This window comes from Sphingobacterium thalpophilum (assembly GCF_901482695.1).
GTDB lineage: Bacteria > Bacteroidota > Bacteroidia > Sphingobacteriales > Sphingobacteriaceae > Sphingobacterium > Sphingobacterium thalpophilum.
In genome coordinates this window covers 173,015-403,700 of record NZ_LR590484.1, presented here as the reverse complement: position 1 = coordinate 403,700, position 230,686 = coordinate 173,015, and the positions used below count along the sequence as shown (strand labels likewise).

At 42.0% G+C, this 230,686-nt stretch carries 208 protein-coding genes, 1 tRNA gene and 1 riboswitch (2 of these 210 cut by a window edge); of the genes, 107 read left to right on the top strand and 102 right to left on the bottom strand.

What is annotated here, in order from left to right; translation table 11 throughout:
• From FGL37_RS01665 to dctA, 7 genes are all read left to right on the top strand, one after another.
• A protein-coding gene (locus FGL37_RS01665) for a sodium/sugar symporter (RefSeq protein ID WP_028070036.1) crosses the window boundary here: on the top strand, positions 1-509 show its 3' end. Its footprint begins 1,168 nt before the window's first position; the window shows 509 of its 1,677 coding nt (coding positions 1,169-1,677); its start codon lies beyond the left edge, outside the window; its stop codon occupies positions 507-509.
• A gap of 202 nt (positions 510-711) precedes the next feature.
• Positions 712-2,664, top strand: coding sequence for a gamma-glutamyltransferase family protein (locus FGL37_RS01660; RefSeq protein ID WP_028070037.1), 1,953 nt, complete (start codon positions 712-714; stop codon positions 2,662-2,664).
• Positions 2,665-2,752: 88 nt separating this feature from the next.
• A complete protein-coding gene (locus FGL37_RS01655) occupies positions 2,753-3,355 on the top strand; it encodes a 2'-5' RNA ligase family protein (RefSeq protein ID WP_028070038.1) in 603 nt (200 codons plus the stop codon).
• Between the two features lie 84 nt (positions 3,356-3,439).
• Positions 3,440-5,317, top strand: a complete 1,878-nt coding sequence (locus FGL37_RS01650; RefSeq protein WP_028070039.1) for an Nramp family divalent metal transporter — start codon at positions 3,440-3,442, stop codon at positions 5,315-5,317.
• Positions 5,318-5,437: 120 nt separating this feature from the next.
• Complete coding sequence (locus tag FGL37_RS01645; RefSeq protein ID WP_028070040.1) at positions 5,438-7,348, top strand: amidophosphoribosyltransferase; 1,911 nt, start codon at positions 5,438-5,440, stop codon at positions 7,346-7,348.
• A gap of 91 nt (positions 7,349-7,439) precedes the next feature.
• A complete protein-coding gene (locus tag FGL37_RS01640; protein WP_028070041.1) occupies positions 7,440-8,495 on the top strand; it encodes an alpha/beta hydrolase in 1,056 nt (351 codons plus the stop codon).
• Positions 8,496-8,499: 4 nt separating this feature from the next.
• Positions 8,500-9,753, top strand: a complete 1,254-nt coding sequence (gene dctA, locus FGL37_RS01635; RefSeq protein WP_028070042.1) for a C4-dicarboxylate transporter DctA — start codon at positions 8,500-8,502, stop codon at positions 9,751-9,753.
• Positions 9,754-9,878: 125 nt separating this feature from the next.
• Here dctA and lon read toward each other — a convergent pair whose 3' ends face one another.
• Positions 9,879-12,356: an endopeptidase La gene (gene lon, locus FGL37_RS01630; RefSeq protein ID WP_028070043.1), complete on the bottom strand. Its 2,478-nt coding sequence runs from the start codon at positions 12,354-12,356 to the stop codon at positions 9,879-9,881.
• 347 nt (positions 12,357-12,703) lie between these two features.
• Here lon and FGL37_RS01625 point away from each other — a divergent pair, with 347 nt between their 5' ends.
• A complete protein-coding gene (locus FGL37_RS01625; RefSeq protein WP_037533330.1) occupies positions 12,704-13,360 on the top strand; it encodes a tetratricopeptide repeat protein in 657 nt (218 codons plus the stop codon).
• 171 nt (positions 13,361-13,531) lie between these two features.
• Entirely contained in the window at positions 13,532-14,086 is a 555-nt protein-coding gene (locus FGL37_RS01620) for a ferritin (protein WP_028070045.1), read from the top strand.
• A gap of 168 nt (positions 14,087-14,254) precedes the next feature.
• On the opposite strand, the gene FGL37_RS01615 is transcribed toward FGL37_RS01620, so the two are convergent.
• The 4 genes from FGL37_RS01615 to gpmI form a co-directional block, all read right to left on the bottom strand.
• Positions 14,255-16,549 (bottom strand): TonB-dependent receptor, encoded by a 2,295-nt coding sequence (locus tag FGL37_RS01615; protein ID WP_037533333.1) that lies wholly within the window; start codon positions 16,547-16,549, stop codon positions 14,255-14,257.
• A gap of 157 nt (positions 16,550-16,706) precedes the next feature.
• Positions 16,707-17,006 carry a hypothetical protein gene (locus FGL37_RS01610; protein WP_138096653.1) on the bottom strand — a complete coding sequence of 100 codons (300 nt, stop codon included), beginning with the start codon at positions 17,004-17,006 and terminating at the stop codon, positions 16,707-16,709.
• Between the two features lie 151 nt (positions 17,007-17,157).
• A complete protein-coding gene (locus FGL37_RS01605; protein ID WP_028070048.1) occupies positions 17,158-17,745 on the bottom strand; it encodes a hypothetical protein in 588 nt (195 codons plus the stop codon).
• Positions 17,726-19,258 (bottom strand): 2,3-bisphosphoglycerate-independent phosphoglycerate mutase, encoded by a 1,533-nt coding sequence (gene gpmI, locus FGL37_RS01600; protein WP_028070049.1) that lies wholly within the window; start codon positions 19,256-19,258, stop codon positions 17,726-17,728. The genes FGL37_RS01605 and gpmI overlap by 20 nt, the downstream gene beginning before the upstream one ends.
• Before the next feature lie 175 nt (positions 19,259-19,433).
• Here gpmI and FGL37_RS01595 point away from each other — a divergent pair, with 175 nt between their 5' ends.
• The 4 genes from FGL37_RS01595 (at position 19,434) to FGL37_RS01580 (ending at position 22,482) form a co-directional block, all read left to right on the top strand.
• The gene (locus tag FGL37_RS01595; protein ID WP_028070050.1) at positions 19,434-19,889 is read left to right on the top strand and encodes a DUF4783 domain-containing protein; all 456 of its coding nucleotides are present in this window, start codon (positions 19,434-19,436) and stop codon (positions 19,887-19,889) included.
• A gap of 79 nt (positions 19,890-19,968) precedes the next feature.
• Complete coding sequence (gene nadC / locus FGL37_RS01590; protein WP_028070051.1) at positions 19,969-20,826, top strand: carboxylating nicotinate-nucleotide diphosphorylase; 858 nt, start codon at positions 19,969-19,971, stop codon at positions 20,824-20,826.
• 16 nt (positions 20,827-20,842) lie between these two features.
• Positions 20,843-21,493 carry a glycerol-3-phosphate 1-O-acyltransferase PlsY gene (plsY, locus tag FGL37_RS01585; protein WP_028070052.1) on the top strand — a complete coding sequence of 217 codons (651 nt, stop codon included), beginning with the start codon at positions 20,843-20,845 and terminating at the stop codon, positions 21,491-21,493.
• A 176-nt stretch (positions 21,494-21,669) separates the two neighbouring features.
• Positions 21,670-22,482, top strand: coding sequence for a M48 family metallopeptidase (locus FGL37_RS01580; protein WP_028070053.1), 813 nt, complete (start codon positions 21,670-21,672; stop codon positions 22,480-22,482).
• A gap of 69 nt (positions 22,483-22,551) precedes the next feature.
• Here the strand turns inward: FGL37_RS01580 and FGL37_RS01575 are convergent, their stop codons facing one another.
• A complete protein-coding gene (locus tag FGL37_RS01575; RefSeq protein ID WP_028070054.1) occupies positions 22,552-23,028 on the bottom strand; it encodes a hypothetical protein in 477 nt (158 codons plus the stop codon).
• Between the two features lie 358 nt (positions 23,029-23,386).
• Between FGL37_RS01575 and FGL37_RS01570 the strand changes: the two genes are divergently transcribed.
• Both FGL37_RS01570 and FGL37_RS01565 read left to right on the top strand, forming a co-directional pair.
• Positions 23,387-24,916 carry a hypothetical protein gene (locus tag FGL37_RS01570; protein WP_028070055.1) on the top strand — a complete coding sequence of 510 codons (1,530 nt, stop codon included), beginning with the start codon at positions 23,387-23,389 and terminating at the stop codon, positions 24,914-24,916.
• A 340-nt stretch (positions 24,917-25,256) separates the two neighbouring features.
• The gene (locus FGL37_RS01565; protein WP_028070056.1) at positions 25,257-28,553 is read left to right on the top strand and encodes a TonB-dependent receptor; all 3,297 of its coding nucleotides are present in this window, start codon (positions 25,257-25,259) and stop codon (positions 28,551-28,553) included.
• Positions 28,554-28,789: 236 nt separating this feature from the next.
• Here FGL37_RS01565 and FGL37_RS01560 read toward each other — a convergent pair whose 3' ends face one another.
• Both FGL37_RS01560 and FGL37_RS01555 read right to left on the bottom strand, forming a co-directional pair.
• Positions 28,790-29,647 carry a hypothetical protein gene (locus tag FGL37_RS01560; protein WP_028070057.1) on the bottom strand — a complete coding sequence of 286 codons (858 nt, stop codon included), beginning with the start codon at positions 29,645-29,647 and terminating at the stop codon, positions 28,790-28,792.
• A gap of 16 nt (positions 29,648-29,663) precedes the next feature.
• Positions 29,664-30,887 (bottom strand): M12 family metallopeptidase, encoded by a 1,224-nt coding sequence (locus FGL37_RS01555; RefSeq protein WP_028070058.1) that lies wholly within the window; start codon positions 30,885-30,887, stop codon positions 29,664-29,666.
• Positions 30,888-31,776: 889 nt separating this feature from the next.
• Here FGL37_RS01555 and FGL37_RS01550 point away from each other — a divergent pair.
• Together FGL37_RS01550 and FGL37_RS01545 are read left to right on the top strand one after the other, a co-directional pair.
• Entirely contained in the window at positions 31,777-32,943 is a 1,167-nt protein-coding gene (locus FGL37_RS01550; protein ID WP_160169490.1) for a M12 family metallopeptidase, read from the top strand.
• Positions 32,940-33,872: a hypothetical protein gene (locus tag FGL37_RS01545; protein ID WP_138096651.1), complete on the top strand. Its 933-nt coding sequence runs from the start codon at positions 32,940-32,942 to the stop codon at positions 33,870-33,872. Before FGL37_RS01550 ends, FGL37_RS01545 begins: the two co-directional genes overlap by 4 nt.
• A gap of 587 nt (positions 33,873-34,459) precedes the next feature.
• On the opposite strand, the gene FGL37_RS01540 is transcribed toward FGL37_RS01545, so the two are convergent.
• Entirely contained in the window at positions 34,460-37,189 is a 2,730-nt protein-coding gene (locus FGL37_RS01540) for a DUF5695 domain-containing protein (RefSeq protein ID WP_028070061.1), read from the bottom strand.
• Positions 37,190-37,638: 449 nt separating this feature from the next.
• Here FGL37_RS01540 and FGL37_RS01535 point away from each other — a divergent pair, with 449 nt between their 5' ends.
• From FGL37_RS01535 to FGL37_RS01500, 8 genes are all read left to right on the top strand, one after another.
• The gene (locus FGL37_RS01535; protein ID WP_028070062.1) at positions 37,639-38,541 is read left to right on the top strand and encodes a dihydrodipicolinate synthase family protein; all 903 of its coding nucleotides are present in this window, start codon (positions 37,639-37,641) and stop codon (positions 38,539-38,541) included.
• 91 nt (positions 38,542-38,632) lie between these two features.
• Positions 38,633-40,126 carry an aldehyde dehydrogenase (NADP(+)) gene (locus FGL37_RS01530; RefSeq protein WP_037533335.1) on the top strand — a complete coding sequence of 498 codons (1,494 nt, stop codon included), beginning with the start codon at positions 38,633-38,635 and terminating at the stop codon, positions 40,124-40,126.
• A 22-nt stretch (positions 40,127-40,148) separates the two neighbouring features.
• Positions 40,149-41,147, top strand: a complete 999-nt coding sequence (locus tag FGL37_RS01525; protein WP_028070064.1) for a 4-hydroxyproline epimerase — start codon at positions 40,149-40,151, stop codon at positions 41,145-41,147.
• A 23-nt stretch (positions 41,148-41,170) separates the two neighbouring features.
• Entirely contained in the window at positions 41,171-42,430 is a 1,260-nt protein-coding gene (locus FGL37_RS01520; protein WP_028070065.1) for an NAD(P)/FAD-dependent oxidoreductase, read from the top strand.
• A gap of 18 nt (positions 42,431-42,448) precedes the next feature.
• Complete coding sequence (locus tag FGL37_RS01515) at positions 42,449-44,221, top strand: DUF885 family protein (RefSeq protein ID WP_197734440.1); 1,773 nt, start codon at positions 42,449-42,451, stop codon at positions 44,219-44,221.
• A gap of 12 nt (positions 44,222-44,233) precedes the next feature.
• Complete coding sequence (locus tag FGL37_RS01510; protein ID WP_081817874.1) at positions 44,234-45,673, top strand: APC family permease; 1,440 nt, start codon at positions 44,234-44,236, stop codon at positions 45,671-45,673.
• Between the two features lie 36 nt (positions 45,674-45,709).
• Entirely contained in the window at positions 45,710-47,956 is a 2,247-nt protein-coding gene (locus tag FGL37_RS01505) for a S9 family peptidase (RefSeq protein WP_028070067.1), read from the top strand.
• A gap of 64 nt (positions 47,957-48,020) precedes the next feature.
• On the top strand, positions 48,021-51,080 hold the full coding sequence (locus tag FGL37_RS01500; protein WP_028070068.1) for a beta-L-arabinofuranosidase domain-containing protein: 3,060 nt from the start codon (positions 48,021-48,023) through the stop codon (positions 51,078-51,080).
• A 157-nt stretch (positions 51,081-51,237) separates the two neighbouring features.
• Here the strand turns inward: FGL37_RS01500 and FGL37_RS01495 are convergent, their stop codons facing one another.
• Positions 51,238-51,711, bottom strand: coding sequence for a helix-turn-helix domain-containing protein (locus FGL37_RS01495; protein ID WP_037533338.1), 474 nt, complete (start codon positions 51,709-51,711; stop codon positions 51,238-51,240).
• A gap of 1,608 nt (positions 51,712-53,319) precedes the next feature.
• On the opposite strand from FGL37_RS01495, the gene FGL37_RS01490 reads away from it, so the two are divergent.
• The 3 genes from FGL37_RS01490 (at position 53,320) to FGL37_RS01480 (ending at position 55,647) form a co-directional block, all read left to right on the top strand.
• Complete coding sequence (locus tag FGL37_RS01490) at positions 53,320-54,132, top strand: RNA polymerase sigma factor (protein ID WP_028070069.1); 813 nt, start codon at positions 53,320-53,322, stop codon at positions 54,130-54,132.
• A 9-nt stretch (positions 54,133-54,141) separates the two neighbouring features.
• Positions 54,142-55,242, top strand: coding sequence for a hypothetical protein (locus FGL37_RS01485; RefSeq protein WP_197734439.1), 1,101 nt, complete (start codon positions 54,142-54,144; stop codon positions 55,240-55,242).
• Between the two features lie 99 nt (positions 55,243-55,341).
• A complete protein-coding gene (locus FGL37_RS01480) occupies positions 55,342-55,647 on the top strand; it encodes a hypothetical protein (RefSeq protein WP_028070071.1) in 306 nt (101 codons plus the stop codon).
• Positions 55,648-55,742: 95 nt separating this feature from the next.
• On the opposite strand, the gene FGL37_RS01475 is transcribed toward FGL37_RS01480, so the two are convergent.
• Positions 55,743-56,006 (bottom strand): 5-oxoprolinase, encoded by a 264-nt coding sequence (locus FGL37_RS01475; protein WP_028070072.1) that lies wholly within the window; start codon positions 56,004-56,006, stop codon positions 55,743-55,745.
• Positions 56,007-56,070: 64 nt separating this feature from the next.
• A riboswitch (SAM-I-IV-variant riboswitch) is annotated at positions 56,071-56,165 on the bottom strand.
• Positions 56,166-56,344: 179 nt separating this feature from the next.
• On the opposite strand from FGL37_RS01475, the gene FGL37_RS01470 reads away from it, so the two are divergent.
• Entirely contained in the window at positions 56,345-57,109 is a 765-nt protein-coding gene (locus FGL37_RS01470) for a DUF3050 domain-containing protein (protein ID WP_028070073.1), read from the top strand.
• Between the two features lie 132 nt (positions 57,110-57,241).
• Here FGL37_RS01470 and FGL37_RS01465 read toward each other — a convergent pair whose 3' ends face one another.
• Positions 57,242-58,534: a serine hydrolase domain-containing protein gene (locus FGL37_RS01465; RefSeq protein WP_028070074.1), complete on the bottom strand. Its 1,293-nt coding sequence runs from the start codon at positions 58,532-58,534 to the stop codon at positions 57,242-57,244.
• Positions 58,535-58,731: 197 nt separating this feature from the next.
• Here FGL37_RS01465 and FGL37_RS01460 point away from each other — a divergent pair, with 197 nt between their 5' ends.
• Positions 58,732-59,256 (top strand): DinB family protein, encoded by a 525-nt coding sequence (locus FGL37_RS01460; RefSeq protein ID WP_028070075.1) that lies wholly within the window; start codon positions 58,732-58,734, stop codon positions 59,254-59,256.
• Positions 59,257-59,319: 63 nt separating this feature from the next.
• Here the strand turns inward: FGL37_RS01460 and FGL37_RS01455 are convergent, their stop codons facing one another.
• Both FGL37_RS01455 and FGL37_RS25660 read right to left on the bottom strand, forming a co-directional pair.
• Positions 59,320-59,808, bottom strand: a complete 489-nt coding sequence (locus FGL37_RS01455; protein ID WP_232048611.1) for an HAD family hydrolase — start codon at positions 59,806-59,808, stop codon at positions 59,320-59,322.
• Positions 59,805-60,011, bottom strand: coding sequence for an HAD family hydrolase (locus tag FGL37_RS25660; RefSeq protein WP_232048610.1), 207 nt, complete (start codon positions 60,009-60,011; stop codon positions 59,805-59,807). Before FGL37_RS25660 ends, FGL37_RS01455 begins: the two co-directional genes overlap by 4 nt.
• A gap of 75 nt (positions 60,012-60,086) precedes the next feature.
• On the opposite strand from FGL37_RS25660, the gene FGL37_RS01450 reads away from it, so the two are divergent.
• Positions 60,087-60,650 carry a Crp/Fnr family transcriptional regulator gene (locus tag FGL37_RS01450; RefSeq protein ID WP_028070076.1) on the top strand — a complete coding sequence of 188 codons (564 nt, stop codon included), beginning with the start codon at positions 60,087-60,089 and terminating at the stop codon, positions 60,648-60,650.
• 47 nt (positions 60,651-60,697) lie between these two features.
• On the opposite strand, the gene FGL37_RS01445 is transcribed toward FGL37_RS01450, so the two are convergent.
• Positions 60,698-61,447 (bottom strand): hypothetical protein, encoded by a 750-nt coding sequence (locus FGL37_RS01445; RefSeq protein ID WP_138096649.1) that lies wholly within the window; start codon positions 61,445-61,447, stop codon positions 60,698-60,700.
• Between the two features lie 217 nt (positions 61,448-61,664).
• Here FGL37_RS01445 and FGL37_RS01440 point away from each other — a divergent pair, with 217 nt between their 5' ends.
• Entirely contained in the window at positions 61,665-62,774 is a 1,110-nt protein-coding gene (locus FGL37_RS01440) for a serine hydrolase domain-containing protein (RefSeq protein ID WP_160169491.1), read from the top strand.
• A gap of 38 nt (positions 62,775-62,812) precedes the next feature.
• On the opposite strand, the gene FGL37_RS01435 is transcribed toward FGL37_RS01440, so the two are convergent.
• From FGL37_RS01435 to FGL37_RS01420, 4 genes are all read right to left on the bottom strand, one after another.
• Positions 62,813-63,286 (bottom strand): GNAT family N-acetyltransferase, encoded by a 474-nt coding sequence (locus tag FGL37_RS01435; RefSeq protein ID WP_028070079.1) that lies wholly within the window; start codon positions 63,284-63,286, stop codon positions 62,813-62,815.
• Between the two features lie 60 nt (positions 63,287-63,346).
• A complete protein-coding gene (locus FGL37_RS01430) occupies positions 63,347-63,709 on the bottom strand; it encodes a DUF4180 domain-containing protein (RefSeq protein WP_028070080.1) in 363 nt (120 codons plus the stop codon).
• Positions 63,710-63,734: 25 nt separating this feature from the next.
• Positions 63,735-64,520 (bottom strand): class I SAM-dependent methyltransferase, encoded by a 786-nt coding sequence (locus tag FGL37_RS01425; protein WP_051606896.1) that lies wholly within the window; start codon positions 64,518-64,520, stop codon positions 63,735-63,737.
• Positions 64,521-64,769: 249 nt separating this feature from the next.
• On the bottom strand, positions 64,770-65,666 hold the full coding sequence (locus FGL37_RS01420) for a LysR family transcriptional regulator (RefSeq protein WP_028070082.1): 897 nt from the start codon (positions 65,664-65,666) through the stop codon (positions 64,770-64,772).
• A gap of 96 nt (positions 65,667-65,762) precedes the next feature.
• On the opposite strand from FGL37_RS01420, the gene FGL37_RS01415 reads away from it, so the two are divergent.
• Positions 65,763-66,374 (top strand): NAD(P)H-dependent oxidoreductase, encoded by a 612-nt coding sequence (locus FGL37_RS01415; RefSeq protein ID WP_028070083.1) that lies wholly within the window; start codon positions 65,763-65,765, stop codon positions 66,372-66,374.
• Between the two features lie 100 nt (positions 66,375-66,474).
• Here FGL37_RS01415 and FGL37_RS01410 read toward each other — a convergent pair whose 3' ends face one another.
• The 3 genes from FGL37_RS01410 to FGL37_RS01400 all read right to left on the bottom strand — a co-directional run bounded on the left by FGL37_RS01410 (position 66,475) and on the right by FGL37_RS01400 (position 68,560).
• Positions 66,475-66,801 (bottom strand): hypothetical protein, encoded by a 327-nt coding sequence (locus tag FGL37_RS01410; RefSeq protein ID WP_138096647.1) that lies wholly within the window; start codon positions 66,799-66,801, stop codon positions 66,475-66,477.
• A gap of 127 nt (positions 66,802-66,928) precedes the next feature.
• On the bottom strand, positions 66,929-67,468 hold the full coding sequence (locus tag FGL37_RS01405) for a GNAT family N-acetyltransferase (protein ID WP_037533341.1): 540 nt from the start codon (positions 67,466-67,468) through the stop codon (positions 66,929-66,931).
• Positions 67,469-67,687: 219 nt separating this feature from the next.
• On the bottom strand, positions 67,688-68,560 hold the full coding sequence (locus FGL37_RS01400; protein WP_028070087.1) for a DMT family transporter: 873 nt from the start codon (positions 68,558-68,560) through the stop codon (positions 67,688-67,690).
• Positions 68,561-68,652: 92 nt separating this feature from the next.
• Between FGL37_RS01400 and FGL37_RS01395 the strand changes: the two genes are divergently transcribed.
• Entirely contained in the window at positions 68,653-70,095 is a 1,443-nt protein-coding gene (locus FGL37_RS01395; protein ID WP_028070088.1) for an aminotransferase-like domain-containing protein, read from the top strand.
• 260 nt (positions 70,096-70,355) lie between these two features.
• On the top strand, positions 70,356-72,821 hold the full coding sequence (locus tag FGL37_RS01390; protein ID WP_028070089.1) for a glutaminase family protein: 2,466 nt from the start codon (positions 70,356-70,358) through the stop codon (positions 72,819-72,821).
• 137 nt (positions 72,822-72,958) lie between these two features.
• On the opposite strand, the gene FGL37_RS01385 is transcribed toward FGL37_RS01390, so the two are convergent.
• Positions 72,959-74,878: a sensor histidine kinase gene (locus FGL37_RS01385; protein WP_051606898.1), complete on the bottom strand. Its 1,920-nt coding sequence runs from the start codon at positions 74,876-74,878 to the stop codon at positions 72,959-72,961.
• On the bottom strand, positions 74,875-75,618 hold the full coding sequence (locus FGL37_RS01380) for a LytR/AlgR family response regulator transcription factor (protein ID WP_028070091.1): 744 nt from the start codon (positions 75,616-75,618) through the stop codon (positions 74,875-74,877). The genes FGL37_RS01385 and FGL37_RS01380 overlap by 4 nt, the downstream gene beginning before the upstream one ends.
• A 258-nt stretch (positions 75,619-75,876) precedes the next feature.
• On the opposite strand from FGL37_RS01380, the gene FGL37_RS01375 reads away from it, so the two are divergent.
• The 3 genes from FGL37_RS01375 to FGL37_RS01365 all read left to right on the top strand — a co-directional run bounded on the left by FGL37_RS01375 (position 75,877) and on the right by FGL37_RS01365 (position 77,709).
• Entirely contained in the window at positions 75,877-76,527 is a 651-nt protein-coding gene (locus FGL37_RS01375) for a Pr6Pr family membrane protein (RefSeq protein ID WP_051606900.1), read from the top strand.
• Positions 76,528-76,658: 131 nt separating this feature from the next.
• Positions 76,659-77,201, top strand: a complete 543-nt coding sequence (locus FGL37_RS01370; RefSeq protein ID WP_138096645.1) for a hypothetical protein — start codon at positions 76,659-76,661, stop codon at positions 77,199-77,201.
• A gap of 103 nt (positions 77,202-77,304) precedes the next feature.
• Positions 77,305-77,709: a VOC family protein gene (locus tag FGL37_RS01365; RefSeq protein WP_028070094.1), complete on the top strand. Its 405-nt coding sequence runs from the start codon at positions 77,305-77,307 to the stop codon at positions 77,707-77,709.
• A gap of 77 nt (positions 77,710-77,786) precedes the next feature.
• On the opposite strand, the gene FGL37_RS01360 is transcribed toward FGL37_RS01365, so the two are convergent.
• Positions 77,787-78,413 (bottom strand): HPP family protein, encoded by a 627-nt coding sequence (locus FGL37_RS01360; protein ID WP_028070095.1) that lies wholly within the window; start codon positions 78,411-78,413, stop codon positions 77,787-77,789.
• 315 nt (positions 78,414-78,728) lie between these two features.
• Positions 78,729-79,298 carry a GNAT family N-acetyltransferase gene (locus FGL37_RS01355; protein ID WP_028070096.1) on the bottom strand — a complete coding sequence of 190 codons (570 nt, stop codon included), beginning with the start codon at positions 79,296-79,298 and terminating at the stop codon, positions 78,729-78,731.
• 347 nt (positions 79,299-79,645) lie between these two features.
• Between FGL37_RS01355 and FGL37_RS01350 the strand changes: the two genes are divergently transcribed.
• A complete protein-coding gene (locus FGL37_RS01350; protein WP_028070097.1) occupies positions 79,646-81,379 on the top strand; it encodes a hypothetical protein in 1,734 nt (577 codons plus the stop codon).
• Positions 81,380-81,450: 71 nt separating this feature from the next.
• Here the strand turns inward: FGL37_RS01350 and FGL37_RS01345 are convergent, their stop codons facing one another.
• Positions 81,451-82,134: a YceI family protein gene (locus tag FGL37_RS01345; protein ID WP_028070098.1), complete on the bottom strand. Its 684-nt coding sequence runs from the start codon at positions 82,132-82,134 to the stop codon at positions 81,451-81,453.
• Between the two features lie 218 nt (positions 82,135-82,352).
• On the opposite strand from FGL37_RS01345, the gene FGL37_RS01340 reads away from it, so the two are divergent.
• Positions 82,353-82,724 carry a winged helix-turn-helix transcriptional regulator gene (locus FGL37_RS01340; protein WP_028070099.1) on the top strand — a complete coding sequence of 124 codons (372 nt, stop codon included), beginning with the start codon at positions 82,353-82,355 and terminating at the stop codon, positions 82,722-82,724.
• A gap of 53 nt (positions 82,725-82,777) precedes the next feature.
• Here FGL37_RS01340 and FGL37_RS01335 read toward each other — a convergent pair whose 3' ends face one another.
• The gene (locus FGL37_RS01335) at positions 82,778-83,146 is read right to left on the bottom strand and encodes a response regulator (RefSeq protein WP_028070100.1); all 369 of its coding nucleotides are present in this window, start codon (positions 83,144-83,146) and stop codon (positions 82,778-82,780) included.
• Between the two features lie 7 nt (positions 83,147-83,153).
• Entirely contained in the window at positions 83,154-84,674 is a 1,521-nt protein-coding gene (locus tag FGL37_RS01330; protein ID WP_037533430.1) for a PAS domain-containing protein, read from the bottom strand.
• Between the two features lie 307 nt (positions 84,675-84,981).
• Between FGL37_RS01330 and FGL37_RS01325 the strand changes: the two genes are divergently transcribed.
• The gene (locus tag FGL37_RS01325; RefSeq protein ID WP_028070102.1) at positions 84,982-85,452 is read left to right on the top strand and encodes a ferritin-like domain-containing protein; all 471 of its coding nucleotides are present in this window, start codon (positions 84,982-84,984) and stop codon (positions 85,450-85,452) included.
• Positions 85,453-85,543: 91 nt separating this feature from the next.
• Here the strand turns inward: FGL37_RS01325 and FGL37_RS01320 are convergent, their stop codons facing one another.
• From FGL37_RS01320 to FGL37_RS25510, 5 genes are all read right to left on the bottom strand, one after another.
• Positions 85,544-85,912: a response regulator gene (locus FGL37_RS01320; RefSeq protein WP_028070103.1), complete on the bottom strand. Its 369-nt coding sequence runs from the start codon at positions 85,910-85,912 to the stop codon at positions 85,544-85,546.
• Positions 85,913-86,068: 156 nt separating this feature from the next.
• Positions 86,069-86,461 (bottom strand): hypothetical protein, encoded by a 393-nt coding sequence (locus tag FGL37_RS01315; protein WP_028070104.1) that lies wholly within the window; start codon positions 86,459-86,461, stop codon positions 86,069-86,071.
• A gap of 17 nt (positions 86,462-86,478) precedes the next feature.
• Complete coding sequence (locus FGL37_RS01310) at positions 86,479-87,201, bottom strand: ferredoxin reductase domain-containing protein (RefSeq protein WP_028070105.1); 723 nt, start codon at positions 87,199-87,201, stop codon at positions 86,479-86,481.
• 75 nt (positions 87,202-87,276) lie between these two features.
• Positions 87,277-88,131: an AraC family transcriptional regulator gene (locus FGL37_RS01305; RefSeq protein ID WP_028070106.1), complete on the bottom strand. Its 855-nt coding sequence runs from the start codon at positions 88,129-88,131 to the stop codon at positions 87,277-87,279.
• Between the two features lie 64 nt (positions 88,132-88,195).
• Positions 88,196-88,753 (bottom strand): hypothetical protein, encoded by a 558-nt coding sequence (locus FGL37_RS25510; protein WP_037533347.1) that lies wholly within the window; start codon positions 88,751-88,753, stop codon positions 88,196-88,198.
• Between the two features lie 239 nt (positions 88,754-88,992).
• Between FGL37_RS25510 and FGL37_RS01295 the strand changes: the two genes are divergently transcribed.
• A complete protein-coding gene (locus FGL37_RS01295) occupies positions 88,993-89,376 on the top strand; it encodes a YidH family protein (RefSeq protein ID WP_197734438.1) in 384 nt (127 codons plus the stop codon).
• Positions 89,377-89,457: 81 nt separating this feature from the next.
• On the opposite strand, the gene FGL37_RS01290 is transcribed toward FGL37_RS01295, so the two are convergent.
• Positions 89,458-90,225: a DUF4382 domain-containing protein gene (locus FGL37_RS01290; RefSeq protein WP_028070108.1), complete on the bottom strand. Its 768-nt coding sequence runs from the start codon at positions 90,223-90,225 to the stop codon at positions 89,458-89,460.
• A gap of 77 nt (positions 90,226-90,302) precedes the next feature.
• On the opposite strand from FGL37_RS01290, the gene FGL37_RS01285 reads away from it, so the two are divergent.
• Positions 90,303-91,229, top strand: coding sequence for a 2-hydroxyacid dehydrogenase (locus tag FGL37_RS01285; RefSeq protein WP_028070109.1), 927 nt, complete (start codon positions 90,303-90,305; stop codon positions 91,227-91,229).
• Between the two features lie 111 nt (positions 91,230-91,340).
• Here the strand turns inward: FGL37_RS01285 and FGL37_RS01280 are convergent, their stop codons facing one another.
• Positions 91,341-91,838: a DinB family protein gene (locus tag FGL37_RS01280; RefSeq protein ID WP_028070110.1), complete on the bottom strand. Its 498-nt coding sequence runs from the start codon at positions 91,836-91,838 to the stop codon at positions 91,341-91,343.
• A 716-nt stretch (positions 91,839-92,554) separates the two neighbouring features.
• Between FGL37_RS01280 and FGL37_RS01275 the strand changes: the two genes are divergently transcribed.
• The gene (locus tag FGL37_RS01275) at positions 92,555-93,004 is read left to right on the top strand and encodes a protein-disulfide reductase DsbD N-terminal domain-containing protein (RefSeq protein WP_028070111.1); all 450 of its coding nucleotides are present in this window, start codon (positions 92,555-92,557) and stop codon (positions 93,002-93,004) included.
• 325 nt (positions 93,005-93,329) lie between these two features.
• A complete protein-coding gene (locus FGL37_RS01270; RefSeq protein ID WP_028070112.1) occupies positions 93,330-94,688 on the top strand; it encodes a Gfo/Idh/MocA family protein in 1,359 nt (452 codons plus the stop codon).
• A gap of 78 nt (positions 94,689-94,766) precedes the next feature.
• Here the strand turns inward: FGL37_RS01270 and FGL37_RS01265 are convergent, their stop codons facing one another.
• The 3 genes from FGL37_RS01265 to FGL37_RS01260 form a co-directional block, all read right to left on the bottom strand.
• The gene (locus FGL37_RS01265) at positions 94,767-95,129 is read right to left on the bottom strand and encodes a hypothetical protein (protein WP_028070113.1); all 363 of its coding nucleotides are present in this window, start codon (positions 95,127-95,129) and stop codon (positions 94,767-94,769) included.
• A 622-nt stretch (positions 95,130-95,751) separates the two neighbouring features.
• Entirely contained in the window at positions 95,752-95,928 is a 177-nt protein-coding gene (locus FGL37_RS25315) for a DUF6496 domain-containing protein (protein ID WP_162835072.1), read from the bottom strand.
• A 132-nt stretch (positions 95,929-96,060) separates the two neighbouring features.
• On the bottom strand, positions 96,061-96,615 hold the full coding sequence (locus FGL37_RS01260) for a DUF4382 domain-containing protein (RefSeq protein WP_028070115.1): 555 nt from the start codon (positions 96,613-96,615) through the stop codon (positions 96,061-96,063).
• 192 nt (positions 96,616-96,807) lie between these two features.
• Between FGL37_RS01260 and FGL37_RS01255 the strand changes: the two genes are divergently transcribed.
• Entirely contained in the window at positions 96,808-97,776 is a 969-nt protein-coding gene (locus FGL37_RS01255; RefSeq protein ID WP_028070116.1) for an ROK family protein, read from the top strand.
• Between the two features lie 382 nt (positions 97,777-98,158).
• Positions 98,159-98,839, top strand: coding sequence for a DUF421 domain-containing protein (locus FGL37_RS01250; protein WP_037533351.1), 681 nt, complete (start codon positions 98,159-98,161; stop codon positions 98,837-98,839).
• A 5-nt stretch (positions 98,840-98,844) separates the two neighbouring features.
• Here the strand turns inward: FGL37_RS01250 and FGL37_RS01245 are convergent, their stop codons facing one another.
• The gene (locus FGL37_RS01245; RefSeq protein ID WP_028070118.1) at positions 98,845-99,090 is read right to left on the bottom strand and encodes a DUF421 domain-containing protein; all 246 of its coding nucleotides are present in this window, start codon (positions 99,088-99,090) and stop codon (positions 98,845-98,847) included.
• 238 nt (positions 99,091-99,328) lie between these two features.
• Here FGL37_RS01245 and FGL37_RS01240 point away from each other — a divergent pair, with 238 nt between their 5' ends.
• Both FGL37_RS01240 and FGL37_RS01235 read left to right on the top strand, forming a co-directional pair.
• Positions 99,329-99,877, top strand: a complete 549-nt coding sequence (locus tag FGL37_RS01240) for a YciE/YciF ferroxidase family protein (RefSeq protein ID WP_028070119.1) — start codon at positions 99,329-99,331, stop codon at positions 99,875-99,877.
• A gap of 14 nt (positions 99,878-99,891) precedes the next feature.
• Complete coding sequence (locus FGL37_RS01235; RefSeq protein WP_028070120.1) at positions 99,892-102,084, top strand: catalase; 2,193 nt, start codon at positions 99,892-99,894, stop codon at positions 102,082-102,084.
• A 54-nt stretch (positions 102,085-102,138) separates the two neighbouring features.
• Here the strand turns inward: FGL37_RS01235 and FGL37_RS01230 are convergent, their stop codons facing one another.
• Complete coding sequence (locus tag FGL37_RS01230; protein ID WP_028070121.1) at positions 102,139-102,612, bottom strand: ankyrin repeat domain-containing protein; 474 nt, start codon at positions 102,610-102,612, stop codon at positions 102,139-102,141.
• Positions 102,613-102,922: 310 nt separating this feature from the next.
• Here FGL37_RS01230 and FGL37_RS01225 point away from each other — a divergent pair, with 310 nt between their 5' ends.
• Positions 102,923-103,306, top strand: a complete 384-nt coding sequence (locus FGL37_RS01225; protein WP_028070122.1) for a hypothetical protein — start codon at positions 102,923-102,925, stop codon at positions 103,304-103,306.
• A 77-nt stretch (positions 103,307-103,383) separates the two neighbouring features.
• Here the strand turns inward: FGL37_RS01225 and FGL37_RS01220 are convergent, their stop codons facing one another.
• The 5 genes from FGL37_RS01220 to FGL37_RS01200 form a co-directional block, all read right to left on the bottom strand.
• Positions 103,384-105,264: a PAS domain-containing sensor histidine kinase gene (locus tag FGL37_RS01220; RefSeq protein ID WP_028070123.1), complete on the bottom strand. Its 1,881-nt coding sequence runs from the start codon at positions 105,262-105,264 to the stop codon at positions 103,384-103,386.
• A 218-nt stretch (positions 105,265-105,482) separates the two neighbouring features.
• A complete protein-coding gene (locus FGL37_RS01215) occupies positions 105,483-106,412 on the bottom strand; it encodes a DUF5777 family beta-barrel protein (RefSeq protein ID WP_028070124.1) in 930 nt (309 codons plus the stop codon).
• A gap of 18 nt (positions 106,413-106,430) precedes the next feature.
• Positions 106,431-106,985 carry a YceI family protein gene (locus tag FGL37_RS01210; protein ID WP_028070125.1) on the bottom strand — a complete coding sequence of 185 codons (555 nt, stop codon included), beginning with the start codon at positions 106,983-106,985 and terminating at the stop codon, positions 106,431-106,433.
• A gap of 10 nt (positions 106,986-106,995) precedes the next feature.
• Positions 106,996-107,412, bottom strand: a complete 417-nt coding sequence (locus FGL37_RS01205) for a c-type cytochrome (RefSeq protein WP_138096643.1) — start codon at positions 107,410-107,412, stop codon at positions 106,996-106,998.
• Between the two features lie 24 nt (positions 107,413-107,436).
• Positions 107,437-108,282, bottom strand: coding sequence for a hypothetical protein (locus FGL37_RS01200; RefSeq protein ID WP_028070127.1), 846 nt, complete (start codon positions 108,280-108,282; stop codon positions 107,437-107,439).
• A 152-nt stretch (positions 108,283-108,434) separates the two neighbouring features.
• On the opposite strand from FGL37_RS01200, the gene FGL37_RS01195 reads away from it, so the two are divergent.
• Both FGL37_RS01195 and FGL37_RS01190 read left to right on the top strand, forming a co-directional pair.
• The gene (locus FGL37_RS01195) at positions 108,435-109,013 is read left to right on the top strand and encodes an RNA polymerase sigma factor (protein WP_197734437.1); all 579 of its coding nucleotides are present in this window, start codon (positions 108,435-108,437) and stop codon (positions 109,011-109,013) included.
• Positions 109,013-110,209, top strand: a complete 1,197-nt coding sequence (locus FGL37_RS01190; protein WP_028070128.1) for an outer membrane beta-barrel protein — start codon at positions 109,013-109,015, stop codon at positions 110,207-110,209. Before FGL37_RS01195 ends, FGL37_RS01190 begins: the two co-directional genes overlap by 1 nt.
• Positions 110,210-110,252: 43 nt before the next feature.
• On the opposite strand, the gene FGL37_RS01185 is transcribed toward FGL37_RS01190, so the two are convergent.
• Both FGL37_RS01185 and FGL37_RS01180 read right to left on the bottom strand, forming a co-directional pair.
• On the bottom strand, positions 110,253-110,906 hold the full coding sequence (locus FGL37_RS01185) for a sigma-70 family RNA polymerase sigma factor (protein WP_028070129.1): 654 nt from the start codon (positions 110,904-110,906) through the stop codon (positions 110,253-110,255).
• 1 nt (position 110,907) lies between these two features.
• On the bottom strand, positions 110,908-111,288 hold the full coding sequence (locus FGL37_RS01180; RefSeq protein WP_028070130.1) for a hypothetical protein: 381 nt from the start codon (positions 111,286-111,288) through the stop codon (positions 110,908-110,910).
• A gap of 476 nt (positions 111,289-111,764) precedes the next feature.
• Here FGL37_RS01180 and FGL37_RS01175 point away from each other — a divergent pair, with 476 nt between their 5' ends.
• The 3 genes from FGL37_RS01175 to FGL37_RS01165 all read left to right on the top strand — a co-directional run bounded on the left by FGL37_RS01175 (position 111,765) and on the right by FGL37_RS01165 (position 114,963).
• Positions 111,765-112,265, top strand: a complete 501-nt coding sequence (locus FGL37_RS01175) for an RNA polymerase sigma factor (RefSeq protein WP_051606907.1) — start codon at positions 111,765-111,767, stop codon at positions 112,263-112,265.
• 327 nt (positions 112,266-112,592) lie between these two features.
• Entirely contained in the window at positions 112,593-112,961 is a 369-nt protein-coding gene (locus tag FGL37_RS01170) for a response regulator (protein WP_028070131.1), read from the top strand.
• Positions 112,962-112,965: 4 nt separating this feature from the next.
• Complete coding sequence (locus FGL37_RS01165; protein ID WP_051606908.1) at positions 112,966-114,963, top strand: PAS domain S-box protein; 1,998 nt, start codon at positions 112,966-112,968, stop codon at positions 114,961-114,963.
• Here the strand turns inward: FGL37_RS01165 and FGL37_RS01160 are convergent.
• The 6 genes from FGL37_RS01160 to FGL37_RS01135 form a co-directional block, all read right to left on the bottom strand.
• Positions 114,960-115,613, bottom strand: coding sequence for an MEDS domain-containing protein (locus tag FGL37_RS01160; RefSeq protein ID WP_028070132.1), 654 nt, complete (start codon positions 115,611-115,613; stop codon positions 114,960-114,962). The genes FGL37_RS01165 and FGL37_RS01160 overlap by 4 nt on opposite strands.
• A gap of 202 nt (positions 115,614-115,815) precedes the next feature.
• A tRNA-Leu gene (locus FGL37_RS01155) sits at positions 115,816-115,897 on the bottom strand.
• Between the two features lie 376 nt (positions 115,898-116,273).
• Positions 116,274-117,713 carry a TolC family protein gene (locus FGL37_RS01150; RefSeq protein WP_028070133.1) on the bottom strand — a complete coding sequence of 480 codons (1,440 nt, stop codon included), beginning with the start codon at positions 117,711-117,713 and terminating at the stop codon, positions 116,274-116,276.
• A complete protein-coding gene (locus FGL37_RS01145) occupies positions 117,706-120,867 on the bottom strand; it encodes an efflux RND transporter permease subunit (protein WP_028070134.1) in 3,162 nt (1,053 codons plus the stop codon). The genes FGL37_RS01150 and FGL37_RS01145 overlap by 8 nt, the downstream gene beginning before the upstream one ends.
• Positions 120,868-120,882: 15 nt before the next feature.
• Positions 120,883-121,962: an efflux RND transporter periplasmic adaptor subunit gene (locus FGL37_RS01140; protein ID WP_028070135.1), complete on the bottom strand. Its 1,080-nt coding sequence runs from the start codon at positions 121,960-121,962 to the stop codon at positions 120,883-120,885.
• A 108-nt stretch (positions 121,963-122,070) separates the two neighbouring features.
• A complete protein-coding gene (locus FGL37_RS01135; protein WP_028070136.1) occupies positions 122,071-122,493 on the bottom strand; it encodes a hypothetical protein in 423 nt (140 codons plus the stop codon).
• Positions 122,494-122,841: 348 nt separating this feature from the next.
• Between FGL37_RS01135 and FGL37_RS01130 the strand changes: the two genes are divergently transcribed.
• Positions 122,842-123,969 carry an aldo/keto reductase gene (locus FGL37_RS01130; protein ID WP_037533355.1) on the top strand — a complete coding sequence of 376 codons (1,128 nt, stop codon included), beginning with the start codon at positions 122,842-122,844 and terminating at the stop codon, positions 123,967-123,969.
• A 101-nt stretch (positions 123,970-124,070) separates the two neighbouring features.
• On the opposite strand, the gene FGL37_RS01125 is transcribed toward FGL37_RS01130, so the two are convergent.
• From FGL37_RS01125 to FGL37_RS01110, 4 genes are all read right to left on the bottom strand, one after another.
• Entirely contained in the window at positions 124,071-124,457 is a 387-nt protein-coding gene (locus tag FGL37_RS01125) for a DUF5856 family protein (protein ID WP_037533358.1), read from the bottom strand.
• Between the two features lie 139 nt (positions 124,458-124,596).
• Positions 124,597-125,130 carry a dihydrofolate reductase family protein gene (locus FGL37_RS01120; protein ID WP_028070139.1) on the bottom strand — a complete coding sequence of 178 codons (534 nt, stop codon included), beginning with the start codon at positions 125,128-125,130 and terminating at the stop codon, positions 124,597-124,599.
• A gap of 72 nt (positions 125,131-125,202) precedes the next feature.
• Complete coding sequence (locus FGL37_RS01115; protein WP_028070140.1) at positions 125,203-125,937, bottom strand: helix-turn-helix transcriptional regulator; 735 nt, start codon at positions 125,935-125,937, stop codon at positions 125,203-125,205.
• Positions 125,938-126,075: 138 nt separating this feature from the next.
• A complete protein-coding gene (locus FGL37_RS01110; protein WP_028070141.1) occupies positions 126,076-126,972 on the bottom strand; it encodes an EamA family transporter in 897 nt (298 codons plus the stop codon).
• A 75-nt stretch (positions 126,973-127,047) separates the two neighbouring features.
• On the opposite strand from FGL37_RS01110, the gene FGL37_RS01105 reads away from it, so the two are divergent.
• Entirely contained in the window at positions 127,048-127,536 is a 489-nt protein-coding gene (locus tag FGL37_RS01105) for an Lrp/AsnC family transcriptional regulator (RefSeq protein ID WP_028070142.1), read from the top strand.
• A 52-nt stretch (positions 127,537-127,588) separates the two neighbouring features.
• On the opposite strand, the gene FGL37_RS01100 is transcribed toward FGL37_RS01105, so the two are convergent.
• A complete protein-coding gene (locus FGL37_RS01100; protein ID WP_028070143.1) occupies positions 127,589-127,924 on the bottom strand; it encodes a hypothetical protein in 336 nt (111 codons plus the stop codon).
• Positions 127,925-128,190: 266 nt separating this feature from the next.
• On the opposite strand from FGL37_RS01100, the gene FGL37_RS01095 reads away from it, so the two are divergent.
• Positions 128,191-128,991 carry a 3-keto-disaccharide hydrolase gene (locus FGL37_RS01095; protein ID WP_028070144.1) on the top strand — a complete coding sequence of 267 codons (801 nt, stop codon included), beginning with the start codon at positions 128,191-128,193 and terminating at the stop codon, positions 128,989-128,991.
• Between the two features lie 25 nt (positions 128,992-129,016).
• Here the strand turns inward: FGL37_RS01095 and FGL37_RS01090 are convergent, their stop codons facing one another.
• The 5 genes from FGL37_RS01090 to FGL37_RS01070 all read right to left on the bottom strand — a co-directional run bounded on the left by FGL37_RS01090 (position 129,017) and on the right by FGL37_RS01070 (position 135,984).
• Positions 129,017-129,448, bottom strand: coding sequence for a hypothetical protein (locus tag FGL37_RS01090; protein WP_028070145.1), 432 nt, complete (start codon positions 129,446-129,448; stop codon positions 129,017-129,019).
• Positions 129,449-129,819: 371 nt separating this feature from the next.
• On the bottom strand, positions 129,820-130,920 hold the full coding sequence (locus FGL37_RS01085) for an efflux RND transporter periplasmic adaptor subunit (protein WP_051606916.1): 1,101 nt from the start codon (positions 130,918-130,920) through the stop codon (positions 129,820-129,822).
• Position 130,921: 1 nt separating this feature from the next.
• Positions 130,922-134,095, bottom strand: coding sequence for an efflux RND transporter permease subunit (locus FGL37_RS01080; RefSeq protein WP_028070147.1), 3,174 nt, complete (start codon positions 134,093-134,095; stop codon positions 130,922-130,924).
• Positions 134,096-134,106: 11 nt separating this feature from the next.
• The gene (locus FGL37_RS01075; RefSeq protein WP_028070148.1) at positions 134,107-135,486 is read right to left on the bottom strand and encodes a TolC family protein; all 1,380 of its coding nucleotides are present in this window, start codon (positions 135,484-135,486) and stop codon (positions 134,107-134,109) included.
• A 102-nt stretch (positions 135,487-135,588) separates the two neighbouring features.
• On the bottom strand, positions 135,589-135,984 hold the full coding sequence (locus FGL37_RS01070; RefSeq protein ID WP_028070149.1) for a hypothetical protein: 396 nt from the start codon (positions 135,982-135,984) through the stop codon (positions 135,589-135,591).
• A 355-nt stretch (positions 135,985-136,339) separates the two neighbouring features.
• Here FGL37_RS01070 and FGL37_RS01065 point away from each other — a divergent pair, with 355 nt between their 5' ends.
• The 7 genes from FGL37_RS01065 (at position 136,340) to FGL37_RS01035 (ending at position 143,488) form a co-directional block, all read left to right on the top strand.
• Positions 136,340-136,996: a MarR family winged helix-turn-helix transcriptional regulator gene (locus FGL37_RS01065; RefSeq protein WP_028070150.1), complete on the top strand. Its 657-nt coding sequence runs from the start codon at positions 136,340-136,342 to the stop codon at positions 136,994-136,996.
• Positions 136,997-137,079: 83 nt separating this feature from the next.
• The gene (gene crtID / locus FGL37_RS01060) at positions 137,080-138,552 is read left to right on the top strand and encodes a bifunctional phytoene desaturase/3,4-desaturase (RefSeq protein WP_028070151.1); all 1,473 of its coding nucleotides are present in this window, start codon (positions 137,080-137,082) and stop codon (positions 138,550-138,552) included.
• A gap of 4 nt (positions 138,553-138,556) precedes the next feature.
• Positions 138,557-139,393 (top strand): phytoene/squalene synthase family protein, encoded by an 837-nt coding sequence (locus tag FGL37_RS01055; RefSeq protein ID WP_028070152.1) that lies wholly within the window; start codon positions 138,557-138,559, stop codon positions 139,391-139,393.
• Between the two features lie 20 nt (positions 139,394-139,413).
• Positions 139,414-139,869, top strand: coding sequence for a sterol desaturase family protein (locus FGL37_RS01050; protein WP_028070153.1), 456 nt, complete (start codon positions 139,414-139,416; stop codon positions 139,867-139,869).
• Positions 139,866-140,564, top strand: coding sequence for a lycopene cyclase domain-containing protein (locus FGL37_RS01045; protein ID WP_028070154.1), 699 nt, complete (start codon positions 139,866-139,868; stop codon positions 140,562-140,564). Before FGL37_RS01050 ends, FGL37_RS01045 begins: the two co-directional genes overlap by 4 nt.
• A 112-nt stretch (positions 140,565-140,676) precedes the next feature.
• Positions 140,677-143,013, top strand: coding sequence for a PAS domain S-box protein (locus FGL37_RS01040; protein WP_051606917.1), 2,337 nt, complete (start codon positions 140,677-140,679; stop codon positions 143,011-143,013).
• A complete protein-coding gene (locus FGL37_RS01035) occupies positions 143,003-143,488 on the top strand; it encodes an ATP-binding response regulator (RefSeq protein WP_051606919.1) in 486 nt (161 codons plus the stop codon). Before FGL37_RS01040 ends, FGL37_RS01035 begins: the two co-directional genes overlap by 11 nt.
• A 60-nt stretch (positions 143,489-143,548) precedes the next feature.
• On the opposite strand, the gene FGL37_RS01030 is transcribed toward FGL37_RS01035, so the two are convergent.
• Positions 143,549-144,451 (bottom strand): diacylglycerol/lipid kinase family protein, encoded by a 903-nt coding sequence (locus tag FGL37_RS01030; RefSeq protein ID WP_028070155.1) that lies wholly within the window; start codon positions 144,449-144,451, stop codon positions 143,549-143,551.
• 52 nt (positions 144,452-144,503) lie between these two features.
• Here FGL37_RS01030 and surE point away from each other — a divergent pair, with 52 nt between their 5' ends.
• Positions 144,504-145,247, top strand: coding sequence for a 5'/3'-nucleotidase SurE (gene surE, locus FGL37_RS01025; RefSeq protein WP_028070156.1), 744 nt, complete (start codon positions 144,504-144,506; stop codon positions 145,245-145,247).
• 18 nt (positions 145,248-145,265) lie between these two features.
• Here surE and FGL37_RS01020 read toward each other — a convergent pair whose 3' ends face one another.
• Positions 145,266-145,754, bottom strand: a complete 489-nt coding sequence (locus FGL37_RS01020) for a pyridoxamine 5'-phosphate oxidase family protein (RefSeq protein ID WP_028070157.1) — start codon at positions 145,752-145,754, stop codon at positions 145,266-145,268.
• A gap of 207 nt (positions 145,755-145,961) precedes the next feature.
• Positions 145,962-146,993, bottom strand: coding sequence for a fatty acid desaturase (locus FGL37_RS01015; protein WP_028070158.1), 1,032 nt, complete (start codon positions 146,991-146,993; stop codon positions 145,962-145,964).
• A gap of 258 nt (positions 146,994-147,251) precedes the next feature.
• Here FGL37_RS01015 and FGL37_RS01010 point away from each other — a divergent pair, with 258 nt between their 5' ends.
• The 4 genes from FGL37_RS01010 (at position 147,252) to FGL37_RS00995 (ending at position 151,026) form a co-directional block, all read left to right on the top strand.
• Positions 147,252-147,995, top strand: coding sequence for an SDR family NAD(P)-dependent oxidoreductase (locus FGL37_RS01010; RefSeq protein WP_037533362.1), 744 nt, complete (start codon positions 147,252-147,254; stop codon positions 147,993-147,995).
• Between the two features lie 441 nt (positions 147,996-148,436).
• A complete protein-coding gene (locus FGL37_RS01005; RefSeq protein WP_028070160.1) occupies positions 148,437-149,654 on the top strand; it encodes an enolase C-terminal domain-like protein in 1,218 nt (405 codons plus the stop codon).
• A gap of 602 nt (positions 149,655-150,256) precedes the next feature.
• Entirely contained in the window at positions 150,257-150,802 is a 546-nt protein-coding gene (locus FGL37_RS01000; RefSeq protein WP_171019300.1) for a DUF488 domain-containing protein, read from the top strand.
• An 11-nt stretch (positions 150,803-150,813) separates the two neighbouring features.
• The gene (locus tag FGL37_RS00995; protein WP_028070163.1) at positions 150,814-151,026 is read left to right on the top strand and encodes a hypervirulence associated TUDOR domain-containing protein; all 213 of its coding nucleotides are present in this window, start codon (positions 150,814-150,816) and stop codon (positions 151,024-151,026) included.
• 208 nt (positions 151,027-151,234) lie between these two features.
• Here FGL37_RS00995 and rsgA read toward each other — a convergent pair whose 3' ends face one another.
• Complete coding sequence (rsgA, locus tag FGL37_RS00990) at positions 151,235-152,326, bottom strand: ribosome small subunit-dependent GTPase A (protein ID WP_028070164.1); 1,092 nt, start codon at positions 152,324-152,326, stop codon at positions 151,235-151,237.
• 602 nt (positions 152,327-152,928) lie between these two features.
• Between rsgA and FGL37_RS00985 the strand changes: the two genes are divergently transcribed.
• The gene (locus tag FGL37_RS00985; protein ID WP_138096641.1) at positions 152,929-155,328 is read left to right on the top strand and encodes a glycoside hydrolase family 127 protein; all 2,400 of its coding nucleotides are present in this window, start codon (positions 152,929-152,931) and stop codon (positions 155,326-155,328) included.
• 144 nt (positions 155,329-155,472) lie between these two features.
• Here the strand turns inward: FGL37_RS00985 and FGL37_RS00980 are convergent, their stop codons facing one another.
• From FGL37_RS00980 to FGL37_RS00970, 3 genes are all read right to left on the bottom strand, one after another.
• On the bottom strand, positions 155,473-156,405 hold the full coding sequence (locus FGL37_RS00980) for a helix-turn-helix domain-containing protein (protein WP_028070166.1): 933 nt from the start codon (positions 156,403-156,405) through the stop codon (positions 155,473-155,475).
• 65 nt (positions 156,406-156,470) lie between these two features.
• Positions 156,471-158,159 (bottom strand): dihydroxy-acid dehydratase, encoded by a 1,689-nt coding sequence (ilvD, locus tag FGL37_RS00975; protein ID WP_028070167.1) that lies wholly within the window; start codon positions 158,157-158,159, stop codon positions 156,471-156,473.
• Between the two features lie 8 nt (positions 158,160-158,167).
• Entirely contained in the window at positions 158,168-158,737 is a 570-nt protein-coding gene (locus FGL37_RS00970) for a Crp/Fnr family transcriptional regulator (RefSeq protein ID WP_028070168.1), read from the bottom strand.
• Between the two features lie 356 nt (positions 158,738-159,093).
• On the opposite strand from FGL37_RS00970, the gene FGL37_RS00965 reads away from it, so the two are divergent.
• The 4 genes from FGL37_RS00965 to FGL37_RS26075 all read left to right on the top strand — a co-directional run bounded on the left by FGL37_RS00965 (position 159,094) and on the right by FGL37_RS26075 (position 162,885).
• Positions 159,094-160,290, top strand: coding sequence for a GTP-binding protein (locus FGL37_RS00965; protein ID WP_028070169.1), 1,197 nt, complete (start codon positions 159,094-159,096; stop codon positions 160,288-160,290).
• Between the two features lie 368 nt (positions 160,291-160,658).
• On the top strand, positions 160,659-161,294 hold the full coding sequence (gene catB / locus FGL37_RS00960) for a type B chloramphenicol O-acetyltransferase (protein ID WP_028070170.1): 636 nt from the start codon (positions 160,659-160,661) through the stop codon (positions 161,292-161,294).
• A gap of 307 nt (positions 161,295-161,601) precedes the next feature.
• The gene (locus tag FGL37_RS00955) at positions 161,602-162,438 is read left to right on the top strand and encodes a maleylpyruvate isomerase family mycothiol-dependent enzyme (protein WP_028070171.1); all 837 of its coding nucleotides are present in this window, start codon (positions 161,602-161,604) and stop codon (positions 162,436-162,438) included.
• A gap of 246 nt (positions 162,439-162,684) precedes the next feature.
• Entirely contained in the window at positions 162,685-162,885 is a 201-nt protein-coding gene (locus tag FGL37_RS26075) for a DUF4386 family protein (RefSeq protein WP_370482422.1), read from the top strand.
• Here the strand turns inward: FGL37_RS26075 and FGL37_RS00945 are convergent.
• The 8 genes from FGL37_RS00945 to FGL37_RS00910 all read right to left on the bottom strand — a co-directional run bounded on the left by FGL37_RS00945 (position 162,873) and on the right by FGL37_RS00910 (position 167,951).
• Positions 162,873-163,337 carry a DUF8821 family protein gene (locus tag FGL37_RS00945; RefSeq protein ID WP_197734436.1) on the bottom strand — a complete coding sequence of 155 codons (465 nt, stop codon included), beginning with the start codon at positions 163,335-163,337 and terminating at the stop codon, positions 162,873-162,875. The two genes, FGL37_RS26075 and FGL37_RS00945, sit on opposite strands and share 13 nt — an antisense overlap.
• Positions 163,338-163,344: 7 nt before the next feature.
• Entirely contained in the window at positions 163,345-163,740 is a 396-nt protein-coding gene (locus tag FGL37_RS00940; RefSeq protein WP_028070173.1) for a DoxX family protein, read from the bottom strand.
• Positions 163,741-164,070: 330 nt separating this feature from the next.
• Complete coding sequence (locus FGL37_RS00935; protein ID WP_028070174.1) at positions 164,071-164,487, bottom strand: hypothetical protein; 417 nt, start codon at positions 164,485-164,487, stop codon at positions 164,071-164,073.
• 162 nt (positions 164,488-164,649) lie between these two features.
• Entirely contained in the window at positions 164,650-164,901 is a 252-nt protein-coding gene (locus tag FGL37_RS00930) for a thioredoxin family protein (protein ID WP_138096639.1), read from the bottom strand.
• A gap of 15 nt (positions 164,902-164,916) precedes the next feature.
• The gene (locus tag FGL37_RS00925) at positions 164,917-165,984 is read right to left on the bottom strand and encodes a TlpA family protein disulfide reductase (RefSeq protein ID WP_138096637.1); all 1,068 of its coding nucleotides are present in this window, start codon (positions 165,982-165,984) and stop codon (positions 164,917-164,919) included.
• Positions 165,953-166,435 (bottom strand): carboxypeptidase regulatory-like domain-containing protein, encoded by a 483-nt coding sequence (locus FGL37_RS00920; RefSeq protein WP_028070177.1) that lies wholly within the window; start codon positions 166,433-166,435, stop codon positions 165,953-165,955. Before FGL37_RS00920 ends, FGL37_RS00925 begins: the two co-directional genes overlap by 32 nt.
• A 12-nt stretch (positions 166,436-166,447) precedes the next feature.
• Positions 166,448-167,233 (bottom strand): hypothetical protein, encoded by a 786-nt coding sequence (locus FGL37_RS00915; RefSeq protein WP_037533366.1) that lies wholly within the window; start codon positions 167,231-167,233, stop codon positions 166,448-166,450.
• A 58-nt stretch (positions 167,234-167,291) separates the two neighbouring features.
• A complete protein-coding gene (locus tag FGL37_RS00910) occupies positions 167,292-167,951 on the bottom strand; it encodes a hypothetical protein (protein WP_028070179.1) in 660 nt (219 codons plus the stop codon).
• Between the two features lie 917 nt (positions 167,952-168,868).
• Here FGL37_RS00910 and FGL37_RS00905 point away from each other — a divergent pair.
• The 7 genes from FGL37_RS00905 to istB all read left to right on the top strand — a co-directional run bounded on the left by FGL37_RS00905 (position 168,869) and on the right by istB (position 177,799).
• Positions 168,869-169,498, top strand: coding sequence for a histidine phosphatase family protein (locus FGL37_RS00905; RefSeq protein WP_028070181.1), 630 nt, complete (start codon positions 168,869-168,871; stop codon positions 169,496-169,498).
• Between the two features lie 187 nt (positions 169,499-169,685).
• A complete protein-coding gene (locus FGL37_RS00900) occupies positions 169,686-170,009 on the top strand; it encodes a hypothetical protein (protein ID WP_051606921.1) in 324 nt (107 codons plus the stop codon).
• A 14-nt stretch (positions 170,010-170,023) separates the two neighbouring features.
• Positions 170,024-170,464, top strand: coding sequence for a peroxiredoxin family protein (locus FGL37_RS00895; protein ID WP_197734435.1), 441 nt, complete (start codon positions 170,024-170,026; stop codon positions 170,462-170,464).
• A 377-nt stretch (positions 170,465-170,841) separates the two neighbouring features.
• Positions 170,842-173,781 (top strand): M16 family metallopeptidase, encoded by a 2,940-nt coding sequence (locus FGL37_RS00890; RefSeq protein WP_028070182.1) that lies wholly within the window; start codon positions 170,842-170,844, stop codon positions 173,779-173,781.
• Between the two features lie 156 nt (positions 173,782-173,937).
• A complete protein-coding gene (locus FGL37_RS00885) occupies positions 173,938-175,290 on the top strand; it encodes a serine hydrolase (RefSeq protein ID WP_160169493.1) in 1,353 nt (450 codons plus the stop codon).
• Between the two features lie 242 nt (positions 175,291-175,532).
• A complete protein-coding gene (gene istA, locus FGL37_RS00880; protein ID WP_232048609.1) occupies positions 175,533-177,065 on the top strand; it encodes an IS21 family transposase in 1,533 nt (510 codons plus the stop codon).
• Between the two features lie 17 nt (positions 177,066-177,082).
• A complete protein-coding gene (istB, locus tag FGL37_RS00875; RefSeq protein ID WP_197734425.1) occupies positions 177,083-177,799 on the top strand; it encodes an IS21-like element helper ATPase IstB in 717 nt (238 codons plus the stop codon).
• A 327-nt stretch (positions 177,800-178,126) separates the two neighbouring features.
• Here the strand turns inward: istB and FGL37_RS00870 are convergent, their stop codons facing one another.
• The gene (locus FGL37_RS00870) at positions 178,127-178,840 is read right to left on the bottom strand and encodes a hypothetical protein (protein ID WP_138096633.1); all 714 of its coding nucleotides are present in this window, start codon (positions 178,838-178,840) and stop codon (positions 178,127-178,129) included.
• Between the two features lie 273 nt (positions 178,841-179,113).
• On the opposite strand from FGL37_RS00870, the gene FGL37_RS25900 reads away from it, so the two are divergent.
• The 6 genes from FGL37_RS25900 to FGL37_RS00845 all read left to right on the top strand — a co-directional run bounded on the left by FGL37_RS25900 (position 179,114) and on the right by FGL37_RS00845 (position 187,596).
• Complete coding sequence (locus FGL37_RS25900; RefSeq protein WP_262709439.1) at positions 179,114-179,248, top strand: hypothetical protein; 135 nt, start codon at positions 179,114-179,116, stop codon at positions 179,246-179,248.
• A gap of 108 nt (positions 179,249-179,356) precedes the next feature.
• The gene (locus tag FGL37_RS00865) at positions 179,357-179,947 is read left to right on the top strand and encodes an RNA polymerase sigma factor (RefSeq protein ID WP_028071494.1); all 591 of its coding nucleotides are present in this window, start codon (positions 179,357-179,359) and stop codon (positions 179,945-179,947) included.
• 54 nt (positions 179,948-180,001) lie between these two features.
• A complete protein-coding gene (locus FGL37_RS00860; RefSeq protein WP_028071493.1) occupies positions 180,002-181,204 on the top strand; it encodes a FecR family protein in 1,203 nt (400 codons plus the stop codon).
• Between the two features lie 175 nt (positions 181,205-181,379).
• Complete coding sequence (locus tag FGL37_RS00855; protein WP_160169537.1) at positions 181,380-184,919, top strand: TonB-dependent receptor; 3,540 nt, start codon at positions 181,380-181,382, stop codon at positions 184,917-184,919.
• A 34-nt stretch (positions 184,920-184,953) separates the two neighbouring features.
• The gene (locus FGL37_RS00850; RefSeq protein WP_028071491.1) at positions 184,954-186,705 is read left to right on the top strand and encodes a RagB/SusD family nutrient uptake outer membrane protein; all 1,752 of its coding nucleotides are present in this window, start codon (positions 184,954-184,956) and stop codon (positions 186,703-186,705) included.
• Positions 186,706-186,717: 12 nt separating this feature from the next.
• Entirely contained in the window at positions 186,718-187,596 is an 879-nt protein-coding gene (locus FGL37_RS00845; protein ID WP_028071490.1) for an endonuclease/exonuclease/phosphatase family protein, read from the top strand.
• A gap of 98 nt (positions 187,597-187,694) precedes the next feature.
• Here the strand turns inward: FGL37_RS00845 and FGL37_RS00840 are convergent, their stop codons facing one another.
• From FGL37_RS00840 to FGL37_RS00825, 4 genes are read right to left on the bottom strand one after another with little or no spacing between them, the layout of a single operon-like run.
• Positions 187,695-188,102, bottom strand: coding sequence for a hypothetical protein (locus FGL37_RS00840; protein ID WP_028071489.1), 408 nt, complete (start codon positions 188,100-188,102; stop codon positions 187,695-187,697).
• Between the two features lie 30 nt (positions 188,103-188,132).
• Complete coding sequence (locus FGL37_RS00835) at positions 188,133-189,722, bottom strand: efflux MFS transporter permease (RefSeq protein WP_028071488.1); 1,590 nt, start codon at positions 189,720-189,722, stop codon at positions 188,133-188,135.
• On the bottom strand, positions 189,715-190,779 hold the full coding sequence (locus FGL37_RS00830) for an HlyD family secretion protein (RefSeq protein WP_028071487.1): 1,065 nt from the start codon (positions 190,777-190,779) through the stop codon (positions 189,715-189,717). Before FGL37_RS00830 ends, FGL37_RS00835 begins: the two co-directional genes overlap by 8 nt.
• Positions 190,780-190,797: 18 nt before the next feature.
• Positions 190,798-192,126 carry a TolC family protein gene (locus FGL37_RS00825; protein WP_037534098.1) on the bottom strand — a complete coding sequence of 443 codons (1,329 nt, stop codon included), beginning with the start codon at positions 192,124-192,126 and terminating at the stop codon, positions 190,798-190,800.
• A 187-nt stretch (positions 192,127-192,313) separates the two neighbouring features.
• Here FGL37_RS00825 and FGL37_RS00820 point away from each other — a divergent pair, with 187 nt between their 5' ends.
• Positions 192,314-193,099 (top strand): AraC family transcriptional regulator, encoded by a 786-nt coding sequence (locus FGL37_RS00820; protein ID WP_028071485.1) that lies wholly within the window; start codon positions 192,314-192,316, stop codon positions 193,097-193,099.
• A 536-nt stretch (positions 193,100-193,635) separates the two neighbouring features.
• Here the strand turns inward: FGL37_RS00820 and FGL37_RS00815 are convergent.
• The 8 genes from FGL37_RS00815 to FGL37_RS00780 form a co-directional block, all read right to left on the bottom strand.
• Entirely contained in the window at positions 193,636-195,396 is a 1,761-nt protein-coding gene (locus FGL37_RS00815; protein ID WP_028071483.1) for a HAMP domain-containing sensor histidine kinase, read from the bottom strand.
• Positions 195,396-196,520 carry a histidine kinase gene (locus tag FGL37_RS00810; RefSeq protein ID WP_028071482.1) on the bottom strand — a complete coding sequence of 375 codons (1,125 nt, stop codon included), beginning with the start codon at positions 196,518-196,520 and terminating at the stop codon, positions 195,396-195,398. Before FGL37_RS00810 ends, FGL37_RS00815 begins: the two co-directional genes overlap by 1 nt.
• A 75-nt stretch (positions 196,521-196,595) precedes the next feature.
• Positions 196,596-197,675 (bottom strand): porin, encoded by a 1,080-nt coding sequence (locus FGL37_RS00805; RefSeq protein ID WP_028071481.1) that lies wholly within the window; start codon positions 197,673-197,675, stop codon positions 196,596-196,598.
• A 116-nt stretch (positions 197,676-197,791) separates the two neighbouring features.
• The gene (locus FGL37_RS00800) at positions 197,792-198,352 is read right to left on the bottom strand and encodes a K(+)-transporting ATPase subunit C (RefSeq protein ID WP_028071480.1); all 561 of its coding nucleotides are present in this window, start codon (positions 198,350-198,352) and stop codon (positions 197,792-197,794) included.
• Between the two features lie 82 nt (positions 198,353-198,434).
• Complete coding sequence (kdpB, locus tag FGL37_RS00795) at positions 198,435-200,447, bottom strand: potassium-transporting ATPase subunit KdpB (protein ID WP_028071479.1); 2,013 nt, start codon at positions 200,445-200,447, stop codon at positions 198,435-198,437.
• 20 nt (positions 200,448-200,467) lie between these two features.
• Entirely contained in the window at positions 200,468-202,156 is a 1,689-nt protein-coding gene (kdpA, locus tag FGL37_RS00790) for a potassium-transporting ATPase subunit KdpA (protein ID WP_028071478.1), read from the bottom strand.
• A gap of 113 nt (positions 202,157-202,269) precedes the next feature.
• Positions 202,270-202,347: a K(+)-transporting ATPase subunit F gene (kdpF, locus tag FGL37_RS26070; RefSeq protein ID WP_138097088.1), complete on the bottom strand. Its 78-nt coding sequence runs from the start codon at positions 202,345-202,347 to the stop codon at positions 202,270-202,272.
• Between the two features lie 110 nt (positions 202,348-202,457).
• Positions 202,458-202,811 (bottom strand): DUF7674 family protein, encoded by a 354-nt coding sequence (locus tag FGL37_RS00780; RefSeq protein ID WP_028071477.1) that lies wholly within the window; start codon positions 202,809-202,811, stop codon positions 202,458-202,460.
• A gap of 734 nt (positions 202,812-203,545) precedes the next feature.
• On the opposite strand from FGL37_RS00780, the gene estT reads away from it, so the two are divergent.
• Positions 203,546-204,409 carry a macrolide hydrolase EstT gene (estT, locus tag FGL37_RS00775; protein ID WP_028071475.1) on the top strand — a complete coding sequence of 288 codons (864 nt, stop codon included), beginning with the start codon at positions 203,546-203,548 and terminating at the stop codon, positions 204,407-204,409.
• A 174-nt stretch (positions 204,410-204,583) separates the two neighbouring features.
• Here the strand turns inward: estT and FGL37_RS00770 are convergent, their stop codons facing one another.
• Positions 204,584-205,366 (bottom strand): NIPSNAP family protein, encoded by a 783-nt coding sequence (locus tag FGL37_RS00770; protein WP_232048608.1) that lies wholly within the window; start codon positions 205,364-205,366, stop codon positions 204,584-204,586.
• 170 nt (positions 205,367-205,536) lie between these two features.
• Between FGL37_RS00770 and FGL37_RS00765 the strand changes: the two genes are divergently transcribed.
• From FGL37_RS00765 to FGL37_RS00755, 3 genes are all read left to right on the top strand, one after another.
• Entirely contained in the window at positions 205,537-206,052 is a 516-nt protein-coding gene (locus FGL37_RS00765) for a hypothetical protein (RefSeq protein ID WP_028071473.1), read from the top strand.
• Positions 206,053-206,176: 124 nt separating this feature from the next.
• Positions 206,177-206,428, top strand: a complete 252-nt coding sequence (locus FGL37_RS00760; protein ID WP_197734432.1) for a hypothetical protein — start codon at positions 206,177-206,179, stop codon at positions 206,426-206,428.
• 465 nt (positions 206,429-206,893) lie between these two features.
• The gene (locus FGL37_RS00755; RefSeq protein WP_028071471.1) at positions 206,894-207,271 is read left to right on the top strand and encodes a hypothetical protein; all 378 of its coding nucleotides are present in this window, start codon (positions 206,894-206,896) and stop codon (positions 207,269-207,271) included.
• A gap of 189 nt (positions 207,272-207,460) precedes the next feature.
• On the opposite strand, the gene FGL37_RS00750 is transcribed toward FGL37_RS00755, so the two are convergent.
• Entirely contained in the window at positions 207,461-207,715 is a 255-nt protein-coding gene (locus FGL37_RS00750; RefSeq protein ID WP_028071470.1) for a P-loop NTPase family protein, read from the bottom strand.
• A gap of 67 nt (positions 207,716-207,782) precedes the next feature.
• On the opposite strand from FGL37_RS00750, the gene FGL37_RS00745 reads away from it, so the two are divergent.
• Positions 207,783-208,064, top strand: a complete 282-nt coding sequence (locus tag FGL37_RS00745; RefSeq protein ID WP_081817971.1) for a winged helix-turn-helix transcriptional regulator — start codon at positions 207,783-207,785, stop codon at positions 208,062-208,064.
• A gap of 201 nt (positions 208,065-208,265) precedes the next feature.
• On the top strand, positions 208,266-210,260 hold the full coding sequence (gene ligD / locus FGL37_RS00740) for a DNA ligase D (protein WP_160169536.1): 1,995 nt from the start codon (positions 208,266-208,268) through the stop codon (positions 210,258-210,260).
• A 381-nt stretch (positions 210,261-210,641) separates the two neighbouring features.
• Here ligD and FGL37_RS00735 read toward each other — a convergent pair whose 3' ends face one another.
• Entirely contained in the window at positions 210,642-211,313 is a 672-nt protein-coding gene (locus FGL37_RS00735) for an acyl carrier protein (RefSeq protein WP_028071467.1), read from the bottom strand.
• A gap of 131 nt (positions 211,314-211,444) precedes the next feature.
• On the opposite strand from FGL37_RS00735, the gene FGL37_RS00730 reads away from it, so the two are divergent.
• The 4 genes from FGL37_RS00730 to FGL37_RS00715 all read left to right on the top strand — a co-directional run bounded on the left by FGL37_RS00730 (position 211,445) and on the right by FGL37_RS00715 (position 214,848).
• On the top strand, positions 211,445-212,269 hold the full coding sequence (locus tag FGL37_RS00730; protein ID WP_028071466.1) for a helix-turn-helix domain-containing protein: 825 nt from the start codon (positions 211,445-211,447) through the stop codon (positions 212,267-212,269).
• A 230-nt stretch (positions 212,270-212,499) separates the two neighbouring features.
• Positions 212,500-213,321: an alpha/beta fold hydrolase gene (locus FGL37_RS00725; RefSeq protein ID WP_028071465.1), complete on the top strand. Its 822-nt coding sequence runs from the start codon at positions 212,500-212,502 to the stop codon at positions 213,319-213,321.
• Positions 213,322-213,438: 117 nt separating this feature from the next.
• The gene (locus tag FGL37_RS00720; protein ID WP_028071464.1) at positions 213,439-214,347 is read left to right on the top strand and encodes an alpha/beta fold hydrolase; all 909 of its coding nucleotides are present in this window, start codon (positions 213,439-213,441) and stop codon (positions 214,345-214,347) included.
• 63 nt (positions 214,348-214,410) lie between these two features.
• Positions 214,411-214,848, top strand: a complete 438-nt coding sequence (locus tag FGL37_RS00715) for a RidA family protein (protein WP_232048606.1) — start codon at positions 214,411-214,413, stop codon at positions 214,846-214,848.
• A gap of 20 nt (positions 214,849-214,868) precedes the next feature.
• Here FGL37_RS00715 and FGL37_RS00710 read toward each other — a convergent pair whose 3' ends face one another.
• Positions 214,869-215,894 carry an AraC family transcriptional regulator gene (locus FGL37_RS00710; RefSeq protein WP_028071462.1) on the bottom strand — a complete coding sequence of 342 codons (1,026 nt, stop codon included), beginning with the start codon at positions 215,892-215,894 and terminating at the stop codon, positions 214,869-214,871.
• 129 nt (positions 215,895-216,023) lie between these two features.
• Between FGL37_RS00710 and FGL37_RS00705 the strand changes: the two genes are divergently transcribed.
• From FGL37_RS00705 to FGL37_RS00695, 3 genes are all read left to right on the top strand, one after another.
• On the top strand, positions 216,024-216,398 hold the full coding sequence (locus FGL37_RS00705; RefSeq protein ID WP_028071461.1) for a hypothetical protein: 375 nt from the start codon (positions 216,024-216,026) through the stop codon (positions 216,396-216,398).
• A 299-nt stretch (positions 216,399-216,697) separates the two neighbouring features.
• Complete coding sequence (locus FGL37_RS00700; protein WP_028071459.1) at positions 216,698-217,030, top strand: YegP family protein; 333 nt, start codon at positions 216,698-216,700, stop codon at positions 217,028-217,030.
• 198 nt (positions 217,031-217,228) lie between these two features.
• Positions 217,229-218,263 (top strand): serine hydrolase domain-containing protein, encoded by a 1,035-nt coding sequence (locus tag FGL37_RS00695; RefSeq protein ID WP_138096631.1) that lies wholly within the window; start codon positions 217,229-217,231, stop codon positions 218,261-218,263.
• Positions 218,264-218,536: 273 nt separating this feature from the next.
• On the opposite strand, the gene FGL37_RS00690 is transcribed toward FGL37_RS00695, so the two are convergent.
• The 6 genes from FGL37_RS00690 to FGL37_RS00665 form a co-directional block, all read right to left on the bottom strand.
• Positions 218,537-218,773, bottom strand: coding sequence for a methyltransferase type 11 (locus FGL37_RS00690; protein WP_232048605.1), 237 nt, complete (start codon positions 218,771-218,773; stop codon positions 218,537-218,539).
• A 12-nt stretch (positions 218,774-218,785) separates the two neighbouring features.
• Entirely contained in the window at positions 218,786-219,508 is a 723-nt protein-coding gene (locus tag FGL37_RS00685; protein ID WP_028071457.1) for a siderophore-interacting protein, read from the bottom strand.
• Positions 219,509-219,577: 69 nt separating this feature from the next.
• Complete coding sequence (locus tag FGL37_RS00680; protein ID WP_028071456.1) at positions 219,578-220,150, bottom strand: Crp/Fnr family transcriptional regulator; 573 nt, start codon at positions 220,148-220,150, stop codon at positions 219,578-219,580.
• Positions 220,151-220,322: 172 nt separating this feature from the next.
• Positions 220,323-221,912 (bottom strand): MFS transporter, encoded by a 1,590-nt coding sequence (locus FGL37_RS00675; protein WP_028071455.1) that lies wholly within the window; start codon positions 221,910-221,912, stop codon positions 220,323-220,325.
• Complete coding sequence (locus tag FGL37_RS00670; protein ID WP_028071454.1) at positions 221,912-222,961, bottom strand: HlyD family secretion protein; 1,050 nt, start codon at positions 222,959-222,961, stop codon at positions 221,912-221,914. Before FGL37_RS00670 ends, FGL37_RS00675 begins: the two co-directional genes overlap by 1 nt.
• 10 nt (positions 222,962-222,971) lie before the next feature.
• Positions 222,972-224,522, bottom strand: a complete 1,551-nt coding sequence (locus FGL37_RS00665; protein WP_232048604.1) for a TolC family protein — start codon at positions 224,520-224,522, stop codon at positions 222,972-222,974.
• An 89-nt stretch (positions 224,523-224,611) separates the two neighbouring features.
• Here FGL37_RS00665 and FGL37_RS00660 point away from each other — a divergent pair, with 89 nt between their 5' ends.
• From FGL37_RS00660 to FGL37_RS00640, 5 genes are all read left to right on the top strand, one after another.
• The gene (locus FGL37_RS00660) at positions 224,612-225,391 is read left to right on the top strand and encodes an AraC family transcriptional regulator (protein ID WP_028071452.1); all 780 of its coding nucleotides are present in this window, start codon (positions 224,612-224,614) and stop codon (positions 225,389-225,391) included.
• Between the two features lie 157 nt (positions 225,392-225,548).
• Entirely contained in the window at positions 225,549-226,607 is a 1,059-nt protein-coding gene (locus FGL37_RS00655) for a hypothetical protein (protein ID WP_028071451.1), read from the top strand.
• A 117-nt stretch (positions 226,608-226,724) separates the two neighbouring features.
• Positions 226,725-227,285, top strand: coding sequence for an RNA polymerase sigma factor (locus FGL37_RS00650; protein ID WP_028071450.1), 561 nt, complete (start codon positions 226,725-226,727; stop codon positions 227,283-227,285).
• 54 nt (positions 227,286-227,339) lie between these two features.
• Positions 227,340-228,332 (top strand): FecR family protein, encoded by a 993-nt coding sequence (locus FGL37_RS00645; protein ID WP_028071449.1) that lies wholly within the window; start codon positions 227,340-227,342, stop codon positions 228,330-228,332.
• A 12-nt stretch (positions 228,333-228,344) separates the two neighbouring features.
• Positions 228,345-230,686: the 5' portion of a TonB-dependent receptor domain-containing protein gene (locus FGL37_RS00640; RefSeq protein ID WP_028071448.1), read on the top strand. It continues 682 nt past the right edge of the window; only the first 2,342 of its 3,024 coding nucleotides appear in the window; its start codon is at positions 228,345-228,347; its stop codon lies off the right edge, out of view.

Below are 230,686 nucleotides of genomic sequence, written 5' to 3'. Positions count from 1 at the left end.
TCGGTAAGCTTACGGTCGTCGTGGCCATGATTTTGGCGGTGATTATTGCTCCACATTTAGGTATCGACAAAAAAGGTGGATTTCAATATATTCAGGAGTATACCGGATTTGTTTCACCGGGTATATTTGCGATGTTTATCCTGGGCTTCTTCTGGAAGAAAACAACCTCCAATGCAGCTCTCTTTGCAACGATCGGCGGATTTATCCTGTCGATCATCTTCAAAAAGCTGCCGGACTGGGCCGATCTTTCCTTCCTGGCGTCTACAGGGTTTTCGGTGCCAAATCCGGCTACCGGGATCTATGAGATTCCATTTTTGGACCGTATGGGCTTCGTCTTTGCCATCTGTATCGTCGGTATGATCATTATCAGTCTGCTGGACAACAAGCGTGGCGTTGTGCCTGAAGGTTTGGAAGTCGATACAACGATGTTTAAGCCACATAAAGCATTTTTAATCGGTACATTAATCGTCGCTCTGCTGGTGACAGCGCTGTACTCCATTTACTGGTAATCCGATTCTTTTATCAAATGTATAATGAGCTCCGTTCCGCAAGGGTCGGAGCTCTTTTTTTGTATCCTGCCTTGGTTTCTGTTCATGTTGCTTTGAAAAAGCAGAGCTGTGAAAAATGAAAAAATTCTTATCTTGTTCTGGTAGATACGTTCAGGGTATACCGGTGCCGGACGCTGGACCTGGGATTAACATAAGATTGACGATGAAAAGACAACAGCCGTTTGTATTAGCCGCCCTAATCGGGCTGGCAGCTGTATCTGTTCCGGGACTGGGCCGGGCACAGCGTACCCAAAAGCCCCCTTTGCATGGCAGACATTGGATGGCAATCACGGGCAAGCCGTTGGCTGCGACCGCCGGGGCGCAGCTATTTCAGCAAGGCGGCAATGCAGTGGATGCCGCTTGTGCGATGCTGGCGGCAACCTGCACCATGTGGGATGTATTGAGCTGGGGTGGCGAGACCCAGGCGTTGATCTATCATCCAAAGCTAAAGAAAGTCATTGCGATCAATGCCCTGGGAGTTGCGCCCAGCGGTGCAACAGTAGACTTCTTTCGCTCCAAAGGTTACGAATTCCCCCCCGAATATGGACCCCTTGCTGCGGTGACGCCGGGGACTCCCGGCGGATTGTGTCATATGCTCGCCCATTACGGCACCAAAAGCCTCGCCGAAGTGCTGGCCCCAGCGATGCAAATGGCGGCAGGCTATCCCATTGATGCACAGACGGCCAATAGTATAGAGCGTGGAAAAGCGCGGATCAAGCAATGGCCTTACAGCAGGAAGGTGTTTTTGGTGCATGTAGGACAGGAGCGTGAGGCGCCCGAAGCAGGAGAGATCTTTGTGCAGCAAGATCTGCTTGAGACCCTGACAAAGCTGGTGGAGGCAGAGAAACAGGCACTTGCAGCTGGGAAAGACCGAAAAGCGGCCATCATGGCTGCCTATGACCGGTTTTACAGGGGGGACATCGCCGATGAATTTGTTCGCGGAAGCACGGAACAGGGAGGGCTGATCACCAAGGAAGATTTAGCGAACTGGAAACCTTTGGAAGAAGAGCCGCTGCATGTCAATTATAAGGGAATCGATGTCTATAAATTGCAGGAATGGACTCAGGGGCCGGCGTTGCTCCAAAGCCTGCAGTTGCTCAAAAATTTTGATCTGAAGGCTATGGGGTATAATTCAGCGGCATATATCCATACCTTATACCAGGTGATGAACCTGGCCTTTGCCGACCGGGACTTCTATTATGGTGATCCGTATTTCCAGCCCCGCACACCGATCCGTGGTCTGCTGAGCGAGTCTTATGCGAAGTCCAGGGCCGCCTTGATCGATCCCCGGCGGAATAGTCCCCAGGTGCTGCCAGGTGACCCCTATCCGTATGAGGGCCGCAAGAACCCCTACACGGCTTTATTGCAGCAGCGAAGTGAACGTTATGCTCCGAAAACGGAGCTGAATAACGATTTTGTCCCGAAACACGACGCGAGCGTCCTATCACCTGCATCTGCAGCACAGACCGCCATCTGGGCTTCATCTGCGAGCGATAGTGTGTATATGGACCGCCTCATGCGCGGTACGACGAGCGTGGAAGCTGCTGATGCCGAGGGCTGGGTAGTATCCATCACACCCAGTGGAGGCTGGCTGCCGGCCTGTATCGCCGGCAATACAGGTGTGGGCATGAGCCAGCGCCTGCAGAGCTTTGTGCTCGATTCGCTGATCAACCCCTTCAATGTCGTCATGCCGGGCAAGCGACCGAGAGTGACACTGACACCGTCCCTGGCGCTAAAGGATGGCGAACCATTTCTGTCCTTTGCCGTGCAGGGGGGCGATACCCAGGATCAAAACCTCCTGCAGTTCTTTTTAAATATGGTTGAATTCGGGATGACCGCCCAAGAGGCCAGCGAGGCAGCCAATATCAACAGCAACCAGTTGTGGCTGTCCCTGGGCGGAACAAAACTCGATGACCGAAAGCCCCGTTCTGGCAGTTTGCTTCTGGACAAAGGTACAGCCAAAGAAGTGATTGAGCAGCTCCAAACCATGGGCTATAGCATACAGCTTGGCGAACGGACCAGCGGCCCGATCAATGCGATTTACTTTGACCGCAAACACGGTACATTCTGGGGCGGCAGCAGCAACAATGGTGAGGATTATGGCATTGGCTGGTAAATATGCTTTCATTGGAAGTTGACATCTCCATTTTGTTATCTTCTGCGGATTTGGTATCTTACGTACTGATCAAAGGAGATGGCATGTTATGGAAGTTACTATCAGTAAATATTCGTTTGTCTTCCAGCCTGACGAAGTGGGGATGGCCTTGGTCGATGACCTCAAGCAGCGTTTGCGACAGGCACTGGCCGAGCGCTTCCCGGATAAAACGAAAGGTTGGTACCACAGCTGCAATTCCAGGGCACACGTGACGATTTGTGCCTTTGAGGGGGATGAGAAAAAACTTGCTGCCGCTACTTTGGCTTTGCAGGAGGCTTTAGCGTATGAACGCAGTCAATACGTTTATTTTGATCATTTTTCTTCCTTCCCCACCGGTGCTTATTATATTGCGCCCACTGTGCATGCGCGGAGTTACTTAAAGGACCGTGCGCGTAAGGTGGTGCAGACGCTGGCAGCATTTGATCTGATCGAAGTCAGCGACGAACCCCATATTTCTATCGGCCGCCGCCTGGAGACCGGGCAGCTGGAGCTTGCAAAAGCCGTATTACGCGCAGTGGACCTGAGCTTTATGTGCAAGGGCGTGCATGTCCGGCGTTACAATCCGGACATGAAGCAGTATGAGGGGCTCGACTTTATCGGATTCGGCAATCAGTCAAAGGAAAATTCGGGTCAGCTTTCATTTAAATTCTAATTATATGGCTGTTTAATTGTCTAATAATGTAAAGCTTTTTATCTTTATGCCTAGCAATAGAACATATTGTCCTTACAGTTAGCTATGCATCACGACGATTCCCATCATAAATCATTATCCGATATCCACGAAAGCGTGGATGTCAATAAAGGAAAAACCAAATTTAAAAAGATATTGAGTTTCTTCGGTCCGGCCTACCTGATCAGTGTGGGATATATGGATCCGGGCAACTGGGCAACAGACCTTGCAGGCGGTAGCCAGTTTGGATATACGCTGATCTGGGTGTTGTTGATGAGCAATATTATGGCACTGTTGCTGCAGAATCTCTGCGCGCGTCTGGGGATTGTACGTGGAAAGGATCTGGCCCAGTGCAACCGGGAGACTTATCCCAAGCGCATGAACTTTATCCTGTATGTGCTGGCCGAGATCGCGATTGCTGCCTGTGACCTTGCTGAAGTATTGGGGATGGCAATCGGTCTCAATTTGCTTTTTGGTATCGACCTGCTCTGGGGGGTACTGATCAGTTTTGCAGATACCTTTCTATTGCTATATCTGCAAAAGCTGGGGATGCGTAAGATGGAGCTTTTTATTATCGGGCTCATATCGCTGATAGGCATGTGTTTTTTGGTCGAAATGTTTTTGGCAAAACCGGATTTTGCTGAAGTGGCCACCGGATTTATTCCCAGCATCCCGAATAGCGCGGCGCTCTACATTGCCATTGGTATTATCGGTGCGACGGTGATGCCCCACAATCTGTACCTGCATTCGGCACTGGTTCAGACCCGTAAGATTGACCGGAATGAGGTTTCGATCCGGAAATCATTAAAATACAATTTCTGGGATAGTGCCATCGCTTTGAATCTCGCGTTCTTTGTGAACGCAGCCATTTTGATATTGGCTGCATCGGTATTCCATAAAAACGGTATGCATGATGTCGCTGAGCTGGAAGATGCTTACCATCTGCTGGGCAACCTTTTAGGAACGGAGTGGGCTTCCAAGTTATTTGCTGTGGCGCTGATCCTGGCTGGGCAGAGCTCGACAGTGACCGGTACCCTTGCTGGGCAGATCGTGATGGAGGGCTATCTGCGGCTGCGGATCAGTCCGACCTTGCGCCGGATCATTACCAGGCTGCTTGCGATTGTACCCGCTGTATTGGTGATTCTGATCTCCGGAGAGGGCCGTGTGGGACAGCTGCTGATCTTTAGTCAGGTCGTGCTCAGTATGCAACTGGCCTTTGCCGTCATTCCACTGATCCACTTTGTCAGTGATAAAGTCAAGATGGGCGATTTTGCCATTAAACCGGTGACGAAGGTCTTTGCCTGGCTGATTGCGGCAGTCATTGCCGTTCTGAATTTTAAATTGGTATACGATGAGGTCGTGGGCTGGATCGCCGAGGCAAACAATCCGATTGTGACCGTACTGTTGGTTGTTGGTGCCGTGGGCTTATTCTTGCTGTTGGTCATGACCGTTCTATATCCTATCCTGCGCAAATCAAAACCGACAGAGCTGGAGGTGCATCCGCCGTTTGAGGCGCTGCATTTCGAAGACAAGGGATCGTTCAAAAAGGTCGTCATAGCGCTGGATTATTCTAGCTCCGATCAGAAAGTCATTCAGTACGCCTTACAGCTATCGCATGCCGACACCACCTTTGTTGTGGTTCATATCGTAGAGAGTGCCTCGGTCAAATATACGGGCGAATCGACAGATGATTTCGAATCCCGTCAGGATCTGGAGCGGCTCAAGCTCTATGCCGACTTCCTACTTTCGAAAGGGCATCAGACCGAATATGAGCTGGGGTATAACAACCGGATCAAAAGCATTGCCGAGGTGTGTGAAAAGTACGGTGCAGATCTGCTGGTCGTAGGTAGCCACGGCCATACCGGTGTGAAGGACTTTGTTTTTGGGGAGACGGTCAACAAGTTGCGCCATGCAGTAAAGATTCCGGTATTTATTGCGCAATAGGATGTCGTGTGCTATCTGAAAGAGTCACTGTCTATTCACTGTAATATTATTGCTGAAAAAGTGCGGCGCCGGATCGGTATGTTCTAAATAATTCTTATTTTTGCGTCATCAAATCAAGATATGAGCGACGCTATTAAACACGAGTGCGGAATCGCACTAATTCGCCTGTTAAAACCCTTATCTTATTATCAGGAAAAATATGGTACGCCATTCTATGGCATCAACAAATTGTACCTATTAATGGAGAAGCAGCACAACCGTGGACAAGACGGGGCTGGGATTGCAACCATTAAGTTTGATGTTAAACCTGGAAATCGTTACATTTCACGTTACAGAGCCATGGGTTCATCTGCTGTGGCAGACATCTTCGAATATGTGCAGAAGAAATTTGCTTCTGTGCAGAAGGCTTTTCCAGAAGAGTCAAAGGATACCCAATGGTTAAAGGATAATGTTAGTTTTACCGGTGAAGTACTATTAGGACATTTGCGCTATGGAACGCACGGCAAGAACAGTATTGAAAGCTGCCACCCCTTTTTGAGACAGAACAACTGGATGTCCCGTAATCTGGTTGTAGCGGGCAACTTTAACATGACCAACGTAGATGAGCTGTTGCAACAGCTGTATGAGCTTGGGCAGCACCCGAAAGAAAAAGCCGATACCGTTACGGTGCTGGAAAAAATCGGCCACTTTCTCGACGATGAAAACCAGGAGCTTTTTGACCAGTTCAAAAAAGAGGGCTACTCAAATATTGAGATCAGCTCGTTGATAGCCAAAAATATTGATGTTGCCAAGATTTTAAAGCGTTCGGCGAAGACTTGGGACGGCGGTTATACGATCGCCGGTATCTTTGGTCACGGGGATGCCTTTGTGATGCGTGATCCTGCAGGAATCCGTCCGGCATTCTACTATCAGGATGAGGAAATTCTCGTTGTGGCCTCCGAAAGGCCTGTGATTCAGACAGCTTTTAATGTACCTATCGGTGCGGTAAAAGAAATCAAGCCCGGACATGCACTGATTGCGAAGAAAGATGGTACAGTGACTGAGGAGATGTTCAGACAACCTGTCGAACAACGTTCCTGTTCGTTTGAGCGTATCTATTTTTCCCGTGGATCGGATGCGGATATCTACAAAGAACGTAAAGAACTGGGCCGCCTGCTCGTGCCGCAGGTACTGGAGTCAGTAAACAATAATATCAAAAATACCGTATTCTCCTTTATTCCTAACACGGCCGAAGTGTCGTATTACGGCTTGATGGACGGTATCAATACCTATGTCAGGGATTTTCAAAAAGAAACCTTGCTAAACCGTTCGGATAAAATTTCGGATGCCGAGCTGAATGAGATTTTGAGCATCAAACCGCGTTTTGAAAAACTCAATGTGAAAGACGCCAAGTTGCGTACATTCATCACTCAGGATGCAGACCGTACGGATATGGTGCAGCACGTCTATGATACCACTTATGGTATCGTGAAGGATCACGAAGATACGATTGTCGCCATCGACGATTCGATCGTGCGGGGGACAACCCTCAAGCAGAGTATCCTAACGATTTTGGACCGTCTGAATCCTAAAAAGATTGTGATTGTCTCGTCGGCACCACAAATCCGTTATCCGGACTGCTACGGTATTGATATGTCACGGATGGGTGAATTCGTTGCCTTTGAGGCCGCGATCAATCTGTTGAAACAGCGCGGTATGGCACACGTCATTGATGAGGTTTATCAAAAATGTGTACAGTCTATGCTGCAGGATGTAAATGAAATTGAGAACTATGTAAAGGCCATCTATGCACCGTTTACCGATGAGGAAATTTCTGAAGAGATCGCCCGTATTGTGAGACCTCACCATCTGAAAGCCGAATTGCAAGTTGTGTACCAGACCCTTGACAATCTACATAAAGCCTGTCCTGCGCATAAAGGGGATTGGTATTTCTCCGGAGATTACCCGACGCCGGGAGGTAATAAGGTGGTCAACAAGGCGTATATGAACTGGATAGAAGGTAAAAATGTACGCGCGTACTTCAGCAATTAGGTACAAAAAAAATCAAGATAGGGGATGCATTTATGCATCCCTTTTTTTATATATTCGTAATGCGGATCATATTCCCTAAATAACTGATTGCATGAGAGGACCTTTTTTCTATGTTATTTTTCTTTTTGTACTGGCTTCCTGCGGCATCACGCACAATGTGCCCAAAGGTCCTTACCCCAATTCCTTTGACAAACCCAACATCGTCAATTCCTTTGTAGACCAAAACGGTAATTTCTATCCCGACAATTGGCGTAAAACTTATGGCGAGCCCCCAAAAAGTGGGGATATCAATGCCTATTCACTGATGAAGATTGCTACGGAAAAAGGCATTGAAAAGCAATTGAAGAGCTTTGAGAAAACGCGCATGTTGGCGGTGAGCAGCAAAGTTAAGTCCAAGGATCGGGTCTTTATTTTTGTACATGGGTTCAATGCCCCTTCGGATGAGGTTAACGAGAGTTATGAGTATATGCGCAAGTTGATCAAGCTCAATCCGACCAAGGATGAGGTGATCAAGTTTTACTGGGACGGACTGCATACCACAAATCCCTTCAGTGGTGCGAAAGTATGGTTTTCCGCCACCTCGTTCAGCCAGATGGCGGGTGAGTTTGGATTACGGAATCTGCTGAACAGCATCCATAATAAAAAGATTATCCTGATTTCGCACAGCCGTGGTGCATCCGTTGTCCTGAGCGCGCTGAGCAGCGCAACCTTTAGCGAGAGTTTTGCCAAAGGAACATTGGAAAACCACAATGTGGATGTCAGTGATGTGAAAAAACTTGCTGAAAACGGTAACGATATTACCTGTATCATGCTTGCACCAGCCATAGGTATTGATGATTTTAAGATAAAGGATATCGTCAGTGGAACCGATTCATTTTGTACTTTAAGCAAGCAGGTCAAGAAAATTCATATTACTGTCAACAATACGGACGTGATGTTAAAGAAATTTGTCGGTTTTCTGTCCAATAAGCTGAAGGCCACCGATCTCGGGTATAAAGTGGATGTATGCAATGAGCTGATGAAGCATTATCCCATCATTAAGTATACGGATTTTACAGGCATGAAAAGTCACAATTTTAACAAATACATCCGGAATCCCAAGTTTAAAAGTCTATTAAAAGCAGAGGGAATTGCTGTAAATCGTTAAGCACATGAAGCACATTTTTAAAAGTCTCTATTTTCAGGTCATCGTGGGAATATTGGTCGGTATTTTCTTTGGGGCCTTTTTTCCGGATTTTGCTGTCAAGCTCAAGCCTCTTGGGGATGCCTTTATCAAGTTGATCAAGATGGTAATCGCACCATTGATCTTCAGTTCGATCGTGATCGGGATTGCGGGGATGAAGGATGTAAAGAAAGTAGGAAAAATAGGGCTGACCTCCATTATTTATTTCGAGATCATGACCACCGTAGCCTTGATTATCGGTTTGGTCTTTGTGAATATCATTGAGCCGGGCAGAGGGATGAATGCCGATCCTGCCAGTCTGGATATCTCTTCAGTGTCTCACTATATTGCCGAGTCCAAGAAACCCCACACATTCATGGATTTTGTCATCGGAATTATCCCGGACAATGTCATTGCCTCGGTCGCTTCCGACAATTTGCTGCAGGTGCTGGTTTTTGCCGTATTGTTTGGTGTCGGGATGACAAAGATCGGTCAAAAGGCTTCGGAGCCCATTATCAATGTTCTGCAATCTTTCCTTAAGGTACTTTTTTCCATTATTAAGATGGTGATGTATCTGGCTCCTATAGGTGCTATGGGAGCGATGGGATTTACCATAGGCGCTTTTGGGATCAAGGCCCTGACTAAATTGGGAATGCTGATGCTAAGTTTCTATCTGACCTGTATTATCTTTATTGTTATTGTTATCGGGGCGGTATTGCATTTCTATGTCAAGGTCAATATTTTCAAATTTTTAAAATACATCAAAGGAGAGATCCTGATTGTACTGGGAACGTCCTCTTCGGAATCCGCCTTGCCGGGCATTATGCAGAAAATGGAAGAAGCTGGCTGCGCCAAATCAGTTGTGGGACTGGTGATTCCCACCGGATATTCTTTTAATCTGGATGGAACGAGTATTTATCTGACGATGGCGGCGGTATTCATTTCACAGGCACTCAATATGCACCTGAGCCTGGAGCAGGAAATAACGCTGCTCTTGGTACTGCTGTTGACCTCCAAAGGTGCTGCGGGGGTGACGGGAAGTGGTTTTGTGACTTTGGCTGCCACGCTGCCTGTCGTTGGCCACGTACCTATGGAATCCGTGGCCTTAGTCTTCGGCGTGGACCGTTTTATGAGTGAGGCAAGAGCCATCACCAATCTGATCGGTAATTCTGCGGCTACGTTGGTCATTTCCAAGTATGAAGATAGCCTGGATGAGCAGCTTCTTCATGAAAAACTTGGCTGATACTCGGCAGAAACGACTATGTAAACGTATTTTCAGTACAAGCGATAAGTCTAAACGAACAAGAGCCCGGTACTACCGGGCTCTTGGTTGTCATGGACAAACTATCTTATATGTTCAGGAGCTGATTATAGTTCTTTCTTGGTGTTTTCCATTCCTTGAGTCAAATCCAATGCACCATCAACTTTTTCGTTGAGCAGTGCCAGCTTAATCACCTGGGACATTTCGGTCACATAGTGGAACTGCATGTCTTTGATATAATCTTCTTTGATTTCCTGGATATCTTTTTCATTGGATTTGCAAAGGATAATGTCTTTGATATTGGCCCGTTTGGCCGCTAAGATTTTTTCCTTGATACCACCGACAGGGAGTACTTTTCCGCGGAGTGTAATCTCTCCTGTCATCGCCAGCTTCTCTCTCACTTTGCGTTGTGTGAATAAGGAAGTCAGTGCTGTCAGCATGGTTATCCCTGCCGATGGGCCATCTTTTGGAATAGCACCCGCAGGTACGTGGATATGGATATCCCAGTGGTCAAAGACCCGGTAGTCGATACCGAAAGAAGCAGCATGTGCTTTCAAATACGCTAAAGCAATGGATGCCGATTCTTTCATGACATCGCCGAGGTTACCTGTCAGACTCAGGCGGCCTTTACCAGGACTCAGGGACGATTCAATAAAGAGAATGTCACCACCTACAGATGTCCATGCCAATCCTGTCACTACACCGGCTACGTTATTGTTTTCGTAAATGTCTTTGTCAAAGATTGGCGCCCCGAGGATGTCCAGGACATCCTGTTCGTTGATACTTGGGTTATAATCTTTCTCCATGACGATGCGTGTAGCGATACCGCGGACAATCGAGCCTATTTTCTTTTCCAGTCCGCGTACACCGGACTCACGGGTATAATCTTCGATGATTTTTTCGATGATTTTGCCCTTCAGAGTCACATCTTTGGCTGCCATTCCATGCATCTCGCGCTGCTTTGGAAGCAGGTGTTTTTTGGCGATTTCTATTTTTTCCTCAATGGTATAACCGTTTACCTCAATGATTTCCATCCTGTCCAATAAGGCGGGTTGGATAGCACTCAGGGAGTTGGCTGTCGCAATAAACATCACCTTGGAAAGATCGAATTCCATTTCTACATAGTGATCATAGAAATGCGTATTTTGTTCTGGGTCGAGGACTTCCAGCAGGGCAGAAGAAGGGTCGCCTTTAAAGTCAGCGCTCATTTTATCGATCTCGTCCAGGATAAAGACGGGATTAGCTGCACCTGCTTTTTTCAGCGACTGGATGATACGGCCCGGCATTGCACCGATATAGGTTTTGCGGTGGCCTCTGATTTCGGCCTCGTCGCGCACGCCACCCAGGGCCATACGAGTATATTTGCGACCCAGTGCTTTCGCTATGGAGCGTCCCAGGGAAGTTTTGCCGACTCCGGGAGGGCCTACCAGGCAAAGAATCGGCGCCTTCATGTCATTTTTTAGCTTCAGTACCGCTAAGTATTCAATAATCCGTTTTTTTACTTTCTCCAGCCCGTAGTGATCCTTATCCAGGACTTTTTGGGCTTTATTTAAGTCAAAGTTGTCTTTGGTAGTTTCGTTCCATGGTAGATCGAGCAGCAGTTCCAGGTAATTGAGCTGTACGGAGTAATCTGCGGCTGCAGGATTGATTCGGGACAACTTCTCCAGCTCTTTGTTGAAATGCTTTTCGACATCGACATTCCATTTTTTTGTCTTGCCGCGTTTTTTTAACTCTTCGAGCTCTAGATCAGGCGTATTGCCACCAAGTTCTTCCTGAATGGTTTTCAGCTGCTGATTCAGGAAATAATCCCGTTGCTGTTTGTCCAGATCGACGCGTACCTTATTTTGAATCTGGTTTTTGAGTTCGAGCATCTGGATTTCGGCGGTTAGCAGCTCGAGCAGTAGCTTTGCGCGGTTTTCCACTTTGGCTATCTGGAGCAGCTCCTGTTTTTTGACCATCTCCACATTGATATTGGACGAAATGAAATTGATCAGAAAAGAGGGGCTTTCAATATTTTTGATTGCGATTCCCGCCTCACTGGGCAGATTTGGTGAAAGTTGGATGATCTGTAGTGCCATTTCTTTCAAGGTCGAAATGGTCGCCTTGAAATGCTTGGTCATCTTTGGCTTGGCTTCAGCGAACTTCTCCACACGAGCCTTGAGATAGGGCTCGGTTTCGACGATTTCGACGAGGTTAAAGCGCTGTTTACCTTGGATGATGACGGTAGTGTTGCCATCAGGCATCTGGAGCACCTTGATGATGTGGGCCACAGTACCTACTTTGTTTAGTTCTTCAAACCCAGGGTCCTCTACGGTCATATCTTTCTGTGAGACCACGCCTATCGTCTTATTGCCTTTGTAGGCATCTTTGACAAGCCTGATGGATTTATCTCTTCCGACGGTAATAGGAATGACAACGCCGGGGAATAACACGGTATTACGTAAAGGCAAAATAGATAATGCTTCTGGAATTTCAGCATTTGCCATATCGTCTTCATCCTGTTGTGTCAATAGTGGGAAGAATTCTGTATCTTCTGCAACGATTGGAATTGCCTGACTGAAATCAAAAGTTTCGAATTTGCTCATAGTGTTTATTTTGTGTATTTGGCAGTCGCTGACATGTTGTCGGCCAACCTTCAAATTTTAAGCTTCAAATACTGTTTCCCCTATATTGCAAGCGGAGTGCCAATTGCTAAAAGGTAGCAAAATTACAAATCTATTTCCGAGAATATGAAAAAAAGGCAGGTTAAATAAAATTTATCTGCCATTTGTTGGATAAATAGGCATAATAATTGTAATATTGGAATGTGAAAGAATAATCGTTGGCAGGAAATCCAAATGAAGGATACCCTATATTGTTGTCTGAAAGGGGTAACAAATGTCAGTAACGACCGTTCAACAGATATATTGATAAAAAACGTAACAATTTAGATATGAACTTAAAATCACTTAAATTAGGTTTGTTTACCGGAGTTTTTGCTTTGACAGCATTAAGCGTCAATGCGCAGCAACAAAAGCAGACCGAACATAGCAACGCGAATGTGCGCATGGGTCAAAAAGCGCTTTTGGACGGTGACTTCAAAAATGCGGAGTCCTATTTAACAAAAGCTTTGCCGCAAGAGGGAAAAGACCCGGATGTACTGTATATGCTGGGATACTCTCAATTTCAGAACGGTGATTACAAAAAATCAGCAGAGACATTTGGAAAGGTCGTCGCATTAAGTCCAAAAAACGCCAATGCGCTGTATTTCAAAGCTAAAGCAAATAACAATCTAGCGGTTCAGTCGAATAACAAGATATCCGTTGCAAATAAGGAGCAATTGCTGCGTGTTGCAATCGAGGATTATTCAAAAGCGATTGCCATTACGCCCACAGATTCTAAATTTTATCAGAATAGGGCAATTGCTAACCGCGATCTAGGTATTTTGACCGGTACTGCCGGAACACCGAACTACAATAAGGCAATGGCGACCGATGCGTATAATAATGCGATCAAAGATTACGAAAAAGTATTGAGCTTTGACGCATCCAAAAAAGATATCCAGACAGAGATCAAAAAAGCAAAGGTATATAGAGACAACTTGAAATAAGCTAGATGATATTTCAAAAAAAAAGGAAACTCTCGGGTTTCCTTTTTTTTTGGATCTATGCGCGGTGACCTGTACTGGGCAGTGAAGCCGCCCATGCTATTTGAGTCATAATTCCAAAACGAAATAGGCTTCTGGCTGTTCTTTTTATGAATCAACAATAAAAATAACAATATGGAAACGAATCGTTTGTCAAAGGAAATGGAAGACATTTTAATCAGTCAAATGACAAAAGAGGCTGAAGCGTCCCAGATTTATCTTGCTCTGGGCGTATGGGCCGATGATCAGGGATATGGAGGAATAGCCAATTTTCTATATCGGCATGCGCAGGAAGAGCGCAACCATATGACCAAGATCATGGGGTATATCCTGGAAAGAGGAGGCCGGCCCCGGATACAGGCAATCGCAGCTCCGCCCGCCGATCCTCAGACCTTGACCGAATGTTTCAACCGTGTATTTAAACATGAAGTAGACAATACGGAAGCAATTTATCGGATTGTCAATCTCGCTATGGAACAGAAAGACTGGGCGACATGGAATTTTGCACAATGGTTTGTCAAAGAGCAGATCGAGGAAGAGAAGCTCGCGCTTGAGCTGATCGACAAGCTGAAGATTGCAGGGGGCGACCGTGCTTCGGACGAGTCACTATTTGCGTTGGATTCTTCGTTGGAGCAAATGCCGGATGACGTACCATTGGCCAGAGAGTCAACAGCAGATGATCCTAAATAAGATGGAATTGGCTAGTCGTTGTTTGCGAATGCTGACGATGTCATCATATGACGCTGTCCTGTTGCCAATCTAACGCATGAGCATTCATGCTTTAATGAAGAAGCGTGAATCAATAAGTGTGATAGTTAAAAAACAGGAGCCGATTCGGCTCCTGTTTTATATGTGATATTATTTTATGGTGAAGGGCAGGTAGACCCCTACCGTAATATTTCTTCCCATATTATAAACCCCGAAACTAGGGTCTTCTTGTGATAATCTTCCCGGCCGTAATCGGCTCAGGGCATCATAATAACGTTTGTCAGTCAGATTGGATGCCGAAGCGTACACCTTTAGCGGCTGCCTTCCTAGATGTAGAGTCGTCCCCAGAGACGCATTGAGCAGTGTGTATGAAGCTGCTGCCGTTTCGAAGGTTTCGTCGATTCGATTCTGTTTAAAATAATTGTCCAGTCCGACAGCGAAGTAGAAGGCGTGCAGACCTCGGATCTTAGGTTCCAGTCGTAATGTGTTGTGTAACACAGCGGCAGGAATCAAGGCTAGGGGCCGGTCAAAGGTATTGTTTTGTGCGTGCGTATAACTGAAGTTGTTGTCCAGATGGATCCAGTTCATCAGGTGAAAGTTTAGACTTCCTTCAAACCCGAAGAGGTTGGCGTTTACCTGCCCATAGCGATATACGTCGTAGGTATGGGTATTGTCGTCCTCGTCCACGATCGTTTTTACGTCACCTTTCTGAGCCGATGCGTAGATGAAATTATGGATATAATTCTCGTAGATTCCGATGCTTCCCGTCACGATGCTATGACCAAACTCAAGCATGGCGTCAGCCTGATAACTCCGTTCCGCCTTCAGATTTTCGTTGCCGATTTCATAGCGGGCGGTTCCCTCATGGACGCCGTTAGAGCCCAGCTCGGCTGGGTTTGGAGCCCTAAAGGCCGAGCCTGCGTTGGCTTTGAAATTGAGATCTTCACTGAAGCTATGTGTAAAGCCCAATGCCGTACTGACGTTGCTGAATTTGTTTCTGAATCCCGGAAACTGTTCTTCATCATCCACGATAAGCTGCTTGCCTTTACTGTTGACATAATCGTAACGCAGGCCTAGACTAAAGGTGTTGGCATCCCAGGTCTTTTTGGCGTATCCGAAGGCGCCCAGTTCGACCTGGTCATAGGCTGGAATCAAAAATTCATTTCCTTTATTTACACTATGTTCCTGACTGGCACTGATCCCAAAGATCTTTTGCCAGCCGTTGGTTTCGCCCAGATAGTATTTGGCATCCAATGAATAGGTGTTGAGATCAAAAAATAGTGAGGGAGTCGCTTCTTCCAGTTCCCGGCGTTGGTTTTTTTGATACCCTAGATCCAGTTTCAGGTGACCTGTACCGATCACAAAATTGTTGTTCATAGAGACCTTATAGTGGCGGATATCCTGTTTTGGGTAATCCAGACGACGACTTTTGGAGTTGCCATATAGCACATCTCCCGGTTCGGCCTCATGAAAGCCAATGTTATTTTTCAGGTACGAGAAGTTTAGGTGGGAAAATCCCCATTGCTTGTTGAGGCCGACCATACCGCTGGCACTGCTGTTGTTGAAGCCGCTATTGATGTACCTGCCTGCTGGCGTATTATACGCATAGGCATTCTGATAAGATCCGCGTCCACGCCAGACAAAGCCATTCTGATTACCTGTTAGCATCAATGAATTGTTTGTCAACCCATTATTTGTCGAGTAGCTGGACAGCAGTTCACCTTTTATTTCACCGGGAGCTGGGGCATTGGGATCCAGCACATTGATGACACCGCCAATGGCATCCGATCCGTACATGAGAGAAGCTGCTCCACGTAGTACTTCAACGCGATCGGGCTGGTTTTGGTCGATCTCGATACCGTGTTCGTCCCCCCATTGCTGTCCCATTTGTTTCACACCATTATTGACGGTGACAACACGGTTGTAGCCCAGTCCACGGATGACAGGTTTGGAGATGCCCTGTCCTGTCGTAACCTGGCTCAAACCCGGCACCTGGCGTGCTAAGGCATCAATAAAATTTGTTGCATTTCCCTGCAGCTCATCTTTGGAGATTACGGACACGGAGGTGCTGTTGCGCCGGCTCTGTGCGGTCACCAGTGTTCCTGTCACCACGACCTCATTGGTCTCGATGATACTTTCCGTAAGCACGACATCCAGGGTGACATCTTCGGCGGTCAGGTCCACGGTTCTGATAAGTGACTGGTAGCCGATGTAGCGCACTTCGATGAGATATCGCCCGCTGGAGGGGAGGGATTTGAAAGCGTATCGCCCAGCTTGATCGGAAGAGGTGCTTGAGCGAAGCTGCAATAGCGATATTGTTGCGCCGGCAATAGGCTGGCCTGTTTTGGCATCGGTGATTTTGCCGGATATGCTTGCAGCAGTTGCCGAAAATAGGTAGAAGGAGCAGACAAATGTCAATATGCTGCCCAATATGTAGTTTTTCATCTGTAATTATTTTTTTGGTGCTGAACAACATGTCACAGCACGTTGGTCGTTTTTGGAAAAAAGATCATTATCATGCAAAAACAGCAACGTCGCTACTCCATGCGAGTTGCGTTTCGCTCCATTTAGCGTGATTGATCAATTTGTTGTAAAAAGGAAATTAACAGATGGGGGGACCGCGATTGCCGGACAGCAGCACTTCGGCTTTTTGATCGACGATCAGGAACAGGCCAAACGTTAAGGTGCGTTCGGGCAGCAGGAATTCGGTCTGGTCAAAATGAAATAGCAGCTGTGTGTGCGCGTTCTGGTCACATATGGAACATTTGGGATGGTCCGCATGCTGTTTTTTAGTACAGGTATCCACGACGGACAAGTGGGTGTGCTCGTGTGAATGGGTATAGACAATGAACTGACCTATTAAGAAAGTCAGCAAGAGCGTGAATGCTGCTAGCTTGTTCAATGATATACCTCGCACGTTGAAACCACCTGTTTTAAACCCTTGATCCCAAAGAATCAAGGGAGCCCCTGTAATAAGTGCTGCTTTTTACAGCAGCAGACAGGGCAAATATAAGCAAAATAATAAACAAGCAATTGTGTTGCATTTATTATTTTTATTTTTTTACTTGGACAAAGTGGCCGATAATCTCATATTGGTTGGGATCCAGCCCGTGTACGTCCTGAAGTTTGACGATGCGGTAGAGCGAGTCGCTGTAATAATCCAGTTTCTCGTCACTGTCATAGAGTGAATTGGTAATTTTTTTTACGATATGTATATGTTTTACCTTTTCGTTTTTGTCAAATTCGATCCGTAGTTTTTGTATTTGCAATGTTTTCTTTTTGGCTGTAAACTCTGTAATACAGTCAACGGAGCTCACCTGATAAAGCGATGGATCAAAATTTTTACTGATATCGGCAGACTGGAAGGCAGACAATTCGTTTTTCCAATTGGCGATCTTGAGTTCGCGCTGTTCTTTCTCTCCATCCTTGTTGACGGATTTCAGTACCGTGGGGTTTGATTGCTGCAGGCGTTGCGCTTCGGCATTAAAAAAGGAATCCACGGAGAAAATATCCGTTGTTTTCTTGTTGCTTTTTTGTCCTGTGGGTGTGCTGCAACTCCAAAAAAGCAGCGCACTGCCCGCTAACAAGGGGAGTGCGCCACGTAAGTTTTTATACAATTTATTATTCAGATACCAATACATTTCCTGTCATTTCAACGGGAATATCGACACCCAGCAGTTTAAGGACCGTTGGTGCAATATCTCCTAATTTTCCATCTGCAATTTTTTTGTATTGATCATCGATCAGGATACAAGGAACCAAGTTGGTGGTATGCGCAGTGTTGGGCGAACCATCCTCATTGATCATAAACTCGGAGTTGCCATGGTCGGCAAGGATGATAAAGGAGTAGCCATTTTTGAGGCCGGTTTCCACCACCGTTTGGGTACATTGGTCAACAGTCTCTACAGCTTTGACTACCGCTTCAAACACACCTGTGTGGCCTACCATATCCGGATTCGCAAAATTCAGGCAGATAAAGTCGGGCTGTAAGGTTTCCATGTCTTTGACGATAGCTTCGGTGACACCTTTAGCAGACATCTCGGGCTGCAGATCGTAGGTGGCGACTTTTGGTGAAGGTACCAAGAGGCGATTTTCGCCTTTGAACTCCTGCTCGCGGCCACCGGAGAAGAAAAATGTCACATGTGGATATTTTTCCGTCTCGGCAATACGTGTCTGTGTTTTGTTGTTGGCTTCGAGTACTTCACCCAGTGTATTGGTTAAATTATCTTTCTGGAAGACAACGCGTACGTTCTGGAAGGTGTCATCGTACGAGGTCATCGTGATGTAGTACAGATCCAACGGCTTTAAGTCGTATTCAGGAAAAGCCTTTTGGGTGAGCGCAATGGTGATCTCACGTCCACGGTCTGTCCGGAAATTATAGCAGAAGACCACATCACCTTCCTGAATAGTTGCTAACGGAGTACCTGCGGCGTCGACTAGGGCGATGGGTTTTACGAACTCATCAGTGACCCCCTCATCGTAGGACTTTTGGATAGCAGCGACCAGGTCGGTAGATTTTTCTCCTTGGCCCTTCACCAGCAGGTCATAGGCCAGTTTAACGCGTTCCCATCGGTTATCGCGGTCCATTGAATAATAGCGGCCAATTGCTGAGGCTAAGGTACCGGCACTGTGTCCCAGGTATTCCTGAAGATCCTTTACATAGCCGATACCCGAATTTGGATCGGTATCGCGGCCATCCAAAAAGGCGTGGATAAATACCTGACTGCTACTCAGTCCTGCATGTTTGGCGGCGTCGCATAAGCCTTTCAGGTGTTTGGTATGGGCATGTACCCCTCCATCAGAAAGCAGACCTATAAAATGTACTTTTTTATTGTTTTCGATTGCATATTTGAATGCGTCCTGAATTACGATATCGGTGTTAAACACACCGTCATTGACGGCTTTGTGGATTCGCCCAAGCTCTTGGTAAACAATCCTTCCGGCGCCGAGATTCATGTGGCCGACTTCGGAGTTGCCCATCTGTCCATCAGGCAGGCCAACGGCTTCACCGGAAGCTTCCAGCGTGGAGTTGGGATAGGTTTCCAATAAATGATCTAAAAATGGGGTACTGGCAGCTTCAACTGCGTTTGATTTATCATGTTTTCCATATCCTAGTCCGTCTAGGATCATGAGTGCAACTTTTTTCTTATTCATCGTATAACAAAGATAACCTTAATTTTAGATACTGTCAATGCATGTTCAAAAACTTCCCTTGTTTATATGCAATAATTTCATAGGTTTGTGGCATAGTTTATGTGCTGTAAACTATGCTTACCTAATGATTGATTGTATCTGCTATGGAAACTGTTCTATATTATTTTTGAGCTATATGAAAATTTTAAGCCATTGCGTATTCATATTTGTTTATAGCCTTTTCATACACACTGACGCCCTCGGGCACCTATCGAAGGATTTAAACGCAGTTCGGCCAACAATATGGGCGGAGGAAGAATCTTTGGGCAGTATTTCGGAGGAGCTCAAAACCTATTTGAAAGAAGGTAACGCCAAGAACTTAGCGAAATATTTTGGTTCCAATCTCACCTTATCGTTGTTGGGTGAAAATGGTGTCTATACAAAATATCAGTCAGAAATTATGCTGGGGACTTTTTTCAATCAGCATAAGCCCAAAGCCGTGAAACTCACGCAAAACAGCAGCACTAATAATGGCTATCAGTTTTTTACGTTTTCATTGACTACTGAGCAGGCCAGCTACCGGGTGTTTATCAAGATCGGGACGGGGTCCAATCACAATACCATTGAGGAGCTCCGGATCGACAAAAGCTGATTGTAGCCGAATATTTTTTTAGCATTCTATTTTTCCTTTAAAAAATTATTCCACATCTTAGCCTAAATAAATGGCATTTATGGAGAAGGAAATCAAGGACTATTTAGCGCAATTTGTAAAACAGGCCGTTGCGGAAGATATAGGAGATGGGGATCATACCTCGTTGTCGACCATCGAAGCGGGAGCGCAGGGTGAGGCGAAGCTGATTGTAAAGGATGATGGTATTTTAGCGGGAATCGAAGTTGCGCAGGCGATCATGGCCTATATCGATGAGACCTTGAGCTGTGAGGTATTTATCCAGGATGGTAGCGAAGTGAAAGTCGGTGACATCGCTTTTTATGTGCGTGGCCATATTCAGAGTATTTTGCTGGCTGAACGGCTGGTGCTCAATGTAATGCAACGAATGAGCGGCATTGCGACGACCACCCGAAAGTATGTTGACCTTTTAAAAGGTACAGGCACACAGGTGTTGGATACACGCAAAACCACCCCTTTGTTGCGGGTACTGGAAAAGGAGGCCGTCCGTATCGGCGGAGGTACCAATCACCGCTTTGGGCTATACGACATGATTTTGATCAAGGATAATCATGTGGATTATAGTGGTGGAATCGTGCCGGCGCTGACCCGGGCAAATGCCTATAGAAAGCAATTAAATAAACCAATAGAAATAGAAATTGAAGTCCGAAATTTTGCGGAGCTTGACGAAGTTCTTAACTTTGGCGAAGTGGACCGAATCATGTTGGATAATTTTTCACCTGAGGATGTGGCCAAAGCTGTGCAGATTATCGATCATCGATTCAAGACAGAGGCTTCCGGAGGAATAACATTTGAGACAATTCGGTCATATGCGGAAGCTGGCGTAGACTATATTTCGGTAGGAGCTTTGACTCACAGTGTCAAAAGCCTGGATCTTAGTTTGAAAGCCAAATTAATATAAGAACTGATTTAATTTAATGATATCGATTTATTTAGTAATTGCAGTATTACTAGCTTATTTGTTTGGTTCAATACCTACAGCAGTCTGGTTGGGCCAAGCATTGTATGGGGTAGATGTTCGTGAGTATGGGAGCGGTAATGCTGGAGCGACTAATACCTTTAGGGTGCTGGGGCCGAAGGCGGGCTCCATTGTGATGTTTGTGGATATATTTAAAGGCTGGACTGCAACGAATCTGGCCTATCTTATTGAGCTCGGACAAAACACGAGCGATGTTCAATTTGTGAATTTTCAGCTGGCTCTGGGCGTCATAGCTGTATTGGGACATCTCTTTCCTGTATTTGCAGGGTTTCGGGGCGGTAAGGGAGTTGCTACCCTTTTTGGGATGATATTGGCTATCCATACACCGGCGGCATTGCTCTGCGTGTCGGTATTTATTATTATCCTGCTGACGACACATTATGTGTCACTAAGCTCCATTTCAGCAGGATTTGCATTCCCTTTCAGCTTAGCATTTGTATTTAAGACCACTATCCCTTCCGTGCTGCTGTATGGGATGGCAATCTGTATCTTACTGCTGATTACTCACCAAAAAAACATTGAACGGCTGTTGAAGGGGCATGAATCCAAAATTTATCTGTTCAAGAAAAAAGCCAAACCTAAAGAATAGGCACAATAATTGTATTCTTTTGAAAAGTATGCTATAGATTATGATGCGATATCCGGACTAACTTCACGTCACTGAAAATAAGGCGGGATATATCCTATGGCCATTGAATAATAAAGTTGGGCTCTAGGGGTCCATGAATGCAATTGAAACGAACACGAAGAAATAAAAATATACATATGAAAGGCATGATTAAGTATTCAGCTATGGCATTAGCTTGTGCGGTGCTGGCATCGGGGTTGTCCGGCTGTGCAACGTCAGCGGTGACCGGTAAAAAATATTTGAAATTGGTCAGTGCAGATCAGGTCAATCAGCAAGCTGCATTGGCTTATAAAGATTTCTTGTCCAAAAATAGTTCGAAGGTCGTGACTGGTACTGCTGATGCGGCGATGGTAAAACGTGTTGGCAATCGATTGGCTACAGCCGTCAATCAGTATTTGCAAAGTAAGGGGATGGGCAATAAGTTTAATTTTAACTGGGAATTTAATCTGGTAAAGAGCGATGACGTCAATGCCTGGTGTATGCCGGGAGGTAAAGTTGCGGTATATACCGGTATCTTGCCTGTGACGCGTACTGAGGCGGGGCTGGCGACGGTTATGGGGCATGAAATCGCGCACGCGATTGAGGAGCATTCCGTGGCGCAGGCATCCAATCAGATGGCCTTACAGATGGGCGGTCAGATACTGGGATCGGCGGCAGGCATATCCGGCAGTACAGCATTGGGCGTATTCAATAACCTGTATGGTTTGGGTGGCAGCTTGGCGCAGCTGAAGTTTTCACGCAGTGACGAGTCGTCTGCTGATGCTGCGGGGCTCATTATCATGGCCTTGGCTGGGTACGATCCGAACGAGGCGGTTGGTTTCTGGAAGCGTATGGCGGCAGGCAGCCAAAAAGGGCAGCCTGAGTTTTTGAGTACCCACCCGAGCGATGCTAGACGTATCGCCGATATTCAAAGGCAGATACCAGCTGCCATGAAGTATTACCGGAAGTAGAAGAGTAGTTTATATACATAAGGAAAGAGCATGGCATTAATTTGGCATGCTCTTTTTTCTTTTCTGGTGCTATACGCCGGCTATTGCGTCAGATATGCCAAAGACTACACCTAAGATCAGTCCCATCAGGTTGAAGGCGATGGTAATGATGACGATGATCCCAATGAATTTATAATGCTTTTTCAGCGCGTCAAAACATAGTTCCAATTGGATGTTGTCGCGGGTGTCAATTGCTTTTTTTGCCTTTGCTCCAAAGTTATACAAGAAATAAATGGGCAGGCAGGCGAACGCAAGGAGCAACAGATACAAGATGCCGAAGGTAGATAGGGCCCCAGCAGCGACATATTCACCCTGCCCAAGCGACAGCGCGCTGGAGCCGAATATCAGGCCGATCATGGTCAGCGCTGATATGCCGATAAAAATAAAACAGATGATAGCCAAAAAGTTGGCCCATTTGGCGGCCGAGGCTAAAAAGGATAGTCCAGCAGGCGACAACTTAATATCTGCAGGCTCCTGAAAAGAAGAATTTTGAATACCGTCTTCCATGAAACAAAGAATTATAAAGGTGTGCGAATTTCCAAAAAGTTCCTGATTTTAAAAACATTTTTCTAAAGAAACCACAGTGCATTTCGAATAGTTTATTATTCGGTGGTAAATATTTGGCTTTGTAGCTGTTTTGCTGCAAAAAAAATGAGTTTATCAAGTCATTTTTGGCTAACAGAAAGTTAGTCTATTTTTTCCGAAAGGTAAATGGATAAATGGAAGAATGTTGTTACAAAAGACGACGATGTAATCATTGTTTTTTAAATATTTATTAAATCTTTTTATTTAAAGAGTTTTAAAACTTTTGTTTTCTTATTTTAGATGGTAAATATACTTTTTAACATTTTGATTTATATATTCTATGAAAAGAAAAATTTTTTTTACCATTGTTTTGATAAGCTTATTTGGTTGCAACAAGCGCGAATTGGTGTCAGATGATAATATTAGTCTTAGTGGAATAAATACGATAGCTCGAACGAATAATGTATTGACTGCACCTTGGCTTGGCTCTACTGATATCACCATCTATACTAGGAATAGTAGTCTTATCACAGTACCATTAACAGTCTCTTATCCATGGTATTCAGCGGGAAACCCGTTGGCCGTAGCTAATCCAGATATTCAACCTGCTGATGGTTGGGAATTGGTATATGATGATCTTGGAAACGCTGCAAAGGGGGTTGATTTTCCTTTTTTTGCTCTCTACAATAAATATAGGGGAATTCTACGTCTATTCTTATACAATTCACAACGTGTTTCTGCTAACTATTTTAGGGCTGAATTATATTTTAGAGAGAGTAATTTTTCGAATTCTATCTTATCCTATATTGGTGACGAAGCAAAATCAACTTATGCAACATATGATCCTTCAGAAAAACAGACTGTTGTTGCTTATGCTAATGCGTTCTCGTCATGGATAAACTTTGATTTTACATTGACAAATTATGATGACAGGATTAATAAAAATAATGTTCTAGATTTCAAGATGTATTCCATCAACGAATCTAATATAAATTTGTCCTCTACAGAGTTTACATTGGCACATGAATTAGCTAGTAAAGCTCAGTTAGGAACCTCATCGTCATCTTTTTCTTCAGCTCTACAGACTGGCCAAAAGTATATTAAAACATTTGATGATACTAAAAAACTTTTAAAGGAGGCTGGGGGACTGTCTGACAGACCGTCGTTGTTAACAACAATTGGGTCAATAGCGAGTAAGTCCTATCTTAATGCAATTCCGTTGTTTGGTCAAGCACTGGGGATCGTGAGTGCGTTTATTGGAGGTAAATCTCAACCTTTCCAATGGCAAATGCTCAAATTTAATGGAAGTCTTAAATTGGAAGGTACGTTCACATCTACAGTTCCTGTATATACTTTGTCTTTATCAACAAGTAATGATATTCCTACTGGATCGGTAATAAGGAAATTAAATGCAACAAGCTTTGGAGTTTTTAATTTGAAGAACAGTCCTGAGTTATTAGTTATTAAAGATGAGGAACGTTGGGATGAAGGTGGACATCCTGATTGGCCAATGGCGGATCGAGACTACATGAGAACAACAGATTTTAAGCTTAAGAATGAGACTACTGATTTACTTTTAAATCCAACATCCGGTCTTAATCTAATATCAAGAAGAGTTAGGCTGGTTGCTGACTTCGATAGCCGTTCCTATGGTGAAGGCCAATACTTAAATGAAAGTTTTCACGATTGGAATTCAAATGTTGTTTTTGGGTCCGTCTACAGTAAATATGACGTTTGGGACGGCTATTCTTACCCAATGGTTGATCCTGGTAAGTTGGGACTAGAATTGACTTTTAGACCAATTGGAATGTCTGATAACTCAAAAGATATACTGTTTCTGAAACTATATAAAATTAAGGTTATCCATTAATGATATATGTGGTTGACAAGAAGTTTCTAATTTGATTGGAGACTTCTTGTTGTTATGAATGACTTAAGTAGGTAAGATTGGATTTGATATGTTGCTGTTACAAAATAAGTATGAACAATTGGATGTGGAAAACTATTGAGGTCTGTTAGAAACATTTCTATATCGCGGTTTAAAAGATATTATAACGTTTTTTTTGATTAAAAATTGTGTTGAAGAAAGCAGAATTCGGACGTAGTTATATAAAGCCGATGTGCTGTAGTGTGTTAAGTTTATATTAACTCCTTTGTTATTTAAAATCTGTTAGTAATTTTGCTTAACATTTTTTAACAAATCACATTATATGAAAAGATCTTTACTCTTTTTCGCTCTTGTTATGGCCAGCTATGGTGCAGTACAAGCTCAGGTGACAACAAGTAGCGTTACAGGTATTGTAAAAGAGTCAAACGGCAGTTTAACTTCAGGAGCAACTATCAAGGCAACACACGTGCCTTCTGGGACGGTGTATTCGGGTTCATCGAACGCGGCAGGGCGATTCAACTTGCCTGCCATGCGTGTTGGAGGACCTTACCGCATAGAAGTGACTTATGTGGGCCAACAACCTATTGTATATGAAGATGTGTATTTACAATTGGGGGAGCCGTTTGTTTTAAATCCAGTTTTTGGGGATGGCGCCACCAGCTTAGATGAAGTAGTGGTGACCCGTGGCGCCACTCTGAAGAGTGAACGTAATGGTGCTTCAACTATTGTTGGACGTCGTCAAATTGAAAATCTGCCGTCCATTTCCAGAAGTGTTAATGACTTGACTCGCTTAACCCCCCAAGCAAACGGTACAGCCATTGGAGGGGGGAATTATCGTGCAAACAATTTCACGGTCGATGGAGCTAACTTTAATAACCAATTTGGTATAGGTCAAAATATACCAGCAAACGGGTCACCAATTTCTATAGATGCAATTGAACAAATTTCAGTAAATGTTACCCCGTTTGATGTCCGCCAATCGGGCTTCACTGGAGCCGCAGTAAATGCTGTAACCCGTTCTGGACGAAATGATTTCTTTGGTACCGCATTCTATACAGGTCGATCAGACAAGCAACAGGGGACGCGTGTAAAAGATGTTACTATCCCAGTAAATCAATTATCAGTAAAGCAGTTTGGAGCTAGTCTTGGAGGCCCTATTATTAAAAATAAGTTATTTTTCTTTGTTAATTTCGAAAGGAGTGAAACAACCGAACCGGGAACTAATAAAGTCGCTTCGACTGATGCTGCGCCGGCTGGATCAGCAAGTTACATCGCTAGACCTTCTGAAACGTTTCTCAATGGTGTTAGAGATTACTTAATTAAAACCTATGGGTATAATCCAGGTGAATATCAAGGATATGATAATGATATAAGTAATACCAAAATTTTTGGACGATTAGACTGGAATATTGCCGAAAAACATAAGTTGAGTTTTAAATATAATCAAGTTAAAAGTCACGATATCGGCGGATTAAGTTCATCGACAACAAATTCGGGAGTCTCCTTCTCTAGTGCAAACAATAGGCTTTCAAACAACGCTCTATATTTTTCCAACTCTAATTATATACAGAATTCTAATCTGTATTCTGGAACAATGGAGTATACAGGGAATTTAGGCGCTAATCTAAATCATACAGCTCGTGTTTCATATGTTAAGCAAAATGAACCTAGAAGCTCTAACAGTGCGTTATTTCCTCTGGTAGATATTAAAGATGGTGCTTCCGTGATCACTACTTTTGGATATGAACCATTTACTTATGGAAATTTGAGGGATGTCGCTACTCTTACCGCTAACTATGATTTAAATTATATTTTGAATAATCATAATTTCACTGGAGGTTTTCAATTTGAGACAAGTACTACAAAAAATGGTTTCCAAAGATTCGGAACTGGATATTATGTATTTGATTCTTGGGAAGATTTTACTTCTGGCAAGAAGCCAAGTAACTATGCGATAACATATCCATTAACTGCAGATGGATCACAGGCTTATCCGAGGTTTAAGTTCAATCAATATTCTCTGTATTTGCAGGATGAACTTACTGTCAATGAAAAATTAAAGTTAACCGGAGGAGTGCGTTTAGAACTTCCTACATTCCCTGGAGTAGACGAAATTAAAACGCACCCATTAGTTCAACAGTTGACTTTTGCAAACGGAGAGAAAATTAATACAGGAAATTTGCCGAAATCTCGGATAATGGTGTCTCCACGTTTTGGATTCAATTATGATGCTCTTGGAGACCGATCTTTGATTGTTCGCGGTGGCTCCGGTGTATTCACAGGCCGTATTCCTTTTGTTTGGATTGTCGCTCAATCTGGTGATGCAGGTATGCTTCAATTTACTGATACTTATAGTGGTAAGACAAATCCAAATATGCCAGATTTTAGTCCTGACATTACAGCAAATATACCTACAACAAAACCAGCAGGAGGTACGAAAATACCATCTAGTATCTCTTATATGGCCGATAATCTTAAATTTCCTTCAACGTGGAAATCAAGTTTGGCAGTCGATTATAAATTACCTTATGGAATTGTTGCAACTGTTGAAGGTATTTATAATAAAGATATTAATGCTGTAGTCGCAAAAAACATGAATTTAGTTGATCCAAAAGAACTTGGAATCAATGGTTATGGTGATAACAGGGCGATCTATCCTAGTGCTAATATTGATAAATACATCAATAAATTAGATGCTGATGGTCAAGCTTCTCCTACTGCGACAAATAGTTTTTCTGCGATAAAAATGTTGAATGCGAAAGGAGGACATTATTGGTCTGCTTCATTTCAATTAGTAAAGAATTTCGATCAAGGTTTTGCTGCATCGATTGCTTATGTGCGTAGTGGCGCTAAAAATTATGGAGATGGATCTGGTGATCAGATCGCCAATTTATGGAGCTTACCGATGCAAAATTCTGGAAACCCCAATAATGCTAGCTTGAGTTATACTTCTAATATTGTTCCTGACCGTATTGTCGCGTCTGCCAGCTATACAAATAAGTGGATCAAAAACTTGAGTACTTCAATGACATTATTTTATTCTGGCTCTTCAACAGGACGTATATCATATTATTACACAGCTGACTTTAATAGAGATGGGTGGAACGGAAATGATTTAATTTACGTTCCAAAAGATGCTTCTGAGATTACGTTTGTCGATATTCCGAAAGGATTATCGGATTACTCAGGCAAAGCCTATACGGCCCAAGAACAGGCTGATATTTTTTGGGATATAATAAACAATGACAAATATTTGAGTAGTAGAAAAGGCCAGTACGCAGAACGAAACGGTGGTACTATGCCTTGGAGACATCAATTTGATTTTAGATTTTCTCAAGAATTATTTAATGGCATCGGAGGGAAGAAAAATTCTTTAGAGTTTTTCTGGGATGTATTCAATATCGGAAACTTGTTTAATTCAGATTGGGGAGTTTATAAGTTTGCTAACAACGGATTGCTTAATCCAAGAAATGTATCAAGTTTAGGAGATGGTACTACAAAACCGACATTTCAGCTTGGATCAGCGAACGGAGATATCATTCGTTCGACGACACGTGTGAATGAATCTATCTCTTCAACCTATTACATGCAGTTTGGCGTTAAATTTAAGTTTAACTAGTTTTTAGCATATAACTAAAAGAAGAGGTCTATTCAAAACTTGGATAGGCCTCTTTCTTTTTAATGGTTCTGCTGGATTATCATTTCAAACTATTCTATTCTCAAAGTGTTTAGATTTACTATCGGCAGTCTTTTTGTTAGTCCCATATTTGATTTAATGAAACAAAAATTAAACGGTTCCTGTTATTGATTGGAGCAATTACAATGAACCGCGAAGATATGAAACGTTTGAAATATTTATAACAAAAATGAGATATATAGATTGGCACCCAAATTATTAGAATTGAATTCATTTAATCTCGTTTTCTCATCTCCATTTGCCATATGAGTGATATCGGTTCCTTTTTTGAAAAAAGAAGTTTTGTAATGTGTTTTTAGTCCTATACTAAAATTTCTATAAGGATAAGCAACTAAAAAGCTAACATCATTGGTCCAACCGGTACCATTTTGTGTGAAAGAAGGATTTTTGAAATTACTACGTAGGTTCCAAAAGCCTTCAGTGTTAAGCTTGGATAAATATATAGTGTTTTGTAACTCAAAATGGAGTGTCTTTCGGAATCCTAAACCACTACTTAAACCCAGATGTTTAATTGAAAAGTTGTAATAGCTATCTAAATTAGACGCCTCTTCAATTATAGGGATATGATGCCTTTCATAGTTTAAATTAGTTGACAAAAAGGCGGTAAAGAATTTACGAACATGAAGAGAGTGCCGCCAGGTCAGAGCAAAACTTGAATAAATAATGCTATTTATTTTATATTCCTCGTAGTTATAAATATTCTGTCTGTTGTCGTTGAGGTAATCTATATCAGTTAGTTTGCCCTTGCCGTTGTTACTTACATTACAACTAAAAGTAAATTCTTCGTCTTTGTACAAATAAGAATAAAACAAACCGATTGCAGTGTAGTTGATATCATTAAAGAATAATTCTGATAAAACGGTTGGGTTCCGACCATAGATATCTCCTGCCACGTTCCAATCGTAATTACTTACTGTTTGGTCAATAAAAAAGGATATCCTCGAATTTGTTGTTTGAGGATATCCTTTTGAAAACAATGATACAGCGAATAAAACTATAATAATTCGATAGGTCATTCAGTAACATTAATGATTAATTTATAACATCAATTCGTTCGATGCTTTCCATGTATGTGTCTGGTTGGTAATATCCTAGGTATGTATTTTGCCGCGCCCTCGTCGTTAGAGAAAATGAAGATTGGCCAGGATAACAAAGTATGTCTTCTTGTGTCCTTTCGGTTACTAAATTTAATGGGCCGCTTCCATATTTCTGGATAAGATATTGTACCCTTACCTTCATAAAGTTTTTTAGCGGGGTTATTGCTGTGGAAGCCGTTGGAGGATTTATGTTGTGAAAAGTAATTGTATGTTCAGCGGTGGTATCGTAGATATCAGTGGCATTATCGACATAGGCCTCATTTATCGTTGTAGTATTTGTTCTTCTAAAATATCTAAAGTCTCGTGGGCCATATAAATAATGTAAAGAAAGCTTATCTGTGCTTGTAATAGAATCACGATTTGCTGAATAGGTTGAGAGCCCGCCATTTGGAGTTTTGTATCGCATAACGGGAATACTACTATCATAAGCAACTGTTGAATTAGCGAATGAACCGTAGTTCATAATCGAATAACGATTAAATCCTCCAATAATGGTGCCTGATCTTGTTTTATATTGATCCTGCCAGTCAGGCTTAATATTTGAAAAATTGATTTCTAAATATTGATTTATATCGGAGCGTTGATGTTCGTGCATTATTCCTGCTGCGTGAAAAATTTCGTGAATTATCGTCCCATAATTGGCACCATCAGATATTTCAATTCTCTGTTTATTTCCAGCTTTGCCTAAAGCAGAATAACTTGTTGAACCTGCTATTGAAACAAATTCAACATAATCTCCTTGGCCGTTTCTGGGCACAAGTTTGATGTGTGTTTGAGTATTTATAAGATTAATCGCTGTCTGTATTCTAGTCGGTTCTACGAAGGTAGCGCTAATTGTATAAGGAATTGTTGAATTTGGCCATCGTAACCCCATGTCTCCAATTGTAAGCCCGCGAGCATTTCTTGTCGAGTCCTTACTAGCAAGCAGTTTGTTGAATTGCTGTTGCGATAGGTAGAAATCTTCACCTAAATAATATCGCCCATTCGTTTGCTTATAGTAAATAGAATCACCGCCCACAATCAGTAATCCCTGATTTTCTATATTGGCGTGATTATTTTTCTCCGAATTGCCGATAATCTGTCCAATGTCCTTGGAACAAGAAGTAATTAAGTGGCACAACGATGCAATAATTAATAGGTGTTTTTGTTTGGCTCTCATAATTTTAAATAGTTTAAAACTCAATTCGTATAACAAATATAGAAAAATTGAATTACCGGGATATTTATATATTGTTGCTTTTTTGTTAATATTTCTTTTGAGAAATAGCAGTTAAAGTTCGCCGGTATCTTAGGGCTAAAACAGTGAGGACAATAAGACTTATCTATCGTTCTTCTGACGAATTTCGTTATAATTTTTACGATCTCTCGGGCTGGTATCGAGAAATTTATCGAGTACACCCAGTTAATTTTTCGATGCCAGCCGATGAACGGGTGAAGTTGGTCGAACTCGGTCGATACGCTAGTATATCATTAAGTTGCGTGTAGCATTTGAAAGTTCTTTCCATAACAGGCATAGTTGGTTGGTAATCGGAGTTGATGAACATTGCTGTTTCTGAATGGTTTATAGGCTTTTTCTAGGTTCTACATTGAAGAAATTCGTCGTTCTAAAAGGTTTGTCGCATGTAGTTGACGGAAAGTCATTAGTTCACACGTTAAGTTTTTCTGCCGTCCCCCTTCTGGAACTGAATTGTTATTTGCAGTAGCTGCCTTTTTAGGCGAACGATTCCTTGTGTTGTGGTTTTGTCCTACTTTTCAAATGGCCAATAAAGTTATGATCACTGGTTGTGTTGTTTGAAAATATGTGTAAGATATCTTTATTTTAGGATAGTTTGTGTTGTTATGTTGTAATTTATCGATTTATAAGCAATAAGATTTTGTTTTTTTTAATTTGTAAAGTTTTTTTTGATAAATTTTTATTTTTTTTAATGGTAAGTTTTTGTTACGATTTGTATATTTGACTAGCTTTATTTTGAATTTTTAATATTCACTTGAATATCAAAATATAGCTCATAAAAAGTGTTTTATTAATCTAATATAAAAAAATGAATATGAAAAGAGTTGTTAAAAATCTTTCGTCCTTTATGTTGCTTATGGTAGCGCTGTTTAGTTGTAGTAAAGATGGGGAGGTAAACACATTGTTAAATGAAGAAGCGTCGCTTAATGATTCTACAGTGCATAAATTTAATTTACCAGGGGGGAGTGAAATTAAGGTATTAGAAAAAGGAGGCGATTATTATATAGCAGATGACATTGTGCTTAGTAAGAAGCAGTTTTTAACTTTAAAAGGTTTGAATGGCTCAACTTTGCCTCGCAGTGCGGTTATGACTAACCTCGTTAGTAAATGGACAAATGGTGAAGTTCCATATTTAATCGAAAACAATTTTTATAATGCACAAAGAATTAGTGAGGCAATAAATCACTACACTACCGAAACTCCTGTTCGATTAGTTCCTAAGCAAGCTTGGCATACTGATTATGTCAAATTTGTTAACCATGATTCGGTGAGTAAATCCAATTTAGGCAGAATCGGGGGAGGACAATTAATACATATTAGTAAATCTGCGAGCTATGGAACTGTAATGCACGAGATAGGTCATGCTATCGGTTTATTTCATGAGCATACAAGGTCTGATCGCGACCAGTTTTTAAGCGTTGATCCGAGTGTTGCAAATAATATAAATTATCAAAAATATGATACTGATTATTTAGGGTTTGATGTCGGTGCCTTCGATTTTAATTCTATAATGATGTACCCAAGAAGTAGTGTTTTGAAAAGCAAATCTGATCCCAATTATTACTGGCCAGTGAATAGAAGTAATTTTTCTTTGGGTGATATTGCTGGAATCAATTATATTTATGGGAATGCACCTTATATTAATTTAAGAGAAGTCGTCACGAGCTATGTGTTTACTAGTGATGGTTATGACAAGATATATGATGTGTATATTGACTTTTATCAAGATGCAGCTAAAACTATCCCTTTAACAACAACGTATCCAATTAAAATATATTATAAATATTTTGAAGAGCGCAAGTCGAATAAAGCTAATCCTTTGCAAACAAGCGAATATGAACAAACATTAATCGTTCCTGCTGGGGTAGGTTCTTTTAAAATGGAGGGATTCATTGATAGTAAATATTACGAATATGGAGATTTAGATTTTGTATTGAATCAATATATTCAGGTGAGAACGGCAGCCGGCTATCAATTATGATGAAAAAGGCAGTTTTTTGCTTTTTTATTTCTTTATTAAATTTCAGTTCTTATGCTAATAAAATGATATCTCAGGACACTATCGAAAATAGAATGAGTTGGGATATCTTACCTATGATAGGACTATCGCTTGAAAAATTTTCTTATGCTATCTCCGGAAATGAAAATGGAGAAAACCCCAATGTTTTATCCGAACTGACTTGGGAAAATACATATGCTTTTAATTTTGGTTTTAGAAATAGGCTCTCTTACAAGAAATTATTTTTGTTCTCAAAAGTTATCTTTAATAAAACTCTAAGTGGAAATGTTGTTGATATTGATTATGGAGAGGATAACCGACAGGGAGTTATTTCTCATCAGGAATTTGATAATTTTAGAGGTGATGGAATCAGTTTGGCGCTAAACTTCGGGTACAGACTATTTACTGGTTCTAAATTGGCGATTTTTGCGGGATTAACTGGCGAGTTTGATAAAAGAGAGTTTTTTTTACTAAATAAAAGAACTTTAACGCTTTCTGATGAAAATTTTATTGAAGGGCTAGAGTCGTATTATCTTTATAAAATACCTTCGCTCGGTTCAAAATACTTGTTAATTTATAAGCTGTCAAAAAAAGCTGATATACAGACAAATTTTGGAGCGAAGTATATTATATATAACGCATTTGGTAATTGGAATCTAAGAAAGGAATTTTCCCATCCTAAAAGTTACGAACATTCAGGACACGGAATAGGATGGGATATTTCTCTTGAGTATAGACATAGATTAAATAATAGATTGTCACTTGGAGGCATTTATTCATATCAGAATTTTAAAATTTATCATGGACAGGACTTATTGTTTATGCAGAGTGGAGAAATAAAGAGAACGATGTTAAGGAGTGTAAAAAATGCAAAGCAAATTTTAGGGATGGATCTAGTGTTTAGATTTTGAATGTATCCATTTATAGCAAGTGCTTTTGGTAGGTCTGAACTTAAAAGGATAACTTTCTTAGATCAATAAGGTGATGTTGGTCGACGAGAATTTACAGCAGTAACGCATTCGTTTGATTAAGGAGTAAGATTGTGTATAGCAAAAGCTGAAATGTATTTCGGTGCGGTTTACTTCTTACTTTATTTGGTTTTATTGAAATGTAATATTTTTTGAAAACGGCTTTAGATCGTTCGGTTAGCTTGGCTGAATTTATCGTAAATGTGTCCACATCGGGTACACGTAATTCCCTTACGATTTTAAACTTATAAAATTTTAAAGCGTGGTTAGGGCTGGAAGTGCTTTGCTTTTTGCCGGTGTCTCTCACGGTAATGTTAATTGCAGCATATAAACCGGACATTGTCGGATCGTATAAACAGCCGACTGTGTTAACCTTGATCGGGACGGCGATCGTACTGTTGATGGCATGGATGAGCATACGAGTCCTCCTCTGAGAAAGTTGCTCAGATCCATGCTGTCGCTTACCTATCCAGTGTGTGCAGCTAGTGAACGGGGCAATAATCAGGTGCACAATCCGTAGCGGAAAGAAATTATTTCGCCCTGGTCAAGGTCACCTGTATTGTTGATCGCGGTATCCGGTAGCGGCCGTATTGATCTCTGCTCATGTCCTTGATCTCATATCCGCTCTCTGGATTGATATTTAGTAATACATGGGTGTTCAGCTCTTGATCTTTTGTATCAAAGTGAAGTGTGACGCTTCTGTCTTTAAGCTGATAGGACAGGTGCTCTATCTCGCCGGCGTCCGTCGTAAGCCAAAGTTTTTCTTTTGCCAGGAAAATGCGGCCCCGGGAAGCAGTGGTCACCTCCACCTGCACGGTTTTCTTATCGGATCGGAGGTTGCCGCTGAATGCCAGCCAGCCAAATTCTGGATGTTCAACAATATAAGTCCCCGAGTTGACCGCATAACCGTAAAATCCAGTACCGTAGTCACCACTGATGCCGTCATTGGCTAATGTGGACGGATAAGAGTGGAATGCAGCGGGACCGAAGCCATCTTCTGTCACGTTGGCCAGAGCACCCATCATGCCTGCATGGCCCACCCGCAAGAGGTAAAAATCATCGGGCTGATCACGGAAGGCCGTCAGCACCGGAATGGCATTGAGCGCCGAGCCGTAGTGATGCAACTGCCGCTCGATACGGGATAGCTTTCCTCCATAAACGAAGTCCCAATAGCGACGGGCGCTACCATTGTAGCCCCAGTGAGGCACTGTAGGCATGTAAGCTAAAATGGCTTGGAGGGTGACACGTGCTTTGTCGTCAAACCCAAAGAACCGCGACCACAAGTACACCTCTTCCTGACCGGTAGAATCCCAGGGCATCTCACTGCCGAAAGGATAGTTGAGGGCTTTCCAGTGCACGGCTCGCTTCCGCATGGCTGCCTCCAGTTGATCTGCACGGTCTGTCAGACCTTCGCGGCGTAGATCTTGCAGAATAATCAAGAATATACTACCCTCCATCTGGCCAAACTGCGCGTAATGAGGCGCTTTCTCCACCATTGCTATGGCTGTATGAAAGGCTCGGTCAAGATACGTATCCCAAGTGTGTTCCTGCACCAGATTATTGTAGTTGCGTGCTAATCGGTACATAACCCAATGCGCGGCAGCCACGTGGGGATAGTTGTAGGAACGGCCGATATCGTCGGCTTCTTTTTTCGACCAGGCTGACCAGGTCTTCCAGTTGATCCGATCATCGTAAGTGCCCGGAGGCATGGAGTCGGGTGCGTAGTAGAAAAGGCTTTTAACTACTCCATATTTTTTATCGCCTGAGGTATGCTGTATACGGCCATACATAGTCTCGTGGACAAAGTGCTTCAATTTCTCAATTTCATCGCGATTGGGCTGTACAATCTGTTTCATGATGGCCGCCAGCCAGCTGGCCGCACCAGCTTCGTCGCTTAGCCCAGCGTACCATGCACGCTGCTCCTGCGTGATCTGCCGCTGTTCCTCATAATCGTAAGAAATCACCGCGGGCGAACGACCGAAAAGATCGTTGTCATTTTCGTACCATTGTCTGGTGGTCAGGAAATGTCCTAGACTGTTGACCACCTTTTTTTCGGGTTGGATGACTTTATAATGTATCGTCTGTTGAGTACCATCCTGATAAATTACGGTCACCCGTGCGCGTCCCCAGCGATTGCCTTTTACTTCGTAATGCTGCCATCCTGACGCTGTTGGCTTTCGCTTGCTTATGCTGAGTGCCGCATCAGGGTAAACGCTCAGCTCTTTTATTGCCTGATTGTGCTTTATAAACAGGTTGGCAGGGTTATCCAATGGAACCACATATCCCGGTGTACCCACCGCCACGGGGCGCTTGTTGCGGAGTAGTTCGCCCTCAATATCCCTGATGCTGGGTGCCAGTACAAAACGCAACGAAAAGGTTTTCGAGGCTTTAGGCGCTAATACAGTGGAGGTCGCTGTATTCCACTGCTCCACACCCTTCCATTCTGTTTCTGTATGTGCTTTTGTGTGGATCATCCATTCATGGAATCCCTCAAATGTAATGCTTCTTGGCGTCGGATCGCTATTCAACGGGTTATAGGCTTCAAAAGCGGCATTTTCGTAGGGAAGCACGAGTAGACTTGACCCTAGCCCGTGGAGGTGATTTACCTGCAGATACCCTGCATCTTTACCTATATAGGGATCGAAAAATACATTTTCGGCATGGGCCTGGTCGAGGTTTTTTGCATCCATATTATTATTGAAGGGCAAGGGGATGCCGAGTGATCCGATCTCTATGGTTTGTGCTGTGGGATTACTGATCTCAAAACTCAGTATCAGGTCGCCGTCAACATTCTTCCAGCTGCGGGTCACCCGTAGAGGGATGCCTCCCAATGTGGGGCCCATGTCGGCAGCGGCCAAGGTGGGCAGGGAAGCGTCGAGTCTGGTCACTGCCATACGTTCTCTGGCCGAGGAATAAGTTGACCACGATGCTTCACCTTTTTTTCGGATGCGGAGGTTGATATCACCAAAATGGAAAAAATTGTTGCGGTCGCGCCTGTTCAACATTCCGGCAGGAGTGTAGTCGAAATTATCGTCTTCATCTGTTTTTTGTAGCGAGGATAGTGTCTGCGAAGAATTGAGTATTTTGATTTTGAGCTTCTGTAGTTGAAAACTCCTATATCCTTTATCGATTCCTAATGTAGCAGTCTGCTTTTGAACCGCCTGCCATACCGGATGTTCGTTCTGTTGGGCAAATAGTCCCGGGCTAACACATAGATATAAAAAGGTAGAAAGCAGAAAGTAATTTTTTTTGATATTCATTCCGTTAGATTTATCAGTCCAAGATTTGGTGGGTTGAGCACCTTCAATAAGTACAAATATGTGTTATTGCAAGCTTTTTTTATGCTTGGAATTTAACATACACTATTCCTTTTTTAGCATATTTTGAAGAAAATTTGGTTGGCAGTATTCGAAAACATAAATTTAATGTATAAAGAACACTTATTGTAAACTTAGGATAAAGTCAACCCGCAGATACAGTTTCCGGCCATCCTGAGGACCTTGTTCAAAGCAACAAGCTTATCGCTGATGTGACAAACAATTGAAATGTTGTTTTCTAATAGGGTTACTCGTTCATAAATGTTCGGCATAAATGCCGAGATGTCAATATTCAATAAGGAATGATCAAAACTCGGTTAGTTATGTTCCCGGTTAGTTATTTTCTTTGATGAAGTAATTGAACATAATTTAAGTAAATAAGAAAAAAGACTATGGCTGAATTAAAATGGACGGGGGTTTATCCTGCAGTATTGACACCGTTTAAAGAAAATGGGGAAATTGATTATGACATGTTTACAAAGAACACCGAGGCTCAGATCGCCGCTGGCGTGCATGGAATCATTATAGCAGGATCATTGGGCGATGCTGCAGTGCTGGATACGGAAGAGAAATTTGAATTGCTGACTTTTGCCCGTCAGCTTGTGGCCGGTCGTGTTCCGGTTGTGCTGAATATTGCAGAGAATACAACTAAAAACGCGGTCAACTTTGCACGGAAAGCGAAGGAATTAGGGGCGGATGGGCTGATGCTCCTGCCTCCTATGCGGTATAAAGCTGATGATCGCGAAGTAGTCACCTACTTTAAGGCGGTGGCGCAAGCAACAGATCTGCCTATCCTGATTTACAACAACCCTATCGATTATCCGGTATTGGTTTCTCTGGATATGTTTGGCGAATTACAGGATTGTCCGACGATTCAGGCGGTCAAGGAATCCACCCGGGATCTGACCAACATCACCAGAATGAAGAACAGATTTGGTGACCGTTTTAAAATTCTGGGCGGTGTGGACACCATCTCCCTGGAGTCCTTGGCCTTAGGAGCGGATGGCTGGGTATTTGGCCTGGTTGATGCATTTCCACGGGAGACCGTCGCTATGTATAAGCTGGCATTGAATGGTGAATTTGAGAAAGCGCTAGAAATCTATCGCTGGTTTATGCCTTTGCTGGAACTTGATATTCATCCGAAGCTGATTCAATATATCAAGCTGGCCGCCACAGCTGAGGGAATTGGTACACCGCATCTGCGCGCTCCACGTTTGCCTCTGGTGGGTGAAGAAGCTGATCGTATCAATAAGGTTATTGCCGATGGTATCGCCAGTCGCCCAACATTGAATTAAATGGTATCTCGTTATAATATTTAATAAAAGTAGGCGACCGGTGTATACCATTCGCCTACAATTCATATAACAATGATAAACTACTTATAAAATGGATCAACCAAAGATAACCTTAGATGGATATGCTCAGTTAGCTGCCGAAGCCTTTCAATTTTTAAAGTCTACTACCATCGCTCAACGTGCGGAATTTATGTTTGCTGTAGCCGATAAGATCGAGGCACTGGGCGCCGAATTGCTGGAAACTGCCCATCAGGAGACGGCATTACCTCTGCCAAGACTCACGGGTGAAAAGGCGCGGACGGTGCATCAGTGGCGCAGTTACGCGAGAGCTGTGGCCTCAGGGCTCTATGCCGAAGCTCGTATCGATCTGCCCGACACCGAAAAGGGAAAGGGTGACATCAGAAAATATAATGTGGGTATCGGACCCGTATTGGTATTTGGGGCCAGTAACTTTCCGTTTGCTTTTTCTACGGCTGGCGGCGATACGGCGAGCGCCATAGGAGCGGGCTGTCCTGTCATTGTGAAGGGGCATGCCGGCCATAGCCGGACCTCCACAATCATGGCAGATGCGATTACGGATGTGGTATCCCAATTTGGGTGGCCTCATGGTACTTTTAGCCATGTTCTGGGTGATCATGTGGAAGGAACAGATATAAAGATAGGCGCTTACCTCACGGCGCATCCGATGGTGAAAGCCGTAGGTTTCACGGGCTCGTACTGGGGAGGGAAGGCACTTTTTGATATTGCCAATCAACGGGAGCAGCCTATTCCGGTATTTGCAGAAATGGGAAGTGTTAATCCGGTTTTTGCCTTTTCACAGATCCTTGATCAACGTGCAGAGGCCCTGGCCAAAGAATATGCGGCTTCGCTAACCTTGGGCGTAGGACAATTCTGCACCAACCCGGGGATCTTTGTGGCGGTAAAGGGAGCTGCTTTCGAACGCTTTAAGCGTGCGCTGGCAGAAGAAATCAGTGGAATAGCTCCGGCAATGATGTTAAATAAGGGAATCTATAGCCATTTTGAAAAAAATAAAAACCTATTGAGTAATCAGCCGTCGGTTGCTTTCATTGCGGAATCGCAGACTGCTGCACAAGAAGGACAAGGCCGGCCGCGGATAATGGCAACCTCAGCGGACAGCTTTCTGAAAAATGATGTGCTGAGTGAGGAGGTTTTTGGCCCGTTCGGACTGCTGATAGAAGCTGATAATTACACACAGGTCCTGGATGTGGCCAAACAGCTGAAAGGGCAGCTTACCATCACCGTTGCAGCCACCAGCGAGGATGTACGGGAGCATCAGACGGTCATCGATGTAGTCAAAGATAAAGCTGGCCGTCTGCTGTTCAATGGAATGCCTACGGGGGTAGAAGTGGTGTATGCCATGCAGCATGGAGGACCTTTCCCTGCTTCTACCGATCCGCGGTTTACCTCAGTAGGTCCGGATGCGGTGAAGCGCTTTGTACGGCCATTGGCTTTTCAGAACTGGCCCGACGAGTTTTTGCCCGCAGAGCTGAAAAATGGCAATCCCTTAGCTATCCACCGGATAGTTGACGGAGTGGCCAGTGCTGAGAAAGTGAGCCACAAATAATAGAATAACAAGTTAACTCTATATGAAGAAGACATTTTTTTGTATCGATTCGCACACCTGCGGTTGTCCGGTAAGATTGGTCGCTGGCGGCGCTCCTCTCCTCAACGGCGATTCGATGATGGCACGTCGGCTCCACTTTATGGAGGAGTACGACTGGATCCGTAAGGGCCTCATGTTTGAACCGCGAGGGCATGATATGATGAGCGGCAGTATCCTATATCCACCGGTTGATCCGCGAAACGATACGGGCGTACTTTATATCGAAACCAGCGGCTGCCTTCCCATGTGCGGTCACGGTACGATAGGTACTGTGACCATCGCCATAGAAGAGGGGCTTATTCAGCCCAAAACACCGGGCAAGCTCCGTCTGGAAACTCCTGCAGGGCTAATCCTGATCGATTATGTGCAGGAGGGTGCAAAAGTAAAGACTGTAAAGCTGACAAATGTCAAATCTTTCCTATACAAAGAAGGACTTGCCGTGACATGCCCAGATCTCGGTGAGATCGTGGCCGACGTTGCCTATGGAGGAAACTTTTACGCGATTATCGATCCCCAAAACAATTTTAAAGATATCAGCGATTTTTCAGCTAGCCAGCTGATCCATTACGGTAAAATAATCCGGCGCCTGCTGAATGAAAAGTATGAGTTTGTGCATCCCGAAGATGAAAATATCTATGGGCTGAGCCATATCCAATGGACCGGTAAACCGGTCAAGGCGAATTCTGCGGGTCGAAATGCCGTATTAGTCGGCGAGAATGCGCTGGACAGATCACCTTGCGGGACAGGTACTTCAGCCCGAATGGCCCAGTGGTATGCCAAAGGCAAACTGAAGCGGGGAGAAGAATTTGTCCATGAAAGTTATATCGGATCGCAGTTTGTCGGCCGTATAGAAGAGGAAACCGATATGAACGGGCAAGCTGCCATTATTCCTTCTGTAGAAGGCTGGGCAAGAATAACAGGCTACAATCATATCATTATCGATGATGAGGATCCTTATAAAGAAGGGTTTCAGGTTCTGTAATTTACACATTAAACAGTAAGAAAGTGTCAACACATCATAAAGGAAAGGTAGCGATTATCGGAGCAGGTATTGCGGGGCTGTCCACGGCCTATTATTTGGTAAAAGACGGCTGGGAAGTTATTGTTCTGGATAAAGGAAGCGGTCTGGACAATTGTTCTTATGGCAATGCCGGAATGATCGTGCCGAGTCATTTTACTCCGCTTGCGGCACCGGGTATTGTCGCGCAGGGGATCAAGTGGATGTTGGACAGCAAGAGTCCATTCTATGTGCGCCCTACACTCAATCTGTCACTGATCGATTGGGGACTGAAATTCCTGAAGCATGCCAATGAACAGCATGTCAGCCGGAATGCCGAAGCTATCCGGGATTTAAATCTGGCTAGCAGCAGGTTGTACGATCAGTGGAAAGCGGATGAGCAGTTTGATTTTGAACTTCGTCAAAACGGAATTATGATGCTTTATAAATCAGAGCATGTCGAACACGAAGAAGCTGAACTGGCAGAGAAAGCGAAAAAGCTTGGGCTGGCGGTCGAAATATATGATGCGGCCGGCATTCAGGCGTTAGAACCGCATCTCAGAATAGAGACACGTGGTGGTATCCTCTACAAATGCGACGGAATCATGTATCCACCGAAACTCATGAAGGAACTGACCCAATATCTCCATGCACAGGGTGTGAAATTCCACTACGAAACGGAAGTCAATGGATTCCGAACTGCCAGCAAAAAGGTGCTTAGCGTCGTCACTGACAAAGGCAATTTTGAAGCCGATGAAATTGTTCTTGCTGGGGGAGCCGCCTTACCGGCCTTGGCTTCGAAGCTGAATTTAAAATTGCCACTAATGCCCGGTAAGGGATATTCATTTATGCATAGTCCCGAGGAAGGTACTTCCCTGATACATGCCGCATTATTGCTAGAGGCCCGGGTGGCAGTGACGCCGATGAATAACCAGATCCGTTTTAGTGGAACCATGGAGCTTGGGCCAGCCAATAATAAGATCTACCCAAATCGGGTGAAGGGGATTGTCGAAGCTATTCCAAAGTACTTTCCCGATCTGAAGGTGAATTACCCGCAAGATATCTGGTATGGCTATAGGCCCTGCTCCCCCGATGGATTGCCTTATTTGGGGCGTGCATCCAGATACAGCAATGTCAGTATTGCCGGCGGCGGTGGTATGATGGGCCTGAGTTTGGGCCCTGCTTTCGGTAACGCAGTGGCAGCCATACTTTCGGGGCGGACCACCGAAACAGATGTATCTGCTTTTAGCCCTGATAGATTTCAATAACGCTTGACATAAACTTAAATGATGATAAAACCCGACCTTAAACGAAAGCCATGTATAGGTATGATCATACTTTGTATGGTATTTCCGGCTACAGTGAATGCGCAACATATGGATTTGTATCAGCACACCACTCCGGTGGAACCCCTTATCATAGAGTATCAGAATGACCTGGAGGCAGTGAACTACTTTTATGGTCCGATGCCAAAGGGCTGGCGATCTCAGTCTGTGAGTCCCTCTCCCGAGCAGATGGAACGATTAATCCGTCTCGACAATGCTTATCTGGCCAGATTAAAAGCATTTGATTATAAACGGTTAAATACCAATGGGCAGGTGGACTATATCCTCTTAAACCGGAAGATTCTTCGTCATCAGGAAGAACTAAAAGAGGAGATGGAGCGCTACAAGAAACTCAAATCTTACCTCCCGTTTGCGGACAGCATTTTCGGGTTCGAACAAAAGCGCAGGCGCGGTACTTCTGTTGAGGGGAGAGCGATCGCCGCAATGTTTGAGCAGGTCCGTGGATCCGTACAGCAGGAGAGACAAAAGCTGTCACAGAAGCCGGCGATTGATGCGGATGATGTACGTTATCTGACCGGTATGATCGAGTCCCTGCAAACCCGTTTGCAGAGCTCATTTGATTTCTATAATGGCTATGATCCAATGTTTACCTGGTGGGTTCCCAAATCTTATGAAGGACTTCATGAAGCCTTGGCTAGCTACCAAGAGGCCCTCAACGCCAAAAGTAACTGGAAGGTGTATGACGACGGCAGCAATATCGGCGGGAGACCGATCGGGAAGATCGCGCTCAATAAAAAGCTGAAAGATGAAATGATTGCCTATGATGCGGAAGATTTGTTGAAGATTGCAGATAAAGAGTGGAAATGGTGTGTGGCGGAGCTATTAAAGGCATCCCGGGAAATGGGGTATGGCGATGACTGGAAAGCAGCGCAGGAAAAAGTCAAAAACGCTTATGTGCCGGTGGGTAAGCAGCCTGATCTGATCAATGCGCTGTACGACAGAGCTCAACAATTTATCAAGAAACATCAGCTGATGGATATTCCGGATCTGGCGGATGAGACCTGGGGAATGATCATGATGACTCCGGAGCGGCAACTGGTGAACCCATTTTTTACAGGAGGCCGTGAGATCAGCATTTCATATCCGACCAATACGATGAGCTACGATCAAAAGATGATGAGCATGCGGGGAAATAATCCTTATTTCTCCTTGGGGACGGTGCAGCATGAACTTAATCCCGGCCATCATCTGCAGTATTTTATGAATAAAAGATATAAACCCTACCGGGAGCAGAACTTCAATACACCGTTTTGGACAGAGGGGTGGACCTTGTATTGGGAATTGCTGTTGTACAGACTTGGATTTGCCCAAACGCCTGAGGAGCGTATTGGTGTCCTGTTTTGGCGGATGCACCGTTGTGCACGTATTACATTCAGTATCAAATTTCATCTCGGTGAATGGACGCCCCAGCAATGTATTGATTATCTCGTGAACCAGGTGGGGCACGAACCTGCAAATGCGCACGGTGAGGTCAAACGATCTTTTGAAGGATCTTATGATCCCTTATATCAGCTGGCTTATATGATAGGAGGGCTACAGCTGCTGCGGCTCAGCGACGAATTGGTAGGCGGAGGCAAGATGTCCTACAAACAATTTCACGAGCGCGTAATCAAAGAAAATTACATGCCGATGGAAATGTTGCGGGCGATACTGACTGAGCAAGATCTCAATCCTCAGCATCAGGCCGTATGGAAGTTTTACACGTTTGATTAACCATTGATCAGAATGATGAGCACAAAAAAAGAGAATCAGGAATTTAAAAAATCGCTGGGTCTGTTGGATGCAACGATGCTCGTGGCTGGAAGCATGATCGGATCGGGGATTTTCATTGTATCATCAGATATCGCCCGCAATACAGGCTCAGCAGGCTGGCTGATGGTCGTCTGGCTGATCTGTGGTTTTATGACTTTGGCTGCTGCGCTGAGTTATGGCGAACTGAGTGCGATGTTTCCCAAGGCTGGCGGGCAATATGTCTATCTGAAGGAAGCTTACGGACCTGTGGTGAGTTTCACGTTTGGATGGACATTTTTCGCGGTTATCCAGACCGCGACGATTGCAGCTGTGGGGGTAGCGTTTTCAAAGTTCACTGCCTACCTATTTCCAGTGCTGGATGAAGATGTGTATCTGCTGGAGGTAGGCAGCTATCATGTCTCCTCGGCTCAGGTATTGGCCATAGGCGTTATCTTATTGCTCACATTGATCAACACAAGAGGTGTGCAAAATGGTAAAACTTTACAGACCATCCTTACCCTGATAAAAATACTAAGCTTAATTCTGCTGGTGCTATTCGGGTTTGCTGCTTTTGATTCCGATGTATGGAATCAGAACTGGTCGGCAGCGACCCGCTGGGATTTGCATCGGTTGAATGCCGACGGCTCAACAGCCGGTTACTCCCTTTTTGGGACCTTTGCAGCGATGTCTGCCGCATTAGTTGGGGCGCTGTTCAGCAGCGACTCTTGGCATTCTTCGTCTGCAGTGGCTGGCGAAATAAAAAATCCGCAGCGCAACATCGGGTTAAGTCTGGCGCTGGGGACTGTGATCGTGACAACCATCTATATTTTAACCAACCTGATGTACACAGGAGTATTGACCATGGAACACATGGCAAGCGCTCCAAAAGATCGGGTAGCCATGGTCGTGGCACAGCAGATATTTGGTCCTTTAGGTATCGGTATTCTGGCAGTGATGATCATGATCAGTACGTTCGGATGCAACAATGGGCTGATTTTGGCAGGTGCCCGTGTCTACTATTCCATGGCCAACGATGGTCTGTTTTTTAAAAAAACGGGGCGATTAAACCATAAGGCAGTGCCAGCGTATGCACTGTGGCTACAGGGGGGCGTTGCTACGATTTGGTGCCTGACAGGAAAGTACGGCGATCTGCTGGATATGATCACTTGTGTCGTCGTTATCTTTTATATGCTGTGCATAATAGGTATTTTTCTGCTTCGCCGAAAGCGACCGGACATTCCAAGACCCTATAAAGCTTTCGGTTATCCGCTGATTCCCGCGCTATACATTCTAATGGGCCTGTCTTTTATTGTCCTGCTTGTGATCTATAAGCCTCAATTTACCTGGCCGGGGATTATTATTACCCTGCTGGGAATTCCATTATATTATGTAGTGAGGCGCAGCAGTCATTTAACCCATTCCAATGAACATTGAAGTAAACAAACATACAGTAACGACTAAGAAATAACTATGAAACTGAAATTAATTGCAGTGTTATCGTTTATGCTCTGCCAATTGGCTATCATGGCTCAGGGGACTTTGGAGGATTATAAACGGGCTAAAGAAATACGGGAGACGTTTGCCAAGATTTATGGCATACCCCAGCAGATTCTTTGGTCTGAGAAAGGGCAGAGTTTTAGCTACCGTACCACGGCTAAAGGTGGACGGTCCATGTTGCATATCGTCGACGTGGTTTCGCAGAAAAAGCAGGCTACCGACGTTGGCGAGATTGAGAAACAACTGACTGCCGAACTCGGCTCCGCAGTCAGACTAAGCGGATATTGGGGCAGGGGGACAAAGGTGCTGAACGCAAATGAAATCGAATTTGTGGAGCAGGGCATAAGCTGGACGTGGAATGCATCTGCACAAAAACTGACTCGGACGGGGAAGGCCAAAGAAAATGATTTTGATCGTAGAGGTGGATCTTACTGGGGCATGCGCCGTGATGACAGCAAAGGGGAGGCGGTGGATTCTCCCGATAAGGTATATACTGCTTACATCAAGAACAGCAATGTTTACGTAAGTAGAAAAGGGGACGCAAAGACAGAGAAGCAGCTTACTTTTGACGGCAGTCCGGGCGAGTATTACATGGCTCGTATCCAATGGTCTGCAGACTCCAAGAAAATTGCCGTTTCAAAAGTGCGCAAAGCAGAGGTAAGACAGTTAACTCTGCTGGAATCGTCTCCTGTCGATCAGCTGCAGCCAAAATTGCAGACACGGGACTATGTTAAGCCAGGTGACGCTTTGCCGCAATATTATCCAGCGATCATCTGGGTGGAAGATGGTAAAATATTTCCTGTGGATCCGATGAGGGTCGCCAACCAGTTTACTTTATCCGAATTGGCATGGCGTCCAGACAACAATAGTATCACCTTCGAGTATAATCAGCGTGGACACCAGCGTTATGATATTATGGCGCTCAGTGCAGTGGATGGCAAGACCAGCGTGGTGATTTCGGAGACCAGCCCCACCTTTATTGATTATAGCAGCAAGAAATACAGACATGATTTACAGGAGACAAAAGAGATCATCTGGGCCTCCGAACGCGATGGATGGAACCATCTTTATCTTTTTGACGGAACAACCGGCAAATTGAAAAAACAGATCACCAAAGGACAATGGGTAGTACGCAAAGTGGTGCATGTGGATGAAGCAAAAAGAAAAATAATTTTTGAAGCGAGCGGCATGAAAGAAGGTGAAGATCCCTATCTGATTCGTTATTACTCCATCGGTCTGGACGGGAATGGTCTTAAAGAGCTAACGCCCGAGCTGGCAAACCATCAAGCCACCTTCAACGGGGATTACAGCCTGTTTGTCGATGTGTATTCGACGGTAAACCAAGCGCCTACGTCAGTTCTGCGTGATGCTGCTGACGGCCGGATTCTCATGGAATTGGAAAGGACCGATATTAGTGAACTGGAAAGCACAGGCTGGAAAGCCCCTGAAGTCTTTTCGGCCGTGGGGAGGGATGGTAAAACCGATATCTGGGGTATTATTGTCCGGCCCCGAAACTTTGATCCAAATAAAAAGTATCCTGTGATCGAATACATTTATGCCGGGCCTCACAGTTCATTTGTTCCCAAAAGTTTTTCTGCAAACCCTTCGGGAATGTACGAGCTGGCTGAATTGGGCTTTGTTGTCGTGCAGATCGATGGAATGGGAACTTCCAACAGATCCAAGGCTTTTCATGATGTGGCCTGGAAAAATTTAAAGGATGCCGGCTTTCCGGACCGTATTGCCTGGATAAAGGCTGCAGCTTCCAGATATCCCTATATGGATATACAACAGGTAGGCATTTATGGCACATCGGCCGGGGGACAGTCATCGACGGCAGCACTGCTCTTTCATCCTGATTTTTACAAAGTTGCGGTATCCTCCTGCGGATGTCATGACAACCGGATGGATAAAATCTGGTGGAATGAACAATGGATGGGCTGGCCGATAGGACCGGAATATGCTGCGTGTTCAAATACCGAAAACGCATACCGCCTGGAGGGTAAGCTGATGTTGATAGTGGGCGAACTTGATGACAACGTGGATCCAGCTTCAACTTATCAATTGGTCAATCAATTGATCAAGCACGGTAAAGATCATGAGTTTATCATGGTACCCGGCATGGGGCATTCTTCTGGCGGTGATTTTGGAGAGAAAAAACGAAGAGATTTTTTTGTCAAGCATCTACTAGGTGTCAACCCGCCGGCATGGAACCTTTATTAGGACAGTGAGGGGGGCCGATTACACTTTTCAAGTTTTATATATGTGTACAAATTTTTATAACGATATGAAGATATACAAATTGCTTATACGTACTATTGTCCCGATATGTTACCTGTGCGGAGCATTATCTTTTGGCCATGCCCAGAGCGGGGATCAGATTTTGGACGGCATCGGCGAAACAGAAATGGTTGCACGGTATCTGTTTAAAGGAGACTTAAAAGATTGGTCGAGAAATAATCTGCACGCCAGGCATGGTTCTCTACCGAAATTCGTCAACGACCGCCGGTTCGGAAAGGTCCTGTCGCTTTCTGGAGAGCACAATGATTATGTGATCATTCCCGGAGATGCGCTGACCGACATGGAATCTGTAAGTATATCTGGGTGGATTTTCTTACGATCAAATAAAATCAATCAGCGTTTTTTTGATTTTGGGAAGGACGCCGACAGTCATTTTTCGGTTGCTCCGATGGGAGTAACTGAACAAAAGGGTTATCATGCGCTGATCACGGCTGGCCGGGCAAATACAAAAGCTGCCGTCTCTGCTGCGATCGACCTGAACAAGTGGATATACCTGACCATTGTAGTCGATATCCCTTCACAATCGTTGACCACTTATCTCGACGGCAAGCCCGTAGGAAAAAGCAACGATATACCTAAAGAGCTAATAGATGTATTTGGCACGTCTTCTGGCGGGACAAAGCAGCTATATATTGGAAAGTCCCTTCTATCCGGAGACCCCAATTTGGATGCCATGATACGCGACTTTCGTATATATAGGGTCCCCCTTACTGAGAATCAGGTCGCAGGCATTTTTCAAAGTGCCCAGCGGGGTAACCGGACGGCGGTAAACGTACGGGATACGGAAGGAGACCTTCCGAGCTTTCCGTTGACACAATCACAGCTTTACAATGCCTATTTACTTTCAGTTTCGGATGTGGAGGTCGAGACTGGTATCGGTGAGCTGCCGAGGCTGCCAAGTTTCGTAAACGGCACCTACAAAGATGGAATGAAGGGGCCAAAAGTACGTGTGTTATGGCCTTCGCCAAACGATAATAGCACGGTATTGGATGCTGGACGCTACACGGTGATGGGTCGTATACCCGGCACAGATCTCCAAGCCAAGGCGATTGTTACCGTAAGAGGAGCGAAGAAATCGACAGCACCAAGTGCTAAGCTTGAACCCTTTGACTTAAGTCAGGTCTCTTTGGAAGCGGATGAACAAAATCAAAAGACGAAATTTATAGAAAATAGAGATAAGTTTATCCGGACCTTGTCAACAACCGATCCGAACTCTTTTCTTTACATGTTCCGCAATGCGTTTGGTATAGCCCAGCCTGCGGGAGCTAAACCCTTAGGTGTGTGGGATAGCCAGGATACCAAGCTCCGCGGGCATGCTACAGGACATTACCTCACTGCTATCGCCCAGGCTTATGCCGGCACGGCCTATGATAAGGAGCTCCAGCAGAAGTTTGCGGATAAAATGACCTACATGGTCAATACACTGTACGAGCTTTCCCAGTTGTCCGGCAAACCTAAAACACCCGGGGCTGCTGCCGTTTCAGATCCAGCCAAAGTACCACCGGGGCCCGGTAAGCAGGAGTATGATTCGGACCTGAGCGAGCAGGGGATTCGGACAGATTATTGGAATTGGGGGAAAGGTTTCATCAGTGCTTATCCTCCTGACCAGTTTATCATGCTCGAAAGAGGGGCTAAATATGGTGGACAGGCAAATCAGATCTGGGCACCATACTATACCTTACACAAGATTTTGGCAGGCCTAGTGGATGTATACGAAGTGAGTGGCAACAAAAAAGCACTGGAGATTGCCGAAGGTATGGCAGACTGGGTGCATGTCCGCTTGAGCCGGCTGCCCAAGGATACGCTGATCAACATGTGGAGTACCTATATTGCAGGTGAGTTTGGCGGTATGAACGAAACTATGGCACATCTATATCGTATCACGAAGCAGGACAGATACCTGAAGACCGCACAGATGTTTGATAACATCGATGTGTTTTTTGGCGATGCACAGCGTACACACGGGCTGGCGAAGAATGTGGATACATTCCGTGGATTGCATGCCAATCAGCATATACCCCAGATTGTGGGCAGTATCGTGATGTACGATGTATCCAACATGCCCGAATATTATAAGGTGGCGGACAATTTCTGGTACAAAGCAGTCAATGATTATATGTATAGTATCGGCGGCGTGGCGGGAGCCCGCAATCCGGCCAATGCTGAAGTGTTTACTGCCGAACCTGCTACCCTGTATGAAAACGGTTTTGCGGCGGGGGGACAAAACGAGACCTGTGCCACTTATAATATGTTGAAATTGACTGGTAATCTGTTTCTTTTTGACCAGCGAGCAGCGTATATGGATTACTATGAGCGCGGACTGTATAACCATATTCTGGCGTCGGTAGCCGAGAATACGCCTGCGAATACCTATCACGTACCCCTACGGCCCGGCTCAGTCAAACAGTTTGGCAATCCGGATATGACGGGGTTTACCTGCTGTAATGGTACGGCCATAGAAAGCAGTACGAAACTTCAGACTGCCATCTATTACAGGAGCAAAGATGATAAGGCACTTTATGTCAATTTGTTCATCCCATCAACCTTAAACTGGACGTCGCGTAATGTCACCATTGAGCAGATGACGAGCTTTCCAAAAGACGACCACAGCAAACTTAAAATAAACGGGAACGGACATTTTGACATCTTTGTTCGCGTACCGGGCTGGGCGACCAAGGGGTTTGATGTCAAGATCAATGGCAAAGCCGAAAATGTGAAGGCTCAGCCAGGTACGTACCTCAAATTGAGCCGCACTTGGAAAGATGGTGATGAAATCGTCGTACACATGCCTTTTCAGTTTCGTCTGGACCCTGTAATGGATCAGCAAAATATTGCAAGCTTGTTTTATGGACCCATATTGTTGGCGGCTCAGGAACCGGCCGCAAGGAAAGACTGGCGGAAAGTCACTCTAGATGCGGAAGATCTTGGCAAAACTATTCAAGGAAACCCTAAGGAGCTGAACTTTACGATCGACGGCGTTCACTTTAAGCCCTTTTATGATACCTATGGACGGCATTCGGTGTATCTGGACGTCACCTTAAAATAGCATCGCTATTTGTGTTGCCACCCTATTTCTGCGCATTAGCCGCAGTGTGATGGGCTTTATTATTCACAAGAATACACACAACAAAAGACAACATCTCGAAGTGTTGTCCTTTGTTGTGTGTTCCCACCGATGATTGCCGCGGGCAGCATTTCAAAAGCTATTTTTTCTTTCGATATACCTTGTAATTACCAAGTTTTTCATATTCAAGCGTTCCTTCTTGGCAATAACTGCCGAGGTAAACAGAGAAGCGATTACTTTGATCCTTATCTGCTTCCATGTGCTGGATCACATCCGAAACACGCCTTGGCGTTTCAAAAAAATCGGAATGGTAAACCAGTTCGTCCAGTTCTTTGGTCAGCGCAATTCGTCGTTTGGATTCAGGCGGTATACTAAAGGGTGGGGTTAGCGGTATGGGATTGTTGAATACGGCCTGCGGTTGTACTTGCAATGCTCGGCAGATGAGAATAAAATTGTTGAGCGAAGCCCCCTTACCACGCTCAATAGCAGCTATAGTATTGGTCGTTAATCCTGTCATATTAGCGATATCTTTCAGCGAATAATATAATTTCTCGCGTTGTTTACGCAACTGCTCACCTATTTCCTTAAGTATTTGTTCATTGATCTCTGCCATATACAAAAGGAGAATTTATTTGCGTATATAATGAATAAAAATATTTGTGTTTTTATTTGCGCAAATAATTTTAGTTTTTTATCTTTGTTTCAAAGATAGCCGATAACTAAATATGAGCCGCTGTAGCGACATTGATTTACTTGCATCTTTGGCGTTGTATCGGAAGCAAAATTTATTAAATGAGAAAATTACGTATTAAAAATATTGTCAGGTCACCAGAATAAAATTGGATAAATTTTATAGACCTGTATCTCGCATCCTGTGTTAGTGACAACTATTTAGCCTTGTATTTACCATTCAAAGCACAGGATTTTAAATAAATAATTCGTTGGAATGAGTAACTGACTCCTTGGCGGAGCTAGGATTTATTTGCGCAAAAAAGAAGTGATTTTTTTGGCTGATATAAACGTTCTTTGACTTATTGGTATTGAATACTATATGGAGGTATCTTGTGATGCCGTAGGGTGAGCGTAAAAGGCGACTCACTAAATACCCTTTATAAAATAAAGAAATTCAGATGCTTGTGTGGCGTTTTACCTTCGACCTATCGTCGTTGTTGATGATCAGTTTTTTAGGAGGTGTGACCCTGTTGATGGTCCCAAGATGAAGGGTATACACAACGAGTCTATAGCTTTTCTAAATTCCTTTATGCTGTAGATGATCACAAAATATAGGGTATACACAACGAAAGTCCATCGCCGCGATTGCTCTGTAGGCCTGTTGGTAATCACAAAATGTAGGGTATACACAACCTGTCTGCTACACAAATGAAGAGTCCTTTGGCTGTAGATGATCACAAAATATAGGGTATACATAACGGTACCACCTTAAGCTGTCTTAAGGCGCAGCTCTTCGGTAATCATAAAACTAGTGGTAAAATAGGTATGTTTTCTATCGATCCAGCGTTTTGAAAAGAAGTGAGAGAATTTTCAAAAATGATATACTGAGGCATCTTGTGATGCCGTAGGGTGAGCGTAAAGACGACTCACTAAATACCCTTTATAAAATAAAGAAATTGAGATGCTTGTGTGGCGTTGTACCTTCGACCTATCGTCGTTGTTGATGATCGGGTATTGATAGGTTGTATCCTTTTGGTAATCAGTATTGTCGGGTAGACAAAACGTATCTTTGTTTTAGAAAAAAATTAGATCACCTGTTAGTAATCACAAAATGTGGGTATACACAACAAATTAGCATTTAATTCTTTAAACAACACCTGTTGGTAATCACAAAATGTAGGGTATACACAACTGGTCGAACTCCTAGCGATTTACCTGGACACCTGTTTGTAATCACAAAATATAGGGTATACACAACTGAACAAAAAACAAACTCGGTACCAACGGCTGTAGATAATCACAAAATTTGGGGATATGCAACTAACTTAAAAGCGATTTCGGGAGAACTATAATTGTTCAGTTTGGTGTCCAAGTAGGCCACTGCTGATAACCATTAGGTCCAAGGGCAGTAGCTGGTCTTCCATTCAATACCAATACGTTTTATAAGAACATAACCAGTATACTTAGCCAGGCTCTGGTGCAAAAAAATCCAACAAACGCGCTGGAGCGGTCATAAGTGAGTGATGTATTGCTAACCTTATAACTGATTATGAACGTAATTCGACTAAACAAAGACATTAAAAACGCAATTAATAGCCTTCGTCAGGGTAACGAAAAAGGGCTGAAGTTCTTTTATCAAAAGTTCTACGACTACTTCTTTTTCCGCGCGCAGCGTGCCACGGATGATGACTGCGCGGGAGAAAGCATAGCGCAGGAGGCATTCCTGCGGCTCTGGCTGTTTCGAGAAAACATACACTCCGAAGCCGAGGTGCTCGACTTCTTAAAATCGCAGGTGAAATCCGCAATCCATGCGTTTTACCAAAAATCACGCAATAGGTTTCATCGTAGCCTGCTCCGCCTGGACGGCATCGAGGATTATCAGGAATTTATGCTGAGTTATGAACCGGAGGAAGAGCAGGAGGAAGACCTTGTCTATATCGAACAGTTGGAGCTGGAAAAGAAAAAAAAATTAGAACAACTGCATGCCATCCTGCCCAACCTCCACACGGATCAGCAGCTTTTTATCCGCCTTTGTCTCAAATATAGTTTTAACTACGAACGCATAGCGTATTACATAGGAGGAATTTCAGACTATGAAGTGAGTTTAAGGGTAGAGAAAACAATTGATTTCCTGCGTTCCATTGTGAATAGCGAGGAAAAAATGAACCTTATCGCCAAGCCTGTGGAATTTAAGTTGAACTGCGAAATGACTGAAGAAGAAGCGGAGGTCTTCCGTATGCGCTATGAACTGCAATATTCCTTTGACAAAATTTCCGAAGCGCTTAAGCTGGATGGAGGGCAGGTACGGACCTTATTTATCAATGCACACGCCAAGATTAAATCAGCAAAGAAAATAGCATAAACAAATGATATGAATATGGCTAGCGAAACCATGGTATTGACCCGCAAGATACAGGTATTTGTGGATTGCGATGATAAAGAAAAAAGATCAGCATATTTTAAGCAGCTCTTCGAATGGCAGGATATCGTCTTCCGTGGTGCCAATATGGTCATCACGCATCAATATATTCAGGAGAATCTAAAAGATCTGATCTATCTGCATGATGATGCCAAAATAAAACTAACCGATCAGGCAAAAGATCCGGAAGGCATATTGACGACCTCCCGCATGAACAGTACCTATAAGGTATTGTCCAGCTATTTTAAAGGGCGGATCCCAACAGAAATCTTATCGCAGGTAAACACGGCCTTGATCAAGTATTTTCAGGCCGATCGGCTCGCGTACTGGAAGGGAGAAAAGTCACTTCGTAATTATAAAAAGGATATGCCGATTCCCTTTCCCGGCAAACAGCTTAATTTTACTAAAGATGAGAATAATCGAGATTTTAGATTCACATTATTCAAAATACCGTTTCGCACCTACCTGGGTAAGGATCGGTCAGACAAAAAAGTGTTGCTCCAGCGTGCACTGGTCGGACAGATCAAGGTCTGTAGCAGCGCGATCAAGATCGTCAAAGGCAAAATTTTTTTGCTTCTGGCGCTCGAGCTTCCCAAGAAAATTCAGGAACTAAAAGATAATATTATCGCTGAGGCTTCACTATCTATCGAACATCCTATCTCCGTGGTCATCGGTAAAGATTCTTTTCAGATTGGAAATAAGGAAGAGTTTACCTATCGTCGTATGGCCATTCAGGCCGCAAGACACCGACTGCAAAAAGCGGCTGCCTTTAATAAGGGCGGGAGAGGTAGGAAACGGAAGATGAAAAGTTTAGAACACTATAACAAAAAGGAGAAAAACTATGTAGATACAAAACTTCATTTGTATAGTCGAAAATTAATTGAGCTATGTGTCAAAGCTCAAGCGGGTACCCTCTTACTGGTTAATCAATCCAGTAAGGAAGAAATGGCAAAAGAAGATCAATTCTTGTTGCGCAACTGGAGCTACTATGGGTTAATTGAAAAAATTAAATATAAAGCCAAAATGGTCGGTATTCACATTATCGTCGAATAAGCTTGGTTTAGGTGTTCCAGACATAGATTATAGGCTTGAAATGTCCCAGTACAGCTCGATTATTTGGTATTGTAATATATTTTTTGTATATTGCTGGTTATGAGTTTTAAAGAAAAATTAGAGAACTGGCGTACGTCAATCAATTGCGCCGGAAGTGGTGAGGAATTGTATATTTTGCTTTTGAACTACAAAAAGTTTATCAACAAAAATTGGATGGACGATTTTGGTGATCCCGGTAACTGGAAAGCCGAGTTAAATCAGGTCATCAGCAAAGTAAGAAAGAAAGTGGATGTGGCAAATATCCGTGATTGTCAGGATCTATCGTCCTATAAGGACGATGCCCGACAGACTGCTCATTCGCTCAATCATACCTTAAAGTATCATCACTCGTTGACAAAAGGGTAGGCTAGGCCTACCTTTTTTTGTTGGTCAAAAGTGCTATAAAGATATTATAGCTGTTTTCACATCTTTTGAAATAGCTTTTTCATATGCTGGTATTCTCATTGTAAAGGAATCAGCACATTTTGTTCCAGACGTACAGGAACATGTTTGATTGACGTAAAACCGTCTTCTTTGGTGACAATATTAGAAAGGTCCAAACCCCGTTTGGAAAATGTACTGAGTAAAGCAGTCCGAAAGGCAGCTTTAGATGAACCCCAACCTTGCCCCACAACCACATCATTGTTGAGCTGTATGAGTTCGTCCAGGGAATAATAACTGAACTTTTCAAGTAAATGCTGATAAAGGTTTGCTGTTGTAGCCATACAATCTAAAAATTTAAAAGATTAAACCATAAACTGTATCCAGATTTGTGGGGAAATAAGCGTCATCAAACGTTTATTTTGGTCGAAAACCCGTATTAATTTACCACCGCGGTGTCTGCACTCGGTTGGTATTGCATAATGCAATTCTGAATACTCTATAAAATTAGTAGATTTTTTTGGTTTAAAAAAATTAATACAGTATTTTTTTAAATTTATGCTTTATATTCTCATTTCATTGACCGTTTGGTTGACAATAGGTTTTAAGTCAGCTTTATCATGTTACTGTAATCTCACCGAAAATACTTTAAAAAGCAATGATAAGACGATACTTTTGCGGCATGAATAGAATTGCGGAAATTAACCAATACATCGCGGCTGAACGCGAAGTATTATTGCAGCACCCTTTATATACAAAGATCACAACGGTCAAGAGGCTTTGTGCTTTTACAGAGGGGCACGTCTATGCGGTATGGGATTTTATGTCTTTGCTAAAAGCCTTGCAGATAAAATTGACATGTACAACGTTACCCTGGTTTGCAAGCGAGCATCCGTCGACGCGTTATTTGATTAATGAAATTGTATTGACTGAAGAATCTGACGAATATATCGATGGCCGCCGTTTAAGTCATTTTGAGATGTATCTGGATGCCATGAGTAAAATGGGCGCTGATCTGCACCTGATCAATAAGTTCATCGTCAATGCAAAGCAGTCCAAAAATATTTTTGAGGCTATCGCGCAGACAACTTTGGACAAGCGCATTAAAGACTTTCTTAATTTTACCTTTGAAGTGATCGAAGAAGGACAGGTTCACAAAATTGCCGCTGCCTTTACTTTTGGCAGGGAAGATCTTATTCCGGGGATGTTCACCTCGATTTTGCAAAAACTAAAAGGCAACTTCCCTGAATCAGATCTGGATCACTTTATCTACTATTTTCAACGCCACATTGATCTGGACGGAGATGAACATGGCCCGCTGGCGATGCAGATGATCACTGACCTCGGTAAAGACAATGATCAGATCTGGCACGAAATGAAACTGGTAAGTAAAGCGGCGCTCCAAAAACGGATTGAGCTCTGGAACGCCATAGAAGATTCCTTATAATTGGGAATCTTCTATCATTTAACCGCCTGTGTAAAGAAACTGTTTATAATATACTGACGTTGTCGCGACAGACCCACGTGATGAGTGGGCAAAAAGCCGCTGTAAATTTACCTCCGAACGTAGGAGAACATTTCACTTTTTCAATAGATAATCGGCTACGGCCTGATAAGCGGGCAGAGAATACTTATCATTAGCCGAATTGGACGCTATGGGATGGGAAGCGAATCGAACGATGACCATTTCCGCTTTCGGATCGATGTAGATCGTCTGTCCATGGACGCCGCGCGCGCAGAACGCACCATCCTTGTTGTGGCTCACCCACCACATGTTTTTATAACTCCAATGCTTCAGATTGGTATAGCCTGCCTTTTCAAAAGCGGCCTGACTTCCGCCCGAACGGATAGATTCGACTACTTTCTTTGCGAGAATCTGTTTTCCGTTAAAATAACCTCCATTGCGTACCATCTCGCCAAACATGGCCATATCACGCAAATTCGCATTAAAACCGCCACCTGCGAAACATATACCTGCCGCATCGATTTGATAATATCCATCCACATTGGCCCCCATAGGTTGCCAAACTTTTTCGGATAGGATTTCAGACAGGGGTTTATTTAATATGCGGGATATCATCCAGCCCATCACATCAGTATTGACTGTTTTATATCCAAATGCCTCACCATGCTGGCCTTTTTTTCTAACTGTTTTCAAATAATCGAAATAGTTTGCGGGCTCGTGAGGAGATCTTTGGAGCTGGAATGGATCGCCTGCTTTAGAGAAGGCCCATATTTCAGCTTTGGGGTCAGCATAGTCCTCGCTGAAGTCTAAGCCTGTGGTCATATCCAGTACCTGACGTATAGTCGCATCAGCAAAAGCTGAATGTTCGAGTTCGGGCAGGTAATCCCGACAATACTTGTTTTCATCCAAAAGACCCTCCGCAACGAGCTGGGCTGCTAGTGTGCCTGTCAAAGTTTTACTGACGGACATCGCGGCATGTACGCCACGCTGGGTCAATGCACCGAAATATTTTTCATAAATAATACGCCCCCGATGTAAGATAATAATACCATCCGTATAATTTTTTTGCAGTGAGGCTGCCCAATTGATTGTTTCTGCTTCTCCAAGGGGTTGGAAAATGATGTTATCTATGGCCGGGTCCTCCGTCTTCGAAAAGGTATAGCGGTCAGCCCTGGCAGAAGCAACGACTTTGGTGGGGAAGAACTGGCGCATATGGCATACACTATAGCGTAACGCCGGAAACTTAAAAAATGTGCCGTCCAAAGCCGAAATGATGCGATCCTGCGACGGTGGAAATCCCTGCATCCAGCCGAGTTTAACAGGGTCGGAATCTGCAGCGGATGGAAATTCTTGTGCCCGGCTTATTTGTATCAGGAGCGGCAGAATGAATAAGATGGCTTTTTTCATAATTATCTAAATTGGCAATACGTTAAAAATAAATTATGTGAAACACTTATTTATATTTATAAGGAGAAAAGCCCATGTATTGTTTTATTTACTTATAATAAAGTGCGTCTTTTCTTGCCATACGACAAGTACAGCATGCGTTAAATCAGCTAATTTTGAAAAGAATCAGACGCATCGCGTCTTTAATGCTATGAACCATGGATAAACCAACATCAACAAAGCTAGAAGTCATTATTCCTGCATACCGGATGCACAGTCAAAGTTTTATCAATGTGCTGGACGGTATTTCGGAAGAGCATGCACGCCAACGTATTAACGGACAGACCAACCACATCGTGTGGATGGCCGGTAATTTTGTCAATGTACGTTATGGGATTGCATATGTCCTGGGGCTTCAGGAAGAAGATCCCTATCACGACTTATTTTTTATGGGTAAAACCTTGGACGAACAGTTTCAGTACCCCAGTTTAAAAGAATTGAAGGATAGCTTTTATGCCATTTCACCCAAAGTTTATCGCCGCTTACTCGAGGTGGATGATGCGGAACTGGCCGCAATTTTCAAAATCGATATGAACATCCCTTTTGTTGAAGAGAATAAGCTCAACTTTATTGGCATGTGCATAGGGCGGCAGGACTATCTTTGTGGCCAGATGGCGCTGATGCGGCGGATTCTCAACTATCCGGGAATGAAATACGAAATGAACGAAAATATAACCTACTAGAATCCTGATAGCATAAGCCGGCGTTTTGCGTATAGGACACTAGCTTATGCTACCAATAGCTCCTTACTTCAGATAAGGCAAAACTTCATCGACACGTCGAAGGGCAATAAAGCGTTCGTTTTTTATATTCAGTTCATGCTGTTCATGAGCCCAGGTAATGTGGTAAGGGATGTGAACGCCAAAACCACCGATTTGGAGTACTGGAAGGATGTCTGATCGAAGGGAATTGCCGAGCATCATAAACTGATCGGGCGGACAGTCCAGATGTTTGAGTAATTTATAATAGTCTTTTTCGTTTTTATCACTCATGATTTCGATATGATGAAAATAATCTTCCAATCCCGATTTTTTTAACTTCCGTTCTTGATCCAGTAGGTCGCCTTTAGTAGCAACAACCAGTCTATAATGATCCTTTAACTGTTCAAGCGTTTCAGTGACACCCGGAAGTAGCTCAATGGGTTTCTGCAATAAGTCATGTCCGATGGCAATAATTTGATTAACAATTGGAATGGAAATCGTATGCTCTGAAATTCGACTGGCAGTCTCTATCATACATAATATAAAACCCTGATGCCATAACCATACAGGCACAGGTTTTTCATTTCGGTAGCGAAAAGTTCCTGTGAGACCGTATGCTGTGGTAGGTAGTTTTCTAAAAGCCTGCAAAATTGTCTTTCTGCTTCCTGAAAATAGGATTCGTTAGCCCATAAGGTATCGTCTGCATCGAATGCGATAGTTGTAATCGTATTTTTCATTTTTACTTTTGTATTTTTATCATGCGAATTTCAGAAAAGGAGGTTCGCGGAAAAAGGACATTTGTCCCACGGGCTATGTTAAGAACAAATCAGTCATTTTTAGATCGCGCTAAGCAACTTTACGACCAGCAGGAGCGGAAGGACGTTATCGTCGTTCGGCATTACCGCAAAGGGCAGCATTTATTCCATCAAGATGAGCCGTCCACGAAAGTTATGGTCATCAGTAGGGGGATTGCCAAATGTTATTTTACGGAGGCTAATGACAAGGCCTATATCGTGGAGTTTCTTTCGACAGGAGAGATTGTAGGAGAGATTGAGTGTATACGGAACATTTCATGTTTATGCAGTGTTCAAGCGATGACCGAAGTAACTGTTTATGCGTTTTCCCTGCCCTATTTCCGATCCTTGCTGAATCAGGACATTGTGCTGAGCAATAAATTGCTCGAAGTGATGGCACAACGTATTGTTCAAACTTCTAGCCGCGCATCCTACCAGCAGTTATATACCTTGGCACACAGTTTAAGCCGTTTATTGCAGATGCAATCCCAGTTGCGAATCACGATCTCCAAAGAGGATATGGCTGCATATTTGGGTATTTCTGTACGAAGCTTAAATCGGGAGTTAAACAAAGTGCACTAATGGTGTAATCTGTTGCCTGCATCGCACTGCAGGCAACAGATGAGATTTTATTCACTGCCTTTAACCGTACAGATGACGCCGCTATATTTATCGTGGTCTGGGCCGATATAGATTAGATCTACGCTTTTCTTATTGGTTTCCTGCAACTGATCCCGCAGTAGCTTTAAATCTATTTTCTCTATTTTTTCGTTCCAGTCACTGACAGCTTGCGGTTTGATGGATGCCATATGTGCCATGTCAAATAGTGCATGTTCTGTATCTAATTTTTTGGATCGTTGGACAAATAATGTGTCCCCGGCTATTTTATTGATCTTTATCCACCCAGCAGGAACGCCATCGATACCTTCAGCATTGCTGTTTGTGAAAAATGTTGCCGCATACAGTTGGCCCGCGCTTAGATGCTGCAGCTGTTCAAATAGTCTTACGGTTTCCTGCTTACGCTGCTGATTGGCCATTTTATTCTTTACTCCGTAAATGGCAGCCCAAATTAAAATGCCGGCAAATACAAGAAGGAAGCCCTTCCAAAGCTGAAAGTAAGGGATCGCATGCTCTTTTTTAAAGGATTTGATTTCGGCCTTTAGTTCATCAGAATACCTGCGGGCATGGATCAGTTTGCCATGCTCATCGTACAATCTTGAGATTTTGACCATCCCACCGCCAAATGGCATTCCGATAAATTTTCGGGCCGGAGTAATGATCTGCAAGGTAAAGTTTCGGCTCTCGTTTTCCTGTTTTAAGGTTGTTGTAATCTTTTTTTCGGCTAGTACAAAGTCGTAAATACTGTAAATGAATAACATAGTTTTGTGATTTTTCTGAAGCCCCATACAGGGGAGGACAAAAGTAAAAAGAATTAATGAAAACTTTGGCGAAGCTGGCAACTATGGTCCAAAGTTGTCTTGAAATATTGGAAGAAAATTAATTAAATTACCAGCATTCTACTATTATCTTATAAATACAAAGATGGATATGAATAAAGGGTGTATCGGGATATACTTAAAACTGAGTTTGTTGTTTATGATTGTAACAAAGTCCGTGCTGGGACAGGAAATAGATCAGTCTGCCCTGGACAAAACATTGCAGAAATTCTATTCTGACAGCAGCGCTCCGGGGATTGCTGTCCAAATTAGTCAAGCTGGTCTGATGAAGTATCATTACGAAACAGGGGTGGCGGATATGAAAACTAAACAAAAAATTACGCAAAATACCCATTTTCGTATGGCATCTGTCAGTAAACAGGTAACAGCACAGGCTATATATAATCTATTCGAACAAGGAAGACTTAAGCCAACAGACCCTTTGCCCCTCTTTTTTAGGGACCTTCCGGTGGCTCTGCAACATATCACTGTCGGACAACTGCTGCAGCATAGTTCAGGTATAATAGATTATGAAGAATTGATACCAGAGGCGCGTACCGTCCAGGTGTCGGACGCGGATGTGCTGGAATATGTTAAGCAAGCAAATCATGGTTATTTCCCCGCCGGTAGCCAGTTTCGGTATAGTAATACGGGATATTGTCTGTTGGCTTTAATTGTAGAGCAGGTATCAAAAATGTCTTTTGCTCAGTTCGTTAAAGATCAGCTCTTTGATCGTATAGGTATATACGGCGGCACAGTGTATAGCGAAGATGTTGACATTCCTGAGCGCGCCTTTGGCTATCACCAAACGGGGAAAAGCTTTGGTTTTGCAGACCAAAGTGTAACGAGTGCAACCCAAGGAGATGGGGGAGTTTATTTTTCCAGTTCGGCCTATCACCAGTGGGCTAATTATTTGCTTCAAAAACGTTTTCAGGATCTTCATTGGAAAGATTTGCTCTGTCACGGAAGCATGGTGGTAAGGGATGGCATCGCCTACGGTATGGGCTGGTTTGTAGCTCCTGCGGGGACTAATAAGATTTTCTTTCATTCGGGGGAATCTACTGGTTTTCATAACATCGTGTATATAGACCAACAAAAGAGGCTTGTTGTCACCTTATTTAGCAATCGCGATGATCTATTGATTGCAGATGCATTTGATTCGCTGCTGGGCGTCCTCAAAATCGAAAAGCCATTTGAGGCAATGGGAAACAATCAAACCTTATTTGGATGGCTTAATGCTGTGTACGCAAACCAGGAAGGAGAACACTGACCTTTTTCTTTTCGAGAGGAAAGTTAAGTATTTTGCGGCTATGTTCGTTTTAAGATCAGCTTTTCTGTCGGAACGTCATCTTCTACACCGAGGAAAAATGATTCAAATCCAAATTTAACCAACAATGCTCTAGAGGCTGCGTTATCCGGATCTATGATACCTACAATATCTTTTTGAGCATTAATGCGGCTAGCCATAGCAAGCATAGATTCGCAGATTTTGGTGCCAATACCTTGTCCCCAGAATCTTTTCTTAAGCAGATAGCCAATTTCGAAGACGCTAGGGTCTTTTTTGTAAGACACTAATTTGCAGTCTCCCAAAAAAAGTTGCCTATCTAGGCTGATGACCTTAAAATAGCCTAAGTGTGGGGTTGCATTGATTTCAAGAATGGCATTAAATTTATCTTCTGCCTGCTTCGAGGTCAGGCCCTTACCTGAAATATATCGCATGATTTCATCGTCCTTCACTAACTCTCTAAACATGTGGAAGTCTGGGGGGGGTGTATTTTTCAAATGCTAATTCCATATAAGTAGTAAAATATGTTCCTAACGCCAAGTTTTAAGCTACAGTTCTTATGAACGTGTCAGCTTCCTGATCGCTTCGTCCCGTGTAGCAACAAAGTTGATCTTTTTACGTTTGTTGCTTTCAAAAATAAAGTCATTCAAGCTTTTGCTATTGTAGCGTTCAAAGTCGCCGACAATCGCAATATCAAAATCATATAGCGTGTATTTTTGAAGAATATCGCCTGCCAGCCGGGTTTTGAGCTCAAAGAAATCTGGAGAGATATTTTCCTGATAGAGTATTGCTTTGTAAGCCTGAACTCCACCGCAATCCGCCATAATCTGTAGACCGTCTTCAAGATCTTTTAAAAGTATACCGTCACCGCTTACTTCAGCGATATGTTCGTCGTTGAGTTTTAGAATATCGATTTTCATAGCTGGGTGGGATTTTGAAATTGATTTATAATTTTGATTGTACATCATTCATTTTTAGCGTCATAGATATAGCATCGGTTTGAATCCAGGCAGCATATTCATCGATTGCTTTTAAACGGAGCTCATCTGAAATATATCCTTCTGTTACCATTTGTTTCGATTGTGCGACTTTGATCCAGATACCCAGATTGGTTTCGAAATGCTCCTCCCCGCGGGTGTAAGTCTGATCAGCGTTGATTATTTCCACTGCTGTAAAACCTTGTTGGTACAACAGCGGTGCAATTTCATCGGCGACACGGTTATTCATACCGGCATCTTCACGCCATCGAAGAAAAGTCTGATAAAATTCGAGCATGCTTGCCGGCGGTTCTGGATCCCATTCGATCTCCGTATGATTGTAGTCAAGGATAGAAAGCTGGCCATGGGGCTTTAACCATGATTTAAACTGCCGTAGCGCCTTTGGAATATCCCTTAACCACTGCATAGTACGTGCGGTCATTATCAGATCAAATTGATGGGGTGGCTGGTAGTTGAATATATCATCGCAAATCAGCGTAAGATTGTTTGTCCCACCATATTGCCGACTGCCATCAGCGATAAAAGCCTCCGTGTTATCCAAACCGATCACAGGACCAGGGGCAATACGAGAAGCAACCTCATTGGAAAGTGTTCCTGTGCCGCAGCCAACATCCAATACAGTCAACCCGGGCTTCAACAGGGGCAGAATGGTGCGATAATCACGGACCAGTGTCCGTCTCTCAAATATTTTATTCGCCTGCTGATCTTTTCTATCAATAAATTTTTCTTTCATGGGACTGATTTAGTCTGTTATAAATATAACTTTTTAAATATAAACTAAGCTTTTGTCACTCTATATTTTTATAGTTTTATATTGAAGGTATACTTCATTCCCATGTATGCCTGTCACAGATAAATTTGCCGATTTTACGTCCAACGAATCAACATATAACTTGCGTAACTATCTGATGTTTCGTTATTGTCTGGTGATAACCATTGACCGTGATGCTTGAGCAACGCTTTTACGCGCAGCAATTGAAGGTTACCATTTTTCCTGAAGGAGCACTTCCAGTTGTTTAATTTCCTCTTGATACATGGTTTTCTTCCTCGTACCAAAATATAGAATGTTTTCCACAGGCGAGATGCCCTCCCAGACCAGTTTAATTTTCCCCGTCGCGATGGCCTCAGCACATAAAAAATCGGGTACAATGGAAAATCCCTTATTATTGCTCAAACAGCGTATAATGGAGCTGATATTCGGAACAATGTAATTGGGACTGAAGTCCGGATGTTCACCAAAATGAGTTGACCAAAAATTCTTTAAGTGGTCCATGTCCGCTGCCGTACTATACCAAAGTTGTTTTTTCAAAAGCTGCGCCGCGCTTTTGATAGCGCCACTTCCTAGCAAACCTTCTAATTCAGCGGTATCGGTTTCATTGCCCGCGATCAGCACAATCCGTTCCTTGGAAAATGGGCGGTACTGTAAGTTTTGCTGGTTGCCTTTTTGCGGTGTTATGATCAGGTCTAACAAACCATTATCCAAATCCTGCTGCATTTGGGGATATTCGCCAAACTTGATAATTAGGTTAAATGGTAGCTGCGCGATATGCTCTTCAAGCGTATATTGAAAAGTTTCGAAACACATGCCAACACTGACCGTGATACGCTCATCCAAAGCACGTTTGTGGAAATGCTGCTCGCCCGTTTCCAGCTTTTTCAGCGGCTCAATTACATAATTATATAATATTTTACCCTTCTCCGTTGGTACCATTTTTCTCGCAGAGCGATCAAAGAGTTTATGTCCTGTAAAGGCTTCCAACGAATTCAGGTGAAGGCTTACGCCTGGCTGCGATATAAACAGCTCCTGTGCAGCAGCTGACAGTGTGCCAGTTTCATAAATTGATTTGAACGTCCGCAACCATTCTAAATTCCACTTCATGACTATAATTTTAATTATACAAATATACAATTTAAATTATTTGTATGATCTAAAAATATGATAGAAATTTGTGGTATAAATAATAAAAATAATAGAATGAACATATTTATTATCAATGGCGGACAGGAATTCGCCCACTCAGGTGGTACTTTCAATGCTACCATCACAAATTGGACGGTACAAACTTTGTTGAACTATGGTTTTGAAACACGGGTGACTAACGTCAATGATACATTTGATCCGATGCTTGAAGTGGAAAATTTTAAATGGGCAGACATCATTGTTTATCACTTTCCCGTTTGGTGGTTTCAGGTGCCTAATCGTTTGAAGCTTTATATCGACGAGGTGTTTACGGCGGGACATAACAATGGCATCTATAAAAATGACGGGCGTTCGCGTAGAAATCCAGCTATAAATTACGGTCGGGGTGGTCTAATGCACGGTAAAAAATACTTTGTGACAACAAGTTGGAATGCTCCAGATACAGCTTTTACGCTAGAAGGTGAGTTTTTTGATCAACGTCCGGTGGATGAAGGGATCTTATTTGGCTTTCACAAAATGAATCAATTTGCTGGATTGGAGCATATAGGCAGTTTTCATTTTCATGACATGGAGAAAGGAGCGACGCAAGAACGTGTGACGCTTTACGAAAGGGATTATAAGCAGTATCTGGAAGCAGCGATTGAACTTGAAAATCAACTATTATGAGCATTATAACGCCGGTGCCTGCACACGGGGACAAGGTGGTTTTAGTATTGAACAATAGGAACAATTGGTTGTGGCAAGCGGTAGGAGACTGGGTTGTATTCTACTCAGCCCGTGTTACCATAATAATTTTATGTGTTTCTTTTTCCACCCCTAAATGGAGTCTGGTCTTTTGATGGTAGCTTTTTTGCAAGAGGTCCATTTGCCCGGTTGTGGTCCGTTTATCTTTTTGATCGAACCAGAAGGAGGCGGCCATTATGCCGATCTGAATACGGTAAGTTGAATCCTGCTCTGGTACAATCTGTTCGATCACTTGGTTTTCGTACCAGATCAGATTCTTGTCGTTTCTTTTGACGGAGCAGGACAAAAGAAGCAGCATGGCTATGCCTGCAGTTCCCAGTTTTGGTAAGCACTGTCGTATATTTTTCATCAATGCGCCTTTTGGGACTAAATTTACGATTTTTTGTCTATTCGACGGCCGTATCCGTGATTCTCCATTAAAATCTGCCCTCATTTTATAACCGTGGCCGGAGGTACGCTGGCGCCCGAAAATAAAATTAGTTGGTACCCACATTTTTTTTCATCATAATATCTGTTTGTTCATCATCTCCTAGTCTAAAAATATGCTTATCGAAGGCTACAAAGCCGTTCTTTTCATAGAAGCGAATGGCCCGGTGATTTTCTTCCCAGACGCCGAGCCATATTGACTGGGCTTTCATTTGGTGCGCAATTTCTATTGCTTTTTCAAGTAAAAGCTGGCCTATCTTCAAGCCCTGGAATTTCTGCAGCACATAGATTCGTTCAATCTCGAGTGTATGTTCATGTTGCAATTCTGTTTGCGCATGGCCAGTATTGATTTTAAGATACCCAACAATCTGATTTTGATGTTGCGCAAAATAGAATACTGAACCGTCCGTGTTCATCTCCGACAATAATTTTTCTTTGGAAAATCCTTCGTTTAGGTATCTTTCCATATTATCCACGGTATTAACTTCCGAAAAGGTTTCAACAAAGGTCTTTTTACCTATAGCCTGTAATCGGGCGACATCCTTGAACGATGCCTTTATGATCGTTATTTTATGTGTATTCTTGTTCATTGACTGTATACTGTTTTCTTATGGTCTATTTATACCACTTCATCTTATCAACCACGTAGATCCAAATCTAAGATTAAAAAAAAGGTGATCGCTGGTCCAGCTTTAATAAAGTTAACAGTCCAGTGTATTTGTTGCAAAAAGCGCTGGCTAAGTTCTGTCTGCCATATATTGAAGTATAGCTTTGGCAAGTTGGTTGCTAGGGCATGCTGTCCAATTGCGTTAAGCAAATTTTTTTGCCCCGCCAACACAACCGATCACACCGAGGGTTACAAATAGCATACCTATACCGACTTCTTCATGCAATATGCCGGCTGCCAGGGACAGGCCAAAAAATGGCTGCAGAAGCTGCAGCTGCCCAACAGATGCGATTCCGCCCTGTGCTAAGCCTTTATACCAAAAGACAAATCCAATAAACATACTGAAGAACGAAACATAAGCCAGGCCTGTCCAGGCCCCAATGCTAACTTGGGCTACAGAGGTAGGATAATAGAGAAAACTCAGGGGAATAGCAATGGGTAAAGATAAGATCAGTGCCCAGGAAATAACCTGCCAGCCACCTAGCGTTTTCGAAAGCTTACCACCTTCCGCATAGCCTAGTCCGCAAAGTATAGTGGCCAGCAACATCAGGAGATCTCCGATTGAAGAAGATACACCTTGCATCAGTGCGTAACTCACAACCAAAGAGCTCCCCAGTATCGAAAAGACCCAGAATATAGGGCGAGGCCGCTCTCCTCCACGAAAAATGCCAAAAATTGCTGTGGAAAGCGGAAGGATACCCACAAACACAATGGAATGTGCCGAGGTCACATACAATAATGCCAATGCACTCAACAATGGAAAGCCGATGACTACTCCAAGTGAAACGATGCCGAGAGACAGCAGCTGTGTTTTGTCGGGAAATTTTTCCTTTGTGATCAATAACACAATCAGCGCCAACACTCCAGCGATGGAGGCGCGGGCTACAGTAACGAAAAGCGGATCTAGATGCAGAACGGCTATTCGTGTGGCAGGTAATGAACCGCTAAATATCATGACGCCGATTAATCCATTCAGCCAGCCATTGGATAGTCTTAAGTTGCTATTGTTGCTCATTGCTTGATCTTTATGTACAAATCTTCGTAATATTTATGGTTGGATACAGTTACAGTTTTTGCTTATTGAATGGATACAGTTATCTTTATAAGATGGAGAAGGTTTTTATATACAGTGCATTAGCTCAAAATATAGCGGATAAAATCAGAAATGGTGTTTTAAAACCCCACGAGCGTTTACCGTCTGTGCGTATGTTGAGCAGGCAACATGGCATTAGTCTGAATACAGCCAAGCGAGTTTTCTTGGCATTGGAGGCTCAATCCCTCATTTATGTAAAACCGCAGTCCGGCTATTTTGTAAGCGCATTGCAAGTGCGAAAGTTGGAGCTGCCTGAAGTCAACAAGGCCTTGCTCACAGAAGAGGGCGTTGAACCCTATGAACTGATTGATCATGTGTATGCTACAATGGGGGATAAAGACCTGACTTTATTCTCTATTGGAGTTCCGGCTGCGGAATTATTGCCTGTAGCCAAACTCAAAAAAGAGATTGCTTTAGCAACGAGAATATTGGATGGCGGCGGGGCTGCTTATGAGCCTTTACAAGGCAACTTGAAACTGCGGAGGATGATTGCTGCTCGTTCACGTACGTGGGGTGGCACATTGACTGCAGACGAGGTGATTACAACAAATGGCTGTATGCACGCACTATCGCTGTGTCTGATGGCTTTGACGAAACCCGGCGATACGATTGCCCTGGAGAGCCCCTGTTACCCGGGTATCCTGCAACTAGTCGTTAGTTTGAGGCTTCGGGTGATTGAGCTGACTACCGATCCCGTCCTGGGTATTGACCTTCTTGCGCTTGAAGGTCTGCTACCGCATATTGATGTCTGTCTGCTTGTCCCCAATTTCAATACACCGCTGGGGTATTGTATGCCCGAAGAAAACAAGAAAGCATTAGTTAAATTGCTTGCTAGGTATGCTGTACCGCTTATCGAAGACGACACTTATGGGGACATTTATTTTGGCCGGGAGCGTCCAAAATGCTGTAAGACATTTGACAAGGATGGTCATGTGCTGTGGTGTGGCTCGGTATCCAAAACATTGGCTCCCGGGTATCGTGTCGGCTGGGTATCAGCAGGAAAATATAAGGATCAGATTCTCCGGCTAAAGCTAGTTCATGCTCTGGCCTCAACGTCGTTAATCCATGAAGCTGTGGGCAATTTTTTAATGACTGGCAGATACGATCATCACCTGAATAGTCTTCGCAGAACGCTCTTGGAGAATTATCAACGTTTTGCGGATGTGATTGCGACATATTTTCCGGAGGGAACCCGGATAAGCAGACCTCAAGGCGGACTTGCGCTCTGGATCGAATTTCCAAAAGGTATAGATACTGCAAAACTGTATTATTACGCACTGAGGAAGAAAATAAGTATTGCTCCGGGGAGGATGTTTACCTTGCAAAATCAATATCAAAATTGTATGCGGCTATGTATGGGGCTTCCATGGACAGAACATCTGCGGTTTCAGCTTGAACAGCTTGGAGTGCTAGCAAAGGTATTGTTGGATGCACATAATAAAAGCTTATCTGTCTAGAAATGGTCTCACAAAATGGTGAGGTCATGTAAGTTAATGGGACTGAGCTGCGAGGGTAGACCAGGCGGAAAAATAATATGATATAAATTGGCTGTAAAATGATACAATGCGGCAATCCAGATATAGTTATTTACAACGTAATTTGTGATTACATTACGGCTCTCCTCCTACATAGATGTTTCGATAGGCTAGGCATGGGAGATGACAGTGTGGTCAGATACTCATAAATGGAATTAAAACCCTTTTACAAACCTTATAAGATGAACAAACTCGGAAAACTGAACATGTGCTTTATACTAGCTTGTTTAGTAAGTTTTTTTACTGTACGTGCGCAGGAGAGAAAAGCCCCTGCCTATCCATTAATTACACACAATCCAAATTTTAGCATCTGGTCAATGACCGACCAGCTCAATGCATCGACTACCAGGCATTGGACCGACGCCGATCATTCCTTATTAGGACTGATCAGTGTTGACGGGCATCTCTATCGCTTTTTGGGGCAGGAAGAACCGAATTATAAGAGTATCCTGCCGACCGCAGAAGAACAACCCTATACTGTGCAATATACTGAAGTAAAGCCCGACGGCAATTGGCTTTCGGCTTCCTATCAGGCAGATGGATGGAAATCTGGAACTGCACCAATCGGAGATGATGAAAAGCAGGTAAAGACGCTTTGGAAATCGGATGCCATTTGGGCGCGGCGCACATTTCAGGTAGACGATCCACAACGTATCAACGAACTTTTCCTGAAACTAAACCACGATGACAACGTCGAGGTGTTTCTGAACGGGAAAAAAATCTATCAGAAGACGGGTTGGACAAACTCTTTTGAGTATTTACCTATTGATAAAAACGATCTGAACGCTGGAGAAAATCAGCTAGCGATCTATTTACGCAATACTGCAGGCGGGCGTTATCTGGATTTCGGCCTGGTGGACAGGCTGAAGGAGAGCGGTCCTAAAGTAGAGCTGGCAGTACAGAAAGATGTGGAGATTACGGCAACACGGACTATTTATAATTTTCAGGCGGGCAAGATCGACCTGAAGTTAAGTTTTACTTCCCCACTCTTGCTGGATGATCTAAAGCTCCTGTCGAGGCCAGTATCCTATATCAGTTATCAAGTAAAATCAAACGATGGAAAGCAACACGCTGTCAAAGTTTTTCTCAGTGCCTCAACCAATATTGCCGTGTATAAACCGTCGCAGGAGGTGCTCGCCGAAAAATATGAAACCGCAGACATGTCAATTCTAAAGGCTGGGACAACCGAACAGCCTGTATTGCAGAAGGGAGCCGATGACATGCGAATAGACTGGGGGTATTTTTACGTGGCGTCGCCTAAAAAGGATGCTGTACGTCAGTTTGTAAGTTCTGGCGCTGAGGCAATTGATCTTTTTAGGAAAGATGGAGCTGCTGTAGCAAAGCTGAAAGGAACATCATTGGCATTAAATACGATAATACCCTTCGGGACAGTGGGAAAAAAAGAGGTAGAGCGCTTTGTTGAGCTGGGGTACGATGAGGTCTTTGCTATTCAATATTTCAACAACAATTTAAGGCCCTGGTGGAATAATTCGGGGACGGAGACGTTCGAAAACCAGCTTGCGGCGGCGGCTACAGATTACCAAAGGGTTATGGATAAATGTATCGCTTTTGACAGGGCCGTATATGCTGGCGCGGTAAAATCTGGAGGTGAAGGCTATGCACATCTGACGACATTGGCTTATCGTCAGAGTATAGCAGCGCATACTTTGGTAAAGAGCCCCGAAAACGAATTGCTTTGGCTTTCTAAAGAGAATAATAGTGGAGGTTTTATCAATACTGTTGACGTGACCTATCCTTCGGCACCGCTTTATCTTATCTATAACCCTGAACTGCTAAAAGGGATGTTGAATGGTATTTTCTACTTTAGTGAAAGCGGTAAATACCCTCATCCTTGGGCGGCACATGATCTGGGAACGTATCCAAAGGCCAATGGACAGACCTATGGTGAGCCGATGCCTGTTGAGGAATCTGGGAATATGATTATTTTGACCGCGGCGATTACAAAGGTTCAACGCGATGGCAGTTATGCACGAAAACACTGGAAAACACTTACTGACTGGGTCGATTACCTCGTAAAAGAGGGCTTTGATCCCAAAACACAATTGTGCACCGATGACTTTGCCGGTCACCTTGCGCGCAATGCGAATTTATCGGTCAAGGCTATCGTCGGCATTGCATGCTACGCGCAAATGGCGGATGCTATCGGCGAACTGGAAACTGCAAAAAAATACCGCGCTATTGCCGAGCAGATGGTGCCAAAGTGGATGGAGATGGCCGACGCTGGCGATCATTATGCGTTGACTTTCGATGACAAAAATACTTGGAGCCAAAAATATAATTTGATATGGGACAAAGTTTTAGGTCTTAACCTGTTCCCGCAAGAAGTATATAATAAAGAGATCAAATACTATCTCACTAAGCAAAATAAATTTGGTATTCCCTTAGATAGCCGGAAAGCCTATACAAAAAATGACTGGATTCTGTGGACGGCGACATTTGCACCTACACGGGCGGAATTTGAAGCTTTGGTGCAGCCTGTATATAAGCATGCGCTTCAAACAACATCACGCGTTCCGCTGAATGATTTTTATGATGCGAATACAGGTGTACGAGAGAATTTCAAAGCACGTAGTGTGGTCGGTGGATTCTATATGAAAATGCTCCTGGATAGATTAACGAAGAAATAATCATAGAGAAGCCGGTACAGTATATTTGGCTCTGATCCCATAAAAATCGTTTATTTCATTGTTAGACAGCTGTTTACGGTCATCTCACGGCGTATAGTCAATTACCATGAGATCAATGCTGCACGGCTCCTGAGTACTTAGGACGTAATGGGAATTGTCAGAGCGACAAGTGTGCCACCCTCATCTCTTTTGGTGATTTTTATGGACGCTTTCTGGCCTAACAGCTGTATGCGTTCGTGGCTGATTGTTCCGGAAAGCGAGCGGTGGGTCCTATCTGAAGGTTCACATGTGGACTTGCCGCTATCTGTGATTTCAACATATAATACATCATCCAGTACCTGGAAAAGGATCTCAAGCTGCCCGTTACCTGCATCTAAATCCACACCGTGGAGAATAGCATTTTCCACATAGGGCTGAATGAGCATCGGAGGTAGCATAATGGCGCTGAGGTCCTGATCTTCGGGCTGTACAATCGTATAGGTGAAGGTCTCCTCAAACCGCATCCGTTGTAATGACAGATAATTTTCAAGTGCATCGATTTCCTCATTTAACGGAACCAGATTTTCGCGGCTTAATTCAAGATTGCTCCGAAGGAGGCGGCTGAAGCGATTTAGATACTTAATCGCACTTTCCTTTTTGTCTAGTCGGACAAAGCTCTGTACCGCTGCCAGGGTATTGAAAATGAAATGCGGCTCCATCTGTGTACGTAATAATTGTTGCTGTAACAGTACTTTTTCTTTCGCCTGTCTTATGCGCCGCTGGCGGGATCTATAGTATAGGAACGACAATGTGACGGCCAATAAAATAAGAGTCAGTGAGGAAACAGCCAACCATAGCTGGTTTTGTTGAAGCTGGAGTTTATTGATCTTAATATTTTCGTTCAGCAGACGAATGGACTGATCTTTGGCCTGAAGCTGGTAGAGCGCGTTCATTTCAGCGATAGCCTGCGTGTTTTCCGATTGATAAATGTCTTTCTGTAGCTGAACGACGGTGTTAAGTACGCTCAGAGCTTCATCTTTTTTACCTTGCAGACGAAATAGTTCGGCAGAACTTTTTTGAAATAGAATCTCGTTATTGGGAAAGATAAGTTTCGGAAAATGGGACCTTAGCTTTTTTGCTTTCATCAGGAATTGCGCTGCGGCTGCGGGCTTTTTGAAAAGCACGTATATAGCCGAAACGTTGCAGTAGTTTACAAAAAGGTTGTTAAGCAGGACAGTTGATTGCACTATCTTGCTCTGTTGTTCGTCTATTGCTATTTTCAGTAGTTGATAATGCAGTAGTGAATCTTGTTGTTCTGTAGTTTCAAAATACTGGATTTTTGAATCATACAGAAAGCTGATATTATATTTGTCAGGATATTTCTGATGGAGTTGTTCGAGCTTATGTAAGTAGGGGGCCATATCTTGCGCAGGTCGGTGCAACGCATTTAATGTCTGTATCATCTGCACATATACCCGCTGATGAATAATATGTCCTGCAGGAAGTGACTCCGATAGGGGGATTGCAGCCAGATTCATCTTTTCAGCAAGATTGTATTGGAAGGTGCTGAGGTTATTTTGTGCAGCAGACAGCAGCATGGCAGATTTTGCTTCGGATGACAGACCAGTTGTTGTGTCCGACAACACTATTGCGGCTGCTTTGTTGTAATAAAAGCCCGCTTCTCTTTCCTTTGCTTCCATACTGCGGATATTGCCTACACCATTATAAATAAGTGCTTTATATTTGAGGTTGCCCGAGGTTGGTTCAATAATTTCCAGCGCCTGTTCGATAAATATATTGGCAGAGTCCTGCTGAAGCATTGCATATAGTCGAGCGAGGTTATATTTCACTGTAGCCGACAGCACAGTGTCCTTTTTTACAAGGGGACTATGATTAAGGAGCAACCAGGCTTTTTTGAGTGAATCGCCATTGTGAGCAGTCAATTTTATCTCCTCCAGCTGTTCAACCGCTGTTGAAATGCTATCCGGGGCGGAGGTTAAGAAGGCAGATCTATTGCTGCATGCAATTATATAAAATCCCGTCAGCAGGACGATTGCAGACTGTAGAAAATATTTCATTTTTCGGGGAAAAGCTGGTTTAAAATGACGTTTTTCCTACGCGAAGAGATAGGTATCTCTTCTTTATTTTTCAGGACGATATACTCCGAACGGTTTACACCGGTGATGTATTTCCGGTTTACGAGATAGGACTGATGCGTACGTAAAAAATAAGGAGAAGGCAATAGTTCCTCATAATATTTGAGCGGCCTTGATATCAGCTCTTTTGTTCCATCATTGAGGAAAAAGAAGGTATACGGGCCATCTCCCTTACAATAAAGAATATCATGCACGGCCACAATCCGCACTTGATGAATCGATGTTAGCGCAATATTATCTGGTAATTCGACGCCGTGCATTGCGCTGTTTGCCATCGAAAGTTGGCGCATCCATTGCGGATTATTCTCACTTCGGCGGCGATAACGTTGTAATGCTTCTTTAAGTTCATCCTGGTCAATGGGCTTCAACAGATAGTCTAATGCCCCATATTTAATCGCTTTGATTGCGTAATGATTGTACGCCGTGATAAATATGACATTCTGCGGGATGGAGGTCAGCTTCCTTAACAGATCGAAAGCAGTGCCATCGCGAAGCTGTATATCCATTAAGGCTATATTTGGTTGCTTTTCTTCCATTAGCTTTATCGCTGTTGTCACGCTGTCAGCCCAGCCAACGACCTCAATATCTTTTTCCTGTTCTAAAAGATAAGCTATTTCTTTGCGAATCGCAGGTTCGTCTTCTATGATGGCTACTGTTATCATCTTTAATTTTTCTGTTCGGTAAAAATAATAATTGTGAGTAAAGAAATGCTATTGATTTGCAATTTGCATTATTTCGATTGCGGGATGATTGTTAAATTCACCATTCGCATAACTATAGACGGCTTTAAGCCGTAAAAATAAAGTCGATGACCTAGGCAGAATCGTGGTTTACAGTCGTGGAAAAACCAAAAACTGTCCTCTGACCAATGGATTGTATGTGGAAAATATTTATATTAGAATGTGCGTAGCTGATTAATTATGCTGTATCGAAATCGATCAAAGTTAATTTTTGCTGCGACTATCGGAGCGTTGGCGTGGTTCGCACTAATCATGCAGTTTGTAATGGGCTTGCGGGGGGCGAACGTAAGCGGCGCGGCATATGTCGTGCGGTTTTTTAGTTACTTTACTGTACTTAGCAATGCATTGGTTGCTTTACATTGTAGCTATGTTGTTTTCTCACCAAAGCATCGTCAGGAGCGTTTTCTTGATAGCCCTGCGGTGGTAACTGCCATCACGTTATACATAGTGATTGTAGGTCTTATTTATAATGCTGTGCTGCGTTTTTTGGTGCAGCCACAAGGACTGCTGAAATTGGTGGATGAGTTGCTGCATGTTGTGATTCCCTGTTTGTTCTTTTTCTATTGGTGGAGTTTTGCTGAAAAACGTAGCTTGAATTGGAAATTGGTTTGCTATTGGCTGTTATTTCCACTGGTTTATTTATTATATACATTGAGTCATGGTGTGTTGTCCGACTTTTATCCTTATCCTTTCGTAGACGTGACAGAGTTGGGTATCCAACATGTTTTGCTCAACAGCCTCGTGATTACTTTTGTTTTTTTAGCTGTCGGCCTGCTGTTGATCTCATTGACCCGGTGGAAAGGGAGGTATAGAAATAAAGATGAAAAATAAGAAACTGTAGAGCAGTGCGCATTGTTATATCAACAAAAGTAAAGATCGGCGTATTAAGAAGCTTACATAACTTGGACAAAAAGTCCCACGCTGTTTAGCTTTCGATTTTTGGCATTGGTGTCGGATGATAGATGACTTTAAAAATATTTAGCATGGTTATACGATTTCTTGTTTGTACATACTTTATATTCAGTACGCTTTGCGTTATAGGTCAAGTTAATATAGATAAAATGCGAGCTGATTATGCAAAAGCCGTAAAGAATAAAAAACTATGTGAAGCCAACCTGAAAACGCTGGAATCGTCCGCAAGTACGGCGACGGAAAAAGGTTATCTAGCTGCTTATGAAATTCTTTGGGCGAAACACATGGGAAACCCTTTTTCAAAGTTGGGGCAATTTAAAAAAGGGAAAAAGTTATTGGAGTCCGTTATTATAAAATACCCAGACAATGTCGATCTGCGCTTCATTCGTTGGAGTGTTCAGACGCACGCACCTTCATTCCTCAATTATCACAAAGACAGGCTTCGCGATAAGCAATTTTTGGTGAAAAATTTACGGAAATTGCCCGACCCAGAAGCTCGAAAAATTATTTATACGTATTTGAAGGATGCCAATAGCTATCTTAAGGGAGAGCATATCTTTTCCCCGGAAGAACTGGCGGAACTTTCCAAGTGATGCGTATTCGAGTTATTTTCTTCACTTCTTGGCATATGCTAAGCTTTTTCTTGCCTGTAATTCGCAAATTTGATGTATCAGTAACAATTAAAATTTTTAAAAGATGAAACAGGTATTTATTAATCTCGCTGTAGCCGATGTCAACAGATCAATGGACTTTTATACGCAGTTGGGATTTGAAAATAATCCACAATTTTCGGATAACGATGGGAAATGTATGGTTTGGAGCGAGCATATCTTTGTGATGCTGCTTTCGCATGACAAATTCAGGACCTTTACAAACAAACCTCTGGCGGACACAAGAGATCATATTTCCGGATTATTCGCGCTATCGGTAGAGAGTGTATCCCGCGTAAATGAGATTGTCGAAAAGGGACTGAAAGCCGGTGGTATCGAACCTATGCCGATGCTTGACCATGGGTTTATGCAGGTAAGAAAAATAGAAGATTATGACGGCCATACCTGGGAAATATTTTATATGGATATGAGCAAGTTGCCTGCTTCGTAATATTACCGATGGGAAAAATAGTTTCGCTTTCTCATTGGCCGTTATTGTCATTTGATGGTATATCAGTTTTTAAAAGGTTAGGAGGATGGACTCGCCGTTTGCTTGATGCGTTCAAATCTCTTTTTCAGATGTTCTCTTCTTGATCTGCGTAAACGCGACATTTTAACAGGATAGTGGCGGTTTTTGGTAATATTATTAAACAAAAGTGCCACGACAAATAAAATGAGGCAACCTGAAAGTACGGGGCTCAGTACGTACCAGTAGCCCATGGATGAGATCTTGGTTCCGCTACTTACGGCGATTAAAGCTGTAGCGCCACCGGGAGGGTGTAATGTCCGGGTATGCTGCATGCAGACAATCGACAGAGCCACCGCAAAAGGGGCGGTGAGCCATATAATATCTGGAAGAATTTGGGCTACGGTTACACCGGCAAGTGCCGAAACCACATGCCCGCCGATCAAGTTTCGGGGCTGAGCAAGCGGGCTTTGTATAGCTCCATATACCAGAACAGAAGAGGCTCCAAAGGATCCAATCAAAAAGATATTCTCCAGAGCGGGCAGGTGGAGCGACTGAATCAAAGCAATGATAAATATGCCAACAAAAGCACCAACGAATGACCAAAAATGTTCCCACGGATCAACTAATGTTTCGCGGTAAATCACATATCTATAAATCCTTAGCTGTCTATGAAATTGATTTTTCATTTTATTTTGCAAATTTACAAGCAGAATAAATTGCTTGTGTGAGCAATCTATTCGGATTCTTGTACTATTTATAAATTAAAAGATGCCTTTATTGTATTTCCCTTTTTTTGCAATCTTTCGGGTATTGCGATCTAACTCCATTATTTGGATAAGCTAAAGTTCCCTTATTGTATTTTTGCTCTGGTTTAGATCGAAAATTTTCCGGAGCAAAAATACAAAAAGCATAGCTGTATATAACAACACTTTTAATTTAATTGTAACTTTTGTCCCCATCGGAATTTGGAGCGTATGGCCTATGTTATCGTAGGACAATATCTAAAGGAGTGAAATGTGCATATGGTAATATGCAGCACCCATAAGGTAGGTCTTATGGCCTGGTTTAAAGCCCAGCCGTTCATAAAGCTTCTGTGCACTGGGGTTTTTCAGATCCACTAATAGGCCCACTTGTTGATATCCGGAACGCTGAGCATAGTTGACGGCATGCGTCAATAATTCAGTCCCTATTCCTTTGCCTCTGGCCAATGGTGAAACGGCAATTGAATCAATATAATATTCATGTCCTGTGGTTTCAGCTTCAGGAACAAGATCGTTTTCATATAGGCGTTGTATTAAGTCCAGAACAGGCTGACGCAATTGGGTAAAATGGTCGCCGTTGTATCCTGTCAATGTCCCCAAGACTGTCCCTGCATCATCCACGGCTACGAACGTATTTTCGTAACTATATAAGTTCTTTGACTCGACAAAAAGTTGTGTCAGAAATCGAATCGCTTCTTCTTTGTTGTGCTGTCGTATATACCGGAAGACGATATCTTCCATTGCTTGTAACATGATGCTGGGCACGGATGCCGCATCATTTTGTTCTGCTGGTCTAATTGTCAAATACATCTTTAAGGCTGTTGTATTTACTAAGGTAACAAATCGCTTATTTTCCTCCTAATCGATGAGAAACTTGCTTCTCGCGCCGACCACAAGTACGGTTTAACTGCGTTTTCCAAGGGAGGGGGAATAGACTGCATAATGTCAAGGATGTAAAGGATACAATACAATTTTAATGATATATCTGTTTTTCTTAAAAGGATAATGCTTATATTTATGGGCGAGGACTGGGTATGGATACATGCTCAGTGAGTCATATTAGCCTTTACAAAAATATTTACGATTATAGTACTCTGCTCGTGTAGGGATTTGTTTCGTGTTTGTTTTTGTCCTTTATATTTGAAGCAACCTTAACGATGAAAATTTATGTAATACATAGCCTCGTGTTCCTGATTCTTTCTGTGGTCAGCAGCTGTATTGCCGTAGGGCAGTCTGTTTCTCAGATTAAACAGATCGAAGCGCCCGTTCGGCGATTAGAAGCTGTGCTGCAGTTACCCGTAAATTTTGGAACAGATACCGCGCGATTAAGAAAGGCATGGGAGCCCATTTTAGCACTGGCAATCAGCGAAGCTGATGTGCGGTTGAAATGGGCCTATTATATGCGTATGGCTGACGGATATTCAATTGCGTTTGACGATGTTAATCCTGCTTCGGATGCTTGTTATCGTTTGGCGGAACAATTGCTGCATGGGTCTGAGCAGACAGAGTTGCAAATGCTGGGGTATGTTCGGCAGGGTTATTATAATTATGTCTATAGAAAAGTAAAGGAAGCGTTCCCTTTTTTTTTGCGGGCTAATGATTTAAAAGCTAAGATCAATATCCATAACCTACCTTTGGTGGTAAAACATTATCAGTTTATAGCAAATTTTTATAGCTATATCGGGGATCAGCGGAGTGCAGTGCAGTATTTAAAGGACGCGCTCCCTTTTTCGAAAGCTGCATCAAGGCCGCGTATCGATTTGATTAACGCTATAGCTGTTTATCTTGCGAAGGACTCAATCAACGATCAGGCGCGAAGCTACTTTAAGAAAGCGATGCAGGAAGCAAGACTGGCCAAAGATTCAGTATGGATTGGAATAATTTCAGGAAATCTGGGTGAGCAGGCTTGGAAAGCCGGTGACAGGCTAAAGGCCATTGCATTAATGGAACAGAATATCGATCTTTCCACCCGTTATAATGAAAGTAAGGATGCCATGCGCGCAAATTTAAATTTGGCAAGGTGGTATGTTGTACTCAGCGAGTGGCAATTGGCCCAGAAGTATGTTGCTGCCGGGGCACAGTTGTTGGAAGAAAAACCCTACTACCTGCAGTACAGAATGGACGTGGCCAAATTACGCTCAGATATTGCCCGTGGACTGGGGCAGCAGACTGAAGAACTTAAGCAACTGCGTTTATATCTCTTATTGAAAGACTCCTTGGAAACACGAATAAATGATAAGGCGATCCAGAAAGCTATTTGGCAGCGGGAGACAGAACGTTATGACCGGGCGATTCGGGATACGGAAGAAAAAAGGTTACAGACAAAACGTATTTATCAATTTCTTGCCGTTTTTCTGTTACTGATGTTCGTAATTGTTCTGCTACTTATTAACAGATCAAAGACGAAAATAAAGATGCAGCATGCTATTGTGGAGAAGGATAGGCTAACTCTAACTTACGAAAAACAGTTGGTCGATCAGGAGCTTAGCATTTTGAGAAATTCCTTGGAAGAGTTTACCGAAACTATCAAAAAGAATGATACCCTCATCCAGCAGCTAAGACAGGAAATTGAAATCGCGTCACAACGTGATCCGGAATATATTGCTCAAATATCAGATACCTTGAGCAATATGCTTCAGTCGCATATTATGACTGACGAACGGTGGCTTAAATTTAAACATGTATTTGATAAGGTCTACCCGAGATATTTAACACAAATGAAGGAGACCTATCCACGAATAACAGATAATGACTTACGCATACTTGCGCTTCAAAAGCTGGGTTTGAACAACTCAAGTATGAGTGAGCTCTTGTGTGTTTCAGCCGAGGCTATTAAAAAAGCGAAACAGCGGCTAAAGAAAAAAATGGAAGTCGAGGCGAAGAAGGGATAAAAAAATAAGTAGGCTCCTTGAAGCCTACTTATTCGTATTAATCGAATAATTATTACCTGGTTACGGGTGCTTTATTTGCTTGATTTTGCAACAACATTAAGTTCGATATCCACATTCTGGGCGATCATCCAGTCTTGCGGATTACCTTCGGTACCATAAGTAAGTCCCCAGTCTTGTCTCTGAATAGTAAATTTCGAATAGAAATTTACTTCGTCACCATTGAAAGTGATTTTGGCAGGGAAGGTAACGTTTACTGTTTTGTCTTTGATCGTTAGATTACCACTAACCGTATTTGTTGCATCAGCCACAACGCTTTTTTCTTTTGTAGCGTCAAATGGGGCGACTTTGGTAATTTCAAATTTTGCTGTAGGGTATTTAGCGGTATCGAAGAAGTCTGCGCTCTTTAAGTGAGCATCCAGATCGGTCGATTTTTTACCGCCGGCTGTTGTAGGATCTACTGAAGCCGTATCGGTAAGGATGGAGTTGACGTCGATTGTGAAGGTACCGCCAGTAATCTGATTGTTTTCTGCAGAAAGGGTTCCTTCGCTTTTTAAGATTCCATAGCGAGGATTTAAGCCCCCTTTATGATAACCTGTCCATTTCAAACTACTTTTGTCCGCTTCTACGGTATAGGTCTGTCCTTTTTGCTCGGTTACTTCCTGCGCCGTTGTTGTAGTTGCTTTATCGCCGTTTGTGTTCTGGCAGGAGGCCAAAAGAAGGATAACAGCTAAACCTGAGATTAATTGTTTTTTCATCTTTGTCGTTTTATTTTTATGTGTTTTTATCGTTTTGTTGTCTGCGTATCGACGGGCATCAATCATGCCAATTTCATCTCTTTGTAATGTGTCGACACAAAGGTAACTTATAGATAGTTTATTTTAGGTATTAGTTTCCTTAAGGAAACTACTTTCCTTTTGGAAAGTAGTTTAAAACTCTTCAATTCAGTATTTTTGTAGAAAATAGATCAAAGCGTATGAAAAAAGAGGCGAGCCTAAGTACCTCTGATGTGTGTAAAACAAGGGTGCTGGCGATAAAGGATGCGATGGAAATCTTAGCAGGCAAATGGAAGTTCCATATTATCGGCACACTGATGTTGGTCGACAAGCTGCGGTTTATGGAATTGTTGCGCGAAGTGGAGGGGATCGGCGCCAAGATGTTGTCAAAGGAGCTGCAGGACTTGGAAATGAATCATCTGATTAGAAGGACTGTATTACATACAAAGCCGCTCACTGTCGAGTATGAGCTGACTGAATGTGGAAAAACACTGGGGCCGATTATTGAAGAGATCGCAAAGTGGGGCATTACGTATAGAAGCACCCTGTATAATAAAAGTGAGGAGATGTGATTTTTGATTAATAATACTTTTCTATTCTGTTGGTAGCACATCACAGATAAACCTTATTGTTCTGGTATAGCCTGTTTAATGATAGTGATTAGTTCATCCATATCAAAAGGTTTGGGAAGGAATAGGTCAGCTCCTGCTCCGGAAGCAACTTCCTCACCATCACGGCTAGCCGATATACAGAGTATAAAAATATTTTTTAATTCGTCACTGTTTCGGATTTTTCTGATCAACTGATCTCCCGAAATAATGGGCATCCATAGGTCGACTATGATCAGGTCGGGTTTCGATTCACGTATTTTCTCAAAGGCATTGACGCTATCGGTTTCCACAATTGGGGCAAAACCATAATATTCTAACACTAATTCGAGCATATCCGTAATACCTTTATCATCATCGCAGATGAATATTTTCTTTTGATTCATATAATTTTTAAGTGTTTGGGAGAATAAAACTAAATGTCGACCCCTGACCTACTTTACTGTCGACCCATAGTTCTCCGTGATGCTGTTTTATAATTTCTTGGCAAATATATAGGCCGATGCCCATTCCTGCTATTTTTTGCTTGATGTCGCTGACACGATAAAATCGTTCGAAGATCTTTTTTTGGTCCTCGCTGGCGATACCTAAACCGTAATCTGTGACCGAAAATTTAATATGGCCGTTCACCTCGGTTAAATGTACATCAACGCGGTCCGCCTGCGGTGAATATTTAATCGCATTTGAAATTAAGTTTGCAACGACCTGATTCAGTTTGGTTTCGTCGCCATTATATATGATATTATGGGCAGCTGTTAGAAAAATCTGATGCTGGTCCGTGTTAAACTGTAGCTGTTCGATGGCTTCTTGAACCATTTTTGAAAAATCAAACTTTTTATGGTGTACGTCGAGCTTTCCAGATTGTATTTTAGACACCTCCAATAGCTCTATCATAAGCTTATTGAGCCGTTCGATCTGAATATCGGATTTTTGGATTATTTCTGCAAGCTTTCCATTATCCTGAGGTAGGAATTTTTTAACCATCTGTATATAACCTTTGAGAGCCGTTAGTGGTGTTTTCAATTCATGGCTTGCTATGGATAGAAAATCGTCCTTTCTTTTCTCGATTGAGCGGCGCTCTGTAATGTCATCAATCGCCAACAGGATCCGGTCTTTATACTGCCCTTCGAGCTCAACACGATGCGCATTTAAAAGCATGGTTTTTCTGCCGATATGAGGAAAGTCGTGTTCTACTTCGAAATCCAGTACCGGATTGTTGGTCGGCAGAATTGTTTCGAGCAACTGGCGCAGATCGTCAATATCCCACTGTCTATTTCCGAGGTCAAAAAGCAGTTTTCCAATAGTTTCGGTAGCACTCACTTTAAATGTTCTTAGAAAGGACGCATTGACCGTCAATACACGTAAATTCGGGTCAAGAACGACAAGACTCTCACGGATGGTCTGAATAACGCTTTCTAAATATTCTTCGTTTTGTCTAAGGCTTTCCGTACGCTGTTTAATTTTTTCTTCCGTTTGCTGCCGCTCAAGTTCAAGTTTTTCCTCGGCCTGTTTCCGACGGGTAATGTCATTTTGAACACCTATAAAATGCGTCACTTCCCCCTGATCATTTTTGATTGGCGCTATAGAAAGCTCGTTCCAGAAAAGTTGGCCATCTTTGCGGTAATTTTTAATTTCTATAGTCAGATTTTCCCCATTTCTTATGGCTTCAGCTATTATCGCACGGGCAGGCTGCTCTCGGTCTGCAGACTGTAAAAAGCGACAGTTGTGCCCTACGATGTCGTCGTAACCATATCCTGTAAGGCGCTCGAAAGCTTTATTGCTATAGATTATCGGGTTGTCGGGAAGCCGATTGTCTGTAATGATAATACCGGCGGAACTGGCGTCAACTGCGCTATAAATCAAAGGCAGCACATCCTCTTCAACAGTTTCATTTATATTTTCTTTATTTGACATATCCAATGACTCTTTGATGAACACCGTTTGCTGTTTAATGACGGTTAGCATAAGAACCGCTTATCGTACAATTTAGTTTATAGTAAATCACCTTACTTGTTTAGCTCCCTACAACTCGTTTTACTTTTGCCCTTTGCCTTAGGTTAATTACCGAATGATTGTGCTGTACCATCCTCATCGCCTCAACGGTCTGAGTTTGGTAAATGCTCGTAATAATACCGAGATGGTGTTTTAAATACTTGATTTAATTAATGCTCGAACTAATAGAGCATTCTCTTTGTCCTTCAGAAAAGAACATCGCAGGGTTATGGACATACAAATAAACAATCCAGCCATCATCAATGACCTGATTAAAATCAACAATGATCGGATTGAAGGTTATAAGGATGCGCTAACGTTGGCAAAAAAATTGGAGATCCGCGATTTAGATGAAATTTTCAGACGCCATATTGCGCAATCTGAACAGTTTGTAGCGGAGCTGTCGCCATATGATAGGCTTGCTGGTAAAGAGCCTTCTGAAGATACTATGATAAGCGGAAAGCTCTTTCGTTTATGGATGAGCATTAAAGTTAGCATATCGGGCAACGACAGGAAAAGTTTACTCGAAAGCTGTGAAAAAGGAGAAGATGCTTTCAAGGAAAGCTATCAAAGAACCCTGGCTGAGGATAGTGACCAAATATCGGTAAATGTGACGAATTTAATAAGAATGCAATTAAACAAACAGTTAGATGCCTATAATACAATCAAGGTGATGCGTGAAAACGAGCTTGATAATTGACGATACGTATTTCCATATTTTTATAAGTGATTCAGTTGAGTAAGGGGGAAGCATTCCCCTTTACTATTTACGCGTAAGTTTAGCGTTCTTATTATGAACAACAAAGCAGATCGGCGACCATGTTCTCTAAGTCTTCCAGATTAAATGGTTTTGCCAAATAGCTGTCCGCACCAGCCTGCAGGGCGAGTTGCTCAATATCGGTATTTGCAGAAAGGTAGATAACAGGGATATCGCGGAAGGTTGGGTGTGACTTGAGAAGTCGTGTAGCCTCTATTCCACCAATCTTTGGAATCCAATTGTCCATCAATATAAGATCTGGTTGCACTGCTTCCACTTTTTCTATGATATCGTGAGAGGTTTCTGATACTTCAACATGGTAACCGTTTGTTTCGAGAATAATCGAACATATTTCAAGAACATGCCTATCATCGTCGAGCATAAGTATTGTTTTATTTGCCATCTTACCGTGTTTTTGAAAAAAGGTTCGGCTAAATTAACAAAAAATAAATACGAGCATCATGGGTAAAATACGGGTTTTGTTTCGGGTAAAAAATACGCTTTTTTGTTCATATGTCAAGATCAGGCGCTTATATCTAATCTGTTCCGTGCATTATTACTAAATGAAAAAGTTAAATTTCCGGCACCAGTCGAAGAATTGTGCCAAGGTCGATTGGTTCAATCCTTCCATAGCAAAGATTTTGTAAGGATAAGGTATGGAATCGGTGTAAATTCCATCGTTTGCAACAATCAATGCAGGGATGTTTTGAGGTACCTGATTAAAGTAGGTACATATGATAGAATGATGAGTAGCAAAGAGAGTCTCTATGCTATTATGCTGAAGTACTAATGAGACCGTATAGTCAAATTGCTTCGCGTCTATCTCTTTACAGTTACAGATGATATTGCTTGCGATAAAGACGTCGTTTCCATTGTCCCATAAGAAGTTTGCTAGCTCAAAAAACAGCTCATTCGTTGGTTGGCCCGCGGGGTCGGCCATAAAATATTTCATTATCGATTACTTTTTTTTTATAAACCTTTTTTTCCTTCCATCCAGAATCCCTTCGCGTAAATTTTTCCACGGTGTTTACTGGTTTTAAGCACCTTTCTAAAATTTTGCAAGGACCTGACATTTCCGCTTAGTAGTATATTTGATTCTTCCCATTTATGATCCTTAAAAACTGGGAGCTGCCGAATCCTGTCTTCGTTCCTAAAAACACCATGTTTGGAGAAAACAGTGTAATTTTTTAGGCCCAGCAACGCTGGTATTTCCAAATTTTCATCGTCCAGTTCGATTAGAAATTGGAAAAGATTGTTGTTTTTTTCGAAGGCAGCCAATAAACTTACCATGAGACCCAATGATGTCTCATCGCCAACAACGATATGACGTTGCGTATTGGGGTTATAAAATTTAGGGCATCCCAAAACAGCGATTTTCATGTTTTTCGTGCCTACCGGCAGCTGATCCACAAAGTTGGCCCCTACAGCATTTCCATGAAGATGCACGATTACCTCTATGATACCGGTGTTGGCATCACCATAGGACACGGTATAGTGTCGTGAATCAGTTGCATTCACACGGAAAGCAATGGTAAAGTTGGGCTCGAACTTTAAATCAGGAAAATCACCCTTCAGTATTATTTTTTTGATGTGCGCATTCAGATAAAGACTGTCTATAACGGCGACTTCACGCATTAAAGATGGTGCTATTTTTTCTAATACGTCGTTTATCCATTTGGGAGCTGTTGGCATAACGTTAAAATTTATGATACAAAGAAATGCCAATCTCTCGATTGCAAAAAGGGATAAACAGCGGTAAGTGTTGGACTATTCGAGGTTTCGTTTTCTAAATGCCGATGCTGTCACGCCAACAGCCTTAGCAAAGACACGGCAAAAATAGTGGTAGTCCTCATATCCGAGGGTGGTGGCAATTTCCTTAATGGATTGGTTGGAATGATAGAGTAAGCGTTTGGCTTCAAGAATTACGCGTTGCTGGATATGATAAGAAACTGGTTTCCCCGTCGATCTTTTAACGCATTCGTTAAGATATGCGGGGGATATTTTGAGTTTTTCCGCATAGTGCATCGGCTGTTTTGTTTGAATGAAATCGCTTTCCAATAGAACCTTAAATTCTTTCCACACGATTTCAGTCCTGTTCTGAGGTTCGGCTTTCCTTGATTTCATTAAATACTGTGAAATAATAAATGCCACTAAGGTGTTGCAGCTATCTGTCAACAAGGAAGTGTATAATTTTTCACGTTGTCTATCGCTCAGCAGCAGACACAGATCGACAATGTCAGTCAATACTTTGAAGGTATCCTGGGCAAGGGCAAGAGGCTGAATTGGTCCGATGTCCTTCAATAGGTTGACATAGTCAGGATTTATGTTCTCTGTACTTATCATGAGCACCGAGAACGCGTTATAATCCATAGCTATACCGCGATGAACCTGATAAGGTTGGATGATCATAACGGAGGACGAACCGAGGTGAAATTGCTGAAAATCGATCTCAAATAGACCTGTTCCTTTTTCCAGGATTAGAAATAGATAATAATCATCTCGATGTGCTTCGTCCAAGCGATTCACAGGTAAATTTTTGACAGCCGTTTTCTTTATTACGATTCCCGGTTTAAACTCTTCTGGAAATAGATGTAATGGGATGGGAGCGTTTTTTTTCGGCATTTTTTTTAGACATTGAATGATCTATTTTTTAATCCCTGCTTAAAGCAAATGAATCCGTTCAAATCTACGCATTCGTCAGTATATTAATAATATTTTTTCTGTATTGGGGGTCTTTTTCTCTTAGTTCAAGTATTTTGTTCTTGAGATCTATATTAATATACCATTCAGCATATTGTTGCTTTTCATTGGCTTGGTCAAAGAAGACTTTCGTTTTGATGTAATCCTCTTCAAAATATTCGGGGTGACCACTAAGTACAAAGGCCAGGGATGCCACAGAACTGCACATCCTGGAATCTGTTGATTCTGCTTTAAACATTGTACTTAGTGCCTTGGTGAAATTGTCACTTAATTCTCCTATGGAACGAAACCATATTCCTTCTTTGTAGAATCTTTTACGGTCCACTTCAGTATTCACTATCCCTAATTTCATGTCGTGACGGATGCCGATTTCTACCCCCACAGTCTGTTTTCCCCACAGACCCTTTGCCTGAATTGTGTGGTTATGATCCTCATCTTTCCAGTATCTGACGATGACCAGCTGTAGGTCAATGAAATCTTCATCTTCACTGACATCTATTTGCCTTAAACCGTTTGTGCCTTTCAAGAAGTTTAAAAAATTCATATTATACTGTTCATCTAGTCTAGACTATTGGTTAACCGTCGTATTGGCTGTCCCTTCGAGGCTACTGTTCTCATAATTTTGGTTAGCCCAACTAAAGATAAACAACATTGATCTACTTTTAGCGAAACAAAAGAGGATATTTTTTACAGAGATGAACGAAAACACCACCAATTTTAAACAATATTGCTGGGAACATGGTTTATTGATATTACGTTAAGAGATTGTTTAATACTGATTCGATGATAGAGAAAGATATTTCAAAAAAAATAAATGACCACCTGGCCAATGAACGTACATTTTTGGCATGGATTACGACAAGTCTCGGTATTATGGGGTTCGGGTTTGTTGTTGTCAAATTCTCCTTATTTATTCGGCAGATTACATTGATGCTGAACACCGGATCGAAGATTGATATAGAACATGAGTATTCAGGAGTCGTAGGCGTCTCGGTTGTATTGATCGGGGCTGCTACTGTGGTATTGGCCTACCTTAAATATCGGAAGGTAGCCAAACAGATAGAGGAGGAGACGTTTACTTATGGTTCGTATGGGATTGCGCTGATCGCCTCATGCATGCTCACTATCGGACTATTATTGGGCTGGTACCTAATAGACAGTCTGTGAATTTGAGATGTGTTTCAGACGCTTTTAGCTGGTATGAAGCCAAACAAAAAGGGGCTTGGTAGCCCCTTCGTTTAAAGTTATCTACTGGACGTTGATGATACCGACGTCTGTTACACTTCCTTTAACGACCTGCACGTCCTCTTTAATGGTGGTGTTATAGCTTTCTACTGAAGGTTCCACCTTAACCTTATATGTCCCTTCGGGCATGCCGGGAAAATAGAATTTGCCTGCGTCATTGGCCAACGTCCCCACAGTGTCCGTGCCATTGATCGCAAAAACATGGGCTAATGAAGCTGCAGGACTCACAGTACCGCTGATAGCACCCGAGGTAGCCACCGGAATTGCACGAATGACGGGCTTCAGTAGATATCGTCCATTGCCAGTCCTTACAATGGATTTTGATGCGTCAAAATCAAGTAAGAGTGTGTAGGCGACGTTAGGGATCAATTCGTCCTGAATTTTAATCTTCACGCCGGAAGATTGTCCACTGGGCGTATTGAGCGGGTGCGCAACACCATCTACCCATATCTGATTACCTTCGTCCTCGAGTTTTAGCCTAATTTCCTGGATCATGCCTGAAGGGACATCATCTCCGGCAATAACAGTATCCTTTCCCATCGTGTAGTTTAGGATATTAAATGGTCCTCCATCGACATCAATGCTTTCGCTACCAGAAGTTGTACGGATTTCAATCTCGTCAATGTTTAACTCGATCGCATCGTAATAGGCGGGGGCATCGGTAATTTTAATAGTTACAGGAGTTCTTTGTGTAGACGGCGTATCGTCCGAACTACAGCTGCCCAGCAACGACACAGTTGCTAACGCAGCGATAATGGAATTTATTTTCATAGTTAGTCATTTATACGGAGCGTTTGGCAAAAGCTATGCCAACACAAATTTGTACTTTTGGGTTATAAGATTGAAATATGAGTATTGCATTAGTCATTAGTGGTATACGTTCAAACGATTGGAAAACGGAGATCCTAAACTTGCTACCGGGAACAAAAGTTGAGATTTATCCCCATATAGAAGATTTCAAAACAGTGGATTTTATTCTGGCGTGGAAGCCTGATCAGGGGTATCATAATCAATTTCCCAACTTAAAGGTAATACAGTCAGCGGGAGCGGGGGTGGATCATCTGTATTTAGATTTGTTACCCGAGCAGGTTACCATATGTAAAATAGTGGACCCCATGCTACAAAAAGATATGTTGGAACATGTCTTAACCTGTATCCTGAGTTCTATGAAAAACTTTCCAGATTACTTTTCAGATAAATGTTTGAAACGATGGCGTCCGCAGGAATATCAGACTATTGAAGATGTTACAGTGACGGTTTTAGGTCTGGGTAAAATAGGCAGCTATGTAGCAACCGGTTTAGTCCGTTTCGGATTTAATGTGCGAGGCTGGTCAAGTTCGCCGAAGGATCTGGAAGGAATAGCGTGCTTTTCTGGACAAGGTTCATTGTATGAATCCGTTCGAGACGCCGATTTTATTATCAATATCCTGCCTCTTACAGCCGATACGAGCGGAATATTAAATGGCTACTTTTTTCAAGCCTGTGGGCCCGGTACTGTTCTGCTTAACGTCGGGCGTGGAGGGCATGTGGTCGATAGAGATTTATTGGAAGCCATGGACAGTGGGAATATAAAAGCAGCTTATCTCGATGTATTTCAGCACGAACCATTGCCTGAAGAACATCCTTTCTGGCAAGCTAAAAACCTATTTCTTACTCCGCATGTGGCGAGCCGTACGAATATAAAATCGTCGGTAGGCCAAGTGGTTGAGAATTATAAAAGGATGATGCATAATCAACCCTTGCTCAATGAGGTGTCGCGGAAAAAGGGGTACTGATGACCAGTGCCATCGGAAATCAGGTGTAATCAAACGAAAATTGGAGGCTCAGGGTACTAACCCGAGCCTTAGCTTTTCCGGTATGAGTTTTAAACGTTAGACATAAATTCTTTAAAAGCTTTGTGAGTCTGCGGAGGGACCATAACTTGAAGGCAAAGGGATGTCATTCAATCTGTAGTATACACCTAATTGTGCACGGTGATGTGTAATCTGATTTAATGCATGTCGGATGGCTCCATATTTCGTCCAGCTTGCGAGAGTTTGGCCTGCATTTTTAATCGTCCAAGTGGGATATAAGTCTTCCTCATGCGCATGGTCTAAGGCTCTCTTTCCCGCCTCAAAATCCTGCTCTAGTTTTGCGACGAGCTCTGCTTTATTTGATAAAACTGTTGGTTTATACTCGTCGGCCGCAAAATCAAGTTCCGCAGTTTTTAAAATGGTGTTAGGCCATTCAAAAACTTCAACTAGATGTGTGGCTAAGGGCATCATTTTCATGCTCTTGACATGTGGGGCATAGTCATTGTTGCCTTCTGGAAAAAGGTTAATGAAATTTTTAGTAATCTCGTACTCACTCTGAAGTTCAGATTTTAATTGTTCCAATGTGTTCATCTTATAACTTGTTTAATTGATTTTTAGTAAATAGATGTTAACTGTCCATATACCCTGTCCTAATTACTACTACAAAGTTAATGGAGTGAATGACAGCAGTCTGTCAGTATTCTTTGCAGTTCTCCATTTTATACCTTGTCTGTAACTTCCGTCTCCTTACATGTGTCGTTCACTTGATTGTCCTTAAATTAACGGTTTTCGCTGAAAAATGTTTACCATAGACTGGATGCTTGAAACTATCTGCTGCTGATAAAAAAAACGCTTGAAGCGGGGAACTTCAAACGTTTAATCTAACCAATTATTAACCTAAATTATGAGCTTGATGTACTGCTATTTTTATGCCAAAAGAACTTTATATCTCGTATTAAACTGTAACATGTTTGTTGTTTGCACTTCTATACCTTCAACTCTATTTATCTCTATTGGCTGGGTAAAATGATCACAACAAAAAAAATATATAAGGAATGTGCTAATTCTGAGATAACACCTGATTTTATTTTGAATAGTGTGTGATTGTCAATAAAATTTCTTGTAATGTAAGGGTGTTGTTGTAATTTATATGGCGTATGTCGATTATTGTATATATAAATTTATAACGTATAACAGCTTATTACATCTGTTTCGCGATGAAGCGAACCAAAGTTATAGAAAGACAGGCAAAAGAAGAGTAATGAGCGAAAAAAAAGTAGGAAATAAACCGAATCAATAATAAAAAAATGAAAAAGTTCTTATTGTTAATGGTCACAGTCATATTTGCAGTGACCGGAGCATTCGCTCAAATTCACAGGCCCGTAAAATGGACCGTGGCTAGCAAGAAATTAAACAGCAAAGAGGCTGTCGTATATGTTAAAGCCAGTATCCAGAATGGTTGGCATATCTATTCCCAGCACGTTAAGGAGGGCGGGCCCATTCCGACTTCTTTCACTTTTACAAAAGGCGCTGATTATGCGTTGGTCGGTAAAATGGCAGAACCAAAACCTAAAGTAAAACATGAAGAAGTTTTCAAAATGGACGTGGGTTACTTTACCAACGAAGTCATATTTCAGCAAAAGGTGGCTTTGAAAAAAGGTACAGCCACTGTGAGAGGAACCGTTGAATGGCAGGCCTGTGATGCCTCTCAATGCCTCCCACCTGATGACTATGCGTTTGCAGTGACCATCAAATAAAGTGAAACACATGGATGGTTCTTGAAGTCTGATCTAAACTTTGGAAGCAGTCCTGAGCAGCATTTTTAATTTTTTTAAAAAATTTCAAAGACAGACAAAATATTTTACAAAGTACTGCGTTAATACTGCAAATACTTTTCATAAAATAGGTTAATATATGGCTAAGACCCTAGAGTTCCCCGCTCTAGGGCTTTTTTATGGAGAATGCTGCAGTTATACAAGCTGATGTTGATTAGATGGTGAGCGCAGATGATCGGCTGCACAGCATTTAAACATTATTGGACGTTAATTGTTGTCTTTATACTTGACGATAAAACCGATTATCATGATTGAAAACCATCTAAACCGTAGAAAGTTTATTCAAGGCACCGGTGCATTATTTACGTTATCGGCTTTGCAAGCGAAAGGTCTATCACTTACCCCTTCGAAGCGGATGAAAGTTGGACTTATTGGAGCTGGCTGGTATGGAAAGAGCGATTTGTTTAGACTGATACAAGTTCGTGATGTGGATGTCGTTGCGGTTTGTGATGTAGACGAAAAACATCTGGAGGAGGCAGGGCAGCTCATCAGTAAAAGACAAGTATCTGGCCAGCATCCACAGTTATACCAAGATTATAGAGATATGCTTGCCGACCACCGACTGGACTTGGTTCTTATTGCTACGCCGGATCATTGGCATGCCAGGCAAGCGATCGACGCTATGCGCTCAGGTGCACATATCTATCTACAGAAGCCAATCAGTGTTGATGTCCTCGAAGGCGAAGCTATACTGAGCTGTGCTCGAAAATATAACCGGAAAGTACAGGTAGGGACACAGCGGCGGAGTACTGCACATCTAATAAACGCAAAAGAGCGCGTAATTGATCAAGGACTGCTAGGTAAAATTTCCCATGTTGAGATGTGCTGTTATTATCACATGCGAAAGAACGGTAATCCTCCGCAACAGCCCATACCAGATTTTCTTGATTACGACATGTGGACAGGTCCAGCACCATTGCGGCCATATGACGGGCTGCCTCATGGTGGCTGGTGGCGTACATTTATGGAATATGGCAATGGCATTACGGGCGATATGGGTATGCATATGTTTGATACCGTCCGCTGGCTATTGCATTTGAAATGGCCAAAAAGGATTAGCGCGACAGGAGGGATATATGTACAGAAGAACGGGAAGTCGACCATAGCGGACACGCAGACTGCGATCTTTGAATACGAGGGGCTGAATTGTATATGGCAACACCGGACCTGGGGCAATGCGGCTGATCCCGAATATCCCTGGGCATTCATCATTTATGGAGACCGTGGTACGCTAAAAGGAAGTGTAATGAAATACGAATATATACCCACGGGAGAAGGGTTACCAATAAGGGGAGAGGTTGTATATGAAAGAGAAAAGTTCCCAGAAGATCTGCAAGAGCCGCGCATAGAGTTACATACAGCGCCCGCTACGCGGCAACATATGTTAGATCTTCTCTCTGCAATAGAAAATGACCATCTTCCGATAGCGGATATCGAAGAAGGGCATATATCCACCGCATGTTGTATATTGGCTAATTTAGCTATGCAACTGAATCGGCCTGTGCAATATGATCCGCATCGGAAGATATGTATCGGTGATCCAGAAGCTACGGCCTTGCTCCGGAGGTCCTACCGTGCCCCGTGGCAACACCCTTATGTATCGTAGCCAAGCGTCTTATGTCTTTAAGGTGCTGTATCACCTTTTTAGGTATACCAAAAATTTCCAGCTGGGATAGGTTAAACACTAGCGATAATTGTTAGCAATATGCGTTATTATCACGCTCCAGTATTCTTTTGCCTCTCTCCGCTGATTTTCATCTAGCAGCTGATCGATATGCACGGCAATGGTTGTTTTTCCGGGAGCTTGTCCTTGCACGAGTCTGATCTGAAGAGTTGCTTTATTTTTCCAGTTGTTTAGTTTCCATTTGGTCCGGACATGGGAATACGCTTTAAAAGTTGAGAAATCCGTGTCAACGCCTTCGTTCCATTTCGCTAGGCCATTTTCCGAAAACATATCATTCCAAATGTATTCCAACGGCGCGTTTACAGTCTTCCTGACGCCAAACTGCCAGCCTGCTGTTTTTGTTAAACCAATTTTTCTTTCCATAAGGACCATACTGATCTCTAAAATTACGTTTTTACGGTTATTTTTTAAAAAATATCATTGATATTTCGTTTCGGATGCGCTAATCAATGTTGGCACTGCCGCTTCTGTATAAGTAACCCCTTTTTCGTCAGAACTAGCTTTCAAAGAATGACGCGGAAAATTTTTAGAAAGCTTAGTCAAATTAGCTTTTTGGCAGCATCTTTGTTTTCGATTTTCAATCTGACATTAAAGCTATGGAAACACTATCCCGTATAATTATATTGACATTATGTTGTTCGTCCCTTCTGGCATCTTGTAGTAACAGTAAAAAAACAAACTTAATAGACAAAGATGGCAACTTGCATATATTGACCAGAGAGGGGGGGAAAATAATGGAACCAGGACCAAAGCAGATCATTGTGCAAGGCCACGATACTGTCGTGACTATAGATGAAGCTGGGCAGAGAAAAATTTGGATATCCTCGGGGGCAACAAATATAGATACTACTAAAATTCAATATTACCTAAAGAAACGAAATGGAAATAATGTAAATATTTATCTTCTATCCCCAGCTGATCAAAGTCCGGTCAGAGTGACGATGTAGGATATTTTGCCATTAGGAGAAACTGATAGGTGGCGCTATTAGGACTTCTTCTTAGGTACTTTAGCGCCTTCCTTTCTGGCTTCGGAAAGTCCTATGGCTACGGCTTGTTTTTTCGACGTGACTTTTTTGCCGCTACCCGATTTTAATTTCCCTTCTTTCATCTCATGCATCGTTTCTTCTACTTTCTCTGATGCTTTTTTTGAATATTTTGCCATAACAATATTTTTAAGTTCATGTTTGCATGTTACTCAGGTAACATCTTCGTCCGTAGAACGCTGTGGAGACAAGGATGGTTTGAAAAAATAATCGGCTTTTTTGATTTTATTGGATATCTAGGCAGACTCACGTTACTCTTCGTCATATGTTAGCGAGGTTGCTCCATTCGCGTTTCTCATTAGTACACCTTCTACAACAGGATTGAGTACGAATTGTCCATCTGTGGTCCTTGCGATTGATTTTAACACATCAAAATCAAGAAAGAGCGTATTGATCTGACTAATGCCAATCTCAGCATCTATGGCCATTTTGACATCAATATATTTGTCTTTGTCAATTTTCAAGGGATGGCGCGTACCGGCTGTCCAGACTTCATTTCCTTCGTTTGCTAATTCGAGTATTATTTCCTGAACTTTGCCCGTTGGCACATTTCCCTGTGCAATGACCGTATCTTTCTTTATCGAACTAATATTGAGTGGTTCTGTCGTTGATTGGAGAGTACCACTTCCAGACGAGGTACGTGTCCAGATTTTTTGTATGTTCAGATATACCGCATCATAATGATCTGAAGCATCCTTGAATCTGACGGTTAGGGAAGCATGGGGGGGCGACGGACTGTCGTCTTTATGACAACTGTAAAAAACAACAAATAGGGCTGCAACAAGAATAAATGCGTTTGTAGACATAATAACTGAATGTAATAATTAGTTCTTTTTATTGAACAGCAGTTAGCAGCAAAGCGTTTGAAAAATTATTAAAATGTTCTGCCGTCGAGAGGGGGCTGGCGATTTATGGTTTTCCTTCCTGGGTTTATCTCGTTTAATTCTCAGAAATAATATCTTTTTTATAAATTTAAGGCTTAGAAACAAGGAATAACAATGTCATTAATAGATTTATCAAAACGCGTAGCACTGGGAATAGATATCGGAGGTACCAATACGAAATTTGGTGTCGTCAATCATCGGGGTGAAGTACTTGAAAGAGGAAGTATAAAAACAGACGATTATGCAAGCGTCGAAGAGTTTATCGACGCGCTTTATGAAAAGGCCTACCCGTTAATTCAAATGGCCGGTGGTGAAACGAACTTTGACGGAATCGGGGTGGGTGCTCCCGATGCAAACTATTATACGGGGACCATAGACCATGCTCCCAATCTTCCCTGGAAAGGGGTAATTCACTTTAGTGACCTCATGACGGCCAAGTTTAATATTCCTTGTACAATTACCAATGATGCCAATGCCGCTGCTTATGGTGAAATGCTGTTTGGTGCTGCCCGTGGTATGAAGGACTTTATCATGATCACGTTAGGTACCGGAGTTGGGAGCGGTATTGTCGCTGGTGGTAAGCTTATTTATGGACATGACGGGTTTGCAGGAGAATTAGGACATACGATTGTCAAGCCCGGTGGAAGAAAACATTGGAGTACAGGCTCAGAGGGCAGTCTGGAGGCTTATGCTTCAGCGACCGGAATAACGATAACAGCAAAAAAAATGCGCGCAGAATTTCCCGAATCCATGTTGAATGATTATGCTGAAGATGCTATCAACTCCAAAACGGTACACGAATGCGCTTTGAAAGGGGACCCTATCGCCATAGAAGTATTCAGATACACAGGACAGAAGCTGGGGGAAGCACTGGCAAATTTTGTGATGTTTTCCTCTCCTGAGGCTATTTTACTGTTTGGCGGTGTCATTAAGGCCGGCGATTTTATTTTAAAACCAGCAAAATTACATATGGAAAGAAACCTTTTTCCTTTATTTCGAAATAAAGTTAAACTGGTCTTCAGTGAGCTCGAAGAGGCTGACGCCGCTATTCTTGGAGCAAGTGCTTTAGTTTGGGAAAAATAATCATGCATATCTTGTTTTAATAATATGTTCATTCTGACTCTAATCCTGTAGCCTATCCGATGACATATCTTTCAGCTCCAGTTCAATGATAGATCACCAGTCTATCTTAAATAATATTAAAAGGTGCATTGATCTGACCGACCATGAGCTTTCTGTATGCTACGTATAGAGGGGGATTCGAAAGGTGCCGATGGAGATGTAAAGCTAGCAAAAGAGCGGGGTTTGCCAATATACTTTTCAATCGATGAAATCCCTTGGGCAGACCTGTAAAAAAAGCTTATTTCACTTTTGGCCAATACAGACTTATTATGATTAGGAACTTTTTCTGAAGTTAATTGTATTAAAAGAAGATTGTTATGACAGACTGTCCAACACGAATCTTATGATTGATTTTCAGAAAATTTTTACAGACGGTGTAGAACTGTCTTTTCTTGTCGAGATCGGGGCAAGAACAGTTATCATGTTTCTAATCATATTGGTTATTTTACGTCTTTCCGGAAGGAGGGGTGTTCGCCAATTAACGGTTTTTGAAGTGGCTATTATAATAAGCTTGGGTTCAGCCGCTGGTGACCCCATGTTTCAGGAAGATATACCGATTTTCTATGCGATCATTGTTTTTATATGTGTCATCTGTGTGTACAAAATAATCACCTGGCTTACCTCTAAATCGGAGAAGATTACCCAGTTGTTGGAAGGAAAGGTCCTACCGGTTGTAAAGGATGGCGTATTCGATATAAAGCATGAAAATGATAATACATTTTCCCGAATGGAGTTCTTTTCGGAATTAAGAAATTTAAATGTGGAACATCTCGGACAGGTTAAAGAAGGTGTCTTGGAAATCGATGGTACGTTAAGTGTGTTATTCTATCCGGACGAAGAGGTTAAGTACGGCCTGCCGCTATTCCCTTCCTCTTATAAAAGCGTAGATATCCGCACTTCTGAGGGGCCATTTGCATGCATGTATTGTGGGTATGTAATTTCCGGATTTGAAAATGATTCGGTAAGCTGTTCTCGCTGTCAGCGGAAACAATGGGCCAAAGCCTGCAAAAATAAACGGGTATAGGTTTTTTAATCTCCCAGGATCAGTCCACGATCCGGTAGCTGGATAGGTGCTGCTATTATGGCGCCTAATGTAATCATCACCGCCATTTCTGAAATAGTAAGCTGTCCCGCCATACGTTTGCCCATTCCTCGTATTACGAGTTGCAGCACAAAGAAAATGAGAAGTGATCGGAAGAGCACCTCCAAGAGAAATACGGCCGGCGCTTCGCCGATTAATATTCTTTGCCAATCTGTTAATCTATATTGTTCCATAAAGTTTAATTTATCCAGGATATGTCTACAGATATTGAGCCATGAGATCAGCATTTAATACGGAAGATAACGGAAAGAGTACGTTTGTTTATTGATAATTTTCACCTTATCGCTGTGACTTTTACAACTGTGTAGGAGGAGGCGAATGACATTCGACACAAAAAGTAAACGATTCGGCTACGCCCCTTGTTCAATATGAGTAAAACTTAGTGTTATTAACATTTCTAAACGTTGGATTATGAAAAATGAAACTGGAACAACGCCAAAGTTCAAAACGAAAGGTACAGCTACAGTTGAACCTGCACTTCAGGAACTTTTTATAGATGGGCTGATGGACCTCTACTGGGCAGAAAATCATCTTGTTAAATCGTTGCCAAAAATGATAAAGGCAGCCACGTCGACGGCGTTGGCTGCAGCGATCGAAAATCATTTAAAAGAGACTGCAGGACATGTAGCCAGACTGGAACAGGTATTTAAATTACTGGACAAAGAAGCACTGGCTAAGAAATGTGATGCTATGGAAGGATTGACAAAGGAGGCGGAAGGTGTAATAGGAAGTACAGAAGCGGGGACAGCCACACGGGATGCTGGGATTATTTTAGCATCACAAAAAGTCGAGCATTATGAGATAGCGAGTTATTTGGGCTTGCTTCGTCTGGCGACGACATTGGGTCTAGATGAAGCGGCGGTACTACTGAAACAGACACTAACTGAGGAACAGACCGCGGATGCGCTATTGACTGAGGTTGCTGAAAATGAAATTAATTATATCGCTGCAGGCGAGTAAATATCAACAGTATCATGACGAAGAAAAGAGAGACCCAACCGAAACAGACCAAACAGCCGGAAAACGAAAAGATCAAAAGCTTAAATCAGCATATATCGGATGCGGCCGGCGAAAACATGACTACCGATCAAGGAGTCAAAATAAATGACGATCAAAACTCGCTGCGTGCTGGAGATCGCGGAGCTACTCTATTAGAGGACTTTATCTTTAGAGAAAAGATTACGCATTTCGATCATGAACGTATTCCTGAGCGCGTGGTACATGCCCGAGGCTCAGGTGCACATGGCGTTTTCAAGCTATATAAGCCTCTTGGGCATCTGACAAAAGCCGCATTTTTAAACGATACAGAAATAGAGACGCCTGTATTTGTGCGTTTTTCCACTGTCGCAGGCTCCAGAGGCTCTACCGATCTGGCACGGGATGTACGCGGGTTTGCAGTTAAATTCTATACGCAGGAGGGTAATTTCGATCTAGTGGGTAATAATATGCCCGTGTTCTTTATTCAGGATGCAATGAAATTTCCTGATCTGGTGCATGCTGTCAAGCCTGAACCGGACAATGAGATTCCACAAGCAGCTTCTGCCCATGATACCTTCTGGGATTTTATTTCCTTGATGCCCGAGTCCGCACATATGATCATGTGGTTGATGAGTGACCGAGCTATCCCGCGAAGTTATCGGATGATGGAGGGCTTTGGTGTACATACATTCCGTTTTATTAACGAAAAGGGCGAAGCGAACTTTGTAAAATTCCATTGGAAACCATTATTGGGAGTACACTCGGTTGCGTGGGATGAAGCACAGAATATCTCAGGAAAGGATCCCGACTTCCACCGGCGGGATTTATGGGATGCGATTGAGAGTGGCGCTTTTCCAGAATATGAATTGGGAGTACAGATTGTTCCTGAAGCCGATGAATTTAAGTTTGACTTTGATCTGCTGGACTCGACAAAAATTATCCCAGAAGAGCTAGTGCCCGTTCAACGGATCGGAAAAATGACGCTGAACCGTAATCCTGATAATTTCTTTGCGGAGACAGAACAAGTCGCTTTCCATATTGGAAATATTGTCCCTGGTATAGATTTTACCAACGATCCCCTACTTCAGGGAAGGCTATTTTCTTATACGGATACACAATTGATCCGATTAGGAGGGCCTAACTTTCATGAGATACCAATCAATCGGCCGATCAGTGCTTCCCATAACAACCAGCGTGATGGTTTTATGCGGCAGCGGATAGACAGAGGCAAGACAAGTTACGGGCCTAACTCGCTAGGCAATAATGATCCGGTACAAGTAAAGGAAGCGCAGGGCGGGTTTACCAGCTATCAGGAACGTATTGATGCCAGGAAGGTTCGTGCACGAAGCGACAGCTTCCGTGATCATTTCAGTCAGGCAAGATTGTTTTACCATAGTCAGTCTGAGCCTGAGCAAAATCATATCATTGATGCGTTTAGCTTTGAACTCGGAAAGGTAAAGACCGTAGCTGTGCGGCAGCGTATGGTCGGTATATTATCCTTAATCGACAAAGGGCTGGCCGCTGGGGTTGCGTTTGCGTTAGGCCTCCAAATCCCTCAAGAACTCGAAAAACCGATCAATCATAGTATTCCTGCAGATGGAGATCCCGCAGATTATGAACCTATACAGGTGGAAGGGAAGGTGAGGAAGTCTGAAGCTTTGAGTATGAAGAATACGATAAAAGACAGTATTGTCAGCCGCAAGGTTGCTATCCTGGCGGCCGATGGCGTTGACGCGGCTTCTCTGATGGCTATTAGCGATGCGATCACTGGAGCTGGAGGTATTGTTCATGTCATTGCTCCTAAATTAGGTGAGATCATTGCATCGGATAATTCGAAAATAGCTGTGGAGGAAAGTTTTCTGACCGGAGCATCGGTGTTGTATGATGCCGTTTATGTACCGGGCGGGAAGAATAGTGTGGCTACGCTGGAAGCTGAAGCTAATGCAGTTCATTTTCTCAACGAAGCCTTTAAACATTGCAAAGCAATTGCTGCGGATAAGGAAGCTGTCCAGGTGTTGGAAGCTACTTATTTTTTCGATAAACTCCCCGAAGAATTTTCAGAGGAAACAGTGCTGGCTGAAGGTATAGTTGTCGAAGAGAACCCAGATGCTTTGGCCGATAAATTTATTAAAGCTATTGCACAGCACAGATTCTGGGACCGCGAAAAACCAAGGCAGGTTCCTGCTTAAAAAACGCAAAATTAGAAGCCCGCTTTTTGGCGGGCTTCGCTGTGAAGATAAACATCAGTTTTGCAAGATATCTATGGCTGCAACATTGCCCTGTTGTGCAGCCAGGTCCAAGACAGACAGGCCGCGGACATCGAGCAAGGCCTTATTTGCTCCGCTTTCGAGCAAGAGCTTGAGCACGTCGTTTCTGCCAAACATGGCTGCAAACATAAGCGCCGTCCCACCATTGCCATGCTGCATATTCAGGTTTGCTCCGAAACGTATGAGTAGTTCAGCAATATCCGTGTATCCTTTGAATGCTACCCCCATCAGCGCGGTATTGCCACCATTGTCCTGTGCGTTGACATCAGCTCCGGCTTCGAGCAGCAATTTTGCTGCTTCATACCTGTTGTTATAACAGGCTATTATCAGTGGCGTGTATCCCTTACTGTCACGGCAGTTTACATCCGCGTTTTGCCGTATAAGTTCCTCCAGAACCTCCAGATTGCCCAGCCGGGCCGCGTGGATAATCACATGTGTCGTGTCTGTCATAAGATTAAATGTTGAGTGTTTTACAGTCCAAAGAGTTTACTTCGGTTATCTTCTAGATAACAGGAGCTACGGCATAAACGTTTGTAAAATTAAAGACTTTCGAGTGGGTCGTCAGTCAACATAGTATACACGTTACTCCGACATCGTTTAAAACGTGCCAGGCTTTGGCATATGAAAGGCACAATATTTGTATTACTGATCCTTTGAAATATAAAAATTTCCATATGTATTCTATTCTAAGGTACAAGGCGACCAGTTGTCGGGTTGGCTTGTGCCAGTACCTAATGTTATTTACAAATAAATTATACAGATGAAAAAGACCATTTTATTTTTTTTGTTTCTATGTACTGCACTGTTGTCCAGAGCAGATCAGCTACAGGCATTGACACAGGCCCAGGCAGAGGCGGCAGTGACCTATCTTAAAAAAGAGCCCATTGTTATTTTGTGGTGCAGTTGCTGTGACAATGAAACTCCCAAAAAAGTCACTGTTAACGAAGTGTTTTATAAAAAAGACAGTGATGGCAAATATTACTCTGTGATCTTAAAGGGGAGGGATGACAGTGGGAACGAAGTGGAAGAGTATCTGGATCTCGCTTATGTGTTTGTGAAAAAAGGGAAAAAAGCGCGTAGCTTAGGTAAGGTGCTAAAATTTGAATGTGATCCTTGTACAAAGCCGTTTGACTGGGCGGTGTAGAAAGTAGCTAAGAAAGCAGGTTTAGGTATGATAAATAAGCTCATCATCTGGGATTCCAAATGGTGAGCTTTAGCAGCCTATAAAATCCCTTTTTTGGGGCAACCATGTTCCAACAACTCAAAATAAAATGTTGACCCTTTATCTTTCACGCTTTCAACCTGAATGCGGCTATTGTGGCTACGGAGTATTTCCGCCACAAGATATAGGCCGATTCCGAAACCAGATATGGTAGTTGTATTAAGATTATCCACCCTGTAAAAGGGCTGAAATAACTTATTTTGATGATGTTTATCAATTCCGATGCCTTCATCACGTACATAAATACGCACTCGATTGCCCACCTTTTTACAGCCTATTGTTACGGTCCCACCAGAAGAAGAATATTTAATGGCGTTGCCGAGAAGGTTGGTCAATACCTGGCCGATTTTGTTGCGGTCAGCAAAAATTTCAATGGAAGCGTCGCAGGTCATCTCGATTTTGTGGTTGGTGGAGACTGTGTCAAAATCGTGTTTGCACTCTTCCATTAAAGAGGCCAGCTGAAAGCATGATTTATGCAGCTGGAGTTTTCCACCTTCGACTTCTGCCATACTTAAAAAATCCTGGATCATCCCCATCATCTTTTTTACTTGAATTTCAATTTTCTGCCCGACAGTACTACCGATCTGGCCAAATTTTTCCACATGTTTTTGCATAAGCTGTGCACTGAGCAGGACACTCGTTAGCGGAGTTTTAAGTTCATGGCTAGCCATAGATATAAAAGCATTTTTTCTTCGCTCTTCCTGTTTTTTTTCAGTGATATCCCTGGCAATTTTAGAGACTCCGATTATTTCTCCTCCTTCATTTTTAATAGGGGAAATGGTCAATGACAGGTCAATTAGTTTTCCGCTTTTTGTCCGGCGTACAGTTTCAAAATGTTTGATCGACTCACCTCTCCGCATTTGTGCTAAAATGTAGTCTTCCTCCTGCTGCCTGTCTTCTGGAATCAACGTCAAGATGGATCGGCCGATTATCTCGCTTGATCTATATCCGAATAGCTTCTCGGCAGCGTCGTTCCAGCTTGTGATGATGCCTGCTAATGTCTTTCCGATAATTGCATCATACGATGAATTGACAATTGCTGCCATTTCCGCACTTTTTGCGATCGCTTTTTTTTGATCTGTTATGTCCATTATTGTGCCGATTATTCTGCGGGATCTTTTGCCATCACTGAAGTAAGCGGCACCTTGCACTTTTACCCAAGCTGTTGAATACCTGTGATTTTTTACAATTCTGCCTGTAAATTCGAAATGTCCGTCGGAGCTACTGTCACTGAGTTGTTTGACGGGTTCAAATACTGAACTTCTGTCATCTACATGGACGATGTCTAAGAGGTTGTCAGCATAAATCGCATCTGTTCCTATGCCCAGGATATCCTTCGACCGCTCAGAAAGATACACCATATTGCTTTCTGAATCCCAGTCCCAAGTTCCGAGCCCTGTTGCAGCCATCGCCAAGCGTAACCGTTCTTCCTTTTCTTCGAGCAGAACTGTCAGTTTATTTTTTCTCTCTTCAGCCAGCATTGCTGCCGTTACATCTTTGGTAAAACACATGGAATGAACAAATTCGCCATTTTTGATCAAGGCGCTGGAGTTAATGATCACATGTCTGAGCGATCCGTCTTTGCATTTGAGGACGGCAGGATAGTCATTGACCCGTTCATTATCGCCTAATAACTGAAGGATCTCGGCAATAGTATCTTGGTCTTGATGAAAGTCCTGGATCTTTGCACCGATATACTCTTCCTTCTCATAACCAAGCAATTCAAGTTCGGCCTTATTAGCCCACACGATAATACCTTCTCCATTCACCCAATGAAGAGGCATGGACGCGTTTTCAATAAACTCGGAAAGTTCCGACACTTTTTGTTTTAGTTGAGCATTCTCTTGATTTAGCTGTAATATTCGATCTTCAGGCGTCATATCTTTTATCTGGTATCAAACACAATTCTAAAGGGATAAAGGTATTGATTATTTATTTGTTATTACCTGTTCTTAGCCTCATTTTTATATGCGATATATACCTAAGGTAGGGATTTGGACTTGCTTATATGGCTGAATCCCTCACTGCTCTTTTCAATGGAACGGCAGAGGTTTAGAGTCGACCTCTACCGTCGTGTGGTGATCAGAAGGTTTTCTGGTTAATCTTTATTAAAACTAAAACGGCGGGCAATGCTGAATCCCCATCGGAATTGGCCTTTGCTCCAGGTACTATTGGTCTCACTGATAAATTGGGATTCCTGAATGGCCGTCGCATTGGTAAAATTAAGATGGAAGATATGACCTCCCGTATCCATCTCAAGACCGACACCTAGCGCATTGTAATAAGGCTGGCCGGTTAGGTCCTCGCGATATTGTTTGGACGACGACTTCCGGAAAGGGAATATATAGTCGGCAACAAGCGCGACACGGTTGCTGATTTTCGCCCGTCCACCTACGCCCAGAGCAAAAAGGTCATTTTGGTCCTTGTAAGCAGTATAGTTGCGATGCAGGTAGGATGGAACTAAGGACAATGATAATTTTGAGCTAAATTTTCTGGCAATGATCAGTTGGGTTACATAACTTAACCGGTCACTAAAATGCCCAAAACTTGCTGCCGAATGCTGATCTTCGGCAGCCTGCATGGCAGACACCGTCGTACTTCCAAACAGTGCAACAGATACAGGAATACTATTATCAACGGTTTGGTCTAAAAAACGGTATTTTACATTGGCTTCATAAAGTTGTCTGACTTCCGTCGCTCCCTTTGCCCGGGCGATGCCGACATTGAGATTGTCCAGCAGGCCGTAATCAAAGCCTATTCTAATATCTGTTGAGTTGTCTAGCCCAAAAAAATTCTTTACACCACCAGCATTTCCGGCGATATCGCCAAAACGATGGTCGACCCTAAAATCCATTTCTTTGCGATGAATTGTTTCGGTTGTCTTTAAGTTGATGAGGTTGCCAGATTTAAATGTTGAAGTTACTTTTTCGTTTTTCGATGCCGCTATCGATATGAGCTTATCAAGGTCTTCTTGAGCGAAAGTTCTTGCCGAAAGGAGGCACAGGCCAATCCATAGTATATTTCTCATGTTCGCTGTGTTGTATTTTTACTGTTGTTTGTAAAGCGCATTCACGCTGACTTTTACCACTTCGGCTATTTTTTTTCCCACGATAGATGGGATACTGATTTTATGGTCTGCAAGCTTAAGCTGAAAATTGGCTGACGCCTTTATTATGTGGTCTTTAACATGGAATACGACCATAGTGGTGTAAGGTTTTGCGACTCCGTGTGTCTGGAGTGTGCCTGATACGTTGAGCGTATAACTTCCGTCTTTCGTCAGTTTTTGTGCCCCTTCGACCTTACCCTTAAATTCAGTAATAGGGTATTTTTCACTCTCCATGTAGTTTTCGTTAAAGTGTTCTTGCATCAGCTTCTTATCGAACTGGAAAGAGGTGTTTTTTACCCGAAAGATGATATCTCCCGTGCTGATATTCATTGCCGAAACAGCAAGGCTGCTTTTTGCTTCGATGTCTTCTAAGGGAGCTTTACTAAAGAAGGCGATATCTGCATCCTTTGCTATAAATGAGCTTGTTTGTTGTGCAAACGTTGTCATCTTAAGGAACAAAAGCAGGATAAATGTGTATATGTTAATCTTCTTCATAGTGTTGGTGTTATTTTTCCGGTGTATTGCGTTTAATCCAGGCATCTAGAAGTTCTAATTCTTTCATGGTCAGCGACCGGCCTATGGGCATGGATTTGGTGATCAATACGGCGTTATTAATTTTTTCAATATTGTTTTTGACCGAAGTGTAGCCGCTGAACGCCCATCGGGCACTGGCAGGACGACCATTACCATGACAGGAACCGCAATTGGTTTCAAAAAGGGCCTTGACAAAATTGTCATACGAGACATTTGCTGTTGTGACCGTTTCGTTTTCACCTCCTGGGTCGGGCGTAAGTTCTTCCGCTTGCTTCTTAGTACAACCTTCGAGTGTGATGATGGAAGCTATTATCAAGACGACAATCGTCGTTAAACTGTAGTTGCGTCGATGATTTCGTTTTAATGGTAAAGTTTGGGCGTTCATCATTCGTTATGCTAACTTTTAATTCAATTAATTTGTGGGCGCCGTTGTCGTCGTGTTGTTCAAAACCGGCCAGATACCTGGTTTCGGAAAGCTGACTCCTTTATTGTCTCCGCGTTGCTGATCCTGACCAAAATAATATAATGGCCAACCTTTATATGTCAATTGTTTCCTTCCGAATACGTTGATAACAGCCATATCATCTGTCCTCAACAGTGAGGGTAACGAGCCAGTCTCGTTTTGAAAAATTGGCCAGAGAGCGTCATTGCTAAAATCTGAAGCTGTATAGGTGTTTTTATTGAATTTATCGGGTTTGAAGGCATAAAGTGTCCTACCTTTATCGTCGGTGAGGTAGCTGGTTGGCCCTATCCCCTCGCTATAATCTCCCAAATAATTCTTTCCGTCATGTCCAATTAGCTGGCCATTGGCAATCATTAATAAATAATCGGGTTTTGCAACATACCAGATTTTATTCATAGCATCGCCGTTAACCTGGCCAACCTGGCTATCACCAGCGTAATAATACAGCGGCCAACCTTTAAATGTGCTTTGTTTGGCCCCATCTTCCCGAGTGATTTCACCAATCAGATTTTTGTCAAGTTTCAGGTCAGTACTTGTTTGGCTACTGTAATAAACCGGCCAGGTGGCCAAACAATTGCCTTTACACGTTGAGGTAGCCTTTGTGTCGTTGGAAAAGAAGTAGAGGGTTTTGCCTTCTGCGTCTGTTAATATGTTGCCGAAGCGGCTATTGGCAACGACCTGTATGCCTCCGGGCTGAACTTTATCCTGCTCTTCATCTTTGGAGCAAGAGAAAAAGAAAAACAGCGCTAAAATTGTTAAAGCGGTTTTTGTGACATTTTTTTTGTTCGTTTTCATTGGTGTTACGTTTTGAGATATTACGATAGATTACAGGCGGAGGTTGCCTTGGCAGAGGAAAGAAAAAAAATATTTTTTACAGGCAACCTTTGGTGGTATCTGATCGTATTAGACTTAATACTATATTTATCAAAAGAAAGCAGCAATATCGAGTGGCGATAACAGGAGTTGACGAAAAATCTATCCATATTATTAAAGGATGCATCAATGGGGACCGTAGATCTCAAAAAGATCTTTATACTATTTATTATCCAATAGCTTTGGGGATATGTCTGCGTTATTCTGATAATAAAGAGGATGCTATTGGCATATTAAACGACCGCTTTTTCAAGGTTTTTAAACATATTGACAAATACGATTATCAAAAGCCCTTCTCCGTGTGGATAAAAAAAATCATGACAAATACGGCAATAGATTTTTACCGTGCAAAAATACGACAAGGTATATCTTTAGATATTACCATGTATGAGCATACTATTGTTGATCATGACTCGATTAGCCACAAATTGGACTACGAGGATTTGTTGGCGATGGTACATCAGCTCCCACCTGCCTATAGAACGGTTTTCAACCTCTATGCTATTGACGGTTATGGACATGAAGAAATCAGTGATATGTTGGGCATCGCGATCGGAACATCCAAATCGAATCTGCATAAAGCAAGGAGCCGTCTAGCTGAAATGGTGAAGATTCGGGGTGCTATACGTGGTAAGACTGAGGAGAAAACATAATGGAAAAGGATAAAAATAAAATTGACGAAATTTTTAGGGAAGGTCTAAGTAACGCCAAATTTGACTTTAATGAATCACATTGGCAGAAACTAGAGGATAGATTGAACGGGAAACGCCATGAAAGAAGGAAAAACATGGCTGTATTTCTGGTACTGGGGGCTGCCGTAGCGGCTGTTTTTGCTTTGTTTTTTATTTGGAAAAGTGATCAGTTTCAACTGGAGTCTTTATCGGACGCCAATAAGGGTAGTATAGCCCAACAGAAAGCAACTTCTAAAAAAGAAACGAACAGTTCAACAGAAGTAGGCGTCAAACAAAAAGAGGAAACCCGATTTCCGCCGAAAGATGATCGCAATATAGCATTTCAAAATCCAATAGAGCTCCATGATTGGAAACAAATTAATAGCGTACGGCTCGTCACCGGAAAACCTTCTCAAATGACGAGCATTGCCATGAATAGTATTGTAACAATTCCCAAAATGAATGGTCGATTAAAGCCCCTATCCCAGCTGGTCGTGCAGATACATCGTGACGATGCAATAGAAGAGCGGCCAGACCTGTCTTATCAACCAAAAGGTATGGATGTATTAGCTAAACCACAAGAAGAACGCCCTATGATCAGTCTGTTGGCAGGCCCTGATCTGACGAGCGTCAGGGGAGCTGGAAACTCTTCAGTTAGTGAAAACATCGGTTTGGCTTATTCTTATCCCTTGGCAAAAGGTTTACACATTTCCGTTGGGGCAACCTACGCCAAGAAGAATTATAAGTCAGCATATAGATTTTATTCGCCATCCAATCCGCCGGAGATGACACAGGTGCCAAGCAGTGTCAGTGCTGTATGTGACGTTATTGATGTGCCTTTAACAGCAAATTATACTGTTTTGCGTAATAAAAAGTTAAAATTTAATGTTAGTGCGGGCCTTTCAAGTTATTTCATGTTGAAGGAGAAGTATACATTTGATTATGAAGGTGGGGGTAATTATGGGGACAGTAAAAAAAGTGGAGTGTATGAAGTTGTTGGAGAAAATCAACATATTTTTGGCGTAGCGGATTTTTCGGTATCCATTGAACGGAAAATTAGCGACAAGGTGAATGTGGGTGTTAAACCGTTTGTTAAATTGCCTTTGACAGGCATTGGATATGGGAATGTGGACCTTGAATCCAAGGGGGTGGCCTTTACTTTAGGTGTGAGCCTTTAAAGTATTGTTATGTCATTTTGCAACGCTGCACTATCTGTGATTGTTATTCTCCTTCTATTTCTTTCATGACACGGTTGACCATTGCGTCGCAATACACAAGGTTGAACTCATAGAGCTCCATGGGGGCATATGATTTTTCAAGTTCTTTGCGCAGTATTGCTTTTGCTCTATTGAGCCGGACTTTGACATTAATTTCACTAATATCAAGTACTTTGGCTGTTTCGGATACGTTCAGCCCATCTATTTCACGTAGTGAAAAGACTAAGCGGTACTTCTCCGGTATTCTTTCCACCGCCTGTTCGATAACCTTTCCTAACTCCCGGTTATACACCTGGCGATAGGTATCACTGTCTGCATTGTTAAACATAGGAAGTACGTTTTCATTGATATTGTCTTGAGCAAGTTCGTTTTTGTAGCTGGACCTTTGCTTCTTTTTGTAGCAGTTATTTAACATGATTCGAATAAGCCAAGTCTTTATGTCGGCCTGTTGTTTAAACTGATGTAGATTCCTGAAGGCATCGACATAAGTATCCTGCATCAGATCCTGAGTAGTTTCATGATCATACCTATAAGAGCGGCCAATTTTATACAAATATGGGTTGGATCGCCTTACGATCAATTCGTAAAGCGATTTTTCTCCAAGCAGGATTCTCGATATAATTTCCTTGTCGTGCAGCTGTCCGTTATTTTGTTTCATGTTATTTTACAGTCTTGGACAATTGGGACATCGAAAAAGCTGCAATCGCCATGACCAGATCCCTGACAGCAACGTCCACAAAATTAAAACGCATTAATAGAGATAAGGCAATAGCCGCTAACCAAACAGCCACAATCAAACCACCTATGTGCGGATTTTTTAAAACGATCAGGCCGGCCGCGATTTCAATCGTACCAACGACTTTCATGAAAATTCCCGTTGAGAATGGCAACACCGCCGCTATAGCGGGGTTGACATATTGGTCCCATTCGGTCAATAAGTTCATGAACTTATCTGCACCGGCGACAATAGGTACGATAATAAAAGTGTACTTCAACAAATGGAAGACCCGTTCCTGTGCTTTGATTGCTGTATTTTCCATAACGCTATCTTATTATTACTTTTCCTATTAGAGTATGCAGCCCAAGAAATAGTTACAGCGAGGCCATTATAATTTATAGGATGTCAACCGTAGCTGCGTGATGCCTTGTTGCTGGTCGCTGTGGGCTGTTCATTATTTCTATACTTATTGAAATGTTTCCGTATATCTGTTTGTACAATTTGCTTCATGACCCAGCTCGTTAAAATTCGTCATTGCCGGTACTTTCTACATTAATATAAGAATTTATACCCGTTTGGTTTATTTCTTAATTTGATATTTTTTTAATAATATGGATTTTTTTGCTGTTGTAGGCAGCTGTTTTATTTACTTTCCTGCCCGTGATGACCGAAACGTACTTATACGCTTAGCAGGGTGAAGCCTATTTTAACGTCCCGATTCCTTACATTTTAGCATTCTTATTGTAGTTCTACATGCAGAAACACCACTAATATCAATTTAAACGAAAGCATATAATTATGAACAACTACAATTTAAATGTATTGATTAAGGAAAAAAGAAGTTTATTGAACCACTTTGCTGCTAAGTTTACTGCTGACCCTGATGAGAAGGAAGATTTAATCCAGGAGACTTGGATCCGTGCGCTTAAATCCATTGATAAGTTTGTTCATCACCCGAAATTGATGAGCTGGATGTATGTGATCATGAAACATACTTATATTAATAAATATCGCAAAGCCAAACGTGTCAGCGAGATTCAAGATGTGTACGTAGATCTAGAAAGCACCAACACGATCGAACACAATAAAGGGATCAATAAATTTATGGCCGACGACATTGAAAAGGCTATGCGAAGTTTATCAGCTGACAATTATGAGATCTTTCGGCTTTATTTGGACGGGTATAAATACCACGAAATAGGAAGTTACTTCAACATGCCAGAAGGAACCATAAAAACGAGAATCCATATGATTCGTAAAAAGTTACAGCAGCAGCTTAAGATTTATAAATTGAATTGATTGTTTAGCGCTCTCGATACATTATATTAGCCAAACGAGTTTTCGTTTGGCTTTTTATTTGAAAAGTAGTATGGGACCTGTGCATGATGACATGGTAGGCTGCATTTTTGCGACAGCAAGTTACCCTGACGGTAAGCAATAAAGAGAATTTCTTGCTAGAAAATACATTGTGCAACCATCTTGGAAAAGACATCATAACAAAAAACTTTGATGAGATGGATGGCATAGTTGATTTGATTATTTTTTTTGTAGATTTAGTCATTACTCCTGAATAAACTATAATTAAAAAGGCGGAATCATCTGTTGCCTTTCCTAAATATAAGAGATATGAAGAGAAAGATTTTTATTTGCGATGATGACAGAAATATTGTGGAGATGTTAGAGATGGTGCTTCAGGAATTCACGGACGCTACAGTCCTTACCGAGACTGATAGTCGGAATGCACTGTCTCGTCTGCGGCTTGAATGTCCTGATGTATTGATTGTGGACATCGCTATGCCTGTCATATCAGGAGACCAGTTGATACAGCTGGTCAGGGCCGATTCAGCATTAAATCAAATGTTTATTGTCTGCATGTCCGCAAATCCAGTTGGCGAGCAGATTGCGGTTGGTGCTGGCGCTGATATTTATCTGGCGAAACCATTTGATATGAGTGAATTCCTTGCAGTGGTTAAAGGTACAGCACAGACGGGTTGAGATTATGAGTCAGCTTACACACCCGGAAATCCAGGATATATATAACTTAAATAATATACCTGTCTTATCCATTGATGCGGAAGGTATTGTTATCTTTTCAAATCGTGCTGCGGCTAGTTTTCTGGTTGGCGACAATGGCACTTTGTTAGGCCGATTGATTGCTTCCTTTTTTCGCGGAGAGGAAGCTGCACAGGCATTTCAGGACATCTTTGCCGAAGTATCGGTGGCCAATAGGGAGCTACCTCTGCAAACGGATACTTGCGGAGAATGCTGGATATTACTTTCCTCTCGTATGATAGAAGATATACATGGGCTTAGGTTGATCTATATCTTTTTCCAGGATATTACAACATTGAAAAAGCAGGCCACCTCCATCGCTCAACGAAACTCCGAAATAGAGCAGCGGCTTGTTGAAAGCCGCGAACGTCAAGCCCGTCTTGCAGCTATCGTAAGTACGTCCGATGATGCTATTGTCAGCAAAGATTTAAAAGGAATCATTACCAGCTGGAATATAGCGGCCGAGATGATGTTTGGCTATTCAGAAGAAGAAGTTGTGGGCAAACATATATCATTAATCATACCTGCAGACCGCCTGGCGGAGGAAGATCACATTATTGAAAACATACAGCAGGGACGACGAATTGATCATTTTGAAACCGTACGCATGCATAAGTCGGGGAGATTGATACCGGTTTCATTGTCGATATCTCCGATGATAGATGAGTCAGGAACGATTATTGGAGCTTCTAAGATTGCCCGGGATATCTCGAAACAAAAGGAGTTTGAAAAAAAACTCCAACGGTATACCAATCACGTCGAAACTTTGAATACAATAGGAAAACTCGTATCGGAAAGTCTTGAAGTCCGTGAAATTCTCCAACGGGTGATCGACGCTTCTGCTAAAATTATCGGTGCAGCCTTTGGCTTGTTTATATATAACCGTCCGGATAAATTCCACAACCAGCAGTTACAAGTCAAGTGTTTTGGTATTTCAGACATCTTTTTGAGTAAGTTCAGGTCATGGCCTGACCCGCTTCTTTGTATTTCCAATGTCACTTGTGCAGACGTTGTTCGATCAGAAAATGTGACTACAGACAGCTTATTTCGGCTGGGCGACTGGGCACACTTTCCATTTATAGATGACTTGCATATGGTTAGCTGTCTCATTGTTCCCGTTATCTCGTCATCGGGGAACGTTATCGGAAGATTAATATATGGACATCCTGAAGAACGCTTTTTTAATGAAGAACAAGAAAAGCTGATTGTTGGAATCGCAACGTTGTCTAGTACTGCCTTGGAGAATGCAAGCCTATATGAAGAGATACGTAGTTTAAATATCAAAAAAGATGAATTTATAGGGCTTGCCAGCCACGAATTGAAGACACCTATTACTAGTCTAAAAGGATTTTTACAATTTATCAGTATGCGAATGGAGGATGGAGATATCAACAAACCTGCTATTGATAGAGCGTTGAGTCAGGCGAATAAGTTGTCTACATTGGTTGGAGATATGTTGGACGCCTCCAAAATCCAAACTGGGCAGTTGCCACTTAGACAGTTGCCTTTTGATCTAGCTGGTATGATAAAAGATACCATTGAAGAGATTCAATACACCACTCGTTCTCATCATATCGCATTCTTTAGTGACAAGATGCCGCACGAAGTGATGGGCGATAAGCAACGCTTGGAACAGGTGATTATTAACCTCATCAACAATGCTATTAAATATTCACCCGGTGCAGATTTAGTGAAGGTGTTTTTGAGCGAAGAGCCGGGATATGCAGTTCTTTGTGTTCAGGATTTTGGCATTGGAATTCCACAAAACCAACAGGAACGTATTTTTTCAAGGTTTTACCGGGCCGACGGTATAGATACGAATATTTCTGGGTTAGGCATAGGTTTATATATAGCCAAAGAAATTGTCTACAAACACCAAGGTTCGATTTTTGTAGAAAGTGAGTTAGGCTGCGGTGCAAAATTTATTGTAAAGTTGCCCGTTTAAAGTACAATACCCGATGGTTGTTGTGGGGCTGTTTTATAAAAGATTTTAGTCGTTGATTTTTGAGTCCCTGAAAGCATCTTGGCATGTGCACAGCAAATGGTGTGAGCTGACGAGTTGACATCCTGTGTGAAGCCATTCTTGGGGTAAGCGCAGAAGAGACACAGATTCTGCATTTCGCAGAAGCGATTCCAAAGCATTTCTAAGTGAACGGTAGCGGATTTTTCTCCCTTTGACCACAAGAGCGCTACCATTTCACCAAAAGCACGGACAGGTCGATTTTTATCTAAAGCTCGCCGGATGATTGCCATGATGGTTTCTTCAAAAAGCTTAGGTTCAGGCCATCCATTTACCATGAATTTGGATAACGTTTGTTCTGCATTCAGGAAAATGAGATGATCGTCGGCAATATTGGTGTCTACGTCAACACCCGTTTTGGAAAGTCGCTCAGATAACGCTGTAATGTGCTCTGGGGTTGCTATGAGCACGACCGATTCTTTTGCTTCGAGACCGCTAATGACGAAACCTTCAAGCGTAATTAAAAAAGATTCATCGTTTTCATAAATTTGTACGACGTGATCTGTTGGCGCAATTTCTCCCCAAAAGATACTTGTCTTAGCAAATTTCCACTCCGTTTTCTCCTTATTTTTCATATGATAATTTTAATTCTGTCTCCATTACGCTATTTCCTTTCAACATAACAGTTAAAGATATTAAAACTATTAAATTTTGGCAATGATGGTGTCGTTTTCTGGCGAACTTCTTTTATTTTTAAATGGGATGTCGTATGTCTGCGGGTGCTTTTGTGATGACAATAAAAAAAGCCTCCCTAGACTACTCTAAGGAGGCTTTTTGTGCGGAAGAAGGGACTCGAACCCCCACGCCTTGCGGCGCCAGATCCTAAGTCTGGTGCGGCTACCAATTACGCCACTTCCGCATTAGGATTTGTTTTGATGCCACAAAGATAGGAATGAAACCTATATGATGCAAGTGTATTTTCGATATTATTTTCTTTTTTTCTCTTATGCAATTTGATGAACAATTGTATGATTTCTTATCTGTTTTAATATGAGTTTATTACCTTAATTGGTTCATTTCTGCTATAAATAAAAAAATGGTTTAGAAGAATTCTAAATTTGTACAAGTGGTTTGATCCAATTTACCATAGTTTAAGAATAATTGCGACGGATGATGCATCTATAAATATTCTACTGCGATTATTGCGACTGAATCAGGCCTATGGTTCATGTCCAATTATACAATGGGGCTTATCATTTTATAAGCCCCAAGTGAAAAATATCGGTTACCCTAGGCTATCGCTGATTCCAGCCACCGCCGAGGGATCTGTAAATCGAAATACTAGCTTTGAGTTGGCTGACTTTTTTTTCAACGAATTCGAATTTTGATTCCAATGCATCACGCTGGGTGAGTAGGACCTCCATATAATCTGCTCGCGCATATTTAAATAGGTCATTGGAGATTCCAATCGATTCGTTTAACGCATCCACTTCTTTTGTTTTAATAGCTAGTCCACTTTCCAAATTCTTGATTTTTGAAAGTTGATTTGTGACTTCTATAAATGCGCCCAAAACTGTTTGTTCATAATGTAGTACAGCTTGTACCTGTCTGGCATTCGCATTTTTATACGCTGCTTGGATCGCTCTCTTGTTGACTAGCGGAGCTGTAAGTTCCCCAACTAGCGAAGAGACAAAAGAGGCGGGTTTAATCAGATAGGTCGGGTCGAAAGCCTGTAAACCAATACCAGCTGTAATATCCAGTGAAGGATAGAAACGTGCTTTTGCGGATTTGATGTCCAGGTTAGCGGCAGCAAGTTCATATTCTGCTTGCTTGATGTCGGGACGGTTTTCCAACAAGTCAGCAGGTATGCCGGTATATACGGTTGGTGGTACAAGGGAGGCGAAAGCGTCATGATTTCTTTTTACCTCCTGGGGAAATCTCCCGACTAAAAAATTGATCTTATTTTCCGTTTCTGTTATTTTTTGTTTAATATCGAATTGCATGCCCTGAGTTTTGAGAATCTGTGCTTGAAATCTCTTGATAGCTAACTTGTTGGCACGAGCAAACTGTTTGAGATCGTTGACTACAGCCAGAGCATTATTCTGGATTTTAATGTTCTCGTTGATCACCTCAAGTTCATTGTCCAAAGCAAGGAGTTCATAATAGGAATCGGCAATCTCTGAAATCAAATTGGTGACCATGAAATTTTTACCCTCAACACTTGCTAGATATCGATGTAGCTGAGCCTTGGTGGCGTTGTGTAATTTTCCCCAGATGTCAGTTTCCCACTTGGCCTGTACGCCCAATCCGAAATCGAGCAGTGGCTCGGGCATCTCCCTTCCGGGCTCGATTTCCGTATTGGCTTCCATTGCGCCGATGTTGGTATATCGGCTTACTTTGTCCAGACCAGCGCCAGCCTTTATACCAACAGATGGTAAATATTCACCTTTTTTTGCACTCACTTCATTTCTTTCAATTTCAATTTCTTGAAGAATGATATTCAGCTCTTGATTGTTCTGCAATGCGTCTTGAATCAGCGCCTGCAGATTAGGATCGGTAAAGTAACTATCCCATTTCATTTTTCCGGTATTAGCTGAATCCTGTTCCGCTGTGCCATAATGTGTGGGCACAGTCTTATTTTCTACGCGTTGCTGTATTTCCAAAGGCTTACACGCTGCGAAGCTTAATAAAACGAGCGTGAAACCGGCATATTTGTATATTCTGTTTTTATTCATAATGTATCATGTCTTCGCTTAAAGGTGATTCGTCTTCGGCTTGGATCATTTTTCTTCCATCCGCGAGTTTCGCAAAAATATAATAGAGCCCTGGAATGACAATTACACCGAAAATTGTCCCGACAAGCATTCCGCCCAATGCTGATGCACCGATAGTGTGATTTCCGATAGCCCCCGCGCCTCCGGCAAAGACTAAGGGTACCAAGCCCGCTATAAAAGCAAATGACGTCATCAAAATCGGTCTAAACCTGGCTTTTGCCCCCTCTATTGCTGCCTCCAAAATGGAGTCGCCAGCCTGCCTTCGTTTAACAGCAAATTCTACTATAAGTACTGCATTTTTACCTAATAACCCGATAATCATGATGAGTCCCACTTGCGCATAGATATCATTCTCCAGGCCCATAGCTTTTAATAGGAAAAATGAACCGAATACGCCTACTGGTAGGGATAGTAAAACCGCAAATGGAATAATAAAGCTTTCATATTGTGCAGCCAATACGAGATAAACAAACACCAGTACAACCAAAAATACGTAAACGGCCTCGTTACCTCTTTGCGCCTCGTCGTAGGAAAGCCCTTCCCAGGCTACCTTATATCCATGCGGTAATGTCTGTATGGCGGTTTCGTTGATTGCTTGAATGGCATCTGCAGTTGTGTAACCTTTAGCCGGAAGTCCACGAATGGCCGCCGAATTGTACATGTTGTAACGTGTGATTTCATTGGGACCTTGTGTCTTTTTCAAGGTCATAAACGCTGAATAAGGAACCATTTGCCCCTGGTCGTTCTTCACATATAAATTCATAATATCCGACGGAAGTCTTCTGAATTCAGGAGATGATTGTACATAAACTTTAAAAAATTGTCCAAAGCGGATGAAACCCTGCTCATAGGTGCTTCCGATGAGGATGTTTAAGTTGTCCATGGCTTTGCCAATAGAAACCCCTTTTTGCATGGCCGCGTTATTGTCAAAGACCAATTCATATTGCGGATAATTCGCGGCGAAGAATGTGAAGACTCCTGTCAGTTCTTTTCTTTTTTTTAGATTGGCGATGAAATTTTTGTTAACCTTGTCAAAGTCTTGGTAATCCGTCGTCCTGTTTAGGTCGAGCAATCGCATTGAAAATCCGCCTGAGGAACCAAATCCTGGGACAGCCGGCGGCTCGAAAAATTCTACGATGGCTCCAAGGTCTTTTGATTTTTCTTCCAGCTCTTCCATGATCTCCTTGACAGAATGTTCACGTTCATCCCAGGTCTTCAGATTGATAAGGCAAGTACCTGCATTTGAACCCCGGCCCTCTGTCATAATTTCGTAACCCGCGAGAGAAGAAACGGACTCTACTCCCTCCACGTTTTGACAGATCTTTTGCAATTCACGTGAAATTTTGTTTGTTTGCTCCAGGGTGGATCCAGGTGGCGTCTGAATAATTGCGTAGATTGTCCCTTGATCCTCGCTAGGGATAAATCCTCCTGGCAACGTTCTGTTTATAGCGAAAGTGCCTAGGCAGAATGCGATCAATATACCCCAGGTAATAGCCCGTCTGCTGGCGATTTTTCGTAGAAATCCAGCATATTTGCCAGTGATTTTATCGAAGATTGCGTTAAACACATCCAATGCTCTACTGAGTCCATTGACCTTTTTGGCTTTACCATGATTGTTTTTTAATAACATGGCAGCCAATACGGGGGTGAGGGTGAGTGCTACTACCGCCGAAATGACAATTGAACTGGCCATTGTAATGGAAAACTGACGGTAAAATGTACCGACGGGTCCGGTCATAAAGGAAATAGGAATAAATACGGCCACCATCACCGCAGTGATCGCGATAATGGCTCCCGCGATTTCAGCCATCACTTCTTTAACAGCATTGTATGGTGATATATTGCTTTCTTCCATTTTTGCGTGTACCGCCTCTATAACCACGATCGCGTTATCGACCACAATTCCAATTGCCAATACCAGCGCGAAAAGCGTGACCAGGTTGATTGACAGGCCGAATAGCTGTAAGACGAAGAAGGTACCTATGAGCGAGACTGGGACGGCTATGATAGGAATCAGAGTAGATCTCCAGTCCCCAAGGAAGATGAATACGACGATGGCAACCAAAATGAAGGCATCTCGCAAAGTGTGCATCACTTGCTCAATAGAAGCATCCAGAAACTGGGATACGTCATAACTGATTTTATAATCAATGCCGGGTGGAAAGTTGCCCTTCATTTCCTTGAGCTTTGCTTTTACATCTTTGATCACATCATTGGCATTACTGCCATAATTTTGTTTGAGCACGATTGAAGCGGATGGATGTCCGTCCAGATTGGAGTAGATATCAAAGAATTCGCTCCCCAGCTCTACTTTGGCGACATCCTTTAATTTGATATTTTCACCTTCGGCATTGGCTCGCAAGATGATGTTTTCATATTCCTGGGGCTGATTGTATTGTCCTTTGTAAGTCAGAACGTATTCTAGCGACTGTGCCGCTATACCTGAACTCTGGCCAAGCCGTCCTGGACGTCCAATGATACTTTGCTCACCTATTGCCTCCATCACTTCATCCACAGACAGATTATAAGCTCGCATACGATCCGGATTCAGCCAAATCCGCATGGCATACCTACGGCTTCCGAGAATCTGTGATTTGGCAATACCATGAATACGGTTGATCTCAGGGATGATATTGACCGTCGCATAGTTATATAAGAACTTCTCGTCCATACTTTTATTGGAACTGTATAAATTGACGTACATCAGCATACTGGGCTGGATTGGATTGACCACAACCCCTTCTTTCTGTACGAGCTCGGGCAACAAGGGCATCACCTGATCGACACGTGTTTTGACGAGTACAACAGCATCATTCGGATCGGTTCCGGGATCAAAAATCACGTTAACAGTAGCTTCACCGGCGCTCGTTGCATCTGTTGCTATGTATCGCATGCCCTGCACACCATTAATTGCATTTTCCAATGTTATGAGCGATGACTTGACCAATACATCTGCGCTTGCTCCTGGATAGGCTATGGTAACTGCAACTGTAGTCGGTGCTATTTTTGGAAATTGTTCCGTGGGTAACTGTTTGATGGCCAAGCCACCAATAAATAGGATGACAACCGATAATACGATAGCGAATACCGGTCGGTGTATGACTTTCTTAAACATAAGGTTTCCGTTTAATTACTCTGCATATAAATCTAGATTCGACATGACCTTTTCAGGATTTTGATATCTGGATTCAATTGTTTGGTTTTCTTGAACCATGCGTAATCCATTCAAAAGAATTTTGTCATTTTTTCCGAGTCCGTTGGAGATAACATAAATATGCGGTAGCTCAGCAGCAATCGTCACTTCTCTAGCTTTCACCTTATTGTCTTTGGTTACAACATACACATACTTTTTCTCGAGCTCTTCAAATGTCGCTTTCTGGGGGATCATCAGCGCGGCTTCATAAGGAGAAGTAATCATAATATTCCCTGTCTGACCGTATCTTAAAAGTCCTTTGGGATTTGGAAATGTTGCCCTATATGCGATATTGCCTGTTTCATTGTTGAAGTCCGATTCTATCGTCTCTACAACCCCGTCCTGATCAAACTCTTTTCCATTCGCCATTTTTAGGCGTACGTGCATCGGACTGTTGCCTTTTTTGGCTTCCATTTGATTCAGATATTCTACTTCTGGGACATTAAAATAGACCCACATTTTACTATTGTCTGATAGCTCGGTTATTAGTTCACCTTCATCAACGAGACTTCCTTTCCGTATATGTAATTTGCCAACTATTCCCGAGAAAGGAGCTCTGATATCTGTGAACTTTAGGTGAGTATTCATTGACGCGAGTTCAGCTTTGGCCTTTTCATATTTTGCTTTAGCCATTTCTGCTTCTTGCGGAGCGACGATATCTTTTTCAGAAAGGTTTTTGGCATTCTGATATTCGATTTCTGCATATTTTACTTCAGCCTTGGCTCGATTGACATCTGACTCATAAAGATTGGGCATAATTTTAAACAGCGGTTGTCCTTTCTGTACATATTGTCCCTCATCAACAAATATGGACTGAATATACCCTTTTTCTTGCGCTCGAAGTTCAATATGGTTTATAGAGCGAATTTGTGCTACATACTCTTTGTTAACTAATGTGTCTTTGATTAGGGGGGAAGTGACATTGAATATCGCTGATTCCTTCTTTTCTTTTTTATCGGATTGGCAGCTCGTGAATAAAACGATAAGACACAGACTGATATACATGAATCTTTTCATGAAGTGATAAATTTTTATAATAATTCTTTTTAAAAAAATGGACAATAACATTACTAGCTTTCAGAAAAATCTGGAAGCAATACTCTTTTTTGAAGAATTATGATAAAATCACAGCCTGAGTACAGCGTAGTGAATATAAAGGGCCTCTTTGTATGACCATCGGCACTCCAGGGAGGCGAGGGAGACAGCGGTATAATGGTTGAATATACCGGGGCAAAGGTAGGAATTTAAATTTCTGAGATCGTTTCTCAGGAGAGCAATAAGGTTTGCCGGATTGGTGTCGGTTCCATTGTCATCATTTTCATTGTCGGTTTCAGGAAAATAAGCTTTTAGACTTTCCCAATGATGATGTACTCCCTTTTTATAACGATCAGTCTGGAAATTTTCGCGATTTGACGAGGCTAAGCCGTCGTGGACTGCTGCTTGATATTTTGGAGCAGATGCAGACAGCTGTGTAAAAAAACAGCAGCCGATACTGATGAGTATAGCCCCTATTAATCCGTACAAATATCGATGAAATTTTCTTTGCATCCGTTTGACAAATGTAATCAAAGTTAAAAGAGGATACAAGTTGTTTTCGTGTTAAATTCTTAATGTTTACGTGTAATTGTTACAAATTCATGAATTATTTGTTGTCCATTCGCAAAAACTAATAAATCAAAAGCGAATACGAATAGCTGAGATAGTAATGAAGTAACAACATTATCTGTTTATGCCTAAGCTCGCCACGGATGCTGCATCATTGTTTGGCTTGTCAGCGATGATTAACGAAGATGCACCCTATAGGGAAGGTGTGGATATCTCAATTATTTTCAAACTTTGTGATGATAAGAATTGTTTACAGAGGGAAAACAATAGATTTATCCAAACGGATCTGTCATGGAAAGGAGACAATTTTTGGCACAGGCCACCCTAGCGGGAACTGGAATGGCATTAGGTACAGGGCTTCCCAGTTTAGTTTCCGCATCATCACATGAAAATGAACCAATGTCATTATCAACTCCAAAAGAGACCAAGCGATTCCGTCCAAAGGATAAAGCTGGCTTTGGAGGAGTGGCACTCGGAAATGGGTTCCAGCAAAATCCGGATCGGGAGTGCCTGGAAGCTGTAGAAGCGGCATGGGATGCCGGTATACGGCTCTATGATACTTCACCATGGTATGGCTTAGGTATTAGCGAACGGAGAATGGGCTTGTTCCTAAAAGATAAGCCTCGGGAGAGCTTTACGCTATCCACTAAAGTAGGGCGTCTTTTGATCCCGAAAGAAAATTTTAGTGCCGACGAACTGCTATGGAAGGGAAAACTCAATTTTAGCTATAAATACGACTATACCGCTTCAGGTGTAAGACGCAGTGTTGAGGATAGCCTGCAACGTCTGGGGCTATCTGCTATCGATATTGTGTTTATCCACGACTTATCACCTGATAATGCTGATATGAAAACCACGTATCCAAGCTATTTCCAACAGGCGGTCAAAGGAGCAATGCCCGAACTGACTAAAATGAGGGAAGAGGGGATTATTAAAGGATGGGGGCTCGGTGTGAATACCATAGAACCGATTTTGCAAACCTTAAGCGCTGCTGATCCTGATATATTTCTCTCTGCGTGCCAGTATTCGCTGATCAAACATGAGGATGATCTCAATAGGGTTTTCCCAAAGGTTGCAGAACGAAACGTTTCCATCATTGTAGGAGCGCCTTTGTGTGCAGGATTTCTGTCAGGAAAGGACCGTTATCTATACGACGGGCAGTTTCCGGACGGGGTAAAAGATAAATTGGCTTCGCTAAAACGAGTTGCAACTAACCATGCTGTCGATCTGCGGACAGCAGCATTACAGTTTGCGGCAGCCCCGGAGGTGGTTTCGGGTGTAATACCGGGAGCACACACAGCTGAACAAGCAGTGCAAAACGCGGCGTCTTTTAAGATCGCGATTCCTGCTGATTTCTGGGCGGAGCTAAAACATGAGAAATTAATTGCAGAAAACGCACCAGTGCCTATTTCGGCGTAAAGCTAAATTACAAATGGGCTGTCGCGAAGCAGACAACCCATTTGTAATTTATTTTGCAGATTTTCTTACGATAGCATTTCAAACACACTGTTTTAAGTTTTCTACTCAAGCCGTTTTAATCTAAAGAGAAGTTGCTGGATAGTCTCTTGTACATCATCAATGATTGATTGGGAAAAACTTTCCGGAAAAAGCGATTGGCGCTGACTTTCGACTTCCTGATAGTAAGCTTCGATATATTTGATGTGTTGCTGCGGCCGTGTTGTTTCAGGGATTATGATATCCACAGTACCTTTTAGGGCAAAGGTAGTCTCCACAAGCCGGTCAGTGACATCTACTAGTGAATCTATCGCTTGATCTAATGATATATGAGCCTCATAACTTCCTTTTCCGGTGATAGACCAGTGAATTAGTTTTAAAGAATTCCTGAATGAAATCAGTTTACCTAAAAATTCGCCCATCGCATTTTTGTTGTTTTTCGCTTTTGCCATAATTAAAAATCAAATTTGTAATGTCAGTCTGGATCTGATATCCATAGTTAAATGTGATAACAATAAAAAAGGACATAATGTTTCCTATACAAATCAGATTTTTGAGATGAGCAAAATCCAATCTCTATGGTGAATGTAGTTATCGCTTTTTTCGATAGTGTACCTGCGTTAAACCCGTATCGTAAGTTTGAGCTGCTACGAGCTGAAGAGGCTGTTCGGGAATTCCTTCCTTAAAGAGTTTTGTGCCAGCACCTAACAGTATCGGAATAACAGATATGATCAACTCATCGATTAAATCGTTCAGCAGGAGTTCGTTTATTATTTCTGCACCCCCGTCACAATAGATATTTTTCCCCGTTTGAGATTTGAGTTGTTGGACAAGCTCCACTAAATTTCCAGTATAAAAAGTTGTCCTTCCTAAAGAGGGCTTGTCCGTTCTAGTGATAACATAAATGTCTCTTTGCCCGTTGTCGTAGTGGGTGGCGCCGATTTCCCTAACCACATAGTCATAAGTTTTCCTACCTATGATTATGGTATCTATGGAGTTTGAAAATTGAGTATATCCATAATCTTCTCCTTCCTTTTCCACCAGCTTCAGAAAGCTGAGATCGTCATTGGGTTTCGCAATGTAACCGTCTAAGCTCATCGCAATAAAGAGTGATAGTTTACGCATTTGCTTTACATATTAAAGTTTACACAAAAATAGGTGCATTGATCACTTATATTTTGGAAAAAAGCGACAAAATCAAAATTTTGAAGGTGACATTCCTGTATGTTTTTTAAAATCATTTGTCAAATGCGCATGGTCGTAGTAACCACATTCAAATGCTATGTTTAGTAAACTCGTCCTTTGATTTGGTTCTTTTATCTTGGACAAAGCGTTTTGAAACCTGATAATGCGCGTATACTCTTTGGGGCTAACACCTACATGCGTCTTAAACTTGCGTTCTAGTTGTCTCACCGACGTAAAATTTCTTTTAGCAATTTCATCTATAGTAATTTGACCCTGAGCTTGATGGATAGTTTTTAAAGCCGATTCAAGAGAGGCACTGATAGGATGTAGGCGATGAGCAAAAAATTCATTTAAATAGCCGACTGGATTTTTAAGAAATTTGTCGAGATGGAAAGAATGGGTATGGTCAAGTTGGACAGTTATATCTACTATTTCACTTTGAGCACTATAATCGTAGAAATTAGGAAATACGCCCGGCTTTAGACAAACACCAAATAGATGGATGTTTTCATCAACAAAGCTATCTTTAAAAGAGGTTGTAGCACCGACAGCGTACGTTTTCCCAAAATCCATTTTCGTTGTCCCATTATCGGTAATACAAGTATCCCCCAGATTGATGACCACCCCTCCGCAACCATCAGGAAAATTTCGTTCCCATTGGCTATCTTTCTCTTCTCCAATTAACTCCCAAAATGTATGAATATAAGGGGCCAAAATAGGGGCGGGTTTTATTTCCTTGTATTTCATAAAGTGAATAATTAGTTCGCAATAATACAAAAAAAATACCCTCATTTTTGGCCAAATATGTTGTTATTTAATTCCCCCGTTGTACACGAATAAGAAATATAAAGACAAAAAGTGGGCTATTTTTTTTAAGCGGACGAGTCATCTTTTGCGGTTCGACCGGCTGAGGAGAAATACTGTGGAAATAATACAGAAGCTCCCGATCCAGTCGGTCCACGAAAAGGGGATGGCGAGCCAGTAGACAGCTAAAATAGTAGCCGCTAAAGGTTCTGCTGATGCCAAAAGACTGGCTTTTTGTCCGCCAATTAATCTGACGGCGTATAAATAAAAAGAAAAAGCTACCAAGGTGCCCAACACAATAATGGCTGCCGTGTTGAATAAAGTATAGGTATCCCATATTCCTTGAAAGTCCCAGGGTGCTTTGACAAAACTAAAGACTAGACCGCCACATAACATCCCCCATCCGATAACTACGGAAGGTTCATATTTTGCCAATAAACGCGCAGGTTGGAGCGTATAGATAGCGAGAGCGACTGCTGATGATAAGCCTAGAAAAAGTGCAACTGGAGAGATCGTCAATGCGTTGGCGTCTCCATGAGTAACTAACAGGAAGGTGCCTATCACAGCAAGGCCGATGGCAAGTCCTTCTTTCGGGGTTGGCAGTTGTCTTTTTTTGATGCTTAGATAGACGGCAATCATGATAGGACCGGAATATTGTAATACCGTTGCGGTAGCTGCATTGGAATGCTTGATAGCTGCAAAATAGGTATACTGCACTGCCAACATGCCTACCATACTAAAAACGAGAAGTTGCGCTGCGTCTTTTCTGTTGCGCCAGATTCCAAATATAGTTGTCTTTTGTCCAAATTGGGTAAATACCAAAAGAACAAAGCCCGACATCAGTAGCCTTGTGGTGATCAACCATTCTACATTCAAGCCTTTCTGTTCGAACAAATATTGTCCGCTTGTCCCTGATATGCCCCAAAATATCGCCGCCAGGATCGCTAATGTAGTTCCCTTAACCTGTGAAGTTTTCATGATTTGTTTACTAAGTCCGATCATGCAAAATTGCATGAAGTTTTCCGAGTATTTTCATTAGATTTGAATTAAAAAATGCAATTTTGCCTCACCGTCAGTATGGATCAATTCGATATTGCCATTTTGGAAATTTTACAAGAAGATTGTCAGACTTCACAGCGTATGATCGCAGAACGTGTCGGACTGTCTGCTGCTGCGGTCCAGCGACGGATTAAGCGGATGCGCGAAGAAGGGACGATTAAAAGAGAAGTAGCCATTCTCAACCCGCAGCATTTTGGAGATCCGATTACGATTTTGGTAGAAGTGTCTTTGGAAAATGAAAAGATTGAGCTTATCGATCAGGCGAAAAAGAGTTTTATCGAAACACCAGAAGTACAACAATGTTATTATGTTACCGGCGAAACTGATTTCTTCCTTGTCATCGTCATAAAATCGATGGCTGAATACGAGAAGCTCACGCGCAAAATATTCTTTGGAAATGACAATATCAAAAGTTTTCGGACGCTTGTCGCTATGGGTGTAGAAAAACAAGGCTTTAAACTTCCAATCGTGACTTCAAATTAAATGATCTTCTGCTCTATTTTGCATTTTATCTTTTTAACATAGTCTTAGTCGGTTACATATCCTCCAACTCCTCTTTGGTATACCCGCCATTGCAATCCATGCACGCGTCAGCAAATGCATTATATTCTTCATAAGCCGCACCTATCTTCCCAAAAAGTGTTATAATGCGGTCTATTCTTATACGCATACCATTATCCATGTTGATAAATACCCCTTTTCCTTTTTCCTCGTCCATATGGATAATGATGCCTTGGGCTTCACCGATCACCTCAGGTGAGTCAAAATAGAATATTTTGCCGGTAGTTTTTTTGTCGATCTGTTCCTTAATCATTTCGCAGAATTCCCAAGCTACCGGGAGATAGGCGTTCTCTTCAGCTTTCGTTTTCATAAAATCCGTTACGTTTATCTTTGCTTTGTTATCCGGGGCGTTATCCATTAAAATGTACTCGCTTAGGTATTAAACAGTTATTAAGCGCGGATGTTTTTGTCATCCCCGCACTTCTTCAATCGAAGGTACTCATTTATGTTCCAATAATGGATTTTTTCTGCCAGCTGATGGCTAAAGCCGGTTGATCTGCAGAGAAAAACTTGACGGGCAACCTTTAATTGAATATCTTGTGGTCTACTTTCCAGTTTAAACTAATGACTTTTCAAATGAAGAGATTTTTTATTGCAATTTTAGTTACGGGTTTTATTTTCGGGAGCTGTTCCGGAATGAAGGGCCCGCGTGACGATAACGGGTGGAAGCCTCTATTCAATGGCAAGGATGTTCACAATTGGTTTGTCAAAATTCACCATCATGACTTTGGTGTAAATTACGGTCGTACCTTTAGGGTTGAGGAGGGCATGATTAAGATCAGGTATGATCAGTATGGCGATTTCAATGATCAGTTTGGTCATTTGTATTATAACACACCGTTTTCGCATTATCATTTAAAATTTGAGTACCGCTTTGTGGGTGATCTTCATCGGGGAGCACCATCCTATACATTACGTAATAGCGGTATTATGTTTCATTCTCAAGATCCCAGAACCATATTGAAGGAGCAAGATTGGCCTATTTCCATCGAGATGCAACTTTTGGGAGGACTGGGAGATGGACAGCCAAGACCCACAGGTAATATGTGCTCTCCCGGGACCAATGTTGTATACCAAGGGGAGATTGCTGCTTCGCATTGTTTAAATTCGACTTCTGAGACTTTTGATGGAGACCAATGGGTACGCGGAGAATTGATCGTGCTCGGTGATTCGTTGATCAAACATATCATTAATGGTGATACTGTCCTGCAATATTCAAAACCTCAAATCGGTGGGGGAGTTGCCAATGGCTACGACCCTAAAATTAAGATTGACGGCAAACTGCTGAGCAGTGGATTTATAGCATTGCAAAGTGAGGGGCAGCCCATAGACTTTAAAAATATCTGGATTAAAGAGCTCCCAAAACCAAAAAAATAATTTTATGTTTTGATCTATTCCACAGTTACTGCTTTTGTACCGTAATGGCAATTTTGTATTTTCCTTTAAGCGTGTGCACGGCATGCTGTTGAGTAGGGTAAGGATCAACACTCAGTAACGAAAAGCTATAACTCTTATATATTGCTGATTTCTGATACCCGCTTTGCTGTAAGTCGGTTGTCGCAAGATCCAATATGACAGGCTCCGCTGATTGATCCCTTATTTCGATCTGAGCAACTGCAACTCCTGCCCAAATACAATTTGCCCCTTGGGGGCAACGGCTATCTTCCGAAATACCTTTGAATTTGACACGTATGGGAGATCCTTTCACTGGACTTTCTTGCCCCTCGGTGAGTTCAATATGTCTGCTGCCGGCACGTTCGATCACTTTCTGTGGCGAGCAGCAAATGGTTAATGCGCAGATCAAGCAAATTAGAATAAAAGTTTTATGTAACATAATCGTGTTTCAAATAATAACGTAAAGTTGTGTCTCATTTCGTTAATCGCATCAAAATCGCTAGTCTCATAAAGCTATGACTGATCTATATTTCTGTCTTTTGTCATTGAGCTTATCACAAACACTTCTGAAGGTTTCTAACAGTTAGGTTGTTTGCCAGTCCAATCGGAGGTTGGTTGTCACCTTTTATATACCGTAAAAATAAGGTATTTTATGCAAGACTTCGGCACATGACCTTAAAAACTTCAGACATAGATGGTTGATCGAAAGGCGTGGGATTACTGCTGGATCTCACGCCTTGGCAATTGCTTGACCATGCCCAGTCCCGCATGTCACAAAGTGGCGTGCGGGACTGGGTTGTTCTAGCTATGTTAGTTTACTGCCTGGGTCTCTTCTGACGGTGCCGATAATACCATATCTCCCTCTTTTAACTGGCCAAAAACTTCTGTCAGACTGTCTCTTTGGATTCCTTCTTTAACCATTACCTTTTTTATTTGCCCTTGGACGACGGTGAATAAAAAGGTCCCTGATTGTGCGCGGACAATACTTTTTTGGGGTACCCAACTGGTTGAGGTTTTCCTTTTTAAACGCAGTTTGACCTGAGCATAGTCTCCTCCTTGCAGGCGCCCGTCATGATTCGGAACGTCAAACTCGATGGTGAGTGACCGGTCTTGCCGATCCAGCAAAGTGGAAGATCTAGATAGTTTTGCGCTAAATTGCTCTCCCGGTCTGGAGCTGGCCGTAAAGATAGCCTGTGTGCCGCGATGAACTGAAGCAGCGTGTTTTTCTGGTAAGGATACCGTTAGTCTTAGACGGTCGCCCTGAGCAATCATTAATAAAGGTTCTCCGGAATTTACACCCACCAAAGCACCAACAGACACATTTTTGTCCGTAATTATGCCGTCAAATGGCGCTCTGATGTTGAGGTAGTCACGCATTTGAATTGTTCCTGCTGTGCCTGATTTTGCCGCGTTGTATGTCGCCAGTGCACTTTCCATCGCACTTTTACTTTTATCGAGCTCAATTTCAGCCACGGCACCACTCGTGAGCGCGGCTTGTTTGAGCCGTTCATAGGCTTGTTTGGTAAAAAGGTAATCGCTGTACAACTTCTGCTCTGCAGACTTGTCAGCATTTAAACGTTGATCCAGTTCAGGTGCTTCCAGTACTGCGAGTAACTGGCCTTTTTTTACAAACGTGCCACGGTCAACGAGGAGCTGTTTCACAAAACCTGTGACTTTGGCATGAATCGCCACTTGTTCGTAAGGATGCAGTTCTCCAGGCAGCGAAATTTCATATTCAGGGTTGTCAAATTTGACAGCAATTGTTTTGGACAGGGCTTGTTCTTCTTTGTTGCTTTCCTTGATGGAAGGGGCAACCGCTTCCGGCTGGGAGCAGGAAGTGAATACAAAATGCAGGACTATAAATAAGCATACTGTTCCGATTAGCGGAGTAAATATTTTTTTATTTTTCATGTTAATTTTGCGAGTTGATTTGACTATAATATTGACTTTCTTGATCATCAGGGTCGAGTGAAGGACTGTGTGTTTTGGTGCGTGAAAGGAGCGATGAAAAGAAATGCGGTACCAGGAGCAGTATGGTCACTGTGGAGGCTATCAATCCGCCGATAACCGCTCTTCCAAGCGGAGCAACCTGCTCTGCGCCGTCTCCAAGACCAATAGCCATGGGTAGCATTCCTGCAAGCATCGCCGCAGCTGTCATCAAAACCGGCCTTAAACGTGAAGAAGCTGCCAGTCTCGCGGCATTATCTGGTTTGAGAAGCAGGCTTTTCCGGTAAAACTCGGCTTGGTTCACCATCAGGACAGCATTAGAGACCGACACTCCGATGGACATGATTATGCCCATATAGGACTGTAGATTAAGCGTACTATTGGTCAGATATAAGGCTATTAGACTTCCGCCAATGACTGCCGGCAATACAGATAAGATAATTAGTGACACTTTGAACGACTGATAATACGCTGTGAGCATCAGGAAGATCACGGCAACGGCAACCGTTAACCCAGCAAGTAGGCTCTTTAAAGTTTCGCTAAGTAGTTGTAGTGTGCCCTCTGTCCATACGGTGACACCGCGTGGCGGTGCTCCAGTTTCCTTGATGGCTTTGTCTACAGCACTTGAGGCACTCCCCAAATCTCTCCCATAAAGATTCGCAACAATAGTTACATAACGGTTGGGCCCCTTACGGTTGACCTGAGCAGGAGATGTAACTCTTTTCAATGTCGCCACATCTTCCAGGACCGGTCTTGCACTTCCTTTTTTTAAAGGAAGTGAACGCAGGATTTCTTCCGATGATATCACGGCTTCTGGTATCTGCACCTGGACCTGAAAGACCAATCCAGATTTAGGGTCCACCCATAAATTTTTGTCCGTGAATCGGGTAGAAGATGTTGCGACAACAAGACTGCGAGTGATATCTTGCATTGTTAATCCGAATTGCCCTGCCAGATCGCGGTTGACCTCGATTTCCAAGGTAGGGTATGCAATTGGTTCAATAATGCGCACATCGCGTAGATAAGAAACTTTTTTGAGATTTTTTTGTATTCTGGACGCGAATTCGAAAGCGCTACTGAGTTGAGGGGCACCCACTTTTACTTCAATTGGCGTCAACGCGCCTTGTCCCATGATTTTCTCGGTCAGTTCCATGGGCTCAAAATTAAACGCTAGATCTGGATGGTTCTTTTGCACGCTTTTTCTGATATCTTCCTTCAGTATCTCCATAGAACCGGCATACACTTGCTGATCAATGGAGACTTGCAGTACCGCTTCGTGAGAAGAATTAGTGAATAAGAAGATCGGATTGATCGGCGAACCTGCCGGCTGAGGGCCAACAAATGCGGAAGAAATGCTAATACCATTTTCAGGCACTTTTCTGCTGATAATCGTCATGATCTGTTGTACAATCTCCTCTGTTTTTTCCAGACGGCTACCTTGGGGTGCCTGTATACGGATCTGAAAGTCTCCGTTGTTGGAAACCGGCATGACATCAGTGCCTACTGCAGGTAACAGAACTGCAATTATAGGTAGACAAATGAGTACGTAAATAAAAGCCAACAAAGATGAACGTTTGGTCCATTTCCGTATTCTGTAAGTGTAATTGATTCTGAATTTTTCAAAGAATGCTCTTTTATGTGCTGTGCTAGTTGTTGAATGGGGCTTGCTTTTCATCATCCAGTTAGCCAAGATGGGAACGAATGTCTGTGAGGCAATGAAGGAGGCGACCATGGCAAAGGCAACAGCCATGGATAAGGGTACAAACATGTCTTTTGGTATGCCCGTCATTATAAATGCTGGTGTCAGCACTGCAAGTATGCACAGTAAAATAAGCAGTTTTGGAACGGATATTTCCAGCAAAGCATCCAGGATGGCGCGAGGTTTTTGTTTTCCCATTTCCATATGCTGGTGTATGTTTTCGATAGTTACTGTAGCTTCATCCACAAGGATACCGATGGACAATGCCAGGCCACTTAAGGTCATGATATTAATCGTCTGTCCAAAAAGATACAGGACGATAACAGCTGCCATAATTGCGATTGGTATGGTCAAGACAACGATAATGGCTCCTCGGGTATCCCCTAGGAAAAGAAGAATCATCAACCCTGTAAATACAGCGCCTAACATACCTTCGTGGATCAAGTTCGAAAGTGAACGTTCAATGTATTTTGACTGATCAAATTCATAATTGATCTTCACATCTTCTGGAAGTAAATTTTTAAGCCTAGGTAATGATTCTCTTAGATTTCTAACGGCTTCAAGCGTTGAGGCGTCTGCTTTCTTGATTACAGGAAGGTATACCGATCGTTTTCCATTGATCAGTGCGTAGCCTGTTGTCTGGTCTGCAGCGTCTTGTACCGTGGCAACATCCCGGATATATAAGGTCCTGTTTCCGTTGGATTTGATTGGCGTGTTGAGAAACTCTTCGGGGCCTCGTGCGATAGAATTAATTGGTGCCATCAAATTTTTATCCCCGATACGGATATTTCCTGCTGGTGAGGGAAGGCTGTTTTTTGTTATTGCTGCGGTAATATCTTCGGGGCTAAGACCAGTAGCCTGCATAAGTTCAGGATTGATATTGACAACGATCGTACGGGCATTTCCGCCAAACGGTGCCGGTGCGGTGATACCGGGGATCTCTACAAACATAGGCCTTATTTTGGTCAGGACCAGTGTCTGAATTTCATTGATGGACCTTTGGTCGCTTTCAAAAACTAGTTGTCCAACAGGCAGGGAACTCCCATCAAATCGTACAACAATTGGAGGTACTGCTCCCGGAGGTAAAAATCCCATCGCCCTGGAAACGGAGGCTGAAACTTCCCCAGCCGCCTGGGACATATCCGTGCCAGGGTAAAAGGTCAGCTTCATCATTGTCAATCCCTGAATACTTTTAAAATCTATATTTTTGACGCCGTTGACAAATAGCAGTACTTTTTGGAATTCGTTGGCCATAAATCCATCCATGTAAGATGGTGACAGACCTCCATATGGCATGGCTATGTACATTGCTGGAAGCTCGACACGCGGAAATATATCGACATTTATTTTTTTTATCGTGCTGTAGGAAAAGAAAACAATTGCCAGTACGGCGATCATGACTGAAATGGGCTTCCTCAAGGCAAATCTGATTATATTCATTTTTCTGATGCTTATAAGTTGTTAAAGAGGTAATCAAAATCTGTTGTCAATGCTGATTGATGAGCAACCAGCATCCAATACTGCTTTGCAGCCTCGATGTGGCTGTTTTCAGCGGATTCGAGTAGCTGTCGGATCTGAAGTACTTCGCTTAACGCTATCAGACCGCTCTTATACCTGGCGAGATACATTTCGTAAGCTTCCTCGGCCTGCTGTATAGCGATGGAACTCTTCTCGATTTGTTTGTATTGCTGTAAGATTTTTGCAGTCACTGCGCTGAGGTCGGATTGCATGGCCAGTTGATATTGAGAAAGTTGGTGGCGTATACTCTCTGCATCTTTCCGATAGACTTGGCGTCGTAGACTATTTGACTTGAGATCAGTAATATTCCACGTTGCACCGATACCAAACAGATAATTTGCTGTCGTATTGGAAAATCCGTCGTTCCAGCGGCCGGATACTAGTCCTGATGGATGTATGCCGCTACCCCTGATTGCATAGCCTCCCAAAATACGAATAGATGGCAAAGCAGCTCTTCTCTGGATCTCACTATGGTAATAAAAGTAGTCCGCTTGATGCTCTAAGGCGGTTAAAATAGGATGACTTTCGTATACTGTAGCTAGGTGTTTTGTTGAATAAGCAACCGGCTCGAGAAAGTGGATAAGGGAAGATGAATAATCCATATTCTCTTCAGCATACAGCTCTGTCAATTTAATCAATGCAGCATTTTTCAGCCCCGTGAAGCGCTCGTTTTTTCCCAATGATTGGTTGTATGAGGATAGTGCGAGAAGGCTGTCTGCCGCAGGTCTGATTCCTGCCTTCGAAAGCCCGGTAGTCAGCTTGCGGATCTCATTGAGCCGCAGTACGTTTTTATTGTTCCAGTTAAGCTTTACTTGGTCATACAACAAGGTGATATAGCGTTCGGCAAGTGATTTTTTTAATTCTAAAATAGAAGCAGCCCGTTCACTGTCACGTTTTTCGGCTATGGTTTGGGCAGCTTGATATTCTTTTTTTAGTTTTCCAAAAGAGAAAATCTCCCATTCGGCTGTGGCAGAGCCAAATGTATTGGCCGCAACCGAGGAACCGGCTGTTCCTGTCGTACTGCCCGAAACGTTGAAAAAGCCGGGTTGCGGAAAAAATGCGCCAGCCGCACCTTCAAAGGTGCCATATGTATTTTGGGCCTGTAGTTTTACTTGTGGAAGACGATTTGTTTTTACTGCACGGACGTCAAGCTGCGCAGACTCTATAGCTGCACTTTTCGCTTTAAGCCCAACATAAGTTTTTTCTACTTTTGGCCAAAGCTGGCCCAAGGTCTGTGGGATCTGCTGCCCATAGGTATATCCAGATCCAATGGCTGCAAAAGTCATGAGGATAGCCAAATGATAATTGACCATAATATAAAAGTTTTGGAATATGATAAGTGATCAATACGGAAAATAAACACGTTCAGCCCATTGGCACTGCCAATAGGAAATTAATTTGAGCGGATGTGGATTTTAAATGATCAGTTTGCGGTGGCGCAGAAAGATGGGTAGGGATGTAACGCTTTTGATCCTCCAGTATGGAAGGACAAATTCTTCCTTTATCCTCGCTCGGAGGCAGAAGAATAAAACAAGGACGGTTAATATTGCTGAAGGAAGCAGATCGTTGTCTTGTATTCCCGCTTTTTGGACCATAGCATCAGTCAAGATCGAACTCGAACAGTTTTGGTAGCCGGTTCCGATAAACGAACCTTTCGAATTAGTAGTCTGTTCGACCTTCTGGGGCAGGCCCATGAGTGACCTAATGCCGGTTTTGATAGGACAGGAAGAAAGAAACAATAGGATAACCGCCCCTATAGTAAGAAACTGTCTTACTACTGTATTGATGTTATTTTTTCTTTTTTGTTCCATCGGATACGAATTTATAAATCTCCGGCACATAAAACAAATAAGTGTTTTAGTTATTGTGTAACAATGATGACTGGTCAAATGAAATAAATAAACTGACTACAACCTATCTGATCCAAATATTTAAATGCAACTTATTTAAAGCTCAGTGGATGGCTTAGCCGCATTACGATGGCGATATAGTAGGATACTTACCCGACAAGGGAGGCGAAGGAAGGGCTTTTTTAAAGATATATATCGGTTTTATTCCGATCAGACAGTATTGTGAAGTATTAATGAAGTATAAAAATATACTTATATAAGTTTATTATAAAAATTTGAAACAATTTTTAGTATATTTATGTTCTAATTTGAAAAGATGAAGTATACACTTTTAAAGGAAGTACTTGCATTACTTGAACGGTTTGAGTACGAAAATTTGAACGAACGCTACCCTAATAATGCAGAAGGATTTAGGCAGTGGGTAGGCGACAGTGATAGAGGGCTGATAGAAGAACCTGATTGGGAGGGAAAAGAAAAAGGGCGAAGTCCGGAGAGTGTGATCAGTACGTTAATTGTCCATATGAATAGATTTGCGAAGAGCTATTCAAAGGCAGCCATTTGGGGATCAGAGTTTTCGACCCAGGAAGAGTTTATATACCTGATTGTATTAAGATCATTCGGTGAAATGACAAAAATGGAATTAATCAAAAGAAATATTCATGAGAAGCCTGTTGGTATGGCAATTATAAATCGCCTGATTAAGCAAGGTTGGGTAGCTCAGCAGGACTCAGAGACTGATCGGCGCAGCAAAATGATCCATATTACCGATAAAGGTTTGTTGGCGTTAGATGGAAGGATGGAAAAAATACGGCATGCAACCCAGCTCGTAACAGGAGACTTGACTTATATAGAAAAAATGGAATTAATAAGACTGTTAAATAAGCTTAGCGATTTTCATCAAGCAATTTATGAGAGAAGCATCTTAACCGAAAAACTATTAGAAGAAGTAAAAGTAAAACCATTGAAAGAATGAGAAGCAATCCAAAATATGATTTTATAACTTTTATGGTCATTCCTTACGGATATTCTAAAGACAGAAGGAACTAAATAATAAAAATGAAAAAGAAAGTAGCTGTAATAGGGGCGGGATTTTCGGGGCTTTCTGCCGCGGCCTATTTATCTCAGGCAGGATATGATGTGCACGTTTTTGAAAAGCATGCGCAGCCCGGAGGACGTGCAAGACAGTTTTCAACTCCTGAAGGCTTTAAATTTGATATGGGACCGAGCTGGTATTGGATGCCCGATATAATCGAATCTTTCTTTGGAGATTTTGGTTATAATACATCAGATTTTTTTCAGTTGATTTCACTTAACCCCCAGTTCGATATGGTCTTTAATTCCGGTAAAGTCAGTGTTCCTGGATCTTATGACGATCTCAGACGGGTATTCGAATCTATAGAACCGGGAGCTGCCTCTAAACTGGACAAGTTCATGGATGCTGCGAAATTTAAGTATGAAGTCGGGATGCGCGATTTTGTTAATAGACCTTGTTATAGCTGGACCGAATTTCTATCACCCAAGATTGCAAGTAGTGCTTTTAAACTGGATCTGTTTACGAATTTTAGATCGTACGTCAGCAAGTACTTTTCAGATCCACGACTACGCGCATTGATGGAATTTCCGGTCATATTTCTGGGGGCCTCTCCAAAAGATATACCGGCCTTGTATAGCCTTATGAATTACGGTGGCTATGTGCTCGGGACACATTACCCGAATGGTGGATTTTACCAGCTCGTATTAGCCATGCAAAAGGTTGCTGAGCTTCAAGGAGCTACTTTTTATTTTAATCATAATGTGGAGGCTTTCGATGTTATGGATACTGCAGTCCGGTCAATTCGCATAAATGGAGAACTCAGAGAATTTGATCTTGTCGTCGCTTCTGCAGACTACCAGTATATAGAATCACTGCTCCCACAGCACCTCAAAAACTATAGCGATCACTATTGGAAAAGTCGGACATTTGCTCCCTCCAGTTTGATCTACTATCTTGGATTTAAATCGATTGTTCCCAATTTGGCCCACCATACCCTTTTCTTTGAACATCATCTGGACGATCATATTAGATGTATATATGAGGAAAAAAAATGGCCTGAGAAACCACTCTTTTATGCCTGCTGTCCGTCGAAAACAGATCAAAATGTAGCACCGCAGAATCACGAAAACATCTTCCTGTTGATGCCATTAGCCACAGGTATTTCTGATGATGAGGCAATACGGGAAGAGTATTTGCTCCGTATGCTTTCACGCTTGGAAGAATACACTGGGACTAAAGATCTGTATAGAAAGCTTGTTTATAAACGGAGTTACTGTGTCAGCGATTTCTCACGCGATTATAACGCCTACGCGGGCAATGCTTATGGGCTGGCTAACACCTTAAAACAGACAGCAGTGTGGAAGCCAAAAATTAAAAATAAGAAAATCCACAATTTATTTTATACTGGACAATTAACCGTGCCGGGGCCCGGTGTTCCACCAGCTATTATTTCCGGAAAGATCGTTGCAAAAGAAGTCATAAAGTTATCACTATAAGACCATGAAAAAGCTATTTGATGAGCTGGCTTACGAAGTTAGCAAAAAGACAACAGAAAAATACAGCACGAGTTTTTCGCTCGGTATTTTAGCCTTGAAACCCAGTATACGCGATAGTATTTATGCCATTTACGGTTATGTAAGACTGGCAGACGAAATTGTTGACAGTTTTTATGGCTATGATCGGCAACGCTTGTTGGGACGTCTCTACCTGGAAACGGATTATGCCCTTGAAGAGCGGATTTCTTTGAATCCGATATTACAGTCTTTTCAGGAGACAGTTCACAAGTATGCGATTGACCGCGAACTCATAAACCAATTTCTTCATAGTATGACAATGGACCTCAAGCAGGTGGACTATAATGCTGAACGTTATAAAGAATATATTTATGGATCTGCTGAAGTCGTCGGCTTGATGTGTCTTCAGGTTTTCACTGAAGGTAATAAACAGCGTTATGAGGAGTTGAAACCTTACGCTATGAAACTTGGATCAGCATTTCAGAAAATAAATTTTTTACGTGACATCAAAGAGGATTATCACGTTCTTGGTCGCACCTACTTTCCTAATTTGAATATGGATGTATTCGATAACTCACTTAAAGGTCAAATTGAGGACGAAATCCATAGCGAATTTAAAGAAGCTCTCTTAGGAATAAAAAAGCTGCCAAAAACAGCTAGATTTGGTGTCTATCTGGCTTACAAATATTATCTTTCACTTTTTGCGAAGATCAGGAAAAAATCCTCAAAAGAGATTTTGGAAAACAGAATCCGCATAGCAAATACAGAGAAAGTTTATGTAGCCTTTAAGAGCTACCTGCGTTATAAGGTAGCTTATTTATAGATCATGAAAGATTATATGTAATGAATTTTATTGTTCTCCTGATTACCTTTATCTCCATGGAAGGAGCCACTTGGCTCATCCATAAATATATCATGCATGGTTTTTTATGGGTGTTGCATAAAGACCATCATGACCATAGTAATGCTGGATTCCTCGAAAAAAATGATTACTTCTTTGTTATTTTTTCGCTCCCCACTATTGCACTGATGTATCATGGCTCCTTGCAGAACTACAATTACTTATTTTACATCGGCTTAGGCATAATGCTATATGGTATAGCTTATTTTTTTGTACACGATATCTTCATCCATCAGCGTATCAGGTTTTTAAGCCGTACCAGAAATAAATATTTCCTCGCGCTCAGACGAGCACACAAACAGCACCATAAACATTTAGGTAAGGAAGATGGTGAGTGCTTTGGCTTTTTGTATGTTCCTGCCAAATATTTTAAAATGTACGACAAAGAAAAATCATGATGCAATATACCTACGGCTTAATTCTGTTTTGTACGGTTTTTATCTGTTTTATAGCTTCTTTTGATAGACGGATTCGATTCGACCAACAATTTATTCCATTCTTAAAAGCATCTGCACTTGTTGCCTTTGTTTTTATCGCCTGGGATATCTGGTTTACTATTCGGGGTGTATGGTGGTTTGATAGTAGATATACAGTGGGTTTGGTGATAGCTGGACTACCGATGGAGGAATGGTTGTTTTTCATCTTTATTCCGTTTTCATGCGTATTTACATATTATTGCATTGATAAGTTTTTTAATGTGCAGTATCTCAGTGCGTTTAACAATATCATCGTGTTTGTCAGTGTTGTTGTGTGCGCTGTTCTGGCTCTCCGTTACACGGATCGTATTTACACTTTGGTAACAGCAATTGTGACTATCGTGACATTATTGACTTTTCACTTTTTGCTGCGTATACAATGGATTAGTCAGGCATCTCTAGTTTTTACCTTGCTTATGCTGGGGTTTTTACCTGTCAATGGAATTCTTACGGGTACTGGGTTACAATCGCCTATAGTTAATTATAATCCAAAGGACTTTATGGGAATCCGGGTACTTACGATTCCCATTGAGGATGCTATTTATGGATATACTCAATTTTTATTGGTTCTTTATTTTTTTAAAAAATTTGAGATAAAAAAGCAAATTAAACCATAGTCTCTGCAATCACCTTTTTTTCATTTTCCTCGTCAGGACCTGCATGCACTTTGTAAACAATTCTGCGTGAGGAATTGTTCCAAGAAGTATAATATACCTTTATAGACTTCTTATGAGCGCAAAATCCTCCTCAACATATGAATCTGAACGAATTCGTGCATTGCATGAATATGAAATTCTTCATACTGCAAGCGAAGAAGAGTTTGACCGGATAACCCAGATTGCCTCGTTAGTGTGTGGAACCCCTATTTCACTCCTATCATTGGTAGATAAAGATAGCCAGTGGTTTAAATCTCGTGTAGGGCTTGATGTCAAAGAGACTCCGCGTGATTTATCATTTTGCCAATATGCATTGGCTAACGACCGGCTCCTGGAAGTAGAAGATGCCAAAAAAGACGAAAGATTTAAATCCAATTTGCTTGTTATCGCTGACCCTCATATCCGTTATTATGCCGGGATTCCTTTGATTGATCCCAATGGATATGCTTTGGGTGCGCTCTGTGTTATCGACCGTATTCCCCGACAGCTTGATGAAACCCAAAAACATATCCTGTCACTATTGCGGGACGAGGCCGTTGCATTGATTGTCAATAGAAAAGAGAGAGAAAAGTATAAAGAAAGTGAACAGAAGCTAAAAGCGTTCTTTGATAATTCTCAGAGCCTCATGTGTACGCATGACCTAGAAGGTAATTTTATTACTGTGAATGAGGCGGGTGCCAGAATTTTGGGCTATAGCAAAACTGAAATAGAAAAGCTGTCTCTTTTCGATATCGTGCCAGGCGAGGGGCACGATAACTTGAAAAAATACTTGGAAGAAATCGTCAAAAACGAAATTGTTAAAGGGGAAATGCGCACGATGACAAGTACTGGGGAGCTGCGTATTTGGATGTTTAACAACATACTGCAAACGAACGGAAGCAAGAAACCCTATGTGATCGGTAATGCTGTAGATATAACCGAACAGCATTTTCTGGAGAAGGATCTCAAGCATGTACAAGCTCTGTTGACACGCACAGGGCGCGTCGCACGCGTCGGAGGTTGGGAGTATTCGATTAAGGATGGGAAAATCATTTGGTCCGAGATCACCAAGGAGATTCACGAGGTGCCGAAGGATTATGAGCCAGATTTCACCACGGCGCTGAATTTCTATAAAGAAGGAATGCATAGAAATAATCTTCTTCAAGCTATTGAACGAGCTATTGCCAATGGGCAGCCTTGGGATCTTGAGCTCGAAATTGTAACTTTTAAAGGAAGAGAGCTTTGGGTACGTGCCCTTGGAAATGCCGACTTTGAGGATGGTACGTGCATACGTCTTTATGGCACGTTTCAGGATATCGACAAACGGAAACGAATGGAAGCAGAATCCTCAAATTCAAAAAAGCTTTTCGAAGATGTATTGGAGGCCACTTCTGCAGTAGCTATTATTGCTACAAATACCGATGGTATAATAACATTATTTAACAAGGGAGCTGAAAATCTATTAGGGTACGATAGTGAAGAAATGATAGGCAAATTAACGCCAATCCATTTTCATCTGGAGCGCGAACTGACATGGAGAGCACAAGAGCTGCAACAGGAGTTGGGATATCCTGTGACGGGTTTCCGGGTGTTTGTGGAAACTGCGGAACTCTACGGAGCGGAACAGCGCGAATGGACATATGTAAGGAAGGATGGAACGCTACTATTTGTTTCGTTGGCCGTGACTATCATTCGTGATATTGAAAACAAAGTTGTTGGTTATCTGGGGGTCGCAACAGATATTAGTAAGATTATCCATCAGCGTGAAGAACTTGAAAAAGCAAAGACATTAGCTGAACAGGCTAGTGCCGCAAAATCAGAATTTTTAGCTAATATGAGCCATGAGATTCGAACACCGCTTAATGGAATCGTTGGGTTTACTGATTTATTAACTCGGACTGCATTAGACGATACTCAACGTGAGTACCTATCTATCGTTGATCAGTCCGCTAACCTTTTACTCAGTATCATAAACGATATTCTTGATTTCTCCAAAATTGAAGCGGGGAAGTTGGAGCTGGATATCGAACAAACTGATCTTCACGAGATTATCATTCAGCTGGAGAATTTTTTTAATGTTCAGATTAAAGCTAAGAATTTGGAATTTCATTTAGACATCGATCCTAAAGCTCCTCATTACGTAGAGATAGACGGGCTTCGCCTCAAGCAGGTCTTGATGAATCTGCTGAGCAACGCCATGAAGTTTACTGAAAAGGGAGAAATTCAACTGATAATCAATGTACTGTCTATGGGGCCTGAACATGCGGTATTGCGTTTCAGCGTTCAAGATACCGGTATAGGAATCAAAGAAGAGAAGCAGATGAGAATATTTGAAGCTTTTTCCCAAGAGGATACGTCGATGACCAAACGGTACGGCGGGACCGGTTTGGGACTGACTATCTCAAATCGGCTCCTTAAAAATGATGGGTAGTGAGCTGCAGCTCAACAGTAAAGCGGGCGTTGGTAGCCGTTTTTTTTTCGACATTAAAGTACCCGCTGTATGGGAAACCAACAATTGGTCTGTGCTGACTAAAATCAAAGAGGTGCTTGTCGTTGCTGAAGATGAATTGGTTCGAAATTCCTTAACTCAAATGCTTACTTCCAAGAAAATTGAATTCACACAGGTCAGAAATGGGTTTGAAGTATTGCAGATGTTGATGCGGGGGCGCCAATTTGGTTGTATTATAATAGATAATGAACTTCCCATAATGAGTGGAATTGAAACCATAAGAAAGATTCGCGAGAAGATTTTTAATCAAAATTATGTGCAACCGATTATCGCAATATTCGATAAACAAGAAAAAGATGTGGCCTCACTTTGTAATTCTTTAGGTGTAGATAACTGGCTCTTCAAGCCGGTTGAGCCGGAGAAGCTGTATACTATACTTGCTAGGATAAATACGTAACCGATATGCCATTTAGAATAACAAAGTCGTTTCAAATACTAAACCTATAACGTAAGCGGCTCATTTTACAATAAATTCAATTAAGCTGTCCAGCAATGATATCGTAATATTCTGGCCGGAGTAGCTGGTTAGTTCGTCATCAATATGCATTACTTTTCCCTTCGATTTCAGCACGAGTCGATTCGTCCTGATTGACTTTATCGGAAATATAGGATTGTTTCCCTCTAATACTTCATCGATAAAATCGATCAGCTTCTGGCGATGCTCGTTAGTTACGATAATTACTTCAAATTGTCCATCGCCTGGGTCGGAATCAGGCGAGAGCGCCAAGCGAGGTCCCATTCGTGCGATATTCATTACCTCGACCATTATGCATTCTTCTTCAATCACATTGGACCTTGTGATTAGTTTCAGCGTTTCAGCAGGAAATACTTCAGCTATTCTGCGAAGCTCTTCGATCGCCATTTTTATTTCTTCTTCTTTTGTAGCATGGATAAGTTTTTTGTTGCTCATTTTCTCGATGAGCATCGGAAACACCCCAAAACCGATTGATTCTATAAAATGTAGTGTTTTTTTGTCTAGGCCCAACACCATTCCCACATCAAATTTTTTGAGTTGTGCATGTTTCCATAAATCGATGGCTAGTTTGTTGTCCAAGGGGATGCCCAAAGAAAGTGCAATGTTGTTCGCTGTACCTTGGGGAAGGATAGCAATGGGTCTTTTAAAACGAAGTTTTTTTTCCAGAAGCCCTAAGATCGTCAATCTTATTGTTCCATCTCCGCCTGCCACGGCAATTAGATCGGTTTGTGCCGACATATTTTTTACTGCGTCTTTTTTAAGCACTGCTTTGCAACGGTACCCGTGTTGTTTAATAAGATGGCTTAGCTCATCTCCATCATCATTGTCTTCCTTACCCGCCGCTGGATTGTGCACTAGCCTTACGGTTTTGCCCTGTTCTTTCATATCAGCTGAACAATCTGTGCACGAGATTGGTTTTCTAAGAAAAGAGACAAATATGAATATATTAATTACCAACGACGATGGCATATATTCTCCTGGAATAGCCGCATTGGCAAAAACGGCTAAACAGTTTGGTACAGTCAGGATAGTCGCACCGGATGTCGAGCAGTCGTCTATGGGACATGCTATAACACATTCTAGACCTTTGAGCTACCGAAGTTCACCCATTACTTTCGAGGGTATCGATGCTCATCGCGTCAACGGAACACCAGCAGACTGTGTCGCATTAGGTTTGCATATGTATCCAGATACTCAGGTCGTTCTGTCCGGTATCAATATGGGGCCAAATCTTGGTAACTCCATGTGGCATTCGGGAACACTTGCAGCAGCCAAACAGGCGATGCTTTTAGGTATCACAGGGATTGCTTTGAGTACACCCGTTGGCAAGACGGAGCCTGATTTTGATGGACTCACCTCATGGACTACCGATGTTCTGGAAATCTTGCTAAGCGACAAGGGACCTTCACTTTACAATGTTAATTTCCCGCCCAGACCAAATGGATTGTGCTGGACAAGGCAATCCGTGCGCTTATATGACGGTAATGTTGTGCCGGGCCAAGATCCCATGGGAAGGAAACATTATTGGATTACGGTCGTGCCCCTCGAGCGAGCCGAAGAGGGAACTGACCGATGGGCGGTTGAGCATGGCCTCGTTTCAATAACCCCGCTTCGGTTAGATCTCACTGCACACGAAGAGCTTGCCGCCCGACTGGCAATGGAAAAGAAATCAAACGGTTAATGCCGGCCTATTTTTTTATTAAGCATCAGGATCGGTATCACGTCCCCCAATAGCCCTGCCGAGCAGTTTTAAGATACTGATAATACTGTTTGAGCTGAATTTCAGACATTGTGAGGATTCGATATTAATTTTTAATAGCCTTATCCTGGGATCGTCTCTTCCTTGTTCAAACTGTTTCTCATCACTGTTTGACCAATACTGATAGATCTTGGATACACTTCTACTGATTTCACCCTTACCTATTATCCGCACCAGCTGTGACTTGATCGGTAGCGTATAAATCAATGTTACGTTATTGTTATGCTGCAAGTTTTTATAAGCCGGACTTTCCGAAGAAAACATATACCAAATGTTGCCCTGTTGATCAACATCTTTGGTTTTCATCGATTCTATGTCTGGAAAATCTTCTGTGTGTGCTGTAGTGCATACAATTCCAGTGTGAATTTCAGTAAGCATTGCTTTAAGCATGGATACCGTTCCTTTATTGTCGAGGTAGAGATTTGCCATAACGTATTGCTATAATATTAATACGAAAAACATTAGCGGACTAAAATGCGTTCAAGCTCTTAATACGCAAAATGAACGAAATATTACGTTATTATTTTGACTCATCTTTTTCCCGACCGTTTAATCGATTCGGCAGAATATAAGTAAGCGGTTTTTCCGTTACTTGTCCTAAGCAGTTTTCAACTCTAGAAAAGCAGGTTAAGAATTTTAAGTCTTGGATTTTAAGAAGGGAATACGATACTGCTCGTCAAATCTTTTTTTGTCATCCCGATAGCTCCTTACAGCGCCAAGTTTATGCATGACTTTTATATAGCACCACGCGAGATCGATCTGGTAGGGTTTAAAGCCGCTTCTTGCGCTTTTAGGGTATAAGTGATGATTGTTGTGCCATTCACCCGCCACGATTCCGGGCCAGAGCTGATTTATAGATTTATCTTTATCATTGAAGTCAATACCTTCACGTTGTTTATCCTGTCCTTTTGCGTGGCCCTCATAGTTGAATGTCCGCACACCAACAGCCCAAAATCCAGCGGCGCCAAATAGTGTACAGGCAAGAGCATGGCCGCCGATCAAGTAAAATATGATATACCAGAATGTCCAATTCAATATCCATGACCAAATGGCAAAAGAAGGCCTTACATAAGAGCCCCACTTTTGATATTGTGCATAGCTATTACCAGTTACCCCCGTATGTTGCATGAGGCGCTTGACACGGTTGTAAGATTTCTCCGTTAGGTTCTTTGCAATGGGTTGATGATTTACGTCCGCTAAGAAACAGTATAAAAAGCCAGCTTGTGCATTATAGGGGTCGCCTGGCTGATCTGATTTGGCATGATGTACATGATGGGATATCACATAGATCTCTTCGGGAATTACGTTGATAGTCAGATTCTGTGTGAAGAAGCGCCAGAATCGGTTACGAAATTTAAATGCTCCATGCGTGGCAAATCGATGATGCCATATCGTTCCGTGAGTTCCCATTACGATCATACTGTAGACGAATGCCGCAAGCACCGTCCACCAATTAAAGTGATATCTCAGGAAAACGATAAAAAAAGGAACGAGGCAAATGACTTTAGCCCAACTAAAAAATGGCAACCAATTTCGTCTGTCTTTGATGATATTGAGGCGTTTGAAGAATTCCTTAACAATTTGTTTTTTACTTGGCTTTACGAGATTTCCATTGTTGTCTTTCCATCCGTAGGTAGGAACTTGTAGAACGTGATCTAAAAAGGGCATTTGCGGTTGATTAATTATAATAATCGCTAAGCTACCATATAATGAGGTTAAAAAGTGTTAATCCTATAAATTTAACATAACCTTAAGTGTTTAGATACAACCCAGCTATTCGATATTTTCCTAAAACAGAAATATCCGTAGGTTCGCCGGTTCCAGATTTGTATAGTTATCGTATTTGTAAAATTGTTCCATACCGCAAATTTCGGATTTTATGTTACCTTCCTTCGAGCTAGTTTTGTATTAGCTAAAAGATAAAACATGATACATAATTTTAAAGATAAAGTTATCCTCGTCACAGGAGCAAACAGAGGTATAGGCAGATCGCTTGTTCAGACGCTATTAAACATTGGAGTGGGAAAAATATATGCCGCATGCAGGGACATCAGTAAAATGCCAGCATTTGACGATAATCGTATAACTGTTTTACCCTTGGACATTACCGATGACCAACAGGTAGCCTTGGCTGCAGCCAGAGCTAAGGATACGGAGATCCTTATTAATAATGCAGGAGGGCTAAACGCTGGAAACATCTTAGAGGGAGACCTGGACGGTATGGAAAATGATCTACAGGTGAATTTTTTTGGAACCATAAAGATGATGCGTGCATTTGCGCCGATTTTGAAAACAAATAAACCGTCGATGTTAATCAATATTGTTTCGATTGCAGCTTATTCACCGTTACCATCTATTGCGGGATATGCTGCTTCAAAAGCTGCCCTCTTTTCTGCGACACAATCTGTAAGGATCGAACTGGCGAGGCATGGCGTTCTGGTATACGCCGTCAACCCCGGAGCTATCGATACCGATATGAACCAAGGGAGTGATTGGAAGATGCCGTCTCCGGATACCGTCGCTGTAAAAATATTGGAAGCAATAGGGCAGGAGAGTTTTGATATTATACCCGACGAAATGGGACAGGACATGTACAGAGCATGGAGGGAAGAGCCGTCAAAACTGTCGAAAATATTCTCCGATCTATATCACACAGAAATTTCAGATTAGCATAGCTATTTATTGATAGAGTCATTTTACCCCATGATTTCCTTAAGAGTGTCACTAAGCGCCATATTGCCGTGAGCAAAATAGGTGGCGGGGTTGAATAGTGGCCTCTTTTTATCTATATATTGCAGGTATATTTCAGAGCTGTCTGTGATTTTTTTGTTTGTTGGTCCGGAGTTTCCTTTTCAACGCTGGCAAGGCATAGCCACAATCTCATGTGAGAGCAGGGAGATCACAGAATATGTTGATACAAATTGTAATATTAATGAGACAGCCTGTCGATATAAAAACCTAGAAATCACTTATCTTGCCTAAGTAAGGAGCCTGAATGTCCAGTATCCTTTCGCGTAATGCAATAAGGTCAGACGGTCAATTAAAGCATCTCCGCTCCGAAACGGAAAACATACGTCTGAGTGTTAAACGAGAATAACTAAATAAACCAATATGAAAAGAAGAGCATTTCTTCACGCCCTGAACTTGGGCATCGCATCCGCGACCCTATCCAACAATTACATACACGGAAAGGCATTATCTTCCTTGCTCGGTGTCGGAGATAAAGACAAGGAACTTTCCTATCACAGGATAAAGGATATTAAATTCTCATCTGTACAAATGAATTATCCAAGACTTGTAGGAAAGAATGCCCGTCTAGACCTTCATGGGTATGGTCCGAATGTGGAAATATGCTGCATAAGGACCGATAAAGGAGCAATGGGCTGGGCTTCGATTCGAGGATCCAAACGTGATGCTGAACATATTTCCGGAGATTTGATTGGGAAAAAAGTATCTGATCTGTTTTCGACCCAGATGGGCACTCTGAGGGACATTCACATGCCCTTCGATATGGCACTCCATGATCTTGCCGGAGTAATTTTACAACAACCCGTTTACGAAATGCTAGGGCGTAAGCAGCCGTTTATCACCGATTATTATAGTGGAATGATCTACTTCGATGATTTGGAACCATCAGATAGGCCTCGCGGTATCGACCGTATACTCGAAGAGGGTCGCTATGACTACGGCGTAGGGTATAGGCAGTTCAAGTTAAAAATTGGAAGGGGACATAAATGGATGTCTTTCAAAGAAGGCTTACAACGTGATATTGAGGTAACAAATGCCGTGGCTGAGGCATTTCCTGACTGTAGGATTTTAGTTGACGGAAATAACGGATTTACCCTAGACCAATTCCTGCAGTATTTAAAAGGTATTCCGGCAGTAAATCTTTTTTGGATAGAAGAACCGTTTCATGAAACAATCACTGACTACCAAAAACTTAGGGCCTACTTAAAAACCGAAGGCATAGGTACTCTGCTAGCTGATGGCGAAGCAGATCCTGATCAGAACTTGTTGAAGATGCTTTTTGAAATGAAGCTTTTGGATGTACATCTTACAGATATTGAAGGTCTTGGGTTTACGAATTGGAGAAGACTGATGCCTGAGCTCATACAACTGGGAGCCCAGGCATCCCCTCATGCCTGGGGTTCACTCCTCAAGAGCTATTATACTGCACATTTGGCTGGAGGACTTGGGAATACCATTACCATCGAAGGGGTAACCAGTACTTCCGATGATGTGGATTTCTCTGGATATGAGATAAATAACGGTAAACTTATTCCTTCCTCGTCTCCGGGCTTTGGTATGCCATTGTTGAAAAAGTTATGATCCTTAGTCTTATTGAATGACGAAAGCCCGAACTTTTTTTTATTTTTGACTTTAATTTGTTTTTAGTCAAAAAGTAGTATATTTGTTTTGTTCTATAGCCACTTTAGAAGAGGACTTCGATTATCACATATAGGACGCCTTTATTATTATATATAGAAAATATTATGAAATCCTATTTACTTGTTTTCTCTGTGTCAGCCCAGGTTTTAGCAAAAAGGTTAGAAATAATTTCCTATCTAAACAGGCACATCGCTGATCTAAAATATGTTTCTGCAGATCTGCAGGACAAATTGTTGACGATGACGTTTCGAACAAAACGGCGAGATGAGGCAACAATACTTAATCTGATATCGATCAGAGGATACCATGTTTCTTTTCTTTCTGCAATCGAGATGGATAGGAACTGATTTTGACCGATATCTTATCTAAGCTAACGCGTACTGTATTTCAGAAAGCTGACGAATGCCTGCTTTTTGTTAAGAACTGATACTATATTTCGGTATGTCTGTGGCATTGCTTTTGAAGAGGAAATGAGTAACAGGAAGGAATGGGGCGAGACGGGAGTATGACGGTTTGTTACGACAAAGCAAGATAGTTTGGGTATGGAAATTCAGCGTGGACATATTATTTATACAATTGGGCATTCGACACACAGCTTGGAGGACTTTGTTCATATGCTCCAGTCTTTCCACATAAACCATGTGGTTGATATAAGACGCTTTCCAGGATCAAAAAAATTCCCGCAGTTTGATAAAGAAAATTTTAAATTGGCTCTTCGCAAACTTAAAATAGACTATAACCATCTAGAGGGTCTTGGCGGCCGACGAAACCGAACTCCGGGCTACACTAACAGCCGCTGGAGAAATACTTCTTTTCGCAATTATGCAGCTTATATGGAAACGGATGAATTTAGAGTTGCGATATCCCGTTTGATTGACATCGCTAGTGACAATGTTACCGCCTATATGTGTTCAGAAGCTGTTTGGTGGCGTTGTCATCGGGCTCTGGTCTCCGATTACTTAAAAGCAAAGGGCTGGACGGTTTTACACATCATGGCGACCGGTAAATCAGAAGAACATCCATATACTTCTCCTGCCAACGTCATCGATGGAAAAGTATATTATTCAGACGATAACATTCATGATTAAAACTTGATTACATGAAACCAAAATTTAAAATTGGAGATAAAGTAAGCTGGAATTCTGAAGGGGGCAGGGTCAGTGGAACGATCATTAGAGTACATACAGCAGATTTTGATTATAAGGGATACACTCATCATGCAACCGAAGATGACCCTCAGTATGAAATCAAAAGCAGTAAAACGGATCATATCGCTGCACATAAAGGCACTGCCCTGACAAAAATCAAATGAGGTATAAAGTCCTAATACTTTCAAATGTTCAAATTAATTTTTGAAGGAGATTGTCCGTTCATTGATGTCGGCTGACATATTACCGCTGACCTTTTACTTCCGTATGAGCATAAAGTGGCCATTACATTAACCAAGGGCAAATTTACCTTTGTAAATAATAGATTCTTAAAGCCCAGATACATTGTACCTGGGCGTGAGGGTTGAAGGCCTAACGCAATCCTTGTTGTTTCTTCACCTCGTTGACTAGTTTCGATAAAGCTCTTTTCTTTTTTCTCTTTTCATGTTCCGATGCGGTAAAATGATTTATTTCCCGTTCTAGCTTGAGAAAGCTTTGGTATATCTTTGGATCCAAGCTACCGTTATCAACTGCTTCAAGAACAGCGCAACCAGGTTCGTTGAGATGTGTACAGTCCTTAAAACGACATATCCCTGCGTAGTCGGAGAGTTCAAGTGCATTTGTCAGCGCTTCACGATTGTCGATGGTGAGCCCAAATTCACGTACCCCTGGGGTATCCACCAAGATGCCTCCTCCTTCCATTTCCACCATCTCCCGCCGTGTTGACGTGTGTCGCCCTTTTCCTGTAGATTTGCTTATTTCTGAGGTGAGAAGCGCTGCTTTTCCGCATAAGGTATTGACCAGTGAACTTTTTCCTACACCGGAAGAGCCTACGACTACGATAGTTTCCCCTTCCGAGATATACTCTTGCAGATGAGCAATTGTGTGAGGTTGATAGATACTGGTCATGAACATCGGCATACGTTGTTGCAGATGTCGAACAGCGCTTTTTACTCGTTCCTGATCAAAGGTTAGATCAGCCTTATTTAGCACCAGTACTGGCTGGATATCGGCCTCAATAATCTGTATCATAAAACGTTCTGCTCTTCGAATATTGAAGTTCACATCGAGACTTTGTACAATAAAAGCCTTATCAATGTAAGAAGCAAGCGCTTGCCTGTCTGCTAAAGAGCCATTTCTCTTACGCTCCAGAACGCGCTCCCGCGGAAGCATGTCGATGATGATTCCCCTGTTCTCCTCAAATTGTTGAAAGATTACCCAATCACCTGTACAGGGCAGCTCATACTCTGATTTTGCATATAACATATTGCCAGTCAGTTCACAGCGAAGTATGCCGTTGTCGGATACGACGTCATAACAGGTCTTATGTACGGCCGCAATACGGCCATGGGGAAGCGATTGAAATCCTAAACTGAGTTTAAGTTGATCTAACTTGTTGTTCCAGCCGTATTTGCAGAGGTTAAAATCGAATTCGTGCAGATTTGTAACATTCTTTTTAATCATGTTAAAGCATGTTTTGGCGCTAGGTAAAAACGTTTGTTTTTTGCCTAGCCTGTCTAAAAAATAAGATAATAAGAATTACTCCCGAATTGGATCATCCGAGAAATTGATAGGACACGATATACAGTAAGATATCGTGTTTATTATGCTATATCCGATTTATTCGTTTTAACCATATCGCAAAAATACAGAATACCAAAGAACTATCCTAATATTTGTGTTCCATTTACTCGTTCTGCAGGCTGGCTATCGGGTTTGACAAAGCTGTTGATGGATTGCAAGCTAATGGTTAAAAGGGTAATAAGCGCAGCCATAACACCTATTATCAAGATCCACCATGATATGCCTGTATTGTAGCTATAGCCCTTCAGTCAGTGGCTCATGCTATACCAGCTGATCAATGAAACACAGGATTATTATTGTTGGATATGATGTAACAAATGATAAGCTAAAAGTAACATAAAGACATGTTTATTCTGATGCAAATCTCTAATTTTACCTTCCATCATTGATAAAATTATGTTTATTTAGATGGCCCCAACAAGTTTTAAAATTTCCTGTTATTGATCAGTATATGATAAAAATACCAATTATAAAATATAGAAATGCACATCAATTTTAACATCAGACCTTACTTTCACCTATTTTTTTGGCTGTTACTTTCCTATAGCGGTGCAGTTGCTCAAGAGCGGTTATACAAGCATAACTTTCCGCTGCAGGACGTCAAACTTTTAGAAGGACCTTTTAAACACGCACAAGATCTCAATGTAAACACGCTTCTACAATATGACGCAGACCGATTATTGGCTCCATTTTTAAAGGAGGCAGGGATTCCGGCAAAAACGAACAGTTTTCCAAATTGGATTGACCTCGATGGCCATGTTGGTGGACATTATCTATCTGCGTTGGCGATACATTACGCAGCTACTGGCGATTTGCAGTTGAAAGAACGGATGGAATATATGCTCAATGAATTGAATAGATGTCAGGAGAAGCACGGTAATGGATATGTTGGAGGGGTTCCAGACGGAAAACGGATATGGAATGAAGTTAAACACGGAAATGTGGACATTGTGGGACGATATTGGGTTCCTTGGTACAATCTACATAAAACATATGCCGGCCTTCGTGATGCTTGGTTATATGCAGGGAATGAACAAGCAAAAAATATGTTTTTGAAATTATGTAACTGGGGGGCGCAGCTGATCAGCAATCTTGACGACAGACAGATGGAGGCTATGTTGTCGAACGAGTTTGGTGGAATAAACGAAGTATATGCCGATGCCTTCCAAATGACCAGTGATCCACGTTATTTAGAAGTAGCAAAACGCTTTTCACACCGCGAGCTATTCGATAGCATGCGTGTCCGTAAAGATAATTTGGATAATAAGCACGCCAATACACAAGTTCCAAAAGCAGTGGGATATCAGCGTGTCGCTGAGGTCAGCGGCGATGCAGATTATAATACTGCAGCACATTTTTTCTGGGAGGCGGTCGTTGGATACCGCACTCTCGCTAATGGAGGAAATAGTAGACGGGAACATTTTCCTTCTCAGAGAGATTTTTTAAGCTACATGGAAGAACGTGAAGGGCCAGAATCGTGCAATACGAATAACATGTTAAAATTGACCGAAGGACTGTTTAGGATGAAGCCCGAAGCCAAGTTAATGGATTATTATGAACGTGCACTATATAATCACATCTTATCGACACAACATCCTGAGCACGGTGGTTATGTGTATTTTACGTCGGCTAGGCCTGCACACTATAGAGTATACTCTAAGGTTAATAGTGCGATGTGGTGCTGTGTGGGCACAGGAATGGAGAATCATGGCAAATATGGAGAAATGATCTATAGTCATCAGGGTGACAGTCTTTTCATCAATTTGTTCATTCCTTCTGAGCTAAACTGGAAAGAAAAGAAACTGAAAATTACCCAGCAGACTAACTTTCCGACATCAGGGGATGGAGAGCTGAGTATAAAAACCGATAAATCACTAAGGCTCAAAATTCTTGTACGTTACCCGCTTTGGCTCAAAAAGGGAGAATTTAACCTTACCATAAGTGGTCGCAACTATGCTAAAGATGCCGGACCGGGAGAGTATGTTGTGATTGATCGTCTATGGCAAAATGGTGATGTCATCAATATGCATAGTAAACTGAGATTTCATTTCGAACAATTACCTTTTAATCCAGACTACATTGCTTTGTTTCGCGGGCCTATATTAATGGGAGCTAAAGTTGGAACCGATCATTTGGATGGCTTGGTTGCTGGAGATCATCGTTGGGGACATATCGCAAGTGGTCCGCTTGTTTCGTTGTTCGACACTCCGATTTTAATTGGAGAGCGTGAACAACTTATTAGTAGATTAAACCAAGCACAGGCAGTTGACGGAGATTCATTACATTATAAACTACCCTCTTCGTTGATTCATGGCAATGTCCATAACTTATTGCTGCAACCCTTTTATCAAATTCACGATAGCCGATATATGATGTATTGGCTTTCAATGACCGAAGCTAAGTTCAATACACTTCAAAAAGAAATGGCAACCAAAGAACAAGAAAAGGTCGCATTGGATCAGCGGACTGCCGATATGATTACGCTTGGGGAGCAACAGCCAGAAATAGATCATCTTTTGAAGGGAGAGAATCTAAGTAAAGGAGTTCATCAGGGCGAATCGTGGCGTCAGACTCCGGAAGGTGGAACACTATCTTTTGAGTTCCGTACCGTAAATAAACAACCGTTGGAACTGATAGTTAGATATTGGGGATACGAATCGGGTAACAAAAAGTTTGATATTCTGGTGGACGGACAAGTGCTAGCCTCAGAGGATATTGTAAAGCGATGGGAGCAAAGTAAGTTTTTCGATGTGGTGTACCCGATTCCAGCAGCATGGACAAAGAATAAAGAATCGATTAATATCACGTTTAGAGCAAAGCCACACAACAGTACAGGCAGAATATTCCAGGTGCGTTTAGCACAGAAGTCGCCTAATAAATAAAACAGGCAATTCGAATCATGCTGAATATCTTCCCCTTTAAACTCCATTTCGTGTAGCAGCTGCTCCGTTAGAGGGATCAAGTTTAGTGTCTGTTGGTGAGATAATAAGTTGCCAGATCAGTGTTGGCGGTGAGTGCTAGGACGTTCATTTTTGATATTCTTGATCTACGCCTATTATGAAGGAACGCCGAAATGCCATTGGAGTGACATTTGTTTTGTGTTTAAACAGTTTACTAAATCCCTGTGGATGTTCAAACCCCAATTCATAAGCTATTTCGCTAACTGTAAGGGTTGTGGTGGTCAATTTTTCTTTCGCGACAGCAATCAGTTTATTGTGGATATGCTGTTGTGTAGATTCTCCGGTAACTGACTTCAGTACTCCGCTCAGATACCCGGGTGACATTGAAAGTGCTTCAGCTATAAAATGGACAGTGGGGAGGCCTTCTCTGACCGCGTTATTAAGGATATACTCGTTCAAGATTCTTTCCATACGTCCCAGGATTTCATGATTACCTATTTTTCGCGTGATAAACTGTCGTTGGTAAAACCGTTCCGAATAACGCAGCAGAGTCTCAATCTGGGCTATGATGATATTCTGACTGAATCTATCCAGATTGGTCCGGCACTCAAGGTCAATATATTTAATAATCCCCGTCAGAACACTCTCTTCGCTGTCGGATAAAAATAATGCTTCATTGACTTCGTACTCAAAGAAGTCATACTTTCCGATAGCAGAAGCCAGATGTGTATTCCATAGAAAATCCGGATGAATAAGTAACAGCCATCCCGTGTGTTGGGGTTGGGAATTTCCGATGGACTGGATCGTGAAAACCTGCCGTGGAGCCATGAAAAACAAAACACCTGAATCAAAGTCGCATCGTTGCTGGCCATATATTATCTTGGCGTTTTTTGTTCGCTTAAGAGATACAGCATAAAAATCAAGGATCAGCCTATCGACGTCCTCCTCTGGCAATGACCGAATATCATTATAATCTACCACACTGATCATAGGATGATATGGTTGAGTTAGTCCGCGGTAACGGTGATACTCACTGATCGTCTTTATGAATTTTGGCACCTTGTTTTCATTTTTTTAAAATTACTTATTTATCATCAAATACATGACGAATTGCAGGAATTTTATCATTCATCACACTTTAATATGGCGCCACTACTTGCGTTGCCGACCAGCTGACGATATTGACTTAGCCATTTGGAATTCAGCTTCTTTCTGATCGGAGTGAATTTTTTTCTGCGCAACTGAATCTCTTCTTCACTGAGATCGGCTGAGAGAAGATGTTTATCTATATCGATATGGATTAAGTCTCCATTTTCTAATAAGCCGATCATTCCTCCTTCGGCCGCTTCAGGAGAAACATGACCTATTGATGCTCCACGTGTGGCGCCGCTAAATCGACCATCCGTTATCAGCGCGACTGAACTGCCAAGTCCCATTCCCATAAGCAGACTTGTTGGAGTCAGCATCTCTTGCATGCCGGGGCCACCTTTAGGGCCTTCGTAGCGAATCACTACAACATTCCCCGCTTTAATTTCCCCTGCCAAAATCCCAGTGACGGCTTCGTCCTGACCGTTATAACAGACTGCAGTTCCACTAAATTTTCTGTCTCCGGCTATTCCGGCAGATTTTACAACGGCTCCCTGCTCGGCCAGGTTGCCATAAAGAATAGCCAGCCCCCCGACGTGACTATATGGATTGTCAATAGTATGGATGACCTTCGTGTCTTTGATCTGCGCATGGGCGATCTTTTCGAACAAGGTCTGGCCCGTAATTGTTATATGATCAAGGAGCACATGGTTGTTCCGTTTTGTCATCTCCTTCATCACGGCATTTACTCCACCTGCCCGATGAATATCCTCCATATGCACCGTACTTAAGCTTGGTGATATTTTGGCAATGTGCGATACTTGTTGAGAAATGACGTTGATATCGCTGAGCTGGAAATCAACATTCGCTTCATGTGCTATGGCGAGCATATGAAGCACAGTATTGGTACTTCCCCCCATGGCCATATCTACGGCAAAAGCGTTCTGTATAGCTCTTTCGTTGATTATATTTTTCAGCTTGAATTGTTTCGATAGTTCGCTGTCTTTAGCGATCTCGCAGATTCTTCTTGCCGCCTGCCGGTATAGGTTCTCGCGCTCGGGTGTAAGCGCCAGTATGGTACCGTTTCCGGGGAGTGCAACACCCATTGCTTCCATTAATGTGTTCATAGAGTTTGCCGTAAACATACCTGAGCAGCTACCTCCGCTTGGGCATGCATTACACTCGATGTCTTTAAGCTGCTCCTCGTTGATAATACCAGCTTCATGTTTGCCGACCGCTTCAAAAGCCGTGGCCAAGTCTATTGCTGTGCCATCTTTGCTGTATCCTTTTCGCATCGGGCCACCACTGACGAAGATAGTAGGTACATCTACCCGAAGTGCCCCCATGATCATTCCTGGTACGATCTTATCACAGTTTGGAATAGCTATCATTGCATCCAACTTATGTGCATTCATGACACTTTCGATTGAATTGGCAATTAGTTCGCGGCTGGGCAGCGAATAGAGCATCCCATCATGCCCCATAGCAATCCCATCGTCTATACCGATGGTGTTGAATTCAAAGGGGACACAATCATTGGCCCTGATCTCTTCTTTAATAATCTCGGCTACCTTATTCAGAAAATAGTGGCCCGGGATAATTTCGATAAATGAATTCGCTACACCAATAAACGGCTTGCAAAAATCGCTGTCTGTCAGACCTGTTGCCCGTAGCAGTGCTCTGTGTGGGGTACGTTGATAACCTTTTTTTACTTCGTCACTTCTCATTGTATAATTTAAATATTAGATTTCAGCCTACTGAGTGTTTCAGGAGATATGGCCAGATAAGCAGCCAGGTTTGCATTGGACAGCCGCTGTGTCAGTTCGGGATTATTTTTAAGTAGATCTTGATATCGTTCTTTAGCGGTCTGGGTTAGTAAACTACTGAGCTTATTATTTATGACTGTGAGTCCGTACTCCAGGATGTAGATATAAAATTTGTCCCATCCCGGCATATGGGATCTTAGAAAGGTGAAGTCGTTGTGACTAATGCTAAGCACCTCACTATCTTCTACCGCCTGAATAAATTCTGTCGCCGGCTGTCTGGAGATAAAGCTGACGATAGACGTTAAGAAGGTCTGTTCAAAAGCCATAAAACGAGTTGCAGTAGATAACTCGTCATTACGAAAATAAAGACGAAGGCAGCCTTTGTTAACAAAGAAAAGACGGTCAGCAATAGCCCCCTCTTCGAGCAGATGCTTATTCTTCTTTATTGACTGTGGTTCGAAATAGGTCAGGATCTCCGCTAATTGATCTTCCGTTAACGATACTCTTTTCCGTATTAGCTGCAAAAGTAGTTCTTTCATCTCTTACTGTTCTGTAGTATCAAATATGCAGCAAATATTACGATAAAGTTGTTGACTTTAGTCAAAATCGTACTTCAATTAACTGAAGCTTCAGATCCCAATTTCCCTCTGGAAGGCACAGCGCTATGCGAGTTCCTATTTAAACAAAGACTTGAATTTATAAATGCAACTAAATTGCTTTTATAAATTATTCTACCTAATTTTGTTTTCAAGCAAAAAGACAGTGAGCATGATTCCTAAAAAACTTCGGAGGCTGGAAACACAGCAATGTGTCTCCGGACATGGAATAGAACGGGCTGGCTAAAGATTGTACTGAGTATAAAAGAGAAAAAAGTTAGAATTTAATTTTCAACAAAATGGAAAGAAAACTACCGGTCACCGTTTTAAGTGGCTTTTTGGGTGCGGGTAAAACAACCTTGCTGAATCATGTGCTGCACAACAAGGCAGGGAAGAAGGTTGCCGTAATTGTCAATGATATGAGTGAAGTGAATATCGATGCTCAGTCAGTTGAGCGTGAGAATGTTCTTTCCCGGACTGAGGAGAAACTTGTTGAAATGAGCAATGGATGCATATGTTGCACGTTAAGAGAAGATCTCATGGTGGAGGTTGAGCGTTTGGCCAGAGAAGATCGGTTTGATTATCTCTTAATTGAAAGTACGGGTATCTCGGAGCCCATTCCAGTAGCTCAAACGTTCAGTTATGCTGATCCTAATAATCATATCGACCTTTCCTCATTCAGCTATATCGATACGATGGTGACAGTAGTGGATTGTTTCAATTTTTCGAGAGATTTCGGTAGCGCAGATACTTTATTGGATAGGGAATTGGCTGATGATGAAGGTGATAATCGGACAATCGTAAATTTATTGACCGATCAAATCGAATTCGCGAATGTTATCGTCCTAAACAAGGCAGATCTTGTATCGGAGGAAACGATAGGTACTTTAGAGGCGGCTCTTCATAAGCTTAATCCTGGGGCCAAGCTTATTCGTGCCCAATTTGGGCAAGTCGATCCAAGAGAAATTATGGGAACTGGTATTTTTGATTTTGACGAAGCATCGGCATCTTCGGGGTGGATGAAGGAGCTGGAGGCAGATCATGTTCCCGAAACAGAGGAATATGGCATTTCGTCATTTGTCTTTCGCGCGCAGCGTCCATTTCATCCACAGCGCTTATACAGTTATTTGAATGATCATTATCCACACAATATCTTACGTGCGAAAGGTCTATTCTGGTTAGCGTCAAGACCCGATATCGCCATTAGTTTTAGTCAGGCTGGGGGAAGTGTCCGATTGGAGAATGCGGGTGTATGGTGGAGCAGTATGCCTGAAGAAATGCGTTATCAATACCCCATTTATGCTGAAATACGGTCTGATCTTTTAAACCGTTGGCATCCCGAATGGGAGGATCGTAAAAATGAATTAGTGTTTATCGGTCAGCATCTGGAAAAAGAAAAGTATCTTGCAGAGCTGGAATCTTGTTTGTTGACTGAAGAAGAGACTGAAGATTGGCGTTTCACCTGGTGGAAGGACCAATTTCCTAAAAATATCTGATGATCATATGTCGGCTTCTACAGAGAGAGGTTCGCTTATGCAGAAGCCGACCTGTTTTTTTTATTGTTCGTTGCACGATATGTATAGAAGCCATGCGCGCATATCATCGGTAACACCTGAGAAAAAGATCATCAGTGGTCATCATGGTATGATCAAATGGCTTCCCTTGCCGCAAAACCACTATTTTGGTTAGCGCCCAGACACGATGTCTCCCTAAATTTTAGGCAAACTGGTCCGATTGGAAATACAGAGGTGTTTGCTATATTTGTCTTATGAAAAAATCTGATTAGCATATGACATATACTTGTTTTGCGGCAATCGATGAATGCCGTTGATTTTTATTTGTCAAATTTTTAATATATGCTAAAATGATCAATTTTTTTGAAAGTCCTTTTAAAGGCAAAATTATTAAAGACCACATTACTAACCCCAATATAGTGGCGGGGAAATATTCTTATTATTCAGGTTATTATCATGGGCATTCATTTGATGATTGTGCTCGTTATTTATTTCCAGATAGAGATGACGTTGATCGATTGATTATAGGAGCATTTTGTTCAATTGGAAGTGGTGTTAGCTTTATTATGGCCGGAAACCAAGGGCACCGGCATGACTGGATATCAAGTTTTCCATTTTATTATATGCCGGAGGTTGAATTCTTCAGAGGAGCAATTGACGGATTTAAGAATGCAGGCGATACTGTCGTTGGGCATGATGTCTGGATAGGCAGCGAGGCAATGATCATGTCTGGCGTGAAAATAGGAGATGGAGCAGTCATCGGAAGCAGGGCGTTAGTTACCAAAGATGTTGCGCCTTACACTATTGTGGGCGGAAATCCCGCGGAACCAATTAAGAAACGATTCTGCGACCAGCACATTGAAATGCTCTTAGAAATCAAATGGTGGGATTGGGATGAAACTAAATTATCAGATGCTATCCCAATGATCTGTTCAGGCAATATCGAACTGTTATATGAGTTTCATCATAATTATATAAAGCGATAAGTTGCCCGAGACTGTCCCCCGGACAGTCTCGTTCTTTATTAACCGCCTGATTTATTATTCAGGACAGCGCCCTGAAATTTTGAGCCATCTATCTCACTACATTGGCGGTTATAGTTTTTACCCTAGCAGGTCAATCCGTCACGCACGATATCGTTAATACATTCTTTTTGGTGGAAAGGATATTTGGGGCGTTCTTGTTAAGAATAGCCCCTTGCGTTTAGGCTTCGGAACACTTAAAAAAACGGAAAGATTAGTTCGGTTCCTTTTTAGGTTTTTCAAGTTGCTTTTAAAATTAGTAATTTCAGGTATGAAAGATCAAATCCTGCTGTCTACGTCGAAATTACTTCCTATCCTGGATAGGAAATTGATTGAATTGTTGAGCTCCCTGACTCCGGATGAATGGAATGCCCAGACCGTCGCCAAACGCTGGAAGGTAAAAGATGTCGCTTCCCATCTTCTTGACGGCAATCTGAGAGGATTGTCTATTACACGGGATCATTATTTTGGAGAGCAAGCTGAGCACATTCATACATTTGGCGATCTCGTCTCGTTTCTTAACGACCTTAATATGATTTGGACCAATGCTACAAGGCGCTTAAGTCCAGCTGTGCTGACCCAATTGCTGGAAAGTACAGGAAAACAGTATTCCGCTTTTCTTCAGACACTCGATCCAGATGAGGATGCCCTGCTTTCTGTTGCCTGGGCAGGCCATCAGAAGTCACCCAACTCGTTTCATATTGCTCGAGAGTATACCGAAAAATTTCTGCATCAGCAGCAGATCCGGGATGCAGTTGGCAAACCTGGAATTATGACCAGGGAATTCTATTATCCGTTTATACATACGTTGATGTTTGCACTGCCTCATACGTTCAGGAATGTGGAGGCAAAAGCCGGGACCATTGTTTCATTAATTGTCAGCGGCACAGTAGGCGGACAATGGAATATTATCAAGTCCAAAGATGGCTGGGAATTGAACACTGAAAAAGGTGATTGTGCCGAAGCCATTGTAAAAATCGATCCCGATACAGCCTGGAAATTGTTTTCAAAAAGCTGGTCTCCAGATGATGCGATGGATAAAGTAGAAATAAAAGGAACTGAAAGTTTGGGCCATCAGGTTTTAAAAATGGTATCGGTAATGGCTTAAGATAATTATATGCCTCCTATTTATCGGCGATAAAATGATCTATAATACGATACAGCCAGATTTGGATCTTAGCGCTTATATAAGTCATTTTTGGACAGGTAGCTGGGATGCGGTAGCGGATCCGGCACAAGATAAGCATATCATAATTGAATCGCTTGCTTGAAATTACTTTTGCGTTTACTAACGGCGAAAGACAAGCTGTTCTGTTATTTACAACTGTGCAAGAGCAGACGCATAAAACTTTATGTGTTGACATGGCGATGTAGACTGGTCCCCCGTTGGCTATCTTGCTGGGGTATATGGGCAAATATCTTATCTATGGTTGCCAGCTGCCTCGTATTTTTTGAGGCTTTAGAAATTATTTCGACTGCTTATATCTTACTGAATAGTGCTACCGCTCTTCATGAAATTGTATTTGCTGTACAGCTTATACATCAAGGTACGTAATATTCCCCTTTGATGACAAAGAATGAGCCTCGAATAGTTCCCGCCAATTTAGATTTTTGCCGGGCAAACTTAAACTTTTCCAGTTCCTTCGGAATTTCCATTCCCTCAGACAGTTTAAAACCTACAGCTCTCTTTTTCGGATTGTCCAGCGGATATAAAACATTGATACCAAGACCGCTCTCGTAAAATACGAACACCCATTTTATGTTTTCAATTTGTAAGGAGGCTGTTTCTAAAGGTTTGGACGCTATCACTATGCCTCTTTCTTTCTCTAATATGTGATGAACCCAATTTACAGTTTCCGTGCTTTCATCTGCTGTCGTGACATGAAATTCGATGTTGTATTTATTCATAAAATACCTTGCTTCATTTGCTCGTAAACCAGCCAGAGCCTCAGCAACAGGAGACGACTCCAGACCTTTTACAGCCACGTTTTTAAAATCTACTTTCATATTAATACTATTTATTACTAAACATCATTTTTCTATCTGAAGGTCTGCAATACCACGAAGTCGCTATCAGAACAAGATACAATAAGCACGGCAACATAGACTTAAGCGCATCACCTGACGCGATGTGCGAATATAGCGCTCCGGTAACGGTGAAGAAGATGCCTGCATAAGCCCATTCTTTCAGGACTGCAAATCCCGGAATAAGCAGTGTAATTACACCCAGGACTTTCGAAACACCAAGAAATGTAAGGATGTAAGCGGGATAGCCTAAATGTAGTAAGTTTTCCTCAGTACCGGGGCCACCGGCCTGTATTCTAAATAGTTGAACAGCGGCCGTGGATATCATGCCCATGCATAGCCAAATAGTGGCTATCCAGTAAATAATTCTAATTCGTTTTTTCATACGCTATTACTTCTTGTTGTTTATGTGGTTTATATCAATTCCGTGCGCAATGCAATCGAACTAACTCATACGATTCAAGCTTATATTTAAGTCACGTTATTTAATTGAACACGTCATGTTTTATGTGAAGTCATTTGACTACAAATATAAGTGTAGTTATTTAACTACACAATATTTTTTTATCTTTTTTTCGGCTTTTGCTCGATAAGGGAGATTTGGAATATTGGGTGTAGAAAGGACAGATGGGGCAGTTAGGTTTAGGGCTAAATGTTGCGAAGGCTGCATAAGGCGGCAGGCGCAATGAAGAAAGCAGGATTTTAAATGAGTGTTCTACAAGCAGTTCCTGAGTATACTGCTCATGTAATTTCCTTTTTTTCTGGGAATTGAAGCGGTAGCAAATGTACGCGGCGATTTGTATACCTCCCCACTATACTCCGGGCTCGTAAGTGTTGGCATCATATAATAGACGTTTTCTTGATCCTCGGTATTCATGTACCATTTCCCACCGAGATGTTTTCTGAAAGTTTCTCCGATATAAATGGTTAACAAGTCGAGCATTTTATGGTCAGCCTTCAATTGATTGATAGTCGGATAGGTTGTGATAATCCATTTTTCAATTTCATCCAATGAGTGAATGCTGTAATCGAGATTTAGGTTGTTTTCTCTGGCAAAATCTCCGGTGAACAAGTCCATTTTTTCTCCGATTAGAAATATCCACTCCTTAAAATTATCTTGTGTATATGACATAACGCGTTTATTAGTAATTTCTGACACTTTTCAGAATGCTCATAAATATAATTAAAATATTTCCGCAAATTTTAGTAGTAACATTTGCCTATGGCATGTGTTATAAAGATCCAACTTTATTTTATTACTTGGACAACAACCTTTTTGATAGCCTGGGTATTTTTAGTCCTTAATCAGGTTTTTAAGTCTGTCTAGATTGATATTTCTGAAAAAATTGATGGACTGTGTATAGATGCCCCCTTTGGGGTCAATAACCGCATAAGTAGGATACCCAGCCCCGTTGAACAAGGTAAGTAATTCATCCATCTGTGTATTCTGTACAAAGAGATGTTCTCCAGGGAGTTCCAGTTCCGCTATCTTATTCTGCCAAAGAGCTTCGGAGGAATTGCCGTCTGTACATAGATAGACAAACACGACAGGCAACTTCTCCTAATCGGCCTGCAATTGCAGCTTTTTACTATGGGGCATATTCGATAGGCAGGGTGTACACCATGTTGCCCAAAGATCCATGATGATATATTTATCCGGAAAAGCACCTTTGATAGACTTCAAGAGCTCTACTCCCGATTTAGCTTCGTTCAGATATAGATTAGCTTCAAAGCTCGTACTTTTTAAATATTTCCCTATTTTGCTGTTACGCGTTTCATCTTGCTTGGCTACAAGAAGATTTTGCATTTTAAGGATTTTAGAAGTCAGCTCCCTATTCTCTTCGTTTAGATACAAAGTTGCCCATTTCGACTTAACCGATTTCTCCAGTACTTTATTGATCTCTAGCTGGCTTGGTAAATCTCTGCTTGACACCTGCATTTTGACAAGATCGGCATAGGTATTTGGTAGCAGGGAGTCGATTTTTGTAAATTTAACACTATCGCTCAGTTTGTCTTGCTTGGTATGTAGTTTTTTATTGTTGATATACCAATACAAGTAGCGCATGTATTCAGCCGATTCGTTTGTAATAGCATATATCGGAATCTGTAGTTCCTTTATATTCGTCAGTTCATCGTTTTTAAAAAGTAGATAACTGATTTTTTTGGAATTGTAATAGGCCTCTGTTTCACTTTCGATTATTTTCTTAGCGACCTGTCTGTTTTCCTTTAAGAAATTTGAGTTAACGGTTCTTTGTAGATTAAATAACGAATCTAATTTCACCATGTACCGATTGTCCTCCGGTTTTAGTTTTTGAAAGTCCTTATATAGTTCAGGCAGGTGTTTTTTATTGTACAAGATGTAGGCATTCAAAGTACGGTTTATTGCTCCGTCCTTTCCAGCGAATGCCATTCCTTCTCCAAGCATATAAACCCTTTCGTTTTTGAGTTTTTCAAGGTCGAAGGTAAGGTCCAGTTCCTCGTTAGCGTATAAACAGGAGTACACATACTCGCCTAATGAAAACCAGATTTGTTGATAGGGCAACTTGCTCGGCAATTGCAATTCAAAAGTCCCATCGTTTGCGATTTCAGTGGTTAATTTAGCCGTTGTCCCCAATACCCGAAGTATCAAAATTCTCGAATCTGGTGCTGTCTATACTCGGAAAATACCTTGTCGGAATTGTTGCCAACAGATCAGCTTCAGCGCTGGCTTCTTTTATGATAGATACGGCACCTGTGCTGTCATTTAAGATTTCGGCGTCTTTCAACCTCACTATTGTGGTATCGTCCTCAACGAAGTTGTACCCAATAGCTTCGCCTGACTGACGCCAGACACTTGGAATGGTGTCCGTACGATAACCTTGCTTCATAAAAATCAGCCGGCCCAGCCAGTCTGGACTTCTGTCCAGTTTAAAATATCCGCTCTTATCCGTTCTCACCTGTTTCCCTTTTCCGTTTTCTTCAATTACGGTTACGCCTTCGAGAGGCTGATCGTTTCCGTCCAGCACTCTGCCCTGATAGAAATTGTTTACCCCAGTCCGGCACGAAAAAAGCAGAAGCAGGAGATAAAAGATATTCTTCATGTATATGTGAAATTAGTTACTACTGTCGATTATTTTCACCTTGTAAAACTCATATTCGTTGCCCCGCTCGTTATATTTGGTCACCAGACCGAAGTAGAGGCTATGGTCATCGGTCCAAAACTCTTTTTCAACTACACACAGCCATTTATTCGTTTTCTTTTCGAAAATATCGTTGAGTTCAGCGATCTTTTTAAATTTACCGTTTTTCTTAACCTGAATGAAATGATAAAAGCATTCCTGACCCTCGTACACCTTATTCAGCCTGAATATTCCACTGGGGGAGGTAGTGGCTAGACCTGGATTACCGGTATCATAAGTCTCCTGTCCTGTCCCCAGGTCAAAGCTGACATCCGTTGAATGGCCGCCTTCAAGCAAGAGAATATCTTCCGTAGGAAAAAATGCGACAAAAGTGCACTCGGATAATAAGTCGTTATCATCGGAGGAAGTCCCGTTACGGAAATTAATTTTTTCGATATTTAGATAGTTACCCATTTCTTTGAAATCAACGACTCGGGTCAAAAGTTTCGGGACGATTTGAAAGTCAGTGATTTTCTCAGCAAGCTTGCTTGTTTTTTGCCGTCGCTTGGACGTGAAAAACTCCTCTGCACTTATTTTTTCAATTTCAAAATGGACAGAGATTGAATCCCTGGCAACCATCGCATGTTCTTCAGTTGATGTTGGTTCTTTTAATTTTTTTGATTGAACGACAGATTTGTTCTTTAATTTCTGTCCGCACGCAATTGTCCCCAGAGAGAGAAAAGTCAATGACGTTATTTTGATGTAAAGACTGATTTTCATTTTATCGCGATTAAAATATTGCTTTTGTCCACCCATGGCATATTCTGCCTGCCGATAGTTAACACGGCAACCACCAATGCATAAAGATTACCTTACCGTCCCTAAAAAACATTTTGACTTGCCCGTCAGAGCTGTCTTCGTAATCTTCTTTTAATGTAATGACCCATAGTTTCCCTTCTTTGTCCATGCCTATTCTCCCACTTACCGCTGCTGGGAACAGCTGTTGTATATCCTGCAGGGTCGTATAAGCATCTATCCGAATCCCTTTATAGATGATAAAATTGCCATCTCTGAACCAGAATTCGTCCACAGCCACACTGTCCCCGCTGTTCTCGAATCGTGAGCCACTTTTGTAAAGGTACTTGTCATGGGGTGTTTCTGTATTAAAGATGCTGATACAGGGGGCATCATCTTTCAACAGTCTTATACTATCGGGATTTCCGAATACAGTTTCAAACTCACCCATGGTAAAGAATCTTTTCAATTTACCGTTAAATCTGATATCTTCAGCAAGCATGACATCCTTTGCTTCATTTTCACTTCTGCGTGTAGCGACACCAGCACTTGGATGACGTGGCTTATTGTGCTCGTCTTGGATTGCAGTATCTGTTTTCAAGGGGTCCTTCCTGTTAGGGCCCTGGCAGGAAAACAGTACGATAACCATCAAAATCACTGTTGCTCGTACAAAAGTCATTTTATCCTTAATTTTGTTTTCCATATTTATATCAAAAGCTCTCGATATGTTCAAGAATATTCACTTTAATCCAATTTGCCCGTACGTTTGAAAACCTTTCTGTGAGCATCTCCCGGTTTCAGCTATTTCCTTTTTTGTCCCAGACAGCGCCCCATGTACGTAAATTCAATTTTCCTTTATGACTTCCATTTCAATTTCATCATTCTGCCCCTGTTGGGCCGGTACAACCAACAGATTCGCTTTTCACCTTTGCGCGTAAGATTATCGGAGGAGCCTCGCCACTGCCAATATCTTTGAAACAGGCATAGTCCTTGTCTTGCTCGAACCATATGATTACTGAATATTGCCCTCTGCTCAATTATGCCGGTCTGTCATTTATTATTGTACCTCAAATAAAGTAAAGATATACTAATCAGACTTACCCTTTTCATTTATTTAAAATTCGTCAAGTAATGATTCATATTCGCTGCCGGCGATAAAGCCTATTTTTTTTGCAGTTCATAACGGACAAGGACTCAGAGCTCACGTTTATAGCCATCATTATTGTTGTTGCTGGCAATTTCACCGCAGGGACTAATAAAATAAGTTTTGGAGAGGAACTTAAGAATAAAGCAGTTTCAAAGAAGTTTAGATCAAACTTTTCTTTTGATAAATCTATTCCATATACTTGCATAAATAATGTATTTATGCTCCGCATCGAGTGGCTAAGATCGTGATAATGGGTTCTTCCCTAAAGACTCTCTGGCTTTGACTCAATAGGTCTGCTGTACTTTAATATGAAGCTTAGGCTCTGTCTATGGTTTAATCAATATTAGGGCAGCAGATGGAGCTTATTTATACCAAGATACAAGCTAACGATTTTCATTAATTTATTATTGGTGTAATACTTACCCCGAATCACTGTCATTGGGAATACACCTATTTCTAATCTACCAAAGACGATGTTTAAAAAGAAAAATATCATCACTGTACAACATCCAGAATCTGTCCATCATACGAATGGAATGATCGGTTCCTGGACCGACTGGAAATTAACAGGAACAGGAACTCAGCAAGCCGAAAATATCGCGGCAAACTTAAAAACCGAGTTTGCGGATATCCACTTTTCTTTGTATTCGTCACCACTTAGCAGAACCAGAGAGACGGCTGAAATAATTGCGAAAAAATTAAATATAATCCCCCAATTCAGTTCGGCATTGAAAGAAAGGAATCTTGGAAAAGCTGTGGGGAAATCCGTAAAATGGCTGAAAGAAAATATTGAAATGGAAGAATTGACCGTATATGATAAGTGTTTTAGTGATGCTGAATCAAGATTTGATGTATGGCAAAGGATGTTATCATTCTATGAAATCTTGTTAAATAATGCCGAAGAGAATATTATTCTTGTCTCACATGGGGATAGTTTAAGTGTATTCAATGTGATGTGGCTGGGTCTGGATGTGGAAATGCTCAACACAATTGATTTGTACGGCGTCACCGGCGGTGTCTCCTTCATGTATCAGACAGTGCAGGGAAAAAGAATCATCAAGCAGATAGGGGATACATCATATAAAATTCGGAGAGCTGTATGAGTACACCACTTTCGGAAAACATCAAGCCTGTCTTGCTACCTATAACTTCCGTGAATTTGCAAAGCATACCACTGTCGCAAGCAATCCTATTTCTCGTGGACAACTGTAGGCTACTAATCGCAACAGTTCGTCGATTAAATTTGCCGCCACAGATTCCATAAAACATGCACAAATAACCGGATCTCCATTGAATACGGAAAATGAACGCGTAAATGCATTATTGAAACCCATATATGACCAGTACGAGGCTTTAAATAACGAATATAAATCCAAATCTCTAGCAGACCAACAGGACCCGAAATATATCAAGACATTGGAAGACCGAGCCAATGCGATACAGCAGCAGACCATTGATGCCAAATTGGATTATGTCGCCAAAAACCCAAAAAGCTATATGGCTTTGATGGCTTTTAATTCTACCTTACCACCGGAGTTTGATGCCATCAAGGCCGAAAAGATATTTGCCACACTGGATCCCAGTTTACAGAATTCTATCCTTGGAAAAGCTTGACAAAGCGTATCGCTTTGGTCAAAAAAACAAGCGAAGGGGTAGAGGCACAGGATTTTACACAGCCTGATGTTGACGGCAAACCGGTGAAGTTATCCGATTGTCGTGGTAAATATGTGCTTATAGATTTTTGGGCGTCTTGGTGCGCCCCATGCCGACGTGAAAATCCAAATTTGGTAAGATCCTATGCTAAATATCAAAAAAAAGGCTTTGAAATTCTGGGTGTTTCCATGGATAAAGCTGCGGACAAGTCGAAATGGTTAAAAGCCATTCAGGATGATGGACTTACCTGGAGGCAGGTCGGCGATCTTAAGGGATGGGAAAATGAAGCCGGAGCAATGTACGATGTTAAGGCTATTCCAATGAATTTCTTGGTAGATCCGAATGGTAAAATCATTGCTAAATATTTACGTGGAGAAGAGTTAGATAAAAAACTAGCCGAAATTTTTGATAAGTAGTTTTCACCAGCACCTAAACTTATCCGGTGCTGGTAAATGTTTAGTTAGTGGAGACGGCTGTTCCTTTGGCAGCCGTTACTCTTTTTGGAATCCGGTACCAGATATGGTATCTGCGCATACCTCTTCTTCAATTTTGGAAGGCACAGTCGCTCAATGATAGTTTGGTTTAAGCCTTGATTTTCAAACAGAAAAAACTGCAGGCGGACATAGAAAAACTGATGGTTTTTATATTTTTTTCTTGTTTTATGTTGTTTTTCAGTTCTTTTTCTTGGATTATCTAACTGTTGTTGTGTTTACTCTGGTTAATTGCGATTATTGCTGTAAATAATCTTGTTTAAAAAATTACCCTGATTCGTGAAAAATAATTATTCCCAATTATGAATAGAAAATTCAAAACAATAGCTTTCATTTCCTTATTGTTCATCACCACTGGTCTTCAGGCGCAGGTCGGCAAATATCAGTGGAAAGAAAGCTCTGAAGGCGGATATACCTATAAATATGTAACTAACGATCCTGTGCAGACACGTTTTTACAAACTGAAAAATGGTCTCACCGTTATTCTTAGTCCAAATAACAAACAGCCCCGTATACAAGCATACATTGCAACCAAGGCTGGCAGTAAAACGGATCCTAAAGATCATACTGGACTGGCGCATTACCTTGAACATATGCTCTTTAAGGGTACGGACAAGTTCGGCAGCCTTGATTGGTCCAAAGAAAAACCTTTGCTGGATCAAATCGATGATCTTTATGAGAAATATAATCATACGAGTGATGCTAATGAACGCACGGCTATTTATAAAGAAATTGACCGCGTGTCCGGCGAGGCGTCAAAATATGCTATCCCCAATGAGTACGACAAATTGATGAGCAGCATGGGGTCTAAGGGGACCAATGCTTTTACATCTTTTGAACAGACCGTCTATGTGGAAGATATTCCCAACAATGTCGTTGACAAATATCTAGCTGTTCAGGCCGAGCGTTTCAGAAGCCCCGTTCTGCGTTTGTTCCATACCGAACTGGAATCCGTATATGAAGAGAAGAACATCAGTTTGGATAACGATAATAGAAAGTCCATAGAGACTATTTTTGCAGCTATGTTTCCCAACAACAATTATGGCAGGCAAACCGTATTGGGGTCTGTTGAGCATCTCAAAAATCCTTCGCTAAAGGCTATCCGTGATTATTATAATACCTATTATGTTCCCAACAATATGGGCATTATTATGTCTGGAGATTTCAATCCTACGGATATCATCCAACGTATTGACAAGGCGTTTTCCGCTATGAGATCTAAGCCTGTTCCGGCTTATGCATTTGAAAAAGAGCAACCGATTACCAGTCCCATTACAAAAACCGTCACCGGTCCTGCATCAGAGTATATTTTGATGGGATTTCGGTTTCCCGGAGCGGCCGATCCGGATGCGCAGCTGCTGAATCTTATGGCCAATGTGCTGACCAACGGATCTGCCGGATTGATTGACCTGGATCTTGTCAAGTCCCAGAAATTACTGGGTGCTGGCGCGTTTCCTTACGTTTTAAAGGATTATTCCATGTTAATCTTACAGGGCAATCCGGGAGCGGGACAGAGCCTGGAGGATGTTAAGCAGCTCTTGTTGGATGAACTTGACAAATTGAGAAAGGGAAAGTTTTCAGAAGACTTGCTTACTTCTATCGTAAACAATGAAAGGAAGGCACAGATCAAGCTTTTTGACAATTATACAAGTACGGCTGAGCAACTCATGTCTGGCTTCACCTCGGAGCTTGACTGGGCAAAAGAACTGGCTTATACGGATCGTTTAGCGAAGATAACGAAGGAAGATATTGTACGTTTTGCCAATAAGTATTTATCTGAAGTGAACTATGTCGCTGTTTATAAACAAAAGGGGCAGGATACCACGGTCGATAAAGTGGTCAAACCAGCCATTACGCCCATTACGGTCAACCGCAATGTAGAGTCTGCCTTTTTGAAACAGATCAATGCCATGTCCGAACAAGATATTCAGCCGCTGTGGATTGATTTTGAGAAAGATATGACAACTGCTAAGTTGAAAGATTTGGATGTTTTGGCCGTACAGAACAAAAACAATGAGCTTTTTAGCCTCACATACCATTTTGACTTTGGGCGGTGGGATAATAAATTATTAGGATTGGCAGTAGGATATTTAGAGTTTTTGGGCACGAGAGATAAGACCAGCGAAGACTTTAGCAAGGCATTTTACAAATTGGCATCCGATTTTTCGGTATCTACAGGAAATGAAGAAAGCAGTGTTTCTATTTCCGGTCTAAATAGTAATTTCACTGCATCAATCGACCTATTGCAGGATCTGATGCATAATTGTGTGGCGGATGAAGCGGCTTTCAAAGCATATATTGAGCGCGTCAAGAAATCGAGGGCCAATGCCAAGGAAAATAAGGCGACCATTATGGAAGGGTTAAAAGCCTTTGCGCGTTATGGAGCTAAAAATCCGTTTAATTACACCTATTCAGACGGGGAACTGGATAGCTTAAAAGCGTCAGATCTTGTTGATGTGTTACACAATCTGGCGAATGCCAGACATCGTATACTATATTACGGTCCACAAGCAGTCGGTGATCTTGTCAAAAACCTGAAATCTTTAAAACAGAGTGACCTGCCTTATTTTAACATAGAGAAGGGCGTGAAATTTGAAGAAAAGCCCACAACTGAGAATAAGGTCCTGTTCGCACAGTATACTATGAAGCAGGCTGAAGTGTTCTGGATTCGGAACTCCGGCTTATTTGACAAAAACCAGATACCTACTGTTGCATTTTTTAACGGTTATTTTGGGGGAGGAATGGGCAGTATTGTTTTCCAGACACTCCGCGAATCGAAAGCACTAGCCTATACGACATATGCGTATTACGGACAACCTCAACGGAAAGAAAATCATGGTATGGTAGGCGCATATATTGGGACACAATCTGATAAGTTTAAGGATGCTGTAGGTGGAATGAATGAGCTTTTGAACAAACTCCCTGAATCTAGAGTAGGCTTGGAATCAATCCGGACCAATTTATTGAAATCACTGGCAAGTGAGCGGATTACAGGTGCAGGTATACTCTCAAGCTATCTGGCTGCACAGCGTCGGGGACTAAATGAAGACTCCAGAAAACTGATTTTTGATAAATTGCCTCAACTAACGTTTTCGGACCTTAGTGCCTTCCATGCAGACAATATCAGTAGTAAACCCTATATCTATTGTATTGTAGGAGATGAGAAAGACTTAAATAAAGATACGCTCTCACACTTGGGAAGTATCCAAAAATTAAGTCTTGAAGAGATATTTGGATACTAATCCAATGAAAGTTGTTTCAGTGTTTATAGTTTATTGGGGCCGCATCATATACAGCGGCCCTTTTTTATTATTGCGCCATAAACATTTGGTCACAGCATTGCTTGCAGTATGATTTATCGTTTTGAAACCTTAAATTTAGAAAATACAAACCGACAGATGAAAAATATAGGAAATTATAGCTTTTTTGTCCTTTTGCTTCAATTTTCCTTCCTGCTTGCAGAGGCTCAGGGTAATCGTTCGGTTTACGATCGTGCGATGAAAGAGATTCAGCAGCTATTTAATGAAAGGCAACCCGATCGTATTTATGAACAGGCATCCAATAGTTATAAAACTAGAATGCCAAAGGAAAAGTTCACGCTTGGGATGAAGAAATTTGTAGCGAAGACAGGGCAGATGCAGAGTTTTTCTTTTGTTGATACAGCGGCGAATGGATATAACTATGCGATTAAGTTTGAAAATTCCGACCAGTTATTTTCGATTCTGCTTGATGAAGAAAAGAAGATCATCAGGATGAATTTTAAAGAAATCCCTTTTGTGGCCAAAGAAAAGGATTACAAGGTCGCGAGTAGCAATCCAATGAAAGATTCTTTAGATTTATGGGTAGAGAAATTCGTTAGGCCCTATATCCAAAAGGAAAACGCTGCTGGTATCATACTAGCTATAATTGAAGGTAACAAAGAAAGGAAATATAGTTATGGAACCACTGACAAAACGATTCAGGCTCTACCAGCATCTTCTGAAAGCATCTTTGAAATTGGGTCAGTTACAAAAGTATTTACCTCTCTATTATTAGCCAAGGAAGTCGTTGAAGGAAAGATGACATTGAATGATCCTGTCAATCAGTATTTACCCGATTCTATTCCTCCATTAAGCTACCAAAATAAGACAATATCGCTGATGCAGTTGTCTAATCATACCTCTGGATTACCCCGGCTTCCTGAAAACATTTTTTCTGGCAATGTGATCATTGAGGATCCGTATCGTCATTACACGTCAGATTCCCTTTTCCATTACCTGAAAAATTACAAAGTTGTTGCCCAACCCGGAAGCCGGTTTTCTTATTCAAACTTGGGGGCGGGATTACTAGGCGTGATTTTAGAACGTCAAAATAGTAAAACGTTTGCACAGCTGCTAAATGAAAATATTTTTTTGGCACTAGGGATGAACAAAACATCATTGAAGGATGTAGGCGTTATTCAAGGGTATGATGAAAGAGGTAAGGCTTCTTCCAATTGGCATTTAGGCCCGTTGTCGGGTTCCGGTGCAATTCGGTCAACGCTCGATGATATGATAATTTTTATGAAAGCGCAGTTAGGCTCAAAGAATAACTTGGCGAATGCGATCGAATTGAGCCATAAAGAAACTTTCAGCGCTGCCGAACAAACAATGGGGCTTGGCTGGCGAATTGAAAAACTCGAAAATCAGCAAATATTTTATCATTCTGGAGGCACTGGAGGATTTAGATCTTTCGTTGCATTTAATGATACACACCTGCATATTCCGGAGTAAATTGACCCCATGATTCCGGCACTTTGCACTGGAGTATATGCGCGATTCCATTGAGTTATCGCATGCCATTCCGGCAGATGTTGACCCCCTAATAAGATTTAGATGGATTTATTCCGGATCATACTGACCCCTCAAAAATAATGTTGGTGGTAATTCCGGAGCATCTTGACCCCCTTGGTTATTTTGATTTATTTGGGATAAGATTTTTAAGAGTTATTCCAATGGCCGGTAAATCAAGACCCATGAGTCAGATAAAACAATTGATAAGATTGAAACAGCAGGGCTATGCCATAAAAGCGATAGCACGTTGTTTATCACTGAGTAAGAACACCGTAAAGACCTATCTTTTCAAGATCGGTCAGGCAAAGCTCAACATGAACGAGCTGCTGGAACTGGAGGATCCGATTCTCGACGGGCTTCTGAATGCCGGTAATCCAGCCTATCGTGATGCCCGGTTTGAGGATTTCAAAGAGCGGCTTTCCTATTTTCAGCAAGAACTCGGCCGTCCCGGTGTTACCCGTAAACTTCTTTGGGAAGAATATAAGCAAAGCGTGTCGGACGGCTATGAACTTTCACAGTTCTGTTTCCACCTGGGGCAATATCTCAAAGTACAGAAGCGCAGCTCGATGGTCATGGAACATACGCCAGCAGATAAACTTTATATCGACTTTTCCGGCAAGAAGCTTCATTTTATCGATGGCAATACCGGTGAGATCATAAATTGTGAGATATTTGTGGCCTGTCTTCCTTTTTCCAATTATTGTTATGCCACAGCTGTGCCGAGCCAGAAGACACCCGACTTTTTGGACGCGCTGGATAAATGTATACAGTTTCTTGGCGGGGTGCCAAGATGTATCGTTCCGGACAATCTTAAGTCTGCGGTTATAAAAAGTGACAGGTACGAACCGGAAATCAACCGCTGTATGGAAGATCTGGCCAATCATTACGGTACTGTTATCGTTCCTGCACGCGCTGGAAAGCCCAGGGACAAGAGTGCCGTAGAAAACCATGTAAAGATCATTTATACGCAGGTATTTGCCAAACTTCGAAACAGGAGCTTTTTCTCATTATCAGCCCTCAACAGCGCCGTTGAAGACTGTGTATTGAAGCTGAACCAGACGCGTATGCAGAACAGGAGTTATTGTCGGCAGGAACGGTTCCTCAGCTGTGAAAAACATCTTCTGTTACCATTACCCGAGCATCGCTTTGCACTAAAATATTATGCGGAGCTTAAGATCGGTGAAAACGGGCACGTCTATCTTGGCAGGGACAGACACTTCTATAGTGCACCCAGTTGCTATATCGGAAAGAAAGCACAGGTTATCTACACCAAAAATCTCGTGCACATCTTTGTTGGAGGAAAACAGGTCGCCCTGCATCAGAGGAGCCCAAAACAGAATGCTTATACCACCCTGGAGGAACATTTGGATGCCAAGTACCGTGAGTTCAGAAAAAAGAACCCTGCCCATTACCTGACAAGAGCAAATGCCATATCCCCGGTATTCAGTGAACTGGTACAGATGATCTTTGACCAGAAACGCCATCCTGAACAGCTTTACAGGACATGTGATGGGCTGTTCAGGCTTCAAAGGACCTACAGCGACCTGTTTATAAAGGCCTGTCGGGTGGCTATTACTCATCGCCAGCTACGGTATAAGTTTGTTGAAGGTCTTTTAATAACCGGTATGGTAAACTTTCCGGAGCACGGCGGGGCACCGACCGAAAAAAAACTTCCCCTGCACGAAAATATCAGGAACCGGGAGTATTATTCATAACATAAAAATCAATTACAGTGAACATCGAACACAACATGAGAAGTCTCCGCCTATTGGGTATGGAGCGTAGCTGGAAAGCATTGGTAGAAACGCGTCGTATGACAGAACTTAACTTTGAGGATGGATTGCAGCTTCTCCTGCAGTCAGAGCTGGACAGCAGGGACGAAAAACGGTTTGACAGACTAAAAAAGAATGCTGCCTTTCGTTATCAGGCATCGATTGAGGAGCTCAATATGGATCCCAAACGCGGTATGGACAAAGCCCAGATTGCAGACCTGATTACTGGCGGGTATATTGAAAGAGGTGAGCCGCTACTGATATCGGGCGCGACGGGGTGCGGAAAAAGCTTTCTGGCCTCAGCCCTTGGGTTAAAAGCGTGCTCACAGGGAAAAAAGGTCTTATACTTCAATCTACAGAAGCTGCTCCAGCGAACCAAGATTGCCAGACTGGAAGGATCAATGCACAAACTTCTAGACAGGATTGCAAAATCTGACCTGCTGATCCTGGATGACTTTGGTCTTGTAAATCTGGATCAGCAGCAAAGACTGGACCTGATGGAAATTATTGAAGATAGGCATGCCAGGTCATCCACCATTATAGCCAGTCAGCTTCCGGTCGCAAGCTGGTATGATGTGATTGGGGAAGATACAATTGCGGACGCTGTATTGGACCGGATTGTACATACTTCTCACCGAATTGAACTTAAGGGTGAAAGTCTAAGAAAAAAAAGGTAATATTGTCAGGCTATTGGTAAAAATCCCCCAGATAACCAAAATCAGAGGGGTCAGTATCGCCGGAAAGGGGTCAACATCACCGGAATATGCAACAACAAAAAGCGATTGTTATTTTATCCAATACAGCTGTTGACGTGACGAATATAGGCTTTTCTATTTTAGAACAGGCGTTAAATGATTAGCACCAAAATTGAAGTTAAAAGTATTACCTACTTTCTTCACATTGATATCAATCCCTGAAGATTATGTATCTAGAGTGCACTGAGATTTGTTGCCACTACCAAGAAGTGTAAATTGCGTCTTACATTTGACAAGCGAGTTTTTGGGTTAATTTAAGTTAAGTCCGAAAGCGAGTCCGTACCAGAATTTATTCTGATAAATCCAGATCCGCCGGTTGCTGCCTAATAGATGATCGAACCCCAAAGCCATTCCGACCGTAAAATTATTGACAGCAAAAATTCCTGCCAGTCCCTTGCTCCAAACAACACCATCATACTCCTGTTCTATCAAATTATTGGTGTTGGTGGGCGATATCGATGTATTTCCAAAACCTGTGAAAGCGCCTACTGAAAATCCAAAATGATTCATGTTGCGCTCTGATCTGCCCAAGGGATTTGTACTGTAGTCGATGATGTATCTGTCCCGTCTATATCCAAAATATCCTGCACCGTTCAAATTAGTGTTTAACTGTAAGGGAACTCCCCCCTGTGAAGGACGGAATTTTAGAGGTATCGTCAAAAAATCAATATCGAAAGAAGCTTTACTGAATGGAATAGCTTCTTCGGTATTTGTTTTCAATTTACTTTTTTGAAATTCATAGAAATTTGCCGTATCAATCACAGATATGCCATTTTCCTTTAGTTCGGATGGATGTATCCGTATAATTTCATCAGCTACATCAATATAGACGCGTTGCTTTATGCCGTCTATATTTTGTGTATAAAAGCCATCGTTAAACGCCTTTTTGCTGTTTTTTTGGAATACACTGCAACCCGAAACAGTGACGCTCATGGAAAGTGTAAATAGTGCGAGTCTCTTCATAAAAATTTCACCCATCATCATAGGAAAGACACTTCTTAGGTTGAGTTTGCCCATCATAGAATGTCTCTCCGTCTAAACCCTTAAATAGACAATTTTAGTCTGCTTCGAAATTAATCATATTTTTAATTGATTAAGCTAAAATGCTGCTTATTTTTTTACCGAAATATCCAGCAGCAGTACATGACATGTCCGTCTACTTTACGTCTTCATTTTAAATGTTTTTACTAGGAGGAAGCATACCGCCCTATCAATAGGCATAATCACAAGAGAAGCATGAGCAATACTTCTGATAAAAAGATCGCCACCAAAGACGTCAGTACTGCTAAGTATCGTTTGATGCATAAACTGGTAGATGCCGCTGATGGCACTGTAGCTTCACCGATGCTGTGCTATAACTACTGGTTTTGACGCCGGTCGAAATCCGAACTTGCCTAGATTTCATTTTGAAATAATCTTGCATTTATATAGATTTAACATAAGTTTTGTTGCTTAGACCAAGTGTAACCTAGGGAAAATATGACCATGGATTTAAATGCAGTTCCGTTGAGCCTTGATGAGTTTAATCGCTTTAAATCGGGAGATGAGAAGGTTTTTAAAAAAATTTTCGATTTTTATAGACCTTTGCTGTACCGCAAAGTACGTCGTGTATGTGCTTCAGACTTAGATGTGGAGGAGATTATGCAAGAAATTTTTGTACAGCTTTTTTTGAAACGCGATTCAATTCCCTCGGCAGAAGCTATCTTTCCTTTCTTATTTTTAGTTGCGAAACGAATGGCCATTACGTTCTTTCGAAAGGAACTGTCAAGACAGAAATATCAACTATCGCATTTGACAGCTTGGGATGAGCTGAGCGATGAATTGGAACGAAAGCTCGCACATAGAGATTTGGATAGGATACTACAAGAGATTGTATCTCGATTACCACCGCAACAACAGCTTGTTTTTAATAAAAGTAAAATAGAGGAGATGAGCTATGCCGAGATCTCCGAAGAAATAGGTATTTCCAAAAATACCGTCCGCAATCACCTTGTAGCGGCATGCCAGTTTGTGCGTTTGAAACTTGATAGCTTACTTTTCATCTTTTTTCTAATTAAAAACATCTTTTGACTAGTCCATCCTTTCGAGTTGTACGAATAATACTATAGAGAACAACAAAAAAGGATGTCCAAAGTAGAAGCATATAAAATTATTATCAGTCAGTTTTTGGCTAAAACATTAGATGAGCGCGCAAAAGAAAATTTTGCCAATTATCTAAATGACCCAGATTTTTTGGAAGCATGGCAACAGCTGATGGAGGAAGGAGAAGTAAGGCCTTCTTCAAATGATGGTATAGCACATGAAGCACTTTTTAGAACAATCATTCAAGATGAAAGAATAAAAGAGCAAGTTATTTCTACTTCGCATAAAAAGAGATCATCAGTTCATCTGTTAAAATATGCCCGCATAGCCGCGATTTTGTTGCTGGTGGGGGTATCTGCCTCGATATTCCTTTATGTACAAAAAAATAGACCGGATAACCCTGCGATAGCCGACAATTCGCCAACTGTAATCGTTCCAGGATCTCAGAAAGCCGAAATAATTTTGGAAAGTGGTGAGCGGATAGACCTCGAAAAACTAAGATTAGATACGGTTATAGATAATGGTGCGTTCGAAATTATCAAATCAGGCAAAGGTTTGATATCCTATCGCTTAAAGGGCTCAGAAGCACTTCATCAGCAGACAGCGTACAACACAATCGTTACACCACGAGGCGGTGAATATAAACTGGTTATGGCGGACGGTACAAAAATTTGGCTGAATGCTGCTACTACACTTCGTTATCCGATCAATTTTATCAGCGAAGAAAGAAAAGTTCAACTGCAGGGCGAAGCTTATTTCGAAGTCGCTAAACAAGTCCATCGTGGACGACGAGTCCCCTTTATTGTCAATTCTGGACACCAGCAACTGGAAGTTTTGGGGACATCCTTTAACCTTCAAAATTATGGAAAATCGATCGTCACAACTTTGGTGGAAGGCAAAGTGAAATTAAATGTTCAGCAGGACAACCTATACCTGAGTCCTGCTGAACAGGCAGTATTTCATTTGACTGACAAAAAGTTTTCAAAGGCCGCGGTGGACCCGCGCTATTTCACCGCTTGGAAAGAGGGGAAGTTTGCTTTTTACGATACCTCCATTGACGAAGTCATGGAAATTATCAGTAGATGGTATGACGTGGAAGTTCACTTTGATCATCATCCCGATAACTTTGCGTTTTCAGGTACGGTGTCAAGATATGATGATATTAACAAACTGCTCCGCACGATCGAACTAGTCGGAGAGATTCACTTTGAATTGAAAGGGAGGAAAATTTATGTAAAAAGATAACCAGGTAAGAAGATTTCAGGAGCGTTGCGATCGCTCCTGAATTTTGTCTTCGAAAAGACTAGCTGAAAAGATTTAATAGACTTAAAACCATTACAACCGTATGCAAAAGTACAAAAAAAAACGGTATGGAGGTCCTATGCCTAAAAGTAGGATCTCTACCAAAAAAGAATTGGCTATGAAAATGTCATTAGCGATTCCTTTGTTGCTGGCCTCTAACCTCCAGTTGAGTGCAATTACATTTGGACAAGGAGTCAACATCCAAAAGAAAAATGCTAAACTCGAAACCATATTAAAGGTTTTTGAAGAGCAGAGCGGTTACAATATTCTGTATAAAGCTTCCCTGCTACGCGACACTAAACGGATAGACGTCAATTACAAGAACGTGCCATTCGAACACGCATTGAAAGATGTTCTGGCCAATTACCAGATCGCCTATAAGATGATGGACAACAATGTGGTACTAAGTAAGCCAGCAGCCAAATCGGCAGCAGTACCCTGGAATCCACCTATTGCAGGCTTCAATAATTCGGTTTTCATCCAACAGCGCAACGTAGAGGGAAATGTGGTAGATTCAAAAGGAAATCCAGTTAGCAATGTTACCATAACGGAGAAGGGAACGGAAAATAGAACTACCAGTGACGAAAACGGGCGATTTGAAATTCGTCTTAAGACAAATAATGATCAGCTGATATTTTCGATGCTAGGCTACCAGTCCAAGGAAGTTAATGTCAGTGGACAGAGTAAGATCCAGGTTAGCCTGGACATGGCTATCACAGCGATGGATGAGGTGGTAGTCGTCGGTTACGGCGAGCAAAAAAAGGTTAACCTGACTGGGGCAGTTAGCCAGATATCGGGCAAGGAATTTGAAGATCGACCTGTCACACAACTCACCCAAGCGCTACAGGGCAATATTCCCAATCTCAATATTGTTTTTGGTTCCGGAAAGCCCGGCACCAGTGGTTCGATCAATGTACGTGGAAATACCTCCATCAACGGTGGCGGCCCCTTGATTTTGATCGATGGTATTCTTGGTACTTTAGACCGTATCAATCCGAATGATGTAGAATCTGTTACAGTCCTCAAAGATGCTTCAGCAGCGGCTGTCTATGGAGCGCGAGGAGCCTTTGGTGTTGTTTTGGTCACAACCAAAAAAGGGGGCAAAAATGGGAAGACCTCCATTGAATACAATAACAATATTGGCTTCACCACACATGCAACGAATACGGATTTCATAACCAGCGGTTATTGGAATGCTAAGATCAACGATGATGCCATGTATAATGCATTGGGTTACCGGACCACACGATATACCGACGAAGATTATGAAGAATTACTGGCACGTGTTAACGACAAAACCGAAAACCCAGAAAGACCTTGGGTGGTGATCAAGAAAGACGCTAGCGGCAATGACATATACCGGTATTATGCCAATTTTGATTGGTTCAATTACTTGTACAAAAAGACAAGACCAAAAAATGAGCATAATCTTTCTTTTTCTGGAGCTTCAGGCAATACGCGCTACGCCGTATCGGGCTCTAAAGCAAGTGAACAGGGAATATTCAACATTAATCCGGACAAATTTGGGCGCTACAATTTAAGGGCAAATATCGCATCCGATATACGTAGTTGGCTTACGGTCAGTAATAGTACCCATTTTTTCAAATCGAGCTATGACTGGGCAGGGCTGGAAAATAATTTCAGTGCAGTTACCAACAATGTGAGCAATAGCCCAACCTATCATTATCATGCGATGTACGTTCCCCGCAACCCAGACGGTACACTTACAGGTTATTCAGGTATCAACAGCTACCCGATCGGATATGGCCTGCACAACGCACTCGAAAGCGGTACGATGCGAGGGTATACTCGTGGTACGGAATTTACCAATATGACAGAGGCGGTGTTGAAGCTGGGGAAAGGTCTGTCGGTAACAGGTAATTATTCCTATCGGGAATTTCGCTCAGACTATTCCTACAGGCAGACTAAACAGTACTATTCCAAGTATCCAGGACAGCTCGAATTGTCTTCTCTTGGTGCGTTGAACCAGGATAAGCTTCGTGAAAATATGGAAAAATACGCTTGGCATTTTATCAATATTTTTGCCACTTACCAAAGAGATTTTGGAGATCATCATGTTTCGGTGATGGGCGGCTTTAATCAGGAAGACCGCTCTCATAAGCGGATTGGTGGAATCGGTCAAGATCTGCTATCCGAAAGCTTAAATGATCTTGATCTGGTAATTGGCGAGAAGCAGTTTGAAGCAGGTGGTGATGAGTGGGCAGTACGTGGTGGTTTCTATCGTGCCAATTATGATTATAAAGGCAAATACTTGCTGGAGGTCAGCGGACGGTACGATGGTACCTCACGGTTTCCAAAGCATAGCCGATTTGGTTTTTTTCCATCCTTTTCTACAGGCTGGAGAATTAGCGAAGAGAAGTTTTTTGCTCCGTTAAAGAACAAGATCAATAACCTGAAGATCAGATATTCATACGGATCATTAGGTAATCAGGAAGTCGCCACCTATGCTTATATTTCGTCAATGAGTACAGGTCAGATCTCTTATCTGGTCAACGGTCAAAAATTAAATGTTGCCAATAGTCCCGCTCCAGTAGCACCGACATTGACCTGGGAAGAAATTACGACCAGCAACATAGGTCTCGACTTTAGTTTATTCAATAATAAACTGGATTTTCAATCTGATTTCTATGTCAGGCAGACCAAAGGCATGCTCAGTAAAGGTAAAACCCAGCCGGCTGTGTTTGGAGCATCCGAGCCCAAAGAAAATGCAGCCGACCTGAAGACCAAAGGTTTTGAACTTTCACTTTTATGGAAAGACCATTTTGATGTCGGCGGAAGACCCTTTAATTATTCCGTGCGAGCTATGCTGTCCGATTATCAAGCTGAAATCACCAAGTTTGCCAACGACGCCGGCTTGTTGAGTAATTATTATAAAGGACAAAAACTCGGTGAGATATGGGGATACCATTACGATGGATTTTTTAAGACAACCGAAGAGGCTCAGGAATATGCTAAGTATGTCAATCAAGATCAGATCAATCGGCGTCGTGTACAGGCTCCCACCGCAGACTTACGAATGCTTCAAGCAGGAGATATCAAGATATTGGATCTCAATGGCGATGGCATCATCGATGCCGGAGACAATACGTTGTTCAATCCCGGAGATCGTACGATCATCGGAAACAGTCAGCCGCGTTACTCTTACGGGCTAAATCTGGGGGCCAACTGGAATGGGATCGATCTGTCCGCTTTTTTTCAGGGAATCGGTAAGCAAAATTGGTATCCTAATCTGGAAGCACAAGCCTTTTGGTCCGTCTATGCCAGACCATACGATTCCTTTATTCCTGCTAATTTTCAGGATAAAATATGGTCGCCCGATAATCCAGATGCTTATTTTCCTTTTTTACGCGGCTACACAGCACAAAATTCAGAGCTTTCTGTCGCAAATGATATGTATATGCAAGACGTAGCCTACCTAAAGCTCCGCAATCTGACTGTAGGCTATACCTTCCCTGTTGCGCTCACCCAAAAGGCGAAGATCAATAAGCTACGTCTATTCTTTAGCGGAGAAAATTTGCATACTTGGACCAAATTGGAAACCGACTACATCGACCCCGAGCAGGTAATGACTGACAATACTGGTAGGAGTTACCCTATGGGCCGTGTTTATTCTTTTGGTGCTCAGTTGTCCTTTTAATTTATGCATGTCTGTTATTAAAAATTGAAAAGTAATGAAAAGAAACCTCAATATCTTTACGCTCATCCTTGGGCTTGCGGTTAGTTCTTGTAATAACGATTATCTTGAACGCTATCCCATAGCCGAACTGGCGCCTGAAAACTATTTTAGGACAGCATCCGAGTTGCAGACCTTCACCAATGCCTTTTATGAGGACCTGCCTGATGCGCTCGCTATACATTACAATGCCCCGGGTCAGGGCGATGACGAAGCCCGTAATACTTTGGCTTCAGAATTTCAAGGTACCCGTACCACACCTGCTAGTGACGGAGGGTGGAAATGGACATCCCTTCGCCGGATAAATTTCTATCTTGAGAATTCGCACAAATGTGCTGATGAGGCTGCGCGCCTACAGTACGACGGCGTTGCACGATTTTTCCGCGCCTATTTCTACTATGACAAGATCGTGCGATTTGGCGACGTCCCATGGTACGATAAAGTAAATCAGCTGGATGATCCGGCCATGTTTAAACCAAGAGATTCCCGCAAACTTGTTTTTGCCAAAATACTTGAAGACCTGGATTTCGCTATTGCCAATTGTAGTACCACCAAAAGTACCCAATTGATCAGCAAGTGGACCGCCTTGGCTTTCAAATCCCGAATGTGTTTATTCGAGGGCACATTCCGCAAATACCACGGGTTGGGCGATTGGGAGGAGATCCTTCAGCAAAGTGTAGCAGCTGCAGACGAATTGATGATGTCCAATACCTACAGCATTTACAAAAGTGATCCTAATAAAGCTTATCAGGAACTGTTCATTGCCGAGGAGGCCAATCCAGCGGAAATGATTTTAGCACGACAGTACAGCGCCTCTGTTCCATTTGTACATTCTGCAAATTTCTATATTCTGTCCGCCTCTTTTGGTCGGCCCGGGATGGTTAAAGAACTTGTGAATAGTTATTTAATGAAAGATGGAAGCCGATTTACGGACAAGCCTAACTATGATAAGCTATCGTTTTACGAAGAGACCCAGAATCGCGACCCGCGGCTATCTCAGACAATTCGTACACCTGGGTACAAGCGTATTGGGGCGAGTACCACGTCAGTTCCGGATTTTGCAACCTCAGTAACAGGATATCAATATATAAAGTATATACTCTCGCCGGCCTTTGATGCAGGGCAGAGCACCAATGATATGCCCATAATCCGTTATGCTGAGGTATTACTTAACTATGCCGAAGCAAAGGCTGAATTAGGCACGATTACCCAAGGTGATATCGATAGATCTATTAAGTTGCTTCGCGATCGTGTCAATATGCCCAACCTCATATTGACGGAAGCAAATTCTAAGGTGGATCCCTATCTTTTAGCTGCTTATCCCAGTGTTAGCAAAAGCGGCCACACAGGAATCATATTGGAAATTCGCAGGGAGCGCCGAGTTGAACTGGTCAAAGAAGGTCTGCGCTATAACGACCTGCTGCGCTGGAAAGAAGGAGCAAAGGTAGCCAAACCCTTCTATGGTATGTATTTCCCCGGGGCAGGTGAGTATGACCTGGACCAGGATGGCAAGTTGGATCTTGTTATTTATGAAGGCAACGCACCCGCTAAAAAACCTGGGCTCCAGTATCAGAAGCTAGGCGAACTGGTATTAGAAAATGGAAAAAATGGGGGACGTATTGTGAATTTGCCTGACATCCTCAAAAAATGGACGGAGGAAAAAGATTACTACTATCCGATTCCGACACAAGAACTTCAGTTAAATACAAAGCTCGAACAGAATAAAGGTTGGGACAAATCAGGTACTTAAAAAAATTAGAATATGAAGAATTATAAAAATACGCTTGCTGTCGCCGTCATGGTGGTGGTGAGTTGGGGGGTAGCATACGCACAGGGAACATTAAAGATTGTCTCGTATAATGTGCTCTACGGATTAAAGAAAGACTCTGTCAATATCGACCGGTTCGTAAACTTTACGAGGGATTGGAAGCCTGATGTGATAGCACTCGAAGAAATGAATGGGTATACCCAAAAGACCTTGGAACAATTGGGGCAGCGGATCGGCCATGATTACGTTCTACAATCCAAAGAGGAGGGATTTCCAGTTGCTATTACTTCCAAATACCCTTTAGTCAATTTTAGGAAAGTCACCGAGAATATGTGGCATAGTTACATTTATACGAAGATAAAAGGCGTACATTTTTTTGTCATTCATTTTTCCCCGTTTAGTTACCAGAAACGGCTGAAGGAAGTAGCCGATGTGTTGGCACAAGCCAACGAAATTCCTAGCCATGAACCTATACTGATCATGGGTGACTTTAACTCCCTGGACGTATCAGACAAAGATCAATATGGCAAGGAAGTCCTGGACGCTATGCAACAAAGTGAACGAAAACACAATCATATCCGTAACTTGAGCAATGGAGCAATCGATTATTCGGTATTGGGCAAATTACGTGAAGCGGGATTTCAAGATACATATCGATTATTACATAAGGAGTTTGAAAGCTCCGTTCCGACTTTTAAAGATGGTAACGGAAATATCAAGCAAAATAATACCGGCCACCCCAAGCGTATCGACTTTATATGGGCCAATTCTGTAGCTGCATCGCGTGTCACTAAAAGCGGTATCATCAAGAATGAATATACCCATTATATCTCTGACCATTACCCAACATTTATAGAGCTTACGCTTAAATAAATGATACTATGATTTGATAAATGGCCGTCTCTTGAATAGGAGACGGCTATATTATCTATAAATACTTGTCGTTCCCGTTTATCTCGAGGTAGTTAGACTTACTGCCAGCTTCCTTTAATGGAAACACCGAGTGATTCACTGTCCACCTCCATGTCGATTGGAAAAACGATCTTGTAATGATGCATGTCAACCTCACATTCACCAAGAAAACCAGTTACATCTCCCCAAAGCTGTATACTGTATTTTTGAGCATACAAGGGTAAGGATAATTGCGGCTGGACAGCAAATTGCGCGGGCAAGGTATATTCACTCGGATATTTTTCCGTTTCAGCAATGACGGTCATATGGTCATCTTCAAGGACCTTTAGAGATAACAGTTGCTTCGGTATTTCCTTGGGGCGGTAATGGTTCAACTGGATGGTTTTAAACGTGAACACTTTATCCTCTTTCTTACAGGCCGAAAAGGAAAATAGCAGACTGATGATAAGTACGATTTTACAACGCATGATTGTTTGATGGAATATATTTATGAATAACTATGCAGGTGCCAATCGCTTTGAACGCAGTCTGACGATTGTTTTACTGAGATAAGGTGATAAAGAAATAAGAAGCAAGATTCCTACGATTAGCCAGGCGATAAGTTCGTAGTAATCCATGGCGAAACGTAGCTGATCCTGTTTATGGACAGTCGCCGTCAAAAGTTTTTCAGTTGCCTTACCCGATAGCCCAGAATGCAGACCCTTCGTCAACAGTACATTTGTCTGGGTCTGCATGTACCGGATAAGGGGGTAATCCAATAGTGAAAGGTGATCTTGAAACGCATTATAATGTCTGCTTTTTCCATACAGGTCAAAGAAATTGATCAAAGCAATACTCGCACAGAAACCGAGGTAGCGGATTGCCAGACTTATGGCCGCTGCGGACGTCCCACGCGAAACTGCGACTGCAGAAATCGTATAAATAATGGTGGGTACCATAATTAATCCAACACCGAGTCCTTGCAGGTAAAGGGGAATAAAGTAATTGTATTCATCCGCCTGAACATCGGAATGGTAAAACATGATGATGTGAAAAACGAGTAAGAGGATAAATCCTATACTCCAGATGTAACGAATATTTTTCTTTTGAATAATCATGCAGGCAGCGACAATTGTACCCGATATCAGTCCCATTAGATTGAAGACATTGATATAGGAAATATGCATGGGATCAAAACCTAGTAATGAGCTGAAGTAGCTATTGGTAATGCCTGATACGAATCTGCAGATATACATGATAAACAAAACCAGCAGTCCGGCTTTAAAATTTCGGGATCTAAAAATGCGCAGATCAATATAAGGACGTTTCATGGCACGTTGTCGGATAATAAAGAGAACGGTTAGAACGGTGAGCGCCAGCATAGAGCAACGTATCCTGATATCAGTAAACCAATAATACTCCTGTCCGAAAATCATTATATAGCCAATGAGGACCAAGCCGATGCTATATAAAGAAAAACTTTGCCAGTCTAATTTATAGAGTGGAAAACGGATATTTAGCCGGATACGGTTCATTGTCATGGGTAGAAAAATAAGGCTTGGAAGATAGGAAAACAATGCTCCTTTATATACAATATTAAAATTAAAACTGTCGATCAGATCGGCGGTAACGATGTTATTGAAAGGTAGTGCACAGATCAATAGACCGAAAAAAACAGAAAAGCTTATTTCTCTTGCACGTTCGCTGCGCAGACGGGTAAACATGAGTGACAGAGACAAATTGACGGTACTCGCAAATAATAAGCCTTGGACAAAGCGAATCGGAAAGAAGATGTAAATCTCCTTGGTGAGGTAACAGATCCAGCAGGTAAGCAATAGTAGAAACGTAAATAAGATAAAATATTCCCGTGCTGCCAGATAGTTGAAAAAACGACGTTCCAGACTATAGAATCCCACATATCCTGCGTAAAATAAAGCAACCGAAAACTGCATGTCGGCAGGTTCGCTGCCGTAATAACCTGCGGCGGCCTGCAGGTTTGTAATCGGCAGAAAGAAGAGGACAATACTCGGTAGAAGTAGGGCAAATAGGACAATCTTGATCATCCATTCGGGGACCCACGATTTAAATATTGGAAGGATATTATCCACGGCGTTGTTGTTTGGGAGTGTAGACATTCACATTCATGCCGACCTTTAGCAGATCGATTTCTTTGCGTTTGCCATCGACACGGATGCGGACGGGTACTCGCTGCACGATCTTGACATAGTTGCCAGTTGAGTTGTCAGGTGGCAACAGCGAGAAGCTGGATCCGGTAGCAGGTGACAAGGAGATGATTGTTCCCCTGAACTCCCGATCGGGAAATGCATCAGCGATAATCTTGACTGTATCGCCAATTTGCATATCTGCTATCTGTGTTTCTTTGTAGTTAGCGACAATCCATTTGTCTGTTTCGTCATTGACAATAAAGGCTAGAGGCTGCCCCACATCGATCATCTGTCCGGGTTCGATCGTGCGCCGGCCCATCCGGCCATTATAGGGCGCGAGGATCACGGTATAGCTTACGTCCAGCCTATGGCGGTCAAGCAAAGATTTTAGGCGTGCGATCTCCGCCTCGACAACCTTGCGCTCCGCCTTGATATCTTCGATACGCAAGAGGGACGCGCGATGGCTGTCTTTGGCCGATTGGTAATCGCTGTTGTTGACGTCCAGCGTTGCCTGTACTTCTTCTATCTTTTGTTTTGTGGCAGACTCCTCCGAATATAGTTTTTGATAGCGCTCGTAATCGAGCTGCTGCTTCCATAGTTTAGCTTTATTGCTACCGACCTGACCAGCATAAGCATTAGCGGTCTCTGTCGCAGTTTGTATATTGCTTTCCAATACCCGCAACTGGGCTTCAGCCTTCTTTAACGCGGCTTCAGTCTGCCGTTGTTGCAACACATACTCCCTGTTGTCGATCAAAAACAAGGTATCACCGCGCTTGACATGCTGGTTTTCTTCAAATTTCACATCGACAACAAATCCGCCCGCCCGCGAAATGACAGGATTGACATATTCCTGTACTTGAGCATCGTTGGTCTGCTCATATACATAATAACCCCATAAAGTATAGCCACCCCAGACAGTCAGGCCCAGCACAACTAAACCTGCTATCCAGCCGGTGATCTGTGTAATTAAGCGATCGGTGACAGTGTATTTCTTCTTCATATTTGATAGTTAATAGCCTTATAAAACTCCGATAATATTCTGCAGTAAATAATATTTGTTTTGCGCGGCTATAAGCGCCGCAGCTAGATCAAAGCGTGCCTGTAACAGTTGAATATCAGCATCCAGTAAATCCGTGATTAAAGAGGTTTGATTGAAATACGTGTTTTTGATAATGCGGGCATTCTCTTCAGCATGTTTTACATCAACTTCCGATACCTCAATCTGTTTTAGCGCTTCTTCATAGCGCAGATAGGCTTCTTTAACCTCCTGTCTAACCATGTCTTCAGTATTATGGTGCGCCTCCTCTTCCTTCTCAAATTCCATTTTGGCAGCACTTACTTTATGTATATTATGATAGAGAGCAGATATAGGATACGTTACCTTGACACCTATCACACCGAGTGAATACCAATAAGGGTTGTAGGGTGCTAAAAAGATCTGGGGATTAGCATAGTAAAATTCACCATATATTCCGATGTTGGGCCGGACATTTGCTTTCACTTTCTTAAGATTAATGGCACTCAGCTGCGTCTGCTTCTCCGAGATATGATAGGCAAACGAATGCTTTAACGCAAGCGATAGGTAATGTAAATACGGATGCCTGTCTACTTTTTCGATGTTTGGCACCATCGGGCGTATAATCCGTTCGTCTGGTTCGCCCAGGATAATATTGAGCTTCTGGCTGGCGATCAAGATGTCGTTTTCGATGGTTACCAAAGCCATCTTCCGCTTAGAAAGATCCAGCTCAACGCGCAGTACGTCACTTTTCAGTACCACACCATTCCGGTGAAAACTTTTGATCTCCCGTAGCTGTGTTTCTTGGTCATCAATGTCATTGACGATGAGATTCTTAAATATGAGACAGCGTTGAAGGTCTAGGTAAAGAGAGGCTGTTTTGTAGCGAATATCAGAAACCACTTTATTTTGTTGTACTTCGCTGAGCTGATGTATCGTTTTGTCGGCCTGAATCTTTAATCGGTATTTGTTTCCGTGATAGAGTACCTGATAAAATTCAGCGCCGACATGGTATAGGGTGTGGATGACCTCATGTTGTGTCGGCTTGGCAAATACCCCATTCTCATAGATTGGAATATTTGACGCTTTTTCAGCGGTTCCCTTGATCAATATTTCCGGAAGGAGCAGTTCGAGCTTCGCATCTTTATATTCCGCCAGGGCTATGGCAGTCGTCTTTCGTTGAATCTCGATCAACCTGCTATGCAGTTCCGCTTTCTTCCAGGCTTCGGGCAGACTGAGGTAGAGCGTGTCTGCTGAAGAAAGGGTAGAAGGGACTGCAAAGCCAAGTTGATGGAAAACAAAAAAAACTAATAAAATAATGGTTTTATGCATGTACGGTTCGCTTATTTTTTATGGGGACAAATTTAGACGGCAGGCTTTTTTTGTAATGGCTTGTAAAAGACATGTTTTTATTGATTCTCGCCAATATGAAATAGAACGTTTTTGCGCATTCATCCAATGCCTTATATTCGGACACTTTTTTATTTATATGTATTTTCGTATTTAAATAACAGGGAATATGGGACTGATTGCTTTACTGCCCGCAATAGACGAACACGATGAATCTGCATTCGTTATGCATGAAAAATCCGAAAAATTAATTCCCCTACATACGCACAAAAAAGGCCAGTTGGGATTTATCGAAGGTGGAATTGCCTATATAACGATACATGATAAAACCTACGTTGTACCCGCAAGGCATTACTTTTGGATCCCGGGCGGAGTGCCACATGTCTTACGTATAGGGCACTCAGGAACGGTGTTGCGATCCATCTATTTTTATACGCAGGACGATCAGGCAGATGCCTTCTACAGTAAACTGGGTATTTATCCCGCGACCGAGCTCCTGATTCAGATGATTAACCATACCGAACGCTGGGATGAACAACATGTGATGAAGACTGATTATTATTTTGATTTCTTGGTGTCGATCAAAAAACTGCTGCCACAGCTCGGCAGTGATGCGCTGCCCATTATACTGCCCATCACGTCAGATGAGAGACTGGCACCTATTCTTGCATATCTCGAACAAAATCTCGCCGAACAGATTACTCTGCACGATATCGGCGATCGTTTTTATATGAGTGAACGATCTATATCCAGAATGTTTCAGACGCGGCTACAGATTTCTTTTTTGCAGTATGTGAAGACTTTGCGCATGGTTAAAGCGATAGAAATGTTGCTCAAAACAAATAAGTCCATTACAGACATCGCTTTTGCCGTCGGTTACGATACGCTAGGATCTTTTAGCAATACTTTCTATACCTTCACGCATTCCAGACCTTCAGATTTACGTAGGAAATAAAATGCACGCACATCAACCGTTAATTCTTGAACACATATGTGAGATCAAATTATTGACGCTCACAGGGCTATTGTCTTTGATATTGATAGGCGTGTTTACCTATGTCCTGGTAAAAGTTGTTATTAGCTTGTGGAAGCCGTACAGAATTATACGAAAGATATCTATTCAGTCTGCTTGTGTTTACGGACTAATGTTTATCTTGATATTTAATAAACTCAATTATTTTAATTTCCGCAGGGAGGGCCTCGGTAGACTCAGGGTGATAGATGTGTTGGAACCTCTTGGCCTGACCTTTCTATTATTTTCCGTCTCTGTTATAGCCTGTTATATCGCGCTTTCGAAAAATGGCGGCTATCGGATTCGAAAGTAGAAGATGTACTAACGACGTTACTTGTTCGACGGAGAACTACTTGCGTATGCAGAAGCTGCCCTCTTAGGGGCAAGTGCTTTAGTACTTCGAGTAGAACTTCCCATTATCGAATAGGCCGTACCTGAGATGAACATGATCAAGCCAACAGAGGACTTTGGTCATCTTCTCATGCGATATATGCGCTTTGTTTTGAAAAAGAAGGTTTGTTCAATACAAAAGAGAATGTACTTCCTGCGCCATATTCGCTGACTACCCCGATGCTGCCTCCTTGTCCCTCTATAAATTCCTTACTAATGGACAGCCCCAATCCAGTGCCTTCTTTTTTGGTGCCGGGTATGCGAAAGTATCGTTCGAATATCCTGGATAAGTACTGAGGTTGAATGCCTTGCCCCGTGTCTATGACAGAGAATTTAACTTTATCATCGCTGTGTTCCGTTACACTAATCTGGACAAATGAGTTTTCATAGGAATAACGTATGGCGTTTGACAGTAAATTGGTGAGTACCCAGGCTGTCTTTTCGCCGTCCGCCATCACTGTCTTTACCTTACTGTCCTGATTGATTTTGACCTGCACATTTTTCTGTTCGGCTAAGGACCTTGTCGCGTTGACAGCATAGTTGACGATCTCAGAAATATGGGTCGTTTGTATGTTGATTTGGATGGAGCCGCTTTCCACTTGGGTGATATTCAACAACTCTCCCGTTATTTTTAGCAATCGTTCAGTGTCTTCTTTAATGCCGTCGATCAGACTTCTTTGTTCCATGTTCAAATCGCCAATCTGTTTGTTTTCCAATAATTGCAAACTCATCTTGATGGACGAAATCGGCGTTTTAAACTCGTGAGAAATTGTGCCCATAAAATTGGTTTTTGCCAGATCCATTTCCTTGAATGGTGTGATGTTGCGCAGCATTATGACCCGCCCGATAAATTGCGATTCGGTTTCTCCTGTTGGAATAATATTGATGTCTAATATCTCCTTTTCGAAATAACTTTCCTTACCATCCGCAAAAATCTTTAACGGTTCAGGTTTTCTATTTTCAGATTCCGGGCTGAATATATCTTTGATAATATCCCGTATTAGGTCATTGGTAACCGCAATGTCCTGGATTTGCTTTCCGATGATATCGTTGTCATTGATATCGGTTATTTTCAACGCTTCGTCATTGGCGAATAATACTTTATTAGTTTCATCAATTCCGATAACCGGATCGTGCATGTTATTGATAAGTGTTTCTATGCGTCTTTTCGCTTTCAGGATCTTATCCAAACGGCTTTCAGAATATTCTTCTAGCTTTTCAGCCATTGTGTTGAACGATCTGGCGAGATCACCAAATTCGCTGTGACTTTCAAAATGTACCCGTTTTTTATAATTCTGTGCAGCGACTTCTTTTATACTTTCAGTAAGCTCACGGATCGGATTAGCGATGTTTGAAGGTAAATTCACCAATAAAACAAAGGCAATCATGAAACAGAGTGTGCCAGTAAATGAAATGATAACAATTGCTTTTTGAGCGGTCGCATCTGCGATATTGCTTTTATGTTCAATGGCTTCCATATTCAATCGCATCAGCTCAGTAATATCTCTCCTGATAGCCGAAATCAAAGCAGGCGTTTGTGGATTTTTACTGAGCATTGAGAAATGTTTGATTACCAGATCTGTTGCTTCCCTTTCTCCCATTTCCGTTATATTCTGCTGTTGTTTGGCCAGATTGTCTTTAAAAGTAGCCATAGCGGCTTTATCCTTGCCCATATCTTCTAACGCAATCAACATATTTCGAGAATACTGTAGTGTGTTGTAGTTAGCAACAAGGATGTTGTTTGTGTCTTTCTTTAGCCTATAGATGTACCATCCGCTGACGGCGGCCAGAGCCAAAATTAAAAGGAAGAGCATCCCAACACCAAATGTTAGTTTTGTTTTGATTTTCATTACGACAATATTACTAAATCAATATTTTCCTGGGAAAGTTTATTCAGAAGAGAGTTGAGCGTATCTGTTGCCAGTACTACTTTTAACAAGTTAAGGTGGGGCTTTCCGATACAGACGGTCGTGATTTTTCGCAGCTCACATTGTTCCATTATTGACCTTGTGATGTTTCTGCCCTCTATTTTAATGATTTCGGCTCCCAGTTCCGTTGCTAGTTTAAGGTTATTAATCAGATGCCGCTGCTTATCCAAAGCAATCTTATCAGCACGCTCTTTGGGTGTCTGCACATATAACACATACCACTTACCGTTATAATAATTGGCCAGTCTGGCAGTCTTCCGGATAACAATTTTTGCTGTTTTCTCGTTGGAGCTGATGCAGGCGAGCAACTTTTCCCTTTTTGCAGGGTTGACCATGGTAATTTCCGTATCCACTTTTCGCTCTACCTGTGAGGCTACTTTCTTTAAAGCGAGCTCACGAAGCTGTAATATATGCTCACTTTTGAAAAAGTTATTTAGTGCCGTTTTTATCTTTGCTTGTTCATATATTTTACCCTCTTTCAGTCTTGTGATAAGCTCTTCGGAAGTAAGGTCAATATTGACCACTTCATCTGCCTGGGCGATGACACTGTCCGGCACGCGCTCTTTTACCTCAATCCCCGTTATTTCTCTGACATCTTCATTGAGGCTTTCAATATGCTGTATGTTTACTGCACTGATCACATTTATCCCCGCATCAAGAATATCCATTACATCCTGCCAGCGCTTCTCATTTTTACTCCCCTCAATGTTGGTATGTGCCAATTCATCGACAATGACGACTTCCGGACGTAGGTTGATCACTGCCTGAACATCAAGTTCTTCCAATTCCTTGCCTTTGTAAAACAACTTTCTTCTTGGAATTACCAGAAGACCATCGACCAAGGCATGGGTTTCTTTCCGATTATGGGTTTCTATAAAGCCTATTTTTACGTCTATGCCATTGTGTAAAAGAGCGTGTGCCTCCTGCAACATCCGATAGCTTTTTCCCACACCGGCACTCATTCCAATATAAAGTTTGAATTTTCCCCTGCGGGATTTCTGGATTAAGTCCAAAAAATGTGCAGCACTTTTTCTCTCGTCCTCCATACAAAAAAATGGTTTTTTAAATTTACAAATTCCCCTTAGACAAACGGTTAAGGGGAATGCAAGGAAATGAAATAATCAGAAACGTACTGCCAGCGAAGTAACCGCCATCAGGTTGTTCTTTTTCAGATCACCATTCCTTTTTAAAAAAATGGCGTCTTTGCTGTTTAGCTCCCTTATTTCAGTCCGCCAGACTACGTTTGGTAAAATCTGGTAGTCTACATTGAAGGACGCGCCAAAGGTCTGAAAGCCATTTGTTGTGCCAGAAGCTATGATGACACCGTTTCTATCGTTGTAATATTCTGCTCGCGCCGCTACATTTAGTTTATGTGTCGGACTATATCGGGCGATCAAGACAGGGCTGTACCAAATGTTGTATTCGCTGCCACCCTTGCTTTTTTGTTCAGCTCCGATATCAAATCCGGCTATCAATGCAAACTGTGCGTTAAACGCAAATTGTCCATACAAGTTATGGAAATAACGCATCTGCTTTGCCTCATCCGGTTTATCATTGCCGATAAATGAACTGCTGTTTAACGTGATTTTTTCGGAAGGTCTGTAGGTCAACTGGTGCCCAAAGGCCGGTGTACTATTTCCTTCAACCCGCTGGATGCGCTGCCAGCCGTTAATGACCAGCACCGCCATATCCCATTTGCCGTTTTTGGCACTGTACGACAGTTTTGCACCAGTTTCAAAATAAGGAGAATTGTCTGCAAGCATACTGCGTGTCAAAGTATAACAGTCCGCTCCGATAGCACTTTCAAAGCCAATGTGAGAAGGCATAACACCCGCATCCAGCCACAGATCGTGCTTTTTGGATAACTTAATACCCACATTCGCCTCATAAATGTTTTTTAAGACACCTTCTTCGGCAGCATAATTGGCATTCATATAAGAACCAATGCCCAAACCGAGATTAGCCCGTACCTTTTTGTTTTCATAAGATGCTTTGATCAGGCCCACATTCAGGCTCACCTCGTTGTTGCGGTTGTGGCTGTACACAAATTCGGGTCGTTTATTTGATTTTGGATTGTTAAAATCCCGCTGATAGTAAACCTCAGCATATCCGCTGATTGTTAGCGGATTTTTTTCTGTTTCTTGTGCCAATACACTTCCTGCTCCCAACATAATTGTGGAGCATATCCATACTTTTTTCATCTATATCTAATTTCTTCTTACCGATGGTACTACCAAATTATTCACGCGCGTGCAAATGAATAAACTACAATGATCCTATTATTTATTTCTGTACCGCTTAATTCCCTGACAAATATTTATTTTGATCTATCCAGGGCGATATTGAGTTTCAGTACATTAATTCTCTCAGGACCGAACACACCCCAAAGCGGTTTTTCTATATGGCTTTCGACGAGCTGATACAGTTTATTTTCGTCTATATTTCTTATTTTGGCAATACGCTTCACCTGTACTTTTGCAGCCTGCACTGAAATATTGGGGTCAAGCCCGCTGCCGCTCGCGGTGACTAAGTCCACAGGTATTTCGGATTTTTTAATGCCGGGATTGTGTATCATAAAAGTATCTATGCGAGCCTGCACTTCTGCAAGATATTCTTCATTTGACGGACCTTTGTTGCTGCCGCCCGAGCCAGCGGCATTGTAGTTTACCGCGGAGGGTCGTGACCAGAAATATTGATCATCGGAAAAGTGCTGCCCAATATTGCTGTAGTACTTACTGCCTTGATCCTCAATGACTGCTCCTTTTCCGGAATTGGGCGCAAACTGCGCAATACCCCACACGACCAAAGGGTACAATACCGTGAAGAAAAGTATCATAACGACAGTCAGTTTGATAGCGGGCAAAATATGTTTTTTCATCTTATTTATTTGTGTTAATGTACATGAAGCAACCATCAGCCGTCGATGCTAATGATCTGATTTTAACATTGCTTTTTGTGACTCAGAAAAAAATGGATACCACCATATCGATCAGCTTTATCCCTACAAAGGGAATAAGCACGCCGCCCAGGCCATATATAAACAGGTTTCTGCGTAATAGCGCACTGGCACCGATGGGCTTGTAAGCAACGCCTTTGAGCGCAAGCGGAATTAATAGGGGTATAATAATCGCATTGAAAATGACTGCAGATAGAATGGCACTTTCCGGTGAATGTAAACGCATAATATTGAGTCCCTGCAATGCCGGTATAGCCGCAATGAACAAGGCAGGGATAATGGCAAAGTACTTAGCTACATCATTGGCAATACTGAATGTGGTGAGCGTTCCCCTGGTCATTAAAAGCTGTTTTCCGATCTCTACTACCTCAATCAATTTGGTTGGGTCGTTATCCAGATCCACCATATTCCCCGCTTCTTTTGCAGCCTGAGTGCCGCTGTTCATTGCTACACCGACATCTGCCTGGGCCAATGCCGGAGCATCGTTTGTACCATCACCCATCATCGCTACCAAACGCCCTTCTGCCTGCTCGTTTTTGATATAGTTCATCTTGTCTTCCGGTTTGGCTTCGGCGATGAAGTCATCCACTCCTGCTTTTTCAGCAATAAATTTTGCAGTCAGCGGGTTGTCCCCTGTAACCATTACGGTTTTGATACCCATTTTGCGCAAACGCTCGAAACGCTCCTGAATGCCGGGTTTGATGACATCCTGCAGCTCAACTACGCCCAAAGCCACTTCATTTTCGGATACCACCAAGGGCGTTCCTCCGTTTTGGGAGATTGCTTTAACAGTTTCTTCCACTTCGCTCGGGAAAGTATTTCCTGCCTGCAAAACGAGATTTTTAATAGCGTCTGTCGCACCTTTTCTGATGCGGAAATTTTCATAATCAATCCCTGAACTACGGGTTTCGGCTGTGAACTTGATAAATTTTGGTTCTTTTACCAGATAGCTCGAAGGGTTGATATTTGCCAGCTCAATGATCGATTTTCCTTCTGGAGTTTCGTCCGCCATCGAACTTAGTACAACCGCTTTAATCAACCTTTTCTCGTCCACACCACTGGCCGGATGGAAATGCGTTGCTTTACGGTTCCCGATCGTAATCGTTCCTGTTTTATCTAACAAGAGCACATCGATATCACCTGCAGTCTCCACAGCTTTACCACTTTTGGTAATCACATTGGCTCTTAGGGCCCTGTCCATCCCTGCAATACCGATAGCCGATAGCAGACCCCCGATGGTCGTCGGGATTAGACAGACAAATAAGGAGATAAACGACGCGATGGTAATACTGACATTTGCATAATCAGCAAATGGTTTGAGGGTTACACACACAATAATGAACACTAATGTAAAGCCTGCCAATAATATGGTCAATGCGATTTCATTGGGTGTTTTCTGACGGCTCGCGCCCTCGACCAATGCAATCATTTTGTCAAGGAAACTCTCGCCGGGCTGTGTGGTAACCTGTACGATGATTCTGTCGGATAGCACTTTTGTACCACCTGTGACCGAACTTTTGTCACCACCTGCTTCCCTGATAACAGGAGCGCTCTCACCGGTGATCGCACTTTCATCAATGGTTGCCAATCCCTCGATGATTTCACCATCGGAAGGAATTATATCCCCTGCTTCACAGACGAAAATATCACCTTTTTGTAGCTGAGCAGAGGATATGGTCTTGCCATTTTTCAGTCTTGCTGGTGTTTCCTCTCTTGTTTTTCGCAAACTGTCTGCCTGTGCTTTTCCTCTGGCTTCGGCAATGGCTTCAGCAAAGTTGGCAAACAGCAGGGTTTTAAAAAGCACGATAAACACCACAAAATTGTATATAAAACTTCCCTGACCTTCTGCACCGGACAAGGTCCACAGGCTTACCGTCAACATGACGAGCGTTCCAATCCAAACGGTAAACATGACCGGATTACGGAACATTATTTTGGGGTTCAGCTTCACGAATGACTGTATTAGGGCCTCCCGAACCAGTTCTTTCTGAAACAATGATTTATTATTTTTACTCATTTCTAAATTTCTTTAAACAATTAATACAGTGAAAAATACTCTGCTATGGGCCCGAGCGTCAATACAGGGAAAAAAGCAAGCGCAGCTACGATGGCAATTACGGCGAAGACCATCAGTCCAAATGTTGCTGTGTCTGTTTTTAATGTTCCGTCACCCTCCGGAATGTATCTCTTTTGCGCTAACAGTCCGGCGATGGCTATTGGTCCGATAATCGGCAGGAAGCGCCCAAGTATCAAGATAAATCCGGTGCTGATGTTCCACCACATCGTGTTATCGCCCAGACCCTCAAATCCGCTGCCGTTATTGGCCGCCGAAGACGTATTTTCATAAAGCATTTCACTCAGCCCGTGAAAGCCTGAATTATTGAGTGTTTCGAGGGTGTATTGGGGCAACGCCACTGACAATGCCGTGCCTACAAGTATCAAGAATGGATGCAATAAGGCGATAACCATCGCTATCTTCATTTCCCGCGCTTCCACCTTTTTGCCCAAAAATTCGGGCGTACGTCCAACCATCAATCCACTGATAAATACAGCTAAAATGACGAATACGAAAAAGTTGAGTATACCCACACCAGCACCGCCATAAAAAGCATTGATCATCATGGCGAGCAGCTCGTTCATCCCTGACAAAGGCATTGAGCTGTCGTGCATCGAATTGACGGAGCCCGTAGAAATGACCGTCGTTACGATACTCCAAAAACCTGATGCTGCTGCACCTAACCGGATTTCCTTGCCTTCCATGGCTCCCAGCGAAGTATCAATACCCATTTGAGCGATTGCCGGATTACCCTTCATTTCCATATGGATGTTGGGGATGGTAAGCATCAAAAAACCGACAGTCATCACACTGAATATCATCCAGGAAAGTTTTCGCCGGCGGATAAAATATCCAAAGGCAAAAACCATCGCTAGTGGAACAATGAACTGTGCCACCATTTCCACCATATTGGTCAAGTAGGAAGGGTTTTCAAAGGGATGTGCGGAATTAACGCCATAGAATCCACCGCCATTTGTTCCAACATGTTTAATGGGTATGAACGCTGCAGCAGGACCTCTGGAAATTTCCTGTACATCGCCCTGCAAGGTGGTAATACGATCCTTACCCTCAAAAGTCATCGGTGTTCCTTCGAAGAGCAAAACTATAGCTACGACAAATGAAAGAGGCAATAAGATACGGGTACAGGATTTTACAAAATAGTTGTAAAAATTGCCCAGTGCTGTTGTGCTTTTATCCCTGAAGGCGCGGAACAGGACTGCGGCTGCCGCCATTCCTGTTCCTGCACTTACAAACTGCAGGAACATCAACCAGTATTGCCCGATGTAGCTTAATCCGGTCTCTCCCGAATAGTGTTGTAAATTACAGTTGACCACAAACGATATGACTGTATTAAAAGCCAGATCAGCAGGCATACTGGGGTTTCCATCGGGGTTTAGCGGTAAGCTTCCCTGTGTCATCAATATCAGCATTCCCAAAAGGAACCATATCAGATTGATGGTGAGCATTGCCACCATCTGCTGCTTCCAGTTCATTTCTGTTTGCGTGTTGATACCACTGATTTTGTAAAAAAGACGTTCGACCGGATTGAAAAGAGGGTCGAGAAGCGTTTTGTCACCGCCATATACCTTGGCAATATACTTGCCCAGAGGTATGGCCAGCAATACCGAAAAGGTGAACATGACGATGATTCCTAAAATTTCTGTATTCATTTTTATGTGTTAATATTGTTTTGATTATGCTTTCGAACAGTGTGATCGATTCCAGACAATCCGGAAATGTCAAGGACATTTTTCTTGACATTGTTCACCTCTGCCGAAACGATTTAAAATTTTTCTGGTCTTAGCAACACGTAACAGATGTAAGCAAATACACCGACGGCTATTATGAATAGTGCGATCATAAACCTATTTTTGTTTAAACAATGCTTGATTTGAAGTTGGTATATACCTGATTTCCCTGCAGTGCAACACAACTTCAAAATAGCTACTACAGATAGGAGAGGAGGGTATTTTAATTTTCAAGAATAGTTTTTATATATCCTTTTCTCAATTCTATCGGAAATAGTTCCAGATGCTTTTTCAGGCTTCCGGGACTTTCTTCAGCAGCCAATGCGGTCAAAAATTCATTTTCTATCGCATTGCGGGTGTATTGATTACCATCTTGATAAAGCAGATTAACCACTTTTGCTATTTCCTGCACTCGTTCCAGCTCATTGTCCAGCCCTGAATGGATCTTAACCATACATATTTCTGCTAATTGGTGTAATAGCTGGTAGTCAGCCATGGTGTCATCCAGATTGTCAGATACAAGACCTGCGGCTTCTGGAGCCCACTCCCGAATGGTATTTGCGATTTTAGTTTTCATATTGTGTTCTAGATTTTTTCAAAAAAATCAATGGATTTATAGAAGAGTCCAAAGCAGGTAAGTCCTGCTACAAGTAAAATGAATGTTATCATGATTCTTTATATGAGTTATCGACTTAAGTATTTCATTAACGCTCCGAAAATCAACATCACCACCACTGCGGCGAGCAATAAGTGGTATGATTTAAGCCATGTTGGGAACGAAGGAGGTTCTTTTCTTTGTTTCCACTTTACATTTTTCATCTTCATTTGTATGTTTGATTTTCGATATGCCAAACGAAATGCCATGTGTGAATATTTTTGTTTAACAAATTGATTGTGAGTAATTTGATGTTTTTCGGACGACCTAATGAATACAAAGAAGTCTATCATTTTGATAGCCTCTTTATCAAAATGATAGACTTCGATGCTCGCCTCCTCTATAAAATTTACACTATTGGCCTGGCTGATGGCTAAAGAGCAGGTTCAATGGGGCGTCAGTTCTCCCTACTCAAAAAGGAAAGAATCAATTTCTGAAAGGTAGCTTTGGGGGTGTTTGCCCGAAAACTCTTTAAAGTCCCGGATTTTATTTCCAATTTCTACAACCACTGCTCCAAAAACCATGCTGACAATCGAAGGTATTAAAAACGTCGAATTTGTACAATTATGTCCGCCTACATGACCGTAATTTTGGATTCTAGATAATAGGATCGGATGTGTGTCTGCATACTTGTATTTAATATTAATTCATTGATTATGAAAGATAAAATGATTATCCACGGAGAGATTGAAATCTGCACGGAAAGTTTCGGAAACCCTAAAAACCCAGCGATTCTGCTATTGGCCGGAGCGACGGTATCTATGCTGTATTGGGATGAAGACTTCTGCAGAAGATTGGCCGATAAAGAGTTTTATGTTATTCGTTACGATAATAGAGATGTAGGTACTTCGACGAACTACGAACCTGGATCAGCCCCTTATAATATCGTTGACTTCGAAGAGGACGCTATTAAGATTCTGGACGGATATAACCTCGATAATGCACACTTTGTTGGTATATCTTTAGGTGGTTTAATCGCACAAATTGCAGCGATACGCCATCCTCACAGGGTAGAATCCCTCACGTTGATAGCGACAGGGCCTTGGGGCGTTGTGGATATAGATATTCCGGAGATGGATACGCGGATATTAGATTTTCATGCAAAAGCCGCAGATGTAAACTGGAGTCAAGAAGAAAATGTCGTTCAGTACATGCTCGAGGGGGCAAAGCTGATGTCCGGTAGGAAACCCTTCGACAAGACCAGGGCAGAAAACCTGATCCGATCAGAATATGCACGTGCGAAAAACTACATCAGTATGTTTAATCATGCAACTTTAGGCGGCGGAGAAGATTATTACAACAGATTAGATGAAATACAACAGCCGACTTTAGTCATTCACGGTACAGACGATCTAGTCTGGCATTTTAACAGCACGAGGATACTACTGGATAAAATTAGCAATTCGACGCTTATCCCACTCGAAGGTACTGGGCATGAGTTGCATACCCACGATTGGGATACCATTATTGATGGAATCTCCAAACACATCGGACATGCGATTAAAGTAAGCAATCAGTAAATGAATATCTAAGTCGCATCTTGTGACTGACTTGAGCTTCCCCATTACTGTCGTGCAAAGTGTCTACTTGTGCATACGAGGTCCAATTATGTCCACAATAACTGGGCAAAATGTGGTCAAACATACGAATATTGTCGGGCTGCCTAATTTTTCGAAGGCAGCCCATTATTTAACTTATATATCCGAATAAGCTGTTGGTCTACAAAGTATTGTCACGTTTTTAGAAACATTGTTTTGGTACTGTGGCATATCTGCCATAGGTTTATATAACGGTCCAAAAGCTTTCCAATGTGCATCGCGTGCTGTCATATTTTCGAAAGTCGTCAGATAAATTAAATTAGGCATCGTGCTTCCAGCAATGACCTGACCATAAAACACAGCATTAAAATCTAGTTTGTTGAAGATATCAATCTCACCATTATTAAACATGGAAATTTTATTTGCCGATAACTTTTCCGTTGGAGCCTCGTAGCTTCTCAATTCGTAAACACGTTCGCTTTTAACCGCGCTTAGTTTTGGAAGAGCGAGAAATGGCATCCCCTCAAAAGCTTTCATTAAGATCGTTTCAATTCTTGAATAAGGTGGCTGGTTATGTGCAGCATCTAAGTATTCCTTTCCCGACTCCAAATACTGTTTGTCTTTTAAGATATCGACATCTAAGCTTGCATATTTTTCAAGAGTAGCTGATGCACTCAATACATAAACCAACTTATCTGCTTTATCGTTATTATCAATCGGTTTGAAAACAGCAATCTCTTTAAATCCCAATTTGTGCATCGCCGGCAGGTAGGCTTTTTCCAGAAAACGGTCGATCACCTGTTCCTGTTCTATGGTCTGGAAGTGATAAACTTTCAATTGGAAATAAGTGGTTGCTGCACGGGCAAAACAGCTGGATTGAATACTGATAAAGATCAATAAAATCAACATCCAATTTCTCTGATTCTTAGGCCTGATCATGTTTAACATTTAGTTTTATAGATTTAGATTATTATTGTTTGTCTTCTAGTCATCTAGAAAATACAGATTAAAAATAGGATTTTTTTGAACAATATAACTGTTCAGATCTCAACTATTCAATTTTAGGTATGTATTTTGATATCTACGGTTCTATACCAAAATGATTTGTTATGCAAAAAGTAATGAAAGGCATTATAATAACACTAATGGCTACAGTGCTATATTCTTGCAGTAAGGATAACGATGATACTAGCCCTACCAGTGAAAACTATGTTCAGGCGAAAATTGACGGTAAGTTAGTGCAGTTTAAATTGAACAGCAGTCATCAGAACAATGCGAATTCCATTAGCGTTGTCGGTAATACAGCAGATATCAACGAGAGCAATGAAAATACGCATATTCAATTGGCTATCATTAGTGAGAAGGCGATCGAACCGATGACTTATGAGCTGGAGAAAACCCCGACCATGGTTGTCACCTATGGAGTCATCAAGAAAAAGGCGGACGGAACAATGGATCAGGACAATTACGTTGCTTCCACGGGTTCTGCCAGCCTTGGTGATCACTTTACGGTTAAGATCGATAAATTTGCGGCGGGTCACGTGAGCGGCGCATTTTCCGGTACCGTAGTAGGAAGTTCGGTAGTCACTATTTCTGAAGGGAAGTTTTCCGTTCCGGTTGATTAGATTGAAGCGTTTACTTTTTGAAATTCTCAGTATTTCAAACAGATAATCGTTGATGGGAAAAATCGAATGATGATGACAAAAAATAGAATTTTCGTTGAGAATGGTGATATGCGATGAGGCTTTCATGGATGGAATACCTGAAATATTAAGAAACTGGGATGCCATTCACGTCACCTTAAAAGAAGCGAGTCGCCTGGCCACAAACGGATTGCCGATTTCAACAGAAGTATATATTACAGATCCTGCTTTTAAACATATTGGCGCTCAAATTGAAAAACATGGGATAAAGGTTGAATATATTGATTTTAGCATTAGCCGTAGTTTTGGCGGTTCATTCCGTTGCAGTACGCAACCGCTGTTGCGTGTAGCCAAATAAACAATGCTCAATTTTGCGTACCAACACATCCCTAGCCGTAGCTTTGAATCAAGGCGGATATAAACTTCCATCCCAATAAGAGAGCATGAGGTTAGCCAGTTTCAAAGCGATATAGTCAACCTCCAAAACTATATTTGTATGCTCATAAGCAAGGTGTTCATTTTTCAGAATCAGCAACGGTGACAGTTAACCTTGAAGGTCTCATCCTCTTTCGAAATAATCGAAGTAAAAAAGTTCTGTGTGATGGCGACGGACCTTTATTTTGTTGCTTTAGCTGAAAGCGATACGTGTCTTTGGTCTTTGTTTGAATTTTGTTTAACCAGTTAATGTCAGATATTTTCTAAAATCGAACGGATCTTGAATCTCTGGTAGCGGATATCTACTTACAAAAAATTAATCGAATCTAATGTTCACTTTTATGGGACAAACAAAGATTGTTAATTATTTACATTAAAATTTTAAACCATGAAACAGAACATGAAAAGGTTATTTGTTGCAGCTTTATGCTTTGGATTAGGCACCATAGCGCTTTCCTCAAATGGACAGATGAAAAATAATTCTCAGGAATATGAAAAAAGCTGGGATGGAGGGCTTGTTACCGTTACCGGAGTTCAAGTGGTTAAGCAGTCCGTAGCTTCCTTAACAAACCGATCAGGTGGTGAAACTGTGAGAATCCAGGAAATTCCGGTCCCTTCCAGCTTTGGTAGCTCAGAGACAAGCCGGCAGCGATGCTTCCAAATTTATGGTGCATGTGGTACTTGGAATATTTGGGTTTCGGGCGGCTCTTACCAAGCTGCATACGAACATGCACAATTGTATTACAACATTGTACTTTGCTATTAAAGACATTTTTTCAAAAACACTGAAAAGAGGTTGTCCAATAGGACCAGCCTCTTTTTTCTTGATCTTTAAAGCTGCTCTAACCATTTTCGTCTATTGCTCATTTAGCTTCACCATCATAGTAGAGCTCAATCATCATTTTAACCATTAGCAATTGCGTATCCTAAGGAATATGATTCCCCGATTTTAGCATCATTCATCAAAAGTTCCATCCGGAAGATAAAAAAATTCTAGATCCCTTTTGTTTTCGATCCGCTGGCAGCTTCCATTCTGTAGTAACACGACCTGCGAAGCAATGTGTAAAAGATCATGGTAATTATGATCAGTGATGATGAATCCCTTTTTATCGCTGAAGCGTCGTATGAGATCTATGATCATCGTGATATAAATAGGCTCAATCCCGGTAAAAGGTTCGTCCAACAATACAAAATCCGTAGGTTGGCACATTAATAGCCAAATTTCAAGGTAGCGACGTTCTCCCCCAGATAATTGATGTACTTATGCTGTATGTAAAATCGGGGGAAGATGGAAGTTGTTGATTCTTTGTAAATTAGAAGAAAGTAGGTTGAGGTTTAGTGAATTGCGGAAAGCCATGCCTGCCATTACTGAACGTATGCTCACCCTGCAATTGCGGGAACTAGAGAAAGAAGGTTTGGTAAAAAGAACTGTCTATGCGGAAGTGCCTCCGAGAGTTGATTATGAGCTAACGGATATTGCAAAAGAGTTGGTACCTATATGGAACCAATTGAGCCAGTGGGGCGCAAAGCACAAAAAATTGCTTTCGACCCTTGACTAGTGCAGACGCTATTTCTATCATGTTCCTGATATAAACGCCTACGGCTCCTATAGTCTCGAATTTGCAGAGCGTTGGTACGCAAACGTCCCGATTGCCACGAGAAACTATCATCTTTGGAAGGGCAAATAACGTACATGCCTGCAAAAGATTGAACCAATGATGCCCGGCCGTGTTCTATACTCAGTAGATAAAAAATGCAGTATGGCCAGGTCAAAATCTAAAATGCCCACCAGGATCAGTCCGATGCTCTGTACGCTCACCAAAGAGCCGCCACGGAATGAAGATTATTTGTTCGAAGTGAAATGGGACGGCTATCGCATCGTCTCTTTTGTCCGGCATGGAGAGGTCCGTATGGATTCCAGAAGCGGACTGAACTATACCTCGCGTTATCCTGTCATCGCAGACGCCTTAAAGAAGCTCGGGCATGAGGTGATTTTAGATGGTGAGGTCGTTGTCTTCAATGACAGCGGCAACGCCGATTTTGACGCCCTACAAAAATACAATGGGATCGCCAGTCCCATTTCATACTGTGTCTTTGATTTATTATGGCTCGACGGCAATGATCTCAGGAGCCAGCCGTTGACCGTACGCAAAGAGCTGCTCAAACAGCTGGTGCGAAAAGACGATACCTTCCACTACAGCGAATCTTATGATGACGGTCAGGAGCTGTATCAGCGGGTCCTCGACCTCAATATGGAAGGCATTGTCGCTAAAAGGAAAGACAGTGAATATATCGAAGGCGAAAGGGCGTACAGCTGGTTAAAGATCCCCACTCGGAAGCGACAGGAATTTGTGATCGGAGGCTGGGCAGAGTCCGAGAAAGCACGTTCATTTAAAAGCCTCCTATTCGGTGCATATGAAAATGGGAGATTCACCTGGATCGGTAGGGGTGGAGGAGGTTTCAAGGACAAGGAGATGCCTGTTATTCTCGAGCAGCTTGAGGCCTTAGAAGTGAGTGAATCACCCTTTGTCAATGAGGTGCTCGATACCAAGGGAGCCAAAATCCACTGGGTCAAACCCCAGTTGGTTGCCAATTTTGAATTTGCGACCTGGACCAAAACAGGAAGAATACGGAAGCCGACTACATTCCTCGGATTCAGGTCCGATAAAAGACCGGAACAGGTGGTTAGAGAAGTGCCAAAAGATGTACAGAAAATCCATGAACTCACCGACAAAATCGAACCGGCAAGCAAAATTCCCCCTTCCAAACTCTATTTAAATGCTGGCAGTAACTGGAGGCGTGTCGATGAAGCCATAGCCGGCAAAGAGATCTCCGATTTCCCGATGGCAAACTGTACCATACAGCTGCACGATGTCGGGCGGGAACTTTGGAAAAGTATTCCGAAAGGCGAACTGATTCTATACTACAACAAGATCTCCAAATTTATTTTACCCCATATACAGCATAGGCCACAGTCGCTGAATTTGAAGCTGACCCATGCCGGAGGGCCTACCACCTTTATAAAAGATATGGAAAACAGGCAGCCGGACTGTGCCGAGATCTTTATCGACCAGCGGCGGGTTGCTAAAAAAGGCAAGCGCAAACAGATCGATTACCTGGTCTGCAACAATATAGAAACCCTGCTCAGCATGGTCGACTGGGGATGTGTCGATATCAATCCATGGGCATCCCAGACAAAGGCGCCGGAGTTTCCCGACTATCTATGGCTAGATTTAGACCCTACGGTGGAGAATACGGAAGAAGAGGATCAAGGATTTGAGATGGCTATTGAAGTTGCTGGAGCCGTTAAGGAAGTATTGGACAAATTTGGTTTGAAGGGGTATATTAAAACATCCGGAAAGACCGGACTTCATGTTTACATCCCAGTCCGGGACATCAATTTTGATACCTCTTTATTTTTAGGCCGGTATTTAGCGGACCGGGTGAATGAGCTGGTGCCTGACATTAGCACGCGGTCAATTACCAAAGCTCATCGGAAAGGGAAGGTATATATTGACGCTGATCAGAATAATTATGCCGATACCTTGGCTGCGGTATATTCTGTTCGCCCTTATCACCAACCGACGGTCAGTACACCTCTGGACTGGAAAGAAGTGAAGTCTGGGCTGGACCGTTATTCGTTTACGATCAATACGATTGAAAAAAGACTGGAAAAGAAGGGTGATGTGTTTTTGTCTGTTCTCGATGAAAAAATCCGAAGTAGAAATTATTCTGTTCTGGCAAAGCTGCCTTAGTATCTGTTAAAGTTCAGTGACATAATAATTTTGTACTCAAAAAATCTAAATTAACTTCTCAACGTTTTTATTTCTGTAGTTTGAGACTCCTCCAGTTCAGCTATATGATAACGAAGATCTACAAGCATGTCCCAGTGAGGTTTCGTATATTGATTAAACATATAGCTGTGCAAAAAATAAAAAATTATTCCTAGGGCTGTAAACCTAAAAAGCACTGCTGTATCGAGGATTGATTGTAAAAACATTACAGCATTTTTAAAAAAAAGACAGCAGAATAAAAAATAATAGCGATCTCAACCTCGTTGATTTTCTTCGGATTTCAGTAAAATATTCCGATGTCGTCAAGATTGAAGTAATAATTCCCCGTATTGTGCGGTGACGTTAGTTAAATTTCGCTTCTCTTGTGAATTTACTCTTGTCGATGCCTAGGTCACTGCTGAACAGATCGGCCAGTATTTTTTCAATTTCAAGCTTATTAAACGTGTTTGGGTTGCGTCTACATTTAAGGTAATTTTCTCTAGTCATTTTTTTCGCTACCTGGCCCACTGTCTGTACGTCAAGTTCGTTGCCGAAGTTATGTGCGAAACAAAGTCCAGAGTACGAGAGTGTAGCCCCTACAAGACCAATCTGCCAACTGAAAAAAAGCCCTACTAAAGAGGCTAGAAGTAAAATTGTGAGTGTCAATGACACCCAATAAGGCGGTCGTAAGATATTAAGTTTGAAGCCCAGATTATCTTCCAGTTTTTTGATTAGTGAACGTCTGCTTTGTTTTGGCAAAAGGCTGACGAGAGCAAGGTCTGTCGAGATCGTTTTATGATCTATTTGCAGCGTGGATGTAATGGCATTGCGCAGTTTATAAAATGCATGTTGACTCGTACAGTCGTTTGTGTGAGCTAGTTGGAGTTTATTTAGGATGTGATCACACAGTTCGCCAAAAGTCGAAATGTACATTAGTTCGTTATTTTGAAACTTAATGTCAAATGATTTTTCAACTTTAAGAAGTAAATCGCTAATATCGTCTGGATCCACATTTTCAAGTTCGTCGTCAGCCATAGTGCTACTGTCAATTGGTTACACTATACTAATATGCGAAAAAAAAAGAATAGCGACAATAGTCTGGGCAGGGAGGCTTTTAATTTCTTAATTTTGCTGAGTGCTCAAAATAGCAATCTGTAAGAACCATAATGATAAAAGAATTTTCATATAAGAAATTTGGTAAACTAGAGTTTAGCAAGGCCACTGTCGAACATGACTCACTCAACATCATAAATGATCATATCAAAGTCCTGTTTATTCCCCAAAATGCGATTATTCAAGTAGATTTCCAGGAGATAGAAATGAACACGGACGCCTTATTATTTATAAATCCGCATGTCATTTTAAAACCCTGTGAAACTATTGATGGGCAATTGATGCACTTTAACCGGGACTTCTACTGTGTGGAAATACACGATCACGAAGTCGCCTGCGATGGCATATTATACAATAATGTATTTGAAATCCCTTTTATAAATTTAAACGAGCAACAATCCGAAGAAATTCAGAACATCATCAATGCTATAGATTTTGAATTGAAGAATGAGGACTCGGGTACAGAAGAAATGCTAAGAACGTTGTTAAAGCTGATCATTCTTAAATCTACCCGTATCTGGAAGCAGCAGCATCAATTGGCTGACGATATGCGCCAGACTGATGTTCAATTTTTACGGAAATTCAGTAAGCTGGTCGAACAGCATTTCAAAACACTGCATACCGTGGCCGACTATGCAGATATGCTCTGTATTACGCCTAAAAATCTCAGTAAAAAGATCAGCCTGGTCAGTAAAGAGACGCCAAACGATATTATAAAAAACCGGATCATACTGGAAAGTAAACGTCTTTTAGCACATACGGCGATGAATGTTAAAGAGATCGCCTACACCCTGAATTACGAAGACGATGCCTATTTCGTCCGTTTTTTTACAAAACATACCGGAATTTCACCGACAAGTTTTAGAAAACAGTTTTAAAATATATCTCTCACATATTTTAAGAAAAGCACAGCCTATCAGGATGTGCTTTTTTTCATGTTTACACGTTTTGGTTGCTCAAAATATGCCGTGCACAAGGTTAATAAACTTTTTTGGGCAAAAAGTGCAATTCAAAGCGAAAAGCATCCATTGATGCGCCTTCGAAATTACCCCAACTTTGTAATAACAAAAGAAAACAATAACAACAACAACAATTAAATAGTAAAGACATGAACAAGTTTACAGTAAAAGACGGAACAGAAATTTATTTCAAAGATTTAGGTGAAGGACAACCGATATTTTTCCATCATGGATGGCCACTATCATCCGATGACTGGGATGCCCAGATCATGTTCTTTCTGGAAAGAGGTTTTAGAGTAATCGCGCATGACAGAAGAGGCCATGGAAGATCTACGCAAACGTATAAGGGAAATGATATGGATACTTATGCTGCTGACGTCGCAGAATTGGTAGAGTTCCTCGATCTGAAGAATACGATCCATGTAGGCCATTCAACCGGTGGTGGCGAAGCGATCAGATATGCCGCACAATATGGGAAAGACCGGGTATCCAAAGTCATTTTGATCAGTGCGGTTACACCTTATATGATTGCTGACGCCAGTAATCCGGACGGGGTGCCACTCGCCGTGTTTGACAATATCCGCTATAATACACTTCATAACAGACAGCAGTTCTACCAAGATCTTACCGTGCCTTTCTACGGTTACAACAGGGAAGATGCGGTCATTAAAAAAGGTATACAGGACAACTGGTGGAGACAAGGGATGATGGGTGGTATCAAGGCACAATATGACTGTATCAAAGTATTTTCGGAGACCGATTTCACCGAAGATCTCAAAAGTGTGCAAATTCCCGTTTTGGTGCTTCACGGTGATGATGACCAAATTGTCCCTTATGCAACCACAGCCGTTAAAGCGGCCCAACTATTGAGAAACAGTAAACTGATCATTTACCCGGGCTTCTCTCACGGTATGCCTACTATTAATGCCGATGTCATTAATGAAGATATACTATCCTTTATAAAAGAATAAAGATTCATCTGGGCAAAAAGTGCAATTCAAAGCGCAAGATGTTCATTGATGTGCCTGTGAAATTACTTCAACCTGCAATAACAAAAGAATATAACAACACTAATAATTATTAAAGTCATGAAAAACTTAACTTTAGCCATCGTATTAATTACCACCTTTATTACAAACAGCATTTTTGCACAAATCAAGAGAACTCCGGCATCTTTTGGAAGAGCCGAATATATCGAAGTAGAAAAGAACGTGAAACTTCATGTAACTGACCTCGGTGAGGGAGAGCCTATTGTTTTGATTCACGGATGGCCCTTGAGCGACGCCATGTACGAATATCAATATGCCGATTTTATTCAAAAAGGGTATCGGGTGATCGGCATCACACTAAGAGGATTCGGGTTATCTGACAAACCGGGAGGAAAATACAACTATGATGTATTTGCAGATGATATCAAGGTTGTATTAGATAAATTGGATATTAAAAATGCGATAATAGGCGGATTTTCCATGGGAGGAGCTACAGTGATTCACTATGTGGCTAAATACAATGCAGCTCACGTTTCCAAGATGGCTTTATTTGGAGCGGCGGCACCGACCTGGACAAAACGACAAGACTTTAATTATGGTTTGTGGACCAAGGAAGATGTCGATGGACTGATCACGTTGAACAATACGAACCGTCCAGAATTATTTAGCACTTTCGGCAAGATATTTCCAGCCAATGAGACAAGCGTTTCCCCTGGGCATGGCGCTTGGTTGGGAGGTATCCAGGCTCAGGCATCGCCTTATGCTATGGCGGAGGGGCTAAGAACATTGCGGGATAGCGATTTACGTGGTGATTTAAGTAAGATAACAATCCCAACATTGATCTTACACGGTAAGTTGGATAAAATATGTTCGTACGACCTGGCAGAACAAATGAATACCTTACTTAAAAACTCAACTTTAGTTCCCTTCGAAAAAAGTGGTCACGCGCTCTTCATTGAAGAGCTGGATAAATTTAATAGTGAGTTATTAAACTTCATCAAGAAATAAAGCAATGACGGCATGAGGTTGGTCTAAAAAGCTGACCTCATCTTTTAATTTAAATCAATTGAAATGAACAGAATTTTTATACTTATCCTAATGCTGGCATGTTTTTCCTGCAGTTCAAAAATGGAGACCATAAGGGTAACACATAGCGGGGTGCCAAAACCAATAGGTCCCTATAGTCATTCCACAAGTTATGGTAATGTTATTTTTGTATCAGGCCAGATTGGCATAGACCAAAAAACAAATATGCTAAAAGATGGTGTTGAACAACAAACGGTTCAGATTATGGAAAATCTAAAGACCATCTTAGCGGATAATCAATCCGATATTGAGCACATTACCAAGACAACGATATTTTTGACAGACATGAAATATTTTGAAAAGGTCAATGAGATTTATGCTAAATATTTTCACGGGCATTTTCCAGCAAGGACCACTATTGAGGTGGCTTCTTTACCGAGGAATGCCAATATTGAGATTGAGTGTATAGCTGTTAAAAGGTAATTAGAAACTATCACTCATCATCAAGGACGGTCTTGATTCACAAGAATGTTATTTTTGTATTCCAACGGAGTTTTTCCCAGCCATTTTTTAAATGCCCTAACAAAACTACTTGGTTCAGCAAAGCCCAGATTCGCCGAAATTTCCTTTACAGAAGATGGACTCGTCGTGATGTAATGAATGGCTAACGTTTTTCGAACTTCTTCTACGATTTGTATATACGAAATACGTTCCTCGCGGAGTTTTCTTTGGAGTGTTCGTACACTGACATTAAAATTACAGGCTACAGATTCTATTGAAAGGGTAAATAGATAAGAGTTTGTGATCAAGTAATTAAAAATCTTCTTTGCAAAATCACCGCTTAATGATTCCGGATTTTGGAGCTTATAGACCTGACTAATAAGTGAGTTTTGAACGCTATAATTGGCGGTTATGATCTTCGTATTTAGAAATTCCTTGTTAAATTCCAGAATATAAATACGGCTTTTCTGTAAAGGGCATTTGATAATATGCTTATATTCTCTGTCATAATCTTTTTGGTAAGTAGGAAAACTCGCACGTAGTGGGGCTAGGTTTTTAATCAATAATCCTTTTAACTCATATAGTGTAAAGGCGATTAAAAAATCACCCATTTGATTTTGAGCAGTTGAAAATTTGTCAAAGCCAGCATTTTTCTCATAGGTAATAACAAAAGTTTCAGATTTTTCATGAACTGACATTGTATAAAAATCAGTAAGTAAGCCTACCATCATACAGGCATGCTGTAAAGCTTCTTTTACATTGTTGCTCGTTTGAATCACTTGGCCGACTACCCCAAGAGCAGCAATTTGCATCGCTGCTCCAAAATGTAGCCCTACCAACTCATTTTTTGAAATCTGAATAATGTTTTTCCAAATCATGTCCATCTGCTCATTGGATATCGGAAAGGATGGGTTTGTGTTCAATTCGTCTATTGAAATGTTTGAGTGAGCAGCAATTTTTCCGGTATCTAATCCTCTCTCTTCGCAAAAGATAAACAATGCCTGTAAAAATGTTTGTCTGTAATTCATTATGTGAAAATACACATTTGTCACAGTAAATACTGTTTTTTTGTCGTCTAAAACCAATACGTTGGCGCGTAAAGATAACGTGTGGTTGGAGGATCAGAAATATCTTTACAGAAACAAAATTCAAAGCTTATGACACTAAAAAATGTATTACTGTTAAATGCCATTAGTTCTGGTATTACAGGAGTTTTACTCGTTGCAACACCTAATATGTGGATAAGTATATTTAAGCCAACAGGTGTAGCCCCATTTATGGAAGTAGGGACGTTCTTGATCTTATTTTCTGTATTTGTTCTTTTTGCGGCCATTAAAAAGCCTGTCATAAAGGCATGGATTAAACTAATCATAGCGTTGGACATCACGTGGGTATTTGCAAGTTTGGTAACTGTTTTATTGTCATTTTATTCCATCAGTATGCTTGGTACAGTGATTATTCTTTTTGTTGCAGCTTGGGTAGGAATGATGGCCTATTTGCAAATTATCACATTAAAAAAGAATCAACCATGAGCATGACAAGAACAATTACAAACGACTTTCTACATTATTTGCAGCACAGACAATTGAATGAGCTTATAAATCTCTTTGCAAACGATGTTAAATGGGAGGTTCCCGGGGATGTAGACCATATAAGATGGCTAGGTACTCGAAACAGCAAGTTAGAAATACAGGATCTCTTCAACACGCTCTTTTTTTCCCGCTCAGCGCGATGGAGGTTTACCAGAAGAACATTGCTATTTCTTTTCTTGACGAAGAGCTCGAAAGTGATTAAATTCGAAAGTATACATTTATAAATCTAAAGAGAGAACATGGGAAAATTTGTAGTAACAACCAGAAAGAACGGTGAATATCAGTTTAATCTCAAGGCAGGCAACGGCCAGACGATCCTTGGAAGCGAAGGCTATTCCAGTAAGGCAAGTTGCCTTAACGGTATTGAATCGGTTAGGAAGAATGCACAGGATGACGGTAGGTTCGAAAAGAAAACCTCATCAAATGGGAAGTGGTACTTCAATCTAAAGGCGTCCAACGGACAGATCATCGGAACGAGTGAGATGTACGAGAGCAGTAGTGGTATGGAAAACGGGATTGAGTCGGTTAAGAAAAATGCACCTTCGGCGGAAGTCGATGATCAAACCTCCTAAACCAGGTACATAAAATTAAAGCTGTCTAAAACTCTTAGACAGCTTTAATTTTTGGTTTATGGTTTATAAGATGCTGACCGACAATAAAATTTGTAGCGTCCATTTCATTTTCATGCGCGAAGACTGAACCTTCCGTTCAATTATTCGTCACTACAAGCTGCCGGGCCCTTGAACGATATTAAAAAAATTAGAAACAATATGACAAAATATGTATTGTTAGCATGTATATTAATACATCAGGTTAGTTTTAGTCAGATTAGAACACTTAACGGTACTCAACTAACAGCGATTGACTTTGAGAAAAAAATAAACCTTGCAATGGATTCACTACAAGTTCAGGGAATGTCAATTGCTGTCATCAATAATGGGAATGTTGTATTTAACAAAGGATTTGGCCTATCAAATATCGATTCTAAGAAAAGGGTGACCAGATCGACTTTTTTTGAAGCAGCGTCTTTATCGAAGCCTGTTTTTGCCTTCGTCGTGCTTAAATTGGTTAAAGAAGGCAAGCTAGACATAGACAAGCCCTTATTTGAGTACTTAGAAGCCGATAATATCGAAGACGGGCGCTACAAAAGAATCACAGCCAGAATGGTTTTAAGCCATACCACCGGTCTGCCCAACTGGAGCGAAACCGAAAAAATGCAGTTACAATTTGTCCCGGGCACACAATTCTCCTATTCAGGCGAAGCATATGTTTATCTTGCCAGAGTGATCGCCAAGCTCTGTGATGCGGATTTTAAAAATTTGGATGCAGTCATTCAACATTTAGTTTTAAAGAAACTAAAGCTGAATAACTTCCATTTTATAATCACACCAAAGGTAGAGAAAAATCTGGCAGACGGTTATAAAAAGGGGCAGCATGTAAAAGACGAAAGAGATAGGTATCATTTTGATCCAGCAGGCGGTTTATATGCAAATACAACAAACTATTCAAGATTCTTAATCTATTTAATGAACAATGAAATAGAATTCAAGGAGATGTTTTCACCTGTCATTTCTTTGGATCGAAACGATCCGGTAAGGGAATACTTCGGAGTTGATTCGTGGACTTTGGGTATGGCTGCTGTGAAATTAAATGATGCTATATATTATTGGCATGGGGGTAATAATTTAGGGTACACCTCTTCATTTATGATTGATCCTGATAAGAAATTTGGCTATGTATATTTTACAAATAAAGACCAGTGCAACGAGATGAAAAAGGTTGTAGAAAATATACTATGGAAATAATGTATTGACTCATCGCTGTCCATTACCAATAGCAACAGCTATACTATCCACCGTGGGTTTTTCCTCGTTCATCTCGGATGATTGATGAGTGGGATTATCCACGTACGCATTGCAGGATAACCTAAAACAGATCGTCTACAGAAACGCAACACTTGTCGCAATCTCGCCGCAAAAGTCTCACTACAGGGGAAAATTAAGGGACAACCAACCACATACATTGTCAAAAAGGCCTTGCGGACAGTCAATAAACTTATCGAGTTTTAGACGTAAAAATTATTCTATTCGCTCGCAGTTATACCCCAGTTCAATCATATACTTAATTATTTCGGCGGTTTCAACCTTAAGTTTATGAGCCTCAACTCTAAGGATATTTTCCTCATCTTCAAGGTCAAAGTTTATTTTATAAATTGGATACCGTCTTAAAAGTGAGCGTGTTGTATCCCGAGCCTCTTTTTCGGTTGAGACATTGGTTTTAAATATTTCAACGACTTTCATTTTTCCGTACATCATAAAGCGTAAATTCTACTCCAAACCGGTTTTTCCTAATATCCAAAATGGTTTTACTTTCAATTGTTTACGGGGTAGACCTAATTCCTTTACAAACAGGTTGTTTAGTGCTATGCACAAGTGGCCATCCCCTCCAATATAAACCCTAGTATCGCGCCCAATTTTCAAACTCCTATAGTATGCAAGTAAGCTTGTGTCAGTTCCATTTGCTGTTTTTTGAAAAGTAAAGCCAAGTGTTCCGTTAAAATCAGTAAACAATTGTTTTTCGTCTTTTCCATAAATGATTCCGTCTATCTCCTGTTGCGGTGTGAGATGATGCGTAAAACAATAGAAATGTGACAAGGCGGTAATATCTCCTATAAAGAGGTGTTTAGACTTGGTGGTATCTAATGTAAATTTACCGAGCGGTCTGGAAATGAGGACCTGACTGCCGACTTCTGTAATTTCGGCCCATTTGCTACCCGGACCATCCGTATGTGCGCACACAGCAATATCTATATAACTTTTCTTTCCATCACACTGGCAACGCCAAATGGAGTATGTCCGAACACGGTCTCGCAGTTTGCCTTTTTGATTCGGGAACAGGAGTAATCTGAGATGCTGTCCCGGGATTAATCCGGTGAAATTGATACTTACCTCCAGGGTGAAATGGAATACTTTCTCTGCAATTTCTTTTTTTCCAATTACAGTTGCCCAATTCATAAATAATTTGGTGAATATTCTTTCTTCTAAGTTCATCTTACCTTTATTTTATTGATGCAAACTTAGAAAGGGATACCTAGAGTTTCATTCACCTGGGTTAACAAATCATTTTTTTAGCATTCTTTTACGTATCCGGCTTAAAGACTGAGGTTTTACTTTAATATAAGAAGCGATTAAGTATTGGGGAATCCGTTGATTTAAATCCGGGTAGCATTCCAAAAATTTCAGATATCTTTGTTCGGGGGTATCGACGTAGAATGAAGTTATATCCGCAATTGCCTCTAGAAACAATTGCTCTGAAATGATTCTTCCCATTTTTTCACCTTGTCCAATTTTGTCATACAGCTGTTGTAGTCTATCATAGCTAATACACAGCATTTCTATGTTTTCAACACATTTAATGGATTTGGAAGATGGTGTTTTCGTTAGAAAGCTCTCATAATTACAGACAAAGTCACCCTCCTTACCAAAATTATAGGCATGAGACTCTTTTTCCTCTATAAAGTAGACGACTAAGCCTTTAATTAAAAAGCCGATTTCCTTACAGACAGTTCCTTGTGCTAAGAAGTATTCTCCCTTGTCCCAACTTTTGAAATAGAATAACGAGTCTATCAGTGTTTTTTCCTGCTCAGTAATTTTAATAAATTTTGTTATTTGTTCAAAGAGTGCCTGTTTCATATAAATTTTTCGCTTTCTTCTTTTTCATACAGTTGGCAAATGGCAGTTCCTCGTAGCCTTCGTCCGGTGCCTCTGTCGGCTTCCTTTTAAAATTAGTAATTCATCGCCGAATTTTTTACTTTTAAAGTGCTCCAGCTTTTCTAGAAGAGGTCAGGAGTGGGGCAGGTGCATTCTAATAGGGAATATTACCTTTCCTTAATCTCAAAACAACATGTTGAATCTGTGGCAAGAGGAGCAGAACAGCAATTACCAAGATTACGCCTGTTAACATCCAATCATAGTAATCTCTGGTGGCACGAGCTAATATTTGATGCCCGACCATTTGATTGAAATAGCCTGTGGATGCTGTTTTTGACGTATACATATCGCTACCCACATTCATATATTGGTTTTGGATATCCAGTAAAGTTACTGGTAATTGAGGGTTGGTTTCCGTGAGTGCTTCGCGGACCTTTTCCCGAACTCCCGATTTTGCAAATAACTGAAGTTCGTTACTTAGTGCCAGACTTGTTGTAAATCCTGTAAACCTAGCCAATATACCAACAAGCGAGGCATTGATCGCAATCTTTTGGGGTGCTGAGGAAACGGTAAATGAAACAATCGGAACAAACAATACACCTGTTGCCACACCATAAATAAACATTGGCAGAATAAAGTCGACTGTCTCTCCCTGTACAGAAACAAACCGTATCATATAAGCATAATAAATCGCCATCGTTCCAAAACCAATAGTAATAATCCTTATTAGGTTGTAACCCGCCAAGATGAATCGGGAAGTAACGAACATACTCAGTATAGTTCCTAAAATTACCGTAGTCCATATCGGAATGGTGCTCAGTGGATCATTTCCTAATATCACTTCAAGATAGCCGTAGGCGAGGCCTGTACTTCCTTTGAAAATATAAAATGTAAAAAGAAGCAAGAGGCCGATAACAAAATTCTTTGTTTTAAATATCTGTAGATTGATTAATGGTCTTTTAAGTTTTACTGTTCTCGTGATAAAAAGAGAAAGAACAACTACATTAGCTAAACTGAGCTTAATGATTAAAGAACTATCGAACCATCCTAATTGTCGTCCATAGACAAGAATATATCCTAATATCAAGATAAATGATGCATAAAATAGATAGCCTATCCAATCTACCTGATACAATGGCATCTTTTTAGTAAATCTGGCGTTACTGTTCATCGTCAGCAGTATGACAAATGTCAGGATGATGAGTATGATGATAAATCCGTAGAATAGCCAATTAAAATCAAAAAAATGAACGACCATACTCGTATAGATGGAGTAGAATGGTACAGCGATCTGTATACTGCCGTAAAGAATGCTATAAGCAATCACACGGGCACGTACAGACTGCAGCCGCGGGAAAATAAGCTGTGTCGCAATTCCTGACATCAATGCACAGGTAATGCCTTGCAAAAACTGGCAAATAACAAACAATGTCCAATCTTTGACATGAAAGCAGATAAGGCAACAAAGGATATTCACGGCGAGGGCCATCAGCAAATATTTTCTTGGTGCAAAATATTTTACCATACGAAAATCAAGTGCCAGGAAAGCTACGGTTGAACCATAGATAACGACCATCGCATACTGGACATCGGTAGCTTGTATGCCGTAATAGCCCATAGCTGCTACTGGACTGCCATAAAAAGCAAAACTAAAAAGACAGGCCATCAGAATGCCAAATATGACAGATCTCGCCACCCACTCAGATACCCATGATTTGAAAATTGGTAGGTTATGTGCTTGCATTATTCATCCTTTAAAACGTAAACATTTGCATTCATTCCTGCAGAGAGCTTTGCTAATTTTTCAGGCGTATCGGTTAGTTTGATCCGAACAGGAATGCGTTGTATGATTTTAACAAAATTGCCCGTGGCATTATCGGGAGGAAGCAGTGAATAACGGGAGCCGGTGGTTGGCGAAAGGGACTCGATAGCACCAGCGAACTTTTCATTCGGAAAAGCATCGACTTCAATAGATACCGCTTGCCCAATTCTGAAATTGCCGACCTGTGTTTCCTTATAATTTGCGACTACCCATTTTTCTTCTGCCTTGTTTACCAAAAATGCCAAAGTTTGTCCGGGTTGTATCAGTTGCCCTTCCTGAATTGTCTTTTTCCCGATTTGTCCGTCAAAAGGTGCAGTGATAACTGTATACCGAATATCCAGTTCCTGCCTCGCGAGGAGCGTTTCTTTGATCTTTATTTCTGCCTGTATGGCATTACGTTGTGTGCTGTAATCATTTAGTTTGGATTCTGCCACTTGCAAAGACGCTTTTGCCTGATCATAATCCGATTGCGCGATGGCCAAAGAAGCGCTGATGTTGTCAAATTTTTGTTGTGTTGTAGATCCGTCATTCAGTAGATTCTTATACCGGTCAAATTCTTTTTGTTGTTGATTCAATCTTGCTTTAGCACCTGCCAATTGGGCTTTTATGACCTCGATACTTTTAAGTTGCGTTTCTTCGTTTGCAGCCAAGACGGGTAATTTGGCCTGTGCGCTCATGAGTTCTGCTGCCGCAGCATCTTTTTTCAGCCCGTACTCGTCCAGTTCGATTACCACTAGCGTATCCCCCTTCTTAACAAGCTGATTATCCTTGTAATATATTTTGCTGATATAGCCACCTACTTTTGCGTTTATGGGCGACAAGTAGGCATCTACCTGAGCGTCATTGGTCTGTTCATAGTGATACCCTTTCAAGAGATAAGTAGCTGCCCAGATTATGATTCCTACGAGTAATACGATACCAAAGCATTTGGTTAGGTTTACCACAATTTTATCTGTTTTATTTTTGTTCATCAGTTTTGTATTAGAGAATTCCTACTATTGCCAATAATCTGATATGGCTTACTTGTACGTTTGTCTGTGCTGTTGTCAGATTAAATTTAGCTTCCAATAAAGCATTTTCGGCCTCCAGAAGATCGGTCAGAAGAGATTCCTGATTTAAGTAGCTGCTTCTGATAACACGTAAGGTTTCAGTGGTTTTAATGATATTTTGCTCAGCTGTTTCCACGCTCTCCAAAGCCTGTTGTTGCTGTAAATAAGCCTCTTTTACCTGAAGAGAGATTTCATCCTTCTTCATTTCTGCTTTTTCCTTTGCCTGATTGCTGACAGTCTGGGCACGAGCAATGGAATGCTTGCTCTTGTATAGATTATCGATGGAAAACTGAACTTTAATTCCTGTCTGACCAAATCCCCATAAATCATTCGAATAGGGATAAAAGGAAATCTGCGGATACGTATAATTGTAATTGGAATACAGAGAGACTTTTGGCCATAGCGTAGCTTTCATCTGTTTAACGTTCAGCTTACTCCATTTGATGTCGCTATTCACCATTTTATATGACGGAGACTTGTTAAAAGCGATATCTACATAATCTTTGTAGTCACCTTCTGTGATGGCGTTTAATTCAATTGTATCCGCATGTTTTATTGCTAGCTCGGTATCAATTTCACGGCCCATCAGTATATTGAGGTGTTGCTTGGCGATTGCAATCTTTTTTTTGACATCGGAAAGAGCCAGCTCCAGCTGCGATAATTTGACGGAAGTTCTCAGTACATCACTTTTTAGCACAGTACCGTTTTTATGCAGGCTTTCAATCAGTGTCAGCTGTTTTTTCTCTGCTTCAGTTTCGGCGTCAAGAAAATCATAGAAGTGCAGAAATTTATACAGATCGAAATAGGCAACTGCTACATGGTATTTTACGCTTTGCTTTTGTAGCTCCACTTCATACAGTTTTCGTACCCCTTCTTCCTTTTTCATGACGATGTTTCTTTTGTCTTTACCGCCATTGAAGAGGTTAAGGTTTAAGTTGTAACCCACTCCGTATCCATAGCCTTTTATAGGTACATCCTGCGGAGATGAGAATAATCCGTTGTCATAGATCAAAAATTTGGAATTGAGTTTTACATCGCCACCTGCTGAAAATTCCGGCAGCAAATGATCTTTGGCTTCCAATATTTCTATTTTACTTTGCTGAACATTTAGATCCGATAGTTTCAGGTCCCGGTTGTTAGCTTCGGCGATTTTCCATATTTCTTCCAAACTTAGGGGGTGGATGATTTCTGCATGCTGAGCATACACGGATTGTACAAAAAATAGCAACAGTATGCCCAAAAGTGGGGCTGTGACTGGTTTCTTCTTTCTCTTTGCGGGCCATTGTTTTAACAGCTTTTTCAGCTCATCAAAAGCGAAGCTTAAATCTATCATGGGCATAAAGGGACTAGAATAAGCACAGGACAGCCGATAGACGTAGGCTCTATCCATTTCTTTATCCGGATGACGTGATGTCTGTTCAGATTTTTTGGCTTGTATTGCAAGTTCAAAATCTTTATCAGGTTTTATGATTTTATCTTTCATTATGACTCTATTATTAACACCGCAAAATTATTCAACACCTCAATCTATGGTTTTATATAATTAGCCTAATGTTTGTTATATTTGGCCATATGGAAATTCTTAGCCAATTAATAACTATAGTGGATCAAAATCCCGATTCAATCCTTGTGCTGCGACAACAGACGGAACAGCGTTTGCCTGCTCATCAGCACGATAAGGCCCAGTTGTTGCTGGTTTATGGGGGGATTGCCTACTTGCAAACAGGTGAAAAAGATTTCTATATTCCATCTAATCATTACCTATGGATACCCAAAAACTACCCCCACAACCTCATGTTTAACACGCAGGATCTATATATTATCAATATCTATTTTCCAGACGAAAGCGATGATGGTTTTTATGATGAATTGGGAATATATCCAGTAAGTAAGCTCTTAGCAGAAATGCTCTCATTTAGCGAGAAATGGCAAGGTGATTATTATAAGGGTTCCTGGGAATTTGAGTTTTTATCAACGCTTAGGAAGCTGCTGTCAAAGGAAAAACTGAAAAAGTTTTCGATACAGCTTCCCACAACAGAAGATCAACGGATAAATGAGATTACGGACAGTCTTAGAAGTAGGCTCAATGAAAATCTCACTTTAGAAGATACAGCAACACGATTCGGTATGAGTGTGCGAAGTTTGACCAGATTATTTCAGGCCAAACTGCAAATCACCTTTATTCAGTATTTAAAAATGCTGCGTATTATCCGGGCTATGGAGTTAATAAAGGATACAGATCTGAATATGACAGAGATAGCCTATGAAATTGGATATTCGAATATATCTGCGTTTAGTAATAATTTTCATCAGCTGACCAATATGAGACCTACTGAATTCAAAATGAAATGAGAGGTTCTGCTCTAATTGTTGTTCAACGCCCTTACTGCCTATATACCGCTCAAATAATACAGCTTTTAAGTTTTTGATTCATAGATATATAAAAGTTATTTATTTGTGAAATTTCAGAATTAATCTTTTTTATGATAGTTTTGGTCACAAAATAGCCATGAAAAAAATATTAACATTCTTTAAGTATGCTGTCTTAGCCATACTTACCACTATTTTGCTTCTTATTTTCTATGTTTTTATCAGTAACCGAATTTTCATTGGAGGTGAGGATGAACAATTTGCAGATTATTTAAAACGTAACCAAGAGCAGATTTCAGACAGGATCGAAGGAAAACTGTTTGATGATAATTTCTATCAGTCCCAGATCTTTCTATTCGGTGAGGTTCATGGCTACGCTTATAATCAGAAAATGGATGCGTATTTTTTCAAATTTTTGAATAAAAAAGCGGGGATAAGATATTACGTGGCTGAGATGGATAGTCTGAATGCTAATAAGCTCAATCGTTTTTTACAAGGCAGTACAAAAGATGAGAATTTACTCAGAGAGGTGGTGACAGCAGTCAGTAAACGAATCCCTCAGCAATCGAGTAAAGAGTTATTAGAAAAATGGGACGCTGTGTACGACTATAACCAGACGTTGGCGGATTCGTTAAAGATATCGGTGCTAGGGGTCGATACAGATTTTGACAATAATTCCCATAAGGTCTCCAGAGATTCGGCGATGATGGCCAATTTCAGCAGTTCAGTGAAAAGACTACATCTTGAAAATGAAAAATTTTATGGACTTTTCGGATTTTACCACGTGTTACAGCATAGTGCAAAAGAAGGTAAAAGTCCATTTGCCGAACGACTAAAGAATTCGGGCTTTAGCGTGTCAAGTATTGTAAGTTATACGCTTGAGAGCGAAATGTACCTTCCTAAAAACCCTCAATTTCCGACACCATCGGACCAGAAGATTAGTGTGATCAATGCAGACGGGCCATTTATGCTGGTTAAGGGAATCCATGATTTTTCGGGACTAGCGCAGCCAAATTCCATGAATTTATTTAAGTTGGATGCTAAAGATTCACCTTATAAAAACTCTGAAAAGCTGATAACGATCAAGTCCAGATTGTTCGGTGAGAGTTTCAACCCCGCGCCGGGAACTTCCACGCTTGATTATTTTCAGTACATGGTGCTGCTCAAAAATTCAAAGGCGCTCACACCATTAAAGTAGCAGGGACTGTGGGTAGTGATGATCATAGATTGAAATTGACCAAGTGAATCTTTGGCTAGCGTAGTAAAGGTTTAATATTATTTGGAATAAATCTAAATAATTATTTATTTTGCGCACTTGGATGCACTAAAAACATGGAACTCGATTAAAACTGGCGATAGAGACAGTTTTTTAGCCTTATACGACTCGGTATATACAGCCCTGTTCCGCTACGGATTGAAAATTAATGCCGACCGTGAAGTTGTAAAAGAATCCATCCATATCTTATTCTGTGACCTATGGGAAAAGCGTGAAAAATTACCCATACTAACTACAGATCCAAAATATTATCTCTTTGTATGGCTAAAGCGCGTGATCTACAAACAGCGAGCTAATCAAAATACACCACTGGAAGATCTTTTGCACACACCTGTGGAGGATTCGATCGAATCGCAAAAAATTGCCATTGAGGAAACATTGGAACGAGATCAGGCACTACACGATGCGTTGGGCAAGCTGACAAAAAAACAGCATCACTATATTGAGCTAAAATTTTTCCATAATAAGAGTTATGCGGAAATCGCCGACATGGAGAATGCAGCACTAAGAACAGTTTACAACGTTGTTTATGAAGCAATCAAAAAATTAAAGGGTTCATTATCAGTGGTTATTGTTTTTATTTTAAATTTTTCCAAATAAAATAGGTAAAAAAGAGGCCTTTGCGGCACTACTGTGTAAATGTAACATCGAGCAATGGAACAACCTAATTTGGAAGAACTCATCTGTAATGAATCCTTTATCAATTATTGTCTGCAAGCAAGGCTTGAGGATATGGAATATTGGAAACAATGGGTTGAGGCAAATCCGCAGCACCGGCAGCTTGTAAAAGATGCGAAAGGACTAGTCGAACTGATGCAGACTGGTCCAAGCCAGACCGAGATCGCTGAGGAGCGTGTTCGGCTTCAGGCCTTTATCCATAAAAATGACACTCCGGTACATCGTTTACGAAACTATAGGTGGATTGGCTATGCAGCTGCCAGCCTCTTGTTTGTGTCGATGGCTTTTCTATTCCTAAATAGACAGTCGCCGCTATCGGAAAATGCCACTCAAACTGAACTTATTAGCCAACTGGTACCGACCGGTAAATATATGAATGTGCTTTTGAGCGATAGTACCAAAGTCAAGCTCGGCCCAACGTCTATCATGCGATACCCGAAGAACTTCAATGGTGATAAACGGATCGTGAGCCTCAATGGTGAAGGCTATTTTGAGGTCGCTCATAACGCCCATAAGCCTTTTATTATTCAAACAGGTGAACTTGAAATCAAAGTGTTGGGAACTTCCTTTAATGTATACGCTTTTGAAAACGATAAGCTGTCAAAAATAGCATTGTTTACCGGAAAAGTAGAAGTTTCAAACGGAACAAAAAGACTACAGCTCATTCCGGGGCAGGCCATTGTATATCATAAAAACAAAGCAACCTTTAATGTAGAGTCCTTTGATGCAGCTAAAGAAAAGGAAAATATGGCGGGTGTTTTGCATTTTGAGAAGGCCACTTTCAGCGAAATAGGCAAACAGCTGAACCGAAAATATGGAATCATCGTGCCCGACCGACCGGATATCGAACTGATGTATTCGGGGACTATAGGGCATGAACCGTTGGAAATGGTGCTCGAAAAACTTTCCATGACAACAGATTATCGGTTCGCCATCGAATCCAATACACTTCTCGTTCGTAAAAAATAACATCATATATCTATGTCTTCTAAATCCATCCATAGAAGAGCCCTGCTTCTTGGTGTGCTTCTTTCTTTTCAGGTCTTAGCCGTGGACGCGCAACAGCTAAAGATTGAAGGTAAAAATCAACCCCTGAGGTCTGTTCTGAAGCAGATCGAAGAAAAATCAGGTTACAGTTTTCTCTATGACGAGTCGCAGATCAATGTGGAGCGTCGTATCAATATCGAGGTGAATGGAGCACTTCCACAGGTTCTAAATCAGCTAGAACAGTTGACTTATCTCAAATTACAGGTCTCCGGTAAGAATATCCTGATCAGTAAAGCTTCTGTGGGTGTTTTATCGGGCAAAGTTGTCGATGAGGATGGGAAAGGAATACCATTGGTAACCGTACATCTCAAAGAGCTGAACCAGTATTATTTTACAGATAATAATGGCTCGTTTAGATTCCAGTTTCCGGCCCATCGGCTGAAGTCAGCAAATTTGCAGTTTTCCATGATCGGAAGACAGGGGGCCTCCATGACAACTGTTTTAAGTGGGACAAATAATACGGTTGCTGACATCACATTACCAATTTTGAGTGTAGGACTGGAAGAAATAGCCCTCACTCCCCGGACCAACAGGCGACTGGAAAGCAATAGCTCACTTTATATCAACCGCGAAGTGATCGAACAGTCGGGTGCATTAAGTGTTAATGACTTGTTGAGCCTTATTCCTGGACAAAAGATCGCCGCACCCTCTTTACAACAGGTCCAGCAAGCTAACTTAAGAAGCGCAACATTGAGCACAAATTCTTTTTCCAACAGGGATCCGTTTGCACTCAATAATTCTTTTGGTGTAGCATTGATCATGGATGGTATTGCATTGTCCAACAACGCTAATATGCAGACCTTAAATGCGGGAATTTATGGTATGGGAAATTCTTATGTCAATGGCAAGATATCTGGATTGAGTGGTAGCGACGCCGGTACAGACAACTATACCGGTGATTATACTTTTGGCGGGACCGATCTCCGCCAGATTGCCACAGACAATATCGAGAGCATAGAAATTGCTGCCGGCGTACCTTCTGTGAAGTTTGGGGATATGACCAATGGAGCTATTATCATCAATCGTATTGCGGGCAAGACACCGCTCAATTTTAATGTTCAGCTCCGTGACAATGCAACCGTTTACGGAATGAGCAAAGGCGTTGATACCCGTAAGTTTGGGGCTTTCACCATTGGTGGAAATTTCACGCGCTCCTTTGAAGACAACAGGGACAAGCTGAAATCCTACGACCGTGTAGGTGGAAATATCATGTGGAGTACTTTCGCCGGGAAAGAAAAAGCTTTCACCAATACTTTATCCATAGATTATGGCCGAAACATCGATAAAGTGCGTCGAGACGAGGATGATCCAACAGCAACGGTCATGCGCTTCAAGTCCTATAACTTTGCCATTGGAAGCAGGGCCAATTACCGGATTGACCGAGGTTTTCTTTCCAATATCGGATTGAATGTCCGTTATAGCGAAACCTATCAGAATACATACAAGGAGCAGGACGTCAACGGCACTTATATCATCTACTCAGACGCCACAGAAACGGGAGTCCATCAAGGCCAATATGCAAGCGGGATCTATCAGGCCATTACAAATATTGAGGGTAAGCCCATCGATTTAACGGCACGCCTCGATCTGACGGGCACCTTTCAGACCGGCGACCTGCTGCATCAAGTAAATTTTGGATCATTTTTCAATTACTCAAAAAATATAGGAAAAGGACAGATTGTTGACCCATCCAGACCACGCAACAATACCATAGCAGCAAATGCTGATATTCGTAAAGAACGCTATTATGATGTCTCACGTATTCGCGGCCAAAAGCAGCTGGGATTTTATGCAGAGGACCTATTCACGGCGAAAATCGCGCAGCGAGACCTGAACGTCCGTATTGGGACGCGGCTGGACAAATTCGAAAAGTATGTTACATTTTCACCGCGGACGAATATTAACTATGCGATTACCCCAGCGCTGACAGTGGGCGTAGCATATGGCTGGGCAAGTAAGGCGCCGGCATTGGCACAATTGTATCCGGGACCGGTATTTTATGAGATTCCCTTATTTCAGCATACTGCATTTAATGGGGGCAGTGTTGATGAGGCAAATAGCCTTTACCTGATGTATATAGATAAATTTACACCGGATAATAGCACGCTTAAGCCTTCGTTGTCCGAACAGTTTGAATTTTCAGCCACCTATGAATACAAAGATTTTAAATGGGGGCTGAACCTTTATCAAAAAAGGAATTATAGAGATATCGTTACCGTCACCGATTTTGAGAAAGTAGTACTGGACAAATACAACGATAATCCCGATCCCAATGC

Coding starts and splice junctions, on each gene's coding strand:
- FGL37_RS01250 (WP_037533351.1), top strand. CDS start 98,159: ATGATTGATTTTCAGAAAATTTTTACAGACGGTGTAGAACTGTCTTTT.
- FGL37_RS01420 (WP_028070082.1), bottom strand. CDS start 65,666: ATGAAGTGGAATTTAGAATGGTTGCGGACGTTCAAATCAATTTATGAA.
- FGL37_RS01340 (WP_028070099.1), top strand. CDS start 82,353: ATGAAAAAAGAGGCGAGCCTAAGTACCTCTGATGTGTGTAAAACAAGG.
- FGL37_RS00660 (WP_028071452.1), top strand. CDS start 224,612: ATGGAAATTCTTAGCCAATTAATAACTATAGTGGATCAAAATCCCGAT.
- surE (WP_028070156.1), top strand. CDS start 144,504: ATGAATATATTAATTACCAACGACGATGGCATATATTCTCCTGGAATA.
- FGL37_RS01380 (WP_028070091.1), bottom strand. CDS start 75,618: ATGATAACAGTAGCCATCATAGAAGACGAACCTGCGATTCGCAAAGAA.
- FGL37_RS00730 (WP_028071466.1), top strand. CDS start 211,445: ATGATAAAAGAATTTTCATATAAGAAATTTGGTAAACTAGAGTTTAGC.
- FGL37_RS00670 (WP_028071454.1), bottom strand. CDS start 222,961: ATGAACAAAAATAAAACAGATAAAATTGTGGTAAACCTAACCAAATGC.
- FGL37_RS01090 (WP_028070145.1), bottom strand. CDS start 129,448: ATGTTACATAAAACTTTTATTCTAATTTGCTTGATCTGCGCATTAACC.
- FGL37_RS01290 (WP_028070108.1), bottom strand. CDS start 90,225: ATGAAAATAAATTCCATTATCGCTGCGTTAGCAACTGTGTCGTTGCTG.
- FGL37_RS00860 (WP_028071493.1), top strand. CDS start 180,002: ATGTCCAAAGTAGAAGCATATAAAATTATTATCAGTCAGTTTTTGGCT.
- FGL37_RS00945 (WP_197734436.1), bottom strand. CDS start 163,337: ATGAAAGTAGATTTTAAAAACGTGGCTGTAAAAGGTCTGGAGTCGTCT.
- FGL37_RS01175 (WP_051606907.1), top strand. CDS start 111,765: ATGAACAACTACAATTTAAATGTATTGATTAAGGAAAAAAGAAGTTTA.
- FGL37_RS01410 (WP_138096647.1), bottom strand. CDS start 66,801: ATGAAAAATATACGACAGTGCTTACCAAAACTGGGAACTGCAGGCATA.
- FGL37_RS00705 (WP_028071461.1), top strand. CDS start 216,024: ATGACACTAAAAAATGTATTACTGTTAAATGCCATTAGTTCTGGTATT.
- FGL37_RS00870 (WP_138096633.1), bottom strand. CDS start 178,840: ATGAAGAGACTCGCACTATTTACACTTTCCATGAGCGTCACTGTTTCG.
- FGL37_RS01500 (WP_028070068.1), top strand. CDS start 48,021: ATGAAGATATACAAATTGCTTATACGTACTATTGTCCCGATATGTTAC.
- FGL37_RS00935 (WP_028070174.1), bottom strand. CDS start 164,487: ATGTCATATACACAAGATAATTTTAAGGAGTGGATATTTCTAATCGGA.
- FGL37_RS00825 (WP_037534098.1), bottom strand. CDS start 192,126: ATGCATAAAACCATTATTTTATTAGTTTTTTTTGTTTTCCATCAACTT.
- FGL37_RS01150 (WP_028070133.1), bottom strand. CDS start 117,713: ATGAATAAAAACAGAATATACAAATATGCCGGTTTCACGCTCGTTTTA.
- FGL37_RS01570 (WP_028070055.1), top strand. CDS start 23,387: ATGAAAAGAAAAATTTTTTTTACCATTGTTTTGATAAGCTTATTTGGT.
- nadC (WP_028070051.1), top strand. CDS start 19,969: ATGGAGAAGGAAATCAAGGACTATTTAGCGCAATTTGTAAAACAGGCC.
- FGL37_RS01560 (WP_028070057.1), bottom strand. CDS start 29,647: ATGACCTATCGAATTATTATAGTTTTATTCGCTGTATCATTGTTTTCA.
- FGL37_RS01000 (WP_171019300.1), top strand. CDS start 150,257: ATGGAAATTCAGCGTGGACATATTATTTATACAATTGGGCATTCGACA.
- FGL37_RS01050 (WP_028070153.1), top strand. CDS start 139,414: ATGAATTTTATTGTTCTCCTGATTACCTTTATCTCCATGGAAGGAGCC.
- FGL37_RS01245 (WP_028070118.1), bottom strand. CDS start 99,090: ATGGAACAATATAGATTAACAGATTGGCAAAGAATATTAATCGGCGAA.
- FGL37_RS01525 (WP_028070064.1), top strand. CDS start 40,149: ATGAAGAAGACATTTTTTTGTATCGATTCGCACACCTGCGGTTGTCCG.
- FGL37_RS01360 (WP_028070095.1), bottom strand. CDS start 78,413: ATGAAAAATCAATTTCATAGACAGCTAAGGATTTATAGATATGTGATT.
- FGL37_RS01330 (WP_037533430.1), bottom strand. CDS start 84,674: ATGTCAAATAAAGAAAATATAAATGAAACTGTTGAAGAGGATGTGCTG.
- FGL37_RS01315 (WP_028070104.1), bottom strand. CDS start 86,461: ATGAAATATTTTATGGCCGACCCCGCGGGCCAACCAACGAATGAGCTG.
- FGL37_RS00985 (WP_138096641.1), top strand. CDS start 152,929: ATGCACATCAATTTTAACATCAGACCTTACTTTCACCTATTTTTTTGG.
- FGL37_RS00645 (WP_028071449.1), top strand. CDS start 227,340: ATGGAACAACCTAATTTGGAAGAACTCATCTGTAATGAATCCTTTATC.
- FGL37_RS00845 (WP_028071490.1), top strand. CDS start 186,718: ATGAAGAATTATAAAAATACGCTTGCTGTCGCCGTCATGGTGGTGGTG.
- FGL37_RS01220 (WP_028070123.1), bottom strand. CDS start 105,264: ATGACGCCTGAAGATCGAATATTACAGCTAAATCAAGAGAATGCTCAA.
- FGL37_RS01065 (WP_028070150.1), top strand. CDS start 136,340: ATGAAGTATACACTTTTAAAGGAAGTACTTGCATTACTTGAACGGTTT.
- FGL37_RS01270 (WP_028070112.1), top strand. CDS start 93,330: ATGATTGAAAACCATCTAAACCGTAGAAAGTTTATTCAAGGCACCGGT.
- FGL37_RS01260 (WP_028070115.1), bottom strand. CDS start 96,615: ATGTCTACAAACGCATTTATTCTTGTTGCAGCCCTATTTGTTGTTTTT.
- FGL37_RS00940 (WP_028070173.1), bottom strand. CDS start 163,740: ATGAAAAAACGAATTAGAATTATTTACTGGATAGCCACTATTTGGCTA.
- kdpA (WP_028071478.1), bottom strand. CDS start 202,156: ATGAATACAGAAATTTTAGGAATCATCGTCATGTTCACCTTTTCGGTA.
- FGL37_RS00710 (WP_028071462.1), bottom strand. CDS start 215,894: ATGAATTACAGACAAACATTTTTACAGGCATTGTTTATCTTTTGCGAA.
- FGL37_RS01135 (WP_028070136.1), bottom strand. CDS start 122,493: ATGCAAAGAAAATTTCATCGATATTTGTACGGATTAATAGGGGCTATA.
- FGL37_RS00690 (WP_232048605.1), bottom strand. CDS start 218,773: ATGATGTACGGAAAAATGAAAGTCGTTGAAATATTTAAAACCAATGTC.
- FGL37_RS01385 (WP_051606898.1), bottom strand. CDS start 74,878: ATGAAATATTTTCTACAGTCTGCAATCGTCCTGCTGACGGGATTTTAT.
- FGL37_RS01145 (WP_028070134.1), bottom strand. CDS start 120,867: ATGTTTAAGAAAGTCATACACCGACCGGTATTCGCTATCGTATTATCG.
- FGL37_RS01565 (WP_028070056.1), top strand. CDS start 25,257: ATGAAAAGATCTTTACTCTTTTTCGCTCTTGTTATGGCCAGCTATGGT.
- FGL37_RS00680 (WP_028071456.1), bottom strand. CDS start 220,150: ATGAAACAGGCACTCTTTGAACAAATAACAAAATTTATTAAAATTACT.
- FGL37_RS01390 (WP_028070089.1), top strand. CDS start 70,356: ATGAACAAACTCGGAAAACTGAACATGTGCTTTATACTAGCTTGTTTA.
- FGL37_RS00855 (WP_160169537.1), top strand. CDS start 181,380: ATGAAAATGTCATTAGCGATTCCTTTGTTGCTGGCCTCTAACCTCCAG.
- FGL37_RS00970 (WP_028070168.1), bottom strand. CDS start 158,737: ATGAAAGAACTACTTTTGCAGCTAATACGGAAAAGAGTATCGTTAACG.
- FGL37_RS00840 (WP_028071489.1), bottom strand. CDS start 188,102: ATGCGTTGTAAAATCGTACTTATCATCAGTCTGCTATTTTCCTTTTCG.
- FGL37_RS01035 (WP_051606919.1), top strand. CDS start 143,003: ATGATGGGTAGTGAGCTGCAGCTCAACAGTAAAGCGGGCGTTGGTAGC.
- FGL37_RS01510 (WP_081817874.1), top strand. CDS start 44,234: ATGATGAGCACAAAAAAAGAGAATCAGGAATTTAAAAAATCGCTGGGT.
- gpmI (WP_028070049.1), bottom strand. CDS start 19,258: ATGAATAAGAAAAAAGTTGCACTCATGATCCTAGACGGACTAGGATAT.
- FGL37_RS01530 (WP_037533335.1), top strand. CDS start 38,633: ATGGATCAACCAAAGATAACCTTAGATGGATATGCTCAGTTAGCTGCC.
- FGL37_RS01320 (WP_028070103.1), bottom strand. CDS start 85,912: ATGGCAAATAAAACAATACTTATGCTCGACGATGATAGGCATGTTCTT.
- FGL37_RS01160 (WP_028070132.1), bottom strand. CDS start 115,613: ATGAAAAATAAGGAGAAAACGGAGTGGAAATTTGCTAAGACAAGTATC.
- FGL37_RS00850 (WP_028071491.1), top strand. CDS start 184,954: ATGAAAAGAAACCTCAATATCTTTACGCTCATCCTTGGGCTTGCGGTT.
- FGL37_RS01620 (WP_028070045.1), top strand. CDS start 13,532: ATGGAAACGAATCGTTTGTCAAAGGAAATGGAAGACATTTTAATCAGT.
- FGL37_RS01555 (WP_028070058.1), bottom strand. CDS start 30,887: ATGAGAGCCAAACAAAAACACCTATTAATTATTGCATCGTTGTGCCAC.
- estT (WP_028071475.1), top strand. CDS start 203,546: ATGAAAGATAAAATGATTATCCACGGAGAGATTGAAATCTGCACGGAA.
- FGL37_RS01130 (WP_037533355.1), top strand. CDS start 122,842: ATGGAAAGGAGACAATTTTTGGCACAGGCCACCCTAGCGGGAACTGGA.
- FGL37_RS01295 (WP_197734438.1), top strand. CDS start 88,993: ATGATAGAGAAAGATATTTCAAAAAAAATAAATGACCACCTGGCCAAT.
- FGL37_RS01395 (WP_028070088.1), top strand. CDS start 68,653: ATGGAGAAGGTTTTTATATACAGTGCATTAGCTCAAAATATAGCGGAT.
- FGL37_RS01115 (WP_028070140.1), bottom strand. CDS start 125,937: ATGAAATACAAGGAAATAAAACCCGCCCCTATTTTGGCCCCTTATATT.
- FGL37_RS01550 (WP_160169490.1), top strand. CDS start 31,777: ATGAAAAGAGTTGTTAAAAATCTTTCGTCCTTTATGTTGCTTATGGTA.
- FGL37_RS01085 (WP_051606916.1), bottom strand. CDS start 130,920: ATGAAAAATAAAAAAATATTTACTCCGCTAATCGGAACAGTATGCTTA.
- FGL37_RS01505 (WP_028070067.1), top strand. CDS start 45,710: ATGAAACTGAAATTAATTGCAGTGTTATCGTTTATGCTCTGCCAATTG.
- FGL37_RS00805 (WP_028071481.1), bottom strand. CDS start 197,675: ATGAAAAAAGTATGGATATGCTCCACAATTATGTTGGGAGCAGGAAGT.
- FGL37_RS01265 (WP_028070113.1), bottom strand. CDS start 95,129: ATGGAAAGAAAAATTGGTTTAACAAAAACAGCAGGCTGGCAGTTTGGC.
- dctA (WP_028070042.1), top strand. CDS start 8,500: ATGAAGCACATTTTTAAAAGTCTCTATTTTCAGGTCATCGTGGGAATA.
- ilvD (WP_028070167.1), bottom strand. CDS start 158,159: ATGAGAAGTGACGAAGTAAAAAAAGGTTATCAACGTACCCCACACAGA.
- FGL37_RS25315 (WP_162835072.1), bottom strand. CDS start 95,928: ATGGCAAAATATTCAAAAAAAGCATCAGAGAAAGTAGAAGAAACGATG.
- FGL37_RS01105 (WP_028070142.1), top strand. CDS start 127,048: ATGCAATTTTGCCTCACCGTCAGTATGGATCAATTCGATATTGCCATT.
- FGL37_RS01075 (WP_028070148.1), bottom strand. CDS start 135,486: ATGGTCAATTATCATTTGGCTATCCTCATGACTTTTGCAGCCATTGGA.
- kdpB (WP_028071479.1), bottom strand. CDS start 200,447: ATGAGTAAAAATAATAAATCATTGTTTCAGAAAGAACTGGTTCGGGAG.
- FGL37_RS01645 (WP_028070040.1), top strand. CDS start 5,438: ATGAGCGACGCTATTAAACACGAGTGCGGAATCGCACTAATTCGCCTG.
- catB (WP_028070170.1), top strand. CDS start 160,659: ATGATCAATTTTTTTGAAAGTCCTTTTAAAGGCAAAATTATTAAAGAC.
- FGL37_RS00965 (WP_028070169.1), top strand. CDS start 159,094: ATGGAAAGAAAACTACCGGTCACCGTTTTAAGTGGCTTTTTGGGTGCG.
- kdpF (WP_138097088.1), bottom strand. CDS start 202,347: ATGATCGCACTATTCATAATAGCCGTCGGTGTATTTGCTTACATCTGT.
- FGL37_RS01235 (WP_028070120.1), top strand. CDS start 99,892: ATGACGAAGAAAAGAGAGACCCAACCGAAACAGACCAAACAGCCGGAA.
- FGL37_RS01545 (WP_138096651.1), top strand. CDS start 32,940: ATGATGAAAAAGGCAGTTTTTTGCTTTTTTATTTCTTTATTAAATTTC.
- FGL37_RS01615 (WP_037533333.1), bottom strand. CDS start 16,549: ATGAAAAACTACATATTGGGCAGCATATTGACATTTGTCTGCTCCTTC.
- FGL37_RS01625 (WP_037533330.1), top strand. CDS start 12,704: ATGAACTTAAAATCACTTAAATTAGGTTTGTTTACCGGAGTTTTTGCT.
- FGL37_RS00665 (WP_232048604.1), bottom strand. CDS start 224,522: ATGAAAGATAAAATCATAAAACCTGATAAAGATTTTGAACTTGCAATA.
- FGL37_RS00655 (WP_028071451.1), top strand. CDS start 225,549: ATGAAAAAAATATTAACATTCTTTAAGTATGCTGTCTTAGCCATACTT.
- FGL37_RS01580 (WP_028070053.1), top strand. CDS start 21,670: ATGAAAGGCATGATTAAGTATTCAGCTATGGCATTAGCTTGTGCGGTG.
- FGL37_RS01225 (WP_028070122.1), top strand. CDS start 102,923: ATGAAAAAGACCATTTTATTTTTTTTGTTTCTATGTACTGCACTGTTG.
- FGL37_RS01335 (WP_028070100.1), bottom strand. CDS start 83,146: ATGAATCAAAAGAAAATATTCATCTGCGATGATGATAAAGGTATTACG.
- istA (WP_232048609.1), top strand. CDS start 175,533: ATGAGTCAGATAAAACAATTGATAAGATTGAAACAGCAGGGCTATGCC.
- FGL37_RS01575 (WP_028070054.1), bottom strand. CDS start 23,028: ATGGAAGACGGTATTCAAAATTCTTCTTTTCAGGAGCCTGCAGATATT.
- FGL37_RS01185 (WP_028070129.1), bottom strand. CDS start 110,906: ATGAAACAAAATAACGGACAGCTGCACGACAAGGAAATTATATCGAGA.
- FGL37_RS01350 (WP_028070097.1), top strand. CDS start 79,646: ATGAAAATTTATGTAATACATAGCCTCGTGTTCCTGATTCTTTCTGTG.
- FGL37_RS00675 (WP_028071455.1), bottom strand. CDS start 221,912: ATGCAAGCACATAACCTACCAATTTTCAAATCATGGGTATCTGAGTGG.
- FGL37_RS01375 (WP_051606900.1), top strand. CDS start 75,877: ATGCTGTATCGAAATCGATCAAAGTTAATTTTTGCTGCGACTATCGGA.
- FGL37_RS01455 (WP_232048611.1), bottom strand. CDS start 59,808: ATGATAGAGACTGCCAGTCGAATTTCAGAGCATACGATTTCCATTCCA.
- FGL37_RS01470 (WP_028070073.1), top strand. CDS start 56,345: ATGAATAGAATTGCGGAAATTAACCAATACATCGCGGCTGAACGCGAA.
- FGL37_RS01255 (WP_028070116.1), top strand. CDS start 96,808: ATGTCATTAATAGATTTATCAAAACGCGTAGCACTGGGAATAGATATC.
- FGL37_RS01165 (WP_051606908.1), top strand. CDS start 112,966: ATGAGTCAGCTTACACACCCGGAAATCCAGGATATATATAACTTAAAT.
- FGL37_RS01355 (WP_028070096.1), bottom strand. CDS start 79,298: ATGTATTTGACAATTAGACCAGCAGAACAAAATGATGCGGCATCCGTG.
- plsY (WP_028070052.1), top strand. CDS start 20,843: ATGATATCGATTTATTTAGTAATTGCAGTATTACTAGCTTATTTGTTT.
- FGL37_RS01200 (WP_028070127.1), bottom strand. CDS start 108,282: ATGAAAACGAACAAAAAAAATGTCACAAAAACCGCTTTAACAATTTTA.
- FGL37_RS00910 (WP_028070179.1), bottom strand. CDS start 167,951: ATGGAAAACAAAATTAAGGATAAAATGACTTTTGTACGAGCAACAGTG.
- FGL37_RS00750 (WP_028071470.1), bottom strand. CDS start 207,715: ATGTGCCAACCTACGGATTTTGTATTGTTGGACGAACCTTTTACCGGG.
- FGL37_RS25900 (WP_262709439.1), top strand. CDS start 179,114: ATGAGCAATACTTCTGATAAAAAGATCGCCACCAAAGACGTCAGTACT.
- FGL37_RS01595 (WP_028070050.1), top strand. CDS start 19,434: ATGAAAATTTTAAGCCATTGCGTATTCATATTTGTTTATAGCCTTTTC.
- FGL37_RS01285 (WP_028070109.1), top strand. CDS start 90,303: ATGAGTATTGCATTAGTCATTAGTGGTATACGTTCAAACGATTGGAAA.
- FGL37_RS00885 (WP_160169493.1), top strand. CDS start 173,938: ATGAAAAATATAGGAAATTATAGCTTTTTTGTCCTTTTGCTTCAATTT.
- FGL37_RS00780 (WP_028071477.1), bottom strand. CDS start 202,811: ATGAAAACTAAAATCGCAAATACCATTCGGGAGTGGGCTCCAGAAGCC.
- FGL37_RS00890 (WP_028070182.1), top strand. CDS start 170,842: ATGAATAGAAAATTCAAAACAATAGCTTTCATTTCCTTATTGTTCATC.
- FGL37_RS01650 (WP_028070039.1), top strand. CDS start 3,440: ATGCATCACGACGATTCCCATCATAAATCATTATCCGATATCCACGAA.
- FGL37_RS01005 (WP_028070160.1), top strand. CDS start 148,437: ATGAAAAGAAGAGCATTTCTTCACGCCCTGAACTTGGGCATCGCATCC.
- lon (WP_028070043.1), bottom strand. CDS start 12,356: ATGAGCAAATTCGAAACTTTTGATTTCAGTCAGGCAATTCCAATCGTT.
- FGL37_RS00865 (WP_028071494.1), top strand. CDS start 179,357: ATGACCATGGATTTAAATGCAGTTCCGTTGAGCCTTGATGAGTTTAAT.
- FGL37_RS01640 (WP_028070041.1), top strand. CDS start 7,440: ATGAGAGGACCTTTTTTCTATGTTATTTTTCTTTTTGTACTGGCTTCC.
- FGL37_RS01120 (WP_028070139.1), bottom strand. CDS start 125,130: ATGCGTAAACTATCACTCTTTATTGCGATGAGCTTAGACGGTTACATT.
- FGL37_RS00735 (WP_028071467.1), bottom strand. CDS start 211,313: ATGGCTGACGACGAACTTGAAAATGTGGATCCAGACGATATTAGCGAT.
- ligD (WP_160169536.1), top strand. CDS start 208,266: ATGGCCAGGTCAAAATCTAAAATGCCCACCAGGATCAGTCCGATGCTC.
- FGL37_RS01405 (WP_037533341.1), bottom strand. CDS start 67,468: ATGAACAAGAATACACATAAAATAACGATCATAAAGGCATCGTTCAAG.
- FGL37_RS00715 (WP_232048606.1), top strand. CDS start 214,411: ATGAACAGAATTTTTATACTTATCCTAATGCTGGCATGTTTTTCCTGC.
- FGL37_RS01190 (WP_028070128.1), top strand. CDS start 109,013: ATGGAAAAGGATAAAAATAAAATTGACGAAATTTTTAGGGAAGGTCTA.
- FGL37_RS00810 (WP_028071482.1), bottom strand. CDS start 196,520: ATGGAGGACGAGAGAAAAAGTGCTGCACATTTTTTGGACTTAATCCAG.
- FGL37_RS01440 (WP_160169491.1), top strand. CDS start 61,665: ATGATTGTAACAAAGTCCGTGCTGGGACAGGAAATAGATCAGTCTGCC.
- FGL37_RS01100 (WP_028070143.1), bottom strand. CDS start 127,924: ATGAAAACGAAAGCTGAAGAGAACGCCTATCTCCCGGTAGCTTGGGAA.
- FGL37_RS01030 (WP_028070155.1), bottom strand. CDS start 144,451: ATGAAAGAACAGGGCAAAACCGTAAGGCTAGTGCACAATCCAGCGGCG.
- FGL37_RS01015 (WP_028070158.1), bottom strand. CDS start 146,993: ATGCCCTTTTTAGATCACGTTCTACAAGTTCCTACCTACGGATGGAAA.
- FGL37_RS01490 (WP_028070069.1), top strand. CDS start 53,320: ATGAACGTAATTCGACTAAACAAAGACATTAAAAACGCAATTAATAGC.
- FGL37_RS01215 (WP_028070124.1), bottom strand. CDS start 106,412: ATGAGAAATATACTATGGATTGGCCTGTGCCTCCTTTCGGCAAGAACT.
- FGL37_RS01365 (WP_028070094.1), top strand. CDS start 77,305: ATGAAACAGGTATTTATTAATCTCGCTGTAGCCGATGTCAACAGATCA.
- FGL37_RS01465 (WP_028070074.1), bottom strand. CDS start 58,534: ATGAAAAAAGCCATCTTATTCATTCTGCCGCTCCTGATACAAATAAGC.
- FGL37_RS01430 (WP_028070080.1), bottom strand. CDS start 63,709: ATGAAAATCGATATTCTAAAACTCAACGACGAACATATCGCTGAAGTA.
- FGL37_RS01125 (WP_037533358.1), bottom strand. CDS start 124,457: ATGGCAAAAGCGAAAAACAACAAAAATGCGATGGGCGAATTTTTAGGT.
- FGL37_RS00920 (WP_028070177.1), bottom strand. CDS start 166,435: ATGAAGAATATCTTTTATCTCCTGCTTCTGCTTTTTTCGTGCCGGACT.
- FGL37_RS00820 (WP_028071485.1), top strand. CDS start 192,314: ATGGGACTGATTGCTTTACTGCCCGCAATAGACGAACACGATGAATCT.
- FGL37_RS01070 (WP_028070149.1), bottom strand. CDS start 135,984: ATGGAACAAAAAAGAAAAAATAACATCAATACAGTAGTAAGACAGTTT.
- FGL37_RS01310 (WP_028070105.1), bottom strand. CDS start 87,201: ATGCCAACAGCTCCCAAATGGATAAACGACGTATTAGAAAAAATAGCA.
- FGL37_RS00815 (WP_028071483.1), bottom strand. CDS start 195,396: ATGAAAATCAAAACAAAACTAACATTTGGTGTTGGGATGCTCTTCCTT.
- FGL37_RS00770 (WP_232048608.1), bottom strand. CDS start 205,366: ATGATCAGGCCTAAGAATCAGAGAAATTGGATGTTGATTTTATTGATC.
- FGL37_RS01045 (WP_028070154.1), top strand. CDS start 139,866: ATGATGCAATATACCTACGGCTTAATTCTGTTTTGTACGGTTTTTATC.
- FGL37_RS01485 (WP_197734439.1), top strand. CDS start 54,142: ATGAATATGGCTAGCGAAACCATGGTATTGACCCGCAAGATACAGGTA.
- FGL37_RS00720 (WP_028071464.1), top strand. CDS start 213,439: ATGAAAAACTTAACTTTAGCCATCGTATTAATTACCACCTTTATTACA.
- FGL37_RS01425 (WP_051606896.1), bottom strand. CDS start 64,520: ATGAAAGAAAAATTTATTGATAGAAAAGATCAGCAGGCGAATAAAATA.
- crtID (WP_028070151.1), top strand. CDS start 137,080: ATGAAAAAGAAAGTAGCTGTAATAGGGGCGGGATTTTCGGGGCTTTCT.
- FGL37_RS01230 (WP_028070121.1), bottom strand. CDS start 102,612: ATGACAGACACGACACATGTGATTATCCACGCGGCCCGGCTGGGCAAT.
- FGL37_RS01450 (WP_028070076.1), top strand. CDS start 60,087: ATGTTAAGAACAAATCAGTCATTTTTAGATCGCGCTAAGCAACTTTAC.
- FGL37_RS00760 (WP_197734432.1), top strand. CDS start 206,177: ATGGATGGAATACCTGAAATATTAAGAAACTGGGATGCCATTCACGTC.
- FGL37_RS01445 (WP_138096649.1), bottom strand. CDS start 61,447: ATGTTATTCATTTACAGTATTTACGACTTTGTACTAGCCGAAAAAAAG.
- FGL37_RS01460 (WP_028070075.1), top strand. CDS start 58,732: ATGGATAAACCAACATCAACAAAGCTAGAAGTCATTATTCCTGCATAC.
- FGL37_RS01140 (WP_028070135.1), bottom strand. CDS start 121,962: ATGAAAAGATTCATGTATATCAGTCTGTGTCTTATCGTTTTATTCACG.
- FGL37_RS00955 (WP_028070171.1), top strand. CDS start 161,602: ATGAAAGATCAAATCCTGCTGTCTACGTCGAAATTACTTCCTATCCTG.
- FGL37_RS00915 (WP_037533366.1), bottom strand. CDS start 167,233: ATGAAAATCAGTCTTTACATCAAAATAACGTCATTGACTTTTCTCTCT.
- FGL37_RS01010 (WP_037533362.1), top strand. CDS start 147,252: ATGATACATAATTTTAAAGATAAAGTTATCCTCGTCACAGGAGCAAAC.
- FGL37_RS00685 (WP_028071457.1), bottom strand. CDS start 219,508: ATGAACTTAGAAGAAAGAATATTCACCAAATTATTTATGAATTGGGCA.
- FGL37_RS00755 (WP_028071471.1), top strand. CDS start 206,894: ATGAAACAGAACATGAAAAGGTTATTTGTTGCAGCTTTATGCTTTGGA.
- FGL37_RS01535 (WP_028070062.1), top strand. CDS start 37,639: ATGGCTGAATTAAAATGGACGGGGGTTTATCCTGCAGTATTGACACCG.
- FGL37_RS25510 (WP_037533347.1), bottom strand. CDS start 88,753: ATGAATTTTTTAAACTTCTTGAAAGGCACAAACGGTTTAAGGCAAATA.
- FGL37_RS01275 (WP_028070111.1), top strand. CDS start 92,555: ATGAAAAAGTTCTTATTGTTAATGGTCACAGTCATATTTGCAGTGACC.
- FGL37_RS01170 (WP_028070131.1), top strand. CDS start 112,593: ATGAAGAGAAAGATTTTTATTTGCGATGATGACAGAAATATTGTGGAG.
- FGL37_RS00800 (WP_028071480.1), bottom strand. CDS start 198,352: ATGAAAAAACATATTTTGCCCGCTATCAAACTGACTGTCGTTATGATA.
- FGL37_RS01400 (WP_028070087.1), bottom strand. CDS start 68,560: ATGAGCAACAATAGCAACTTAAGACTATCCAATGGCTGGCTGAATGGA.
- FGL37_RS01475 (WP_028070072.1), bottom strand. CDS start 56,006: ATGGCTACAACAGCAAACCTTTATCAGCATTTACTTGAAAAGTTCAGT.
- FGL37_RS01370 (WP_138096645.1), top strand. CDS start 76,659: ATGACTTTAAAAATATTTAGCATGGTTATACGATTTCTTGTTTGTACA.
- FGL37_RS01345 (WP_028070098.1), bottom strand. CDS start 82,134: ATGAAAAAACAATTAATCTCAGGTTTAGCTGTTATCCTTCTTTTGGCC.
- FGL37_RS00695 (WP_138096631.1), top strand. CDS start 217,229: ATGACAAAATATGTATTGTTAGCATGTATATTAATACATCAGGTTAGT.
- FGL37_RS01040 (WP_051606917.1), top strand. CDS start 140,677: ATGAGCGCAAAATCCTCCTCAACATATGAATCTGAACGAATTCGTGCA.
- FGL37_RS01110 (WP_028070141.1), bottom strand. CDS start 126,972: ATGAAAACTTCACAGGTTAAGGGAACTACATTAGCGATCCTGGCGGCG.
- FGL37_RS00830 (WP_028071487.1), bottom strand. CDS start 190,779: ATGAAGAAGAAATACACTGTCACCGATCGCTTAATTACACAGATCACC.
- FGL37_RS00995 (WP_028070163.1), top strand. CDS start 150,814: ATGAAACCAAAATTTAAAATTGGAGATAAAGTAAGCTGGAATTCTGAA.
- FGL37_RS01020 (WP_028070157.1), bottom strand. CDS start 145,754: ATGGCAAATCTCTACCTCGACAATAAAGGAACGGTATCCATGCTTAAA.
- FGL37_RS01660 (WP_028070037.1), top strand. CDS start 712: ATGAAAAGACAACAGCCGTTTGTATTAGCCGCCCTAATCGGGCTGGCA.
- FGL37_RS01180 (WP_028070130.1), bottom strand. CDS start 111,288: ATGGAAAATACAGCAATCAAAGCACAGGAACGGGTCTTCCATTTGTTG.
- FGL37_RS01480 (WP_028070071.1), top strand. CDS start 55,342: ATGAGTTTTAAAGAAAAATTAGAGAACTGGCGTACGTCAATCAATTGC.
- FGL37_RS25660 (WP_232048610.1), bottom strand. CDS start 60,011: ATGAAAAATACGATTACAACTATCGCATTCGATGCAGACGATACCTTA.
- FGL37_RS01080 (WP_028070147.1), bottom strand. CDS start 134,095: ATGAATATAATCAGATTTGCCTTGAGGAAGCCCATTTCAGTCATGATC.
- FGL37_RS01305 (WP_028070106.1), bottom strand. CDS start 88,131: ATGCCGAAAAAAAACGCTCCCATCCCATTACATCTATTTCCAGAAGAG.
- FGL37_RS01205 (WP_138096643.1), bottom strand. CDS start 107,412: ATGATGAACGCCCAAACTTTACCATTAAAACGAAATCATCGACGCAAC.
- FGL37_RS01605 (WP_028070048.1), bottom strand. CDS start 17,745: ATGTATTGGTATCTGAATAATAAATTGTATAAAAACTTACGTGGCGCA.
- FGL37_RS01210 (WP_028070125.1), bottom strand. CDS start 106,985: ATGAAGAAGATTAACATATACACATTTATCCTGCTTTTGTTCCTTAAG.
- FGL37_RS01280 (WP_028070110.1), bottom strand. CDS start 91,838: ATGAACACATTGGAACAATTAAAATCTGAACTTCAGAGTGAGTACGAG.
- FGL37_RS00905 (WP_028070181.1), top strand. CDS start 168,869: ATGTTTAAAAAGAAAAATATCATCACTGTACAACATCCAGAATCTGTC.
- FGL37_RS01495 (WP_037533338.1), bottom strand. CDS start 51,711: ATGGCAGAGATCAATGAACAAATACTTAAGGAAATAGGTGAGCAGTTG.
- FGL37_RS01415 (WP_028070083.1), top strand. CDS start 65,763: ATGAACATATTTATTATCAATGGCGGACAGGAATTCGCCCACTCAGGT.
- FGL37_RS00725 (WP_028071465.1), top strand. CDS start 212,500: ATGAACAAGTTTACAGTAAAAGACGGAACAGAAATTTATTTCAAAGAT.
- FGL37_RS01055 (WP_028070152.1), top strand. CDS start 138,557: ATGAAAAAGCTATTTGATGAGCTGGCTTACGAAGTTAGCAAAAAGACA.
- FGL37_RS01325 (WP_028070102.1), top strand. CDS start 84,982: ATGGACATACAAATAAACAATCCAGCCATCATCAATGACCTGATTAAA.
- FGL37_RS01655 (WP_028070038.1), top strand. CDS start 2,753: ATGGAAGTTACTATCAGTAAATATTCGTTTGTCTTCCAGCCTGACGAA.
- FGL37_RS01095 (WP_028070144.1), top strand. CDS start 128,191: ATGAAGAGATTTTTTATTGCAATTTTAGTTACGGGTTTTATTTTCGGG.
- FGL37_RS00700 (WP_028071459.1), top strand. CDS start 216,698: ATGGGAAAATTTGTAGTAACAACCAGAAAGAACGGTGAATATCAGTTT.
- FGL37_RS00765 (WP_028071473.1), top strand. CDS start 205,537: ATGCAAAAAGTAATGAAAGGCATTATAATAACACTAATGGCTACAGTG.
- FGL37_RS01540 (WP_028070061.1), bottom strand. CDS start 37,189: ATGAATATCAAAAAAAATTACTTTCTGCTTTCTACCTTTTTATATCTA.
- rsgA (WP_028070164.1), bottom strand. CDS start 152,326: ATGATTAAAAAGAATGTTACAAATCTGCACGAATTCGATTTTAACCTC.
- FGL37_RS01240 (WP_028070119.1), top strand. CDS start 99,329: ATGAAAAATGAAACTGGAACAACGCCAAAGTTCAAAACGAAAGGTACA.
- FGL37_RS01515 (WP_197734440.1), top strand. CDS start 42,449: ATGATGATAAAACCCGACCTTAAACGAAAGCCATGTATAGGTATGATC.